Source organism: Streptomyces phaeolivaceus, assembly GCF_009184865.1.
In the GTDB taxonomy this organism is placed as follows: Bacteria; Actinomycetota; Actinomycetes; order Streptomycetales; family Streptomycetaceae; genus Streptomyces; species Streptomyces phaeolivaceus.
In genome coordinates this window covers 2756709-2987394 of record NZ_CP045096.1, presented here as the reverse complement: position 1 = coordinate 2987394, position 230686 = coordinate 2756709, and the positions used below count along the sequence as shown (strand labels likewise).

Below are 230686 nucleotides of genomic sequence, written 5' to 3'. Positions count from 1 at the left end.
GGACGAGAGCGTTGAGGGAGCCGGCGGGCGCGACGGGGGTGAAGGGCGTGAAGGGCGTGAAGGGGACGAAGGGGTCCAGGACTGGGACGCGCGGGCGTACGCCGGTCGCTCCGGCTACGGCGGGGAGGCCGGCCGTGGCCCCGGCGCGCACCCGGCCGATCCGGTCAGCCCCGCGCCCTGGCGCGCTGGGGAGCGCGACCCGGAGTGGTTGAACCGGGGTGCGCTCTCCTTCCTCGCCGAGGCGTCCGATCTGCTCGCCGGACAGCTGGACGAGGACCTGGTCGCCGCGCTCGCCGGACAGCTGCTGGTGCCGAGGCTGGCCGACTGGTGCGCGGTGTGGCTGGAGGACGAGGGGCTCGGCTGGCGCGGCGGCGACGGATCGTTCGGCCCCGCGCCCCGGCTCGCCCGCGTCTGGCACGGCAGCGAGAACCGCATCGAGGAACTGCGCCGCGCCCTGGAACAGGACCCCCCGAGGCTGCCCGAGTCGGTGCGGTCGCGGGCGGTGCCGGTGCCGTGGCCGGGGGGCGGAGTGGAGAGCGGGGCGGAGGGCGGAAGCGAGGGCGGGACGGAGACCGGTACCGCCGGGGACGGAAGCGGTCCCGTGGGTCAGGCCGAGGGCGGGCGCGAGCGGGAGGGCGAGGGCGAGGGTGAAGGCGGGGCAGCGCTCGCGTACCGGCTGATCGCCGGTGGGCGTCCGCTCGGCACGCTCGTCATCGGCCGGGCCGGACTGCTCCGCTTCCCGGACGAGGTGACCGGGCTGGTGGAGGACCTCAGCCGGCGGATCGCGCTGTCCATCGGGGCGGCCCGCCAGTACGCCCGCCAGGCCACCATCAGCCGGGTCCTGCAACGCGGACTGCTGCCGGGCGCGGTCGCCGAGATCCCCGGGGTGTCCAGCGCACTGGTGTACGAGCCGTGCGACAAGGGCGGACCCAGCGGCGACTTCTACGACCTGTTCCCGGCGGGCCGGGGCCGCTGGTGCTTCGCGATCGGCGATGTGCAGGGCAAGGGCCCCGAGGCAGCGGTCGTCATCGGCCTCGCCCGGCCCTGGCTGCGGCTGCTCGCCCGCGAGGGGTACGGCGTCGCCGACGTCCTCGACCGCCTCAACCAGCTCCTCCTGGACGACGCGACCGAGGCCGCGGACGCCGCCGCCCGCGCCCTGGTCACGGCGGGCGACCCCGGCCTCGTCGACCCCGACGGCCCCCAGACCCGCTTCCTCTCCCTCCTCTACGGCGAACTCGTCCCCGTCGCCGGCGGCGTCCGCTGCACCCTCGCCTCGGCCGGGCACCCGCTGCCGCTGCTCCTGGGCCCCGACGGCGACGTACGGGCGGTGGCCGAACCGCAGACGCTGCTCGGGGTGATCGAGGACACCGAGTACGTCTCCGAGACGTTCGAGCTGCGCTGCGGCGACACGTTGCTGTGTGTGACCGACGGGGTCACCGAGCGGCGCAACGGCCCCCACATGTTCGACGACGAGGACGGCCTCGCCCTCGCGCTCTCCGGCTGCGCCGGACTCGACGCCCAGCTGATCGCCGAACGCATCCGACGCCTCGTGCACGAGTTCGGGGACCGGCCGCCGGACGACGATCTGGCGCTGCTGGTGCTGCGGGCGGAGTGACGACCGGCGCGGAGAGTGAGAGCCGGCGCGGAGAGTGAGGGCCGGCGCGGAGAGTGAGGGCCGGCGCGGAGAGTGACGGAAATCGATGGTCGGTCGGTGCTGGACAATGGAACGCATGCCTTCCGCACTCCCCGACGGTGAGCCCGTCCCCGATGACGGGGCGCTGCCCGCGCACGCCCTGGCCGACGCGGCCGAGCGACCCCTCGGGTTCTATCTGCACGTTCCGTACTGCGCGACCCGTTGCGGCTACTGCGACTTCAACACCTACACCGCGACCGAGCTGCGCTCCACCGGCGGCGTCCTCGCCTCCCGCGACAACTACGCGGACACGGTCGTCGACGAGATCCGTCTCGCCCGCAAGGTCCTCGGCGACGACCCGCGCCCCGTCCGCACGGTCTTCGTCGGCGGCGGCACCCCCACGCTGCTGGCCGCCGACGATCTCGTCCGGATGCTGGGGGCGATCCGGGAGGAGTTCGGGCTCGCGGACGACGCGGAGGTGACGACCGAGGCGAACCCGGAGTCGGTCGACCCCGCCTATCTGGAGACCCTGCGCGCGGGCGGCTTCAACCGGCTCTCGTTCGGAATGCAGAGCGCGCGGCAGCACGTGCTGAAGATCCTCGACCGTACGCATACGCCGGGGCGCCCGGAGGCGTGCGTCGCGGAGGCGCGCGCCGCCGGCTTCGACCACGTCAACCTGGACCTGATCTACGGCACGCCCGGGGAGTCCGACGACGACTGGCGGGCCTCCCTGGACGCCGCGCTCGGCGCCGGGCCGGACCACGTCTCGGCGTACGCCCTGATCGTGGAGGAGGGGACGCGGCTCGCCCGGCGCATCCGCCGGGGCGAGGTGCCTATGACCGACGACGACGTGCACGCCGACCGGTATCTGATCGCCGAGGAGATGCTCTCGGCCGCCGGGTTCGACTGGTACGAGGTCTCCAACTGGGCCACCTCCGCCGCCGGGCGGTGCCTCCACAACGAGCTGTACTGGCGCGGCGCGGACTGGTGGGGCGCGGGACCGGGCGCCCACAGCCACGTCGGTGGCGTCCGCTGGTGGAACGTCAAGCACCCCGGCGCGTACGCGGGCGCGCTGGCCGCCGGGCGCTCCCCTGGCGCCGGACGCGAACTCCTGGCCGACGAGGACCGCCGGGTCGAACGCATCCTGCTGGAACTGCGGCTCCGCGAGGGCTGCCCGCTGTCCCTGCTCCGGGAGGAGGGCCTCAAGGCCGCCGAGCGCGCCCTCTCCGACGGGCTCTTGGCGGCGGGGCCGTACGCGGAGGGGCGCGCGGTGCTCACCCTGCGGGGGCGCCTGCTGGCGGACGCGGTGGTGCGGGACCTGGTGGACTGATCACCCGGGTGGGTGAATCCGTGCGGAACTGGGGTTCGGTACTTAGCCTGGTTCGTAGGCTGCTGCCGTAACTGACGGTGGCGGAAACCGGAGGCTGCGGAGATGACCGCTGTGGACGAGCGCGGGATGACCAGGTTCTTCGAGACGTTCGAGCCGCCCGAGGGTGTCAAGGCCGAACTTCTCCGGGGAGAAATCGTGATGATGGCCAGCCCTGACCTGGTGCACAACGTCATTGTGATGTTGCTGGGCAGGCAGGTTCCGGTTGATCACTGGTACGCCCTCCAGACACAGGACGTCGACATCGTCAGCGAGGCGAGCGAGCCTGTTCCCGACTTGGTCGTCGTGGCACCCGAGACTCTGCCCGCCTCGGGGCGGCTGCTTCCGTCCACGCTGATCACCATGGTCGTCGAGGTCGTTTCCAAGACCAGCATCGACCGCGACTACGGGGTGAAGCGGTCGATCTACGCCGCAGGTGGGGTGCCTGTCTACCTCGTCGTCGACCCGGTCATGGCACAGTGCGTCGTGTTGACGGAGCCCGAGGGCGTTGGCGAGAAGGCCGACTACAAGGGGCAGGCGATTTGGAAGTTCGGCGAAACGGTGCCCGTGTCAGCTCTGCGACTCGACATCGACACCAGCGGATTCAGTACGTTCCCCAACGTCAGGCCCCACCGCTATCCGTGACGAAGTCGATCAGTTCCTCCACCCTCCCCAACAGCTCCGGCTCCAGGTCCCGATAAGACCCCACCCGCCCCAGAATCGCCTGCCACACCGCCCCGGTGTTCTCCGCAGGCCACCCCAGCGCCCGGCACACGCCCGTCTTCCAGTCCTGCCCGCGCGGTACGCGCGGCCATGCCGGGATGCCGACCGAGGACGGCTTCACGGCCTCCCAGATGTCGATGTACGGGTGGCCGACGACCAGGGCGTGTTCGCTCGTGACCGACGCGGCGATGCGTGACTCCTTGCTGCCGGGGACCAGGTGGTCGACCAGGACGCCCAACCTCGCATCAGGGCCCGGGGCGAAGTCCGCGACGACCGACGGCAGGTCGTCCACGCCCTCCAGGTACTCCACCACCACGCCCTCGACGCGCAGATCGTCGCCCCACACCTTCTCGACGAGTTCCGCGTCATGACGGCCCTCGACACAGATGCGCCCGGCGCGGGCCACACGCGCGCGGGCGCCGGGGACCGCGACCGAACCGGAGGCCGTACGGGCGGGACGGACCGGGGCCGACGCGGCGGGGCGGACCAGCGTCACCACCCGGCCCTCCAGGAGGAAGCCCCGGGGCTCCAGCGGGAACACCCGGTGCTTGCCGAAGCGGTCCTCCAGCGTCACCGTGCCCGCCTCGCAGCCGATGACCGCCCCGCAGAAGCCGGTGGTGGGCTCCTCGACGACCAGCCCGGGGTCGGCCGGGACCTCGGGGGCCGGCGGGGACTTCTTCCAGGGAGGGGTCAGGTCGGGTGAGTACTGGCGCATTCGAGTGACGATAGGAGAAGCCGTGCCCGGATGCCCGCGCACTCAGCCCGACACGCCGAAGCGGCGGGCCAGCGCGTCGCGTTGGGCCCGGACGAACGCCGCGTCCACCACCGCCCCGTGCCCGGGGACGTACAGCGCGTCCTCGCCGCCCAGGTTCAGGAGACGGTCGAGCGCGTCCGGCCAGCGGGAGGGGATCGCGTCGGGGCCCGCCTGCGGTTCGCCGGACTCCTCGACCAGGTCCCCGCAGAAGACGACCTCCGGGCAGCCGTCGGGGGTTCCCCGGACCAGGACCGCCAGGTCGTGGCCGGTGTGCCCCGGCCCCACGTTCGCCAGGAGCACCCGGACGCCGCCGCCCAGGTCGAGCGTCCACTCGCCGGAGACCTGGTGACGGGGGCGGACGAGCAGGTCGGCGGCCTCGGTGGCGTCCGCCGGGGCGAGGCCGTGGTGCACGGCGTCCGCGCGGAGGGCCTCGGACGAGCCGGTCGGGACGCCGTCGACGCCCACCGCGCCGAAGACCTCCACCCCGGCGAACGCCGCCGCACCGAAGACATGGTCGAAATGGGGGTGGGTGAGCGCGAGATGTGTCACACGGGCGCCGCCGAGCAGCCGGCACGCCTCGGTGCGCAACCGCGCGCCCTCCCGCAGGCTCGACCCCGCGTCGATCATGAGGGCCGCACCGTCCCCGGCCACCAGCCCGACCGTGCAGTCCCAGCCGGGCAGGCGGCACCGTCCGACCCGGGGCGTCAATCCCTGCCACCCGCACTCTTCCCAAGTCACCGTCATGCGCCGACGCTAGCTGTGGTTCAGGGGACGGCGTTCTCGCGTACTCCCCAGTAGGAAAGTGGCCCCGACCGGAGCCCGACCGGAGCCCGGCCTTGCCGGGGGCGTACCCCACCGCCGTACACTGGGCGGGGAGTGTTGGCACTCGCCCGTGGTGAGTGCCAAGGGGGAGTCACCGGAGAGCGAGCTGGAGGTGTGCGCGATGCTCAGTGAACGCAGGCTCCAGGTGCTGCGCGCCATCGTCCAGGACTATGTGGGCACCGAGGAGCCGGTCGGTTCCAAGGCGCTCACCGAGCGGCACAACCTCGGTGTCTCCCCGGCGACCGTCCGCAACGACATGGCGGCGCTGGAGGACGAGGGCTTCATCGCCCAGCCCCACACCAGCGCGGGCCGCATCCCCACCGACAAGGGGTACCGGCTCTTCGTCGACAAGCTGGCCGGCGTCAAGCCGATGACCCCGCCCGAGCGGCGCGCCATCCAGAACTTCCTGGACGGCGCGGTCGATCTGGACGACGTGGTGGCACGGACCGTACGGCTGCTCGCGCAGCTCACCCGGCAGGTCGCCGTCGTGCAGTATCCGTCGCTCACCCGGTCGACGGTGCGGCATGTGGAGCTGCTGTCGCTGGCCCCCGCCCGGCTGATGCTCGTGCTGATCACGGACACCGGACGGGTGGAACAGCGGCTGGTGGACTGCCCGGCGCCGTTCGGAGAAACGTCACTCGCGGATCTTCGCGCCCGGCTGAACAGCAAGGTCGCGGGCCGCCGGTTCACCGACGTGCCCCGGCTGGTCGAGGACCTGCCGGAGGCGTTCGACGCCGAGGACCGGGGCACGGTCGCGACGGTGCTCTCCACCCTCCTCGAAGCACTCGTGGAGGAGAGCGAGGAGCGGCTGATGATCGGCGGAACCGCCAATCTCACCCGCTTCGGTCATGACTTTCCCCTCACGATCCGCCCCGTTCTGGAAGCCTTGGAGGAACAGGTCGTCCTCCTCAAGTTGCTTGGCGAGGCGGGGGATTCGGGCATGACCGTACGCATCGGTCATGAGAACGCGTATGAGGGACTCAACTCCACGTCCGTCGTCTCCGTCGGCTACGGTTCGGGCGGCGAGGCAGTAGCGAAACTGGGCGTGGTCGGACCTACGCGCATGGACTATCCGGGAACGATGGGAGCGGTACGAGCGGTGGCACGGTACGTCGGACAGATCCTGGCGGAGTCTTAAGTGGCCACGGACTACTACGCCGTGCTCGGCGTGCGCCGCGACGCGTCCCAGGACGAGATCAAGAAGGCGTTCCGGAGGCTCGCTCGCGAGCTGCACCCGGACGTCAATCCCGATCCGAAGACCCAGGAGCGGTTCAAGGAGATCAACGCCGCCTACGAGGTGTTGTCGGACCCGCAGAAGAAGCAGGTCTACGACCTCGGCGGCGACCCGCTGTCCCAGGCGGGCGGCGGAGGCGCGGGCGGCTTCGGCGCCGGTGGCTTCGGCAACTTCTCGGACATCATGGACGCCTTCTTCGGTACGGCGTCCCAGCGGGGTCCGCGGTCGCGTACGCGCCGGGGGCAGGACGCGATGATCCGGCTGGAGGTCGACCTCGACGAGGCGGCCTTCGGCACGACGAAGGACATCCAGGTCGACACGGCCGTCGTCTGTACGACGTGCAGCGGCGAGGGCGCGGCCCCCGGTACGACCGCCCAGACCTGTGACATGTGCCGCGGTCGCGGTGAGGTCTCGCAGGTCACCCGGTCCTTCCTGGGCCAGGTCATGACCTCCCGGCCCTGCCCGCAGTGCCAGGGGTTCGGCACGATCGTCCCGAACCCGTGCCCCGAGTGCGCGGGCGACGGGCGGGTGCGGTCGCGGCGGACGCTCACGGTCAAGATCCCGGCGGGTGTCGACAACGGCACGCGGATCCAGCTGGCCGGTGAGGGCGAGGTCGGGCCCGGTGGCGGTCCCGCCGGTGACCTCTACGTCGAGATCCACGAGCTGCCGCACCCGACGTTCCAGCGGCGCGGCGACGATCTGCACTGCACGGTGACGATCCCGATGACGGCGGCGTCCCTCGGCACGAAGGTGCCGCTGGAGACGCTGGACGGGCTGGAGGAGGTCGACATCCGGCCCGGGACCCAGTCCGGGCAGTCGATCCCGCTGCACGGGCGCGGTGTCACGCATCTGCGCGGTGGCGGGCGTGGGGATCTGATCGTCCACGTCGAGGTGCAGACGCCGACGAAGCTCGATCCCGAGCAGGAGGCGCTGCTGCGGCAGCTGGCCGTGCTGCGGGGTGAGGAACGGCCGACGGGGCAGTTCCAGCCCGGTCAGCAGGGGCTGTTCTCGCGGCTGAAGGACGCGTTCAACGGGCGCTGAGCGGGTTCGTAGGGGGTTCGTTGTCGGGCGCGGGTCCGGTGGGGCTTCTCGCGCAGTTTCCCGCGCCCCTGAAAAGCCGGGGCTGCGCCCCATGCTTTTCAGGCCCGCAGGGGCTGGTCTTTCAGGGGCGCGGGGAACTGCGCGACCAGCCCCCACCCACCCGCACCCGAACAAACGACCGACCCCGATTCGGCGATGTCCGGAGGACAGTGGCACCATGCCGTCATGTCCTCCGCACTGACCGATCTCGTCCCGCTCCCGATCGTGCAGGCCCCGATGGCGGGCGGGGTCTCCGTGCCGCGGTTGGCCGCCGCCGTGTCCGAGGCGGGCGGGCTGGGGTTCCTGGCCGCCGGGTACAAGACGGCCGACGGGATGTACCAGGAGATCAAGGAGCTCCGAGCGCTCACCTCGCGCCCCTTCGGCGTGAACCTGTTCATGCCGCAGCCCGAGTACGCCGAGCCCGCCGCCGTCGAGGTGTACGCGGAGCAGCTCGCCGGTGAGGCCACCTGGTACGACGCCGAGCTGGGCGACCCGGACAGCGGGCGCGACGACGGCTACGAGGCCAAGCTCGCCGTCCTGCTCGACAACCCCGTGCCGGTGGTGTCGTTCCACTTCGGCTGTCCGACCCCCGAGGTCATCGACTCCCTCGTCCGCAAGGGCACCCTCACCCTGGTCACCGCGACCTCGGCGGAGGAGGCCCAGGCCGTGGAGCGGTCCGGAGCCCACGCCGTGATCGTGCAGGGCGTCGAGGCCGGCGGCCACCAGGGCACCCACCGCGACGACCCCGAGCGGGACCGCGCCGGCGTCGGCCTGCTGGCGCTAGTCGCCCAGGTCCGTGAGGCCGTGGCGCTGCCGATGGTCGCGGCCGGCGGCATCATGCGCGGCGGCCAGATCGCCGCCCTCCTCACCGCGGGCGTCAGCGCGGCCCAGCTCGGCACCGCGTTCCTCGCCACCGCCGAGTCCGGCGCGCACGCCGTGCACAAGCAGGCGCTGACCGACCCGCTCTTCGTCCGCACCGAGCTGACCCGCGCCTTCTCCGGGCGCCCGGCGCGCGGGCTGGTCAACCGGTTCCTGCGCGAGCACGGCCCGTACGCCCCCGTCGCCTACCCGGAGGTCCACCACCTCACCTCGCCGCTGCGCAAGGCCGCCGCCAAGGCCGGGGACGCGCAGGGCATGGCGCTGTGGGCCGGGCAGGGCCACCGGATGGCCCGGGAACTGCCGGCCGGGGAACTGGTCGAGCTGCTGGCCGCCGAGATCACCGCCGCGCAGGCCGCACAGGCCTCCGCCCAGGTCGGCAGCGGCCCGGCGGGTCAGGGCGGCCAGGGCGGCGGGCAGGCCGGGAGCGAGGGGCGATGACCGCACCCGTGTTCGTGGTCGACTCGCTGGACCTGCCGGACGGCTGCGGCGGCGAGCTGGTCCTCGACGGCCCCGAGGGACGGCACGCCGTCTCCGTGAAGCGGCTGCGGGCCGGGGAGGACGTCGTCCTCACCGACGGCCGCGGACGCTGGGCCGAGGGCATCGTCAAGGCCGCCGAGGGCAAGGACCGGCTCGTCGTCATGGACCTGGAGACCGTCCACGAGGAGGCCCCGGCCGAGCCCCGGATCACCGTCGTCCAGGCGCTGCCCAAGGGCGACCGGGGCGAGCTGGCCGTGGAGACCATGACCGAGGTCGGCATCGACGCGATCGTGCCCTGGGCCGCCACCCGCTGCATCACCCAGTGGAAGGGCGACCGGGGGCTGAAGGCGCTCGCCAAGTGGCGGGCCACCGCCCGGGAGGCGGGCAAGCAGTCCCGCCGGACGCGGTTCCCCGAGGTCGCCGACGCGGCCACGGGCAAGCAGGTCGCGGCGCTGCTGGCGAAGGCCGACTTCGCCGCCGTCCTGCACGAGAGCGGCGACGAGACCCTCGCCACGGCCGAGCTGCCGGCGGCCGGGGAGATCGTGCTCGTCGTGGGGCCCGAGGGGGGCGTGTCGCCGGAGGAGCTGGCGCTCTTCCGCGAGGCGGGCGCGGGGGCGTATCGACTCGGGCCCAGTGTGCTGCGTACCTCGACCGCCGGGACGGCGGCCGGGGCGCTGCTGCTGGGCCGAACCGGACGCTGGTCCTGACCGCCCCGGTCCCGACCGGCCTCCCCGACCCCCTGGGAGCATCGTGGAACTCGCCCAAGTAAGGCTGCTCGTCTCCGACTTCGCCGCCTGCTACCGCTTCTACGCCGATGTCCTCGGCCTGAAGCCGCAGTCCGGCGCGGTCGAGGGGCCGTACGAGAAGTTCAGTCCGGCCGTCGGGTCCGCGGGGATCGCCCTCCAGGACCGGGCGATGATGGCCGAGGTGCTCGGGGAGCTGGCCGACGCGGCGAACGGGCACCGGTCGCTGGTCGTGCTCCGGGTCGACGCTCTGGACGCCTACTGCGAGAAGATCGTGGAGCGCGGCGCCACCCTCCTCCAGGGCCCCGCACTGATGACCGACCGGATGCGGGTGGCCCATCTCAAGGATCCCGAGGGGAACTTGGTGGAGCTGCAGGAATGGCTGCTGCTGAGCGGCTGACGTCCGCCGCCCGCGCCCGGCGGTCCCGGCGGCATGGCCGCATGCGGTCTTCCAAGGCGCGGCGGGCGGTGGCAGGCTGCCGTGCATGGGGGCATGGAGGCGGATCAGGGCGTACCGGTCGGGCGGGCGCCGGCTCCTGCTGGGAGTCGGGCTCGGGATCGGCGCGGTCGCGGGCCTGGTGGCCTGCGAGGGCGGCGGACTCAACACCGGCGCGGTCGCGTTCACGACGGACCAGCTGGGCACCGAGGAACTGGAACGGCAGGGCCTCGACGTCCAGTGGCTCAACTGCACGGCGTCGTACGACGGCGACGGCAAGAAGTCGGAGGGGCCGTCCGCGTCCGTCGCCACCGTCGCGAACGTCGACTGCCAGGGCGAGGACAAGGAAGGCCGGAAGATCACCGTCACCGGAAAGGTGACCAAAGAGGTCAACGGTCGCTGCGTACGCGGTGATCTGACCGCGAAGGTCGGCGGCAAGGAGTGGTTCCACGTCGAAGGGCTGGGCAACTGCGAAGCCCCCGCATCCGACCGGCCGGGGCAGCCCGGTCAGCCGGGCCCGACCGTGACGGTCACCGTCACCCAGACCATCTGGTGCCGGAAGGACCCGGCGTGCGTACCCGAGGGCAAGTGAGGCCCGGCACGGAGGACATGATCCAAACCCCTCCCCATCGGACCGAACGCTGCTTAAAGTGACCGGGTGACTCAGCTCGCGTATTTCCGGTATCCGCACCTGCACGGCGACCTGGTCGCCTTCACCGCCGAGGACGACGTGTGGGTCGCGCCTCTGGACGGCGGCCGTGCCTGGCGGGTCAGCGCGGACAACGTACCCGTGAACCATCCGAGGATCTCCCCGGACGGCACCACCGTCGCCTGGACCTCCACCCGGGACGGCGCGCCCGAGGTCCATGTCGCTCCCGTCGACGGCGGGTCGGCCAAGCGCCTGACGTACTGGGGGAGTTGGCGTACCCAGGTGCGCGGCTGGACGCCCGACGGCCAGGTCCTCGCGCTCAGCACCCACGGTCAGGCCAGCCTCCGGCGCAGCTGGGCGCGGGCGGTCCCGCTCGACGGCGGCCCGGCCACCACCCTCCCGTACGGGCCGGTCGGCGATGTCGCCCACGGTCCCGCCACCGTGCTGCTGTCCGCGCCGATGGGCCGCGAGGCCGCCTGGTGGAAGCGCTACCGGGGCGGCACGGCGGGCAAGCTGTGGATCGACCGCGCCGAGAGCGGCGGCGAGACCGGCGAGGGCTCCGGGACGGCCGGGGAATTCGCGCGGCTGCACGCCGAGTTGGACGGCAACCTCGAATACCCGCTGTGGGTCGGCGACCGCATCGCGTTCCTCTCCGACCACGAGGGCGTCGGCGCGCTCTACTCCTCCCTCGCCGACGGCTCCGACCTGCGCCGGCACACCCCGATCGACGGTTTCTACGCCCGGCACGCGGCCTCCGACGGCACCCGGGTCGTGTACGCCTCCGCCGGTGAACTGTGGCTGCTCGACGACCTCGACGGCGCCGAACCGCGCCGGCTCGACATCAGGCTCGGCGGACAGCGCGTCGACCTCCAGCCCTTCCCGGTGAACGCCTCCCGCTGGTTCGGCTCGGCCTCGCCCGACCACACGGCCCGGGGCAGCGCCGTCTCCGTACGCGGCTCGATCCACTGGATCACCCACCGCTCCGGCCCCGCCCGCGCGCTCGCCGCCGAGGACGGCGTCCGGGCCCGGCTGCCGCGCACCTTCCGCGTGGAGGGCGAGGAGTGGGTGGTGTGGGTGACGGACGCGGAGGGCGACGACGCACTGGAGTTCGCCCCGTCTACCGGCGTCGGCCCCGGCGCCACCGCACGCCGGCTCGCCGCCGGACAGCTGGGCCGGGTCCTCGGGCTCGCCGTGGCCCCCGACGGCAGCCGCGTCGCCGTCGCCGCGCACGACGGCCGGGTGCTGCTCGTCGAACGGGAGACCGGGGAGGTCCGCGAGGTCGACCGCAGCGAGGACGGCGAGGTGTCCGGCCTGGTCTTCTCGCCCGACTCGGCCTGGCTCGCCTGGTCGCACCCCGGCGCACGCCCCCTGCGTCAGCTCAAGCTCGCCAACACCGCCGACCTGTCCGTCACCGAGGCGACCCCGCTGCGCTTCCAGGACTTCTCACCCACCTTCACCCTCGACGGCAAACACCTCGCCTTCCTCTCCGCGCGCGCCTTCGACCCGGTCTACGACGAACACGTCTTCGACCTCCACTTCGTCAGCGGCGCCCGCCCGCACCTGATCACGCTCGCCGCGACCACCCCGTCCCCGTTCGGACCGCAGCGGCACGGCCGCCCGTTCGAGGCGCCCGACAAGGACGAGACCCCGGACAGCGAGGGCGCCCCCGCGACCCGGATCGACCTCGAAGGGCTCGCCGACCGGATCGTCGCCTTCCCGGTCGAGGCCGCCCGCTACTCCACGCTCCGGGCAGCCAAGGACGGTGTGCTCTGGCTGCGCCACCCCGTCACCGGCGTCCTCGGCCACTCCCGGGCCACACCCGACGACCCCGACCCGAAGACCTCGCTGGAGCGGTACGACCTCGCCCAGCGGCGCCTGGAGTTCCTGGCCTCCGACGCCGACCACTTCTCCGTCAGCGGCGACGGCAAACGGGTCCTGCTGTGGACCGACGGCAAACTCAAGGTCGTCCCCAGCGACCGGCGCGCCTCCGGCGACGACGAGAGCGACAGCAACATCACGGTCGACCTCGCGCGCGTCCGGCGGACCGTCGACCCGGCCGCCGAGTGGCGCCAGATGTTCGACGAGACCGGCCGTCTGATGCGGGACAACTTCTGGCGCCCGGACCTGGGCGGGGTCGACTGGGACGGCGTCCTGGACCGCTACCGCCCGGTCCTGGAACGGGTGGCCACCCACGACGACCTCGTGGACCTCCTCTGGGAGGTCCAGGGCGAGCTGGGAACCTCGCACGCCTACGTCACCCCGCGCGGCCGGGGCGGCGCCGGCGACCGGCGGCAGGGGCTGCTCGGCGCGGACGTCTCCCGGCACGAGGACGGGACCTGGCGCATCGACCGGGTGCTGCCGTCGGAGACCTCCGACCCGGACGCGCACTCACCGCTCGCCGCGCCCGGGGTGGCCGTGCGGGCCGGGGACGCGATCGTCGCCGTGAGCGGGCAGCCGGTGGACCCGGTGGCCGGGCCGGGGCCGCTGCTCGTGGGGACGGCGGGCAAGGTGGTCGAGCTGACCGTGCTGCCGGCCGGGGGCGGGGATCCGCGGCATCCCGTCGTGGTGCCCATCTCCGACGAGGAGCCGCTGCGCTACCACGCGTGGGTGGCGGACCGGCGGGCCTATGTCCATGAGAAGTCCGGCGGGCGCCTCGGGTATCTGCACGTGCCCGACATGGTCGGCTCCGGCTGGGCCCAGCTCCATCGCGATCTGCGGATCGAGGTGGCACGGGAGGGGCTGGTCGTGGACGTCCGGGAGAACCGGGGCGGGCACACCTCCCAGCTCGTGGTGGAGAAGCTGGCCCGGCGGATCGTGGGCTGGGACCTGCCGCGCGGGATGCGGCCGACCAGCTACCCCGACGACGCGCCCCGGGGACCCGTCGTCGCCGTCGCCAACGAGTTCTCCGGGTCCGACGGGGACATCGTCAACGCGGCGATCAAGGCCCTCGGGATCGGGCCGGTCGTCGGTACGCGGACATGGGGCGGGGTCGTCGGGATCGACAGCCGGTACCGGCTGGTCGACGGCACGCTCGTGACACAGCCGAAGTACGCGTTCTGGCTGGAGGGGTACGGGTGGGGGGTCGAGAACCACGGGGTCGATCCCGATGTGGAGGTCGTGCAGGCGCCGCAGGACCACGCGGCCGGGCGTGACCCCCAGCTCGACGAGGCGATCCGGATCGCGCTGGAGGGGTTGGAGACGACACCGGCGAAGACGGCACCGCCGTTGCCGGAGGATTAGGGCCGGGTGGGGTGCGTTGCCGGGTGCGGGTGCGTGGGGGCTGGTCACCCGCACCCGGCAACGCACCCTCCAGATAGCATGCCCCGGTAGGGGATTCACCCGGTGGCTGGGAGGCACACATGGCTGGGGAGCCGCAGGACGACTGTCTGTTCTGCAAGATCGCGGCGGGGCACGTGCCCGCGACGATCGTGAGGGAGACGGAGACGACGGTCGCGTTCAGGGACATCAACCCCCAGGCTCCGACCCACATCCTGGTCATCCCGAAGGCGCACTACGCGGACGCCGCGACACTCGCCACCGCCGCCCCCGAACTCGCCGCGGACATCCTCCGCGAGACCCGGACCGTGGCCGAAGAGGACAAGCTGGAGAGCTACCGCATCGTCTTCAACACCGGCACCGGCGCCGGCCAGACCGTGTTCCACGCGCACGCCCACGTCGTCGGCGGTCGCGGTCTGCAGTGGCCCCCCGGGTGACGAGCCGTGTCCGTACGTGAATTGGTGGTGCTCGGCACCGCCAGCCAGGTCCCGACCCGGCACCGCAACCACAACGGCTATCTGCTGCGCTGGGACGCCGAAGGCCTGCTCTTCGACCCCGGCGAGGGCACCCAGCGGCAGATGTTGCGCGCCGGGGTCGCCGCGCACGACCTCAACCGCATATGCGTCACCCACTTCCACGGCGACCACTCGCTGGGGCTCGCCGGTGTCATCCAGCGCGTCAACCTCGACCGGGTCCCGCACGACGTCACCGCCCACTACCCGCGCTCCGGACAGCGGTTCTTCGACCGGCTGCGGTACGCCACCGCGTACCGGGAGACGGTCCAGCTGATCGAGGCGCCGGTCGAGGGCGACGGCGGGGCCCTGGCCGTCACCCCCGCCTACACGCTCGACGCGCGGCGGCTCTCCCACCCCGTCGAGTCGTACGGGTACCGGCTCGTCGAGCCCGACGGGCGCCGCATGCTGCCCGAGCGGCTCGCCGAACGCGGGATCAAGGGGCCGGACATCGGGCGGTTGCAGCGGGAAGGGGCGGTCGGGGACGTCTCCCTCGACGACGTGAGCGAGGTCCGGCGCGGACAGCGGTTCGCGTTCGTCATGGACACCCGGCTGTGCGACGGCGTCTACGCCCTCGCCGCCGCGGCCGACATGCTCGTCATCGAGTCCACGTTCCTGGACGAGGATGTCCAACTCGCCGTCGACCATGGACATCTGACGGCTGGTCAGGCGGCCTCCGTCGCCCGTGACTGCGGCGTCCGGCATCTCGTGCTCACCCACTTCAGCCAGCGCTACTCCGAGCCCGCCGAGTTCGAACGGCAGGCGCGGGCCACCGGGTTCGAGGGGGAGCTGACCGTGGCGCACGACCTGATGCGGGTGGCGCTTCCGAAACGCCGGTAGAGCAGCCGTACGATGCTTTGATGTCCCTCCCCAAAGCTGAACTGCACCTGCACATCGAAGGCACCCTGGAACCGGAGCTGGCGTTCGCGCTGGCCGCACGGAACGGGGTCGCGCTGCCGTACGCGGACACGGACGCGCTCCGCGAGGCGTACGAGTTCGAGGATCTGCAGTCCTTTCTGAACCTGTACTACGAGCTGATGGCCGTCCTGCGCACCGAGCAGGACTTCGCGGACCTCGCCGACGCCTATCTCGCCCGCGCCGCCGCCCAGGGCGTACGGCACGCGGAGATCTTCTTCGACCCGCAGGCCCACATCGCGCGGGGCGTGGGGATGGGGACCGTCGTGGAGGGGCTGTGGCGGGCGCTCGGCAGGAGCGAGGAGACCCATGGGATCTCCACCCAGCTGATCCTCTGCTTCCTGCGGGACGAGCCCGCCGAGTCGGCCCTCGCCACCCTGGAGGCCGCGAAGCCGTATCTCGACCGGATCGTCGGGATCGGCCTGGACTCCGCCGAGATCGGGCATCCGCCGGTCAAGTTCCGCGAGGTGTACGAGGCCGCGGCGGCGCTCGGACTGCGGCGGGTCGCGCACGCGGGGGAGGAGGGGCCGCCGGAGTACATCACCGAGGCCCTCGACATCCTCGGCGTCGAGCGCGTCGACCACGGGCTGCGCTGCATGGAGGACCCGGCCCTCGTCGAGCGCCTGGTGCGCGACCGGGTGCCGCTGACGCTGTGCCCGCTGTCCAACGTCCGCCTGCGGACCGTCGACACCCTCGCCGACCACCCTCTGCCCGCCATGCTCGACGCGGGCCTGCTCTGCACGGTCAACTCCGACGACCCGGCCTACTTCGGCGGGTACGCCGGCGACAACTTCGACGCCGTACGCCGCACCCTCGGCCTCGGCGAGGACCGGCTGCGGGAGCTGGCCCGCAACTCCTTCACCGCGTCCTTCCTGGAGCACGACGAGGAGCGGCGGGCCCGGTATCTCGCCGAGGTGGAGGCGTACGAGTTCGGGTGAGTGACTGACGGGGCGGTGGGGCAGGGCGGCCGGGCTCAGGCCGCCGGGCGGTACTCGGGTCGCTCGGCGGTCGCCTGCTCCTGGTAGCGGGCGTGCTCCGTGGTGAGGGCGGTCGGGCGCGGGGCCACCCGGGTCATGGGGGCCGCGATGAGGAGGAGGCCCACGGCCAGGATCGCGCCCATCGCCGGATAGCCCGCGTGGGCGGCGAGCAGACTGCCGACGAGCGGCCCGGCCGCCGTGCCCAGCGAGGACGCCGAGCCGATGAGGACCGCCCAAACGGCCGCGCGGGTCGAGGGAGGCGGCGAGGCCGATGAGATACGACAGGACGACCGGGTAGAGCGTGTTCCAGGCGATCTCGCCCGTCGCGAAGGTCGGCAGATCGGTCGCGGTGGCGCTGAGCGCGATACAGCCGACGATCAGCGCGGTGCCGCCCCCACCGGGCCCGCGGGCGCCAATGGACAGGCACCCCCGAGCTATTGGGCGCCCGGCCGTCAAGCCGGGCGGCGGAAGCCGATCGTCGGCACAGCCCGCCGCAGGGGCCACGGGCTGGCGTGGTCCTTGGGAAGGAGCTCCTCCAGGAAGGCGTACCGCCGCAACGCGGCGGGATCCTGACGGTCCAGCGACCGCACCCGCCGCCACCACGCGGCGATCTCCGCCCAGCCCGGCGCGGACAGCGACCCCCCGAACTCCTGCACCGACAGCGCGGCCGTCAGCCCCGCGAAGGCCAGCCGGTCCGCCAGCGGCCAGTCCGCCAGCGTGCCGGTGACGAAACCGGCCACGAACACATCACCCGCGCCCGTCGGATCCAGCGCCTCCACCGCGATGGCCGGCACCTCCGCCGTCTCACCGGTCCGCCCGTCCACCGCGTACGCGCCCTCCGCGCCCAGCGTCACCACGGCCACCGGGACATGCTCGGTGAGGGCGCGGGCGGCGGCCCGGGGGCACTCGGCGCCGGTGTACCGCATCGCCTCGGCCGCGTTGGGCAGGAACGCCTCGCAGTGCGCCAGATCGGCCAGCCCCGCCAGGTCCCAGGCGCCGGTGTCGTCCCAGCCGACGTCCGCGAAGATCCGGGTGCCCTCGCTCGCGGCCCGCGCGATCCAGGGGGCGCGTACGCCGGGCGTGAGGGAGGCGACGGCGGCGCGGGCGGAGGGCGGGCACTCCGGCTCGGACTGCTCCGAGGGCGCCGCGTGGCCGTGCGAGACCATCGTGCGCTCGCCCTCGTACGCCATGGAGACCGTGACGGGGGAGTGCCAGCCGCGGACCGTGCGGGAGGTGGAGAGGTCGATGCCCTCGCCCTGCTCCAGCGCGTCCCAGCAGTACTCGCCGTAGTGGTCGTCGCCGAAGGCCGCCGCGAGGGAGGTCTTCAGGCCGAGCCGGGCCAGGGCCGTGGCCATGTTCGCGACGCCGCCGGGGCTCGACCCCATCCCGCGGGCCCAGGACTCGGTTCCGCGCACCGGGGCGGAGTCGAGGCCGGTGAAGATGATGTCGAGGAAGACGGTGCCGGTCAGATAGACGTCCCAGGGTGGGTCACCGGCCGTTCTCAGGCCCCTCAGCGGGTCGACCTGGGGTCGGTGTTCCGGACGCTCTCCCTTGAACGCGGTCACGATGTGCTCCCTGGCGTGGTGCGGATCCAGCCAGTCTGCACCAAGCGCTCCGCGTGGGGGGCGGGTGACGTGAGTGTCGGGTTCGGTGCGTCGTCGGGTGCGGACCGCAGACGAGGAACCGCGCGGCTACCAGCGAGGCACGGCCGGCGTCACCCACCCCGGCTCAGCCACCCGCATCGCCGCCGCGTCGTCCCGGTCCCTCAACGAACCGTCGTCCTCCACCCACCGCCGATGCAGGAACTCCAGCTTCTCGCGGTCGAGTTCGACCCCCAGCCCCGGCGCGTCGGACACCCGTACCGCCCCGTCCTCGAAGGTCAGCCGGGAGGTGAGGACGTCCTCCGACTGCCAGGGGTAGTGGGAGTCGCAGGCATGGTGCAGACCGGGCACCGTGGACGCCACATGGGTCATCGCGGCGAGGCTGATCCCCAGATGGGTGTTGGAGTGCATGGACACCCCGACCCCGAACGTCCGGCAGACCGCGGCCAGTTCACGCGTGTTGCGCAGCCCGCCCCAGTAGTGGTGGTCGGAGAGGACGACCTGCACCGCCCCCTTCGTGAACGCCTCCTGGATCTCCGCGAAGGTCGTCACGCACATGTTCGTGGCGAGCGGCACGGACGTCCCCGCCGCCACCTCGGCCATCGCGGGCGTCCCGAGCGCCGGGTCCTCCAGATATTCCAGGACGTCGCCCAGCGCGTCCGCGACCTTCAACGAAGTCCCCACGGACCAGGCCCCGTTGGGGTCCAGCCGCAGCGGATGCCCGGGGAACGCCTCCGCCAGCGCACGGATCGCGGCGATCTCCTCCTCCGGCGGGAAGACACCCCCCTTCAGCTTGAACGACGTGAACCCGTACCGTTCCTTGAACTTCCGGGCCTGCTCCACGACCCCCGCCGGGTCCACGGCCGCACCCCAGTCGTCCTTCTCGGCGGCGACCCCCTCGGGATGGTCCGCCCACTTGTAGAACAGGTACGCGCTGTACTCCACGGAGTCCCGCACCTTCCCGCCGAGCAGCGCGTGCACGGGCAGCCCCAGCGCCTTGCCGAGCGCGTCGAGACAGGCGACCTCGAACCCCGACACCACCGACAGCCGCAGCTTGCCGGCGGTCTGGACCCCGCGCAGCCCGCCCACGTCGACCTGTCCGGAGACCCGCGAACCGTCGACCGCCACCTCGTCGGCGACGACGAACAGCCCGTTCAGATCGCTGACCCGCCGGCCCACCAGCTTCTCCGCGAACGGCCGCGCCAGCTCCAGGTACTTGGTGTCGCCGTACGTCTCGCCGACCCCCGTGATCCCGTCGGCGGTCACCACCTCCACGATCAGCCGGGGCGTGTACGGCTGGTGCACGCCCTGCGTGTTCAGCAGCGGCGGGTCGGCGACCAGGATCGGGGTCAGCCGGACCTCGGTGATGGTCAGGTCGCGGGTCGCGGTCACAGGGCGGCTCCTGGGTGGGGGGAGGGGAGGGGAGGGGAGGGGAGGGACGAGGGTCATCTACGTATGGAGATGGAGGTTAGGTAGGCGAACAATCGGCGTCAAGAGGGCATGCGGCCCCCGATTACGATCGGCTCCATGGCGGAGACGGAGAGCGCGGGTGGCACGGTCGGTGCCGGGGGCGTACGCGAGGTGAAGTCGGCGGCGCGCACGGTCGACCTGCTGGAACTGCTCGCCGCGCGCGGCGACCGCCCCGCCCGCCTCCAGGAACTCGCCGACGCGCTCGACGTCCCGCGCAGCTCGATGTACGCCCTGCTCCAGACCCTGATCGGCCGAGGTTGGGTCCGCACCGACACCACCGGCTCCCTCTACGGCATCGGCATCCACGCCCTGCTCACCGGCACCGGCTATCTGGACTCCGACCCGCGCGTACGCGCCGTACGGCCCTACCTCGACGAGGCGTCCGAGGCACTCGGCGAGACCATCCACCTCGCCCGCCTCGACGGCATGGACGTCGCCTACCTCGCCACCCGCGAGTCCCACGAGTACCTGCGCACGATCAGCCGCGTCGGCCGCCGCCTGCCCGCCCACGCCGGAGCCCTCGGCAAGGCACTCCTCGCCGAACGCCCCGACACGGACCTCCCCGACGGCCCCTACCGGGCGCTCACCCGCCACACCCACACCACCCGCGCCGCCCTCACCGCCGACCTCGCCGGCGTCCGCGCCCGCGGCTACGCCGTCGACCGCGAGGAGGGCGTCACCGGCATCGTCGGCTTCGGCTTCGCCCTCCACACCGCCACCCCCGCCACCGACGCCATCAGCTGCTCGGTCCCGGCCACCCGTCTGACCCCGGACCACGAACAACGCATCGTGACGGTGATGAGAGAGATCCGGGCAAAGATCGAGGGCGCGGCAACGGGAGCGGCGGGCGCGCCGGTCTGGCGCTGAAAGGCAGGGGGCGCAGCCCCTGCCTTTCAGGGGCGCGGGGAACTGCGCGACCAGCCACAACGGACCCGCGGCCGCAAACCACAGCCACCCCCGAGCTCCCCCGGTAAAAGCCCTACGGCACTGTCACCCCCGCGTCGTACCCTGGAAAAGGGCAACACGAGCCCCACGCCAAGAGGAGGACCCGCGGCCTACAGGGCCGGCCCATGACTCAGACACGCACAGCTCACACCCCCGCGCAGGGCAAGGCGAGAGCGCAGTTCACCGTCCCCGCGGCGCACCCCATGGTGACCGTGCTGGGTTCCGGCGACTCCCTCCTGCGCGTGATCGAGAAGGCCTTCCCGGCGGTCGACATCCATGTCCGGGGCAATGAGATCAGCGCGGTCGGCGACGCCCCCGAAGTCGCTCTCGTCCAGCGTCTGTTCGACGAGATGATGCTGGTGCTCCGCACCGGACAGCCGATGACGGAGGATGCGGTGGAACGCTCGATCGCCATGCTGAGGGCGAGCGAGAACGGGAAGAGCGACGGCCAGGAGACCCCGGCCGAGGTGCTGACACAGAACATCCTGTCCTCGCGTGGCCGCACGATCCGCCCCAAGACCCTCAACCAGAAGCGCTATGTCGACGCCATCGACAAGCACACGATCGTCTTCGGCATCGGCCCGGCGGGCACCGGCAAGACGTACCTCGCCATGGCCAAGGCCGTCCAGGCGCTCCAGTCCAAGCAGGTCAACCGCATCATCCTGACCCGCCCGGCGGTCGAGGCCGGCGAACGCCTCGGCTTCCTCCCCGGCACCCTCTACGAGAAGATCGACCCCTATCTGCGCCCGCTGTACGACGCGCTGCACGACATGCTGGACCCGGACTCGATCCCGAAGCTGATGGCTTCGGGGACTATCGAGGTGGCGCCGTTGGCATACATGCGTGGACGGTCGCAGCCGCTCTTCACCAACGTGCTGACGCCCGACGGCTGGCGTCCCATCGGCGACCTTCAGGTCGGTGACCTGGTCATCGGCTCGAACGGTGAGCCGACCCCGGTACTGGGCATGTACCCGCAGGGCGAGCGGGACATCTACCGCGTCACTGCCCAGGACGGCTCCTGGACCCTGTGCTGCGGTGAGCACCTGTGGACTGTCCGTACGGCATCGGACAAGCGCCGCAACAAGCCGTGGCGCGTCCTGGAGACCCAGGACATGATCGGCAACCTGCGGGCGGCCCACGCACGACGGTATGAGCTGCCGCTGCTCACCGCGCCGGTCTGCTTCCCGGAGCGCGAGGTCCCTATGGACCCCTACGCCTTGGGGCTCCTGCTCGGTGACGGCTGCATCACGGGAAACATCACGCCCATGTTCAGCACGGCTGACTCGGAACCCGTCTCCGCACCGGAGATGGCGCTGCCGGGAGCTGCGGTGCGGCACCACAAGGACTACGGCTACTTCCCGAACCGGGTACCGGTTCCAGGTGATCCCGGAAGCAGGGTTCCGAATCCGGTCACGACCGTTCTGCGCTCCCTGGACCTCCCCGGTACACGGTCGTGCTCAAAGTTCGTGCCGGACGACTACCTCTACAACTCGGCCGAGGTCCGCCTCGCCGTGCTCCAAGGCCTCCTCGACGCCGATGGAGGACCGGTCACACAGACGGACCGCACGTGCCGGGTCCAGTACACGACGACGTCAATCCTGCTCCGCGACGACGTGATCTCGCTGGTGCAGTCGCTCGGCGGCGTCGCATACACCCGCCGCCGGGCAGCCGAGGGCCGCAAGCCGGGGCTCGCGAACGGCCGCGAAGTCGCCCACCGCCGCGACGCCCACATCGTCGACATCCGCCTCCCCGAAGGCATCGAACCCTTCCGCCTCGCCCGTAAGCGCGACAAGTACCTCGCAGCGGGAGGCGGCGGACGGCCGATGCGGTTCATCGACTCCATCGAGCCCGCGGGCAGGGAGGAGACCGTCTGCATCCAGGTGGCCGCGGAGGATTCCCTCTACGTCACCCAGGACTACCTGCTCACGCACAACACGCTCAACGACGCCTTCATCATTCTCGACGAGGCGCAGAACACCTCGGCCGAGCAGATGAAGATGTTCCTCACGCGGCTCGGGTTCGACTCGAAGATCGTGATCACGGGGGATGTGACGCAGGTCGACCTGCCGAACGGTACGAAGTCCGGGCTTCGTCAGGTGCAGGACATCCTGGAGGGGCTGGACGACGTGCACTTCTCCCGGCTGTCGTCGCAGGATGTCGTACGGCACAAGCTCGTCGGCCGTATCGTCGACGCGTACGAGAAGTACGACAGCGAGCACGGCACCGAGAACGGCGGCCACAAGGGCGGCCGGGGCCGGCAGTCCGGGCCCAAGGGGAAGTAGACAGACACCGCACCATGTCGATCGACGTCAACAACGAGTCCGGAACCGAGGTCGACGAGCAGGCGATCCTCGACATCGCCCGCTACGCGCTGACGCGGATGCGCATCCACCCCCTCTCCGAGCTGTCGGTGATCGTGGTGGACGCCGACGCCATGGAGCAGCTGCACATCCAGTGGATGGACCTGCCGGGGCCCACGGACGTCATGTCGTTCCCGATGGACGAGCTGCGTCCGCCGTCGAAGGACGACGACGAGCCGCCGCAGGGCCTGCTCGGTGACATCGTGCTCTGCCCCGAGGTCGCCGAGAAGCAGGGCAAGGAGGCCGAGACGCAGCACTCCATGGACGAGGAGCTTCAACTCCTCACCGTCCATGGAGTGCTGCATCTCCTCGGTTACGACCACGAGGAGCCGGACGAGAAGGCCGAGATGTTCGGTCTCCAGGCCGCCATCGTGGACGGCTGGCGCGCGGAGAAGGGCTTCACCGGCCCCTCCCCGGCACCGACCGTGTCATGAGCGCGACCCTCATCGCCGGTGCCGTCGCCCTGGTCGTCGTCGCCTGGCTCGCCGCCTGCGCGGAGGCGGGCCTCGCGCGCGTCTCCAGCTTCCGCGCCGAGGAGGCCGTACGGTCCGGGCGGCGCGGCAGCGCGGGCCTCGCCCAGATCTCGGCCGACCCGACCAGGTATCTGAACGTCGCGCTCCTTGTGCGTGTGGCCTGTGAGATGGCCGCCGCCGCGCTCGTCACCTACGCCTGCCTCCAGGAGTTCGACGCGACCTGGGAGGCGCTGGTCGTCGCGATCGGGGTGATGGTCCTCGTGAGCTATGTGGCCGTCGGTGTCTCCCCGCGCACCATCGGCCGCCAGCACCCCCTGAACACGGCCACGGCGGCGGCGTACGTGCTGCTGCCGCTGGCCCGGATCATGGGCCCGATCCCGAACCTGCTGATCCTGATCGGCAACGCGCTGACGCCCGGCAAGGGCTTCCGGCGCGGCCCGTTCGCCTCCGAGGCGGAGCTGCGGGCGCTGGTCGACCTCGCCGAGAAGGAGTCCCTGATCGAGGCCGAGGAACGCCGGATGGTGCACTCGGTCTTCGAGCTGGGCGACACCCTCGTCCGTGAGGTGATGGTCCCGCGTACCGACCTGGTCGCCATCGAGCGCTACAAGACCATCCGGCAGGCCCTCACCCTCGCCCTGCGCTCCGGTTTCTCCCGCATACCGGTGACCGGGGAGAACGAGGACGACATCGTCGGGATCGTGTATCTGAAGGACCTGGCCCGCAAGACGCACATCAGCCGGGACGCCGAGAGCGAACTGGTGTCCACGGCCATGCGGCCCGCCGTCTTCGTCCCCGACACCAAGAACGCCGGTGATCTGCTGCGCGAGATGCAGCAGGAGCGCAACCACGTCGCCGTCGTCATCGACGAGTACGGCGGCACGGCCGGCATCGTCACCATCGAGGACATCCTGGAGGAGATCGTCGGCGAGATCACCGACGAGTACGACCGGGAACTGCCGCCGGTGGAGGAACTGGGCGACGACCGCTACCGCGTCACCGCCCGCCTCGACATCACCGACCTCGGCGAGCTGTACGGGCTCGACGCCTATGACGACGAGGACGTGGAGACCGTCGGCGGCCTCCTTGCCAAGGCGCTCGGCCGCGTCCCCATCGCCGGTGCCTCCTCGGTCGTCGCCCTGCCCGACGAGCGCGAACTGCGGCTCACGGCGGAGGCCGCGGCCGGCCGCCGCAACAAGATCGTCACGGTGCTGGTGGAGCCGATCGGCCCCGCCGGACCGTCGGAGGAGGAGACGAAGACCGAGTGACCCCACAGGAGTTGCGTGCCTTCTGCCTCTCCTTCAACGAGGCCGTCGAGGACTTCCCCTTCCGCCCCGAGATCTCCGTCTTCAAGGTCCTCGGCAAGATGTTCGCCCTGAGCTGGATCGACGAACGCCCCCTGAAGGTCAACCTCAAGTGCGACCCCGAGGACGCGATCCGGCTCCGCGCCGAGCAGCCGGGCCTGATCACCCCTGGCTATCACATGAACAAACGCCACTGGAACACGGTGACCCTCGACGCCGACCTCCCGGAGCCGTTGCTCCATGAGCTGATCGAGGACTCGTACGACCTGGTCGTGGCGGGTCTGCCCCGGGCGGAGCGGCTCCGGCTCGACCGGGCGTGAACGTATGCTCGGGGCATGACCGACAGCAGCGCGCTCGACCCCGAGGACCGCAAGATCGTCACCCTGGCCCGTTCCGCGCGGGCCCGTAACGGGGTGCCCGAGGGTGCCGCCGTGCGCGACGAGACGGGCCGTACGTATGTGGCCGGGACCGTGGCCCTCGACTCCCTCCGGCTCAGCGCCCTGCGCACCGCCGTGGCCATGGCGGTGGCCTCCGGCGCCAAGTCCCTTGAGGCGGCGGCCGTGGTGACCGACGTGGAGGCCGTCTCCGACGAGGACCGGGCCGCGGTACGGGACCTCGGCGGGCCCGAGACGCCGGTGCTGCTGGCGGGGCCGGACGGGGCGGTACGGGCGACGGTGACGGCGGGCTGAACCTCCGCCGGGTCAGTTCTTCTGCAGGGTGCGGGTCACCCCCGCGATGACGGCCGTCGTCAGGATCCAGCCGAGGGCCACCAGGGTGTAGGCCAGCCACTGGAGGGTGCCGTCCGACCAGTACCAGGCGGTGCGTTGGCCCAGGCCGCCGATGGGGATGAGCAGGTCGAGCGTGTAGACGAACGGCTGGAAGGGCGCGCCCTCGCCCCGCTTCACCGCGGTGGGGGTGCCGGCGTCGAAGGCCGCCGTCCCCAGCAGGGTCAGGGCCAGCAGCCAGATTCCGGCCAGCCAGGGGCGGTAGCCGTAGCCGACGGTCACATCGAGGAGGTGGCCCCAGAGGCGGGCGGCCGGGGCGAGTGTGCGGCGCCGGTGGCGTTGGCGGGCGAGGAGGACGCGGCGGCCGTCGTCGTCATGGCCGGCCTTGCGGTACCAGGTCGCCAACTGCTCGTAGGGCTGGGGGCTGTAGCCGGGGCTGCGGGCTGTCCAGGCCAGGCGGCGGGTCACGTCGGCCCGGTCGCCGACGGCCTCGCGGCGGGCGCCGTCCGCGTCCACCGCCTTGATGGAGCCGTACACGAAGCCGTCCAGCTCCACCGTCTCCGGCCAGCTGTGCTCGTTCTCGTGGAGGTACGACACCTGGGCGGCCCGTAGGTCGACGGTGCCGGAGGGGCGGCGGGCGAGGGTGAGGTCGAAGTCGGCGGCCTGCAGACGCATGGCCATCAGGGCGGGGGCGTCGCCGTCGGGCGCCCCGTGCAGGACGGCCCCGTCGAAGGTCAGGTTGTCCGTGACCCGGGTGCCGCGCAGCCGTACCGTGCCGTGCGCGGTGAACCCCTCGGAGAGCTGGACCGTCGAGGCGACGGCGTTGTCCAGGGAGAGGACCGTGCCGTGCGGGCCGGGGGTCTCCAGCCGGGCGCCGTTCATATAGAGTCCGCCCGTCAACTGGGCCCCCATCAGCCGGACTTCGCCGTGCGCGATGAAACCGTTCCGGCAGTAGACGCCGCCCTCCGCGACCAGGCCATCGGCGGACACCGCCCATGCCCCGGGTGCGGTGATCTCGGCCCCGCCGAGGTTCACGGCGCCGCTCACCTGGGCGTTGATCAGCGACAAGACTGTGTCGCGGCGGTGGAAGGGCGAGGCGCTGGCGCGGTCGAGACGGGACCGCCGTAGATCCAGCCGTCCCCCGATCAGGGTCGAGCCCGCTTCCAGGTTCGGCACCCGGCAGCCTGTGACCGTGATCGACTGGGTGGACGCGCCGAAGAGGTCCACGCCCTCCTCGAACCAGCAGTCCTCGAACCAGAGGGGCTGGTCGAGTTGGGCGCCCGCGAGATCGACGCGCCCGGTGATCCTCGCGCCGACGAGTCGCAGGCAGGGGAGGGCGCCCGGCCTCGCGGTGCCCGCGCCGAGGGCCAGCGCCATGACGACCGCCGCTCGCACCGTCCGCTCGGGCCCCCACCCCCGCACCCCCGGCGACCCGGTCCTCCTCGTCCCTGCCCGTCCGCAGATCGACCCGTCGCCCCTCCGGGAACGCGTCCCACAGTTCGCGCTCCGGCTCCGTCAACTCGTCGTAGGTGAGCGCCGGTACAGGGTAGTGATCTTCGGCCGGGAGGCGACCGGGAGGAGACCGAGAGCCGGCCGCGAGGCCTCGGTGGGCGCTCGCGGCATAGTGTTACGGCCGGTAACAGCCCTCCGAGCTGCGTGAAAATCATGCGCGGGGGAGTGGACACCCGGGGTGGGCTACCGGCGAAACCGCACGGTGCGGGACAGACCGGAGCATCGGTCCGCCCCTGTCGGAGAACCCGCCGGCGTCCCCGGCGATCGGCTTCGGCCACTTTCGTCGACCCTTGGGGGAACCGGCGGAACATCTCTTGCAATCTTGGCCCGCGCACGTCTCAATGGAGCCGTTCTCCTGGCGGACCGTCACATTCCGCCGCGCGGCCGCGCATTGCACCGCCCTCACATGGCAACGCCCGTACCGGGACGTACGGGGCGTCCCCAGGCCCCGTGCAACTCCCGTACCAGGGAAGGGAATTCGCTCGATGACACGCATACGACTCGGTGTCGGCTCGGCGCTCGCCGCCGGAACGCTCGCCGTCACCGGCCTCGCGTTCGCGCCGACCGCCCTCGCGGTCACTCCCGCGACCGCGACCATCAACGCCAGCTGTACGATCGGCGGTTCCGGTGTGGCCACGCTCACGGCCACACAGGACGGTACGTCCGCCACGGTCACCCTCTCGTCCGAGGAGATCACCGCTCCGATCGCCCTCGCCGAGGACTCCATCCAGTCCACGCTCACCTTCGTCAAGGCGAGCGGCGGCACGACGTCCTTCACCGGGACCGAGAACCCGGCCCTGGCCGCCGGTGACGGCATGGTCGTGGGCCCGCTCACCGGGACCGTCGCCCCCGGCGACAGCCTGGAGGCGTACGGCGGCTCCCTGCAGATGGTGGTCTTCGGCTTCCCCGTGAGCTGCACGGCGAGCGGACCGCAGTCGCCGGCCCCGTTCGTCTTCGACTGACGGGCACGGGCGGGTACTGACGTGTGAGGGGGTGCCGCCTCGACGGCGGCACCCCCTCATGTCGGCACCGCGCCGGCTCAGAGCGCGTCGGGTCCCCGCTCGCCCGTCCGCACCCGTACGACCGTCTCCACCGGCAGCGCCCACACCTTGCCGTCGCCGATCTTGCCGGTGTGGGCGGCCTTGACGATCGTCTCGATCACGGCGTCCGCGTCGGCGTCCTCGACGATGACCTCGATCCGGACCTTGGGGACGAGATCGACCTGGTACTCGGCACCCCGGTACACCTCGGTGTGGCCGCGCTGCCGGCCGTAGCCGCTGGCCTCGCTGACGGTCAGACCGTGTACACCGGACTCCTGCAAGGCGGTCTTGACCGCGTCGAGGCGGTACGGCTTGACGATCGCGGTGATGAGCTTCATGCCTTAAGCCTTGGCCTTCTGCGAGGAGGGGGCGGAGGACGCCAGGGACGCGCCGACCGGGGCGCCGTGGCCCAGGACGCCGTGATCGTATGCGGTCTCGGCGTGCACCGTAAGGTCGAGGCCGGTGTGCTCGTGATCCTCGTCCGCGCGGAAGCCCAGCACCTTGTCGATCAGCTTGCCGATGCCGTACGTGACGAGGAAGGCGTACGCCCCGACGGCGACCACGGCCACCAGCTGCTTGCCGAGTTGGCCGAACCCGCCGCCGTGGAGGAGGCCCTCGGCTCCGCCGGTCATCGACTCGACGGCGAAGACGCCGATCAGGACCGTGCCGATGATCCCGCCGACCAGGTGGACGCCGACGACGTCGAGGGAGTCGTCGTAGTTCAGCCTGAACTTCCAGCCCACGGCGTAGGAGCAGACGACACCGGCGGCCAGGCCGATGACCAGCGCGCCGAGCAGCGAGACGGAGCCGCAGGACGGGGTGATGGCGACCAGGCCCGCGACCGCGCCGGAGGCCGCGCCCAGGGTCGTCGGATGGCCGTCGCGCTTCTGCTCGACGAAGAGCCAGCCGAGGAGACCCGTGCAGCCGGCGGCGAGGGTGTTGAGGAACGCGGCGGCGGCCAGACCGTTGGCGCCGAGCGCGGAGCCGGCGTTGAAGCCGAACCAGCCGAACCAGAGCAGACCCGCGCCGAGCATGACCATGGGCAGGTTGTGCGGGCGCATCGCGTCTTTCTTGAAGCCCAGGCGGGGGCCGAGGACCAGGCAGAGGGCCAGTCCGGAGGCGCCGGAGGTGACCTCGACCGGCAGACCGCCCGCGAAGTCGAGGGCGCCGAGGTCGTCGAGGATCCAGCCGCCCGGCCCCCACACCCAGTGCGCGACCGGAACGTATACGAGCAGCGCCCACACCGGGACGAAGACCAGCCAGGCCCCGAACTTGGCGCGGTCCGCGATCGCGCCGCTGATCAGCGCGGCGGTGATCACGGCGAAGGTCAGCTGGAAGGTGGCGAACAGGAGGGTGGGGACGGTGCCGTGGACGCTCGCGGGGCCGAGGTCGTTCATGCCGAGGTGGTCGAGGCCGCCGATGAGTCCGCCGAAGGCGTCGTCGCCGAAGGCCAGCGAGTAGCCGGCGGCCAGCCACACGATCGTGACCAGGGCGATCGACACGAAGCTCATCATCAGCATGTTGAGGACGCTCTTCGTGCGGACCATGCCGCCGTAGAAGAGGGCCAGGCCCGGGGTCATCAGCAGGACGAGGGCGGTGGCGGCGAGCAGCCAGGCGGTGTCGCCGGTGTCGATGCCCTGTGCGGCAAGGGTCACGATGGTCTCCAACGGTGCGGGGGCTCGTCAGAGGGTGATCGGCGTGCGTTTCCGGACGTGTACAGGTGTGTTTCCGTGACGTTTCGTTGCGTGAGGGTTTCGGAAAGCTCACGCTCGGTGCTGAGTGCGGCCGGGCTCCGGCGATCAGGGAGAATGGGCGCCATGAGCGTGCGTACCCAGTCATCCGAGCAGCCGGCCGAGGCCTCCCACCGTGCCGGCTTCGCCTGCTTCGTGGGCCGCCCCAACGCGGGCAAGTCCACCCTCACGAACGCTCTGGTCGGCCAGAAGGTGGCGATCACGGCGGACCAGCCGCAGACGACGCGGCACACGGTGCGGGGCATCGTGCACCGGCCGGACGCCCAGCTGATCCTGGTCGACACCCCGGGCCTGCACAAGCCGCGCACCCTGCTGGGCCAGCGGCTCAACGACGTCGTCCGCACGACCTGGGCCGAGGTCGACGTGATCGGCTTCTGCCTTCCCGCGAACGAGAAGCTCGGCCCCGGTGACCGCTTCATCGCGAAGGAGCTGGCGTCCATCAAGAAGACGCCGAAGATCGCGATCGTCACCAAGACCGACCTCGTCGAGAGCAAGCAGCTCGCCGAACAGCTGATCGCCATCGACCAGCTCGGCAAGGAGCTGGGCTTCGAGTGGGCGGAGATCGTGCCCGTCTCGGCGGTCGCCGACAAGCAGGTGGACCTGCTGGCCGATCTGCTCGTGCCCCTGCTCCCGGAGGGCCCCGCCCTCTATCCGGAGGGCGACCTCACGGACGAGCCCGAGCAGGTCATGATCGCCGAGCTGATCCGCGAGGCGGCCCTGGAGGGCGTCCGCGACGAACTACCGCACTCCATCGCCGTCGTCGTCGAGGAGATGCTCCCCCGCGAGGACCGCCCCGCCGACCGGCCCCTCCTCGACATCCACGCCTTCGTCTACATCGAGCGCCCCAGCCAGAAGGGCATCATCATCGGCCCCAAGGGCAAGCGCCTGAAGGAGGTCGGTATCAAGTCCCGCAAGCAGATCGAGGCGCTGCTCGGTACGCCGGTCTTCCTGGACCTGCATGTGAAGGTCGCCAAGGACTGGCAGCGCGACCCGAGGCAGCTGCGCAAGCTGGGGTTCTGACAGCCTGGGGTTCTGACAGCCCCGGCCGACATCGATCCCGTGTGAGGGGCCCGAAGGGGGTGCCCGGCCCGAAGGGGTCGCCTTCGCTGGTCAAATTTGACTAGAGTGAGGCGTGGGCGAGAAGACGATTCCGATCCTTCCGTGTCAGCACCTCCAGCCGCTCCTCGACTTCTACGAGGCCCTCGGCTTCGAGGTCACCTTCCGACAGCGCAGCCCCAATCCGTACGCCGTCGTGGAGCGGGGCGGGATCGAGCTGCGGTTCTTCGGGCTGAGGGCGTACGACCCGGCCGCGTCGGTCAGCACCTGTTACGTGATCACGGACGACGTCGACGCGCTGTACGCCGCGTTCCGGGCCGGCCTCAGGGAGACGTACGGACGGATACCCACGCGGGGGCTGCCGCGTCTCGGGCCGCTCAAGGACATGTCGTACGGCGTACGGCAGTTCCTGATGACCGATCCGGGCGGCAACTGCGTCCGGGTCGGGCAGCCGACCAGCGAGGACCAGAGCCACCGGCCCGCCCCGGAGGAGACCTTCGCGCGGGCCCTGCACCACGCGTCGCTGCTGACGGACTCGAAGGAGGATCCGGTGGCCGCGGCGCGGGTCATCGACCGGGTGCTGGGGTCGGCGGCGGAACCGACGCCGACGCTGCTGGTGCGGCTGCTCGTGCTGCGCGCCGATGTCGCCGTCCGCCTCGGCGACGAGGAGACGGCGACCGCCACGCTCGCACGGGCGGCGGCGGTGCCCCTCACCGCCGAGCAGCGGGACACCGCACAGGACGCCCTCGTGAGGCTGGAGGATCCGCGGGGCCGGGGCCCGGCCTGAGAGAGAAGGGCCGCCGCCCCGGGACGGTTCTCCGGGGCGGCGGCGGGCATCTCGGGTCAGTCGGTGGGGGTGGGCGTCAGCGCGTCCACCAGGCCGCCGAGGTGTTCCGCAGGGTGTTGGTGCCGCAGTGGATCTCACCCATGCCGAGGTGGTACGTCTCCCAGTCGTCCAGGTAGGAGACCTTCATGCCGGCGCCGCTGTACGCGGCTGTCACGGCCTCGGTGAAGATGTCCTTGCCGCCGATGACCGGGCCCCACTGGCGCGGCGCGAGGTAGTGGGTGCGGCTGAGGACGACGCCGTTGACGGCACCGGGGACGTAGGCGCTGGTCATGACCGAGGGAGCGGGCGCGGCCGGGGAGGCGGCGGTCATGCCTTCCCTCGACGCCGGGCCCTCGTCCAGGCGGCGCTGCTGGCCGTACTCCCGTGCCACCTCCGGGAGTTCCTCGCCGGCGCCGAGGCGGGTCAGCCGGGGCAGGCGGGTCTTGGCGTCCTCGCCCGACTGCGTCTCGCCCACCATCTCCCGGCCCTGGGTGTAGAGGGCCGGGACGCGGACGATCTCGGCGTCCGTGACGCCCGTCTCGCGCTTGAGCACCGCGAGGTTGGCCTCGATGCGGCGCGTGGCGAGGTTGTTGTCGGAGACCAGGTTCTTGGAGCCGAGGGCCTCCGAGATGGACTCCCAGGGGACGTTCGGGATGGAGAACATCGGCTTGGCGCCGTGACCGGCGGCCTTCGCGTCACGCAGCAGGTTCAGCCCCGCCTCGGGGTCGGCGATCGCGATCTTCCAGCCGCGCGGGGTGTCGGCGGGCAGGAACTGCACGAACTCGTCGACATGGCCCACGTGCAGCCAGGACGTGTCCAGGAACAACGGGTCCTGCGGACCCTGGGACTTGAGGAACGTCCGCATCACCTTGGCCGGCTTGGAACCGGTGTCCGGGCGCTGGCCCATGATGATCCGGCCCGCCGGGAACGAGCGGTCGCCCTGCGCGTACGGCGGAATGGTCTCCAGGTTGCCCATGGAGTTGAGCGTCCACTCCTCCGAGTCCTTGGCGCCCGTCACCTGCACGGCACCGATGTTCGGGCCGCGCATCTTCTCGAACAGCTCCCGGCCCGCCTCCCGGTCCAGCTGGGCGGAGCGCAGCATCACCCGCATCGCCTGCCGCTTGCCGTTCGTGCCCGTCATGCTGACGTACGCGGGCTCGACGAAGTCCTGCGCCCAGATGTCCCCGTACTTGGTGAAGTTCACCGTCGGCTGGGTGATGCCGGCGTTCTCGGCCGCCTTGTCCAGGCCCTCGCGGAAGGCCTTGTTGAGCTTGCCGTAGTTGCCGCCGGAGACCTTGGTGACCAGCAACTGCTGGGCGTTCTGCAGATGGTGGTGGGTGAGGAGCGGGGCGACGCGCAGGGTGACCGAGTCGGCGGTGGTGCCCTTGGACGACTTCACCGTCAGCCGGACCCGGGCCGTCCCGTCCCACTTCGCCGTGTCCCGGATGACGTCCTTCGCCTCGACACCGAACTCCACGCCCGCCTTCAACTCGGCCCGCGACAGCCGGGTCTTCGCCGTGACCGGCTCCCACTTCTTGCCCCGCTTGACGAACACCCGGGTCTGCCGGTCGCCCGCGGTCACCTTCACGGTGCCCTGCGCTCCGGCGGGCACGTTCCGGGGCACGGACCGGACGCGGGCCAGGTCGGCGGCGTCGGCGGTGCCGTTCACCTTGGTGTCGGAGGCGTCGTTGCAGGCGGCCAGCTGGGTGTTGGTGAGGGGCTTGCCCTTCGGGCCCGTGGCCGGGCAACGGCGGGTGTCGTCGTCGATGTTGGGGAGCATCACGGCGCCGCGGGAGAGGGTCCAGCCGTTCTCGCCGGCGGTGTCCGTGGTGCCTGTGACGTCGACCCTGCCGTCCCGGTTGGTGTCCGCGCGGAGGTCGGTGGGGGGTGGGCCGGCCGCGAACGCGGTGGAGGTGGTGAGGGTGGGGGTGGCGAGGAGGGTGCCCGAGACGGCGAGTACGGCTATCGCTCTGCGGGTGGGCCTGGCTGGGCGCGGGGGCACGGGTGTCCCTTCGGTGGTGAGGGTGGTCGGAAGGGAAGAGCGCGGTAAGAGGGGAACCGTTCCCTGTGGGCCCGCTGTGATTTTCTGCGGGTGCGTGTGGGTGCGTGTGGGTGCGTGTGGGTGCGTGCGGGTCCGGTGGGGGCTGGTCGCGCAGTTCCCCGCGCCCCTGAAAAGCCGGGGCTGCGCCCCGAGCTTTTCGCCCCGAAAGGGCCGTAGGCCCTTAAGGCAAGGCCGTGAAGTTAGGGCTTTGGGAGCGTTGGCAAGTGCGCTCTGGTTCTATGGCTTCTTGGAACGTGGGAAGCGGAGCCCCGGTAGAACTGGCAGTCGACCAAGACAGCCGTTCACAGGACCGGAGGCTCCGCTGTCCGATCAGTGTGTCATCACGCGGGAAATCACGGTAGCCAAGGGCGTGTTCGCCCCGGGGCATCTGGGGGAACTCACCCGGATCATCCCGTTCGAGATGGTCGATGCGGTCCTTGCCGAGACCGGTGCTGTCCAGCAACGGCTGCGGAAGATTCCCGCCCGGGTGGTGGTCTACCTGCTGCTGGCCGCGGCCCTGTTCGAGGACTGCGGCTACCTGGCCGTCTGGCGCAGGCTCACCGCCGCGCTGGAGACGATACCGGTCGTGAAGATCACCGGCGCGGGGCTCTGGGACGCCCGCAGGCGTCTGGGCGTGCGGCCCATGCGGGCCCTGTTCGATCTGCTGCGCGGGCCGGCCACGGTGATCCGCACCCGCGGCGCCCGCTTCAAGGGCCTGCTGGCCGTTGCGATCGACGGCACCTACCTCGACGTTCCCGACAGCCCGCCGCACCGGGCCCGTCTGGGCAAGGGGTCCAACCGGTTCGGAACTGCCGGCTACCCGCAGATCTGCCTGACCGCGCTGGTGGCCTGTGGCACCCGGGCGATCCTGGATGCCGCCTTCGGACCGCGCTCCCAGGGAGAGACCGGACACGGCAGGCGGCTCATGCGCTCCCTGCACGCCGGAATGATCGTCCTGCTGGACCGGGGCTTTTCGGGCAACGCGTTCCTGACAGCCGTCGCCGCCACCGAAGCCTCCTTCCTCGCACGCATCACTGCCACCCGCAAACCTCCCGTCCTGGCCCGCTTCGGCGACGGCTCCCACCTCTCCCGCTTCGGCGCCCTCGAGGTCCGCATCATCGAATGCGAGATCACCGTCACCACCAGCCAGGGCCGCCGCACCGGGCTCTACCGGCTGGCCACCAACCTCCTGGACCACCACCGCTACCCGGCATCCGACCTGGTCAGTCTGTATCACGAGCGGTGGGAAGTGGAGTCCGCCTACTTCGCGATCAAGAAAACGATGCTGGGCCGGCGGGTCCTGCGCTCCACCACTCCGCCCGGCATCGCCCAGGAGGTCTACGCCCTGCTGAGCGCCTACCAGGCCCTGCGGATCGCTATCGCCGACGCCACCGGGGCCACACCCGGAACAGACCCGGACCGGGCCAGCTTCAGCGTTGCCCTGCGATGCGCCCGCGACCAGATCGTCCAGGCCGCGGGCATCATCGCCGGCACCACGATCGACCTCGTCGGGACGATCGGCCGAACCGTCCTGGAACACCTCATGCCCGCCCGCCGCCTCCGCATCAGCCCCCGCGCAGTGAAACGACCCCTGTCCCGATACGCCTACAAAAGCCTCAATATCGACCGACGCACCTACACAGCCACCCTCAGCATCAACATCTTGACGCCGACGATCAGCCCATAACTTCACGGCCTTGGCCCTTAAGGGGCGCGGGGAACTGCGCGAGAAGCCCCCACCGGACCCGCAGTCGCCCCCCGCCCCAAGTCACCCCCCGCTCTGCGCCCTCAGCACCTCCCGGTACCAGGCGTACGACGACTTCGGGGTTCGCTTCTGCGTCTCGTAGTCCACGTGGACCAGGCCGAAGCGGCGGGCGTATCCCTCCGCCCACTCGAAGTTGTCCAGGAGGGACCAGACGAAGTAGCCGCGGATGTCGACGCCCGCCTCGGACGCGCGGTGCAGCGCGCGGATGTGGGTGTCGAGGTAGGCGATGCGCTGCTGGTCGTCGATGCCGTCGTAGGAGCAGCCGTTCTCGGTGATGACGACGGGGGGCAGCCGGTCGCCGTAGCGCGTGTGGAAGTCCGTCAGAAGCTCGGTGAGGCCCTCGGGGACGACCGGCCAGCCGAAGTCGGTGGTGGGGACGTTCTCGATCTGCTTGACGGTGAAGGGGAGTTCGGCGGGGATGGAGACACCGCCGAACTCGATGTCCGCGCCCTCGGGCGCCCCGACACGGGTCGGCGCGTAGTAGTTGACGCCGTACCAGTCGATCGGCTCGGAGATCGTCTTCAGGTCGGAGTCGATGTCCGTGCCCGGCATCAACTCGCCTATCCCCTCCGGGTATTCGCCCAGCAGCACCGGCTCCGCGAACAGGCGGTTCAGCAGCAGGTCGTAGAAGCCGGCCGCCTCCACGTCCGGCTGGGCCTGGGACGCCGCCCAGGTCGGCCCGTGCGAGTTGGCGATGCCGATGTCCGTGACTCCGGCCGCGCGCAGGGCCCGTACGGCGAGACCGTGGCCCAACAGCTGGTGGTGGGCGGCCGGGAGCGCGTCGAACATCAGCTGCTTGCCGGGGGCGTGGGTGCCGAGCGCGTGGCCCAGCAGTGTGTGCTCGGCGGGCTCGTTGATGGTGATCCACTTGGTGACCCGGTCGCCGAGCCGGGCGGCCACCACGGCGGCGTACTCCGCGAACCGCTCGGCCGTGTCCCGGTTCAGCCAGCCGCCCGCCTCCTCCAGCGAGGACGGCAGGTCCCAGTGGAAGAGGGTCGGCACGGGGCGTACGCCCGCGCTCACGAGTTCGTCCACCAGCCGGTCGTAGAAGTCCAGGCCGTTCGGTGTGTTCACCCTCGGCCAGGAGATCGAGAAGCGGTACGCGCCCACGCCCAGGTCGCGCAGCAGGGCCACGTCCTCGGGGTAGCGGTGGAAGTGGTCGCAGGCCACCTCCGCCGTCGAGCCGTCCTTGATGTGACCCGCCCCGGCCGAGAAGGCGTCCCACACGGACGGCTCGCGCTCGCCCGAGGCCCCCTCGATCTGATGCGCGGAGGTCGAGACGCCCCACAGGAAGCCTGCCGGGAACTGGGGTATCGGGTTCGTCGGGCTCGTCGAGTCCGTCGGATTGGTCGCCATGAGCGGATCATCCGTACCACGGGTAAGGGAAGTCAACGCCCGAGGGCGCGGGAGGGGGGAAGTGCCCGCTCACGCACCCTCCTTGAGCACCTTTCTGATCAGCTCCCGCTGGTCCTCCGACAGCCCGGGGTCCGCGCAGTGCACGACCCTGCCGTCCACCGTGATCTCGTACGAGAAGCCGTCCGGCACCCCGAGCGGTGGCGAGCCCCGGCCGGCGGAGAGTGCCCGTTCGGCCAGGGCTCGCCAGACGGGGGCATCGGGCCGCCCGGTGGTGTCCACCACCGCGTGCCGCTCGATGCCCGCGAAGCCGCCCGTGCGCCGCACTTGAATACGCATGGGTCCTGTCTAGTACGGAACTACAGCGTCCGCACGCCCACCTGCTCCCAGGCCTTCAGTACCGCCGTCAGTTCGTCGCCCTCGCCGTAGCGCGCCCTCGCGGCCTTCACGGTGAGTGTGGCGAAGTCGGGGAAGAGGGCCTGCTTGCCCAGTTCGCCGCCGGTGAGGACGTCGTACCAGATCTGCCCGGCCCGCTCCCAGGCGTGCCCGCCGAGGGCCGTGGCCGCGAGGTAGAACGCGTGGTTGGGGATGCCGGAGTTGATGTGCACGCCGCCGTTGTCGCGGCCGGTGCGGACATAGTCGTCCATGGTCGCGGGCTGCGGGTCCTTGCCGAGGACGTCGTCGTCGTACGCCGTGCCCGGGGCCTTCATCGAGCGGAGCGCGACCCCCGTGACACGGGGTGCCAGCAGGCCCGCGCCGATCAGCCAGTCCGCCTCGGCGGCGGTCTGGCCGAGCGTGTACTGCTTGATCAGGGCGCCGAAGACGTCCGACATCGACTCGTTCAGCGCGCCGGGCTGGCCGAAGTACGTGAGGTTCGCCGTGTACTGGGTGACGCCGTGGCTCAGTTCGTGGCCGATGACGTCGATCGGGATGGTGAAGTCGAGGAAGATCTCGCCGTCGCCGTCGCCGAACACCATCTGCTCGCCGTTCCAGAAGGCGTTGTTGTAGTCGCGGTCGTAGTGCACGGTCGCGTCCAGCGGCAGCCCGTTGCCGTCGATCGAGTCCCGCTCGAAGGACTTCCAGAACAGTTCGTACGTGGCTCCCAGGCCCGCGTACGCGCGGTTGACCGTGGCGTCCTTGCCGGGTGCCTCGCCCTCGCCGCGCACCTTGCGGCCGGGCAGGTCCGTGCCGTGGCGGGCGTCGTGGATGGTGCGGTGCGGGGTGCCGGTCTCGGCGCCCGCGGGCGCGGCGATGCTCGGGGCGCCGATGACCGTGGTCAACCGGCGGTGGGTGCGCTCGAAGGCGTCGCGCTCCAGGGTCTTGCGCGCGGCGCCCGCGAGGGCCGGGTCCTCGGCCTGGGAGAGCTTGTCGAGGACGTGTGGTGGTACGACGGTGCAGAAGACGGGCTCGTGGCCCCCGTTGGTCGTCATGGCTGACACGGTTGCACTCCGTCGGGGGTGTGTCACTGGGGGCAACCATGATTGGTGAAATGTCGCCGTATGGGTTGCGTATCGTCCGCGTCGTGTTACTGAGGGTGGCCCAGGTGTGGGCTCGCGCACCTTTTGTCCACCTATCCGCCCCGGTCCCGCATACTGATACGGCCCCCCGCACCCGGCAGGACTCGGCTAGGCTGCGCAGCATCATGCGTTTCGGGCTGCTTCTCCTTAGCTGCCGCGGCGAGGGCCTGTACTAGAGGCCGACCCCCTCCCCGCGGTGCTTTGGCGTTGTGTCGTCGGCCGTCCTTTCCGGCAGTGACCGGACCATCGAGGAGCCCACGCATCATGGCGAACCGCCAGCAGCCCACGTCCATGCCGATCCACAAGTACGGACAGTACGAGCAGGTCGACATCCCGGACCGCACGTGGCCGAACAACCGGATCACCACCGCCCCCCGCTGGCTCTCCACCGACCTGCGCGACGGCAACCAGTCCCTGATCGACCCGATGTCGCCCGAGCGCAAGCGCCGGATGTTCGACCAGCTGGTCAAGATGGGCTACAAGGAGATCGAGGTCGGCTTCCCGGCCTCCGGCCAGACGGACTTCGACTTCGTACGGTCGATCATCGAGGAGCCGGGGGCCATCCCCGACGACGTCACCATCTCCGTACTGACCCAGGCCCGTGAGGACCTGATCGAGCGGACGGTCGAGTCGCTGAAGGGCGCCAAGCGGGCCACCGTGCACCTGTACAACGCCACCGCGCCCGTCTTCCGCCGGGTCGTGTTCCGGGGCTCCAAGGACGACATCAAGCAGATCGCCGTGGACGGCACGCGGCTGGTGATGGAGTACGCGGAGAAACTGCTGGGCCCCGAGACCGAGTTCGGGTACCAGTACAGCCCCGAGATCTTCACCGACACCGAGCTGGACTTCGCGCTGGAGGTCTGCGAGGCGGTGATGGACGTCTACCAGCCCGGTCCGGGCCGCGAGATCATCCTCAACCTGCCCGCCACGGTGGAGCGTTCGACGCCGTCCACGCACGCGGACCGCTTCGAGTGGATGAGCCGCAACCTCTCCCGCCGCGAGCACGTCGTCATCTCCGTCCACCCCCACAACGACCGCGGTACGGCCGTGGCGGCGGCCGAGCTGGCGCTGATGGCCGGCGCCGACCGTGTCGAGGGCTGTCTGTTCGGGCAGGGCGAGCGCACCGGCAACGTCGACCTGGTCACCCTGGGCATGAACCTGTTCTCGCAGGGCGTCGACCCGCAGATCGACTTCTCCGACATCGACGAGATCCGTCGCACGTGGGAGTACTGCAACCAGATGGAGGTCCACCCGCGCCACCCGTACGTGGGCGACCTGGTCTACACGTCCTTCTCCGGCTCCCACCAGGACGCCATCAAGAAGGGCTTCGACGCCATGGAGGCGTCCGCGAAGGAGCAGGGCAGGACGGTCGACGACATCGAGTGGGCCGTCCCGTACCTGCCGATCGACCCCAAGGACGTCGGCCGCTCCTACGAGGCCGTCATCCGGGTCAACTCGCAGTCCGGCAAGGGCGGTATCGCGTACGTCCTGAAGAACGACCACAAGCTGGACCTGCCGCGCCGGATGCAGATCGAGTTCTCGAAGCTGATCCAGGCGAAGACGGACGCCGAGGGCGGCGAGGTCACCGGCGGCGACATCTGGGCGGTGTTCCAGGACGAGTACCTGCCGAACCCCGACAACCCGTGGGGCCGGATCCAGGTCCGCAACAACCAGTCGACCACCGACAAGGACGGCGTGGACACGCTGACCGTGGAGGCCGAGGTCGACGGCGCGGAGACCACCCTGGTCGGCACCGGCAACGGCCCGATCTCGGCGTTCTTCCACGCGCTGCAGGGCATCGGCATCGACGCCCGGCTGCTCGACTACCAGGAGCACACGATGAGCGAGGGCGCCTCCGCGCAGGCCGCCTCCTACATCGAGGTCGCCATCGAGGACAAGGTCCTGTGGGGCATCGGTATCGACGCGAACACGACGCGTGCCTCGCTGAAGGCGGTCGTCTCGGCCGTCAACCGAGCGGCCCGCTGACCAGCCTGACCGGCGGTTTGAAAACCCCGTTCACCGGAATCCGGTGGGCGGGGCCCGTCGTTTACCGGCCAAACCCTGTGATCGTCGTGGGGAGGCCTCGTCCGGAGTACTGACTACGCCTCACCAATGTGGCTAACATCACGCAAGCGCGGCGATGATGCCGAGAGTGCACCTTCCCGCGCCCAGGGCCGTGTGTGGGGGAGTGACGGAGGTGCGACGTGCTGCCAGGACGGGACCCGATCGGCGATGCCGCCGCGCTCGCCCGCGCCGGGTGCACCAGCCGTGCCACCGGTCTGTCGCGGGTGATGGGCACCCGGATCGCGTGGACGGGCGTCGGTGACGGCGAGTTCTTCTGTCCGGGCTGCGGAGGCGACCGCAACTACCAACGCCTCACCGGCCGCCGCCGCTTCACCCTCCTCGGCGTCCCCGTGCTGCCGCGCGGCGAGACCGGGCCCGTGGTGGAGTGCGCGGCCTGCCGCCACCACTACGCCACGGACGTCCTCGACCACCCCACCACCACCCGCTTCGCCGCGATGCTCCGCGACGCCGTCCACACGGTCGCCCTGGCCGTCCTCGCGGCGAGCGGCACCTGCTCCCGCCCCTCGCTGAGCGTCGCCGCGACCGCCGTCCGCTCGGCCGGGTTCGACGACTGCACCGAGGACCAACTCGGCGCCCTGGTGGAGGCGTTGGCCGCCGACACCGGACGGGTCTATGGCGAGCCCTGCGGCCCCGGCCTCGCCATAGAGCTGCACGAGGCCCTGGACCCGCTGGCCCCCCACCTCGCCCCGACCGGCCGCGAGGCGATCCTGCTCCAGGGCGCCCGGATCGCCCTGGCGGACGGCCCGTACACCCCGGCCGAACGGGACGCGCTGGCCACGGTCGGAGCGGCCCTCACGATCTGCTCCGACGACGTGACCCGGCTGCTGGCGGCGGCCCGGACCCCGTCGTAACGTTCCCGCCCCCGCCCCGCCGTACTCCCCAGGGAGTAACGCACCCTCCGGGTCACCCCTCGCAGTACCCCTCAACTCGCCCTGGCGCCCGACGAATCGGGGCGTTCGCGCCGGGAGTCTGGTGAACGTCCAGACACCGCCGAGGGAGGGGGACCCGTCATGGGGTCCGGAGAGACAAACGTACGTACGCGCCGGCGAGCCGTGCCCTGGCTGGTGCTCGGTCTGTGGGTGGTGCTGCTCGCCGTGGTCTCGCCGTTCGCGGCGAAACTGTCCGAGGTGCAGAACGACCGGGCCGTGGACTATCTGCCGGCGAGCGCGGACTCCACCCAAGTCGCCGAGATCCAGGACCGGTTGCCCGGCGGCGAGAGCACCGAGCTGGTGCTCGTCTACCACCGGGACGGCGGGCTGACGGCCGCCGACCGGACCGCCGTCGAGGCGCAGATCGCCGAGATCGGGCAGCGGTACCGACTGGCCGCCGCCCCGGAGGGGGTGCCCTCGCCGGACGGGACCACCCTCATGTACCCGGTCGCGAGCAACGGCCCGGGGACGGACGAGGAGCTGCGGGACGCGTTCGTCGAGCGGGTGCGTGAAGTCGCGCACAGCGAGGGCGGGTTGACCGTCGAGGTCGGCGGGTCCGGCGCCCTCGCCACCGACGCGGGCAAGGTCTACGACTCCCTTGGCGGGCCCCTGCTCTACACCACCGTCGCCGTCGTCGCCGTCCTGCTGATCGTCATCTACCGCAGCCCCGTGCTGTGGCTGGTGCCGCTCGTCGTCGCCGGGATCGCGGACTTCCTGTCGATGGGCGTCGCCTACGGGCTCAACCAGGCCTTCGGGACGACCGTGTCCGGGCAGAGCTCGGGCGTGATGACCATCCTCGTCTTCGGCGCGGGCACCGACTACGCCCTGCTCCTCGTCTCCCGCTACCGCGAGGAACTCCGGCGCATCGAGCGGCCGTACGAGGCGATGAGGGTCGCCCTGCGCGGCTGCGGGCCCGCCGTGCTCGCCTCCTCCGGGACGGTCGCCGCCGGGCTGCTGTGCCTGCTCGCCGCCGACCTCAACAGCAGCCGGGGCATGGGCCCGCTCGGGACGGTCGGCGTCCTGTGCGCCCTCCTCGCCATGCTCACCCTGCTGCCCGCCCTGCTCGTCCTGCTGGGCCGCCGGGTGTTCTGGCCGCTCGTCCCGGCGTACGGCAGTGAGCCCAAGCAGCGGCGGAGCCTGTTCTCGGCGATGGGATCCTCCGCCGGGCGGCGGCCCCTGACCGTGCTGGCGGGCGGGGCCGTCCTGCTGGGCGCGCTCGCCCTCGGCACGCTCAATCTGCCGGGCTCGCTGAAGCAGGAGGACTCCTTCGTCGACAAGCCCGAGTCGGTCGCCGCCATGGAGACCCTCGGCCGCGCCTTCCCCGGACAGGGCACCCAGCCGATCTCCGTCATCACCCCGGCCGGGCGCGCCGACGCCACGATCGCCGAGATCGAGGGACGGCAGGGGATCGCGGCGGTCGAACGGGGCCGCACGGGCGGCGGCTGGACCGAGATCTCCGTCGTCGCGAGGAGCGCGCCGCAGTCGGCCGCCGAGACCGCCACCATCGAGGCGCTGCGGGACGCCCTCCCCGAGTCCTACGTCGGCGGGCCCAGCGCCGAACAGCTCGACCTGAAGGACACCAACGCCCGGGACCGGCTGGTCGTCGTACCGATCGTGCTCGTGTCCGTGCTGCTCATCCTGGTCGCGCTGCTGCGGAGCCTGGTCGCGCCGCTGCTGCTGGTCGCCGCCGTGGTCGCGGTGTGGGCGGCCTCGCTCGGCATCGGCGGACTGGTCTTCGGACCGGTCCTCGGCTTCGAGGGCACCGACCCCGGGCTCGGACTGCTCTCCTTCGTCTTCCTCGTCGCCCTCGGCGTCGACTACGGCATCTTCCTGATGCACCGGATGCGCGAGGAGTCCCTCGCCGGAGCCGAACCCACCGCCGCCGCGCTCACCGCGCTCCGCACCACCGGCGGGGTCATCGCCTCCGCCGGGCTCGTCCTGGCCGCCACCTTCGCCGTGCTGCTCAACATGGGCCTCGTCCCCCTCGTCGAACTGGGCTTCGTCATCGCGGTCGGCGTCCTCCTCGACACCTTCCTGGTCCGCACCTACCTCGTGACCAGCGCGAGCGTGGCCCTGCGGCGCAAGGTGTGGTGGCCCGGACCGCTCTCCCGGGAACCGGCGCACCCGGTGGAACCACCGCCGGGCGAGGCCACGGACCGGGAACGCGTGGCGGTCGGCCACTGAAACCTGACGGCGACCACCCACGGGCGCCCTTCCCTCCCGGAAGGGCGCCCTCCTGACGGAGGATGAGCGGTGTGACGGCAACCATGGGCACGACGAGGATCGGACCGGGGCTCGTCGAACGGCTGCGGAGGGCCACCGGCGCCGACGCCCTGCGCCACGACGCCTACCTCGCCGCCGCCCTGGCCGTCGTCGACTGTGTGGCCGCCGTGGTGATCAAGGGGGACGGGCGGGTGCCGGACCCGCTCGGGTTCGCGCTGCTGCTCGCCGTCCATGTGCCGCTCGTGTGGCGCCGCCGCCGGCCGGTCCTCATGCTCTGGACGCTGGTGGCGCTGGTCGCCCCGTACCACATGCTCGACAACAACCACACCGCCGCCGTGGCCCCGGCCATGCTGGTGCTCTACACCGTCGCGGTGAGCGGCACGGCCCGCCGCACCCTGCTCAACGGCGCCGCCGTCGTGGCGTTCACCCTGCTCGTCAACGCCCTGTTCACGCCGCACGAGCTGCCGGAGTTCCTGCGGATCTCCGGCTGGATCGTCTCCGTCCTGATCTTCGGCGGATACGTCCGCGTCCACAGCCAGTACGTCGCCTCCGTCGTCGAACGCGCCGAGCGCGCCGAACGCACCCGGGAGGAGGAGGCGCGGCGACGGGTCGCGGAGGAGCGTCTGCGGATCGCCCGCGACCTGCACGATCTGCTCGCCCACAGCATCACGCTCGTCGGTGTGCAGACCTCCGTCGCCGCGCACGTCCTGGCCGCCGACCCCGACCGCCTCGACCGCGCCGCCGTCGCCACGGCCCTCGACGACATCGCCGAGACCTGCCGGACCGCCCGCGGCGAACTGCGCGGCACACTGGAGGTGCTGCGCGAGTCCGACCGCGCGGGCACCGGCGACCGGGGCCCGCTGCCGGGCCTCGACGGCCTCGCCGACCTCGTCGACGCGGCCCGCACGGCGGGCGCCCGCGTGGACATCACGGTCGCGGCGGACGGGGTGCCGTCCGGGGTGGGCGCCGCCGCCTACCGGATCGTGCAGGAGGCACTGACCAACGCCGTACGGCACGGGGGAGCGGACTTGGCGATACGGGTGGAGCTGCGGGCCGGGGAGGGCGCGCTCCGGGTGCGGGTGACGGACGACGGGGTGGGCGGAGCCGCGGGGGGCGCGATGGAAGGTTCCGGTTTCGGGATCCTCGGGATGCGGGAGCGGGCCCGCAGTGTGGGCGGCACGCTGGAGGCCGGGCCCCGCACGGGCGGCGGCTTCGAGGTGGAGGCGGTGCTGCCGCTGGGCGGACCGGCGGAGCGGCCCGTGGTCGTGGTCGCCGCCGAGCGGAGGGCGGCCCGATGACCGAGCGCGTGATCCGTGTCCTCCTCGCCGACGACCAGACCCTCGTACGGGCCGCGTTCGCCATGCTCGTGGAGTCGGCGCGGGACATGGAGGTGGTGGGGCAGGCGGGGACCGGCCGGGAGGCGGTGGAGCTGGCGCGGACCGCGCGGGCCGATCTGGTCGTCATGGACCTGCGGATGCCCGACCTGGACGGCATCGAGGCGACCCGGCTGATCGCGGCGGACGAGGACCTCGCGGGCGTACGGGTCCTGGTGCTGACGACGTACGACACGGACGAGCACGTCGTGGAGGCCCTGCGGGCCGGTGCCTCCGGCTTCCTCGTCAAGGACACGCGCCCGGCCGAACTCCTCGACGCCATCCGTACGGTGGCCGCCGGCGAGGCCCTCCTCTCCCCGGGCCCCACGGCCCGTCTCATCGCCCGGCTGCTCCGCAGCCCCACCGCGCCGCCGGTCCTGCCCGACGGCGGCCCCGAGGGCCTCTCCGACCGGGAGAAGGAGGTCCTCACCCTCGTCGCGCGCGGCCTCAACAACACCGAGATCGCCGACACCCTCGGCCTCAGCCCGCTGACCGCCAAGACCCACGTCAGCCGCATCATGGGCAAACTCGGCGCCCGGGACCGCGCCCAGCTGGTGATCGTGGCGTACGAGTCGGGGATGGTGACACCGGGCGTGGTCTGACGCCTCGTCAATACCCGATCGGCTCAGCCCTGTTGCCGGACCACAGGGGGCGCATTAGGTTCACCGGACATCCGACGTCCCATGTCCTGGGTCCCGTCACCACGTCCGGGGAGCCGCCGCCGTGCCGATCACGCCCATCCCCCTCACGTCCATCCCCCTCACGTCCCTCACCCGCCGTACGGCCGCCGCGCTGGCCGCGGCCACCGCACTGCTCGCCGCCGCCACCACCGCCGTCGCCGCCCCCACGTTCCCCACCCGTGGCTGCGTCTCCTCCGTGCCGTACGTCTCGGGGCAGGGCGGCTACGACACGTACCGCATCCCCGCCGCCGTCACCACCCGCTCCGGCACCGTGCTGGCCTTCGCGGAGGGCCGGCGGAACGGGGCCGGGGACACGGGCAACATCGACGTCGTCCTCAGGCGGTCGGGCGACGGCGGCTGCACCTGGGGCCCGCTGAGGGTGGTGGCCGCCGGGCAGGGCGACACCCGGGGCAACCCGGCGCCGGTGGTCGATCCGAGGACCGGCCGGGTCGTGCTCGTCACCTCGTACAACGGCGGCACGGTGACCGAGGGGCAGATCATGCGGGGCGAGGTGACCGCCGAACAGAGCCGCCGCGTCTTCGTGCAGACCAGCAGGGACGACGGCCGCCGCTTCACCGCTCCCCGGGACATCACGGCGGACGTGAAACTCCCGGGCTGGCGCTGGTACGCGACCGGCCCCGGCCACGCCGTCGCCCTCACCCGGGGGCCGCACGCGGGCCGCCTGGTCGTCCCCGCCAACCACTCGGCGGCGCCCCCGGCGGGCTCGGCGGACAGCGGGCAGGAGCCCCGGTACTACGGCGCCCACGCGATCCACTCCGACGACGGGGGCAGGACCTGGCGGATCGGCTTCGTCGACGACTCCTACGACGGCCTCGACAACGCCAACGAGAACATCGCGGCCGAACTCCCCGACGGACGGCTCTACTTCAGCGCCCGGGACCAGCACGGCACGAGCCCAGGCAACCGCCTCGACGCCTACTCCGGCGACGGCGGAGACTCCCTCGACCGCCCGTACACCGTCCAGCCCACCCTGCTGGACGTGCCCGTCGTCCAGGCCTCGGTCCTCCCACTCCCCTCCGGCGGCCCGCTGCTCTTCTCCGGCCCCTCCGACCCCACCACGCGCCGCGCGATGTCCGTCTGGCGCAGCGCGGACGGGGGCACCACCTTCACCAGGGCCACCACACTCTCGCAGCGCCCCGCCGCCTACTCCGACCTCGTCGCCCTGGGCCGCACCCACGTCGGCCTCCTCCACGAGACCGGCACGACGGGCCCGTACGAGACGATCGAGTTCCGCCGTCTGCCGCTGACCGCTGTCGTGGGCTGACGGCTACAACAGGCCCACCGCCGCCAGGTACTTGCCGACCTGCTCGGTCTCCGCCTCCGACAGGGGGACCTGGGGGTCCGCCGTGGCCGGGCAGGCGATGACGCCGCGCAGATGGAGGGCCGCCTTGAAGGCGCCCAGGGCGGAGGAGCTGGGGCCCATGCGGGTGGTGTCGCCGACGCCGACCATCGCGAACAGGGCGCACAGGCGCTCCTGTTCGGCGCGGGCGCGGTCCCAGTCACCGGCGCGGCAGAGCCGGTCGAGACGGACGTAGCCGACGGGGTCGACGTTGGCCAGCCCCGGCACCGCGCCGTCCGCGCCCAGCGCCATCGCGGAGTCGACGACGAGTTCGGAGCCGGTGAGGACGCTGAAGCCGCTGAGGGCGGTGTCGGCGCGGGCGCCCGTGACGACCGTACGGAAGGCGGCCAGGTCACCGCTGGAGTCCTTCAGCCCGGCGACGGACCCGTCCGCCGCCAGCTCCAGGACCAGATCGGCGGGCAGCTTGACGTGCACGGAGGCCGGGAGGTCGTAGGCGAGGACGGGGACGGGGGAGCCGGCGGCGAGCAGCCGGTAGTGGCGGGCGATCTCCGCCGGATGGGTGCGGGTGTAGAAGGGGGCGGTGGCGACGACGGCGTCGGCCCCGGCGGCCGTCACCGCGCGGACATGGTCCAGGACGCGGGGCGTGGTCATGTCGATCGCCCCGGCGAGCACCGGGAGTTGGCCGCCGACATGGCCGACCACCGTCTCCACGACCCGCCGCCGCTGCCCGTCCGTGAGATAGGCCGCCTCCGACGTCGAGCCGAGCACGAACAGCCCGTCCACACCGCCCGCCACGAGATGGTCGACCAGCCGGACGAGCGAGGGGACGTCCACCTCGCGGTCCGGTGTCAGGGGCGTGCAGACGGGCGGGACGACACCGGTCAGCGGGGCGGGGACGGTCATGACGGCTCCCTCGTGCTAGGGCGTGTTTCGGAAGTCCCTTCGTCGCCCGGAGGGCGGCTCCGCGGCGTCCGGTGCGCCGAGAGTACGTGCCGGGCGTCGCGGAGCAGAAGGGACTTCCGAAACACGCCCTAGATACCTCGTGCGGCGTCGGGCGCGGGCGCGGCCACCGCCTGGGCGACCAGGTCACGCGTCGACTCCGTCTCCTGCACAGGATGGTGGCAGCGGAACCGGTGTCCGGCGGCCGACGCGGCCGTGAACTCCGGCACGATCTCCCCGCAGACCTCGTCCGCCTTCCAGCAGCGGGTACGGAACGGACAGCCGCTCGGCGGCCGGACCGCCGACGGCACGGGGCCCACCAGCGGGATCGGGTCGATCGGGTCCAGCAGACCGGGCGTCGCCGAGAACAGCGCGCGGGTGTACGGGTGCCGGGCGCGGTCGGTGACCAGGGCCGCCGGGGTCTCCTCCACGATCCGGCCCAGATACATGGTGATCACCCGGTCGCTCATCCGCCGTACCGTCTGGATGTCGTGCGAGACGAACACCAGCGCGAGGCCCAGGCGTTCCTTGAGATCCAGCAGGAGGTTGAGGATCTGGGCGCGGACCGAGACGTCCAGCGCGCTCGTCGGCTCGTCCGCCACCACCAGCTCGGGGTCGAGGGCCAACGCCCGTGCGATCGCGACCCGTTGGCGCTGACCGCCGGAGAGCTGACCGGGCAGCCCGTCCGCGAGCGCCGGGGGCAGCCCGACCAGGGACATCAACTCCCGTACCCGGTCCTCCCGTTCGGCCGGGGTGCCGCGCCGGTGCACGTCCAGCGGGTCGCGCAGGATACGGCGGACCGTCAGCCTGCGGTTCAGGGCGGTCGACGGGTCCTGGAAGATCATGCCCGTGCCGCTGCCGACGGCCGTCCGCCGCTCGGCCGGAGACATGGTCCACAGGTCCCGCCCCCGGAAGGAGACCGTCCCGGCCGTCGGCCGGTCCACACCCACCAGCAGCTTAGCCAGCGTCGACTTGCCGCACCCCGACTCGCCCACCACGCCCACCGTCTCCCCGGGCGCGATCATCAGATCGGCGCCGGTCAGCGCGTACACCCGGTCCCGGGTGAACACCCCGCCGCTGCGCGCCCGGTGGACGACATGGGCGCCGGAGACCTCCACGAGCGCGCTCACCGGATCACCTCCGTGCTGTTCAGGAGATCGACCGCCGGGTGGTGGCAGGCCGCCGTGTGCGTACGGGTGCCCAGCAGGGCCGGGGCCGTCGTACGGCAGACCTCGCTCGCCCGGGGGCAGCGGCCGGTGAAGCGGCAGCCCGCCGGGAAGTCGGCGGGGGAGGGGACGACGCCCTTGATCTGGGTCATCCGCTCGGCCGCCGACTCCAGCGACAGGACGCTGCCCAGCAGACCTCGGGTGTAGTGGTGGGCGGGCAGTTCCACCAGGTCCGCCGTGACACCCGTCTCCACGATCTGCCCGCCGTACATCACCACCACCCGGTCGGTGACGTCCGCGACCAGGGCGAGGTCGTGGGAGACGAGGACGAGGGCGAAGCCCAGTTCCTCCCGCAGCCGCAGCAGCAGTTCGATGATCTGCGCCTGCACGGTCACATCGAGCGCGGTCGTCGGCTCGTCGGCCACGATCAGCCGGGGGTCGCGGGACAGGGCCATCGCGATGAGGACGCGCTGCCGCTGCCCGCCGGAGAGTTCGTGCGGATAGCTGCGCAGGGTGCGGTCCGGGTCGAGGCCGACCAGCCGCAGCAGCTCGGGCGCGGGACGCCTGCCGCCCCGGCGCACGACCTGCTTCAGCTGGGCGCGGATCGTCATCGCCGGGTTCAGCGAGGACAGGGCGTCCTGGTAGATCATCGCCATCTCGTGGCCGAGCAGCCGCCGCCGTACGCGCATCGGCTCGCCCACCAACTGCCGCTGGTCGAAGCGCACTTGGCCACGCACCCGGGCGCCCTTGGGTTCCAGGCCCATCACCGTCAGCGCGGTCAGCGACTTGCCGCAGCCCGACTCGCCGACCAGGCCCAGCACTTCACCGGGCCGGACCTCGAAGCTGATGCCGTCGACGATGTCCACGCCCCGGTGCCGCTTCTCGAAGCCGATCGCCAGGTTCTCGACGGACAGCACCGGTGGGCCCTCGGGGACGGGCCGGGCCCGGGAGCGCAGCCGCAGGGCGGCCTCGGTCAGACCCGGCAGTTCGGTGACCGCGCCGCCGCCCTCCGGCGCCGGGGTCTCCAACGGGTCCCGTGCCGCGCGCGGTTCCACCTCCCGGGCGACCGGCGCGGCCCACGCGTCGGAGACGCCCTCGGAGAGGACGTTCAGGGAGAGGACCGTGATCAGCATCAGCAGGCCGGGGAAGACGGTCGCCCACCAGCCGCCGGTCAGGACCATGTTCTTGCCGTCCGCGATGACACTGCCCCAGGACGGGTCGGGGGGCCGTACGCCCGCGCCGATGAAGGACAGCGACGCCTCGAAGACGATGGCCTCGGCGACCTGGACCGTGCAGAAGACGAGGACGGGCGCGGCACAGTTGATCGCCACGTGCCGCAGGACGATGTGCGGGGTGCGGGCTCCTATCACCCGCTCGGCGGTCACATAGTCCTCGCCGTACTGGTCGAGGACGTTGGCCCGGACGACCCGGGCGACCGGCGGGGTGAACAGGAACGCGATCGCGCAGATCAGGACCGTGATCCCGCCGCCGAACACGGCCACCAGGACGGCGGCCAGCGCGATCCCGGGGAACGCCATGACGACGTCCAGACAGCGCATCAGCGTCTCGTCGACCGCCTTGCGGGAGGTCGCGGCCACGGCCCCGACGAGCGCGCCCACGACCAGGGCCAGCGCGGTCGCGCCGAGCCCGATCGCCAGCGACCAGCGCGCCCCGTACATCAGCCGGCTCAGGATGTCCCGGCCGAGGCTGTCCTGCCCCATCCAGTGCTCGGCGGAGGGCGCGCCGGTGCCGCCGACCAGGGGCTGCTGGTCGAGCGGGTCGTCGGGGGCGAGCCAGGGGGCGAGGAGGGCGGTGAGGACCACGACCGCGAGGAAGCAGACCGCGATCCGGGAGAGCGGCGGCAGCCGGCGCCAGGAGCGCAGCCGGACGCCGGGCCGGGCCAGGGCCTCCGTCAGGCGTTTGCGCGTGGTCACGATCAGGCCGAACATCAGGGCATCAGCTCCCGTCCAGGCAACAGGCCGCGCATCGGGGCATCAGCTCCCGTCCAGGCAACAGGCCGCGCATCGGGGCCTCAGCTCGCATCCCTCGGCGGTGATCGTCAACTTGCTTCCCTCAGCCGTGGGTTCACCAGCAGATAGAGCACGTCGATGACGAGGTTCACGACCACGAAGCCGGCGGCCGTGGTCAGCACGACCCCCTGGACGACCGCCGGGTCGCCGTTCTTCACGGCGTCGATCATCAGCTTCCCCATCCCCGGCAGCGAGAAGATCGTCTCGATGACGACCGCGCCGCCGAGCAGATAGCCGACCCGCAGCCCGAGCACGGTCAGCGGATTGATCAGCGCGTTCCGCAGCACATTGCGGCCCACGACCACCCTCGGCGGCAGTCCGCTCCCGATCGCGGTGCGTACGTAGTCCTTGTCCAGCTCCTCCACCATCGCGGTCCGCACGATCCGGGTGAGCTGCGCCGCGACCGGCAGCGACAGGGCGAGCGCCGGCAGCGTCATCGTCCTCAGCCAGCCGGTGAGGGAGTCCGCCGGGTTGATGTAGCCGCCGGTCGGGAACCAGCCCAGGTCCACCGCCAGATACTGGATCATCAGCAGCGCCAGCCAGAACCCGGGCGCCGCGACCCCGGTCAGCGACACCACCCGGATGATCTGGTCCGGCAGCCGGTCCCGGTGGATCGCCGCGGTGATCCCGCCGAGCAGCGCCAGCACGACCGCGATGCCCAGCCCCAGGAAGGTCAGCTGGAGGGTGAGCGGCAGCGCGGTCATGACCTGGTCGACGACGGGCGCCCGGGTGAGCGCGCTGATCCCCATGTCCCCGTGCAGCAGATCGCCGATGAAGCCGGCGTAGCGCACGGGCATCGGGTCCAGCAGGCCGTTCTCCTCCCGGAAGTCGTGCAGTTGCTCCGGTGTCGGATTGGCGCCCTGGAAGAACGCGGACGCCGGATCGACGTCCGAGAACCTCATGACGATGAACACGAACAGCACGATTCCGAGCATCAGCGGAACGAGCAGCGCGACCCGCCGGATCAGAATGCGCAGAACAGCGATCACGCTAGACCCACTCGGCCTGGAGAAGATTGATTCCGGGATAGGGCTGTGCCCTTATCCCGGAGAGCCGCTTCGGATTCCACGCCGTCATCAGCTCGTTGTGCACCACCGGATAGAGCACGGCCTGTTCGGCGACGATGTCGATGTACTCCTGGACCATCGTCTTCTTCTTCTCGGCGTCCGGTTCCTGCGTGGCCCGGTCCATGTCCTTGAAGAGCGCCTTCGCCACGGAATCGTCGGCCCAGCGCGCGTACCGCATCCACAGGTTCTGCGGCCCGTAGTTGTAATGCATGATCAGATCGGCGTCGAGCCCGAACTGATTGGGGTTCGAGGCGGCGGCGACCACCTGGTAGTCCTGCTTCTGGTCCATCTTCGTGAAGACGGCCGTGGTCTCCTGCGGGGAGAGCGTCGTCTCGACGCCGATCGCGTCCCAGGACGCCTTGATCGTCGGCAGACAGTCGACGATCCAGCTGACGTTCACCGCCAGGATCTCGATGCTCAGCTTCCTCACCCCGGCGTCCGCCAGCAGCGCCTTCGCCCTGTCGGGGTCGTACGCGTACACGCTCTTCGCGGGCCGATAGCTCGGATTCTGCTCGTTCAGGAAGGAACTCGCCGGTTTTCCGTGCCCCTTCAGCGCGACCTCGATCATCTTGTCCCGGTCGATCGCGATATGCAGCGCCTGCCGGACCCGGACGTCGTCGAAGGGCTTGCGCTCGGTGTTGAACATCAGGAACAGGTTGTTCATCCCGGAGCCGCCCTGGACGGACATTCCGCCGTTCTCCAGCTGCCCGATATTGGCGTACGGGATGTTGTCGGCGATCTGCGCGCCGGCGCTCGCTCCGGAGATCTTCGCGACGCGCGGGGCCGCGTCCACGATGGTCAGCCAGTTCATCTTCCTGAACGCGGCCGGGCGGGGGCCGTTGTAGTCGGCGTACGCCTCGAACGTCGTGTTGGACTTCGGGTGGTGCGCGGTCTGCCGGTACGGCCCCGAACCGATCGCCTTGCCCTTGATGGCGTCCTCCCAGGCACCGGGCCGGGAGTAGACGTGCTTCGGCATGATCTTCGCCAGCGTCAGCCGGGAGATGCCGTCCGGGAACGGGAACTTGAGCACCAGCTCGACGTTCCGCGCGTCGATCTTCTTGACCTCCTTCAGCCAGCTCGCGAAGAAGCCCTTGGCGAGGGTCTGGGTGTCGGGGTCGAGGATGCGCTCGTAGACGAAGACTACGTCGTCGGCGGTCACCGGCCTGCCGTCGTGGAAGGTGGCACCGGGCCGCAGCTCGAACTTCCAGGAGGTGCCGGAGGCGTCGCCCGGCACGGCCGTCGCGAGCGCCGCGTACGGCTCGCGCGAGATGGGGTCCGTGTCGAGGAGGCCCTCGTAGATGTGGTTGTTGGCGGCCATACAGAAGGCGGACGCCGTCTGGGTCGGGTCCCAGCTGCCGTCGTTGCCGTAGCCGATGACGGCCGTCAGGGTGCTGTTCTTCCCGCCGCCCGAGCCACCGGTGTCGTTGGTGGACTCCGGTCCGGCCGAACACGCGGCCAGCGACGAGGAGACGGCGGCGGCGGCGCCCAGCGCGCCGGAGTACTTCAGGAGTGACCGGCGGGTCGGCGCCGGGGCGTCACGGATCACCGGGCTCCTCCGAACGTGCCGAGGCATGCAGGCCGGGGAGGAATCGGCGTCCTGCGGAACAGGGCAAGGAAAGAGCGATCGCCCTCAGGGCGATTGGTCGTCCGCCACGGCGGCGTCGCGCTCGCCCTCCAGGCGGTAGACGATCTCGGAGTTGAGGGACCTGCGGGCGGACCCGGCCTGAGCGACCAGCCACTCGTGCAGGTCGGCGGGCATACGGAGGGTGATGCGCTTGTCTTCATCCATGACTCCAGAGTAGTGGCTTGATGGCTCTCCGTAAGTGGTGCGGTGACACCATGACGACACCATGACGACACCATCGAAGACGGCGGAGGGGACGGGGTGCGCCCGGTACGCCTACCGGCTTCGCGTGTCGCCGACCGCACACACGGCCCTGCTCGCCGAGTGGGACCGCTGCCGGTGGATCTGGAATGAGGCCGTGGCCACGTCCCGCGCCGTGCACGCCCACAACAAGACTCACCCCGACGCCAAACTGACGTGCGGCCCCGCGCGGCTCGACGAGATGCTCACCCAAGCCCGCGCCCGTATGCCGTGGCTGCGTGAAGGCGCTTCGGTGCCGCAGCAGCAGATCATCCGCGACTTCGCCAAGGCCCGGTCCAAGGCCCTGAAGGACATCGACAAGCGGCTGCCGATGCCCCAGCGCGCGGGCATGCCCCGGCCCAAGAAGAAGCGTGAGGCGCTGCCCACGCTGAACTACACGCAGCGCGGGTTCCGTCTGGAGGACGGCCGTCTCCATCTCGCAGGTGGCATCAGCCTGACGGTGGTGTGGTCCCGTGAACTCCCGGCCGCGCCATCCGGCGTGCGCGTGTACCGGGACGCGGTCGGGCACTGGCACGCCTCGTTCGTCGTTGCTGCCGGGGCTGAGCCGCTCCCGGCCTCGGGCCGTGTGCTCGGCGTGGACTGGGGCGTCAAGGAGACCGCCACCACCACATCCGACGCCCACGACCTTCCCCACCCGCGGCACGGGCGGAAGGTACAGGCGAAGCTGACCCGGTACGACCGGATGATGGCCCGCCGCAAGCCGAAGAAGGGGCAGGCCGCCTCGAAGGGCTACCGCGAGGCGAAACAGTGGCGTGCCAACGCCTGCGCGAAGATCGCCCGGCAGCGGCAGGACACCGGCCGCAAGTGGGCCAAGAAGGTCGTCCGCGACCATGACGCCATCGCTGTCGAGGACTTCCGGCCGAAGTTCCTCGCCAAGACCACCATGGCCCGCAAAGCCGCTGACGCGGCCATCGGCGCCGTCAAGACGGCCCTGATCGAGATGGGCCGCAAGCACGGGCGGGACATCCGCCTCGTGCATCCCGCGCACACCACCATGGACTGCGCGTCGTGCGGAGCGAGAACCAAGCACGCGCTTCCGCTGTCGGAACGTACCTACACCCGCACCGCGTGCGGAGTCGTCTCCCCTCGGGACAAGAACTCCGCGCGCGTGACGCTGGTCCGGGCTGGTCTCAACCCGGCTGGTGTCGAGGGCGTAAGGCCTCCGGGAGCGCTGCTCCCGGAGGCAGCCTGAGCCAGGAATCCCCTCCCCGCGGGGAGAGGAGGATGTCAAGTCGCGCACGGTTCCTCCAAAAAGAGAGGGAGGGAGATACGACGTCCTACGTCCTGTAGGGGCAGCGTGACCCTAAAAGCACCGTTGAGGGTGGTCAAGTGATCGCACACGAATGGCGTACCTGCCAAAGGTTCGACCAATGGCGGATCGACGGCGGATCATCGGCGGATCATCGGCGGATCATTGTCGATCGGAAGTCCGGTGTGAAATAACGACGGTTGAGGGTCCGTTGGGCGAGAGTTTCCCGGTTTCGCCACAGGGCGTTAACCTGGCGTTCCCTTGTTCAGTTCACGTGGTTTCCGTCCGGAGGTGGGACGTCGGATGTCCGGCGAGCGTACGATGCGGCGCATGTCTCAGGAGAGCGGGAGCCGGCGCCGGCCCGAGCGGCGGGTGAGCAGCCAGATCCAGCACGAGGTCATGCAGCTCATCCTCGACCGCAAGCTCCAGGCGGGCGCCCCCCTCCCCACCGAGACGGAGCTGATGGAGGACCTCGGCGTCAGCCGCAACTCCGTCCGCGAGGCCCTGAAAGCCCTGCAAGCCCTCGACATAGTCGATATCCGGCACGGCTACGGCACCTATGTCGGCGAGGCCTCCCTCACCCCCCTCGTCGACGGTCTCACCTTCCGCACCCTCGCCCGGCCCGACGGCGACACCGCCGCGCTCGCCGAGATCCTCCAGATCCGCGAGGTCCTGGAGGACGGCCTCGTACGCCGGGTCGCGGCCACCCTCGCGGACGAGGAGCTGGACGGTCTCGCGGCCGTCGTCGACCGGATGGAGGCGGCCCAGAAGGCGGGCGAACCCGTCGCCGAACTCGACCGCGACTTCCACGAACTCCTCTACGCCTCCCTCGGCAACGACCTCATCCCCCAGCTCCTCGGCGCCTTCTGGACCGTCTTCCTGCGTGTCGCCGGCGCCCGCGGCTGGACCGACGACCCCACCCCCGAGCTGACCATCCGCCGCCACCGCGACATCGTGGCCGCCCTGCGCGCCCACGACGTCGTGGGCGCCCAGCGGGCGATGTCCGACCACTTCCGGGGCATCGAGACGAGGGCCGCGCAGGCGTCACGGGGGGTGGGCTGACCCATGGGGGAGACACCCACCGATCCCTGGAATCCGTCCGATCCGGGTGTGCTGCGGCTGCCCTCCGGACGGCTGGTGCGCGGCCGTGGGCTGCGCCGGCCGCTCCCGGAGGGAACAGTCCCCACCTACGCCGTGTACTGCCTCGGCAAGCAGCCGCCCGAAGTGCCCTGGTCCTCCCGTTGGTTGCGCTGGCCCGACTTCCGGCTGCCCGGCGACCGTGCCGAGGCCGCCGAGGTGCTGCGGGACGCCTGGCGGCGGGCGGCCACCGACCGCGTCGAACTCGCCTGCGGCGGCGGCCGGGGCCGCACCGGCACCGCGCTGGCCTGCCTGGCGGTGCTGGACGGCGTACCCCCGGAGGAGGCCGTGGCGTACGTCCGCCGCCACTACGACCGGCACGCGGTGGAGACGCCCTGGCAGCGGCGGTACGTACGCCGCTTCGGGGCCTGACCGGCGGGGTCCCGGCCCGTGGGCTACGGCCGGCGCGCGCGGAAGCGGAGGCTGCCGCCCTGCTCGTGCACGCCCACGGCGACGTCCGTGAAACCCGCGCGCGTCAGCCGGGCGGGCAGCGTCGCCGGGTCGACGACGTTCATGGTGTCCCGGAAGTGGATCAGCCGGAAACGGAGGCCCGGCAGGCTGTCGCTGCCCGCGAAGGTGCCGCCGGGGCGCAGCACCCGGAACGCCTCCGCGAAGATCCGGTCCTGCTGCTCGGCGGTCGGCACATGGTGGAGCATCGTGAAGCAGACGACCGAGTCGAACGACGCGTCCGGCAGCGGCGTCGCCGCCCCGTCCGCGTGCACGATCCGGGCACGCTCGCCCCACGCGACGTCCAGCAGCCGGGCGGTCGCGGCGTCGACCTCCACGGCGGTCAGGTGCGGCACCTGTTCGACGAGGACCCGCAGATTGGCGCCGTACCCGGGCCCGATCTCCAGCACGTCCGTCCCCAGGTCTACCCCGTCGAGGGCCCAGGGCAGCAGCAGTTCCCGGGTCTTGAGCGCCCACTTCTCGGAGCCGCAGATCCTTCGGTGTATCTGATTCATCGGCATACCGCCGACGCTAGGCCCGCCCCCGGCTGTCCACCACGGGCTAGGCTGCCGTCCCATGTCGCCAGACGGACAGCACGGTACGGGGACGGGCGAGCACCGGGGCGCGGGCGGCGAGGTGTGGTGGGACACCGGGCCGGTCGTCGAACGCACCCCGCCCGCCATGCTGCGGGGCCCGCACCCCACCGCGATCTTCATCGGGCACTTCGCGATGCCGCGCGGCACCGCCTTCACCCGGCACTGGCACGCGGTCCACCAACTCGCCTGGTCGGCCAAGGGGTTGCTGCGGGTCACCACCCGGCGGGGCTCCTGGCTGCTGCCGCCCACCCTCGCCCTGTGGATCCCCGCCCGCGTCCCGCACACCACCGAGTCGGTCGGCGACACGGTGATGCGCAGCCCGTACGTGGACCCCGTGAGCTGCCCCGGCATCGACTGGCGGGAGCCGACGGTGGTGGAGGCGGGCCCGTTGCCGCGGGCGCTCATCGAACACCTCCTGCGCACCGACCTGACCGCCGAGGCCCGCGCCCGCGCCGAGGCCGTCCTCCTCGACGTCCTGCGGCCCGTCCCCGTGACCAGCGTCACCGCCCCCGAGCCCCGCGACCCCAGGGCCCGCGCGGTGGCCCACGCCCTCACCGCGCACCCCGCCGACGCCCGGCCGCTCGCCGCCTGGGGCACCGAGGTCGGCGCGAGCGCCCGCACCCTGGCCCGGCTCTTCGTCGCCGAGACCGGCCTCGCCTTCGGCCAGTGGCGCGAACAGGCCCGGATGCGCGCCGCGATGCCGCTGCTCGCCGAGGGCCTCCCCCTCGACTCCGTCGCCCACCGCGTCGGCTACGCCTCCGCCAGCTCCTTCGTCGCCGCGTTCCACCGCGTCGTGGGCGTGACACCACGCCAGTACTTCCCCGTACACGGCTGAGCGGCGTGCGCGGTTGAGCGATGGCCGTCTTCTCCGGCGGGCGCCCCGAAAACCGGGAGACCCGGACGCGTCTCCCGTGTCACCCTGACCGCCGTGACTCTCCCGGACACCACCCCGTACGACGCCGACCGTGCCGCCTTCTCCCGTGAGGCATTGGCACGGCTGGTGCTCTCCTCCGCCGCGACCGGTGTCGCGGACGCGGCGATGGGGCTGGTGGTCAGCCGCAACGACGGGGACACCGGCCACGGCGGACGGGCCAGTCAGGCGGCGCGGTTGGTGCGGGACGCGGAGTGCGCGCTGACCCGGGCGGTGGTGTACGAGCGGGAGCGCGGCGCCACCTGGGAGTCGATCGCGCACTATCTGGAGATCGACCCGACGGCGGCCGAGGCCCGTTTCGGGCCCGCGCTCGCCGACTGGCACGAGGCGTTCGCCGTGCCGTACCGCCTCGACGCGACCGGCCGCAAACGCGTCCCCCGACTCCCCACCGCGGCCTACGACCCCGCCCACGCCGTCCGCCGACTCGACCTCTGGGCCTACCTGTACGTCGTCACACAGGACCGGCACGCGGTGAGCGGGGGACTGCCGGGGTACGTCCTCGCGGACGACACCGACCCCTGGCCGGCTTCCCACCGCCCCGACGAGATCGGCGGCCGGGTCGGGGCCGACGGCGTGAGCCCGTTCCTGGAACAGCTCGCGTACTACGTCGGCCGCGGCCACCACCCCGTCGAGGGCCTCGACGCGGACACGCTCGCCGCGGCCCTCGAAGCGACGGACGACACGAGCGACCCGGATTCGGCCGCCTGGCACACCCGCGTCTTCGAAGGCCCCTCCCACACCGTCCGCGTCCGCCTGGCGCGTTCGGTGCGCGCCGACGAGGTCGCCGTCGTCGTCACGGGCGCCGACTCCCCCGAACTGCGGCTGCGCCTGGACACCCTCCTGGACGTGTTCGCGCCCCTCACCGGCTGACCGGCCGCCCCGCCGTCCCTGCCCGTCCCATCCACAGGGTGCTGCCCCTTGACCCCCGCTACGGGGTTGCCGCCGAGGCGGCACGGAGGACGGGGTGCAGCCCTCGGGGATGGGACGGGTAGGCACGGCGGGGGCACGGGGCCACGGGGCCACGGGTGCCGGAGACGGGCTAGGGGCCGGTCCCGGCGGGTCCGTACAGCGCGTGCGGCGCGCCCGTCATCAGCGCCCAGTACCGGTCCCCGTACGACCAGTGCCACCACTCGGTGGGGTAGTTGACCAGCCCGGCCGTGGTGAGCGCCGCGCTGAGCGTGCGGCGGTTGCGGCGGGCGGTCTCGGAGATGTTCGGCGCGTCGGTGTAGCAGGCGTCGTCGCTCTCCTCGGGGCTGGCGTCGAGACGCGTGCCCATGTCGAGTTCCTCCCCGGCGGCGGTGCACAGGGTGAGGTCGACCGCGGCGCCGGCGACATGCGGCCCGATCTCCGGCGGCGAGAGGGAACGGCTGGTCTGGACGTGGAGATACTCCGCCGACCAGTCCGGGTTGGCCTCGCGCAGTTCGGCGGCGTACCGCTCGAAGTACTCGATCTGCAGGGAGAGCGGCCGGTACCCCTCGGTGACCAGCAGCCGCAGCCCGTCGGGGAGCAGCCGGGCGGCGCGGGCCAGACGCCAGGCGACGCCCTCGCGGAGGTGCGCGTACGACCCCTCGGGGTCCGCCTGACGGGAGTCGACCACCACGAAGGGCAGTTCCCTCAGATCGACGAGGGGTTCACCGCACTCCTGGACCGGGACACCGGCGACCTCGGGGTCGCTCATGAGGATGATCGAAGGCATGCGTCGTCTTCCACCGGGCGAGAGGTGTGAGGCGTCGGGGTGCGTGGCAGCACCCCGGGGAGGGACCTGATCCCCTGATGTCCCTCCCCGGGGGCTTCCCCCCTTGAGTGGTGGTTCGTGGCCGGGCTCCGGGCGTCCCCCCAGCCCGTCCTGGTGCTGCGATTCCACTGTTGTCACGTTCCCACCGGTCCGTCCCCTGTGCGCTCCGGTGGGCCGACCGGCCGGGCGGTGGTCGCCCGGCCGATCCGTTGTTCCCCCGAGAACAACGAGAATGCCGGACTCCGCTGGAAGTTCTCTGCAAGTCCGCCGCAAGCGGGTTTCGGCCGCACCGGGGGTCCGGAACACGCCCACACCACCCGCGTTACGTAACCGCGTACGCAATTCCACGGATCCCGGGCCGGGCCGGGCACCCGGATGCTGATCTTCCGCAGAGGCAAGTCCGCAGAGGCAAGTCCGCAGGGGAAAGAGGGACCGGTGGCCCGTCGCACCGACAGCTCGTGTCTGGGCAAGGCCGTCAAGGGCTATCTGCTGCTCACCGCCTGGCTGACGGCCGGTTACGCGCTGGCGCTGCCGATCGCCCTGGCCGACCTGCCGGCCGGCCGCTACACGCTGCCGGAGCAGCCGACGGCCGGGCAGGCGGCGGCCGTGTACGGCGCCCCCTTCGCCGTCGCGCTGGGCGTCGCCGCGTTCACCCGATGGTCCCGGCGCGGCCCCTGGTGGGCCTACGCCGGCCACGCGGCGGTGCTGCTCGTGGCCTCCCAGGCGGCCGTGGTCTGGGCCGAGGCCCGGTTCGACCTGTCGCAGGGGGACACCCCGGGGCTGATCCAGAGCGGGGCGGCGGCGCTCACCGCGTACCTCTCCCACCGGGCGGTGCGCTGGTGGGACGACGGCGGCTTCCACCACGGCCGGCGCCGGCCCGCGCCCGGCGAGATCTGGCACGCGTACGTTCCGTACCGGGACACCGAGGGCGGCAAGGAACGGTACTGCGTGGTGATGCGGCCCCGGCTCCGCCATGTCGAGGTCCTCCAGATCACCAGCCAGGACAAGGACCGTCGCGCCGATCACATCCGGATCCCCAACGCGGGCTGGGACCACTCCTCCGGCAAGGACCACTGGGTCGAGATCGGCCTGCCGCCCCGGGTCGTCCGCTACGACTGGTTCACCGAGGCCGGGCCCAAGGGCGACTGCCCGAAGCAGACCTGGCGACAGCTCCGGGCCCGGCAGCCGGCCACCGGCCCGGTCTCCGCGCTCCGCTCCCGGATCAGCGGGAGCGGGATCACACCCACGGCCACGGCTCGTACCGTTCGCGGGCCTCGCAGGCGTTGAACACCGCCAGCGCCTCGGCCCGCAGCGCCTCCGCGCCCGTCCGGTCGCCGAGCGCGGCCCGGACGACGGAGAGATCGCGCAGGGCGCGGGCCCGGGGCAGCGGCAGCGCGAGTACGGCCCAGAGCGCGGCGGAGGCGGTCAGCAGCCCCTCCGCGTCCGGCAGCCGCCCCTCGGCGAGCGCGCACTCGCCGAGCGTGCGCAGCGTCAGCGCCTCGCCGAAGCGGTCCTCGTGGACCCGGCAGACCTCCAGGATCTCGTGCAGCTCGGCCTCCGCCTCCCACAGGTGCCCGAGCCGCATCCGGGCCTTGGCGCGGGCCCGCAGGGCGTACGCCGCCATGTGCGGGTCGCCGAGCGCCCGCAGGATCCCCAGCGCCTGTTCGGCCACCCGCGCGGCCTCCTCGTACGCGCCGAGCGAGCGGTGCACCAGGCTGAGCGTGCGCAGCGCCAGCGCCTCGCCGCGCCGGCTGCCGAGCCGCCGATAGGCCCGCAGCGACTCGTCGAGGAGGGGGAACGCCCCTTCCTGGTCGCCGAGTTCGAGGCGTACGGAACCGCCGTACCGGCAGGCCACGCCGACACCGGTGTCGTCGCCGACCCGGCGGAAGCCGTCGGCGGCGTCGGTCAGGGCGCGTTCCGCGTCCCGGAGTTCACCGACCTCGCGGCAGGCGCTGCCGAGGCCGGCGAGGGCGGCGGAACGGCCGCGTACGTCGCCGAGTTCGGTGCAGATGCGCTCGGCGGTGCGGAAGTACTCCTGGGACTCGGCGATGCGGTCCTGTTCGTAGCGGAGCTGGCCGAGGCCGATGATCAGCAGGGCCTCGCCCGAGCGGTCCTCCGCGCGGCGCGCCGCGGCGAGGGCGGCGTCGTGACTGCGCCACCAGGCGTCGAAGCGGTTCTTGATGGCGAAGGAGGAGGAGCAGAGCGCGGCGGCGGCTTCGCAGGCGAGGGTGTGCAGGCCCATCGCCGCGGCGCGCTCGACCGCGTTGGTGAGGGTGTCCGCCTCCGCGTCGAACCAGGCGAAGGGGTCTTCGAGGGCGCGGCGGGTCGTCTGGGCGCCTACCGGGGTGGGGGGTTCTGTTGTTTCGCGGCTTTCGGTTGTCCTTGGTTGCTCGCGCGGTTCCCCGCGCCCCTGCAGGGGCGCTCGTGTGAGCCTCTGTCGCAAAGTGACCGCGCCCGACGGGGACTTCTCCGTCACTCTGTCCATCAGCCACAGGCCCGCCGAGAGCGCTCTGCCGACCGCTGCCGTGCGGTCGTCCACCGGGTCCTCGGCCTCGGCGCGTTCGGTGGCGTAGACGCGGACCAGGTCGTGCAGGCGGTAGCGGGGCTGGCCGACCTGGTCGGTGCCGGGGCAGTTGATGAGCTGGGCGTCCAGGAGGCGTTCGAGGATCTCCTCGGCCTCGTCCTCGGAGGTGCCGGAGAGCGCGGCGACCGTCCACAGGGCGACATCGGCCGAGCCGAGGCCGGCGATACGGCGCAGCACGCGGCGGGCGCGGCCGTCCAGGGCCTGGTAGCTGAGGCCGAGGCCGGCCCGGACCTCCAGATCGCCCACGGACAGCTCGTCGAGGCGGCGGTGCTCGTCGGCGAGGCGCTCGGCGAGCACGCTGGGCGTCCAGTGGCGGCGGGTGGCGAGCCGGGCGCCCGCGATCCGCAGGGCCAGCGGCAGACCGCCGCACAGCTCCACGATCCGGCGGGCGGCGGCCTGTTCACGCGGGTCGTCCGGGGTGCGGTCCGGGCCGGTGACCCGGGTGAGCAGTTCCAGGCCCCGGGCGTCGTCCAGGACGTCCAGATCGGTGCGGCGGGCCCCGACGAGCCCGCCGAGCCTGGCCCGTGAGGTCACCAGGACCCCGCAGGAGGCGCTGCCCGGCAGCAGCGGCCGTACCTGGGCCTCGCCGTTGGCGTCGTCCAGGACCAGCAGGATCCGCCGCCCGGCGACCAGACTGCGGAACAGGTCGCCGCGCTCGGCCGTGTCCTCCGGCGGGTCGGCGCCGAGCGCCCGCAGCAGCCGGCCCAGGACCTCGGCGGGCGGCACGGGCTCGCTGAAGCCGTGCAGTTCGGCGTAGAGCTGACCGTCGGGATAGTCCCCGGCGACCCGGTGCGCGGCCTGCACGGCGAGCGCGGACTTGCCCACCCCGGCGGCCCCCGAGACCACGACCACGGGCATCGCCTCCCGCTCGCCGGTCAACCCCTCGACCACCCGCGCGAGTTCCTTCTCCCGGCCGGTGAAGTCCGCGATGGCGGGCGGCAGGAGGGACACCGGCCGGGGCGCGGGAGAGGCCGGCGGGGGTGCTTCCGCGGTCGGGGCCAGTAGGGCCGGGTCGGCCCGCAGGATGGCCTCGTACAGCCGGTTCAGCTCCGGGCCGGGGTCGAGCCCCAGCTCCTCGGCGAGCACGGCCCGCCCCTCCGCGTAGACGGCCAGCGCGTCGGCCTGCCGGCCCAGCCGGTACAGGCCCAGCATCAGCTGGCCGCGTGGCCGCTCCCGGGCCGGATGGTCCTCGACCAGCGCGGTCAGCTCGGTGACCAGCTCCGCCTCGTGCCCGCCGGTCTCCAGTTCGGCGGCGATACGTTCCTCCAGGGCCGCCTGCCGGGCCTCCTCCAGCCGTCCGGCCTCACCCCGCAGCGCCTCCCCGACCCCGCCGAGCGCGGGCCCGCGCCACAGCTCCAGGGCCTCGCGCAGCAGCCGGGCGGCCTCCTCGTGGTCCCCTTCGGCGGCGGCCCGGCGCCCGTCCGCCGTGCGCGCCTCGAACCCCGCGAGGTCGACCCGTCCGACGCCGGGCCGCATCACATAGCCCGGCGGCCGGGTCTCGATCGCCTCCGCCGCGCCGGCGGGCAGGGCCCGCCGCAGCGCCGACACATACGTCTGCACCAGCGCCCGCGCGGTGTCCGGGGGTTCGTCGCCCCAGATCACGTCGACGAGGGCGTCCGCGGGCACCACCTGACCGGCCCGGAGCAGCAGTACGGCCAGCAGCGCCCGGGGTTTCGGCCCGCCCAGCCGCAGGGGTCTGTCACCGTGCCACGCCTCGACCGGGCCGAGCAGTCGGAATTCCAGCTCCACGGGTCCCCATCTTCCGTGCCGTCGGACCGCCGGGACAGCGGTTGCTCACGCAACGTTCGACGCTCATGCACGCCGAGTGGTTTCCCAGGACGCGTGATGCGCCAGTGAGTTGTCGGAAAACGGGGGAACCAAGGGGAATCTTAGGTGGACAACGCGGAGATTCCCCACGTGACTGAGGACCATCTGTGGCGATGCTGTGAGGGAGCCCGGGGTTCACGGGCCGTCCGGCCACCGGGTCGTCCGGCCACCGGGTCGTCCGGTCGGCGGGCCTGAGGACCCTAGGGCCGCCGGGTCCGCGGGTGGACGGGGTAGGTCGCCTGGAAGGCCAGTCGCCGGTCCGCGTCGGCGCCGAGCGCCTCCAGCAGGTCGTCGAGGGCGAGGAACTCCTCCCAGGCGGGCCTGCCGCTCACCTCGGTCAGCCGCCCGACGACGAGATCCTCCAGCTCCCGGACCCGCTTGTTCTTCCACACCTTGTCCGCGAGGGAAACCAGCAGATCCTCGATACCGATACCGATACCGATACCGATCCCCGGCTCCGCCCATGCCGCGTGCGTCCCCGCGAACCTCGCCCACTCCGGCCCGACCCCGTGCTCCAGCAGCAGCCGGCGCCCGGCCTCCTCGTGCGCGGAACCGGGGCCCGACAGCTCCCCGGGGTGCGTGATCTTCCCGATGTCGTGCGTGGCCGCCCCGAAGAGCACGCCCGCGCGGTCGAACGGCAGCCCCGGGTGCCGCCGCTCCATCCAGTCGGCCAGCTCGTACGCCACGTCGTGCACGAGCCGCAGATGCGCCGCGAGCCGGGGCGGGGCGCCGAGGCCGCGCAGCAGCGCGACGGCGCGCTCGGGCAGGGGGCGCAGGGGTGGGTCGGTGACGGCGGTCAGCGGGTCGGCCGGACGCGAGGGCGAATGCACAGGATTTGTATACAGGCTCGCAGGATCAACAGGATCAACAGGATCAATTGGCCGAGGCCCAACGCTTTTGTGCCGCCCCGAAGTTGTAAGGGACAGACTCCCGCCGAGTTTAGACACAGCAGGTCACCGGGGGGACGCGAAGAGTGAAATTCGATGGTGTGGGGGAGCACCGTGAAGGCAGTGGGGGGAAGGGCCCGGGGGACGACACTCGGCGGGCTCGTCGAAGAGGCGGAGGAATCGGTGGAGGAATTGCGGCGGACGGCCGGGAGGGCGGGAATTGTTCTGCCCGTACCGGCCATTTCGGCGGCGGCCCTGCGGTGAGCGGTAACGGGAAGAAGCCGGTGATCGGCACCTACGCGGTCGACATCCGCACCGGCAGGGTCGGCCGGGTCATGGGCCACGAGGGCCCGTACGTACAGCTGCGGCCGGTCGGCGGAGGCCGCGAGTGGGACTGCGCCCCCGAGGCCGTACGCGCCGCCACGACCATAGAACGGCTCCGCGCGGCCACCGCGTACGAGAACGCCCGCAGCCGGGGCGAGGTCCCTTGAAGAGGTGACCGCGGACCGAGGTCCCGCCGCGGCCCGACCGTAGGCGAGAATGGACGCCATGAGCCTGTTCCGCGACGACGGCGTGGTGCTGCGCACCCAGAGGCTGGGTGAGGCGGACCGGATCATGCTGTGGTCTCCCGGGGGCCGACCCCCGTACCCCCAGCAGGAGTCCCCCGGGGGCGCGCGATGAGTCTCTTCCGCGACGACGGCGTGGTGCTGCGCACCCAGAAGCTGGGTGAGGCGGACCGGATCATCACGCTGCTCACTCGTGGGCACGGGCGGGTGCGGGCGGTGGCGCGGGGGGTGCGGCGGACGAAGTCGAAGTTCGGGGCGCGGCTCGAACCCTTCTCGCATGTGGACGTGCAGTTCTTCGCCCGGGGCAGCGAGTTGATCGGCCGGGGGCTGCCGTTGTGCACCCAGAGCGAGACCATCGCTCCCTACGGCGGCGGCATCGTCAGCGACTACGCCCGCTACACCGCCGGCACGGCCATGCTGGAGACGGCCGAGCGGTTCACGGACCACGAGGGCGAGCCCGCCGTGCAGCAGTATCTGCTGCTCGTCGGCGGGCTGCGCACCCTCGCCAACGGGGAGCACGCCCCGCACCTCGTCCTCGACGCCTTCCTGCTGCGCTCCCTCGCCGTCAACGGCTACGCCCCCAGCTTCAGCGACTGCGCCAAGTGCGGCATGCCCGGCCCCAACCGGTTCTTCTCCGTCGCCGCCGGAGGCTCCGTCTGCGTGGACTGCCGGGTGCCCGGCAGCGTCGTACCCTCGCCGCAGACGCTGGAACTGCTCGCCGCGCTTCTTACGGGAGACTGGGAGACCGCGGACGCGAGCGAGCCGCGGCATGTGCGGGAGGGCAGCGGGCTGGTGTCCGCCTATCTGCACTGGCACCTGGAGCGCGGCCTGCGTTCCCTGCGCTACGTGGAAAAGTCGTAGACCGTACGTCGTAAGTCATCAGCGGTACAGCGGTACAGAGGAGACGAGAAGCACATGGTGGTACGCGGGTTCCTGGGGCGTCAGCGCCGCGAGTACGAGGCACCGACACCGCACCCGTCCGGCGCCCGCGCGCCCAAGCTCCCCGGCGAGCTGGTCCCCAAGCATGTGGCGATCGTCATGGACGGCAACGGCCGCTGGGCCAAGGAGCGCGGGCTGCCGCGCACCGAGGGCCACAAGGTCGGCGCCGAGCGCGTGCTCGACGTCCTCCAGGGGTCGATCGAGATCGGTGTGCGCAACATCTCCCTGTACGCCTTCTCCACCGAGAACTGGAAGCGCTCGCCCGACGAGGTCCGCTTCCTGATGAACTTCAACCGTGACTTCATCCGCAAGACCCGCGACCAGCTCGACGCACTGGGCATCCGGGTCCGCTGGGTGGGCCGGATGCCCAAGCTGTGGAAGTCGGTCGCCAAGGAACTCCAGGTCGCGCAGGAGCAGACCAAGGACAACAACCTGCTGACGCTGTACTTCTGCATGAACTACGGCGGCCGGGCCGAGATCGCCGACGCGGCGCAGGCGCTCGCCGAGGACATCCGCGCGGGGCGGCTGGACCCCTCCAAGGTCAATGAGAAGACCTTCGCGAAGTACCTCTACTACCCGGACATGCCGGACGTGGACCTGTTCCTGCGCCCCAGCGGCGAGCAGCGCACCTCCAACTACCTGCTCTGGCAGAGCGCCTACGCCGAGATGGTCTTCCAGGACGTGCTGTGGCCGGACTTCGACCGCCGTGATCTGTGGCGCGCCTGCGTGGAGTTCGCCTCCCGCGACCGCCGCTTCGGCGGCGCGATCCCGAACGAGGAACTGGTGGCGATGGAGAGCGCGATGGAAGGCCGGACGGAGGACTGACATTGGCGGAGGCCGGTGGGGGCGGTGGGGCCGGTGGGGCGGGCGGGGCCGCTGGAGCCGCAGGGGTCCCAGGGCCCGCAGGGGAGAACGTCGAGCTGGTGTACCGGGCGGTGGCCGGTGACTTCCGCGAGGCGGTCCGCGCGTCCGAGCGCGCCTCGGTAGCCGGCTGTTGAGGGCGGGGCCCGCTGTGGTTCTCCGCCGGAGCGGGCGTGCTCGCGACGGCCCTGGCCCTCGCCCTCGGCGGTACGCCCGACGCCCAGGCCCTCGTGACACCGGTCGCCGCGGTCGTCGGACTCGTCCTGCTGTCCCGCACCGTCCCGGACCCGTGGGGCGTGACCGTCCGGCACGACCACGGGACCGAGCGCCCGGCCCGCTGGTCCCAGGTGTCCCGGTACACGGAGACCCCGCACACCTTCGTCCTGCTGAGCGGAGCCCACGCGCCCCGGCTCCGGCCTCGGCGCTTGGCACACGCCTGTGAGGCGCTTGGGGCGAACCATACTTTTCAGTCATGGCGCGTTCATGTCGTCCGCGAAACATGGGGGAGATCCCCGGATCGCCCTTTCCCCCGGTTCTCCCCTGTTTTGCCTCTCCCCTGACATGACGGAACGGTCCCACCATGAGACGCACCACCGCCGCCGTGGCCCTCGGGCTCGGCGCCCTGCTGCTCGCCCCGCTGTCCGCGCAGGCCGCCCCCGGACACACCTCGGCCACCACCCTCTCCTACGGGACGAAGGCCACGTACGCGCCGCGGCAGAACGCCCGCTCGTACCAGAGCGCGCCCAAGGGCTTCGTCCCGGTGTTCACCGAGAACGTCTCCCGGCACGGCTCGCGCTCCGCCACCGACAGCTCGGACGGCGATCTGATCCTCGCCCTGTGGGACAAGGCCGAGAGCGAGGGGCAACTCACCTCGCGCGGGCGGAAGTTCGGCCCCGAGGTGCGGGCGCTCGAAGCGGCCATGGCCAAGGTCGGCTACGGCAACCTCAGCGGACGCGGCAAGCAGGAGATGCGCGACACGGCCACCCGGCTGGAGAAGCGGCTGCCGGGCCTGTTCCAGCGGATCGCCGAGAACCCCGGGAGCGCGGGGAAGATCGACGTGGTCAGCTCCGGCCAGGGCCGGGCCGTCGACAGCGGCAACACCTTCGCCGCCGCCCTCGGGGACGCCGCCCCGGCCGTCAAGCCGCTCATCGGGCCCACCCGCACCGACAAGGACCTGCTGTACTTCCACAAGTCCTCGGGCGGCGCCGCCTATCAGACCTGGCTGGCGAACGACCAGCGGCTCGCGGACACGCTGAAGGGCATCAAGGACCAGCCGGCCACCGCCCGCGCCGCCACGAGCGTCCTGAAGAAGATCTTCAAGCCGGCCTTCGTGAAGCGGATCGAGGCCGGTGAGTTCGCCTCGACCGGCAGCGCCGTCGACGCCGCCGAGGCCGTCTACAACCTTTACGCCATCGCTCCCGCGATGAGCGAGGAGAGCCCCGGCGGCAAGGGCTGGGGGATGAACCGGTACATCTCGCAAGCCGACGCCGCCTGGTTCGGCTACCTCGGGGACGTCGAGGACTTCTACGAGAAGGGCCCGAGCTTCGCCGACAGCGACATCACCTACAAGATGGCGAACGTCCTGCTCGACGACTTCTTCAAGCAGGTCGAGGCCAAGCGCGACGGCACGAGCAAGCTCGGCGCCGAACTGCGGTTCACCCACGCCGAGGAGATCATCCCGCTGGCCGCGCTGATGGGTCTGCCCGGCAGCACGAAGGGGGTCACCGAGGCCCGGCCGTACACCTACGGCGACAACGCCTGGCGCGGGGCGGACGTGGCGCCGCTGGGCGCGAACATCCAGTGGGACGTCTTCAGGAAGGGGTCCACGTATCTCGTGCGCATGTTCTACAACGAGAAGGAGACCGCCTTCAAGAGCGGTTGCCGGCCGGTGTCGAGGAACAGTTCCTTCTACGAACTGAACGAGCTGGAGCGCTGCTTCGGGCGGGACCACCGGGAATAGGCCGTGGGCGCCAGCACTTGAAGATCACGAGCAACTGTTCGATCTTCCACGGGGGTTCCGCTTGTTCGCGTTCGTGATTCCGGCACACGACGAAGAGGCCATGGTGGCCACGATCGTCGGTCAGGCCCTCGCCGCCGCACGGCCCGGCGACCGGGTGCTGGTCGTCGACAGCGGCTCGACCGACGACACGGCCCGGCGGGCCCGTGAGGCGGGCGCGGAGGTGATCGGCGGCCCGCTCGGCAAGGGCGCGGCCATGCGGCTGGCCGTGTCGGCGGTCGACAGCGAGTGGACGTGCTTCCTGGACGCGGACCTCGCCACCTCGGAGCGGAACGTGCCCGCGCTGCTGCGCGAGGCCGCGGCCGGCGGTACGGCGGACCATGTGGTCGGCGACTACGAGTACGACCACCCCGGCACCATCCTGGCGTCGACCTTCACCATCTACGAGCCGCTCACCGCCCGGTTCTTCCCGGAGGTCGGCCATCTCGGCGCCAACGCGCTCACCGGCTACCGTGCCGTCCGGACCCGGCTGCTGCGCGCCGCCCCGCTGCCGGCGGACTTCGGGGTGGAGGCCTTCCTCAACATCTCCATCGCCCTGGCCGGCGGGCGGGCGGAGGTCTGTCACCTCGGAGTCATCGGCAGCCGCTACCGCTTCCACGGTGGCTCGATGGCGACCCAGATAGGCACCAGGATCCTGGACATGGCCGAGGCCCACGGCCGCCTGGCCCCGGCCGACCGGCCGGACTGGGACCAGTGGCTCCACGCGGGCGTCGCCGCCCTCGCCCCGAACGCCGCCGACCAGGGCCGCTCGGCCCTCCTCTCCCGCCTCTTCACCACCGTCCGCCGCCCGATGCCCCCGACCGGGACACCGACGACGACGCACCTGACGAGCCACTCGGGCATCTGAGACGCGAGAGCGTACGGACGGGCGGCGAAGGGGGCGCCCGGCGGGCGCCTGAAGGCTGCCGCCGGGGGAGGGCGCTGCGGGACGGACGGGGCAGCGGGCGGGGGCAGGGGCAGATCCTGGCGTGGGCCGACCGAGCGCGCAGGCGCCGCCTGGAGCCTCGGGCCTTGCGCGGCGCCGCCGACGCGCGCCGGGCGCCGCCGGACTGGGAGCCCCGGCGGGGTCTGAACGGCGAGAGCCCGAGGGTGGGCGCCGGGCGCCTGAAGGCGGCATGCGCGGGCGGGCGCTGCGGAACGGCGGCCCGTGCCCGCAACGGCGAGGTGCCGCCGGAAACCCCGGGCCCGCGCGGCGGCGGCGACGCCCGCCGGACCTCGCGCGGCGGCATCGACGCCCACCCGGCCCAGCCCCGGGCCGGAACTCGGGTTACTTTGCCGCGCACTCCGCGCAGGTGCCGAAGATCTCCACCGTGTGGGCGACGTTCACGAAGCCGTGTTCGGCGGCGATCGCGTCGGCCCACTTCTCGACCGCCGGGCCCTCCACCTCGACGGCCTTGCCGCAGACCCGGCAGACCAGGTGGTGGTGGTGCTCGCCGGTCGAGCAGCGGCGGTAGACGGACTCGCCGTCGGAGGTGCGCAGGACATCGACCTCGCCCGCGTCGGCGAGGGACTGGAGCGTGCGGTAGACGGTGGTGAGCCCCACCGAGTCGCCCTTGTGCTTGAGCATGTCGTGGAGTTCCTGGGCGCTGCGGAACTCGTCGACCTCGTCGAGTGCCGCGGCCACGGCCGCCCGCTGCCGGGTGGAACGACCTCGTACGGGTCCGGCGGTCGTCACCGTTGCCTCCTCACGTAGCGGTCTTGCGGGGGCCATTGTGCCAGTCCGCACGGACCCCGGTCAGACGCCGGTCATCCCGTGGCCCCCTCGACGGGGCCCCGGGCGGTCGGAACCGTGTCCCTGGCCACCCCCGCCCCGGCCGCGTCCCGGGGCCCCGGGATCACACACTCCGCCGGGTCGCCGGCCGCCGCCTCCAGCGCCTTCGCCCGCCTCCTGGCCAGCGGGGCCGCCAACGCGGTCAGCGCCATGAACGCGGCGATGGCGAGCAGCACGATCGTCGCGCCGGGCGGCACGTCCTGGTAGTACGAGGTGACCGTGCCGCCGATGGTCACCGAGACCCCGATGGCGACCGCGACCGCGAAGGTCGCCGCGAAACTGCGGGTCAGCTGCTGCGCGGCGGCCACGGGGACGACCATCAGCGCGGACACCAGCAGCAGACCGACGACACGCATGGCGACCGTCACGGTCACCGCCGCCGTGACCGCCGTCAGCAGGTTCAGCGCGCGCACCGGCAGACCGGTGACCCGGGCGAACTCCTCGTCCTGACTGACCGCGAACAGCTGCCGCCGCAGCGCCAGCGTCATCACGATCACGAACGCGGCCAGCACACAGATCGCGGTGATGTCCTCCTGTGACACGGTCGACAGCGAACCGAAGAGGAACGACATCAGATTGGCGTTGGTGCCGCCGGGCGCGAGGTTGATGAGCATCACACCGCCCGCCATACCGCCGTAGAAGAGCATGGCGAGCGCGATGTCGCCGCGGGTCTTCCCGTACCAGCGGATCAGTTCCATGACCACCGCGCCGACCACGGACACCAGCGTCGCCATCCACACCGGTGACCAGGAGAGCATGAAGCCGAGGCCGACGCCGGTCATCGCGACATGGCCGATGCCGTCGCCCATGAGGGCCTGGCGGCGCTGGACGAGGTAGATGCCGATCGCGGGGGCGGTGACGCCGACGAGGACGGCGGCGAGCAGGGCCCGCTGCATGAAGGCGTAGTCGAGGAATTCCATGGTCGTATGCCTTCGTCTTCTCAGCTCAGCAGGCCCGTGCGGAGCGGCTCCGTGCCCGGTGCCGCGTGCGGGTGGACGTGGTCGTGGCCGGGCAGCGCGTGCTGGCCGACCGCCTTCGGGGGCGGGCCGTCGTGCGTCACACAGCCGTCGCGGAGGACCACCGCACGGTCGATCAGCGGCTCCAGCGGGCCCAGTTCGTGCAGGACCAGCAGCACGGTCGTACCGCGCTCGACCTGTCCCCGGAGCGTCTCGGCGAGCACCTCCTGGCTGGCCAGGTCGACGCCCGCCATCGGCTCGTCCATGATCAGCAGTTCGGGTTCGGAGGCGAGCGCGCGGGCGATCAGGACGCGCTGGTGCTGGCCGCCGGAGAGGGCGTTCACCGAGTCCTTGGCGCGGTCCGCCATGCCGACCAGCTCCAGGGCGTGCCGGATCGCCTCGTGGTCGGCCCCGCGCAGGATGCCGAGGCGGGTGCGGGAGAGCCGGCCCGAGGCCACGATCTCCGTCACCGTCGCCGGGACACCGCCCGCCGCCGTGGTGCGCTGCGGTACGTAGCCGAGGCGCCGCCAGTCGCGGAAGCGGCGCCGGGGGGTGCCGAACAGCTCGATCTCGCCCTCGCTGACCGGCACTTGACCGATCACGGTGCGTACGGCGGTGGACTTGCCGGAGCCGTTGGCGCCGAGCAGCGCGACGACCTCACCGCGGTTCACGGTGAGGTCGATGCCGCGCAGGACGGTGCGCGAGCCCAGTTCGGCGCGGACTCCGCGCAACGAGATGACGGGCTCGCTCATGCCTGCTGCCTCCGGATGATCGACAAGGTCATTTGGCTCCCAGGGCGCTGCGGAGGGCCTTGAGGTTGGCTTCCTGGACCGAGAAGTAGTCCTTGCCGCGCGACTTCTCGGTGATGCCCTCGATCGGGTCGAGGACGTCCGTCTTGAGGTTCGCGTCGGCGGCGATGGTCTTCGCGGTCTTGTCGCTGACGAGTGTCTCGTAGAACACCGTGGTCACACCGTCGGCCTTCGCCATCTTCTCAAGTTCCTTGACCCGCGCGGCACTCGGCTCGGACTCGGGGTCGAGACCGGAGATGGCCTCCTCGGTGAGACCGTAGCGCTCGGCGAGGTAGCCGAACGCGGCGTGCGTGGTGATGAATACCTTGGTGTCCGTGTTCTTCAGGCCGTTCTCGAACTGGTCGTCCAGCGCGCCCAGCTTCATGACCAGGGCCTCGGTGTTGGTCTTGTAGGTGTCCGCGTGGTCGGGGTCGGCCTTCTCGAAGGCCGCGCCGACACCCTTGGCGACCTCGGCGTACTTCACGGGGTCGAGCCAGATGTGGGGGTCGTTGCCCGCCAGCTCCTCGTTCTCGTGCTCGTCGTGCTCGGCCGAGTGGCCGCCGACCTCGTTGCCGTGGTGCTCCATGGTGGTCAGCGTGGCGGCGTCGATCCTCGTCTTGAGCCCGGACTGCGCGACCGCGTCGTCCACGGAGGGCTGGAGACCCTTGAGGTAGAGCACGGCGTCCGACTCCTGGAGCGCGGCGGTCTGCTTGGCGCTGATCTCCAGGTCGTGCGGCTCCTGGCCGGGTTCGGTCAGACTGGTGACGTTCACGTACTTCCCGCCGATCTGCTCGGCGAGGAAGGCCATCGGGTAGAACGACGCGACGACGTCGAACCTGTCCGTGTTGCCGGCGGCGGCACTGTCGGTGGAGCAGGCCGAGAGCGTGGTGAGGCTCAGGGCGGCGGCCGCGGTCGCCGCCGCGGGTATCAGGACTCGTCGTCGTACTGCGTTCATGACAGTCATTTTCATCTTATCTGGAAACGATTGTCAACAAGCCGGGTGGTAAGCCCTTGGTAAGGCCTATGTCCGGTCTGACACCGAACCGAACCGAACCGATTTGATTGCGGGGCGGCCTCCGCCGGTAATCTGAGGCATTCGCTCTGAAGCGCGTTCGCTTCCCTCCCGGAGCGCATCGCTTCGTCGCCCGTCGTCGTAATGAAGAGAGCACCGTGGCCGCCGACAAGATCGACACCATCGTCAGCCTGAGCAAGCGCCGTGGCTTCGTATTCCCGTGCAGCGAGATCTACGGCGGCCAGCGTGCCGCCTGGGACTACGGACCGCTGGGTGTCGAGCTCAAGGAGAACATCAAGCGTCAGTGGTGGCGCTACATGGTGACGTCGCGCGAGGACGTGGTCGGTATCGACTCGTCCGTCATCCTGGCCCCCGAGGTCTGGGTCGCCTCCGGCCACGTCGCCACCTTCTCCGACCCGCTCACCGAGTGCACCTCCTGCCACAAGCGGTTCCGCGCGGACCACCTGGAGGAGGCGTACGAGGCGAAGAAGGGCCGTCTCCCGGAGAACGGCCTCGCGGACGTCAACTGCCCCAACTGTGGCACCAAGGGCCAGTTCACCGAGCCCAAGCAGTTCTCGGGTCTGCTCTCCACGCACCTCGGCCCCACCCAGGACACCGGCTCCGTCGCGTATCTGCGTCCCGAGACCGCCCAGGGCATCTTCACCAACTTCGCCCAGGTGCAGACCACCTCGCGCCGCAAGCCGCCGTTCGGCATCGCGCAGATGGGCAAGTCCTTCCGCAACGAGATCACGCCCGGCAACTTCATCTTCCGCACCCGCGAGTTCGAGCAGATGGAGATGGAGTTCTTCGTCAAGCCGGGCGAGGACGAGAAGTGGCAGGAGTACTGGATGCAGGAGCGGTGGAACTGGTACACCGGCCTGGGTCTGCGCGAGGAGAACATGCGGTGGTACGACCACCCGCAGGAGAAGCTCTCCCACTACTCCAAGCGCACCGCCGACATCGAGTACCGCTTCCAGTTCGGCGGCAACGAGTGGGGTGAGCTGGAGGGCGTCGCCAACCGCACCGACTTCGACCTCTCCGCCCACTCCAAGGCCTCCGGCCAGGACCTGTCGTACTACGACCAGGAGTCGAGCGAGCGGTACACGCCGTACGTCATCGAGCCGGCCGCCGGTGTCGGCCGCACGATGCTGGCCTTCCTCCTCGACGCGTACACCGAGGACGAGGCGCCCAACGCCAAGGGCAAGCTGGAGAAGCGGACGGTGCTGCGGCTCGACCACCGCATCGCGCCGGTGAAGGTGGCGGTGCTCCCGCTGTCCCGCAACCCCGAGCTGTCCCCGAAGGCGAAGGGGCTCGCGGCGGCGCTGCGGCAGAACTGGAACATCGACTTCGACGACGCGGGCGCGATCGGGCGCCGTTACCGCCGCCAGGACGAGATCGGTACGCCGTACTGCGTGACGGTCGACTTCGACACGCTCGACGACAACGCGGTGACCGTGCGTGAGCGGGACTCGATGAAGCAGGAGCGGGTTTCCCTGGACCAGATCGAGGGTTACCTCGCGGGTCGGCTCGTGGGCGCCTGAGGGGTTGCCTTGTTCAGGTGATTGAGCGGCCGCGGGTTCGTCGTGGCCGGTCGCGCAGTTCCCCGCGCCCCCGTGGTGGGCCGGGGAACTGTGTGTTCACAGGTCCAGGTCGGCGAAGAGGGCCGCGTGGTCCGAGGCCTGGTCGAGTTTCGACGTGACCGTGGTGAAGGACTCGAAGGTTCTCGGGGCCCAGATGCCCCGGCGCTCCACGCCGACGTGCGTCACCCGGTCCCACAACTCGGGGCTGAACATGAGGTAGTCGAGCTTCTGTTCGTCGCGCTTGCCGGTGCCGTGGGTGCCGGGGGGCTGGGTGCCGTAGCTGTCGTGGGTCATGGCCTCGCGCAGACCCGCGTCGAGGAGGAGCTTGATGGGGGGACTCGCGAGGGAGTCGTTGAGGTCGCCGGCGACGACGACCCGTGACGAGCGGGCGAGCGCGGCCTCGTAGATCTCCCTGACCCGCCTGGCCTGCGCCCTGCGGCGTTTGTCGTTCTCGGAGGCCTTGCCGAAGCCCTTGCTCTTGAAGTGGTTGCCGAGGATCCACAGCGGCTCGTCGCCGACCTCCACCTCGAACTCGGGGCAGTCCCGGCTGAACACCGGCGTGCCGTTGTCGCCGAGGTCGAAGATGTGCGACCGCACGGAGGTGACCGGGAAGCGGCTGAGGATGCCGACGTCGATTCCCCGGCTGTCGTTGCCGTCGACGAGCAGATTGAACGGGTACGGGTCGTGCCCCAGCGTGCCGCCCAGCACCTGGGTGTTGAAGCGGTCCAGGGTGAGCCGGTCCTCGACCTCCACGGTGAGCAGGATGTCCGCGTCCACCTCGGCTATCACCCGGGCGGTGTTCTCCACCGCGTCCCAGCTGATGTCACCGCGCACCAGCTCGGCCCAACCGGACCACTTGGGCCGCCCCTTGGCGACGATCTTGATGGCCGGGCCGCCCGTCGTGGACACCGTGTAGAGCTTGGCGCCGCCCCGGGGCTGGTTGACGAGGAACGGTCGGCGGCTGCCCGGGTTCGAGTCGTGCGCGTCGTGCTTCACGATCAGCTCGGCGATCCGCGCCCTGTCCGCCTCCTGGTAGATCTCCTTGCCGAGGAGAGCGACCAGTTCGGTGAAGTCGTCCAGGACCTCCTTGCGCCGCGCGTCGTCGTCGAGGCCGAACACCGTCGGCCGGCGGAAGAGGTTCTCGGCGTTGAAGGTGGCGATACGTATGGTCACCCCGCAAATTCTCCGAGAGCGGATGAATCGTGTCCAACGGAATGACAATTCCCGTAGGTGACCAATCCGGACCCGCGCCCGCGCCGAAGAAGGGGGCATACGGCCCGCAGGGGGCGGGCCGAGCGGATCACGGGGGCGTATATGCGCAAGCAAGCGATCATCGGCGTACTCACGATGGCGGTGGCGATCGGGACGGTCGGCGCGGTCGGGGCGGGAGCGCTGGGCGGATCATCCGGGTCATCCGGGTCATCCGGATCGTCGGCATCATCTGGATCGTCCGGGTCGTCCGGGTCGTCGGCGTCGGCCGAGGGCTCGCAGGACGGCTCCGCCGGTCTCGGGGCCGGTGTCGAGTCCGTCGAGTCCGTCGAGTCCAAGGGGGGCGCTCCGGGCGGTGGGGCGAAGGTGCCCGGAGGCCTGAAGGCCGTCGGGCTCACCGCCGACCAGCGGCTCGTCGTCTTCCGCGTCGACAAGCCGGCCGCCGCCGTCCCGCTCGGCAGGCTGGACGGCCTCAAGGGCGACACAAGGCTCGTCGGCATCGACTACCGCGTCCAGAACAACAAGCTGTACGGCGTCGGCGACCGGGGCGGCATCTACACGATCCGCGAGGTGGGCGCCAAGGCCACCAAGGTCTCCCAGCTCACGGTCGCCCTCCGGGGCAAGGCGTACGGGGTGGACTTCAACCCCGCCGCCAACCGTCTGAGGGTGATCAGCGACACCGGCCAGAACCTCCGCCACAACCTCGACGACGCCCAGGGCGCCCCGGCCGCCGGTACCACAGCCGTCGACGGCACCCTGACCAACCCGCCGGTGCCGCCCGCCACGGCCGGTGTCACGGCCCAGGGGGTGACCGGGGCGGCGTACACCAACAACGACCTCGACACCACGACGGCGACCACCCTCTTCGACCTCGACACCGCCCAGGACCGGGTGTCGGTCCAGTCCCCGGCCAACACGGGCAGCCTCGCGCCCACCGGCAACCTCGGCGTCGACGCCCCGCCGTCCTCCGGATTCGACATCTACAGCTCGACGGGCGGCGGGGTGAACGCCGGGTACGCGGTGACGGGGAATCGACTCTTCGGCGTCGACCTGCTGACGGGGAAGGCGAGCCCGGCGGGCGCCTTCCCGAAGGGACGGCAGGTGGTGGACCTGGCGATACCGCTGCGGCAGGGCTGACGGAGAGCGGGGAACGGCGAAGCCCTACTGACGCATGACAGCTAACAGATGACAGCTAACAGCTAGCAGATGACAGATATTGAAATCTGTCATCTGTCATGTCATTGTGGGGGCATGACGACGACACCGCAGACCCGCACCCTCGGATCCACCGGCCCCCAGGTCTCCGCCCTCGGCCTCGGCTGTATGGGTATGTCCGCGTTGTACGGCGAGGCCGACCGGGCCGAGTCGATCGCGACGATCCACGCGGCCCTCGAAGCCGGTGTGACCCTGCTGGACACGGGCGACTTCTACGGCATGGGCCACAACGAACTGCTGATCGGCGAGGCCCTGCGCGCGGCGCCCGCCGCACATCGGGAGCAGGCGCTGACCAGCGTCAAGTTCGGGGCGCTGCGTGACCCGGACGGAGGCTGGTCCGGATACGACGGCCGCCCGGCGGCGGTGCGGAACTTCGCCGCGTACTCCCTGCAGCGCCTCGGCACCGACCACATCGACGTCTACCGGATCGCGCGGGTCGACCCCGACGTCCCGATCGAGGAGACGGTCGGCGCGATCGCGGAGCTGGTGGAGAAGGGGTACGTCCGCCACATCGGCCTGAGCGAGGTCGGCGCGGAGACGATCCGCCGGGCCGCCGCCACGGCCCCGATCACGGACCTCCAGATCGAGTACTCGCTCATCTCGCGCGGTATCGAGGACGAGATCCTGCCGACCACGCGGGAGCTGGGCATCGCGGTCACGGCGTACGGCGTGCTCTCCCGGGGCCTGATCTCCGGCCACTTCACCCGTGACCGGCAGCTGGCGGCGGGGGACTTCCGGGCCTTCTCGCCCCGCTTCCAGGGGGAGAACCTCCAGCACAACCTGGACCTGGTCGACGCCCTGCGGAAGATCGCCGAGCAGAAGGGGGCGTCGGTCGCGCGGATCGCGATCGCCTGGGTGCTGTCGCGCGGTGAGGACATCGTCCCGCTCGTCGGGGCCCGCCGCCGGGACAGGCTGGCCGAGGCGCTGGGCGCGCTGGAGGTGACCCTGGACGCGGCCGACCTGGCGGCGATCGAGGACGCCGTCCCGGCCGACGCGGCGGCGGGCGACCGCTACCCGGCGGCCCAGATGGCACACCTCGACAGCGAACGCTGATCGTCGCGCCGGGTACGGTTCCCCCCATGTCACCGACGTCCGAGATCCTGACCGCCGAGCGCATCCTCGAAGCGACCGAGGAGGTCCTGCGCCGCCATGGGCCCGCCAAGGCCACCGTGGTCGACGTGGCCCGCGCGCTCGGCGTCAGCCACGGCAGCGTCTACCGCCACTTCCGTACGAAGGCGGTGCTGCGGGAGGCGGTGACCAAGCGCTGGCTGGACCGTACGACGGCGACGCTCACCGCGATCGCCGCCGGGGACGGCGACCCCGAGGCGCGGCTGCGGGCCTGGCTCGCGGCGCTCTTCGAGGCGAAGCGCCGCAAGGCGGGTGACGATCCCGAGCTGTTCGCCACGTACCACGTCCTGGCCGAGGAGAACGGCGAGGCCGTCGGCACGCATATCGCCGACCTCACCGCCCAGCTCGCCCGCGTCATCGAGTCCGGCACCGAGTCCGGCACCTTCACCCCCACCGCCCCCACCCCCACGGCCCGAGCCGTCTTCCACGCCACGGCCCGCTTCCACGACCCCTCCTACGCCCCCACCTGGCAACAACCGGACATCGAGGCCCAGTTCGAGGCGGTCGTGGAACTGGTGGTGCGGGGGTTGCGGGTCTGAAGGGGCCGGGGCGGGCACCCCGTCTCCTGCGGCGGATCGAAATGGTCCACCGAGGTGACATGGACGGTCGTCGGCGGTATGCCGACCCGGCACACGTCACCCGGGGCCAGCGACTCCGGCGGGGGATCGGTACGGAAGAGTTCCGGTTCGCCGTAGGGGTGGGGCGCGGTCTCCGTCGACAGGGCCACCACGCCGTTCCAGTGATGGAAGTCGCTGCCCGTGTCCACCCGCCACCACGGGCTGCCCGCAGGGCACTTGCCGGGCCCCGTCGCCGGGCGGCTCCCACACCTGCACCCACCTACGCCGCGCAGAACTCGTTCCCCTCCGGATCCCGCAGCAACCACCAGTGCCCCGCCGGACCCCGGTCGAACTCCTCGACGCGGGTGGCGCCCAGGGTTTCCAGGCGGGTGACCAGGGAGGTCAGGCCGTCGGGGCCCGCGTGGATGTCGATGTGGAGGCGGTTCTTGACCGTCTTGGGCTCGGGGACGTCCTGGAAGAGGAGGCGGCGGCCCTTGCCGATGCCGGTGAAGGGGTCGTACGGGTCGTCGGGGTGGCGGACGGCGGCGTAGCCGCGGAAGACGTGGTGGCCGTTGTGCTCGGCGACGGCGGCCTCGGGAAGGTCGCCCGTGGCCAGGAGATGGGTGATGAGCGCGCTCGGGTCCTCCACCTCGTAGCCCAGCGCCGCGGCCCAGAAATCGGCCAGGGGCTGGGCGTCCCGGGTGTCGATGACCAGTTTCCAGTTCAGTGCGGTGGTCGTAGCCATGTAACCGGTTATATTGGTTACATGGGTTCGACGTCCAGGGCATCGGCTGCGAAGGGGGTGTCGGGAGTGTCGGCAGCGGATGGCATCCGGCTGCGGTCCTACTCCGGGAACGTCTACCGGTTCGATCCGGGCGCTCTCTGTCTGGAGCTGCTCGTCACCGGCGGCCCCGGCGCCCTGACCCGCCACGAGGTGCTGCACACCCCCGACGACCTGGTCGCATGGGCCGATCAGTCCCGGCTCACCCCCACGCCCCTCGCTCTCCACATCACGGCGGACGACGTGGCGTACGCCCGACGGCTGCGCGACGCGCTGACCCGTACGGTCGTCTCCCGCGTCGTCGGCGGCACCGGGCTCCCCGAGCTGGGCGTAGCCCCGGCGGACGCCGCCGACCTCGCCCTCGTCAACGAGGCCGCGGCCCGCCCCCCGCTCGCCCCGGCGATCGGCGCGGACGGCACCCGGACCTGGGCCACCGGAACGGCGACCGGCGCGCAGCTCCTCTCCACGGTCGCCCGCGACGCCGTCGACCTCCTCACCGGGCCGTACGCGGAACGCATACGGATGTGCGCCGGCGACCGCTGCTATCTCCTCTACGTCGACACCTCACGCCCCGGCCGCCGCCGCTGGTGCTCGATGGAGCACTGCGGCAACCGCCACAAGGTCCGCGCCCACCGGGTACGCCGCTCCGGGACCGCCCCGGTCGAGTAGCGGTCCGGTCCGGCAGCACTCCACGAGAAAGGGTGATCCCCATGGCCACGCGATCCACCGGACTCACCAAGGACGCCGGATGGCAGGTCGGTGTCTCCCGCACCCTGCCCCAATCGCCCTCCGCCGTATGGGAGTTCATCAGCGGGCCGCGCGGGCTGGAGCTGTGGCTCGGGGCCGGGGCGCGGCTCGCTCCCGAGCGCGGCGCCGCGTACGAGACCGACTCGGGCGCCACGGGTGAGGTGCGCGGCTATCGGCCCGGTGACCGTATCCGTGTCACGTACGGCGAGACGACCGTCCAGGTCGCCGTCTCGGCGGCCGGGGGCGGCAGGTCGGTGCTCGTCTTCCATCAGGAGCGCATGGCCGGCCCCGAGGAGCGGGAGCACCAACGGGGCCACTGGCAGCATGTGATGGACCAGGTCGCCGAGGCCCTCGATCAACTGGCCTGACCGTGGGCGGTGTTACGAGTCCGTCGGGTCCACCGTCGCCTGGTGGGCCTCGGCGAGGTGTTCCTCGGCCTTCAGCCACGGCAGGAACTGCGCGCCCTTGCGCCAGCCACAGGTGTCGCATCTGATCGTGCGCTGCGCCCCGGAGCGCTGGACCCGCACGGTGTGTTCCCGCCCGTGCTGGTCCCAGCGGCTCACCTTGCTCGTGTTGATCTGCTGCATGCCGTCTCCAGCCGTGGTCCGCGAGTCCTCGTGAGTCCGTGAGGAGTGTGCGGGAAGACGAACATCAACAGGGGAGATTGAACGATGAGTTATCCCATTGGTTACCCCGCCCCTCGGGTGCCCCCTCCCTCATCCCCATCCCTCCTTCCTCCTTCCTCCTTGCTCCTCTCCTCCCTCATCGCACCACGCGCGGCAATCCGAGGCTCGGCCCCACGGTCAGTGCCACTCCGGCCAGTTGGACCAGCAGGGTCGTCACCAGCGCGTCCCGCATCCCCATGGCCTAGTACTGCAACCGCATCTGCGGGTTGTGGCCTCGGCGTTTGTAGTGGGAGCGGCGGGCACGGGCCTGGCTGCGTCGTCGGAAGCGTGACCAGTGCAGATGATGGTCGTTGCTGTGGTGGCGGGGCGTGACGATGATGTGGCCGATCAGTCGGCGGATCTCCGGGACGCTGAGGGGTATGAGGTCTTGCTCGTCGTTCGCTCCGCCCCTTTTGCGGCTTCTGCGGCGCGGACGGCGGTCAGGTAGGCGAGGGCGGCCATGGCCAGGGTGATGTGGCGGTACCAGGCCCGGTAGAGCCTCACCTGGTAGTGGTCCAGGCCGCACTCGCCCTTGGCGGTCTGGAAGCACTCCTCCACCGCCCACCTCGCGGCGGCTACCTTGACCAGGTCTTTCAGCCGGGAGGCCACCGATCCGTAGCAGACGTAGTAGGCGATCTCGGTGGGGTCGCTGATGCTGCGGCGGGCCAGAACCCAGTGCCCGAAGCCGTTCTCCCAGTACGGGCGGATGGCGACGCGGGCCCAGTCGTAGATCCGTTCGCCGTGCGCGCCCTGGCCCCCGGAAACCCGCTTCCACGCTTGCCTGGGCAGGGCGGCGACCAACTGGTCCACCCTGGCGTCGCCGCCGTCCGCCGTGGTCACGGTGTCGTTGACCTTGGTGGCCAGTACGTGCGCGATCCTGCGTTCCTCCAGCCATACCCGCAGGTGCTTGACCTGCCCGTATGCCTCGTCAGCGGTGACCCACGCGAACGGGATGCCTGCGTCGACGGCACGTTGCAGCATCCACTTGCAGTGCTCATTCTTGGTCGCGAAGGGGATCTCGTCGTCGATCCCGGCTGCGCGGCAGCGCTCACGGTCATCCGTCCAGGAAACGGGGATGTAGAGCTCACGGTCGATCAATGCCCGCCCCCTGGCGGAGGCGTAGGCCAGGAAGGTCCCGATCTGGCAGTTCTCCGTGCGGCCGGCGGTACCTGTGTACTGCCGCTGGACTCCGGCGGACTTGGTGCCCTTCTTCAGGAAACCGGTGTCGTCGCAGATCAGGACCGCGTTCTTGGCTCCGATGGTCTCCACGACGAAGTCGCGCACATCGTCGCGGACCGCGTTCTCGTCCCAGTCGGAGTGGTTGAGCAGGCGCTGGACGCCGTCCGGGCGGAGCTGCCCGACCTGCTCGGACAGCGTCCACCCGTTCTTCTTCTCCAGCGGCGCGACGAGTCCGTTCAGGTAGTCCAGCGCCCGCTCGCGGGGCTCCGACCTGCCGAAACGGTGGGCGAACCGGGCATGGAGCCCGGCCACCCCCTCGGACCACGACTCGACCTGCTCAACCGTCAGCGCATCAGCACACAGTCATACCAACGAGACCGCCGACCATCCGTCACGCCAGATGCGGTTGCAGTACTAGGGCCGAACCCCCGCCGAGTCCCGTACCTCCGGTGACTCCAGGCGTTCGGCCGTGCGGTCGGCGGTGTGGCGGGCCCAGGTGCCTGTGGTGAGGGCACCGACGATCAGTACGACGAAGCCGCAGGCCGTGAGGATCCACCAGGCGGGGCGGGCGGCCGAGACGAAGGAGTCGGCGTACGAGGAGGCGCCGATGCCCGCCGCCAGGACCGCGCCGATGACCGCGACGCCCAGGGTCTGGCCGATCTGGCGGCTGGTGGAGGCGACCGCGGCGGCGACACCGGCCTGGGCGCGGGGCATGCCGGAGACGGCCGTGTTGGTGATGGGCGCGTTGACGAAGCCGAAGCCGAGGCCGAAGAGGACGTAGCCGATGACGAGGGTGACGTTCCCGGTCTCGGCCTCGAACGCGGCGAAGAGCACCCCGCTCGCGGTCATCGCGACCCCGGCGATGAGCAGGGGCAGCCGCGGGCCCCGGCTGCCGACCAGCCGTCCGGCGATCGGCGCGCAGACGAAGCACAGGAGCGCCATCGGGAGCATCCACAGACCGGCCTGCAGGGCGTCCAGGCCGCGCACGTTCTGCAGATACAGCGTCGACAGGAAGAGGAAACCGCCGAGCGCGGCGAACGCGCTGACCGCGATCACGGTCGCCCCGCTGAACGGGGCCGAGCGGAAGAAGCGCAGGTCGATCAGGGGTTCGTCGCGGCGGGGCTCGTAGCGGAGGAGGGCGAGGAGCGCGGCGAGGGCGACACCGGCGAGGGCCAGGGTCTCGGCGAGGGGCGCGGTCGGCGCCTCGATGATCGCGTACGTGAGGGAGCCGAGCAGCGCGATGACGAGGAGCTGTCCGACGGGGTCGGGGCGGCGGGCCTTCGCCGCACGGGACTCGGGGACGTACCGCCAGGTCAGCAGCAGCGCGGCCAGACCGACCGGCAGATTGATCCAGAAGATCGAGCGCCAGCCGACCGACTCGACGAGGAGCCCGCCGATGATCGGGCCCGCCGCCATCGAGATGCCCACCACCGCGCCCCACGCGCCGATCGCCCGCGCCCGCTCGCGCGGGTCCGTGAACGTGTTGGTGATGATCGACATCGCGACCGGGTTGAGCATCGAGCCGCCGACCGCCTGCACCATCCGGAACGCGACCAGCGATTCGAGGTTCGGGGCGAGGGAGCACAGCAGCGAGCCGACGGAGAAGACGACCAGGCCCGCCATGAAGACCCGTTTGCGGCCGATCCGGTCCGCCGTCGACCCGGCCAGCATCAGCAGCGCCGCGAGGACGAGGGTGTAGGCGTCGATGGTCCACTGGAGCCCCGCGAGGCTCGCGTCGAGATCGCGCTGCATCGAGGGCAGGGCGACATTCAGGACGGTGTTGTCCAGGCTCACGATCAGGAGGCTGGTGCAGCAGATCGCGAGCACCAGCAGACGGCGGCGGCGGCTGAGCTCGGGCATGCGCCCCATCGTACGCTCGACTCAATAGTGCGCCTAACTAATGAATCGCCGGACGTGTTCGTCCGTGCGCGTGACGGGCGTCAGTCCGCGTGCGCGACGGGGCAGGGTCCGTGCGCGTGACGGGTCCGCGATCGGGTGCGGGACAATGGGGAGATGTCCATGCCCTCGAACGCGCCCGCCGCGCCGCTCCGGATCGGCCCGCACATCGTCTCCCCGCCCGTCGTCCTCGCCCCCATGGCCGGGATCACGAACGCGCCCTTCCGCACCCTGTGCAGGGAGTTCAGTGGTGGCAAGGGCCTGTTCGTCAGCGAGATGATCACCACGCGGGCGCTGGTCGAGCGCAACGAGAAGACCATGCAGCTGATCCACTTCGACGCGACCGAGAAGCCGCGCTCGATCCAGCTGTACGGCGTGGACCCGGCGACCGTCGGCAAGGCCGTCCGCATGATCGCGGAGGAGGGCCTCGCCGACCACATCGACCTCAACTTCGGCTGCCCTGTCCCGAAGGTCACCCGCAAGGGCGGCGGCTCCGCGCTGCCGTACAAGCGCCACCTGCTCCGGGCCATCCTCCGCGAGGCCGTGAGCGGCGCCGGCGACCTCCCGGTCACCATGAAGATGCGCAAGGGCATCGACGACGACCACATCACCTACCTCGACGCCGGCCGGATCGCCGTCGAGGAGGGCGTCACGGCCATCGCCCTGCACGGCCGCACCGCCGCCCAGCACTACGGCGGCACCGCCGACTGGGACGCCATCGCCCGCCTCAAGGAGCACGTCCCCGAGATCCCCGTCCTCGGCAACGGCGACATCTGGTCCGCCCGGGACGCGCTGCGCATGGTCCGCGAGACCGGCTGCGACGGAGTGGTCGTGGGGCGCGGCTGCCTGGGCCGCCCATGGCTGTTCGCGGACCTGGTCGCCGCCTTCGAGGGCCGGCCGGACGACATCGCGGCGCCGACCCTCCGCGAGGTCGCCGCCATCATGGTCCGGCATGCCACGCTCCTCGGCGAGTGGAGCGGCGACGAGTCCAAGGGCGTCGTCGACTTCCGCAAGCATGTGGCCTGGTACCTCAAGGGCTTCGCCGTCGGCTCCGAGATGCGCAAGCGGCTCGCCATCACCTCCTCCCTCGCCGAACTCCGCGCCGGGCTCGACGAGTTGGACCTCGACCAGCCCTGGCCGGCCGGCGCCGACGGCCCTCGCGGCCGTACCTCCGGCAACAACCGCGTCGTCCTGCCCGACGGCTGGCTCAAGGACCCGTACGACTGCGCGGGCGTCGGCGAGGAAGCCGAACTGGACACGTCCGGGGGCTAGTTGATTCGGTTCTGCCCGTTCTGTCGGCGTTCCGGTCGTTGTGCGGCCGGTTTCCGTCATCTCGGAATGAGTGGGGAAATGTCCGGGTAGCGCCTTTTGGTGTGCGGAGCGAACGAGACACCGAAGACGTCAGGACCCCCCTCCTACGTGCCCCACTGCGCGCACCATGTCTCGTACGTCCTCACCGTCCTGGACCGCCTGGTCCCGGCCGGCACCCGGTGCGCGGTCATCGGCGCCCCGCTGAACTCCAACGTCGGCGACAGCGCGATCTGGCTCGGCCAGCGCGCGCTGCTCGGCGCGCTCGGGGCCGACGTCCGCTACGCCTGCGACCTGATGTCGTACGACGCCGGGCATCTCGCGGCCTGCCTCCCGGACGGCCCGATCATGCTGACGGGCGGCGGCAACCTCGGCGACCTGTGGGAGGACAGCCAACTCCTGCGCGAACAGGTCCTACGGGACTTCCCGGACCGCCGGATCGTGCAGCTGCCGCAGTCCGTGCACTTCACGGACCACACCAACCTCACCCGCGCCCGCCGTGTCTTCGACGCCCACCCCGATCTGACGCTGCTGCTGCGCGACCGGCACAGCCTGCACCGCTGCCGCACCGTGTTCGAGGCCCCCGCGCTGCTCGCCCCCGACCTGGCCTTCGCCGTACCGCCGGACGCGCTCACCGGCGGCACGGTCGCCCATGACGTGGTCTGGCTGGCCAGGGAGGACAAGGAGTCCGCGAAGGGCCCACCGGCGGGCCGGGGAGCCGCACGGAGGGGCCACTCCGGCCCGTACGTCTTCGACTGGACCCGGGAGGGCGCCGACCTCGACTGGCGCCGGGCCAAGGAGGCCCTGTGGCGGAGCCGGGCCCGCGCCCTGTGCCGCGCCGGTTCCGGCGACCCGCCCGGCGCGGTCCCCGCCCTCCTCGCCGCCTACGACGGCCTGGCCCGTCTCCAACTCGCGCGCGGCTGCCGCCTGTTGACCGCAGGCCGCGTCGCCGTCACCGACCGCCTCCACGGCCATGTCCTCGCCCTCCTCCTCGGCCTCCCCCACATCCTCGTCGCCGACCGCTACGGCAAGGCCCGCAGCCACTGGGAGACTTGGACCACCCACCGCCCCCCGACCACGCAGTGGGCGTGGACGGAGGGGGAGGCGAGGCAGAGGGCGGGGCGCCTGCTGGAGGCCCTCCGGGCCCCGTAAGGGGCGCGGGGAACTGCGCGAGAAGCCCCACGCACCCGCACCCGCCGATGCACAGGTACCCCCGAGCTACTAGGTCCTGTCGTCAAATTTCCGCCTGCCCCGCGACGCCCGGCACGCTCCCCCACTCTCGGCTTCGCTCGACCGGGAGGTACCCCCACGACGCCGCGGGGCCGCCCTCCGGGCGACCACGGGAAGGTGACGACAGGCGCTAGGCGCCCCCCACCGCGGTCAGCAACGCCAAGGGCGCCGCTGCGGACCGAGCCTCCCGAACACACGCATGCGGATACGGCACCGGCACCGGATGCGTGTCCCGCGCGTACCCCGCAAGAACCTCCGGCAGCCGGTACCCGGCTGCCACCGCCGTGTCCACCATCCCCGCCGCCACCGCCCGCGCCTCGTCGTGCAGCCCGTACCGCGCCAGCCCCAGCGTGATCAGCGCGTTGTCGTGCGGCCACACCGACCCCCGGTGGTACGACAGCGGGTGGTACGCGGGCTGCCCGGCGGCCAGCGTCCGCACGCCCCAGCCGGAGAAGAAGTCGGGCTCCAGCAGCCGCCGCCCCACCAGCTTCCCGTACTCCTTGTCCAGCAGCCCCGACCACAGCAGATGCCCGGCGTCCGAGGCGAGCGCGTCGACCTGCCGCCCCTCGCTGTCCAACGCCAGCGCGGGGAAGTCGTGTCGGGGCATCCAGAAGTCCCGCTGGAAACGGTCGCGGAGGTCACCGGCGGCCTGCTCCAGGAGCGCCGCGTACACCTCGTCCTCCCACACCGTGCGGGCCAGCACGGCGGTGCGGCGCAGCGCGTCGTACGCGTAGCCCTGCGCGCCCGCCGCCATCACCGGCCCGGCGGCGGGCCGGCTGCCGTCGGCGGAGCAGATCGAGCCGGGGGAGTCCTTCCAGTTCTGGTTGGCGAGGCCGCCCTGGTCGGCGCGGTAGACGAGATAGCCGCGCGAGGTGAGGCCGCCGTGGTCGAGCATCCAGCCGATCGCGGCGCGGGCGTGGGGTTCGAGGCGGCGGGCCAGGGTGACGTCGCCGGTCTGCTCGACATACGTGCCGAGGAGGACGAGGAAGAGCGGGGTCGCGTCCACCGAGCCGTAGTAACGGCCGTACGGAACCTGCCCGAAGTGCGCCAGTTCGCCGTGCCGCATCTCGTGCACGATCTTGCCGGGCTGCGCCACCGAGCCGATGCCGACCTCGGTGGCCTGGGCGGCGGCGAGCGCGAGCAGGGTGGCGGCGGCCGGCTCCGGCCGGTAGGGGAGGGTGAACAGGGAGGTCAGCAGGGCGTCCCGGCCGAGGAGGGTGAGGAACCAGGGCGCTCCGGCCGCCGGTACCCGCAGGGTCTCGCCGTCCGGGCCGGCCGCCGAGACCTGGAGCGCGGCGAGATCCGCGAGGCCCCGCGCACAGGCGGCGGCCAGCTCCGGCCAGCCGGTGGGGAAGGCCACGCCCTCCACGAACTCGTCCTCGGCGGACCGGAGTTGCTCGTGCACGGCGACCGGTGAGCGCGGTACCCGGATGGCGCGCCGGTCGCCGTGCGGCCGGGCCATCACCCGCAGGGTCAGCTCCGTCGAACCGTGCGGTGCGACATCGAGCGCCCAGACGAGCCGTCGCGCCCCCGTCCCGGTCTCCTCCACGCTGTCCGGCGCGGGCTCGGCCGTCACCGTCGTACACGACCGCCACTCACCGCGCCGGTAGCTGAACTCCACACCGTCGTCGAGGACTTCGCGCTTCCTGACGACACCGCTCTTGGCGTACGTACGGAAGTCGGAGCGCAACTCGAACTGGTCGGTGAAGTCGGCGTCCGCGGTGATCGCGATCCGGACCGTGGTCGCCACCGGGCGATTGCTGGTGATACGCAGCGTCTCCACGAACGCGCTGTCGGAGACGGCCTGTTCACGGAAGAGCGTGTACGCGGCCGGCTCCCGGCGCCCGCCCCGGGGCACCAGCACACAGCGCGCGGTGTCACCGTCGGCGACCGGTGTGAGCGTCTCGGGAACCGCGCCGTCGACGGTCAGCTGCCACCGGCTCAGATGCCGGGCGTCCCGGACGAACAGCCCGTCCGGTGAACTGCCGCCCCGCACCCCGCTGATGTCGCCGCCGTCGCCCACGGCGGCGAACGTCCCGCCGCGCACGAGCAGGTGATGCCGGTCCGTCATCCCCGGTCCCCTCCCTGGTCACTCATGCCGAACACGACCTCGTTGTCGTGGTGTTGTGGTCCGTCGTGCGGACGGTCGTGGTGTCGTCCGTCGTGCGGTTGGTGGTGCGATCCGTCGTGCGGGGCGAGGCGCGGCCCATGGCCGTCGTGATCCTGACCCGACCCGAGGTCGGACCCAGGGTCGGACCCGAGGCCGGGTCCGTGGTCCGGGTCGCCCTGGTGCAGCAGGTCGAGGGTGAGCGCGGCCGTCCAGCCGAAGCCGAGCGCTCCGCAGGCCTCGCCGGTGTACGGGTCCACGTACTCGGCGAACCCGGACGCGCCCGCGGTCTCCAGCAGCCCCGCCCGCAGCGCGTCGGCCCGCCCCAGTTCGCCGTGCAGCCGAAGGCCGCGCTCCAGCAGCCAGTTGGTGTTGAACCAGGCCGGCCCGCGCCAGTAGCGGTGCGGATCGAACGCCTCGCCGGTGAGGTCGTACGAGGGCACCAGCCGGGTGGTGTCGCCGAGCCCGAAGCGCGGGCCGTGGACCGTGCGCACCAGGGCGGCGACGAGGTCGCGGGGGAGGCCGGGGAGCAGAAGAGGAATCAGACCGGAGACGCCGCGCTCGGGGATCAGCGCGTCCGTGGTGACGTCCCGGCAGAGGAACATCCCCTCCGCCGGGTCCCACAGCCGCTCCACCAGGGCCGCCGTCAGACGCTCCGCGCGGGCGCGCCGGCCCGTGCCCGGTGCGCCCAACTCCTTCGCGATCAGGGCGAGGGCGTGCTCGGAGGCGATGAGGAGGGCGTTGAAGGCGGGGTCCTCGACGGCGAACCCGCCGGGCCCGGCCGCGCCCCCGCCCCCGCCACCGCCCCCGCCACCGTTCCGCACACCCGTCCGGTCCCGGTACCCGGCGTCCCGGTAGTCCGCCGCCAGCCGCACATACCGTCCGTAGTCCAGATCCGTCGGCCGGTCCTCGGCCGCGCCGTGGTCGAGGTCGGCGCGGCGGAAGGAGCGGGCCGGGGCCGGGACGATCCGGGCGAGGGGCGCGTCCCAGGCGGGGCTGTTGTCCATGCCCTGCTCCCAGGGGTGGACGACCGAGGCCAGCCCGCCCCCGCCCAGATCGCGGCGGTGCAGCAGATAGCGGTGCCAGGCGGCCAGTCGCGGATACACCCGGGACAGGAAGCCGCGCGCCCGCGACAGCCCCGGGTCCGCCCGGTGCACCAGCCACGCCGCCAGCGCGTGCACCGGCGGCTGCACGATCCCCGAGGTCTGGGTGGTGAGCGGGGCGCCCGCGGCCCGTCCCGCGGTCGAGGAGCGCCAGAAGTCGGGGCTCGGGAAGTACGCGTCGAGCGGCACGGAGGGGTTGAAGACGATGTGCGGGATCCGTCCGTCGCCCCACTGCGCGGCGAACAGCGTCTCCAACTCGGTCTGCGCGCGCAGCGGCGACAGATGCCGCAGTCCGATCGCGATGAACGCCGAGTCCCACGACCACTGGTGCGGATACAGCTTGCGCGAGGGCACCGTGGACCGGCCCGTCCAGTTGTCGGCCAGCACCTGGGCCGCCGCGCGCCGCAACGGAGGTGACGGCACGGCCGGATCGTATACATCGCGTCCGACGTGCCCACCCGCGCCGGGGCGACGTGCGGTGAGCTGGGTTGTGCGGTCCACGCAGGGCTCCCTGAGGACAAGGTGCCGACCGGTTCGGCAGTGGCTACCGTAGGGTTACGTCTACTTAACACGCAAAACTCAATATGTAATGCAGAGTTGGTGAACGCAAGAGGGTGAGCGGGAACGGATTCCCCGGGGGCCGCGACAATGGCGGCACCGGGGACGGCATGCGAACCGCATGGGAACCGCGTGCCAACCGCATGGGAACCGGACGAGAACGACATGACGACATGACGACATGAGCGAAGGGCCGTGAAGGTGGGCAGTCACGCCGGTGCCGGAGATCTGCTGGAGCTGGTCCGCAGCGGCCGGGCCGTCACCCGTGGCGCGCTCCAGCAGGCCACGGGGCTGTCCCGGGCCACGGTCGGCCAGCGTCTGGACCGGCTCTTCCGCGCGGGCTGGCTCCGCGAGGGCGCCGGAGGCCCCGTCGGCTCACCCCTCGGCGGCCGTCCCTCCATCACCCTGGAGTTCGACGACGAGCACGCGGTCGTCCTCGCCGCCGACCTCGACACCCGCCACGCCCGCGCCGCCGTCCTCTCCCTCACCGGCGAGATCCAGGCCGAGCACACCGGCACCCTGGTCATCGAGGAGGGCCCCGATGCGGTCCTCGACGAACTCGGGCGCTGGTTCGCCGAGTTGCTGGAGAAGGCGGGCCGGCCGGCCGACGCGGTCTGCGGCATCGGCCTCGCGGTGCCCGGCCCGGTGGACACCGACACCGGCCGCGTGGTCCAGCCGCCGATCATGCCCGGCTGGGACGGCTACGACATAAGGGCCCGCCTGGCCCGCGCCTTCACCGCACACGCGGACGGCCCGGCCGGAGTCCCGGTCCTCGTCGACAACGACGCCAACCTCATGGCGTACGGCGAACAGCGCACCGGATACCCCGACTGCTCGGCGTTCGCGCTGGTCAAGGTCTCCACGGGGATCGGCGCGGGCGTGGTGGTCGGGGGCTCCATATATCGCGGCATCGACGGCGGCGCCGGGGACATCGGCCACATCCGGGTCCCGCAGGGCGCGGAGGCGCTGTGCAAGTGCGGCTCGTACGGCTGTCTGGCGGCGGTCGCGAGCGGCGGCGCCGTGGCCCGACGGCTGGCGGAGGCGGGGGTTCCGGCGGCCTCGGGATCGGACGTACGGGATCTGCTGACCGCCGGGCATCCCGGGGCGGCGGCGCTCGCGCGGGAGGCGGGCCGGGTCGTCGGGGACGTCCTGGCGACGGTGGTGACCCTGCTGAACCCCGGAGTTCTGATGATCGCCGGTGATTTGGCCGGAACCCCCTTCCTCACGGGCGTACGCGAACTGCTCTACCAGCGGGCCCTGTCCCGCTCCACGGCCCATCTGGACGTGGTCACCTCGAAGCTGGGGGAGCGGGCGGGCCTGGTGGGGGCGGGTGCGCTGGTCGTCGAGCATCTGTACGCGCCGGAGCGGGCCGAGGCGCGGTTGGCGGCGCTGGGGGTGTGAGGGTGCGCGAGGCGTGCGAGGGGGTGTGACGGGCGTGTTTCCGTCCCGAGAGGTGGTCCGCATGGTGAAATTCGCGCCCCTCCGACTGCGTGATTCTCGCCACCCCTGATAGGGGTTGCGCTCAGATGAGCGAATCCTCGGCGACTCTGCGACTTCAAGGGGTGGCACTGGGTGCCACCCTTTGATCGTTCATCGAGCGAACTCAGGCGTGCCGATACCCGCTCATGTGAGCGCCGTGGGGGGTGGGTGGGGGTGGTGACGTTCAAGAAGTGAACACATCCCGGCGTTGTTCCTTGCCAAGCCTTGACTTTCGATCTCCTGGCGGACGGGTGGTTACAGGCGCATGACGCGCAAGTGGACGTACCCAGGTGCCTTCGATCTGGGTATGTTCCTCGCCGTCAGGGCAGCCACCGCGTCCTCAAGGAGTTGGGACCTGTGTCGGAAAACAAAGATCCCCACGTAGGCCACGTAGCTCAGAGTGTTGAGGGCGTGAAGTTTGTTTATGACTTCACCGAAGGCAACAAGGACCTCAAGGACCTGCTCGGCGGCAAGGGCGCGAACCTCGCCGAGATGACCAACCTCGGTCTCCCCGTGCCCCCCGGCTTCACCATCACCACCGAGGCCTGCAAGGTCTACCTGGACAGCGGCGACGAGCCCGCGGCACTCCGTGACGAGGTCACCGCCCACCTGGTCGCCCTCGAAGAGAAGATGGGCAAGAAGCTCGGCCAGGCCGACGACCCGCTCCTCGTCTCGGTCCGCTCGGGCGCGAAGTTCTCGATGCCGGGCATGATGGACACGGTCCTGAACATCGGACTGTCGGACAAATCGGTCCAGGGTCTGGCCAAGCAGGCCGGCGACGACCGCTTCGCCTGGGACTCCTACCGCCGCCTCATCCAGATGTTCGGCAAGACCGTCCTCGGCGTCGACGGCGACCTCTTCGAGGAGGCCCTGGAGGCGGCGAAGACGGCCAAGAAGGTCGTCGTGGACACCGAGCTGGAGGCGGCCGACCTCAAGAGGCTCGTCACCAAGTTCAAGAAGATCGTCAAGACCGAGGCCGGCCGGGACTTCCCGCAGGACCCGCGCGAGCAGATGGACCTCGCCATCCACGCGGTCTTCGACTCCTGGAACACGGACCGGGCGAAGCTGTACCGCCGCCAGGAGCGCATCCCGGGTGACCTGGGCACGGCCGTCAACGTCTGCTCGATGGTCTTCGGCAACCTCGGCCCCGACTCCGGCACGGGCGTCGCCTTCACCCGCGACCCGGCCAGCGGCCACCAGGGCGTGTACGGCGACTACCTCCAGAACGCCCAGGGCGAGGACGTGGTGGCGGGCATCCGCAACACCGTCCCGCTGGCCGAACTGGAGTCGATCGACAAGAAGTCGTACGACCAGCTGATGCAGATCATGGAGACGCTGGAGAACCACTACAAGGATCTCTGCGACATCGAGTTCACCATCGAGCGCGGCCAGCTGTGGATGCTGCAGACGCGGGTGGGCAAGCGCACCGCGGGCGCGGCCTTCCGTATCGCCACCCAGCTCGTCGACCAGGGCCTGATCGACGAGGCCGAGGCCCTCCAGCGGGTCACGGGCGCCCAGCTCGCGCAGCTGATGTTCCCCCGCTTCGACGAGGACGCGAAGGTCGCGCAGGTCGGCCGCGGTATCGCCGCCTCCCCGGGCGCGGCGGTCGGCAAGGCGGTCTTCGACTCGTACACGGCCGTGAAGTGGTCGCGTTCGGGCGAGAAGGTCATCCTGGTCCGCCGCGAGACCAACCCCGACGACCTCGACGGCATGATCGCGGCCGAGGGCATCCTGACCTCGCGCGGCGGCAAGACCTCCCACGCGGCCGTCGTGGCGCGCGGCATGGGCAAGACCTGTGTCTGCGGCGCGGAGGAGCTGGAGGTCGACACCAAGCGCCGCCGGATGACGGTGCCGGGCGGTCACGTCGTCGAGGAGGGCGACCTGATCTCCATCGACGGTTCGTCGGGCAAGGTGTACCTGGGCGAGGTCCCGGTCGTCCCGTCCCCGGTCGTCGAGTACTTCGAGGGCCGGATGCACGCGGGTGCCCAGGACGCCGACGAACTGGTCGAGGCGGTCCACCGCATCATGGCCTTCGCCGACCGCAAGCGCCGGCTCCGCGTCCGCGCCAACGCCGACAACGCCGAGGACGCGCTGCGCGCCCGCCGCTTCGGCGCCCAGGGCATCGGCCTGTGCCGTACGGAGCACATGTTCCTCGGCGACCGCCGCGAGCTGGTCGAACGCCTGATCCTGGCCGACACGGAGACGGTGCGCGAGGAGTCCCTGAAGGCGCTCCTCCCCCTCCAGAAGCAGGACTTCATCGAGCTGTTCTCGGCGATGGACGGCCTCCCGGTGACGGTCCGTCTCCTCGACCCGCCGCTGCACGAGTTCCTGCCGGACATCACGGAACTGTCCGTCCGCGTGGCCCTGGCGGAGTCCCGCCAGGAACCCCACGAGAACGAGCTGCGCCTGCTCCAGGCCGTCCACCGCCTGCACGAGCAGAACCCGATGCTGGGCCTGCGGGGCGTACGTCTGGGCCTGGTGATCCCGGGTCTCTTCACGATGCAGGTCCGCGCGATCGCCGAGGCGGCGGCCGAACGCAAGAACGCCAAGGGCGACCCGCGCGCCGAGATCATGATCCCGCTCGTCGGCACGGTCCAGGAGCTGGAGATCGTCCGCGAGGAGGCGGACGCGGTGATCGCGGAGGTGGAGGCGGCGACGGGTACGCGGCTGAAGCTCTCGATCGGCACGATGATCGAGCTGCCGCGCGCCGCCCTGACCGCCGGGCAGATCGCGGAGGCGGCGGAGTTCTTCAGCTTCGGCACGAACGACCTGACCCAGACGGTGTGGGGCTTCAGCCGGGACGACGTCGAGGCCTCCTTCTTCACGGCGTACCTGGAGAAGGGCATCTTCGGAGTCTCCCCCTTCGAGACGATCGACAAGGACGGCGTCGGCTCCCTGGTCGAACTGGCCGCCGAGGCCGGCCGCGCCACCCGCCCCGACCTCAAGCTCGGCGTCTGCGGCGAACACGGCGGCGACCCGGAGTCCGTCCACTTCTTCCACGAGGTGGGCCTCGACTACGTCTCCTGCTCCCCGTTCCGCATCCCGGTCGCCCGACTGGAGGCGGGGCGGGCGGCCTCGCAGTCCACCGGCAGCGACCACCGCTGAGCCCTTCGGGGCCGACACAAACCCCGGAACCGCCGCTTGTCCCCGACCGACCCTCACCGATGGGCGGCGGTTCCGGATCACGAAAGAGGGCGGCATCCCGTGCGGGGGGTGCCGCCTTCTTGGTTTGGGGGGTGTGCGCTTGCGTGCCTTCGATGGTGGCGTGCTTCAAGATCACCTGAATCGGTGGTGATTGGGTTGGCCGATCGTTTCTTTGCGTGCTCGTGGCATTACAGTCCGTGATTCCTGGTGGCTGCTGGGGTCACCGGTCGATGCGGAGGTGCGCGCATGAAGAGGGCGATGGTCGGGGTTGTGGCTGCGGGGCTGCTTTTCGCGGGGGCGGGGGCGGCGCTCGCGTCGGCACAGGAGGGGAGCATTCCGAAGCTCGAAACGCGGGGCGTCGAGTTCTTGGAGGGGCGCTACAAGTTCAACCCGCCGGGCGTCAACCACGGGTCCTTCGAGTGGTCCGGGCTGCTCCGAGACGCCATCGCGAGTGACGGTCACAACGTGTACGTGCAGGTCAGGGTCGAGGGGCACGGTTGGGCGCGATATTACGGAAAGCAGCGGAGGACGGTGCGCATGCACCACTCCGACTGGAGCGGTGCCCAGCGCTACACGGATGACGCCAGCATCCGAGTGTGCCGTGATCGTGGCTCGCTGCGCCCGGACAACTGCTCCCCGACCCAGAAGTTCGCGTACCGCCGCGACTGAGCCCTTCCCGCATTCACAGCCCAGGCGGTCTCGCCTGGGCTCGTGCTCTTTTCCTAGGGGAACGAGATCGATACATCAGAAGTCCTTTCCGCCAAGGGAGTCGACCTTCTCTACGGAGAGACTCCCGCCATCAGGAACGCGGAGATCTCCCTGCGCCGGGGCGAGGTCGTGGCGATCACCGGACAGAGCGGGTCCGGTAAGTCGTCCCTGCTGTACTGCCTGGCCGGGGTACTACCGGTGGCTCGCGGCGAAGTCCGCTTCGAAGGACGACGTCTCGCGGAACTCGACGACGAGGAACTCAGCGAGTTGCGCAGGGAACGCTTCGGGTTCGTCTTCCAGTACGGCGAACTCCTGCCGGAGTTGACCGTGGAGGAGAACACCGCGCTGCCGTTGCGGCTCGCCGGGCAACGGAAGAAGGAGGCACTCGCCGCAGCCGGAGAGGTGCTGGGACGGCTCGGTCTCGCCGACCTGCGAGAGCGGCGGCCCTCGCAGGTGTCCGGCGGGCAGAGCCAACGGGTCGCGGTGGCCCGTGCGTTGGTACACCGTCCGGCGGTCGTCTTCGCTGACGAGCCGACCGGATCGCTCGACACCTCCAACGCGACAGCCGTACTGGACGAGTTCCTGACCCTCGCGCGCTCGCAGGGCACCGCCGTGGTGCTGGTGACACACGACTCCCAGGTGGCCGCACGCGCGGACAGCCGCTTCACGATGTGCGACGGCATCCTCTCGACCGAGGTACGGGAGGTGTCGTGAAGGAACTCCTCCTGGGGCTACGGCTGTTACTGGGTGCCGGACGCGGGAGCCGTGTGCGTTTCCTGCTGATGGTCGCGGGCAGCTCGATCGGTGTGTGCTGCTTGGCCGTTGTCCTTGCGATTCCCGGGATCCTGGACGCGCAGGACGGCCGTAAGGCGGCACGTGTCCCGGACTGCATCCGGGAGGCGAGCGGGGTGAACTGTGTCGCGTCCGAGGGCGACCCCTACGAACTCACCAGGACGGACCCTTATGGCTCAGAGCCCCTCACCCGTGTCTTCGTGGCACGGGGCAGCAGGAGTATCGAGCCTCCACCGGGCCTGAAGAGGCTCCCTGGCCCGGGTGAGTTGTTCGTCTCGCCCCGGTTGCGCAATGCGCTCCAACAGGAGGCGAGCCTGGACCAGTTGCTGCCGGGTGAGGACAGGGGAACCATCAGCCCGCAGGGGCTGGCTCACCCCGACGAGCTGTACGCCTACGTGGGTGTCGGTCGCGACGAACTCGAAGGTGGCGGCGACCGTGTGACGACCTTCGGCAAGAGCTACGCCGACGAGCCCACCTTGGAACCCTCGACGCTCGACATCGTGCGCTTCACCCTTGCCGGTGTCGTGCTCCTCCCGCTGGCCGTGTTCCTCTCCGTGTGCGCCAGACTCTCCGCCGCCGCCCGTGCCCGACGACTGGCGGCCCTGCGTCTGTTGGGCCTGAGTCGGAAGGGCACCCAGCGAGTCAACGCCGCCGAGACCGTCGCGGCAGCGTTGTTCGGGGCAGTGCTGGGACTGGGCGTCTACTGGATCACCAACCAGCTCGTCTCGCGGATCGGCCTGCCCGGCTTCAAGTGGTATCCCTCAGACGGCGCGCTGACCCTGTCCACGATTCTGATCTGCGGCGTCGGCTGCCCGACACTCGCGTGGTTCGTGGGCCGGGCGAGCGCCAGGAAGGCCGCGGCGAACCCCCTGGCCGTCCGGCGCAGCGCTGTGGAGAAGGCACCCGGCAAGTGGGGGCTGCTCCCCCTGGTCCCGGGCATGGGCATCGTGGCCGGGTACTGCGTGGCCGGCGCGACAGGCCACCCGCCCAGGGACACCGCACTGTCGTCGGTGCTCATGCCCCTCGCCGTCGTCCTGGTCGGTACCGGGCTCGTGACGCTGCTGCCGGTCTTCTCGCGGAGCCTTGCCCAGAAGGTGGCCCGCTCCACTCAGTCGGTCTCCCTCGGCCTGGCCATGCGGCGCAACGAGACCGAACCCGGAGGCGCGCTGCGGGTGGCGACGGGGCTGGTGATTCTGGTCTTCGCGGCGTCGCTGGTGCAGGGAGTGCTGATCGAGCTGGATCAGGTCTCCAAGAACACGTCCCCCGTCCAGACGTACAACATCTCCCTCGCGGGGACCACGGCCGACCGCCAGCGAGCGTGGGAGGAGGTGAAGGGGGTCCGGGGGCACGCGGTCGTCATGGCGTCACGGTCGAACTCCGGCGTCGGCAGCTGGGCTCCGAGCCTCGAAGCCGTGGTCGCCACGTGCGAGCAGTTGCGCCGCATGGTGAGGAAGGCCGACGGCTGCGTCGAGGGTCGGCCCATGCTGTTGTGGGACCCCGAGCAGGTCGCGACGGACGTTCCCGAGCCAGGGGCGCGTTTCCCCTTCGACCTGCGGTACGACGGGCATCACCGGGTCATGCACGTGAAGGTGCCGCGAGAAAGACTTCGGTACAGCGACGACGTCGGACTCCCTGTCTTCAACAGCGGCTCCGTACTGCTGCCGCCCTCGGCGGTTCCCGCAGGGCACCGCCCCGAAACCGCCACCCTCACCCTCCTCAGCGGCTCCGCCCCCGAAACCGTCCGCCAGGTCCTCGACGGCATCGGTGGTGTGGACCCCACCACGGAGGTCGACACGCCGGGGGTGGTCGTGACGTCGTTGCAGCAGATCACCGTGGTGAAGAGCCTCCTGGGCATCGGCATGGTCCTGGGCCTGATCATCGGCGTAGCCGCCTACCTCGTCGCCGCCACCGACCGTGCCGTGGAGCGCAAGCCCCAGGTCACCGCGTTGTCCTTGCTCGGGGCCCGGCCTCGGACGCTGCGGGCCGTGCAAGTCGCCCAGGTGGTGGTCCCGTTGGCCGTGGGGCTCGCCCTGGCCGTGGTCGCCGGCAAGCTGGCCGAGTCCAGCTATCTCGTGACCGGCGGCGGTGCCGTCTACTGGGACGGCGCCGGAATCCCCCTGCTGCTGGCCTGCGCGCTCGGCGCGGTCGCCGTCGCCGCCGTCGGCGCGCTACCGCTCGTCGGACGCCGGATCGACCCGGAGCTGATCCGTCGGGACTGACGGACGACCGATTTGGCGCGCGGCACTGTCGTGCCGCGCGCCAAATCCACTGGCTGCCGCCTCGATTCCGCCGATACCGTCGCTCTCCCCGGCCGACCGAACCCCCGGTCGCCGTGTTCAGCGCGTTCAGCACGTTCAGAAGGTGGGCCGAGGCCGTGAGCAGGCAGCGTAGTGGGCGGGGTGCGACGACCACGTTGTGGCGGCCCACCGGACCCGAGGAGCTGGCGTTGGTACGGGAGTCGCAGTGGCGGGCCTGGCCGCCCCGCCTTCCCGAGCAGCCGATCTTCTATCCGGTGCTCAACGAGGCGTACGCCGTGAAGATCGCCCGCGACTGGAACGTGAAGCACGACGGGGCGGGCTTCGTCACCCGGTTCGAGGTCGACGCGGAGTTCCTGCGGCGGTATCCGGTACGGCAGGCCGGCGGGGAGACGATCCTCGAACTGTGGGTCCCGGCGGAGGAACTCGACGACTTCAACGCGCACATCGTCGGACCGATCGAGGTCGTCCACGAGTTCCGATGAACCGAGGGGCGGCGGCCCGCGCAGACAGGGCCGCTCCCCCTCGTCGCGGCTCAGCCCCTCGCCGTCGTCGTCTCCCGGGACGGCCGGGGAATGGACACCGGCCGCCCCGCGCCACGCTCGCCCGCGATCTCCAGCAGTACCCGTACGAGTTCGGCGTGCAGGGCGTCACTGATCTCATGTGCTTGGGGTGTGTCGACGTGCAGCATGTTGACGTGGAGGCCGGTCGCGGTGCGGTGGAACCAGTGGCTGATGCCGTTGCCACGGGCCGCCCAGACATGCAACGTCGGCTTCCAGAGCGGGTGTTGGAGGCCTCCGGGGGTCCGCCGGAAGTCGATGTAGGAGAAGAAGTTCACCGGGCACGGCCAGTGGTGGAGGGAGAAGGTCTCCGGGGCCAGCAACTCCCACGCCCGTACGAAGGGCACGCCCGCGTGCCGCTGCAACTCGCCGTACGCCGTGCGCGCCCGCGCGATCGTGGTGGCGTGGTCCGCACCGCCCTCGCCCACCCGGAACTCGATCGGCATCGTGTTCACGAACCAGCCGATGGAGTGCTGCCACGGATTCGGCGTTCCCCCCAAGTCCCTTGCCAAGCCACTTCCCGATTCCGTTTCCGCTTTCCTCCCCGGCTCCCTCCCCGGCTCCCTCCTCGACTCCCTCCCCGGCTCTCCCGCGCCCTCCTCGGTCCGTTCGCTGATGGGCAGCAGGCCCCGGTAGACCCCCGGCCCCCCGAAGCGGTGCTGGGCCGTCGCCGCGGCTGCCAGTACGGCAGTGAAGACGCTGCCCCCGGACGTGCGGGCGCCCGCCGCGAGGGCGTCGGTCCGTCGGGGGTCCAGGAGGGGGAGGGATCGGTTCACCAGCGGGTACAGCTGGTCCTCCGGTACGCCCAGGTCGAAGGGGAACCTGGGGAAGAAGCCGCCGTTGCCGCGGATGAAGTCCTTCCAGTACGTCAGCCGGTCGTCGTCGGCGCGCAGGGCGGCGTAGCGGCGGCGCTGCTCGTCGCCGAAGACCAAGTAGCTTCCGGCGGGCGGGAGTTGAGGGGTGCGCCGGGCGGTGAGGGCGGCGTACGAGGTCTGGAGTTCGTTCACGACGACGGGCATGGACAGGCCGTCGCACACGATGTGGTCGAAGCAGAGATAGACGGTCGCGCTCGCCTCCCGGACCACCGCGCCCATGAGGAACAGCGGCCAGGACAGTGTGTCGATGCTCTTGAACGTCTTGTCCAGGTGGATGTGCAGGTCGTCCGCCGTGTGGAACCGGCCGGCCTCCTCCGCCTCCAGGACCATGGACTCGGGTGCCAGCGCCGTGCAGTTCAGATCACCGGCCAGGCGCTGGAACTCGCTGCGCAGCACCTCGTGGCGCCGTACGAGGAGCAGGAGCGCCGATTCCAGTGCCTCGGTGTCCAGCAGCCCCGCGATCTCGAAGGTGACCGTGATCGAGCTGGCGATTCCGTCGCTCGTGCTCCGGGTCGCCTCGGACGACAAATGATGCTTGTCCTGATTGAACGAGGCCGAGATCGAGGCCGAGGTCGAGGTCGATTTCGAGGTCGAGTTCGAGGCCGCAACAGAAGTACAAGTGGAATCGGAAGGGGGAGCGGAAATGGAACGGGAAGGGGAAGGGGGAGGGGAGTGCTTTGTGCGCAGGGTCCAGGAGATCACGGTCCCTGGTTCGATGGTGGCTTCGGAGAACGGGATTTGCAGCACTCGGGGGCTTTCTGTTCGTGACTTGTGGGGGGAAGTCGAAGGTGACGAGCGGATGAGGTGATGTGGGCCAACAGGGAATTCACCGCGGTGTCGACGCCGTCCTCGGCCCGGACGACGGGAGCGATTTCTTCTGCCCGCTGTCGCAGGTGCCGGTCGGTCACCGCCGCGGTGATCGCCTCCGCCAGTCCGCGCGCGGTGAGGGTGCGGGCGGCGAGGGGGGTGGGGGCGACACCCAGCGCTCGCATCCGGGCGGACCAGTGGGTCTGGTCGCCCATGTGGGGGCAGAGGACCTGCGGGCGCCCCGCGGCGAGGGCGGCGCCGACGGTGCCGGGACCGCCGTGGTGGACGATCGCGGCCGTACGGGGGAAGAGCCAGTCGTGCGGGGCCTGTTCGATCGCCAGGATGTTCGACGGTGGGGAGGTGGAGGTCGTGGAGCACGTAGAGGTCGTGGAGGAGGCGGGGCGGGTGGGTTGCCCTTCCGGCGCGTCGATGCCGCCCCAGCCGGTCGCGATCACCGCCCGTACGCCGGTGAGGCGGACCGCCTCCGCGATCAGCGCGTTGTTGCGGCGTCCCTGGGTGCCGGTCATGCTGCCGAAGCCGATGTAGACGGGAGGCGGCCCCTCGTCCAGGAAGCGGGTCAGCTCCGGGGGCGGAGCCCAGTCGGGGCGGGCCGGCAGGTACCAGAAACCGGTGGTGCGTACGGCGTCGCCCCACGTCGGGTCGACCGGTGTGACATGTCTGCTGAACGACTGCAGGACCGCGCGCCGTCGGCCCTCGGGGTCCCGCAGCCACCGCCGCGCACCGTGCCGGCGTGGGGCCAGGCCCAGTTCGGTCGTCCGCCAGCGCTCCACCTCGCGGGACCGCTGGGCCGCCACGACCAGGGCGTACGTGCCGCGGTTGAGGAAGCGCGGCACGCGGGGGAGCGGCATCAGCGGGCAGGGGAACGCGTCGGTGGGGATCCAGCCGGGTTGCAGCGCCACGACGACGGCGGGTACGTCCAGCATGTCGGCCACGTGCTGGGCGGGGAACGCCGCCGAATGCACGACCGCCGCCACGTCACCGTGATCGTGGGCGATGGCGGCCACATCGCGCAGCGGGGCGATGAGCAACTGCTTCAGACGGGCGACGGTGCGCGCCGCGTCGATCTTTCCGCGCACCCCCATGAGGCCGTTGTCGATGACCCTGCGGGTGGCCGTCTCGCCGAGAATCCGGGTCGGTCCGTCGTCGATCGCGGCGAAATCGACGCCATATACGGACGCGTCGGAGGCATAGGAGGAAGGGGCGGCCAATAACGGGTGATGGCCGTGGCGACGCAGCGCCACGGCCAATGCGAGAAAGGGCTGTACATCCCCGCGAGTACCGCATGCCGCCAGAAGAATCTTGCGCGGGTGAGCGCTGATTCCAAGGCTTTCCGGGAGGCTCTCCGGCCCCGATTCGTTGGGCATGACCACGCGCTGAACCTAGCAGAAGCGGAATCGAACAAGTCTTGCGTGACAATGAGTTCGAAAAGCGCCGGGCCATGGATACTTCGGGGATTGTTGGTTATCGGTTCTCGCGTCAGCCCCGGAACGGGCCCGTCACCTCGTACGTGATCCCGCCCGACGAACTGCCGCTCGTGCCCCGCTGACTGGAGAAGTACAGGCGGCGGCCGTCGGGGGAGAAGGCGGGGCCGGTGATCTCGGAGCCGGACTGGCCGTCGACGCGGAGGAAGGGGGCGATGGTGTCGTTCGGGGTGATGAGGCAGATCTCCATGTTGCCGCCGTCCTCGGCGACATAGAGGTCGCCGGAGGAGGTGCCGGTGATGTTGTCGACACCGGTGAGGGGGGCCGTACCGGAGGCGACCAGGGAGTCGTCGTACGCCAACTCATAGGTACCGGCGGCCAGGTTGAGCTGCCAGACCCGGTTGTCGCCCTTGGTGGTGAACCAGACCGTGTCGTCTGCGTAGTAGCAGCCCTCGCCGCCGTTGAAGGACTTGGAGCCCGAGACCTGGGTGCGGGTGCTGGTGGGGGAGCCGTCCGGGTCGGGGACGTTCGCCCAGGTGTAGGAGCCGGAGGTGGCGGTGCCGGCGACCATGACCTGGAGGGTGCCGGAGGAGAGGTCGCCCCAGGTCGTGGGGAGGAAGCGGTAGAAGCGGCCGTTCGTCTCGTCCTCCGTCAGATAGACCGCCCGGCGGACCGGATCGGCCGCCGCCGCCTCGTGCTTGAAGCGGCCCATCGCGTCCCGCCGGACCGCCGCGTTCGTACCCCACGGGTCGGTCTCGTAGACGTATCCGCGATCCACCTCCTCGCAGGACAGCCAGGTGTTCCACGGGGTCCTGCCACCGGCGCAGTTCTGCCGGGTGCCGGACAGGACGCGGTACGCCGAGGTCACCGTGCCCGTCGACGAGAACCGCACCGCGCTCGCACCGCCGGACGGGTTGATCTCCGAGTTGGAGACATAGATCCAGCCGGTGCCGTCCGCGTAACAGGCGCCGCCGTCGGGGGCGTTGTGCCAGGTGTACGACGTACCGGGGACCGTCTGCCCGGAACGGGCGATCACCCGGCTGGTGAAGCCGCTCGGCAGCCGGACGCCGTTCGCGTCCGCCGAACCGAGCGCCCCGTACGGGCCCGCGCCGGGCTGGGCGGGCGCGGCGTACGCGGCGCCGCGCCACAGGGTGCCGCCGAAGGCGGTAGAGGTGCCGCCGAGTACGGCCGCGCGCAGGAGAGTACGACGTTCCACAGTCGCTCCAAGGGGTGCTTTGACCGGCCCGCCTGCCGGTCGGCGGCGGGGTCGCGCGCTGATGGAACTTAGGGGAGCACGATTGACGGAACATGGACAACCCGTGACGCCGCGACGGACGGGTTCACCCCGATGGAGGCGCGGTAGCGCCCTCCAGGGGCGCGGGGAACTGCGCGATCAGCCACGGACCACCCGCGGTCGCCGTACGACACGGAACACCCGAGCTCTTGGGCGATGCGCTCGGGCAACGTGCTCGGGCGACGTGCTCGGGCGATGCGCTCGGGCGATGCGCTCGGGCGATGCGCTCGGGCGACGCGCTTGGGCAACGTGCTTGGGCGACGCGCTTGGGTGACGGCGCCTCACGCCGGCAACGGCGGAGCCTCCCGGCGCCGCTGCCCCGGCCGCCCCCCGAACCCGTGGCCGTGCGGCGGAGCCGGTGGCTCCGCCGACGGGAGGCGCACCACGGCGTCCAGCCCACCCGTGGCCGCCTCGTGGAGCACCACCGCGCCACCACTGGCGTGCGCCAGGCGCTGTACGAGGGAGAGTCCGAGGCCGGTGCCGCCCTTGGGCGCGCCGGGGGCGCGCCAGAAGCGGTCGAACGCGCGGGCGCGCTGCTCGGGCGTCATCCCCGGCCCCTCGTCGGTGACATGGAGGTCGACCCAGCTGGGCCGGGCGTCGCGCAGTGCCCGGCGGGCGGGGACGAGGAGCCGTAGCTCCATGGTGACCGTGCTGCACGCGGGGGAGGCGCGCAGCGCGTTGGAGAGGAGGTTGTCGAGGATCTGCTCCACGGCCCCGGGGACGGCCGTCACCGGCCCGACCGCACCGGCGAAGAGGACCAGCGAAACGCCCTCGCGTTCGAACAACGGCCCCCACGTACGGTGCCGTTCCGCGCAGATCGCGCCCAGGTCGACCTGGGCCGGGATGGCCGCCTCCTCCTCCAGACGGGCCATCGCCAGCAGACCCTCGACCATCCGGGCCAGCCGGTCCGTCTCGGTCACGGCCGCGTCGAGGCTGGGCCGGGCGCGCCGGGCGATGTCCGGCTCCAGGTTCTCCAGCCGTAGCCGCAGCGCCGCCAACGGGGTCTTCAGCTGGTGCGAGGCCTCACCGGCGAAGGCTCGCTGGGAGGCAAGCAGATGTTCGAGGCGGGCGGCGGTCGTGTTGAAGGCCGCCGCGAGACTCCGTACCTCCGGCGGGCCCGAGGTGACCACCACGCTGGTGGCCGCACCGCCCTCGGCGAGCCGGTGCGTGGCCTCCTCCAACTGCTGGATGGGGCGCCCCGTCCAGCGCGCGAACGCGAACGCCACGGCGGCGACGCCGGTGAGTACGGCGAGTCCGGCCAGCGCGAGCAGCAGCCAGACCGCGAAGACGCGGGCGTGCACCATGGTCGTCGGGAGCGTGATGCGTACGGCGCCCCGCGCCGACGCGCCCGAGTCCGCCGCCGTCCCCGTGGCCGTTCCGGCGGTTGTCCGTGCGGCGGTGATCGATTCGATCTCGGCGCCGTCCGGATCGGTGCTGGGGCCGGTGTCGCTGTCGCTGTCGGGGGCTGCGTCTGTGTCCGTGCCTGTGTCGGTCGTCGCGTGGCCGACCGGGGCCGCCACGGACAGGTAGTGCACTCCGCCGGTGGTCGTCGTCCGTACGTCCGTGGTGGCGCGGCCCCGGAGCGCGGCGGAGATCTCGGGCTGGGACGCGAGGGTCTTCTCCTCGTCGTCGGACAGGGAGTGGGAGGTGGCCAGCAGCTTCGCGTCCGCGTCGACGATGACGACCTTGCCGCCGATGCGTTCGGCGCAGTGCCGGGCGCGTTCGACGAGTTTGTCCCGGCGGCCGGCGGCGAGGGACAGCGCGGCGTACGCGGCCACCGACTCGGCCTCGTCGTTGGCGGAGTTGACGATCCGCTCGCGTTCGGCCCGCGAGTAGACGAAGCCCAGCGGGATCTCCAGACCGAGCAGGACCAGCGCGGCGAGGCTGAGGTAGCTCAGCAGCAGGCGTCGGGTCATGACGCCCTGGTCTCGCGGGTGCGATGCCGACCGGACCCCCGGCCGAGCCCCTGCCCCCGCCCGTGGCCCTTGGGCTGCCCCTGCCCCTGACCCTGCCCCTGACCCTGGCTCTGGCCCGGCCCTTGGCCCGGTCCGGGTGTCTGGCCGGGGGTGCGTACGGCCAGCCGGAAGCCGACACCGCGCAGGGTCTGGATCCATGCCGGGTCGCCCAACTTGCGGCGCAGGGTGGCGACATGGACGTCCAGCGTCTTGGTCGGGCCCTGGTAGTGGTCGTCCCAGACGCGGTTGAGGATCTGCTGCCGGGAGTAGACCGCGCCGGGGTCCTCGGTGAGCAGCGCCAGCAGTTCGAACTCCTTCGGCGTCAGCGCGACCGGCACCTCGCCCACCCACACCTGCCGGGTCCGCCGGTCCACGACCAACGGGCCGGGCGGCGGCCCGGCCGAACCGTCGTCCGCCGACGCCGCACCCGTGCCGGTGGGGGCACGTGTTTCGGGCGGGGCCTGCTCGTACATGGGGGGTTCGTAGACAGGCGGCTCGTAGACGGGGGGTTCGTACGCCGGGCCGCCGTGCGCCGGGGCGCCGTATGCCTGACCGCCGTACGCCTGACCGCCGTATGCCTGACCGCAGTATGCCTGCCGGCTTCCGTACGCGGGGGTGCCGTGCGGCGGGGTCCCGTACGTGGGCGTGCCAGGGGCCGGGGTTCCGTACATCGGCGAGCCGTGCGGGGGAGTGCCCTGCGCCGAAGTCCCCGCGGCCGGTGCCTCGTAACCGGAGGACCAGTCGTACTCGGCCCCGCCGACCGTCGCGCCGGGGCCGGGGCCGGGGCCGGGGCCGACGCCGAAGCCGGTCGTACGACCGCTCCCGTCCCCGACGCCCACACCACTCCCGCTCCCGGAGTCGCCGACGCCCGCACGGCCCCTGCGCCTCCGGCCCCCAAGCCCGGTACGACCCGCACCCGCACCCGCACCCGCATCCGAGCCCGCATCCGAGCCCGCATCCGAGCCCGCATCCGAGCCCGCATCCGAGCCCGCGCCTGAGCCCGAACCCGCAGCCGTCCCTCCGTCCCCGTCCCCGTCCCGGCTCAAGTCACCAGCCCCGAAGCCACTCCCGGCGGCCCCGAAATCATGGGAGTCCGTGAAGTCGCTCCCACCCCGGAACCCACCCTCGGACCGGCCACCAGCACCGGCACCAGCACCGGGACCGACGCCTACACGGGCACCGACACCGACACCGACACCCTCTCCGGCGGCCGACTCCCGGCCCCGCGCCACCAACTCCTCTTCGGGAAATCCTCGTTGGACGTACGCCCCGCCACCAACCCCAGCCGCGAAGTCACTCCCGACCCCGGCCCCGACCCCGGCCCCGACCCCGGTCCCAAGCCCAAGCCCAATCCCACCCCCGACCCCGACCCCGACCCCGGCGTCGGCCCTCCCGACCCCCGCCTCGGCCACCACGACCCCGGCGACCACATCGCTCCCGCCGGGCCGCTGGTGTCGTCGTGACACCGCCCTTATGCGGGCGACCAGTTCGCGGATGCTGAACGGCTTCGCCAGGTAGTCGTCGGCGCCGAGTTCCAGGCCCAGGACGCGGTCGGCCTCCTCGCCGCGCGCGCTGAGGATGATGATGGGGACGTCGGAGGTCCGGCGGATGCCTCGGCAGACGTCGATGCCGTCCATGTCGGGCAGGCCGAGGTCCAGCAGGACGACATCGCCGTGCGGACCTCTCAACCCGTCCGCGCCGGTGGCCACGTGGTGGACCGTCAGGCCGAAGTGCCGCAGCCCGTCGGCGAGCGGTTCGGCGATCGTCTCGTCGTCCTCGATGAGCAGCACTCGTACGCCCATGGCCGCCTGTCTCTCCAGAAAGTCGGGACAACACGAGACCCGTGCTGTGGGGCGCCACGCTACAAGACGTCGAACAAGAACGTGCAGGGAATCCGACGCAGTGTGAAATGACCCTCAGAAACCGCTTGTATTCGGTCGTCCGACCTGCGGCGAAGCGGCTCTGGCCGAAATCTGTGGAAAACCTGGCGCCGTTTTAGTGTTCGCTTAACCTTCCTCTGTTCATCGCCGTCCTACGGTCGTCACAGCTGGTTGTCATGGCTGGTCAGAACCGTTTCAGGGAGGCAGGATGAAGGCGTTGCTGGATCGCGCCCGGTCGTTCAAGCGACGGGTCGACTTCGAGAGCGACGAATACCGGAAACTCGCCGTCGGGCAATTTCCCGAGGCGTTGTTCATTACCTGCTCGGACTCGCGGGTCATTCCCGCGCTGATCACCGGCGCGCGGCCCGGCGAGATATTCGAGCTGCGAAATGCGGGCAACATCGTGCCACCGTACGACGCCCACGACGGGTACGGGGCCGCCTCCGGCGAGGCCGCCACCATCGAGTACGCGCTGGAGGTGCTCGGCGTTCAGGACCTCGTGGTGTGTGGTCATTCCCACTGCGGGGCGATGGGCGCGCTGAAGTACGGCGCCGACCTGTCCGGCCTGCCCAGGGTGGACGCCTGGCTCGACTACGCCCGCCCCGCGCTCGAACCGGTCCTGGGGAACACGGGCACGGTCCGCGACGACACGTCCTCCGAGGATCCCGCCCTGCGCGAGGTCGTCCAGCTCAACGTCCGCAACCAGCTGGCCGTGTTGCGCGACTACCCGGTCGCCCGGCAGCAACTCGACGCCGGACGGCTCCGGTTGCACGGCTGGTACTACGAGATCGACACCGGCAAGGTCCACGAACTGGACGCGGACGGCGGGTTCCAGGTGCACGGTTCATGAGCGGCGCCCACGGCCGACGGCACACGGGAGGCACCCCGGCCGGGCCCGGCGGCGGCCCCAGGTACGTCCCCGACGCACCCCGCTACGCTCCCGACACACCCGGCCACATCCACGCCACACCCCGTTACGCCCCCGACATCCCCGGCTTCGCGCCCAGGCAAGGGGAACCGGCCGACCCGTCCCCCGACTCCAAGGACCCCCACCCCAAGGGCCCCGACTCCAAGGGCCCCGACTCCAAGGCCCCCCACTCCAAGGCCCCCCACCCCAAGGCCCCCCACTCCAAGGACCCCCGCTCCGGCGCCCCCGGTGGCCGTATCGACTTCGGTACCGAGATCACCGCCTCCCTCGTCGTCTTCCTCGTCGCGCTGCCGCTCTGTATCGGCGTGGCCGTGGCCTCCGGTGTGCCGGCCGAACTGGGCATCGTCTCCGGGGTGATCGGCGGCCTGGTGGTCGGCGCGGCGCGTGGCAGCACCCTCCAGGTCAGCGGCCCGGCGGCCGGTCTCGCGGCGCTCGTCGCCGAGACGGTCATGGAGTTCGGCGTCGCGATGCTCGGTGTGATCGTCCTGTTCTCCGGCATCCTCCAGATCGTGCTGGGCCTGGTGAAGCTCGGCCGGATGTTCCAGGCGATCTCCCTCGCCGTGGTCCAGGGCATGCTGGCCGGTATCGGTCTGCCGCTGATGTTCAGCCAGCTCTACCCGATGTCCGACTCCAAGGCGCCGGGCACCCCGCTGGAGAACATGGCGGGCGTCCCCGGACTGCTCGCCGACACCGTGACGAACCCGCAGGCGCTCATCGCCGCCGGGCTCGGCATCGTCACGATCGTGCTCAGCTTCCTGTGGAAGCAGATGCCGGGGCCGGTCAAGAAGGTCCCGGCCGCGCTCGTGGCCGTCGGGATCGGTATCGCGGTCGCCGCGCTGCCGGGCGTCGAGGTGAAGACGCTCCAGGTCGGCAATCTGCTGGCGTCCGTGGACGTACCGGGGCCGGGGCAGTTGTCCGGGCTGGCCAGCGCGGGGATCATCACGGCGATCCTCACCTTCACGGTCATCGCCTCGGCGGAGAGCCTGTTCACCGCCGCCGCCGTGGACCGGATGCACAACGGCCCGCGCACCCGCTACAACACCGAACTGATCGCCCAGGGCGCGGGCAACACGATCGCCGGTCTCCTCGGCGCGCTGCCCATCACCGCCGTCGTCGCGCGCAGCTCGGCGAACGTGCAGGCCGGGGCCAAGACCCGCCTCTCCCGCACCCTGCACGGTCTCTGGCTGCTCGCCTTCGCGCTGCTGCTGCCGCAGGTGCTGGCGCTGATCCCGATCTCGGTGCTCGCGGGTGTCCTCGTGCACAGCGGGTGGAAACTCTTCGCGCCGGACGAGTTCCCGAAGATGTGGCGACAGGACCGGGGCGAGTTCGCGGTGATGACGCTGACGACCCTGGTCATCACGGCGACCGCGCTGCTCGAAGGGGTGCTGTTCGGGCTGGCGGCGGGCGTCGTGCTGGCCGCGCTGCGGATGTCGCAGACCGTCATTCGGCAGCACATCGAGGACGACACGGCGAAGGTCGTCATGGCCGGAAACGCGACGTTCCTGCGGCTGCCGAAGCTGATCGACGCGCTGGAGAACGCGGCGGCCTCCGGCAAGCCGCGCATCCGTCTCGACCTGCTCGGTGTCACCCACCTCGACCACGCCTGCCGCAACCAGGTGGAGGAGTTCGTGGCGCAGCAGCGGGGGGCCGGGCTGCGGGTGGAGTTGTTGATGCCGGACCTCACGAAGTCGCCTGCGCGGGCTGAGCAGACGGAGGTGTCGGAGCCGGTGTCCGAGCCGGCGTCGGCGTCGGCGTCGGCCGAGGTGTGGGACTACGCGACGATCGGGACGGCGGCGGTCGGGGGCACCGGCCCGATGCCGTCCGGCCCCGGGCCAACGGCCGAGTGGTTCTACCTCGACACCCGTCCGATGCCGTCCGCGGACGAGTGGGGCTTCTCGCGCAGTACCCCGCGCCCCTGAAAGACCAGGCCCCGCGCTCCTGAAAGACCAGGCCCCGCGCTCCTGAAAGACCAGGCCCCGCGCTCCTGAAAGACCAGGCCCTGCGGGCCTGGAAGACCATGGCCCGCGGGCCTGAAGGCGACGGGTCGGGCGGGATGAAAAGCAGGGGGCGAAGCACCTGCTTTTCAGGGGCGCGGGGAACTGCCCGAGAAGCCCCACCGACCCGCACCCGACACACCTCCCGCAACACCCCCCACCGGTCTACGCTGGAGAACGGCACAGGAACACCTCGGGAAGGTGGCGTCATGACCAGTTGGACCGTGGCCGACATCCCCGACCAACACGGCCGCACCGCGATCGTCACCGGCGCCAACAGTGGCATCGGATACGTCACCGCCCGCGAACTCGCCCGCCGCGGCGCCCACGTCGTCCTCGCCTGCCGCAGCGAGGAGCGGGGCGCCGCCGCGCTGGAGCGGATGAGTTCCGAAGTCCCGGACGGCAGCGTCGAGTTGATCCGGCTCGACCTCGGAGACCTCGGCTCCGTACGGGACTTCGCGCAGACATACGCCCGCGCGAGCGACCGGTTGGGCCTGCTGGTCAACAACGCGGGCGTGATGGCCGTGGCCGAGGGCCGCACCGCCGATGGCTTCGAGACGCAGTTCGGGATCAACCATCTCGGCCACTTCGCGCTCACCGGCCTGCTTCTGCCGCTGCTCCTCGCCACCCCCGGCGCCCGGGTCGTGACCGTCTCCAGCGGGATGCACCTGCGGGCGAACATCGACATCGACGACCTCGACAGCGAGCGGAAGTACGGGCGTTGGCTCGCCTACGGCCGCTCCAAGACCGCCAATCTGCTGTTCACCCACGAGCTGGCCCGGCGGCTGGCGGCGAACGGCTCGGAGGTCGTCGCCGCCGCCGCGCACCCCGGGTACGCGGCGACCAACCTCCAGACGGCCGGCCCCACCGCCGAGGGCCGCAAGGGCGTCGAACGTTTCATGCGCGTCGGCAACAGCGTCTTCGCCCAGTCCGCCGAGGGAGGCGCCCTGCCCACGCTGTACGCGGCGACCGCCCCCGCCGTGCGACCCGACTCCTTCATCGGCCCGTCGTTCGCGATGTGGCGCGGCGCCCCGAAACCGTCCCCCCGAGCCCCCTGGACCCTCAACGACGAGGCGGGCGAACGCCTTTGGACCGCCTCAGAGCACCTGACCGGGGTCAGGTGCTCTGAGCTGAAGGCGTGACGCGTGGGGCTACGCCGCCCGCACCTCGTACGCCGTGATCCGTACCGTCTCGTCGTCCAGGCACTGCCCGCTCTCCAGGTCGAAGCGCTGCTTCAGCAGCGGGGAGGCGACGAAGGGGCGGCCCTGGTGGCTGCCGGTGAGGCCGCGGGAGAGGACGGCGGCGCCGCCGAAGGGGTCGCGGTTGTCGATGGCGTACAGCTTGCCCGCGCGGTCGAGGAACAGCGCGGCCTGCTCGCCGTCGGGCAGGAGGGCGGCCACGCCGCGACCGGGGGTCAGCAGGGTCAGGTCGCAGACCGTGAACCAGCCGTCCGCCAGCCGCAGTTGGACCTTCACATCGGTCTTCTCGGGAGCGAGGGTCATCGCTGGGCGCTTCCTTCCAGGACTTCTTCGGCTGCGGAGGCATGTGCGGTGGGCCGCAGACCGATCGACAGCAGCGGCAGGTCGGGCTTGATCTGGTCGCGCTCGGGGACGAATCCGACGACCGGGTCCGGGGTGTCGGGGGCGTTCACGAAGGACACGAACCGGGCGAGCTTCTCCGGGTCGTTGATGGTGGAGGCCCACTCGTCGGCGTAGTGGGAGACATGGTCCGTCATCAGGGACTCCAGCTCCTCGCAGATACCGAGGGAGTCCTCCACGACCACGTCCCGGACGTGGTCCAGGCCGCCGGGGATCCGCTCCAGCCAGGTGGACGTGCGCTCCAGGCGGTCCGCCGTACGGATGTAGAACATCAGGAAGCGGTCGATCAGCTTGATCAGCCCGGCGTCGTCGAGATCCTGGGCCAGGAGGTCCGCGTGGCGCGGGGTGGCGCCGCCGTTGCCGCCGACGTAGAGGTTCCAGCCGTTCGACGTCGCGATGATGCCGAAGTCCTTCGACTGGGCCTCGGCGCACTCGCGGGCGCAGCCGGAGACCGCCGACTTCAGCTTGTGCGGGGACCTGAGCCCCCGGTAGCGCAGCTCCAGGTCGATCGCCATACGGACCGAGTCCTGGACGCCGTAGCGGCACCAGGTCTGCCCGACACAGGACTTCACGGTCCGCAGCGACTTGCCGTAGGCGTGGCCCGACTCGAAGCCCGCGTCCACCAACCTCGCCCAGATCAGGGGGAGTTGCTCGACGCGTGCACCGAACATGTCGATCCGCTGGCCGCCGGTGATCTTTGTGTAGAGACCGAAGTCGCGGGCGATCTCACCGATCACGATCAGGCCCTCGGGGGTGATCTCACCGCCGGGGATGCGCGGGACGACGGAGTACGAGCCGTTCTTCTGGAGGTTGGCGAGGAAGTGGTCGTTGCTGTCCTGGAGGGCCGCCTGCTCGCCCTCCAGGACATAGCCGCTCGCGCCGATGGTCGGGGCGAGGGAGGCGATGATCGAACCGACCGCCGGCTTGCAGATCTCGCAGCCGTCGCCGCCCTTGGCCCCGTCACGGCCGTACCGGTCCAGCAGGTCCTGGTAGGTGTTGATGCGCAGGGCGAGGACGATCTCGTACAGCTCCTCGCGGGTCTGTCCGAAGCAGCCGCACAGGCCCTTGTCGACGACCACACCGCCGGCCTCCAGCTCGGCCGTGACCAGCTGACCCAGGACCTTGACGCAACTCCCGCAGCCCGTACCGGCCTTGGTGCACTTCTTGACCTCCGGCACGGTGGTGCAGGAGTGCTCCGTCACCGCGCCGCGGATCGCGCCCTTGGACACGTTGTGGCAGGAGCAGATGATCGCGTCGTCCGGCAGCGCGGACGGGCCGAGCTGGGCGCCGCCGCCGGAACCGGCGGGGAGGACCAGGGACTCGGGGGAGACGGGCGGGACGGAGCCGGTGAACGCCTTCAGCGTGCCGTACGCCTCCGCGTCGCCGACCAGGATGCCGCCGAGCAGTTCGCCGTCGCGGCCGATGACCAGCTTCTTGTAGACACCCGAGCGGGAGTCGGAGTACACGACGTCCAGGCAGTCGGCGGTCGCGCCGTGCGCGTCACCGAAGGAGGCGACGTCCACGCCGAGCAGCTTCAGCTTCGTCGACATGTCGGCGCCGGTGAACGAGGCCTCGTCGGCGGCGATCGTCGCGGCGGCCGTCTCGGCCTGCTCGTAGCCGGGGGCCACCAGGCCGTACACCCGGCCGTCGGCGGCGAGCGCGCACTCGCCGATCGCGAAGACCTGCGGGTCGGAGACGGTCCGGCACTGCTCGTCCACGCTGATGCCGCCGCGCTCGCCGACCGTGAGACCGCAGTCGCGGGCCAACTGGTCGCGGGGGCGGACGCCGGCGCTGAACACGACCAGGTCGGTGGCGAGTTCACTGCCGTCGGACAGCTTCATCCCGGTGACGGCACCGGACTCGTCGACGACGATCTCCTGCGTGCCCACACCCGTGTGCACGCTCAGACCCATGTCCTGGATGGTGCGCAGCAGAGCGGCGCCACCGCCGTCGTCCACCTGCACGGGCATCAGCCGGGGCGCGAACTCCACGATGTGCGAGGTGAGTCCGAGCCCCTTCAGCGCACCGGCCGCCTCGAGTCCGAGCAGACCGCCGCCGACCACGGCACCGGTCTCGGCCGTCTTCGCGTACTCCTCGATCGCGAGCAGGTCCTCGATCGTGCGGTAGACGAAGCAGCCGGCGGCGTCCTTGTTCGGGACCGGCGGCACGAAGGGGAACGAGCCGGTGGCGAGGACGAGGACGTCGTACTCGAAGACCTGCCCGGAGCGCGCGGTGACCTTCTTCGCCTCGCGGTCGACCGTCTCGGCCGGGTCGCCGACGAACAGCTCGATGCCGTGCGTCTCGATGAACTCCATGTCGGTCATCGACAGGTCCTCGGGCGTCTTGCCCGCGAAGTACGAGGTCAGCGCCACGCGGTCGTACGCCGGGCGCGGCTCCTCGCACAGCACGACCACGCGGTGCGTGGCGGTCAGGCCGCGCTCGGCGAGCGCTTCGAGGAAGCGCTGGCCGACCATGCCGTGGCCGACGAGCACGATCGTGGGGGTGGCCCCCAGGGTGGCGGACATTCAGGAGCCTCCATCGTTGGTGAGCAGGTGGAGCAGGGGAGCGCCGTCCGAGGGGAGCGGCTCCGCTCCCTCCCAGGCGCGGGCGAGCGCGCCCACGGTGCCGAGTTCGCCGACGAGCACCCCGCCGACCAGCCGGTCGTCGCGGACGACGACCTTGCGGTAGGTGCCGCGGGTGGCGTCGGTCAGTTGGACGACGTCGTCACCGGGCAGCGGCTCGGTCTCGCCGAACGCGGCGAGATCGAGAAAGCCCGCCCCGGGCAGATCGGCGAGGCCCGGCCCGGCGAGCGTCAGCCGGGTCAGCGCGCGGGTGCCGCTGTAACGGGAGTTGACGTCCCCCGCGAGCAACTCCGCCAGGACATCGGCCTGTTCGAGCGCCGGGGTGGCGAGCCCGTACACCGTGCCCTCGAACTGGGCGCAGTCGCCGATGGCGTGGATACGCGGGTCGGAGGTGCGCAGCTCCTCGTCGACGATGACGCCCTTGTGCACGGACAGTCCCGCCTCCTGGGCGAGACCCACCCGGGGGTGGACCCCGCAGGCGATGACGACCAGATCCGCGTCGAGCGCGTACCCGTCCGCCATCGACACCGACCGCACGGTCCCGCCGACGCTGCGCACCGCCCGTACCCGGGTCTCGGTGTGCACCTCGACGCCGAGGTCGCCGAGATGCCGGCGGACCAACTTCGAGGCGGCCGGGTCGAGTTGACGTTCCATCAGCCGTTCGCCCTGCTGGGCGAGGACGACCTGGGCGCCGCGCAGGGCGAGCGCGCGGGCGGCGGAGACCCCGAGGAGCCCGCCGCCGATGACGACGGCCCGCACCCCCGGCCGTACGGCCTTGGACAGCCCCAGGCAGTCGTCCATGGTCCGGAAGGCGTGCACCCCGTCGGGGAACTCGTGCCGCTCCGGGTCCCAGAGGCCGCGCAGCGGAGGCAGCACCGGGTTCGAGCCGGTCGCGAGGACCAGCCGGTCGTACGCGATCTCCGTACCGTCCGCGAGATGTACGGCTCGCATCTCGCGGTCGATACGGACCACCCGGCCGCGCGTCAGCGAGGCCGGGGTGGGCAGGGCGATGACCTCGGGCGCGTACCGCCCGGCGAGAACCTCGGCGAGCAGCACCCGGTTGTACGGTGTGTGCTCCTCCTCGCCCACCAGCGTGGCGGGCATGCCCAGCTCTCCGAGCCGCCGGGCGAGACGTACGCCCGCGAGGCCGGAGCCGATCACCACCACACGCTCGTTCGAGGTCATGCCCCTGAGCGTGCGGTGCCGGTGTTACCCGACCGCATCACGTCTGTTTCCCACGAGGAACGCTGCCCTCCCCGTGGACCCGAGCGGAGTGTGAGGGGTTTCCACCACGGCCGGGTGGCGTGTGAGGACGGCCGGGATCACCCTGCTGACCTGGTGATACGGCGGTCATGCGGGCGTATACGGGAGGGCGGGCGAGCCCTCGGCGCCGAACCTCAGAAGATCCTCAGGTCGATGGACAGCACACCCATCCCGGCGCATAGGGTCGCGATCATGCCCGACATATCGCTGACCATGGTCGTAGTCCTCTGCCTCGCCGCCCTCGCGGCCGGCTGGATCGACGCCGTGGTCGGCGGTGGCGGGCTCCTGCTCCTCCCCACTCTGCTGCTGGGCCTGCCGAACGGCGCCTCGGCCGCGCAGTACGCGCTCGGCACCAACAAGGCGGTCGCCATCGTCGGCACCACGGGCGCGGCGGTGACGTACGCCCGCCGCACACCCGTCGACGTGAAGATCGCCGTACGGATCGGTCTGGCGGCGCTCGCGGGCTCGACGGCCGGCGCGTTCGTGGCCGCCGGCATGAGCACCGAGGTCCTGAAGCCGGTGGTCATGGTCGTCCTCCTCGCGGTGGGCGCCTTCGTGATCCTGCGCCCCTCCTTCGGCACGACGGCCCCCGCGACCGGCCCGGTCTCCGCGCGCCGCGTCCTCGCCGCGATCGGCCTCGCGGGCGTCGGCATCGGCTTCTACGACGGACTCGTCGGCCCCGGCACCGGTACGTTCCTGGTCCTCGCCCTGACCGCCGTCCTCCATCTCGACCTGGTCACCGCCTCCGCCACCGCCAAGATCGTCAACTGCTGCACGAACGCGGGCGCCCTCGCGACCTTCGCCTGGAAGGGCACGGTCTACTGGCAGCTGGCGGCCCTGATGGCGGTCTTCAACCTGGTCGGCGGCACGGTGGGCGCCCGCACCGCCCTCAAGAAGGGCAGCGGCTTCGTCCGCGTCGTCCTGCTGACGGTGGTGTTCACGCTGGTGGCGAAGATGGGGTACGAGCAGTGGGTGGCGTGAGGGCGGGGATCAGCTGTCCCGGCTGCCCGTGAGATGGGCGAAGACGACCACGTTCCCCTGGTAGCCGGTCGCCCTCGAATATCCGCCGCCGCAGGTGATGACCCGCAACTCCGGGCGGGCCGCCGCCCCGTACACCTTCGCGTCGGGGAAGTCCCGTGCGTCGTACACCTCCACCGCGTCCACCGTGAACACCGCGATGCCGCCGTCCCGCCGGTCCACCTCGACGGTGTCGCCCCGCTTCAGCGCGCCGAGCCGGAAGAAGACGGCGGGCCCGTCGGCGTTGTCCACATGCCCCGCGACGATCGAGGTGCCCCGCTCACCCGGGGTGGTGCCGGCCTCGTACCAGCCCGCGAGATTCTCCTTCTCGGCGGGCGGGACGTCGAGACTCCCGGCGGCCGTGAGACCGAGCCCCGTCAGCGGCGCGTCCACACGGATGGAGGGGATACGGATGCGGTCGGGAGGGGAGGGCGGCAAGGGGACGGCCGCATCGGGTGGACTTGCCGGTCCGGACGGGACGTGGGCCTGCGCGGCCGACGGCTGCGGTGGCGCGTGTGAGGTGGTGCCGCTGTGCAGCAGCCACACGCCGGAGCAGAGGGCGACCACGGTGACCCCGGCTATGACGCCGTTGGCGAGCCGACGCACGAAACCTCCTCTCGACCCGTGAGGGCCGCTCAGGGCAGGTTCAGGACAGGTTCAGGGCAGGGGTTCAGGGCAGGGGTTCGACAGGGGTTCAGGACAGTTTCAAACAAACGGAGCCCCTTCCCTCTCCTCCGGGCCGAGGGGCGTCGGGCCCGGAGGGGAGGGGGGACGGCGGTACCGGCGGACGGACAGCGGAGGGTGTCCGTCAGATCCCGTCGCCTCTCGCCCGGCGATGCAGGAGCCAGGTACCGCCCGCGGCGGCGACGGCCAGAGCCGCCACGCCCGCCGCGGTCTGCACGGGATCGGGACCGAGTGCGCCACCGACCCCCGTCTTCACGCTTCCCCTCGGATACGCCGGCGGCCCGGTCCGCGTGCCGGTGAGCGAGACCACCAGGTCGCCGGTGACCCGTCGGCCACCGTTCGCGCAGATCGCGACGATCTCGTACGTCCCCGGCTGGGCGCTCGGGGGCACCTCGAACCGCCCGTCGAGGCGCCCCTCCCCGTCGTCGGGCGCGAGGGAGAAGGAACCGGCGCCGACCGCGCTGGCGTCCCCCGCCGCCGTACCCTTCGCGCCGCAGGCGGCGGTATGGACGGCGACCTCGTCGCCGGGGACGACACCGGTGGGGGACAGTTCGAGCCGCCCGGTGCCCGCGCCGCCGTACGCGGGGGCGGCGGCGAAGGCCGCGAGAGTGAGGGCCAGGGCGGTTGCGGTCAGCGGCCGGACGGTACGTCGCATCGTGCGCCTCCTCCGAGAGTCCTCCGTTCCCTTCCGAGGTAAGGGGCTGACCGGCCGGAGCGCTTCCTGATGCCCCGTCAGAAACAAGGGGGATGGAGGCCGGGGGAGGGGAGGGCGACCGGACGCGGGAGGCGTTTGGGCAGGTCACCGGGCTGGAGCGGGAGTGGCGGGGGAGAGAACGCGATCGTGGGGCGGCGGGGGTGTGAACGGGTGACACGGGAGGGGGGCGAGCCTCCGTCACCGACGACGCCGATCGCTTGACCTCAACCAAAGTCGAGGTACGAGGGTGACCTCATGAAGACGGAAACGCATACGCAGACCGACACGGTGCGGGTGACGCTGGTCATCGGGAGCAATCGCACGGGCCGTTTCGGGTCGGTGATCGCCGAGTGGCTGTTGGGCCGGGTACGGGAGCACGACGGTTTCGAGGTCGACGTGGTGGATGTCGCCGAGGCGGACCTGCCCACGACGTTCGCATCGACCCCCGAGGCCACGGCGCGGCTGGCCGAGATCACGCCGAGGCTGGCGGCGGCCGAGGCGTTCATCGTGCTGACGCCCGAGTACAACCACTCGTATCCGGCGGGCCTCAAGAACCTCATCGACTGGCACTTCCACGAATGGCGCGCCAAGCCTGTCGCGCTCGTCTCCTACGGTGGGATGTCGGGCGGGCTGCGCGCGGCGGAGCACCTCCGGCAGGTGTTCGCCGAACTCCACGCCACCACCGTGCGCGACACGGTCTCCTTCCACAACGCCCACGCCGCCTTCGACGAGTCCGGCCACCTGAAGGACCCGACCGCCCCGAACGCCGCCGCGCGGGTCATGCTGGATCAGCTGTCGTGGTGGGGCGGGGCCCTGCGGGAGGCGAAACGGAGGCGGCCGTACGGGGGTTAAGGGGCCGGGGGCTTGGGGGTGCCGGGGGCGCTTGGGGGAGTTCGGGGTGGCTGGGGGTGCGTTGTCGGGTGCGGGTCCGGTGGGGCTTCTCGCGCAGTTCCCCGCGCCCCTAAAGGATTCAGGCCCCTGCGGGCCTGAAAGACCACGGCCCCGCAGGCCTGAAAGGCGACGGGGCCGAGGGCTGAAAGGCGACGGGGCCGTGGGCTGAAAAGCACGGGGCGCAGCCCCGGCTTTTCAGGGGCGCGGGGAACTGCGCGACCAGCCCCCACCGGACGCGCGCGTACCGACTCGCCCCGAACCGTCCCGCGCGTACCGACTCGCGCGTACCGACCCACCCCGAACCGCCCCGTGCGCAGCGCGAAGGGGGTCGAAGGGGCGCAGCCCCTGGGGATGGGACGGGTAGGGGCGGCGGGGGCGAGGAAAATCCCAGGGCCACCGCCACCACCCCACCCTCGAAGTCAGCAACCGCCCCCGGGCCCCTCGCCCCCACCCCCCGGCCCCTCCGGCCCCGCCTCCACAGGAGGAACAGGCACCTCCACCCCAGGCTCAACCACCTCCGGCGGACCAGGCACTTCCCCACCAGGAACCTCCACAACGGGCGGCCCCTCGCCAGGCACTTCCTCCACAGGCGGCACCTCGACGGGAGGAGCCTCCTCCACCGGAGCCTCCTCAACAGGCGGCGTTTCCACGGGAGGAGCCTCTTCCACAGGAGCCTCCTCCACCGGCGGCCCCTCTACAGGCCCCTCCTCCACAGGAACAGCCGGCTCACCAGCACCAGAACCAGGACCCTCGCCCACCGGTTCCTCCGCCTCCGGATAACCGGTCCCGGGCTCTTCCCCACCCGGTTCCACAACCTCGGGCTCATCGACCCCCGGTTCCACAACCTCGGGCGCGTCCACCCCCGGCTCCACAACCCCCGGCTCCTCCACCCGAGGCCCCCCAGGCACAGTCACCCGAGGCTCCTCAACACCCGCCCCCTCAGGTGCCTCAGACCCCTCAGGCGCAGTCACCCCCGGCTGACCCCCGTCACCACCGGCACCCCCACGCCCCCCACCCCCCACCCGCACAACCACCACAACGCCCCCCGCCCCCCGAGCCGAAGGCGCCGCGTCAGTCACCGCGTTCCGCCGCTCCACCACCTCGGGCGACCGCGCCTCGGGCACCCGCGGCCCCGGCGCCTGAGCGACCGGCACCCGCTGCGCGGGAACCGCATCGGAATCCAGCGGCCCGAGCACGATCCCGGCTACGACGGCGGCGGCAGCCGCAGCCGCACCGACCCCCACCACCGCCGGAATCTTCACCGCACCGGCACCCGCACCTGCACCCGCACCAGCACCCGCACCGGCACCCGCACCCGCCCCACCGAGCCCCGACGCCGCCCCACCGGCCCCCGCCGTGAGGGAAAGGAGCAGCTTGCCCCCACCCCCACCCCCACCCACCACGAACACCAACAGCGCCGGCCCGACGAGCGCCGGCAGCCGATCGTTCGTGCGCATCAGCACCGCGAGCCGCGCCCGGCAGTCGTCGCACGCGTCCACATGGCCGAGCAACTGCTCGGACTGCCGCGAGGTAGCCGTACCGCGCACATACGCCGGCATACGCCCCCAACGCACCTGGCACGCCGGATCGATCGGCGCACCGGGCTGCTCGCGCAGAAAGGCCTGGCGCATCCCCTCACGCGCCCGGTGCAACAGCACCGCCGTCGCGCCCTGCTTCGCGCCGATGCGCTGCCCCACCGTCTCCAGCGGCTGACCCTCCGCCTCGGCCAGCCACAGCGCCCGCACCCACCGCTCGGGCAACTGCCCCAGCACCCGCACCAACAGATCGACAGAGGAAACCTGTTCGGCGGGGTCGACGGCGTCGCCCACCCGCACATCGGCCTCGACGCGCTCGGGCGCCGTCGGATCCAGCGGCGTCTCCCGCGTCGCGCCGGTCCCCACCGCCGCCGCGAGATGCCGCACCGTCGTCATCAGATACGCCGGTACGTTGTCGATCTCGTGGCCCCCGGACAGCCGCCGCCACACGCGGAAGTGCGCCTCGGCGACGAGGTCCTCGGCGGTCCAGGAGTTCCGGGTGAGGGAGCGCGCGTACGCGACGAGACGCGGATGCTGTTCCTCGTAGATCCGGGTGTACGCGGCGGTCGCGGACCCGGACAGGCCGTCGGTCATGGCGGGAACGCTCTCCAGTCGCCTGCTGATGGGATGAGGACGATTTTGTATGTCGAGATGACAAAAATCTCAAGTAATCACACAAAGTGATGCGCGTCACAGCGGGTTACTTCGAAAACGGCGTAATACAGGGGGTCTTGGCGCGGTCGAGAGGGTGTGTCGTCCAGGGAAGTCTTCGGGAAGTCATCCGAAGAAACATCTGACGAACACACGAACCCGCAGCATCCGAGCATCCGAAGAGCCTGAACCACGTGAAGAAGTCGAAGCGCCCGAAGCACCCGAAGCACCCGAAGCGCCCCAGGCGCCTGAAGTACCTGAAGTGCCCGAACTGGAGACCGCTCATGCACCCCGCGCAGCCCACCCGGCCCACGCCCCCCGCGCTCGAACAACGCGCCCGCGCCCGCCTGATCACCCCCGACTGCGAGGAGATCCCGGTACGCACCACCCTGCGCTACACCCCGGCCGACCCCCTGGCCGTGCACATCGACTTCCCGGCCGGCGCCTCCACCGACGACGCCGACGTGACCTGGACGTTCGCCCGCGCCCTGCTCGCGGAGGGCCTGACCGCGCCGGCCGGCATCGGCGACGTACACCTGTGGCCCTGCGGCCCGGCGCACACCGTCGTGGAACTCCACTCCCCGTACGGCATGGCCATGATCCGTTTCGACACGCCCTCGCTCCGCCGCTTCCTGCGCCGCTCGTACGCCGTCGTCGCGCTCGGCGGCGAGGATCTGGAACCGGCGGTCGACGACGGCCTCGCGTCTCTTCTGGACGGGGTCTGAAACATCCGCCCGGAGCGCCCGCTATGTTTCGATCCGATCATTCGATCGTCCGTATATTCGGAGTTGGCATGCAGAAGACAGATGAACCGGCCGAAGGGGCGGTGACGGCCGAGTCGGAGGAGGCGGCGGCGGAGCCCGAGATAGCCGTGGTGGTCCACGAGGCATCCCGCCGCGACACGCCCCACGGCGCACACCGCCCCGGCGGGCGCAGCCACGACCGTGACCACCACCGCGACCACCACCGTGACGGTGACGGTGACCTCGACCCGGACGCCGACCCCGCCCCCGCCCCCGACCACAACTGGCCCCGCCACTGGCCCCTGCTGCTCCTCGGCGCGGCGGTCGTCCCCGGTGTCGTGCTGTTCGCGGTCGGGCGGTGGATGGAGGAACCGGCCGTTCAGGCGTGGCGGACCGTCTGTCTCTCCATCACCGTGCAGGCGCTGCCGTTCCTGCTGCTCGGTACGGCCCTCTCGGGCGCCATCAACGCGTTCGTCCCGGCCCGGGTGTTCACCCGCGTACTGCCCCGCAGGCCCGCGCTCGCCGTCCCGGTCGCCGGTGCCGCCGGGGTCGTCCTGCCCGGCTGTGAGTGCGCGTCGGTGCCGGTCGCGCACAGTCTGATCCGCCGGGGCGTCAACCCGGCCGCGGCCTTCGCGTTCCTCCTCTCCGCCCCCGCCATCAACCCGATCGTGCTGACCGCCACGGCCATCGCCTTCCCCGGCAGCCCCGCCATGGTGCTGGCCCGGCTGCTCGCCTCCCTCGCCACCGCCGCCGCGATGGGCTGGCTGTGGCTCTGGCTGGGCCGCGCGGAATGGCTCAAGCCGGTCGCGCGACACACGGGACACAGCCCCGGGCACAGCCGCTGGAACGAGTTCCGGACCGGCTTCCAGCACGACTTCCTGCACGCGGGCGGCTTCCTCGTCGTCGGCGCGATGGCCGCGGCCACCTTCAACGTCCTCGTCCCGCGCACCGTGCTCGACACCTTCGCCGACTCGCCCTGGCTGTCGGTGCTGTTCCTCGCCGCGCTCGCCATCCTCCTGTCCGTGTGCTCCGAGGCGGACGCCTTCGTCGCCGCGTCCCTCACCGGCTTCTCACCCACCGCGCGGTTGACCTTCATGGTGGTCGGCCCCATGGTCGACCTGAAGCTGATCGCCCTGCAGACGGGCACCTTCGGCCGGGCCTTCGCGATCCGCTTCTCCTCCGCGACCGTCGTCGTCGCGATCCTGTGCAGCGTCCTGATCGGAGCCGTACTCCTGTGAAACGCCCCCTGCAGGCGCTCCTTCTCCTCCTCAGCGGCCTCGGCCTCCTCCACGCCACCGTCCTCACCGACCACTACCTGCGGTACGTCAAGGAGGGCATGCACCCCCTCCTCGTGGCCTCGGGTGTGCTGCTGCTCGCACTGGGCACGGCGGAGGCCTGGTCGGTGTGGAGACGGACCGGAAGAGACGAACGGACGAGCCACGACCACGACGGCCACGACCACGACGGCGACCACGGCGACGGCGACCACGGCCATGGTCACGACCACTCCACCCCGCCCCGGGTCGCCTGGCTGCTGCTCCTCCCCGCCCTGAGCCTGCTCTTCTACGCCCCGCCGGCCATCGGCGCGTACACCGCCTCCCGTGAGGCCCCCAAGGCGGTGACGGTCACCGAACAGGACGACTTCGATCCTCTGCCGAAGACCTCCCCGCTCCCGATGACCCTGACCGACTTCACCCGCCGCGTGCAGCAGGACCGCGACCGGGCCATCGACGGCCGTCTCGTCCAGCTCACCGGCTTCGTCACCCCCGACAAGGAGACCTCCGGCAAGGAGACCTCCGGCAAGGACGACGGCGGCAGCGGCGATGGAACCGCCGACGGCACCACCGGCTGGTACCTGACCCGCGTCATGTTCAGCTGCTGCGCCGCCGACGCCCAGTTCGTGAAGGTACGTGTGCACGGCACCCCGCCCCCGCCCGCCGACACCTGGGTCACCCTCACCGGCACCTGGCACCCCTCCGGCACCCTCGGCACCGGCTCCGCCGGGGCGGCCCTCGACGCCCACGGCATCAAGGAGATCGCCCGCCCGTCCAACGGCTACACGGACGCCCTCCCGCTTCCGGCCCCCACCTCATGACCACGGCGACGATCACCTACAAGCCGGGGCTGCTCCAGTCCGCCCTCCCCGTCCTGCTGGGCTTCCTCGGCGGCACGGCACTGCTGTACGCGGGACTCGCCCTGACCTCCGACCCGATGTCACTCGACACGCTGAAGCGGTGTGTCTCGGGGGCGTTGACGGCGACCGTCGTCGTCGCGGTCCTGCGGCACCAGGACGAGCTGACCCCGGTCGCGTCCCACACGGTTGGAGAGGAGAACGGTGCTCCCCTTCTTCGTCTACGGCACCCTGCGCCCCGGCGAGCACAACCACGACCTCTTCCTGCGCGGCCGAACCCGCGCCGAGAAGCCGGCCCGGATGCGCGGCCTGACGCTGTACGACGGCCCCGGCTACCCCTACGCGGTGGAGGAGACCGGCGGGGGAGCGCGAGGGCCGGCGGGCGGGCGAGGCGGCGGGGTGAGCGGCGAGATCGTCACCGCCCGGCCCGAGTCCTACGCCGAACTCCTGCGCACCCTCGACGAGTTGGAGGAGTACGTCCCGGGCGACCCCACGAACCTCTACGAGCGGGTGGCACGCGGGGCGACCCTCGCCGACGGCACGGTCGTACGGGCCTGGGTGTACATCGCCGCCCCGACCGTCGCCGCCCGCCTGCGGGCCGGGGGCAAGCCGATCGAGGGCGGGGACTGGCGCACACGCGGCTGACCACGCCCGCCTACGACGGGCCCCGGGAGCCGGTGTGGTCCGGATACGGGCGGCGTACGGCGCGCCGGTACGAGGTCAGGGCGGCCAAGGCCCCGTCGAACCCGGCACCGAGGGCGAGCGCGGCCCACTCGGTCGTGAACTCGGCGCCCGGCTGCAGGACTTGACGCCACTGGTGCTCGTCGTAGGTCGGGCCGCCGAGCGCGAGATACGTCCGGCCCGCCGACTCACCGGCCTCCCGGACCCAGCCGTCCGCCGACTCGATCTGCCACAGCCAGCCGCGCCCGTCCGTACGGTGCTGGAGCGCGCCCATCGCGAGATGCCCGTCCGTGGGCCGACCGCCGCGCCCGGCGAGGCGTGCCGCCGCGTGCCCGGCGCCGCCGTGCGCCCCTTGGCCGACGTCGGGGACGGAGTCCCGTAGCGGCTCGGTGTACCAACGGCACTTCGCGAGCCGGTCGTCGCGCGCGCGGAGGACGGACAGTTCGTCGGGGGAGGGCAGTCCGCCGAGGAGCAGGCTGCCGACCGAACGCAGGGTGAGCGGCCCGGTGCCGTCGTTGCGCAGCCGGACGCGGGAGCGCAGCACGGGGATGCCGTCCGGTGATTCGTACGCGACGAAGGCGGTCAACCCTGTTGCCGGGTCGTGGAGTTCGAAGGTCAGCCGGTGCAGGCCCGCGTTGTCGGAGCAGCTGTAGGTGGAGTGGTGCGCCCGGTAGGTGAGCCGGCCGCCGGTCGCCGTGCCGGCGAAGCGCGCTCTCGCCCCGCCGGTGTCGTCGCCGAGCAGGACCAGGTCGACCAGGGGCAGCGAGGGGTCGGTCTCGGTCTCCTCGGGGCGGGGTTCGGGTTCGCCCGGACGGCGGACGCGGAGCAGCCTGGGCGTATCACCGCTCAGGTCGAAGTCGGCGGTCAGCGCGGAGTGGCCCCAGCGGTACGCGAGGCTCCACGGGAACGAGTCGGTCCACTGGTGACGGTCCTGCTGCGGCATGCGATCCCCCGGGTCTGCTGTGCTCCCAAGTGTTCACGTCGAGCTGTGCGTCCGCTGTGCGCCTCCTCTGTGAAACGTCGGGACGACCACACAGGATCTACGTATCCGAAAGCATGAATGTTCAAGTGAGTGGGGTATCGATGTCGTTCACGACAGCGCTTTCCGACAGCGCTTCCGACAGCCTTTCCGAGCGGTGAGCACGAGGAGCCCCCATGAACGTCGTCGCCCTGAACGAGACCGTCCTGAAGAACGCCCGCCCCGAAGTGGACCTGTGGCTCGCGGAGTTCGTGGAGCGGAACGGTGGCCTCGTCGGCTCCGTCCATCTCTCCGAGCCCGCCGAGGAGGGCGAGATCGTCCTCGTCGCCTCGTACAACCTGCCGGTGTCGGTGCGCAACGGCACCGCCGTCATCCCGATCGGCAAGGGCATGGCGGGTACGGCCGCGCGGCGCCGGGAGGCGGTGGCCATCCGTGACTTCCAGGCCGACACGACCGGCGTCGCCGTCCGCGCGGGCCGCGCCGCCGGCGCCAAGGGCTCCCTCACCGTCCCCGTCTTCGCCGCGACGGACGACACCCACCTCGTCGCCGTCATCGGCCTGGGCTTCCCGGAGGTCCATGACTTCACCCCCGAGGACATAGCGAGGTACACGGAGGACGCGACGACGGTACGCGCGGTGCTCTGAGCGACTGCTCGACCAGTGACCCCGGAGCCCCGCCCCTACTCCCCGACCACCTCCAGCCGCACCGCGCACGTCTTGAACTCCGGCATGCGGGAGGTGGGGTCGAGGGCGGGGTTGGTGAGGGTGTTGGCGCGGCCCTCGCCCGGCCAGTGGAACGGCATGAAGACGGTGTCGGGGCGGATGCCGGTCGTGATCCGGGCCGGTGCCACGGCCCGGCCCCGGCGGGAGACCACGGCCACCGGCTGCCCCTCCGCCGCACCGAGCCGCTCGGCCAGCCGGGGGTGCAGCTCCACGAAGGGGCCGGGCGCGGCGGCGTTCAACTCGTCGACCCGCCGGGTCTGGGCGCCCGACTGGTACTGGGCGACCACCCGCCCGGTCGTCAGCAGCACCGGATACTCGCCGTCCGGCTCCTCGGCCGCCGCCCGATGCGACACCGGCACGAACCGCGCCCGCCCGTCCTCCGTGCCGAACCGATCGAGAAAGAGCCGCGGGGTACCGGGGTGCACATCACCACGGGGGAGACCTTGCCCGCCGGGGACCGGGAGGGCCCGCGTCCCGTCAGCCGCGACGGCCCCCACACCGGTGGCCGTCACCGCCCCGGCTGCCGCGACCACCCCCACCCCGGCAGCCGATGCGGCCCCCGCGTCCTCCACCGAACCCGGGCACGGCCAGAACACCCCGTTCTCCTCCGCGAGCCTTCGGTAGGTGATCCCCGAGTAGTCGGCGGGGCCGCCCGCGCTCGCCCGGCGGAGTTCCTCGAAGACCTCCTCGGGGTCGGTCGGGAAGCCCTTCTCGACGCCGAGCCGGGCGGCCAGCTCGTGCATGACCTCCAGGTCGCTGCGGACCCCGTCGGGCGGGGTGATCGCCCGCCGCCGCAGCAGCACCCGCCCCTCCAGATTGGTCGTCGTGCCGCTCTCCTCCGCCCACTGCGTCACCGGCAGCACCACGTCCGCGAGCGCCGCCGTCTCCGACAGCACGACATCGCACACCGCGAGGAAGTCCAGCGACCTGATCCGGTCCTCGATGTGCGCGGCACGCGGCGCCGACACCACCGGGTTGGACCCCATCAGCAGCAGCGACCTGATGTCCGTACCCAGCGCGTCCAGCAGTTCGTACGCGCTCCGGCCGGGCCCCGGCAGCGAGTCCGGGTCGACGCCCCACACCTCGGCGACATGCCGCCGCGCCTCGGGATCGACGAGCTTGCGGTACCCGGGCAACTGGTCGGCCTTCTGCCCGTGTTCGCGCCCGCCCTGCCCGTTGCCCTGCCCGGTGAGACAGCCGTACCCGGACAGCGGCCGTCCGGCCCGGCCCGTCGCCAGCGTGAGGTTGATCCACGCGCCGACCGTGTCCGTGCCCTTGGACTGCTGCTCGGGCCCCCGCGCGGTGAGCACCATCGCGTGCTCCGGCTCGCAGAACAGCCGTACGGCCTCGCGGAGTTCGGGAACGGACACCCCTGTGATCCGTTCCACGTACTCCGGCCAGTGCGCCATGGCCGCCGCCCGGGTCTCCTCCCAGCCGCTGGTCCGCTCGCGGATGTACTCCTCGTCCGTGCGCCCCTCGGCCACGATCAGATGCAACAGGCCCAGGGCCAGGGCGAGATCGGTGCCGGGGCGCGGGGAGAGATGCAGATCGGCCTGTTCGGCCGTACGGGTGCGGCGCGGATCGATGACGATCAGCGTGCCGCCGTTGTCGCGCAGTTCCGTCAGATAGCGCAGCGCCGGCGGCATGGTCTCCGCGAGGTTGGAGCCGACGAGGATGACACACCCCGTCCTCGGGATGTCCTCCAGCGGGAACGGCAGCCCCCGGTCCAGCCCGAACGCCTTCATCCCGGCCGCCGCCGCCGAGGACATGCAGAAGCGGCCGTTGTAGTCGATCTGCGAGGTGCCGAGCACCACCCGCGCGAACTTGCCGAGCGCGTACGCCTTCTCGTTCGTCAACCCGCCGCCGCCGAACACTCCGCACGCGTCCGGACCATGTTCCGTACGTGTGCGGATGAGCCCCTCGGCGATCCGGTCGAGTGCCTCGTCCCAGGAGGCGGGCTCCAGGACGCCCGCCCTTCTGACCAAGGGACCGGTCAGCCTGACCCGGGACGAGAGCACAGCCGGGGCCGTACGGCCCTTGCCGCACAGTGCTCCCCGGTTCACCGGGAAGTCCGCGCGTTCCGTGACCACTACGATCCCGTCGGACCCGTCCGCACCGGGCGTCAGGTTCATCCCGCACTGCAGGGCGCAGTACGGGCAGTGGGTGGGCGTCGCGGAGTTCGGCATACCGCTCAGCGTGCGTCGGACGTGTTACGCGCCGGGGCGCCCCCCGTTACGCGACCGGCACGGGGACCTCCCCGTGGACCGGGGCGCGGCGTGAGGCGAGGATGTCGCAGTTCTGTCACCGAGTGCGCTCACCCAAGCGCTTGCCGTCCACCTGTTCGGCGTCGGCGTGCTAAGAACTACGGGCGCCACAGACAACGGGGGTCGTGCCGTGAGCCCCGTGCGGCGCACGTCCTGTCACGTGGCCCGTGCGAGGGCCGTAGGGGGAAGAGGAACCACCAAGTGAACCGTATGCGCACCACCGTCGCCGTCCTCGGAGCCGCCGGCGCTCTGACCGCCGCCCAGCTGGGCCTGGCCGGTGCCGCGTCCGCCGCGTCCACGGCGCCCACCGGGTCCGTCGAGGCACAGGCCGCCGCGAGCTGCCCGATCAAGATCACCTACCTGAAGAAGTTCTACGTCGACAACAACAACTGGGTGACCAACGGCGGCCTCCGCTTCGGTCTCACGAACTCCAGCAAGAAGGTGACGTTCAAGGACGTCAGCCTGAAGGTGACCAACACCAAGAGCCTCCGCTTCGGCAAGGCCACGGTGACGACCAAGGGCGCCCGCATCACCCAGAAGACCAACCAGATCGTCAAGGTCGCCGCGAAGACCCTGAAGCCCGGCAAGAGCGCCGCGTTCAAGGTCAGCACCCGCATGCTGCGCACCGACCTGTACGAGGTGAAGTTCGCCGTCTACGGCAAGACCACGGACGGCAAGAAGTGGGGCTGCGCCGTGGACCAGGGCACCTGGGGCACCGTCAAGCACTGACGCGCCGACCCGCTAACCCGCCGAGGCGAGCGCCGCCGAGACCCCCGTTTCCTGCGGTCCGAGGAAGCGGGGGTCCGGTTCGAAGAGGGCGTCCAGGGAGGCCTTGCCCGCCGCGAACAGCTCCCGGGTCGCCCCGTAGTACCAGGTCCCGTCGTGCCGGTCCTGCACCCCGACGCCGTACGACTCGACGCCCGCCTCCTGGCACAGCGCGACCGCCCGGCGTATGTGGAAGCCCTGGCTGATCAGCACCGCCCGGTCCACCCCGAAGATCTTCTTGGCGCGGACGCAGGAGTCCCAGGTGTCGAACCCGGCGTAGTCGCTGACGACGCGGTCGTCCGGCACCCCGTGCTCGGTGAGATAGCCGCGCATCGCGTCCGGCTCGTCGTACTCCTCGCGGCTGTTGTCCCCGGTGACCAGCACCACCTTGATCCGGCCCGTCCGGTACAGCTCGGCCGCCGCGTCCAGCCGCCGCGCGAGATACGGGGACGGCTCGCCCTGCCACAGCCCCGCGCCGAAGACCACCGCGACCTCGGTGCGCGGCACGTCGGCCGTGGTCCGCAGCCGGTCACCGGCCGCCGTGAACATCCACGTCGAGGGCAGCAGCGCCAGCGCGCACAGCACCATCACCGCCTGCGCGGCCCGCCGCCGCCCGGTCCGCGTACGCGGCAGCCGGACCCCGCGCGCGACCCGCCTGATACGCCCCACCGAGGCCCCCGTCTCCCGGACCCACAGGGGTGTCCTGTGTGTCCTGCTTGTTTCCGACGGGCCCCCATCGCACCCGTCATCCCGCCCAACGAAGACGTCATCCGCATCGCTCCGGTTCACCGCCCGGCGTGACAAGCTTCACTCGAACGAGGAGAAGAACCAGGTCACAGTGGTTCACACAGCCCCACCCCGCACGGTGAACTGCCGGAAAAGACCCGTGACCACCGTGCAACGGGCAGGCAACCTCCCCCCGGCACCATCGATCCATGACGGCGACGACGAGCAAGTCGAACGCGGACCTCGACAGTACGGCGCACATCATGAACCTGATCACCGACCAGTTGGCCACCCAGCTCCGCCGCGTCTCCCGCGACGGAACCCGGCGCCCCGCCGCACCGGCACTCGTCCTCGTGGCGCACGGCAGCCGCGACCCGCGCGCGCTGGCGACCGTGCGCGCCCTCATGGAGCGCGTCCGCGCACAGCGCCCCGGCCTCTCCGTGCGCCTCGGCCACATCGAGCTGAACGAACCCCTGCTCCCCGACACCCTCGCCGCGCTCGGCGACCGGGAGGCGGTCCTCGTCCCCCTCCTCCTCAGCCGTGGCTACCACGTCAAGCAGGACATCCCCGAGATGGCCGCGGCCTCCGGCGCCCGCACCCGCCTGGCCGCCCCCCTGGGCCCGCACCCCCTCCTCGTGGAGACCCTGCACACCCGTCTCGTCGAGGCCGGCTGGCGCACGCGCGTGGACGACGCCACCCGCCGCACCAGCGCCGTCGTCCTGGCCGCCGCCGGCTCCCGCGACCCCGAGGCCGCCGAGGACACCGGCCGCACGGCCCGACTCCTCGCCGACCGCCTCGGCGTCCCCGTCCTCCCCGCCTACGCCTCCGCCGCCACCCCCACGGTCCCCGAAGCCGTCCGCACCCTCACCGCCCGCGGCCACACCCGCATAGCCGTCGCCTCCTACTTCACGGCCCCCGGCCGCTTCGCCCGCGAATGCGCGGAAGCGGCCCCCTGGATCACATCGGCCCCCCTGGGCACACACCCCGCGATGGCGAACCTGATACTCCACCGCTACGACGAGTCCCTGACGACCAGCACGAGGCCACTGCCGCTGCTGGCATCGGCGTAGAGGAGCGCCCCGAAGGGGCGCGGGGAACCGCGCGACCAGCCACGACGCACCCGTACCCGCCAAAGAACAGTCCCCGGCAGACGAGTAGGCACCCATTTGTCACACCCTCCCCGTACTGTCGAATCATGGAAGGCACCGCACCCCCCGACCACCACACCCCGACAAGCCACGACACCCCGCCCACCTACGACCCGCCCTCCGCGGAGCGCTACGCCCCGGAGCCCGACAAACGCCCCGGCCGCACCGCCTTCCAACGCGACCGCGCCCGCGTCCTGCACTCCTCGGCCCTGCGCAGACTCGCCGGCAAGACCCAGGTCGTCACCCCCGGCACCCGCACCCACACCTGGGACGCCAGCCCCCGCACCCGCCTGACCCACTCCCTGGAGTGCGCCCAGGTCGGCCGCGAGCTGGGCGCCGCCCTCGGCTGCGACCCCGACCTCGTGGAGGCGGCCTGCCTCTCCCACGACCTCGGCCACCCCCCGTTCGGTCACAACGGCGAACAGGCGCTGAACGAGTTCGCCGAGGACTGCGGAGGCTTCGAGGGCAACGCCCAGTCCCTGCGCCTCCTCACCCGCATCGAACCCAAGCGCTTCGTCCGGTCGGACCCCACCGGCGAACTCGTCAGCGTCGGCCTGAACCTCACCCGGGCCGCCCTGGACGCCGCCACCAAGTACCCCTGGCCGCGCGGCGGTCACCCCACCGACCCCGGGTCCCCGAAGTTCGGCGTGTACGACGACGACCGCCCCGTCTTCGACTGGGTCCGCAAGGACGCCCCCGGCACCAGCACCACCTTCGAGGCCCAGGTGATGGACTGGTCCGACGACGTGGCGTACTCCGTGCACGACGTCGAGGACGGCCTCCACGCGGGCCACATCGACCCCAACTGCCTGCACGCGGAGCCCGAACGCCAGGCGGTGTTCGAGGTCGCCCGCGGCCGGTACGTGCCCGCCGACACCGACCCGGCCGAACTCGGCGAGGCCCTCGACCGTCTCCTCGACCAGGAGTGGTGGCCGCACGGCTACGACGGAACGGCCGTCGCCCAGGCCCGGTTGAAGGACGCCACCAGCCAGCTCATCGGCCGCTTCTGCCTCGCCGCCGAGGGCGCCACCCGGCAGGCGTACGGCAACGGCCCGCTCACCCGGTACGCCGCCGAACTGGTCGTCCCGCGCGAGGCGCGGCTGGAGTGCGCGGTCCTCAAGGCCGTCGCCGACCGCTATGTGATGCAGCGGGCCGAGCAGGAGCGGCTCCGCGCCGACCAGCGGATCGTCGTCGCCGAACTCGCCGAGGCGCTCACCGCCCGCGCGCCGGAGGGACTCGAACCCCAGTTCCGCGCGCTGTTCGACACGGCGGCGGACGACCGTGCCCGCAAGCGGGTGATCGTCGACCAGATCGCCTCGCTCACCGACCCCTCCGCCCGCACACTCCACGCGAGACTGACCGGACGGACGTGAGGGATGCGCCGGATGTGACAGGGATGGACGGGATATGACTCACACGTGACCCTGCGTGGCCTGATCGGGTCACTACCTCTTCCCGCATCACGCTGTGTGCGGGACGCTCGCATGTGGACGCACCCTTAAGAGGAGGCATCAAGTGGTCGACGCGGATCAGACATTCGTCATCGTCGGAGGCGGTCTCGCCGGCGCGAAGGCGGCCGAGACGCTCCGAGCGGAGGGCTTCACCGGCCGCGTGATACTGATCTGCGACGAACGGGACCACCCCTACGAGCGCCCGCCGCTCTCCAAGGGCTATCTGCTCGGCAAGGAGGAGCGCGACAGCGTCTTCGTCCACGAACCGTCCTGGTACGCGCGCAACGACATCGAGCTGCACCTCGGCCAGACCGTCGACGCGATCGACCGTACGGCGAAGACCGTCCGCTTCGGCGACGACGGCACCCTCGTCCACTACGACAAGCTGCTGATCGCCACCGGCGCCGAGCCCCGCCGGCTGGACATCCCGGGCACCGATCTCGCGGGCGTCCACCATCTGCGCCGCCTCGCCCACGCCGAGCGCCTCAAGGGCGTCCTCGCCGCGCTCGGCCGGGACAACGGCCACCTCGTGGTCGCGGGCGCCGGCTGGATCGGTCTGGAGGTGGCGGCGGCGGCCCGCGAGTACGGCGCGGAGGTCACCGTCGTCGAGCCCGAGCCGACGCCGCTGCACGGCGTCCTCGGCCCCGAGCTGGGCAACCTCTTCGCCGAGCTGCACCGCGAGCACGGCGTCCGCTTCCACTTCGGCGCCCGGCTCACGGAGATCGTCGGCCAGGACGGCATGGTCCTCGCGGCCCGCACGGACACGGGGGAGGAGCACCCGGCGCACGACGTCCTCGCGGCCATCGGCGCCGCCCCGCGCGTCGGTCTCGCCGAGGCGGCGGGGCTGGAGATCGCCGACCGCGCGTACGGCGGCGGCATCGCCGTCGACGCGGGCCTGCGGACGTCCGACCCCTCCGTCTACGCCGCCGGTGACGTCGTCTCCTTCCCGCACGCCCTGTTCGACACCCGGCTGCGGGTGGAGCACTGGGCCAACGCGCTCAACGGCGGACCGGCCGCCGCCCGCTCGATGCTCGACAAGGACGTCACCTACGACCGGGTGCCCTACTTCTTCTCCGACCAGTACGACCTGGGGATGGAGTACTCGGGCTGGGCGCCGCCCGGGTCCTACGACCAGGTGCTGATCCGGGGGGACGCGGGGAAGCGGGAGTTCATCGCGTTCTGGGTGAAGGAGGGGCGGGTGCTGGCCGGGATGAATGTGAACGTGTGGGATGTCACTGAGCCGATCCAGAAACTGATCCGCTCCCGGGCGCGGGTGGATGTGGACGCGCTGTCGAATCCCCAGGTTCCGTTGGAGAGTCTGACCGCCTAGGCGTCTGCGGGGTGGGGCGCGCGGGCGAGCGCGGGTGGTTCGTGGTTGCTCGCGCCCACGCGGCGGAGCCGCATGTCGAAACAGCCCCGCGCCCCTTCCGCAGCGCAGCCATGTCAGTAGGTGACCGTAGAATCGCCGCGTGGCTGGACGGATCAACGACGAGGACGTGAAGGCGGTTCGGGACGCGGTCCCGATCGACGCCGTGGTGTCCGAGTACCTCCAGCTGCGGAACGCGGGCGGCGGGAACCTCAAGGGCCTCTGCCCGTTCCACGACGAGAAGTCGCCGTCGTTCCAGGTCAGCCCGAGCAAGGGACTCTTCCACTGCTTCGGCTGCCAGGAGGGCGGCGACACCATCACGTTCGTGATGAAGGTCGACCACCTGTCCTTCTCGGAGGCCGTCGAGCGCCTCGCGGGCCAGGCGGGCATCACCCTGCGCTACGAGGAGGGCGGGTACAACCCCTCCCACCAGCGCGGTGAGCGGATCCGGCTGGTCGAGGCGCACAAGATCGCCGCCGAGTGGTACGCGGAACAGCTGGCCACCAGCCCCGAGGCCGACACGGGCCGGATCTTCCTCGCCGAGCGCGGCTTCGACCAGTCCGCCGCCGTCCACTTCGGCGTCGGCTACAGCCCCCAGGGCTGGGACCACCTCACCAAGTACCTCCGCGGCAAGGGCTTCACGGACAAGGAGCTGCTCCTGTCCGGGCTGTCGCAGGAGAGCCGCCGCAGCCCCATCGACCGCTTCCGGGGCCGTCTGATGTGGCCGATCCGCGACATCGGCGGCGATGTCGTCGGCTTCGGCGCCCGCAAGCTCTACGAGGCGGACACCGGCCCCAAGTACCTCAACACCCCGGACACGGCGATCTACCGCAAGTCCCAGGTCCTGTACGGCATCGACCTCGCCAAGAAGGACATCGCCAAGGCCAGCCGGGCCGTCGTCGTCGAGGGCTACACGGACGTCATGGCCTGCCATCTCGCCGGCGTGACCACGGCCATCGCCACCTGCGGCACGGCCTTCGGCGGCGAACACATCAAGATCCTCCGCCGGCTGCTGATGGACAACGGCAGCGCCCGCGTGATCTTCACCTTCGACGGCGACGCGGCCGGCCAGAAGGCGGCCCTGCGCGCCTTCGAGGACGACCAGAAGTTCGCCGCCGAGACCTATATCGCGATCGCGCCCGACGGCATGGACCCGTGCGAGCTGCGCCTCGCCAAGGGCGACGACGCGGTCGCGGAGCTGACCGAACCCCGCACCCCGCTCTTCGAGTTCGCCCTCCGCCAGATCGTCGCCCGCTACGACCTGGAGACCCCGGCGGGCCGCGCCTCCGCCCTCGACGAGGCCGCGCCCGTCGTGGCCCGCATCAAGAACAGCGGCGCCCAGCACGAGGTCGCCGTGCAGCTCGCCGGCATGCTCGGCATCCTCGACACCCAGTTCGTCGTCAAGCGCGTCGCCCAGCTCGCCCGCTGGGCCCGCGACCGCGGCGGCCAGGGCCCCGCCCCCGCCGCGCAGCGCTCGTCGCAGCCGTACGAATCCACCGCCCGGCCCCCCTCCGGCCCCGCCCTCACCCTGCGCAACCCGGTCTTCGCCACCGAGCGCGAACTCCTCAAACTCGCCCTCCAGCGCCCGGAGCTGGTCGCCCCCGCCTTCGACGCGTACGGCGTCGACGAGTTCACCGCCGCCCCGTACGCGGCCGTCCGCGAGACGATCATCGAGGCGGGCGGCGTCGAGTACGGCGCCGAGGACCCCCAGGAGTATCTGGTCCGGGTCCGCGAGGCGGCACCGGACGACACCGTGCGGGCCATGGTGACCGAGCTGGCCGTCGAGGCGATCATGCGCAAGACGGTCGACGACGTGTACGCGGGCGCGCAGCTGGTCACCGTGCGCCGCCGGGCCGTCGAGCGCCGGGTGCGCGACGTCCAGGGCAGCCTGGCGCGGGCCACCGCCCAGGGAGACCCGGCCCAGCTGGCCGCCGTACAGAACGAGTTGTGGGTGCTCCAGCAGTACGACCAGGCGTTGCGAGAGCGGGGCGCGGAGGCGCTCTGAGGCGGGGCCGACGCGCGCCCCGGGCGTGAACGTCCCCGGCGCACTTGCCAATCCCACGCCGGAGCCACCCCGTTCGCCACGACCTTCAAGCGGTTTAGGGCCCTCCCGGCAGCGCACTCGTACGGCACAGTAACCGTGAGGTCACGGACCGGACGCAAAAAGTCACCGCACGCCCCTCGTAGCGGCTGTGTGTCGTACTCCACACTGGGTTCCGGTGCCTGAGTCCTCGGAGCGCGGCCGACCCGTCCCCCATGGGTCCGAGATCCCCGCGGTTCCACTCGACGAGTACGGGATGGACGGCGGAGAGGCCGCCCGCGCCATCCCAGACGTACCGCTGCCGTACGCCCTGGCAGCGACATTCCTGGAGGTCGCCCCCGTGCAGACCCAGACCCTCATACAGAACGACACCGGTACGGCCATCGGTACGGACGGCGCGGAGCCGGACGCGGAGCCCGACGTCATCACCGCGGTGCCCGCCCAGAGCCGTGCCGCGCACCACCCCGAGGCGACGCCCGACGGCCCGCCCGACCCGGACGAACCACCGGGCGCGGTGGTCGAGGCCGTCGAGACGGCCGAGCCGCCCGAGCCCGTCGAACCGCCGCGCGCCCGCCCGGACACCAGCGGCCCGTCCTCCGACCTCTTCCGCCAGTACCTGCGCGAGATCGGCCGCATCCCCCTGCTGACGGCCGTGGAGGAAGTGGAACTGGCCCGCCGCGTCGAGGCCGGCCTCTTCGCCGAGGAACGCCTCGGCAGCGCCCCCGACCTCGACAGCCAACTCGCCCTGGACCTCGACAAACTGGTCGTCATGGGCCGGATGGCCAAGCGCCGCCTCATCGAGGCGAACCTACGGCTCGTGGTGTCGGTGGCGAAGCGTTACGTGGGCCGCGGTCTGACCATGCTCGACCTGGTCCAGGAAGGGAACCTGGGCCTCATCCGGGCCGTCGAGAAGTTCGACTACGCCCGCGGCTACAAGTTCTCCACCTACGCGACCTGGTGGATCCGCCAGGCCATGTCCCGCGCGCTCGCCGACCAGGCCCGTACGATCCGGGTCCCGGTCCACGTCGTCGAGCTGATCAACCGGGTCGTGCGCGTCCAACGCCGCATGCTCCAGGAACGCGGCTACGAGCCCACGCCGGACGAGGTGGCCGCGCAGCTCGACCTCGCCCCCGAACGCGTCAGCGAGGTCCTCCGCCTCGCCCAGGAACCGGTCTCCCTGCACGCGCCCGTCGGCGAGGAGGACGACGTGGCCCTCGGCGACCTCATCGAGGACGGCGACGCGGCGAGCCCCGCGGAGTCGGCCGCGTTCTTGCTCCTGCGCGAACACCTGGAAGTGGTCCTCTCCACCCTCGGCGAACGCGAACGCAAGGTCGTCCAACTCCGCTACGGCCTAGCCGACGGCCGGCCCCGCACGCTGGAGGAGATCGGCCGCATCTTCGGCGTCACCCGGGAACGCATACGGCAGATCGAGTCCAAGACCCTCAACAAACTCCGCGACCACGCCTTCGCGGACCAGCTGAGGGGCTACTTGGACTGAGGGGGCGTGTAGTCGTCTGCGGGTTCGGTGGGGGCTGGTCGCGCAGTTCCCCGCGTCCCTAAGAGACACGGCCCTGCGGGCCGTGAAAAAGCAGGGGCGCAGCCCCGCTTTTTCAGGGGCGCGGGGAACTGCGCGACCAGCCCCACGCACCCGCACCCCGACATCGCACCCCGACAACGCACCCCCCCCGCCGGTCCACCCCTCAGTCCACCTCGGCCACCGCCTCCGCGAACTGCGCCCGGTACAGCCGCGCATACGCCCCACCCGAGGCCAACAACTCCTCGTGCGCCCCCTGCTCCACGATGGAACCGTTCTCCATCACCAGAATCGTGTCCGCGTCCCGAATCGTCGACAGCCGGTGCGCGATCACGAACGACGTCCGCCCGTGCGCCAGCTTCGCCATCGCCTTCTGGATCAACACCTCCGTACGCGTGTCCACCGAACTCGTCGCCTCGTCCAGCACCAGGATCACCGGATCCGACAGGAACGCCCGAGCGATCGTGATGAGCTGCTTCTCACCCGCGCTCACCCCGCTCCCCTCGTCGTCGATCACGGTGTCGTACCCGTCCGGCAGCGTCCGGACGAACCGGTCCGCGTGCGCGGCCCGAGCCGCCTCCTCGACCTCCCCCCGGGTCACCTTCCGCGCCGCGGACGCCCCGTACGCGATGTTCTCCGCGATGGTCCCCCCGAACAGCCAGGTGTCCTGGAGCACCATCCCTATCCCGTCGCGGAGTTCGTCCCGGGACATGGACGCGACATCGACGCCGTCGAGCGTGATCCGGCCCCCGGTGACCTCGTAGAACCGCATCAGCAGGTTCACCAGGGTCGTCTTCCCGGCCCCGGTCGGCCCGACGATCGCGACCGTGTGTCCCGGCTCGACCACCAGGGACAGATCCTCGATCAGCGGCTTGTCGGCCTCGTACCGGAAGGACACCCCCTCCAGCGCCACCCGCCCCCGCAGCTCCTCCGGCCGCACCCCGGGCACCGCGTCGGCCTCCTGCTCCTCCGCGTCCAGCAGTTCGAAGATCCGCTCGGCGGACGCGACCCCCGACTGCACCAGGTTCGCCATCGAGGCGACCTGCGTCAGCGGCATCGAGAACTGCCGCGAGTACTGGATGAAGGCCTGTACGTCACCGAGGGACAGGGCCCCCGAAGCGACCCGCAGTCCACCGACCACCGCGACCAGCACATAGTTGATGTTCGACACGAAGAACATCAGCGGCTGCATGATCCCGCTGTTGAACTGGGCCTTGAACCCGGCCTCGTACAGCCGCTCGTTCTCCTCGGCGAACTGCCGCGCCGACTCCTCCTGCCGCCCGAACACCTTCACGAGCGTGTGCCCGGTGTACATCTCCTCGATGTGCGCGTTGAGCTTCCCGGTGACCCGCCACTGCGCGACGAAGTGCGGCTGCGACCGCTTGCCGACCCGCGTGGCGATCAGGAACGACACCGGTACGGTCACCAGCGCGACCAGCGCCAGCAGCGGCGACACCCAGAACATCATCACCAGCACACCGATGATGGTGAGGAGCGAGTTGACCAGCTGTCCCATGGACTGCTGAAGCGTCTGCCCGATGTTGTCGATGTCGTTGGTCGCCCGGCTCAGCACCTCACCGCGCTGCCGCCGGTCGAAGTACGACAGAGGCAGCCGCGACAGCTTCGCCTGGAGATCCGCACGCATGTGGTAGACGGTCCGGTTGATCGCCCGGTTGGAGAGCCGGGTGGCCGCCGCCATCAGCAGCCCGGCGACCAGGAAGATGCCGAGGGCAACCAGAAGAACTGCTGCCACGGCCTCGAAATCGATGCCCTTGCCCGGAGTGAAGTCGGTGCCCGCCAGCATGTCGGCGACCCCGCCGTCCCCGCGCTCCCGCATGGACTCCAGGACCTCGGCCTTGGTGGCACCCGCCGGCATGTCCCGCCCGACGACCCCCGCGAACACGAGGTCGGTCGCCTTGCCGAGGATCCACGGCCCGAGCACCGAGAGCCCGACGCTGAGCACCGCGCACACGATCATCGCGTACATCGTGAACCGCTCGGGCCTGAACTGAGCGAGCAGCCGTTTCCCGGACCCCTTGAAGTCCATGGAGTGCTGATCGGGGGCCCCGGCCCCCGCCATCCGTGCCAACGGCCCGGCCATCAGGCTGCCTCCGCTTCCGTGAGCTGGGAGAGGACGATCTCCCGATAGGTCTCGTTGTCCGCCATCAGCTCGTGGTGCCGCCCGGCGCCGACGACCCGGCCCTCGTCGAGGACGACGATCCGGTCGGCGTCCCGGATGGTCGCCACCCGCTGGGCCACGATCACCACGGTCGCCTCGGCGGTCTCCCGCCCCAGCGCCGCCCGCAGCGCGGCATCCGTCGCGTAGTCGAGCGCGGAGAACGAATCGTCGAACAGATAGATCTCCGGCCGCTGCACCAGCGTCCGCGCGATCGCGAGCCGCTGTCGCTGACCCCCGGACACATTCGTCCCGCCCTGCGCGATGGGCGAGTCCAGCCCGTTCTCCAGCCGCTCCACGAACCCCTTGGCCTGCGCCACCTCCAGCGCGTGCCACAACTCCTCGTCCGTGGCGTCCGGATTGCCGTACCGCAGATTCGTCGCCACGGTCCCCGAGAAGAGATACGGCTTCTGCGGCACCAGCCCCACCGTCCTCGCCAGCAGCTGCGGATCGAGCGTCCGTACGTCGACGCCGTCCACCAGCACCTCGCCCTCGGTGACGTCGAACAGCCGGGGCACCAGCCCGAGCAGCGTCGACTTCCCGCTGCCCGTGGACCCGATGACGGCGGTCGTCTCACCGGGCCGCGCCACGACCTCGATCGACCTGAGCACCGGCTCCTCGGCACCCGGATAGCGGAAGCCCGCACCCCGGACCTCCAGGAACCCGTGCCGCCGCAGCTCCCGTACGGGCTCCACCGGCGGCACCACGCTCGTGTCGGTGTCCAGCACCTCCTGGATGCGCTCGGCGCACACCTCGGCGCGCGGCATCATCATGAACATGAAGGTGGCCATCATCACCGCCATCACGATCTGCATCAGATAGGCGAGGAACGCGGTGAGCGCCCCGATCTCCATCCCGCCGCTGTCGATCCGGTGCGCGCCGAACCACACCACCGCGATCGACGACAGATTGATGACCGTCATCACGATCGGGAACATCAGCGCGAGCATCCGCCCGGTTCCCAACGACACATCCGTCAGTTCGGCGTTCGCCTTCCGGAACCGGTCCTTCTCGTAGTCGTCCCGTACGAAGGCCCGGATGACCCGGTTGCCGGTGATCTGCTCCCGCAGCACCCGGTTCACGGTGTCCAGCCGCTCCTGCATGGTGCGGAACAGGGGGCGCAACCGGCGCACGATCAGGCTGACGGAGATACCGAGCACCGGTACGACGGCGAGCAGCACCCCCGACAACGGCACGTCCAGCCCGAGCGCCAGCACGATGCCGCCGACGCACATGATCGGCGCCGACACCACCAGCGTGAACGTCATGAGCACCAGCATCTGCACCTGCTGCACGTCGTTCGTGGTCCGCGTGATCAGTGAGGGGGCCCCGAAGTGACCGACCTCACGCGCCGAGAACGACTGCACCCGGTCGAACACGGCGGCCCGGATGTCCCGGCCGACCGCCGAGGCGGTGCGGGCGCCGTAGTACACGGCCCCGATGTTGCAGACGACCTGCACCAGCGAGATACCGACCATCAGCGCGCCGAAGGACAGGATGTAACCGGTGTCCCCCCGCACCACGCCCTGGTCGATGATGTCCGCGTTCAGTGTGGGCAGATAGAGCGTGGCGCACGTCTGTACGAACTGCAGCAGCACCAGCAGGGCGATCGGTGTCCGGTACGGACGGAGATGACTTCTCAGCAATCGTATGAGCACGCGAGATCTTTCGGAGTCGGAGTCGGAGTCGGGGTGCGGGATGCACCACCCCCCATCGTCGAACACTCCACCCGCGTTACCTCAACCGAATTAACCCGACGGTGAAGGCTTCAGGCCCGAAACGCCCCCGGATGCGTCTGCTCCCGAACGGAAACGTACTGCTGCCGCACCGCCTGCCCCACGGCCAACTCGTCCCCGGGATCCAGCACCTGCGCCGCCGCCCCCGGCCACATCGGAGGCGTACGCGGATCGAGCGCCCCCTGCGAGACCCCGAGCGCCCACGCCGCCTGCCGCGCCGCGCCGACCGCCGCGTAGTCCGCCGGCTGCGGCACCACCACCTGCACCCCGAACAGCGCCGGCGCCGCCGCCTGCACCGCGGGCAGCTCCGCCGCCGCGCCCAGCAGGAAGATCCGCCGTACGTCGACACCCCGTCCGCGCAGCACGTCCAGCGCGTCCGCGAGCCCGCACAGCATGCCCTCGAACGCGGCCCGCGCGAAGTGCTCCGGCTTCATCGACTCCCGTCGCAGCCCGGCCAGCGTCCCCGCCGTGTGCGGCAGATTCGGTGTCCGCTCGCCCTCCAGATACGGCAGCATCACCAGCCCGTGCGACCCCGGCGTCGACTTCATCGCCAGCTCGGACAGCCCCTCCAGATCGGCCACGCCCAGCAGTTCGGCGGCCCCGCGCAGGGTCCGTACGGCGTTCAGCGTGGTGACGACCGGCAGATGCATCCCCGTGGCGTCGGCCAGCGAGGTGATCATCCCGGAGGAGTCGACGAGCGCCTGCGTGTGGACGGCCATGACGGACCCGGAGGCGCCCAGCGACACCACCGCGTCCCCGAGCCCGATGCCCAGCCCGAACGCGGCGGCCATGGTCTCCCCTGTGCCGGCGGAGATGAGGAGCCCCTCCGGCGTCGTACCGGCGGCGTCCGAAGGACCGAGCACCTCGGGCAGCATCACCTGATGCCCGAGCGCCATCTCGACCAGATCCGTGCGGTACTGCCCGGTCGCCGCGTTCCAGTACCCGGTCCCGGACGCCCCGCCCCGGTCGGTGGTCCTCCTGACGGGCCGCCCCAGCAACTGCCAGACCAGCCAGTCGTGCGCCTGCAGCAGTACGGCCGTCCGCATCGCGGCGTCCGGTTCCGTACGGCTCATCCAGCGCAGCTTGGTGACCGGCTGCGCGGCCCCCGGCACACAGCCGACGGCCTCCGCCCACGCGCCGCGCCCACCGAGCGCGTCCACGAGATCGGCCGCGGCGACCTGGGTCCGCTTGTCGCCGCCGACCATCGCCGGGCGCACGGTGTTGCCCTGTGCGTCCAGCGCGATCAGCCCGTTCTGCTGGGACGACACCCCGATCGCCTGCACACCCTCCAGCAGCCCGCCGCCGGCCGCCTCCCCCAGGGACAGCAGCCAGGCCTGCGGATCGACGTCGGACGGACGTCCCCCGCTCTCCGCCGGCTCCAACGGGTGCGGGGCATACCCCTGCCTGAGCACGGCCCCTGTGTCCGAGTCACAGACGACAATGCGCGTAAAATCGGGCGAACTATCCAGCCCGGCGACTATCCCCATGGCAGAAATTCTGCCGCACGGGAAGGGGTGGGGGCGCCGCGCGTGGATCTGGTCGACGCGATGTGGTCCCTAGGTATTGCTGGTACCCCAGTCGTCTCCGGCGGAGCCGTTCGCGTTGCGTTCGCGCAGCGAGCGGACCCGCTCGGCCACCAGGTCGGGCATACGGTCCCCGACCCGCTCGCTCACCACGTGGTACGCCTTGCCCGCGTAGACGCGCCCCTGCTGGGCGGCCGACTCGGCGGTGTTGCGCACGGCGGGGTTCTGCGCGACCTGTCGCGCCGATTTCTTCAACTGCTCGTAGCGTTCGCGTCCGGCCCGTGTGCCGAGCACGTAACCCAGGGCCAGTCCGGCAAAGAACGTGAGCCGATAGCGCATGGTGGCCACCCTTCCCTTACGTCTGCGTCGGTGCCTTGCGTTGCCCCGCGGGGGCGACGGGCGCGGGGGATACCGATTGGCGGAGCACCCCCCTGCTTGCGCTAATGTATGTGTCGCAGCGAGCGCACGCCCCCTGGCGAATACCCAGGGAGGTACGTTCGATGCGACGAGGCAATCCTCCGTAGCTCAATTGGCAGAGCAGCCGGCTGTTAACCGGCAGGTTACTGGTTCGAGTCCAGTCGGGGGAGCTTCGGTCTTCCGTAGCTCAATTGGCAGAGCAGCCGGCTGTTAACCGGCAGGTTACTGGTTCGAGTCCAGTCGGGAGAGCAGACGAAGAAGGACCCCGTCGGGGTCCTTTTTCATGTCCGAGGGAACCGCGTGCGCCACCCCGAAGTCCTCAAGGTCAAGAAGCGCATGCGAAGGCCGACCATCCGAAGCAGGAGATCGTATGAGCGGCTATGCTGCGGCAGACGGCGCGCACACATGTACGCGACACGCCGTACGGGGCGGTAGCTCAGCCGGTTAGAGCAGCGGACTCATAATCCGTCGGCCGTGGGTTCGAGTCCCACCCGCCCCACCGAAGTCTCTTGGTGCAGGAACGTTTTCACCTGCGGAAGCGCGTTGGCCCCTCCGTAGGAGAGGGCCTTCTTCGTCTCCGAAGATCGTTAGCTCAGTCGAAGCTCAACCGAAGTGCAGACGATCAGGTGGCCGAACTCTCCCCGGGGCGCGGGCCGGGCTGGAACCCTGGCACGGTCGGATCACCTGGAGGTGCCCCATGCCGGAAGACCCCACGGGCGGCTACGTCCCCAACCCCCGTCAGACCAAGCTCATCCTGACCCAGGAGGCGGCCGACGTCGCGCGCTTCATGGAGGGCGCCGAGATGCTCGGTACCGGCCTCCAGATCAAGCGCATCGCGCTCCCAAGGAAGGACGAGCCGTTCGTCTTCCAGGAGTGGTGGGAGGTGCGGGTCTTTGATGACCCGCACCTCGGAAGCCGCGAGGACTTCGACGGCGCGTAGACATGGGGCGGCCCCGACCGGGAGACGCGTACCGGTCGGGGCCTGTCCCGCCCGCCCCAGATTTCACGGGGTGCGGGGACGGGCGGGAGTCGTTGGTTCAGGCGGTCTGGCGGCGCGCCATCCCCCAGGCGAGGTTCAACCGCCGGGCGGTGTCGCAGTCGCCGTTCGCGTGGCCGTTCTCGTCCAGGGCCCGGCACGTCGGGCAGTTCATCCCGTGGTCCAGGATCCGCTGGTACGCCGTCTCGGGGTCGTCGTCGACGCAGCCGTACACCTCGACCCGCACCGTGTGGCCGGGGCCCGAGCCGGTGTCGAGCCAGCGTTCTTCGATCCTGCTCGCGGTCGGGCTGGTGCCGGTGTTCTCGCGGCTGTCCACGGTCATCGCCTCGCCTTCCGGCGGGCCGGGTGGTGGGCGCGGATGAGGACGTTGCAGTCCGAGACCCGCGACCCGTCGTCGGCGGCCTTCGCCGCGGTCCGCTGCTCGGCCAGCCGCGCGCATCGCTCGCAGTCGGCGGGCGGCACCGGCTCCTCGTTCGGAAGCCCGAGAAGGGGCGGTGGATCCATCGTGGTCTGCCGGGCCGGGCGGGTGGTAGACATGGTCATCGTCGACGCTCCTCAGCAGCGTTGGCCGCGCCCCGGGGTGTTCACGCACCGCCGGGGTCTTGTCGTGTCTGCCGACGCTAGAAGCGGGGTGTGCGCCGCTGCCAGCGTTGTGCACCGATGTGCGAACAGCCGCTCTGTCTGGGGTGTGGCTGGATCGCGGTCTTGACCTCGGCGAGCCACACCGCGATGTTGATGCACATCAGCGCACGCACCGACGAGTGAGGGCAGCCATGGCCTTACAGTTCATCGGCATCGACCCGGAGACCGGACAGAGCGGGTCACCCACCGCATGGGTCGACACCGACAACGGAGACATCGTGCTCCAGAGCTACACCGCCGACGACGACACCCGGGAGCAGTGTGTGCAGAACACCGCGCCTGGGCACGACAAGGGCATCCCCAGCCACGAGACCGTGATCAGGATCCCCGTCCACCTGGTCCCGCTACTGAGGGAGGCCTGCGATGCCGCAGAACGAGCTGCGCTTTAACGACCTCCTGGAAGCCGCCCAGCACTCGGCGGTCCACCTGGAGATGCGCGACGACTACGGCGTCGGCGACGAGGCAGACGACTTCCAGCATTGGAAGGCGACTGGCCAGCGCGACGCCGACCCCAGCTCCGCCTATTGGGCGCCCTGGGTCGACCTGATCCAGCGCACCACCGCCCGCGGCGTCACCGTGCGCCGGGCCCGGGTCGTGTCCGAGCCGGTCACCGACTACATCCGCTACGAACACGCAGGCGCCGGCGTCAACGTGCTCGCCGGCGAACAAGTCCGGTGGCTGCCGCGCAGTCAGGCAGTCGACCTCCTGCTGCCCGGCTGCGACCTATGGATCTTCGACGGTGCACGGGTCCTGTTCAACCACTTCACCGGCGACGGCAACTGGGCGGACCCACCTCGCGAACTGCGCGCCGAACCCGGACTCGTCAAGCAGTGCGCTGACGCCTTCGAAGCGGTCTGGGAACGCGCCGTCCCGCACGACCAGTACGAGATCCACTGACAGGAAGCACCGGACAGGCCAGCTCATGCCCATCTCTCCGTCATCATCCGCCCAGGCCGCCCGCGAAAGCGTGGCCGGCCAGCTCCGCGCGATCCGTAAGGACGCCGGACTGACGGTTGTCGAGCTGGCCCGCCGGTGCGACTGGCACCATGCCAAGACGTCCCGCATCGAGAACGCCAAGACACCGCCCTCGCCCACCGACATCCGCCGCTGGTGCCAGGCATGCCGGACTCCCGAGCGAGCCGCAGATCTGATTGCCGCATCGCTCAACGCGGAGTCCATGTACACGGAGTGGCGGAGGCGCGCCCGCATGGGCCTGCGCCAGCTCCAAGACAGCTACGTGCAGCTGTTCCGCTCGACGAGCCTGTTCCGGATCTACTCGCCAACGCTCGTCCCTGGCCTTCTCCAGACCGAGGGCTACAGTCGCGCCCTACTCGGCAGCAACGCACGTCTCCTCGGGATCCCGGACGATGCGGAGGAGGCCGCCACGGCCCGCGTCGAGCGGTCCAAGGTGATCCACGAACCCGGCCACAGGTTCGTCCTGGTCGTCGAAGAGGGTGTCCTTCGCTACCAGTTGGGCGGCCAGGACACCATGGCGGCTCAGCTCGGCTACCTGCTCACCGCCGGGGCCCTCCCGTCCGTGTCGCTCGGCATCATCCCCAGCTCGTCTCCGCAGCGGGTCTTGTGGCCTCAGGAGCTGTTCCACGTCTACGACGACAGCCTTGTGTCCGTCGAGCTGCTTTCCGCCCAGGTCAACATCACGCAGCCCTCCGAGGTCGCGCTCTACCTCGAAGCGTTCGAGCAGCTGCGGAGCATGGCCGTGTACGGGGCCGACGCACGCGCCCTGATCCTCAAGGCCATCGAAGCGCTGCACTGATCCTGGGCATGACGAAACGCCCCCTGCACGGTCGCTGTGGACCGTGCAGGGGGCGCTGTCGTCACACGCCAGTTCGGTTGTACTCGTCGACGCGGGCCGGTGGCGGGACGGGCTCCACCCTGTGCTCCCGCATCTGGTTCGTCAGTTCGCCGACGTACCAGGCGAACGCCCGCACCAGAGACCGGAGCCCCTTCACCTCCTCGCGTGTGGAGTTGAGTTCCTCCCGCAGCTCCTTCTTTATCGCCTCGAACGCGGCCCGGTCCTCCGCCCGCTGGTTCGGCTCCGCCTGCGCCTGCGCCGCCGCCCGCGTCGCCTCCGCCGTAGCCGCCGCCGCGGCCCGCGTGGCCCGCGCGGCGAACCAGCCGGCCACGACCATGCCGAGGGTGCCGAGCGCGGCCACGATCCCCGCCCACAGAGTCACGGCGCCTTGCCTTTCCGGGCGGGCCGCGATGCTGGGGGGACCGAGTACTCGGGCACCGCGGCCGCCCACATGATGACCCCGACGTGCGAGGTGAGGTACCAGACGGCGACGTAGGCGCCTCTGCTGTAGGTGCCGTCGATGACGGCGGACGCGTAGGCCGTGGCCCACACGGCGGGGGGAATGAGGGCGGCCAGGAACCCGGCCCAGTCGCGGCCGACCCGGAGGAACGCCGAGGCGCCGGTGATGAGCCCGCAGACGATCCACAGCCAGGCCCAGTGGCGGAGCCCGCACAGCTGGGTGAGGAGGCCGAGGCCCTGGGCGGGCGGCGGGTCGACGAGGAAGCTGATTCCCCAGCACGTTTTGCCGACGCCGAGGATCAGCAGAAAGATGCCGCGGCGGCCCAGCAGTGCGTGCAGCCGCCGGGCCGCCCGGCAGGCCATCAGGCGTCCGGGGCGCTGGGCTTGTTGGGCACGGCGTAGGTGATGCCCCACGCGCCGAGGACGGCGAGCACGATGGTGACGCCCTCGCCGGTCGTGACCACGTTGTCCTGCACGGCCGTGACCGCGGCGGCGGATCCGGCCGCGAGACCGGCGATCAGGGACTTGGCGATGCTGGCGATTCTCATGGGTCAGCCCTTCTTTTCCAGCGCGGTGACGCGCTTCTCCAGAGAGGTCAGCCGCTCCTCGGTCGTGGGTGGCTTCGGGGCCGGCGTGGTCGTGCCGGGCGACCAGGACGCCGGGTGTTTGAGCCGCTCCTCGACGTCGGCCCGGAGCTGCTTCGGGGTGAACGCGAACCGGCCGCGCGTGCCGTAGCCCTCGACGGGGCCGCGGGGATCGGGCTTGCCCTCGATCGACGTCTCCTTGTGGCAGCCGCACGACTCTGCGGACCAGCCGTAGGCCCGGCAGAACGCGGCGTTGATCAGGACCCAGGCGTCGTACTGGACGCGCGGGTAGACGTCCTTGTCGTCGCCGAGATTCTCAGTCTCGATGCCGTACGCGACGTCGTTGCCGTCGACCGTGCCGGACGCCTTCGACGGCGCCGGGTGGGCGGAGGCCTCGTTGAGGAACGACTCGTAGGCGTTGCGGGCCATGAGCCCGGCGTGGTTCGTACGGCCCGCCGAGCACAGGGTGGCCACGCCCGTCTTCGCCAGGTGAGCGGGCCGGGCAGTCCGGCGACGCCGTTCTTGGCCACCGTGTCGCGGGCGTTGAGCCCGGCGGTGTGGTGGTTGAGGACCATGTGGACGGGCCCGAACGGCTTGCCGGTCTCGTCGTCGCGCTCGCGGTCGCGCCAGCCCGGGTACTCGGAGATCTTCACGCCCTCGGCCTTGAGGATCGCGATGAGCCGGTCGTGGGACAGGGGTGGTGCCATGAGCCCTCCAAGGCAGCAGAAGCGCCCAGGCCTGGTGGCTCGGGGCGGGACGGGCGGGCAGGGGTCAGCCGATGCGGCGGTAGATCATGCGGGTCTGGTTGCCGCCGCGCAGGATGGTCTGGTCGGCGTGGGAGACGGCCTGGGCGAACTGCATCGTCACCGTGCTGATGGTGCCGTCGGTGGTGAATGTCCCCACGTCGTAGGCCGAGTGGAAGTTCGCCGGCGGGGAGGTCGCGTCGGAGCCGCCGGCGAGACGGCCGGTGGTGTTCGCCGGCCGCCGGAAGTTCACGGACTGCGGGGTGTTGGCGGTGCCGCTCGCGCCGGGGCTGGAGATGGACTGGGTGAAGGAGCAGAACGTGGCTCCGGCGGCGAGCCAGCTCCATCGGAAGCCGCAGTTGATGGTGGCCGAGTAGGCGATCCACAGCCAGTACAGGTAGGTCGCGTTCGGCTCGGGAGTGAACGTGATCTCCGAGTTGATGACCGTGGTCGAGGAGGTGCGGGTCTGGTCGTTCTCCTGCTGGACCTGCCGTTCGTTCCTGGCGTTCATTTCGTCCGCGAGGAGGATCTGGCCCGCGAACCACTGGGGGATGGACACTGCGGGCCTCCTACAGGGGGACGGGTGCGGGCTGGGCGAGCGAGATCGGGGCGCCCGCGGCGTGCCCCTTGCTGATCGTGTTGATGCTCCGGGTCACGGTCATGACCTGGGGGAAGACCTCCAGGTCGTCGAACGTGTAGGTCACCGGGAGGGCGTTGGTGTTCGCCGTCGGGACGAGGGTGCGCAGCCCTACCGCGCCGGCGGCGGTGATGCCGGTGTCCGTCGCGGACACCTCCCAGTCGACCGGCTCGACCCCGCCCGCGGCCAGGCCTTGGCGCGGACGGTGCTGCCCTCGATCTGGAGGCGGACGCGGTACGTCGCCCCCGCGGTGAAGGGCAGGGTGTGGGCGGCGGTGGCGAGCAGCGTCTCGGCGGGCAGCCGTTTGCGGAGGCTCAGCTGCACCGTGCTGGACGTGCTGACCATCAGGCGGGCGAAGTAGTAGACGTCGGTGGCGACGTTGGCGCGGGCCAGGACGAACGCGTACAGGGCGTCGCCGGTGGGGACGACGGGGATGGTGACGCTCGCCCGTACGTCCACGTCGGTCAGCTGGGTGGCGTTGAGCGAGGTGAACCGGAAGACGTTCCGGGTGTTCGCGATGTGCCGGCCGCTGCTGCCGTTGGTGTCGAAGTCGGCAGCCGCGCCGCCGGACGTCGACCAGGCCCCGCCGACCTCGCTGGTGCCCCAGCCGTTGGAGGTGCTGCGCGTGAACCGGTCCAGGGCGCTCGGCGTGCAGGCCGTACAGCGGACGATCTCCCCTCCCAGCTTCAGGTCGAACGGGAACTGCAGGGACATGACCCCGGTCAGGCCGCTGCTCTGGATCCACGTGGCCCGGTCGAAGATCCCGTTGGGCGGGGTGTGGACGCGGAACGTGGTGTCGTTGTCGTCGACGGCCGTGACCAGGTGGCTGGCGTTGCTGTCCGCGCGGTTGGGCTGGTTCGGGCCTGCGGTCGCCTCGCTGGCCGGGATGTGGGCCACCAGCCACGGCGTGCCGGGGGAGGCGTTGAGCTGCATGTCCCAGTCGTTGGGGTGGCCGATCGGTTCGGTGCCGCCTTCGGCGATCAGCTCGATCGGGCCGGGCGGCAGCCACTCGGGCGGGTTGGCGACGGTGATCCGGTCGCCCGGGTTCAGGCTCGTCAGGTCGTCGGCCAGGGACGGGTTCGCGGCGAGGTCGACCCGCACCAGCGGGTAGCGGTCCTCGTCGACCGTGGACAGGAAGACGCGCCAGGCGGCCTGGTCGGGCAGCTGGGTGTCGTCGGCGACGTTCAGCTCGATGCCCTCGTCGTAGACGCCGACGCCGTCGACGTCCTCGGCCGGGTCGCCTGTGTTCTGCGGGCCGGTGGTCTTGGCGTAGGTGTACTCGCCGCCGTCGGTGCGCCGGGCGGTGATCTCGTTGCGCAAGCGCTGGTCGTCGTCGGTGGGGTGGAACGGGTCGGAGATGTGGCCGGCGCCGTAGTCCAGGGCGAACACCCGGCTGTCGGCCTGGATGTGGGCGGTGTGGCTCATCATGACGCGGCCGTCGCGGTAGCCGGTGCCGGCCAGAGCGATGGTGTGCCCGGAGTCGGTCACGCGCATGGTGCCGTACTGGCGGCGCCCGGCGACGGAGCCGATGTCGTACTCGGGGCCGGTGGACCAGGCGCCCGCGTCGAGCCCCGCGAACATGAACATCGGGAACCGGCCGTAGCCGTTGTTCGGGCCGGAGCAGATGGACAGGGCGTGCATGTCGGCGGTCATGAAGATCATGCGGTCCAGCCAGCCCGTATCGCCGAGCATCCGCACCATCTCGGCGCGCTCGTAGACGACGTCCGACCAGGTGTCGGTGCCGCCGACCCAGCGGGACGGCGACTGCCATACCAGCGCCTCGGCGCCGCCCGTGTTGGCGGTCAGGAGGGCTTCCATCCACACAGGTCGGAGCGCGGGTTGCGCCGGGAGTACCGGCCCAGGATGCCGGGGGCCGCCTTGCTGTGGCCGTTGTTCAGGGTGAGCGGGCAGCGGGTGGGGTCGGCGGTCGACGCCCAGTCCTGCCGCCCCCACGTCATCGCGATCTTCTCGCGGTTGTAGACGTCGGCGGTGATGTCCACCCACGAACCGCCCACGAAGAGGCTGATGGCGACGATGAGCGGGGTCTGCGGGAACACCACGACGGAGCCTCCTTACGGGGTGCCGAACGCCCTCTCCACGCTGCCGCCGCCGACGTCGGCGACGATCTCGCGGATCAGGCTGGTCAGACCTTGCGGTCCTTCGAGGAGCACGCGCACGGTGAGGGTCCCTCCGGCGGCGCCGGAGGCGGCAAGCGGCGCCGTCCCGGCCAGCCCGGACGCGCCGGGCATGGCGAGGGCAGGGTCGACGAGGCCGCGCATCGTGTCGTCGAGGACGCCGCGGTTGTCCTCCGCGCCCTCGGCGATACCCGGCGGCAGCCAGTGCCCGACCTCGTCGCCCAGCACCTTCGACGGCGAGCCGATGTCCAGGAACGAGGTGGCGGCGCCGACCACGTTGTCGGTGACGAAGTCCCCGACCTTGTCCCACAGCCAGCCCCCCAGCGAGGCGATACCGCGCCACAGGCCGGTGACCACGTCGCGGCCCTTGCCGTAGAGCAGGCTCCCCGTGTTGCCGACGGCGGCGGTGCTGCGGCCCGGGAGCCGTCCCAGCCAGCCGATGAATTCGGTCGCTTTGGTCGCTGCCGCGTCCTTGAAGCGCTGCCCTGCGCTGTTGGCCGTCCCCGCCAGGCGGCTGCCCAGGGAGGACAGCGCGGTGACCGCCCGGCCGGGCAGGGCCTCCACGCTGCCGGTCCATGAGTCCCACTGTCGGCTGCCGCGACAAACGCGGTGCCACCCAGGCGGTCGGCAACCTGCTGAGCCTGCGGGAACCCCCCACCGCGATCTTCGCCGAGCAGGACGAGCTCGCCGCCTCCCTGATCCTGAGCCTGCGCACCGTCCAGATCGAGGTGCCCGATCGAATCTCCGTCCTCGGCTTCGACGACCAGCTGATGGCCGAATGGCTCGACCTGTCCACCGTCGCCCAGTCCCCCTCCGACATGGGCCGCGCCGCCGCCGAGCTGGCCCTGGAACTCATCAACGACGCCGACGCGGACCGGGCCCGGCACATCGTCCTGCCGACGCACCTGATACCCCGAGGCACCACGGCCCCGCCGCAGAGGCCGCACTCCGAGCGCGAGGACAACGACTGAACGACCGGCAGGAGGGGCGCACTCGGCGGCGAGGCCGCCCCACTCCGTTGCAATCGTGCCGGTGCGGGCGTCGTCTCAGTCGAAGAACTTCGCGTCCGTGAAAGCCGTGACCGTGTCGGTGCCGCCTTCGAGCACCCACCACCGAGACGGCCCCGTGCTGCCTCCCCGTTCGCCGACGGGGGACCATCCGAACACGACCTCGGCGCGCCCGTCCCGGTCGAAGTCCCGCACTGTCGTGAAGCGGGCCGACCGTTCGGCGGCGGGGACCTCCTCGCCTGCGCCGTCGCGGCGCACGGTGGCGGCCTTGTCCGTACTCAGTCCGTCGGCGCTCCCACGCAGGATTCTGACACCGCCCTCGACGGAGATCAGCAGCTCGTCGCGGCCGTCGTCGTCGATGTCTTCCGTCAAGTAGTCTCCGCTCGCGCCGGGCTTGAGGCGCTTGTCGGGGCGATTCCCGCCGTAGTGGACGGTGACGGTGTCGTGGACCGCGGGGTCCTGCGCGTCGGCTCCCGGCTCCCCGTTGCGGGTGCCGTTGTCGCCGACAGCGACGTCGCCCTTGCCGTCGCCGTCGAAGTCACCGAACGCCACGGAGCTGCCGGTCCGCAAGTACGATGCCCGGACCGCGAATCCGCCCGGACCCTCGCCGCCGTGCAGGAGCACCGCGGGTTCCTGCTCGTCGTCCCCGTGGGCCGTGACGACAAGGTCGGTGGCCCGGTCGCCGTCCGCGTCACCGGCGGTGAGCGAGAAGTCGGCGTCCTCGTAGCCGAGCCCGGCCTCGGCCACCGGGCTCGGACGGGCCGCCCCTGTACGGCGGGGCTTGCCCTCACGGGTGAACGGCCCGTACAGCACACGGAGTTGATACTGCTCGTCGTATTTCTCTCCCACGGCCTCGGTCACGGCGAGATCCTGCCGACCGTCGCCGTCGAAGTCCCCCGGCACACCGCCCAGTTCCGCTGCGGGCACACTGTCACGCGGACCGGTGGGACCGCCCCAGACCACATGCCCGCCGGCCAGGATGTCCGCGAAGCCGTCACCGTCGAGATCGGCGGTCGGGAGCGTTCCCGGGGCCAGGTAGGGGGGAAGGCGGGTGTCCTCCGGCTCGATGACAGTGCGGGTGGTCGGGTCAAGTCCCCGTGGGGAACCGTAGACCACACCGAGGTAGGCGGACCGCCCGTCGTCGCCGTCCGCACTCGGCGCGCCAAGGGCGGGCGCGGCGTAGACCAGGTCCGCGTACCCGTCCCCGTTCACGTCATCGGCGGTCCCGCTGCCGCTGCCGCGCGGCACCGGGCCGGCCACGGACGGAGTGGCCACCGGCTCCAGGCCCACAGGAGGCCCGGACACCGGCTCTGCCGGGGAACCGGAGCCGCCGTGCCCGACCAGAGGGCGCAAAGCCACGGCAGCCAGAACCAAGAGCACGCATCCGGCGAACGCGAGGCCGACCTTGACCGCGATCCGCTTCCCATTCAAGTTCCCCACCTCTTGTTCGCCTTGCTCGCCCACCCCGGACCGTGGCGGCACAGCCTACGTCGCGGACGCATCTCCCGATCATCACCGGCCTGCCATCCCTGGCACCCGCCGAGCATGAACTCCGCCGCCACCGTCGAGCCGCTCGGCAGGCACGGCTGCCGACCGGGGGACACGTCGCGGACAAGAGTTCGTAACGGGCCATTGACAGGAGCTGTGACCGGGGGCACTCTCATGTGCACACCGATGGCTAAACGTTTAGCCAACCCGGTTTCCACTACTTTGGGCAGGGGTTCATGGCGCGCCGGATCGGGATCAAGGACGTGGCCGCGGCGGCAGGTGTGTCGACCGCGACCGTGTCGCACATCCTGAACGACGTGGAGGGCAAGCGGGCCAGCGCGGAGACCCGGCAGCGGGTTCTGCAGGTCGCCGCAGAGCTCGGGTACGCGCCGAACGGGCTGGCCCGGGGCCTGCGGACGCAGCGTTCGCAGACCATCGGTTTCATCAGCGACGAGATCGCCACTTCTCCCAACGCGGGCGGGATCATTCTCGGTGCGCAGGAGGCCGCAGCAGCCCAGGGCATGGTGCTGCTGCTGGTCAACACCGGAGGGGACGCCGATCTGGAGCGCCGGAGTATCGAGATGCTGCTCCAGCGGCAGGTCGACGGTGTGCTGTACGCGGCGATGTACCACCGGGTCGTGAGACTGCCGGAGAGCCTGCGCTCGACGCCCACGGTGCTGCTGGACGCCCGGCCCGAGGATCTCGCGGTTCCGTTCGTGGTGCCCGATGAGGTTCAGGGCGGCTACACGGCGGTGCGTGAGCTGACCGGCCACGGTCACCGCAGGATCGGGATGGTCGTGGGAACGGCTGACATCCCGGCTCTGCACGGCCGTATCGAGGGCTACCGCAAGGCCCTGGACGAGGCCGGTGTCGCCTATGACCCGTCGCTGGTCGCCGCTGAGACAGCGGCGCCCGTGGGCACCGCCGCGGGTGATGTGGCTGCGGGCTACCGGGCCGCGCGGAGGTTGCTGACAGCCGAGAGGCGTCCGACGGCGTTGTTCTGCTTCAACGACCGGATGGCCGCCGGTGTGTACCGGGCTGCCGCCGAGTTGGGACTGTTCGTCCCCGGCGATCTGTCGGTCGTGGGGTTCGACAACCAGGAGCTGGTCTGCGAGGCCCTTTACCCGGCGCTGAGCACCGTCCAGCTTCCGCACTACGAGATGGGGGCGCGGGCTGTTGCCCAGTTGCTCGCTCTCACCAGGACTCCGGGTCGGCCACCGGGCCCGGATGCTCAGGAGTTGCTGTCTTGCCCGCTGGTGGCGCGGGCATCGGTCGCTTCGCCGCCCCGACTCTGACCTCGGGACGGCGAAGCATTGCACTACGACAGGCGACCGTTGAGACCGGTCGTCGGTCCTGTCAGTACACGGAACACAGTGAGGGTACACGTATGTCCCCCAGCGTTTTCAATGCGCCGACCGGCAGCCGAGACCGGCTGATATCCGGCGCCATCTCCCGTTCCACCGCGCCCACGGGGCCCTTGTCCGTCCCGGCGGGTGGGGGCGGGGCCACTCCATAGCCCGTCCTGGACAGCTCGCCCCGGCGCAACGGTGAAGATCGCCAGCGCCCTGGGCACGCGGGCACGGCCGGACTCCTTCCTGCTGCAACAGCCGGTCAGACAGTCGGTATCGGCAGCACTTCCGGCACCGGCTCTGCCACTGCGGCTGCGTACGCCAGCACTCGCCCCGATCTGCTGGACGAGGGTGTGTGGTCGGCGGTCCCCTGTCGGGCGACGTCCGCTCACGCCATGGCTGCGACAGATGGGTTCGCCTGCTGCGTGATCCCGTTGCCTTGCTGACCGGCCCGGCTGCCTCCGCCGGCTGTCCCCGCGCGCCCTCCTGCACTACCGAAAGGCACGTGTGTGTCCACCGCACTCCTCGATCCCTACCGGCCCGTCGCGCATCTGCGTCCGCCGAGGAACTGGATCAACGACCCCAACGGGCTGGTCTTCCATGACGGCCACTACCACGTCTTCCACCAGTACAACCCCTACGGTGCGACGCACGCGAACATGCACTGGGCCCACTTCCGCAGCCCCGACCTGCTGACCTGGGAGCCACTGCCGATCGCCCTGACCCCGACCGCCGGAGGCGAGGACGCCGACGGCTGCTTCTCCGGCAACGCCGTCTCGGACGGCGAGCGGCTGGTCGCCTTCTACTCCGCGAACCGCTGGGACCGCTCGCCCCAGCACCAGCCGGTCACCACCGCCACCTCCCTCGATGGCGGCCGGACCTTCACCCCGCGCGAGAACCTCCTCATCCCCGAGTGGCCCGAGGGCTGCACCATGTACCGCGACCCGTACGTGTGGAGGGACGGCGAGGGCTGGCGGATGCTGGTCGGCGCCGCCCTCTCCGACGGCCGCGGCGCGGTCCTGCAGTACGTGTCACCCGACCTGGAGACCTGGACCTACCTGGGGCCACTCGACGCCCGCGCGCCGGAACCGGTCACCGGCACCGACCTGCGCACCGGCGAGGGCTGGGAGTGCCCCCAGTACCTCCCCGCACAGTCAGGTCGGCCCGGTGCCCTCATCTTCAGCGCGTGGTACGAGGACGACGCCACTCCACGATGCCTGGTGGCCCTGGTCGGTGAGGAACACGGCGATGTCTTCGAGGGCGGCCCTCCTGTGCTGGTCGACCACGGCCCCGACTGCTACGCACCCGCGCTGCTGCGCGCACCGGGCGGCCGGTGGCTGCTGTGGGGCTGGTCCTGGGAGGCACGTGAGGAAGCCTGGTCCGTCGCCGACGGGTGGGCCGGCGTGCTCACGGTGCCCCGCGAGATCTCGGTCGGCGCCGACGGCACGCTCCGGCAGCAGCCGGCGGCCGAACTGCTCGCCCTGCGCGGCGAGCACACCGTCCATGCCTCGGGCGAGCTGTACGGCCCGCAGCCGGTGGACCTCGGCTGCGTCGGCCGTGCCTTCGACCTGACGGCCCGCCTGGAGCCGGCCGAAGGCGCCTGTCTGCGGCTGCTCACCACCCCCGACGGCTCCGAGTACCTCGACATCCGCTACGACGCCGCCACCGGCGAACTCATCGTCGACCGCGATCACGCCTCGCTGGACGACCGGGCCCAGGGCGGTTCCTACCGGATGCCCTGCCCCGCCGATGGGCCCATCGAGCTGCGCGTGATCGTCGACCACTCCCTCGCCGAAGTCTTCCTGACCTCCACCGGGCAGGTCCTCACTCTGCGCTTCTACCCGACGGGCGACAGCCCGTGGCGCCTGCAGGCCCACAGCGCACCGGACGTCGGCCTCGGTTACTCCGTCGACGCCTGGGCCCTGCGCCCCCTGGTCGTCAAGGAGCCGAGCGCGAAGGCCGCAGAGCCGGAAGGCCGGCTCCTATGACGGCCCCTCACACCCCCATCCCCAAGTCCCCACACCCCCACGGCACATCCGCATCACCCACCCTCATCCCGGCACCACACACGGAGGCACCCACGATGAACGCCGGAAGCAGAAGACCCCGCCGGACGGCCTGTACGGCGCTGGCCCTCGTCCTTCCGCTGGCCGCGCTGGCCGCCTGCGGCGGCGGCAGCGGTGACAGCAGCGGTGACACCTCCGCCGAGGAGGGCAGCGGCAAGGGCACCATCACCGTCTGGGCCCACCAGGGCCAGAAGAGTGAGGCCGACGCGGTGCAGAACGCGGTGAAGTCCTTCAACTCCTCGCAGGACAAGGTCAAGGTCAAGCTGACCCTGATCCCCGACACCGACTACACCAAGACCATCACCGCCACCGACGCCTCCAAGCTGCCGGACGTGATGGAGTTCGACGGCCCGACCATGGCGAACTTCGTCTACAACAAGAAGCTCTCCCCGATCGACGACTACGTCTCCGTCAAGACCATGGGCAACGCCACCGACGCCATCAAGGCGCAAGGCGAGATCGGCGGCAAGCACTACGGGCTGGGCATGTTCGACTCCGGCCTCGGCATCTACGGCAACAAGAAGCTCCTCGACGAGGCCGGGATCAAGTACCCGACCGGTGTGGAGGACGCCTGGACCGCGGCCGAGTTCACCGCGGCCGTCAAGAAGCTGGCCGCCGACGACTCCGACGGCAAGAGCCTGGACCTGGGCGAGGCGGGGGGCTTCGCCAACGAGTGGGGCACCTACGGCTTCGCCCCCATCGTCTGGTCGGCCGGCGGATCGCTGCTGAGCAACGGCAAGGCCGAAGGCGTCCTGGACACCCCGGAAGTGGCCACGGCGCTGAAGACCTTCCAGGGCTGGAAGACCTACACCGACCCCAACACCGACGGTAACGCCTTCACCAAGGACCGCGTCGCGCTCAGCTGGGTCGGCCACTGGATGTACCCGGCGTTCAGCAAGGCCCTCGGTGACGATCTGGTCGTGCTGCCGCTGCCCGACTTCGGCAACGGCACCAAGACCGGCCAGGGCTCCTGGCAGTGGGGCATCGGCGCCAACACCAAGAACGGCAAGGCCGCCGGCGCCTTCCTCGACACCCTCCTCAACGACGCCAACGTCACCGCGATGACCACGGCCAACGGTGCCCCTCCCGGAACCCTGTCCGTGCTGGAGAAGAGTGAGCTGTACAAGCAGGGCGGCCCGCTGCAGCTGTTCGCCGACCAGCTCGCCAAGCCCTGCGGCGACTCGCAGATCGACAAGTCCTGCGTCGCCGTGACCCGTCCGGTCACGGCCGGATACCCCACGGTCACCGCCAAGTTCAGCCAGGCCCTGAGCGACATCTACGGCGGCGCCGACCCGAAGACCGCCCTGGCCAAGGCCGCCCGCGCCATCGACCAGGACTTCTCCGACAACGCCGGCTACCAGATCCCGTAACCGGCATGAGCAGCCGGGACGCGGCGGACACACCCTGACCATGTCCGTCGCGTCCCGGCCCGGAAGAGGACCCCTACCGTGACCACCGTGAACCCCGCACCCGCCACGCCCGCCGGCAGGAAGCCGACCCCGCCACCGACCTCCGCCAAGCACTCACGGCCCCGGCGCGGGAACCGCGAATGGCTGCACGGACTGCTGATGTCCGCACCCGCCCTCGGCGGCCTCATCGCCTTCGTCGGCGTGCCGTTCGTCTACGCGGTCGTGCTCTCCTTCTACAACGTGCGCCTCGGCTCCCCGCTGGAGCCCACCTTCTTCGGCATCGAGCAGTACCGGCGGCTGTTCACCGACCCCGACATGTCCGGCCCGTTCCTGCGGGCGCTGGTCAACAACCTGACCTTCGCCGTGGTCGTCGTCCCCGTGCAGACCGGCCTCGCCCTCGGACTCGCGATCCTGCTCAACCGCAAGCTCAAAGCCATCGGCCTGTTCCGGTCGCTGTTCTTCCTGCCGGTAGTCTTCCCCATGGCCCTGGTCGCCGTCATCTGGCGCCTCATCCTCGCCCGCAGCGGCGACGGCCTCCTCAACTCCACACTCGACACAGTGAGCTTCGGCCACTGGGGCGCCTTCGACTGGCTCGGCGACGGGCTCACCGCCATGGCCTCGATCATCGTGCTGTCCATCTGGCAGGGTGTCGGCTTCCAGATGGTCATCCTCCTCGCCGGCCTCCAGCAGATCCCCGGCGAACTCTACGAAGCCGCCGAACTCGACCGCGCCTCACGCTGGCAGCAGTTCCGGCATGTCACCCTGCCAGGCATCCGCGGCACCCTCGTCTTCGTCGCCATGCTCACCTCGGTGCTGTCGTTCCGGGTGTTCGACCAGGTGTACGTGCTGGTGAAGGGCGGCGGACTCGACGAGGACGCCACGCGCACGGTGATGTACCAGGCCGTCACCACCGCCTTCGACCAGAACAACATCGGCCAGGCGTCCGCGATCACCGTCGTCTTCTTCCTGATCGTCGTCGCCCTGACCCTGATCCAGCGCCGCGCCGTCGGTACCGGCAACGAGGACTGATCCCCCATGGCCCAGACCCGCACTCCCCTGCGCCGCCTGCTGGACTACGCCGTCCTGAGCGTGCTGGCCTTCATCTTCGTCCTGCCCGTGCTGTATCTGATCGTCGGCAGCTTCAAGCCCTCCGACCAGGTACTCGACGGCCTGTCCGGCTTCCTGCCCACCCACCTGTCCCTCGACAACTACACCGCCGTCCTTGACAGCTTCAACTCCGACGCCACCGGCTACTTCTGGCGCTTCATGGGCATCTCCCTGCTCCTGTCCACCGTCGTGGTCCTCGGCGGCATGATCATCAACTCCATGGCCGCCTACGGCCTTGCCCGCCTGCGCTGGAAAGGCCAGAGGGCCGTCTTCGGCATCGTCCTGCTGCTGATGCTCGTCCCGTTCGAAGCCGTCGCGGTCCCGCTCTTCTACATGTTCAACGACCAGCGCAACACCATCTACATCCAGGCGATCCCCTTCATCGCCAACGCCTTCTCCATCTATCAGTTCGCCACCTTCTTCCGCGCCATCCCGCCCAGCATCGAAGAAGCAGCCCGAATCGACGGCGCCGGCCCCTGGCGCACCTTCTTCGCGATCATCGTCCCCATGAGCAAGCCGGTCTTCGCCTCCGTCGCGATCCTGACCTTCCTCACCCAGTGGGGCTCCTTCCTCTGGCCCGTCCTGATGGTCTCCGACCCCGCCGTACGGCCGCTGCCGCTGGAAATGAGCGTCTTCCAGGGACAGATGCCCGTGGACTGGGGCCAGGTACTCGCCTTCGGCGTCCTCCTGGTCCTGCCCGTACTGATCGTCTTCGCGTTCTTCCAGCGGTGGTTCGTCCAAGGCGTCGCCAGCTCCGCCGTCAAAGGCTGACACCGCCCACCAAGCACCCGCACCCGCGTCCACCTCCGCAGAGAGACCCTTCAAGAGCATGGCCACCCACGGCATCACCGTCATCGGCGAATGTGTCGCCGACGCCTTCACCGACCCCGCCCGCTCCACCCCCGCCCACCTCGCCCTCAACGTCCTGCCCGGGGGCGGACCCGCCAACACCGCCGTCGCCCTCGCCCGGCTCGGCACCCCCACCCGCCTCCTCGCCCGCATCTCCCACGACGTCTTCGGCACCCTCTTCAGCAGCCACCTCACCGCCTCCGGCGTCGACCTGACCGGCAGCGTCACGACCGCGCCTGAACCCAGCACCCTCGCCGTCGCCGCCCTCGACAACACCGGCCAGGCCGCCTACTCCTTCTTCGCCGACGGCGCCGCCGACTGGCAGTGGACCCCGGACGAACTCACCGCCACCGCACCGGACCGGGACACCGTCGCCGTGCACACCGGCTCCCTGGCACTCATACGCCAGCCCGGAGGAAGCCACATCGAGGACCACCTCGCCGACGTACGCGAGCACGCCACCGTCTCCATCGACCCCAACGTCCGGCCCCTGCTCGTACCGCCCAGCGCCTACCGCCAGCGGCTCCACCACTGGTGCACCCTCGCCGACATCCTCCGCCTCAGCGAAGACGACCTCGCCCTGCTCCTGCCAGGCGCCACCCCCGAACAAGTCTGCGACACCTGGCACGAAGCAGGAGCCCGACTCGTCGTCATCACCCTCGGCGAACGCGGCGCACTCGCCTCCCTCGACGGCCACCGCGTCACCGTCCCCGCCCCGGCCGTGAACGTCGTCGACACGGTCGGCGCCGGCGACTCCTTCACCGCCGGACTGCTGCACCGCCTCTGCGCACTCGGACACCTCGGCGGCCGACTCGACACCCTCACCCTCGACGACACCGCCGACGCCTGCACCTTCGCCGCCCGCGTCGCCGCCCGCACCTGCTCCGTCCCCGGCGCCGACCCGCCCTGGGCAGCGCGCTTGACGTCCCCGGCCACCCACGACGATCACTTGAGGCGTCAAGCGTGAGGTGCCGCCGACACCCTGGGAAGAACGCGCCACCGGCACGCGAGCGGACATGCCTGCCAGTGGCTGATGTCCAGGTGCTCCCGGCGAAAGTGGTAGTCGACGCGTGGAGACGCTGTGAGGCGGTCGGCGATCCGGGAGAGTGCTTGGAAACAGTCGGGGGCTCGCCCTGCGCGGTGGAGCCAGGCTGTCACCCGCGCGCCGTTGGCCAGGCCGAGGGGGTAGGGGATGCCGAGGAAGGCTCCGGCCTGGGCGTGGGGGATGTCGTCGACCATCTGGACCAGGCGGATCGCGGCGTCGCGATGCGGTTGCCCTCGGGGAATGCCGTCGAAGGCACAGAGTTCGCGAGCCAGTCCTCGGGCAGCAGCTGGGGGACGTGCCGTGGTTCGTATTGCCCGCTGCGGCGGGTCTCTTGAGGGAAGGCCGACGAGCGTCCCCGGTTGCGATGGGGGAAGACGGGAAGGGCTGCGATCGCGGAGCGGAACCCGGGCGGTTTGTCCGAACGGTTCCGGGCCGCAGTGCCCCTGGTTGCCTGTGTGATGATCAGTGCGATCGAACTTCTCAACTATGTTCGAGCTCTGCAGTCCGCCACAGTCCTCGTGCTCCAGCCTGAGCTGTTCGATCAAGAGGTTGTGCTGGCCTCGACGTCGTGGGAACACATAGGACGGGTATACGGCGCGCCGCTCGGAACGCCCGCTCCCACCGGTGCACCGGCTCCCCTCGGCGAGGGATGGGGGCCGCCGACGGGCGAGTGACTTCCGTGGAGGTGCTGAGATCGTGCTGTCCGGGCAGCTCCGCCAGGCTGAAAAGGTCACTGACGGTGACCATGATTCCCGCCGCTGTGGAGGAGGAGAGCCGGTCCCGCGGTTCGGTGGTCGCCAAGCAGGGGCCGGCGTCATGGTGCACGTACGGTAGGCCCCGAAGGGCTGCTCGTGTTCGCCTGAGCGCGGTCGGGTGGTGCTGGGCTTCGCGATCGGGCTGAGCGTCTCCCCGGCGACCGACACGATCATGGACTCCTTCCCCGAGTCCGAGCTGGGCGTCGGCGGCGGTGCCAACGACACCGCGCTGGAGCTGGGTGGTGCGCTGGGTATAGCGGTGCTGGGCTCGCTGCTGGGCACCGCCTACCGGGACGAGCTGACCGACCTGGTCGGCGACCAGCTTCCGGCCGCCGCGATGGAGACGGCCAAGGACTCGGTCGGCGGTGGTCTGGCCGTGGCCGAGCGTGTCGCCCAGGATCCGTCCGCCGGTCCTCAGCAGGCCCAGGCGGTCGTGGACGCCGTCCACCAGGCCTTCGCCCACGGCGTCGCCCAGACCAGCCTGATCGGTGGGATCATCATGGCCGCCGGAACCGTGATCGTCCTCGCGGTACTGCCGGGCCGCCGCGGCTTCGCAAAGGCCGCCGCGCGGGAGACCGGGGCGGCGGACGGCGGGAGCGCGGAGACCCGCACGGACGCTGTCCACTAGCCACCGCGAGCCCTTGGCCGAGGGACCCGGGATCACTCCGCGAGGGGTGCCCGGGTCCTTGCGTGGTGTTGGGGAGGGCGGCGTGGCGCTGGAAGGCCGCCCCTCCCCTCCCGGCGTCCGGCCCCGCTACCCGTCGAGGTCCGGCAAGGCGCGGTGGGAGATGGCGTGGGCCTCGTCCGGGGGGACGCCCAGCATGCGGAGCATGAGTTCGGCGAGGGCCGTGGCGGTGGTGTCGGGGTCGATGTCGGGGCGGTTGAAGCGGAGTTCGACGAGGGAGACCAGGGAGCCGCCCATCGCGGTGAGGGTGACGACCGGGTCGGACGGCAGGAAGCGGCCCGAGGCGATGCCGGCCTGGAGGTCGCGCAGCGCGCGGGGCGCCAGACCCTGGTCGGAGTGGATGTGCTGGAGGCCCCGGCGGCGCAGGACCTGCATCAGCTCCGGATGCGAGTCGACCATCCGGACGCTGAACCGGAATCCGGCCGCGACCAGCTCCGCCGGATCCTCGATCCCGGCCAGTCGCTCGTCGAAGGTCCGTCCGAACTCCTCCAGGGCGTCCGCCACCGCCGCGTCGAACAGCTCCGCCTTCGACGAGAAGTGGTTGTAGAAGGAGCCGAAGCCGACGTCCGCGCGCTCGGCGATCGTCTGGATGCTGGCACCGGTGTCACCGGTGTCACCGGTCTCGGCGAGGATCCGCCGAGCCGCGCGCACCAGCGCCTGACGCGTCTCGGCGCGCCGTCGTTCGAAGCGGTTGCCGGGCGGGGCTGACATCGACATGCGGTGATTCTAGCCACGGCGACGAAGTCGATCACAGTTCTGATGATTCCATCACTTAATCTCGCCGACCCCTTGACGGCTACTTCATCGAACTTGATGATTTCATCAATAAGTACGAGACGGGCGCCGGATACGAGGTGACCGGACGGCAGTTGCGCGCACGGGTCGCCTCGGTCGCCTCGGTCGCCGCGACCCTGCGGGAGCTGGGGGTGGGGCCGGGGGACCGGGTCGTCGGGTATCTGCCCAACACCCCGCACGCGATCATCGCGTTCCTCGCCGCCGCGAGCCTCGGCGCGGTCTGGTCGGCGGCGGCCAGGACTACGCGCCCCAGGCCGCCGCCGACCGCTTCGGCCGGCTCGAACCGACCGTGCTGATCGCGGCCGACGGCTCTCTCTTCAACGGCACCACGCACGACCGCCGCGAGGCCGTCCTCGAACTCGCCCGCGCCCTGCCCGGGTTGAAGGCGACCCTGCTGGTCGGCCATGCAGGCCTGCCGTGCACACCGGCAACTACCCCTCCCTGGTGATCCCTTGAGAGGACGCGGCCACCCGCGACGAGGAACTCCCCTGCGTCAGCGTGCCGTTCGGCCATCCTCTCTGGATCGTCTTCTCCTCCGGCACGACCGGACTGCCCAAGGGCATCGTCCACGGCCACGGCGGAGTGCTGCTGGAGCACCTCAAGACCCTCGGCCTCCAGTCCGACCTGGGCCCCGGCGACCGTCTCCTCCGGTACACCACCACCCACTGGATGATGTGGAACCTGGTCGTGCCCACGCTGCTGACCGGGGCCACGACCTGCACGTACGACGGCAGTCCCGCGCTGCTCAGCAGGCCGGACATCCTCTGGGAGCTGGCCGCCCGCCATCGCGTCACCCTCTTCGGCACCAGCCCCCAATACCTCCTCGGCATGGCCAGGTTCGGCATCGACCCGTCCGTCCACGACCCCTCCTCGATCCGCACGGTCGGCTGCACGGGCTCCGCGCCGCCCGCCTCCGCGTACCCCTGGGTCGCCGCGCACATGGGCGAGCGGGTGCGGCTGGTCTCCGTCAGCGGCGGTACGGACATCGTGTCCGGCTTCGCGGGCGGGGCGCCCAACACACCCGTGTGGGCAGGGGAGTTGTCGGCGCCCCATCTCGAGGTGGCGCTCGCCGCGTACGACGCCGAGGGGGCGCCGGTGGTGGACCGGGTGGGTGAGCTGGTCGTCACCCGGCCGCTGCCGTCCATGCCGCTGTACTTCTGGAACGACCCCGACGGCAGCCGCTACCGGGACGCCTGCTTCTCCTCGTATCCCGGTGTATGGCGGCACGGCGACTGGATCACCGTCACCGGACACGGCTCGGTGATCGTCCGCGGCCGCTCCGACTCCACGCTCGACCGCAACGGGGTGCGGCTCGGGAGCGCGGACATCCATGACGTGGTCGAGCGGCTGCCGGAGATCGCGGAGGCGCTGGTGATCGGGGCGGAGGAGGCGGACGGGGAGTACTGGATGCCGCTGTTCGTCGTCCTCGGGGCCGGGGTCGAGCCGGACGACGCCCTGCGGGGGCGTATCCGCTCGGAGATCCGCGACCGGGTGTCGCCTCGGCATGTCCCCGACGAGATCATCGCCGTACCGGCCATTCCGCATACGCGGACGGGGAAGAAGTTGGAGGTGCCGGTGAAGCGGTTGTTGCAGGGGGCGGCACCTGAGGACGTGGTGAATCCGGCCTCCGTGGACGAGCCGGGGGCCGTGGAGTTCTTTGTGGGGCTGGGGGTGGAGAGGGGGCGTCTACGGGGGCGGGGGGAGCGGTGAGTCGACGGGTGCGGGTGTCAGGCCCAGGTTCAGGGCGGACTCTTGGAGGGCCTCGACCAGGGCCGAGGCGCGGGGCTGGGGGCCCGAGGGGGAGGCCGGCCAGACCGCCGCGATGCGACGGTGGCCCGCTACCCGGACCGTGGGGAGGGCGACGGTGTCGGGTGGGGTGTCGGTGAGGGCGAGGGTGGGGACGACGGCCGCGCCCAGGCCGGCCCGGACCAGGGCCAGGGTCGTCGGGAACTCCACGGCGGTGTGGGCGCGGTCCGGGGTGAAGCCGTACTGGGCGGAGATCCGGGCCAGGGCACGGCCGCACGCCGTGCCGGGCGGGGCGGTGACCCAGGGGCGGTCGGCCAGGTCGCGGACCGAGCGGGGCGGCGGCGACCAGTCGGCGGGCGTGATCACGCGGTACTCGTCGTCGGCGACCGGCGCGGACGCCAGGTCACGCCCCTGCTCGTGCGGATCGGGATCGGCGGCGTCGTACTCGACGACCAGCAGATCCAGACCACCGGTGCGCAGCTCGCGCAGGGCGTCCGCGCCCTCCGCCTCCACCACCCTCGGCTCCAGGCCCGGGTGACTGTCGGCGAGGGCGGCGAGGGCCGGGACGAGCAGATGGCAGACCGCCGAGGAGAACGCGGCGACCGTCACCGGCCCGGTCGAACGGCCGGTCAGCTCGGCGAGTTCACGGCGGGCCTCCGTCAGTTCGTGCTCGATCCGCTCGGCCCGTGCCGCCAGGAGCCGGCCCGCCGGGGTCAGGCCCGCCCGGCGCCGCGAACGGTCCACCAGCGGCTGGCCCACCTCCCGCTCCAACTGCGCGAGGTGCTGCGACACGGCCGACGGCGTCAGATGCAGCACCTTCGCCGCGTCCACCACACCACCGCGCAGGGCCACGGCGCGCAGGACGCGCAGTCGGCGGGGGTCCAGTTCCATAAGCCGTACTGTAGTGCCACTTCAGTAAATCTTGCTTGTGGTGAAGTGGTGCTGCAGAGAGGATCGGGACATGGGTAACAAGCAACGGCGGATCGTCGACCTCAGCCACCCCGTCCGGCACGGGATGATCACCTACCCCGGCCTCCCCGGGCCCGAGATCGGCGAGCACCTCACCCGGGAGGCGTCCCGGGAGATCTACGCGCCCGGCACCGAGTTCGCCATGGGCCGGATCTCGATGGTGTCCAACACCGGTACGTATGTGGACAGCCCCTTCCACCGCTTCGACGGCGGGCACGACCTCGCCGCGCTGCCGCTCGACCGGCTGATCGACCTCGACGGCGTCGTCGTACGCGTCGAGGGCATCGCCGACCGCGGCCGGGCCGTCGACCGCGAGACGCTGCTGCCGTACGACGTGACCGGCCGGGCGGTGCTGATCCACACGGGCTGGGACCGGCACTGGGGCACCGAGCGGTACGGCCACGGCCACCCCTACCTCACCGCCGACGCCGTCGCCTGGCTGGTGGACCGGGGCGCGGTCCTCGTCGGCATGGACACCCTCAACATCGACGACACCGAGGACGGCACCCGCCCCGCCCACACCGGCCTGCTCGCGGCCGGCATCCCCGTCGTCGAACACCTCCGGGGCCTGGAGCGACTGCCGCCGCAGGGCTTCCGTTTCCATGCCGCGCCACCGGCCGTGGAGGGCATGGGCACCTTCCCGGTACGGGCGTACGCGCTCCTCGGCGACGGGCCCGTCGACGGGCCCGTCGCCGAGGCCTAGGCTGACGCCGTGAGCGACCTCGACATCAAGCGCGTGGACGGAACGGGCGGGGACGAGGAACTCGAAGCCTGGCGACACGTCCACAACACGATCATCCCGACGCATCTCCTCACCCTCGACGACGTCCGCGAGCGCGCCGTACGCAACCATCTGGAACTCGCGTACGCCGAAGGCGTCCTCGTCGGCAACTCCACGGTCCGCCCGCCCGAGGGGGACGGCGCCACGGCCACGGTCATCGCCCGGGTGCTCGCCGAACACCGGCGGCGCGGCTTCGGCGAGCAGCTGTACGAGCGGGCGGTGCGGCGGGCGCGGGAGCTGGGCGCCCGGGTGATCGAGACCTGCGTACTGGAGGCGAACGAGGACGGACTGCGGTTCGCGCTCGGCCACGGGTTCGTGGAGACCGAGCGCTATCTGCTGGACGGCGACACGATCCCGTGGATCGACCTGCGCCGCCCGACGTGAGCTACAGCTTCCCGGCGATGTCGAGCGCGGCCACGTATCCGAAGGTCATCGCGGGGCCGATCGTCGAACCGGCGCCCGCGTAACTGCGGCCCATCACGGCGGCGCTGGCGTTGCCCGCCGCGTACAGGCCGGGGATCACCGTGCCGTCCGGGCGGAGGACACGGGCGCGGGCGTCGGTGAGGAGGCCGCCCTTGGTGCCGAGGTCGCCCGGGACGATGCGCAGGGCGTAGTAGGGCGGCAACCACAGAGGCGCCAGGCAGGAGTTGGGGGTGACGGACGGGTCCGTGTAGTAGTGGTCGTACACGCTGTCGCCGCGCCCGAAGTCCGTGTCGTCGCCCTGCCGGGCAAGGGAGTTGAAGCGGTCGACGGTCGAGCGGAGGGCCGCGGCGGGAACCCCGATGGCACCGGCCAGCGCGTCGATCGACCACGCCTTGTGGACGGCCTCCGCGTCGTACCACTCGTCGGGGAACGGGAAGGTCGGCGCGATGTCCTTGAACAGATACCGGTTGCGGTAGTTCTGGTCGACGATCAGCCAGGCCGGGATGTGCCCGGCGGACGCGGTGTCCTTCTCGTACATCGTGTGGACGACATCGCTGTACGGCCCCGCCTCGTTGACGAACCGCGCACCGGCCCCGTTGACCAACAGCCCACCGGGCAGGGTGCGTTCGGCGAGACAGAACCAGGCCTGGCCCGGGGTGTCGACGGCCGGTCCCCACCAGGCGTCGTCCATCAGCGCGAGATCGGCACCGGCCCGCCGGCCGGCCCGGATCCCGTCCCCGGTGTTCTCCTTCGCCCCCACCGTCCACCGCGTCCCGACGGGCTGCTCCTGGTACCGCGCCCGCATGGCCGCGTTGTGCTCGAAGCCGCCGGAGCCGACGACGACGCCCCGGCGGGCGCGGACCAGTCCGGTGGAGCCGTTCTTGGTGACGACCGCCCCCGTCACGGCCCCGTTCTCCAAGTACAGGTCGGTCAAAGGGGTGTTGAGCCAGACCGGCACATTGGCGCCGAGCAGTCCGGCGCGCAGCCCGCCCGCCAGCGCCTGCCCCATGGTGAGCGGCTTCTGCCCGAGCAGCGCGGCCCGCGTCCCCCGGGCGAGGCACTCCGTGGCGACGGCCAGCCCCTTCACGCTCACGGCGGTCAGCGCCAGCCACCTGTAGTCGGCGCTGAAGACCACCATCCCGGCGGGCGTGGCCAGATAGGCGGGATTCAGCCGGGCCAGCTCTTCGCCCAGCAGGTTCCCGTCGAACTGGTCCGGCTCGATGGACCGCCCGTTCGGCAACCCGCCCGGCAGCTCCGGGTAGTAGTCGCTGTACCCCTCCATCCACCGGAACCGCAGCGGACTGTTCGCCATGACGAACGACAGCATGGCGGGCCCGTGATCCAGGAACGCCTTCTGCCGGTCGGCGGGCACCTCGTCACCGACCACGGCCGCGAGGTACTGCGCCGCCTTGGCCGGGGTGTCCGGCACCCCCGCCGCCTTGATCACACTGTTGTTCGGCAGCCAGATCCCGGCCCCCGACCGCGCCGCCGACCCCCCGAACGTCGGCGCCTTCTCCACGACGACACAACTCAGCCCCTGCTTCGCCGCCGTGAGCGCGGCGGTCATGCCGGCCGCGCCGGAGCCGATGACGACGACGTCGTAGGTGCCGAGGAGGGGAGGGGCGGCGGCCGAGGCCGGGCTCCCCACGACCCCACCGGCCGCGACCGCGACGCCCGCCGCCGCGGCCGTACCGATCACCCGCCGCCGACCGGGCCCCGCCCCCGTACGTCTCTCAGGTTCCGCGCTCTTGGCCATGCCGGACGCTCCAGCCTCACGAAGGAATGGTGGGTGACCGTGCTGTTTCCCCCGACGACGGCAAGGGTCCCGTTCACGCCGGGCGGGTGCGGAGCCTCGAATCTGACGTGAAGGGGTGGTGAAGTCAAGACACGCGGAGGCCGCGTGTGCGGCGTTCGACGGCGCGAGGTGAGGAGGCCGTCACGCCTGCAGCGGTTCGAGATCCCGGTACACCCTCCGTTTGTCGCGCACGAGCCGGGTGATGGCGTTGCCTTCCCCCAACTGCTGTTGCTGCCTCTCCAGTTCGACGAGCGACTCCGCGTGCAGCTGAGCCGCCTCCTCCTCCCGTCCCAGCGCGACAAGTGTCAGCGCCGAGTTGGCGACGACAGCCAGCGTCTCGGGATGATGGGCTCCGAGAACGGCCACGAGTGCGTCGCGGGCGGCTTCCTCCAGTGGCCACGCCTCGTCGGGGCGGCCCTGCTCGGCCAGGACATTGGCGTGGTTGGCGCGGGAGAAGAGAGTGTGGGGGTGCTGATCACCGAGGGCGATCCGCATGCCTTCGGTGACCCGCCGGAACACGGCTTCGGCCTCGTCCGCTTCGGCGCAGGCCTTGAGATAGACACCGAGACTGTTCAGCGTGGCCTGCGTGTACGGATGTTTCTCGCCGGCGACCTTCACGAACTTGTCCCGGACCGCCTTGGCGATGTCCCGGGCCTTCTCCCACTCCTCCGCCGCGTACAGGTCCGCCGCCAAGTTGAGTTCGCACGCCAGGGAGTCGGGCGTCGGCGCGCTGTACTGGTCCCGGTACTGGGCGCGGGTCGCCGTGGTCAACCGACGGGCGTTCTCGAACTGTCCCGACTGGCGCAGCGACACGGCCAGTGACTTCGCGCAGCTGAGCGTGCCGGGGAACCCCTTGCCGCGGGTGCGTTTGTGGTCCTCGTACGACTCGGACAGCAGCGTCACCGAGTCCGTGTAGCGGCCGACCTCGCGCAGATCGCGGCCGAGACGGGCCGCCGAAGCAAGGGTGTAGGGGTGGTCGGGGCCGAGGACCCCCCTGCGGCGGTGATAGGTGTCCTCGTCGATGTCGCGAGCCTCCGCGTAGCGGCCGACCACGCGTGAGGCGAGGCCCAGGTTGTTCGCGGCACTGAGCGTCCGGGGATGCGATTCGTGGAAGATCCGCTTGAAGCCCTCATGGGCCTCGCGGGCCAGCGGCACGGCTCGCACCGCGGAGTCGTACGCGCCCGAGATCGCGAGGTCGCTGGCCAGGCTGGTCAAGGTCATGTACGTGTGCGGATGCGAGGGGCCCAGAATGCGGCGTTGGTGTGCCAGCACGTCCTCGTTGATCTCGCGGGACTTTGTGAACTGTCCCTCGGAGCGCAGCACGTTGGCGTACTGGAAGCGCAGGAAGAGGTACTGGATGTCGTCCTCGCCGAGGGTGGTCCTCCAGTGGTTCAGAAGCTCCTCCGCCTGGTGTCGGGCGCTGGCGAAGTCGCCGCGCTTCCATAGGTATCGGACATGGTCGACGAGCAGGCGCCGAGGTTCGGACTCGACGCAGTTGCGGACGTCGGAGGCGTGCAGGTGGGGCCAGATCGCCTCGAAACGTGTCCAGTTCCGGGGATCGTCCACGGGTTCGTCGCCGTCGGGCCGGGCACCCGCGAGCACGGTGTGCGCGACATGCCGGGCCTGCCGCTGCTCCTCCTTGGTCAACTGGGAGCGGATCACGGCCTGTACCAGGCGGTGGATCTGAATGCTGTTGCTGACCTCGATCTTGGCCAGTGCGAACCGGGATATCTCCTTGATGACCCGGCCCATCATCAGGCTCTCCTGGAGACTCCGGTCCACCTTGCGCAGCTCGTTCTGCATCTCCCTGCTGTAGAGGAGGGCGGCGGGGATCGGCTCGGGCGCCAGGAAGGCACATACCTGCATCAGCCGTACCGAGGCGGGCGAATGCTCACGTAACAGGTCGATGGAGACGTTCCATGTGGCGGCGACCGTCGTACGGTAGTCGGAGGCCTGATTCAGGTTCAGCACGTACGTACTCTGCTCGGCCAGCTGGCGGAGGTACTCGTCGACCGGTGTGGCCGTCTCGGCGAGCCAGGCCGCCGCCTGCTCCACGGCCAGCGGCAGATCGCCCACCGCGTCCGCCACACGGTCGGCCTCCTCGGTGCTCAACCCGGGAGCGCACAGGGAGAGATGCTCGACGCTCTCCGGGCGCGGAAACACATCGATGGGCAGGGAGGCGACGCCGTGCTGGGCCCAGACCTGGTTGCGTGAGGTGATGACGATATGGCCACCGCTGTGCTCCGGGAAGCAGTGAACGAGCTCATCGGCGTTGTCGGCGTTGTCGAAGACCAGCAGAAAGCGGGCCACCGCCCCGTTGGCCAGCATCCGCACGGCTTCCCGGCTGCCGGCCGCCATGTCGTCGCTCTGCGGCGCGCCGAGCCGGGTGGCGAGTTCGGCGAGCGAGGAGCGGACGCTGTCGATGTGCTTGGCCGAGACCCACCAGACCAGGTCGTAGTCGGCCATGAACCTGTGTGCGTACTCCAGGGCCACTTGCGTCTTGCCGACTCCGCCGAGCCCGAACAACACCTGAGGCTGCGGCCGGACGACCGACATGCCGCCGGTGAGTCGCTGACGCAGTTGTTCGAGGACCAGATCGCGGCCGGTGAAAGTGGTGTTGCGCCGGGGCACGTTCCAGATACGCGGCGCGCTGCCCGGGAAACGGGGGCCCTGGACATCGCTCCCCATGGTCTGCGAGGGCACTTGAAGGGCGTCCAGCAGGGCACGGGCACAGGCGTCCTGGTCGTTCCGGTACAGGTCGACCGGGTTGTGCTCGGCGTAGTGGTCCGGGAGCCGCAGCTCGTCCACGCGCACCGGCACCAGGGCCGGGAGCGAGGTCTGTCCCACGGCCGCGGTGCCGGTGAGGGTCCGCCAGACCGCTTCCGAGCTCCGGGACCGGTGGAAGGCCGTCGACAGCAGGACCAGGGCGTGGGTCACCGAGGCCGTCCGTTCCGGTGGACCCGCGGCCACGTCGCGCTGGACGACCTGACAGCCGTTCCGCTTGAGCAGCGCCTCGGCCCAGTCCGCCCACATACGGTTCTCCGCCGCGTACACCACCATCACGTTCGTGGCCCGCTGCAGGTCGAACGCGTCCAGGCAGCGCAGCCGCACGGGCTCCGGCACAGGTGGCAGATGGGTGACGCCGCCCTCGGAGATCTCCTTGACGAGGCGTTCGAAGGCGGACAACAGGGAGCCCTCGACGCCGGCTTTGTCACCGACTGTCGCGAGGGTCTCCTCGTAGGCGTAGTACGGCCGGTACGGGATCTCCACCCTGCCCCAGTAGGCGCCGGCCTCCGCGGCGTCGAGTTCCTGCCCACCGGGCCCTTTGGGCAGGCCGCTGAACTTCAGCCGGGCCCGGGTGCGGGCCGCGTCGGCCTTCGCCTTCTCGCCCTCGTCGATACGCATCGGTACCGGCAGTACCCGGATGTACCGCTGGTGACCGCTGTCCTCGACGTTGCGGGCGACCGCCGCGGCGCCGTCCATCGCCTGGCCGCTGAGTGTGAAGCAGTCGACGACGACATCGGGCAGATGGATCGTGCAGATGTCGGCGTTGTCCGACAGACCGGTACGGCTGTCGATGAGGACGTAGTCGTACGAGGCCTTCATGTCCTTGCGCAGCGCGTCGAGGAAGAGCCCGCCGCCTCTGCGCTCGAAGAAGTCGTCCCAGTCGAACGACGACACGGTCGCCGAATACTCCTGGTTCTGTTTGCCCGCGGACAGAAAGTCCAGGGAACCGCCGTCGGGAAAGGAGAGGCCCAGATGTTCCAGGTCGAGTGACACGGCGTGCTGTTCGACCCGGGCGTACGCCCGGTGCCAAGGTCCCTGGCGGTGGCCCTCGGTGGTGGCCCGGCAGTAGTCGGCGAGCATGTCGATGACCCCGGTGGTGGCCACGAGCACATTGGGGTCGAGGAACGGGCGGAAGAAGCGGTCGAGTCCGGGTGCCTCCAGGTCCCAGTCGACCGTGAGGACGCGTTTGCCGTTCGCCGCGAGGATCCACGCCGTGTTGGCCAGGGCCATCGTGCGGCCCGTACCGCCCTTGTACGAGTAGAAGGTGATGACGCGTCCGTCCTGTACGGCCATCATGCTCCTCCGTGGTCGGAACCCGCGCCGGGGAGCGGCGAGCGGGTGGGGCCGATGGGACCTGTCCTGCTGCCGGAGCCGTTCGGGTTGCCAGGGGCGACGGGGCCCGTGAGACGGGTGCGGGGCGGGGGCGTCCCGGGCGGAGGGTGGGCCTCGGCATGCTTGAGGAACTGCCGGGTGGTGCGCGCGACGACGGCGGGCAGTACATCGGTGAAGGCCTTGAGCGAGGGAACACCGCCCACCGCCGTCCGGCACTCGGCGCGTCGACCGCGGTCCAGGATCCGGGGGAGCGTGCGTTCGAGTTCCGCCTTGGCCTGTCTGCCGTTCTCGTCCTGGCAGTGGGGATCCGTCCGGCTCCACGGGACGATCGCGCCGACCCAGGGGCGGGCACGGTCGTCGAACTCCTTGAGCCTGCTCCGGCGTTCCTCGTCCAGGACCGCCCATCCGTCGACCAGGAGGATCCCGGGCCCGCTCTGCGGGGGCGCGGCCTCACCGCCGGGTGCTTCGGGGCTCTCGGTGGTGAGATCGTCGGTGGCCGCGTCCGAGTCGTCGAAATCCGACACGGTGATCCGATAGTCGAGGGACCGGATCAGTTCCTCCGCCAGAGCGGGCAGCGGCCGTGTCGACTCGCCGTGGTACGGGTTCCAGTCCAGCGCGTCCTCACCGTACGGGCGGGTGTCCCGCTGCTCAGGGGCGGTACGACGCGTGGGTGCCGCCACGGTCAGATGGATACGGCGGGGTCCGGCGCCGCGCGGCTTGAACGAACTGGGCGTCGATTCGTACGGACGCGGGCGGCTGGACGGCAGCGGCGACTCGTGGGCCACCCGCACGATCCGCTGGGCGAGGGTCAGCACGGCCTCGTCGTACTCGTCCCTCAGCCGGTTGAGCTTGATCAGCCCGTAGATCCCCTGGGCGAGATAGCGCTCACCGAACGAGGAGTGGTCGATGTGGATGTGGCGCACGGAGTCCGGGAGCTGATCGAACCGTACGTGTGTCCACAGGGCCGGGACGATCAGGGGCAGGTCCCTGGCGCCGGCCGCCTTCGCTCGCACGATGCGCTCGTGGAAGGCGTACCACTCGCGTCCGCACATCTCGCTGGTGAAATAGCGTGGTGACAGCAGTGGAACGAACACCCGGCAGGTCGCGAGATTCTCGCTGAGTCTGTCCGGCCAGCCCTCTCCGGAACGCATTTCCCGGTCGATGAACCCTGCCGCGGAGCCTGCGGGCAGATCGGTGAGCGCCATGATGTGGCCGCATAAGTCTCTGAACAGGATGTGCACCCAGTGGTCCGGGTCGCCGCCGTCGGCTCCCCAGGACGGAGTATGGGCGTAACTCAGAAAGAAATACGGCCTGTTGTCCGCTTCGAACCGTCCCCGTTCAGAAATGCCCACGCGTCCCCCTGCCTGCGGATGCCCTCGCGCCCGCCGACGGTGTCATCTGGCCGGAACCAACTATGATCCCGACCCCTCTATCGGGCCGACGGTGTAATTCAGGTCATTCCTCCGCACCATCCGGACAATTGATCTTCAAGGAATCCGATTTCTCGACATCTGCTGCCGGGCCGCGTCGACCGCGTCCCGCCCGTGGATGCGAACGACCGCCTTACCTGCCGATTCCCTTTCGATGAGAAGTTCACGCGGCAGGCGTGCCGGATCGCCCCGAAGTCGCCGTCGTCCAGGGCCAGGGGGCACGGTGTCAGCCATGAAGTCCCGCCCATTCCCTGTGCAGTTCGTCGACCAGGTAAGTGCCGTTCTCGGTGAGTTGATCGCCGAGGGGGGTGCCGAGCCGGTTCAGGGCGTTGCGGGCCCGCTCCAACGCCCTGGCGCGGGACCGGCCAGGGGAGTCGGCGGCAGCCCTGCCGATCTCCTCACTCGCCTCGTCGAGCAGCCGGCCGGCCACGCTGCCGGCCACGGTCAGGTCCGCGACCTGCCGCAGGGAGGCGAGCCGTGACTGCCGCCCCAGCAGGGGCAGTTCGCGGACCAGATGCTCCGGTTCGAAGTCGACCGCCACACCCAGTGCCCCGAGTCCGTTGGTGCCGAGCCGCAGACCGGCGCCCGCGACGAGAGGGGTGATGGTGGTGAGGAGGGTGTCGCCCCCTTCCGGCAGGCCGGATGCCGTCCTGTGCAGCACCTCGTACGCGGCTCGGAGCCGTTCGCGGAAGAGCATGAGATCACCGGGGCCCAGTGGCGCGCTCACGGGTGCCGGGTAGCAGTCGCGGTACGGGTCGGCGTCGTCGATGACGATCCGCGGCCGTCCGGGCAGATCGAGTGTCTTCAGCGGGCGCCACCGGGCGGGCAGGTCCGACGGGACGTCGCCCCGCGCGTCGCTCACCCGGAAGCCGTCGGACGTCACCGTGAAGCGCAGCCGGCCGGGGCGGGACAGCCGTACGGTCCCCAGGGTCGGCAAGTGGACCTCCGGGCCGGGCTGTTGCCAGACCAGTGTCGTCTCCACCCCCGCGAGCACCGCGGCGGCCGTGGTCGCGGCCATCAGCCGAGGGAGGTCCGTGGGGCCGTCCAACGAGCGGTGCAGCGCGACGCGTTGATAGGGATGAGCGAGCACGGTGTCGACGTGCCCGCTGACGGCCTCGTCGGAGTCGAGGCGGACCAGCAGCCGCCATGCCGCGTCCCATTCCTGACTTCCGGCCAGGGTTGTGTTCACCCGAGCGAGCAGTGTGCGGTTCAACTCCACCTGTGCGAGCCGGAGTTCGCGGTGGTCGGTGGTGGCCGGGACGAGCGCGTGCTCGGTGATCCGCTCCGCGACACCTTCGACGAACGCACGCAGGTCCGCGCAGAAGACCGAGGGATTGTCGAAGCCCCGCTCGGTGCTGTAGCGGTGTGCGTAGAGTCCGCCGCCGCAGGTCTCGACGACCGGACAGCGGCGGCAGGTCTCGCTGACACCGTCGAGGCCCAGTCGGCGGGCGCGGACCCCGGGGTGCTCCAGGAACTCCGCGAAGCCGTTGCGGAAGACGTCGTATCCGGTGGCGGCGGCGCCGTCGTAGGCCGTCTTGAGCGAGTCCGCCTGCTCGAACGTCCCGTCGGTCTCCACGACCGCGAGGTCGCTCGGCGCGAGCCCCATCGCCTCGGTCAGACTCGGCCCACCGCGCAGGGTGCTGAGCACCGAGGCGAAGGTCCGCACCGGCATGGGGCGTCCCTGCTCCTCCCATCGGTCGAACACCTTCAGCAGCCAGTCCGCGTACGGAGTTCCCTCACCGTGGCCGGGGGGTGGGTTGTCCCAGGTGGAGTGGGGGAGGAGGTAGTCGATGCGTGGCGGGTCGAGGGCGGTGAGCGCGTCGTGCACCGTGACGGGATCGTTGGCCACGTCCACCGTGCACAGCAGTCCCAGAAAGAGGTGCCGGTACTCCGGCAGCCGGAGCAGTTCGATCGCCCGCAGCGTGCGGTCGTGGCTGCTGCGGCCCCTGCGGTCCAGCCGGTGACGGTCGTTCGCGGCGCGGTCCCCGTCGAGGGAGACCCCGACCCGTACGCCGAACTCCCTGAAGATCTCCAGGTGTTCCCTCTTCAACCGTACGCCGTTGGTGTGGATGCGCAGATCCGGCGTGGTGACGGGGGACAGGATCCGGGTGAGTTCCGCGCAGATGTGCCGGAGTCGGGTGGGGCCGACCAGGAGGGGCTCCCCGCCGTGCAGAATGACCGCGACCGAGTCCAGACGCTCGTTCACCGTGTGTTCCGCGATCCGACGGGCGACCTGCCGGATGGTCTCCCCGGAGATCAGAGCGGGGCGGGACCGCCAACTCTGGTCCGCGTGTTCATAGATGTAGCAGTGGTCGCAGGCCAGATTGCACAGGCTGTGCACCTTCAGCACGATCGCCTGGATCGGGGAAGCCGTCACTTCCCACACTGTACGCGCCGAGTTGTACGGGCGAGGGGTTCTCGGTGCGGGCCGGAGGGCATCCTGAAAGCCGGGTCAGAGCGAGGAGTCGAACCTGACCGACGGGGTGGAGCGACGCTCGGGGACGTCCGTCACCCGCCCCGTGGAGCGCTGGACACGTGGGTCGCTCGCGTCGATCGCTCCGAGCGAGACGCGGCTCGTGCGGGCCGTCCGTTCGATGCGTGGTCCGGGAGTGGGCCTCGATCCGAGGAGGGCCATGGGTGTCTCGTCGCTCCGTCCGAGGTGGTGGTGCCAACTCTGTGCCACCGCCCTCTTTCCGGACCAGGTTCCTGTACGACGACGAACCTGTGAGATGAAGGCTCGGTCAGGAGGGAGGGGAGGAACGAGGTGGGGACGACAGACTTCGGCGCCCATTTTGCCATGCGTTGTCGAGCAACTGCGACTGCTGTGGCCATGGCGCGGGGTGGCACTTTCCCGACTTTGACGAGAGCATGACCATTCTGTTGATTCCGGCATCCGTACGAGGTGTGCATGGCTGCGACGCCCGGCCCCAGCACCACGGTGAGTGATCGAGACCTGTCCCCGTTGTTCCGTGTGTGTGACGAGAAGGCGGTGGCTCGGCAGGGTGAGTCCTTCAAGGTGGTGCGTACTCAGCTGGTCGCCCTGCTGCTCGCGACCGCGACCGCCTCGCTGGCGGAGCGGGTGGGGAGTCGGGTGCCGTCCGCCGTCGCGGCGGTGCTGTACGCGCTGACGATCGTGATCGGCCTCTACGCGTCCCGTCGCCGCGCCCGTGCCCAGTGGCAGGCGCACCGGGCGGCGGCCGAGGTGGTGAAGTCGTTGGCCTGGCAGTTCATGGTGCACGGCGGGCCGTTTCCGTCGCGGCTCGTCAACCCCGAGGCGATGTTCGCCGAGCGGCTGGAGGAGCGGCTCAGCGAGTTGCGGAAGGTGGGGTGGGAGGACCCGAGGGAGAGTCCCGGTGAGCGGGGGCTCGGACAGATCACTCCGGTGATGCGGGCCGTGCGTGCCAAGGCGTTCGCGTCGCGGCGGGACATCTATCTGCGTGACCGGGTGCTGGAACAGCTCGCCTGGTACGGCAACAAGGCCGGGCAGGCGCACCGCGCGTCCGTGCGCTGGTCGGGGATGACGACCTTTCTGACGTTGCTGGCACTGATGGCCGCCGTGCTCAGGGCGTTCGGGGTGATCGAGGGGCGCTGGGATCCGACCGGTGTGCTCAGCGCCGCCGCCGCGGCCGGTGTGGCCTGGCAGGAGGTACGGCGGCACCGGCCGTTGACGTACGCCCACAAGCTCGTCGAACAGGATCTGGACACCCTGCGCGTCGCCATGACCACCACCGTCAAGGAGGACGGATGGGCCGACGCCGTCGCGGAGGCGGAACGGGTGGTCTCGCCCCAGCACACGGACTGGCTCGTGCGGTTCGGGTCCTGACGGCACGTCGGGGGAGGAGCGCGGAGGAACGGGGAGGAACGGGTAGGAACAGGGAGGACGTGCGGCCCCGTGGTCAGGCCCGGCGGACTCCCGGGCTCCACAGGACCGTCACCGGGACGCCCGTGAGGTGGGCGTAGTCGACGATGTCGGCCGTGCCGCCGAGGCCGCGGGACGGGGCGCCGTCCCAGACGGCGATCATGCGGTCGGCGTGGTCGACGATGTAGCGGCCGGCCGCGTAGTACGCCTCCTCGTGGGTGCGTTCGTGCGGCAGCTGTACGCGTTCGGCGCAGCACTTGAGGAGGCGGTGGTAGGCGGCCCGGACCGCGTCGTCCCCGAGGTGGGTCTCGTAGTCCATGCCGGGGATCACGGCGGTCAGCTGTATGCCGCTCTCGAGGGCGAACTCCGCGAAGAGCTGGTCGGCGCCGGCGGCGAGGCTGCTGAGGGCCCGGGTGGTGGCGGCGCGGCCCCGTAACTCCGCCCGGATGCCCGAGCGGACGGCGGAGAGGGCGGCTTCCGGGATCTCCCGGTGTCCGGTGATACCGATCCGGGTCACGGGCCCTGGCATCCGTGCGCTCACCTCCGTGGCCGGGTTCCTCCAAGTAACCCTAGCGGCGGGCGACTTCGGCGAGAACGACGCGTACGGGCGTTAGGTGGCGCGTCTTCGGGGTCATGGGGGCGGCGGTCGGGGGGCGGCGTGGTGCCGACCGCCCCTCCGTGCTCCGGGTGCTGCCGCCCGGAGGAATGTTCGGAGGGTGTGGTTCGGACCGGCGGTCTTTCGGCGGTCAGACGGCGGTCATTCGACGGTCAGACGGTGGTCAGTCGCTGACCGGGTCCAGGCTGATGGGTTCGATACGGCCCTCCAGCATGGCGCCGATGCCCAGGGCGGCACAGACGTCGGGGCGTTCGGCGATGTGGACCGGCATGCCCGTGGCGTGGCGGAGCATCTGGTCGAAGCCGGGGAGCAGGGCGCTGCCGCCGACCATCATGATGCCGCGGTCGGCGAGGTCGGCCACCAGATCGGGCGGGCAGTCGCGGAGCACCTTGCCGATCCCGTCGACCACGGCGGTCAGGGGGGTCTGGATGGCGTCGCGTACGGCCGCGGTGTCCACCTGGACGGAACGGGCGAGCCCGGTCGCCACGTCGAGGCCGTGGATCTCGGTGGACTCGGGGCCGTGCGGGGTGAGGCCGTTGCCGGACAGGGCGAGCTGGAGCGGCCGTACGGACTGGCTGGGCAGCGTCAGCTCGTGGCGCAGCCGCAGGTGCTGCACGATCGCGTGGTCGATGGCCTCGCCGCCGACGGGGATGCGTACGGCGCTGACGACCGAGCCGAGGGAGAGGACGGCGAGTTCGGTGGCGCCCGCGCCGCACACCATGATCATGGTGGCCTCGGGCTGCTCGACGGGCAGACCGCAGCCCACCGCCGCCGCGATCAGCGTGTCCACCAGCTCCACCCGGCGGGCGCCGAGCCCCACCAGGGTCTCGATCGTGGCGCGCTGGGCGAGCGGGTCCGCGCCGTGCGGGGTGCAGGCGGCGGCGCGCAGGACGGGCTTGCGGCGCAGATTGCGGCGGACCCGGTCGCCCAGGAGCTGACGCAGCATGCGCTGGGCCATCTCGATGTCGACGACCGTGCCGCCGGAGACGGGCCGCACCACCCGGATGTAGTCGGGCGTACGGCCTCTCATCTTCTCCGCGAACTCCCCGACCGCGATCAGCGCGCCCGTGCGGGTGTTCACGGCTGCCACGCTCGGCTGGTCCACGACCAGGCCCGCGCCCTTCACGAACACCCGGGTCCGCGCGGCCCCCAGATCGACGCCGAAGTGGCAGCGGCGCAGCTGCTCCAGACTGGCGGTCATCGCGGTCATGGCGGATCCTCCCGAGAGCACGGACCGTACGGACCGCCGCCGGTCGGCGGTTCCCTGGTTCCTTTTGCATCGTGCGGGGGGTGGGGACGGGGTGCCTGTTGGGGTGGGCCGGGTGGGGGTGCGGCCGTACGGGTGGTTCGGCGCGGGACGGCGGGTCGCTGCGACCTGTCAGGGGGGTGGGTGTGGTGTCGCCGGTTCGACGATTCCTCGTACGACGCCCAGCTCCACCAGGTCCTGCGGGCGCAGCCGGAGTTCGTCCGCCGTCGCCGGGGCCTGGTGTGCGGGGCGTTTGAGGATCGCGGCTGCCGGTTCCGGGGCGATCACCGAGAAGTAGCTGTCCGGGGTGGCCCAGGTGTTGTCGGGGGCGGCGAGGGCGAGGGCGCCGCCGGAGCCGCCCTCGCCGATGAGGAGGGTGGTGAGCGGGGTGCGGGCGGTGGCGACGGTGGTGAAGAGTTCGGCGATGGCGGGGCCCGCGCCCTGGCGTTCGGCCTCGGCGTCGTTCGCGGCGCCGGGGGTGTCGATCAGGGTCAGTACGGGGATGCCGAGGCGGTCGGCGAGACGGATCAGGCGGGTGGCGGTGCGGTAGCCCGCCGGGCGGGTCGGGGTGCCGCACTGGGCGGCGTAGGCGATGGTCCGGCCCTCGTGTTCGCCGAAGCCGCAGAGCATGCCGGGGTCGGTGCCGCCGGCGCGGTCCCCTCGCAGGGGGGCTCGGCGGGTGAAGTAGGTGTTCAAGTAGGTCTCGGCGTGCGGGCGTTGGGGGGAGCGGGCGCGTTGTACGGCTTCCCATCCTGTGGTGGGGAGGGGCGCCTTTTGGGCTGGGGGTGGCTGTGTTTCGGCGCCTGCGGGTGCGTTGTGGCTGGTCGCGCCCCGCGGCGGAGCCGCATATTGATACAGCCCCGCGCCCCTGGAAGGCACGGGCCGCGCCCTGTGCCTTCCAGGGTGCCGGAGGGCTTGGGGTGGGGGTGCCGGGGCCGTGGAAGGGGTGGTCAGGAGGTTGAGGTAGAGGGCGAGGGTGTCGCGTAGGGCCGTCGGGGGGATCACCGCGTCGATCGAGCCTGCCGTGAGTTGGGATTCCGCCGTGTAGGCCGTGGGGTCGGCGTCCGGGGGGCGGACTCGGGAGCCGGCGAAGGCCACCTGGGCCTCGGGGAGGGCCAGGGTGATGTCGGCGCCGGCGCCGAGGGTGGCCCAGCCGCCGCCGGTCGTCGGGTCGCGCAGGATGGAGATCTGGGGCAGTCCGGCCGCCCCCGTCAGCGCCGACTCCCGGGCCACGCGCTGGAGTTGGGTGAGGGCGCGCATGCCCTCCTGCATACGGCTGCCGCCGGTCGCGACCAGGGAGACGACCGGCAGCCGGTGGGCGCGGGCGTAGGTGTGCGCCGCCTCCAGCCGGTCGCCGGTGCGTTCGCCGAGGGAGCCGCCGAGGAAACCGAACTCGAAGGAGATCAGTACGGCCGGTGTGGGGCCGATCGTCGCCCTGCCCCACACCACCGACTCCTCCTCGCCGGTGCGCTCGGCCGCGCGGGCCCGTGCGGCGTCGTAGCCGTGCCAGGCGAGGGGGCCGTCAGGGGTGTACTCCCTTTGCGGGGTGGGGAGTTCGGTGAAGTCGTCCGTCAGGGAGGCGATGGCCTCGCGGGCCGAGTCGCGCCGGTCGGTCATGCGTCCTCGGCCTCCTCAGCCTTCGGCCTTGAGTGCTCGCTTCATGATCTTTCCCATGTCGTTGCGGGGGAGGGAGGAGAGATGGTGGACGGTGCGGGGGCGCTTGTGGGGGGAGAGGTGGGTGGCGACGTGATCTGCCAACTCTGCCGAGGAGGGCGGGGATTGGGGGTCCGCCGGGACGATCCACGCGACGACGCGTTCGCCGAGGTCGGGGTCCGGTTCGCCGGTGACGGCGGCCTCCCGTACCCCCGGGTGCTCCAGGAGCGCGTTCTCGATCTCGCCCGCGCCGATCTTGTAACCGCCGCTCTTGATGAGGTCGGTGGCCTTGCGGCCGACGATGCGTACATAGCCGTCGGGGTCGCGGACGGCCATGTCGCCGGTGCGGAACCAGCCGTCGGAGGTGAACGCGGCGGCGGTGGCGTCGGGGCGGTTGAGGTACTCGGTGAAGAGGTTCGCGCCGCGTACCTGGATCTCGCCGACCGACTCGCCGTCGTACGCGGTGAGGGGTGTGCCGTCGTCCTCGACGAGCCTCAACTCCACGCCCGGCAGCGGGAGTCCGACCGTACCGGCGCGGGGTTCGCCGTCGGCGCGGACGCTCGTGTTCATCAGGGTCTCCGTCATGCCGTACCGCTCGATCACCCGGCGGCCGGTCGCCGCCGCGATCCGTTCGTGGTCGTGCACCGGCAGCGCGGCCGAGCCGGAGACGAGGAGGCGGGCGCGGCCGAGCGCCTTCGCCAGGTCCGGGTCGGTGGGCAGGGTCTCCGCGATGCGGTGGTACATCGTCGGGACGCCGAACAGCATCGTCGCGCCGGACGACAGCTCCCGGGCGACGGCCGTCGTGTCGAACCTGCCGAGGTGACGGACCGCGCCGCCGCGCCGCAGCGGGCCGAGGATGCCCAGGATCAGGCCGTGCACGTGGAAGAGGGGGAGGGCATGGACCAGTACGTCGTCGGCGGTCCACCGCCAGGCGTCGGCCAGCGCGTCCAGGGTCGTCGCGACGGCACGGCGGGGGATGACGGCGCCCTTGGGCGGGCCGGTGGTGCCGGAGGTGTAGACGATCAGGGCCGGGGACTCGTCGGAGGTGGTCGGCTGGTCGGTGGGGGCGGGGGTGCCGCCGGTGTCGTGTGCGACGACGTCGACGTCGACTCGGTCCAACTTGCGCAGGGTGTCCGGGAGTTCGTCGGACGGGGCGGTCAGGACCAGGGTCGGGGCGCTGTCGGAGAGGATGTGTCCGAGTTCCTTCTCCCCGGACTTCGGGTTGAGGGGTACGGCGGGGACGCCCGCCCGTAGCGCCGCCACGACGGCGACCGCGGTCTCCAGCGTGGGGGTCGCCCAGACGGCGACGCGGTCGGCGCCCTTGAGCCGGGCGGCCAGTGTGTCGGTGACGGCCGTGAGTTCCGCGTACGTCAGGGAACGGTCGCCGAAGCGCAGGGCGGGCCGGTCGGGGGTGAGGGCTTCGCCGGTGAGGGCCGGGAAGAGAGAGGACACGTCTCGTACTCCTTGGTTGTCGCCGTTCGAGGTACCGCTGCGGGCGTACCGCTGCCGCCTATCTGACTACCCGAAGCCCGGGACCACCAGCACCAGCCACACCACCGCGGGGACCACCGCCACCACGATCCCTCCGTAGATCATCAGCTGGCGGAAGAAGCGCTCGCGGTCCACGTCCGGTGCGGCGGCCAGGACGAGTGCGCCGTTCGTGGAGAAGGGGCTCACGTCCACGACCGTCGCGGAGACGGCGAGCGCGGCGATCATGCCGACCGCGCCGATCTCGCCCTGCGCCAGGAACGGTACGGCCAGCGGGATCAGGGCGCCCATGATGCCGACGGAGGAGGCGAAGGCGGAGACGATCGCGCCGATGTAGCAGAGGAGCAGGGCGGCGAGGAGGGGGACGCCGATGTCGCCGACGCCCTCGCCGGCCCAGGTGATGGTGCCCATCTCGTCGAGTACGCCCACGTAGGTGAGGACGCCGCAGATGAGGAGGACCGTGGACCAGGCGATCTGGGTGACGGCCTTGCGGCTGTCGTCGGGCCAGACGGCGCTGAGGAGGGCGGCGAGGGTGACCGCGGTGAGGCCGGCGTCCAGGTCGAACGCGAGGACCGCGACGACCAGGGCGAGGAGGGAGGTGAGGGTGGCGACGCGGGCGGGGGTGAGGGCGGTCTCGGTGGCGTGGGCTTCGGGGTGCTCGGGGGCGGTGTCGGCTGGTTGTCTCCACAGTTTCAGGCCGCCGAACAGGACGAACACCACCCCCGCGATCACGAGGTTGGCGATGAGTGACGTCAGGAACAGGGCTGTCTCGTTGCCGGGGAGGTTCTCGCGTTCGACGATGCCGTTGACGATCGTGCCGTAGATGCTGATCGGGGAGAAGCCGCCGCCCTGGGCGCCGTGGACGACCATCGCGCCCATCAGGAGGGGGCTGATGCCGTAGCGCGCGGCGAAGCTGAGGGCGATGGGGGCGACGATCGCGACCGCGGCCGGGCTGACCGCGCCGATCGCGGTGAGCGCGCCGGTGAGGAAGAACATCACCCAGGGGATCAGCGCCACCCGGCCCCGCACGAGCCGGATCGAGGCATGCACCAGCCAGTCGGTCGTGCCGTTGGCGCGGGCGATCGCGAAGAGGTAGGTGACGCCGACGAGGACGACGAACAGATCGCCGGGGAACCCGGCGAAGATGCCGTCCGCGTCGAGGTCGGCGACGAGTTCGCCCACCCCGAAGGCGGCGGCGAAGGCGAGCGCGCCCATGTTCACGGAACGGGTCGTGGCGATGACGAACACCGCGGCGAGGACGAGGATCGAGATCAGTTCGGGGGACATACGGGCTCCCGTCGTCGGTTCCCGGAACGGCCGGGGGCGGCTGCCCATGGAGGGGGGAGTGGTCGAGTGGCTGAGCCACTTACGGTTGGTCAGCGTGGGGGCGTACGACGGTGGAGTCAAGGGGTCGCGCAGGAATTGGCTCAGCCACTCGTCCACCGGGCCACTGGCGCGGGCCGGTGTTACGCTCCCGACGAGCTCTCCACGAGCGGCGCCGGACGATTGGGGGAACCGTGAGCGACGCCCTGCGCCCCATGGCCAAGCAGCGGCTCTACGAGCAGGTGCTCGACCGGCTGCGGCAGTACGTCACCGAGGGCGGGCTGACGGCCGGGGACCGGCTGCCGCCCGAACGGGACCTGGCCCAGCGGCTGGGGGTGAGCCGGGCCTCGGTCAAGCAGGCCATCGTGGTGCTGGAGGTCCAGGGCCTGGTGGAGGCGCGGCACGGCGGCGGTACGTATCTCGTCCGGGACAGCCTCGACGTCGAGCCGGTCGAGGAGATGGTCGAACGGCGCCGGCGGCTGCCCGATGTGCTGGAGGCCCGCGAGGCGTTGGAGACGAAGCTCGCCGAACTGGCCGCCGAGCGCCGTACGGAGGACGACCTCGCCGCGATGCGGGACGCCCTCACGCACATGGCCGGGGAGATCGAGCGGGACGGGCACGGCGTCGAGGGCGACCGGCTGTTCCACGCGGCGGTCACGGCCGCCGCGCACAGCAGTCTGCTCGCCGAGTTCATGCGCTCCATCGCCGACCAGATCGCGGAGAGCCGCACCGAGTCGCTGCGCCAGCCCGGCCGGCCCGAACGCTCCCTCGCCCAGCATCAGGCGATCCTCGACGCCATCGCCGCCGAACAGCCACGACAGGCGGCGACCGCGATGCGCCGCCACGTCCGGACGGTCGCCAAGGTCCGTCTGCTCGACTGGGACCCGGGCGACCCGCCTTCCTGAGCGCTGCCGGTACTACAGCTCGCCAGTCTCCACTTCAGCGGTACTCCAGTGCTCAGGTTCTCTGGCCCGCGCGCACCACGTCCGCCACCACACAGCTCACGTTGTCCGGGCCGCCCGCGGTGTTCGCCTCGGTGACGAGGGCGTGCACGGCCGCCTCGGGGGTCGGGGTGGTGGACAGGGTGTGCTGGAGGGCCGGGTCGGGGACGACCGTGGAGAGGCCGTCGGAGCAGAGGAGGTAGCGGTCGCCGGCGTGGGCGTCGTGCAGGCGCAGATCGGGGGTGGCGAGGGACTCGTCGGTCGTCAACGCCTTGAGGAGCAGCGCGGGTTGGGGCTGGGCGGTGGCCTCCTCGGGGGTCAGACGGCCCTCGTCGATCAGCGACTGGACGACGGTGTGGTCGTGGGTGATCCGGAACAGTTCGCCGTCGCGCAGCAGATACGCGCGGGAGTCGCCGATGTGCGCGAGGGCGAGGCGGGAGCCGGTCCAGAGCATCGCGGTCAGGGTGGTTCCGTCGTCCCCGCTCCCCACGACCTCCCGTACGGCGGCGGTCGCGCCCCGTACCGCGTCCTCCAGCAGGTTCAGCACGCTGCCCGCGGGGAGGGTGTCGCGGTCCAGGGTCTTCAGCGCCTCCACGGCGGCGGCGGAGGCGGGCGCCCCGGCCGGGCCGAAGCCGTCGGCGACGGCGAGGACCCGGGTGCCCGCGTAGGCGGTGTCCTGGTTGGCGGCGCGGACCAGGCCGGTGTCGGAGAGTGCGGCGTAACGGAGTTCCAGCATCGCGGTGTCCTGCGTCGCGGTGTCCTTCATCGAAGTGTCCTCCTCGGACGTGTGGGTGAGGTGGTCCACGAGGAAGGTCGCCAGGTCGCGCCGGGACGCGGTCTCGGCCTCGACGCCGGCCCAGTACGCCCGGATCTCCCGGGCCGCCGGACCCGGCTCCAGCGCGCACACCGTACGGATGCGGGCCAGCGGCATGCCGAGCCGGCGCAGCCAGGCCACCAGCCGGGCCTGTTCCAACTGCTCGGCGGCGTAGTAGCGGTAGCCGGTGTCCGGGTCCACCCGGGCGGGCCGGAGGAGATCCAGCTCGTCGTAGAGCCGCAGCGCCTTCGGTGACAGTCGGCTGGCCTTCGCGAAGGCCCCGATCGTCAGCGTCTTCCTTTTCATGTCCCTCCCTCGTGCCGCTCTCGATGCTGGGGCTTCACCGAAGGTCAAGGTCAAGGCGGTCGTCAAGGAGAGGGGCGGGCGGGGGTGCGGAGTCACGTCAGGCATCCGTTATCGTTTCGTGATCGACTCGGCCACATCCGATCACATACCGATCGCACTCTGAAGGAACATGACCGCGCACAAGGCATCACGCCCCCGCAGCCGCGACCGCAACCGCCGCCGGAGGAGGAAGGCGCCCGTGCCGCGCACGAGAGGGCCGTTGTGGGGCGGGCTCGGGGCCGTGGCGGTCGTCGGTGTCGCCGGGTTCGCCGCGGTGGGCTGGATGTCCGGCGGCACGGGCGAGTTAGCCGGTGGGGCGGGGGCCTCCGCGTCCGCCGAGCCCTCGCCCGAGCGGTCCCGCCGCTCACCCGGCCCGAGCGCGAGCGCCGGCGCGTCCCCCGACCCCTCCTCCTCGCCCCGCCCGTCCGGCTCGTCCGGTTCGTCGCCGAGCGCGTCGGGGTCCCCGTCACCGAGCGGCTCCCCGGTCACCATCCCGAGGACCGGGCCGGGCACGTTCACCAAGGCCTCCGGCGGCAGCGCCAAGGTGGGGAAGGGCACGCCCCTGCGCTACCGGGTCGAGGTGGAGGACGGGTTGTCGCTGTCCGCCGCCCGCGTCGCCGACGAGGTGGAAAGCGTCCTCGCCGACCCGCGCGGCTGGACCGCCGACGGCGAGTCGGCCTTCCAGCGGGTCTCCGGCGGCGCCACCGACTTCGTCGTCAAGGTCGCGACCCCCGGCACCGTCGACGACGTCTGCGGCCGGTTCGGACTGAACACCCGCGGCGAGTTCAACTGCAACGTCGGCGACAACGTCATGGTCAACCTCGAACGCTGGGAACTGGCCACCCCCGTCTACGCCGACGACGTCACGGCCTACCGCGCCCTGATCATCAACCACGAGGTCGGCCACTTCCTCGGCCGGGGCCATGTCACCTGTCCCGGTGCGGGCAAGCCCGCCCCGGCGATGATGCAGCAGATCAAGGGCATGAAGGGCTGCGTCCCCAACGTCTGGCCGTACGACAGGGAGGGCCGGCTGATCACGGGGCCGTCCGTACCCTGAGGGGAACGGACATACGAGATACGACATGGGAGTGCTCCGTGGCCCGCACAGCCGCCCCCCGTACCACCGCCCCCCGCCCCGCCGCGCCCCGGATGGCCCTCGCCACCTACGACCCCGGGGCGGAGCCGAGCCGTGACCGGGATCTGGCGGTGCTGGCGCGGGCGCTGCGGGACGCCGGGGCCGACGCGGCGGCCGTGCACTGGGACGACCCGGCGGCCGACTGGGCCGGGTACGACCTGGTCGTCATCCGCTCCACCTGGGACTACAGCTGGCGCGCGGCCGAGTTCGCGGCCTGGGTGGCGAAGACCGGCGAGGTCACCCGGCTCGCCAACCCGGCCGACGTCGTGCGCTGGAACACCGACAAGCGGTACATCGGGGATCTCGCGCGGGCCGGGGTGCCGGTCGTGCCGACGGCCTATCTCGCGCCGGGCGACCCCGTCGAGGGCGCGCTGCCCGTCGCGCACGAGTACGTGGTGAAGCCCACCTCCGGCGCGGGCGCCCGGTTCGCCGCCCGCTACACCCCCGACCTGTGGGAGACCGCCGTACGGCATGTCGAGCGGATGCACGCCGAGGGGTTCACCGCGATGGTGCAGCCGTTCGTGACGAGCATCGACACCGAGGGGGAGCGGGCCCTGCAGTTCTTCGGCGGGCGACTGCTGCACGCCAGCCGCAAGGGGGCGGTGCTCACGCCCGGCACGGCGTACGACGCCGACAAGATCGCTCACCCCGACCTGGTGCCCTGGACCCCGACCGAGGCCGAACTCACCGTGGCCGAGCGGGCGTTGGCCGCCGTACCGGGTGCCCCCGAGCTGCTGTACGCACGCGTCGACCTCGTCACCGGGGAGGACGGGCGGCCGTGTGTGATGGAGCTGGAACTCGTCGAGCCGAACCTCTTCCTGTGGCTGCACCCCGAGTCGCTGCCCCACGTGGTCGACGCGATCCTGGCCGCCGCCACCCGCTGATCCCGCCACCCGCAGACCTCGCAAGCCCCCTCACCCGATGACAGGCCCCCTCACCCGATGAGGCGGGAAATCCACGAAGCGGGCGTCGCGCCCGTGCCCGCTGCCTACCCTTCGGGGTTACAACAGCGCGTACGGGAACCACAACTGAGGGCGTGACCAGCATCGTGGGCGGATCGGAGCCGCGGCGCACTTCCGGTTTCCCGGCGGAGCTGACGAGCTTCGTGGGGCGACGGGACGAGGCGGCCGATGTCAGACGGTTGTTGTCGGCGGGCAGACTGCTGACGCTGACAGGACCCGGCGGGGTGGGCAAGACCCGGCTCGCCGGACATGTGGCGGGACAGGTCGCACGGGCGTTCCCGGACGGCGTGTGGCTCGTTCCGCTGGCCGCGCACAGCGACGAGGCGTTCGTCCCGCACGCCGTGAACGACGCGCTCGGCGTCCGCAACGAGACCGTACGGCCCCCGCTGGAGATCCTCGTCGACCATCTGCGCGAGCGCCGGTTACTGATCGTCCTCGACAACTGCGAGCATCTGCTGCGCAGTTGCGCGATCCTCGCCCAGGCCGTGCTGGCCGCCACCGAGGGCGTACGGATCCTCGCCACCAGCCGCCACCGGCTCGGGCTCGCCGGGGAACAGCTCTTCGAGGTGCCGCCGCTGCCCGCGCCCGCGCCGGAGGAGCTGAGCCCCGCCACGAGCGCGGCGGCGGTCGAGTCCTTCCCCGCGCTGCGGCTGTTCGCCGACCGGGCGGCGGCCGTGGTGCCCGGCTTCACCGTCGGCGAGGCGAACCAGCAGGCCGTGGCCCGGCTCTGCCGCCGCCTCGACGGGCTGCCGCTCGCCATCGAACTCGCGGCGGTCCGGGTGCGCGCCCTCGGCGTGGACCAGCTCGTCGAACGCCTCGACGACCGCTACCAGCTCCTCACCTGCGGCAGCCCCACCTCCGCGCCCCGCCATCGCACCCTGCGCTCCGCCGTCGACTGGAGCCATGAACTGTGCACCCCGCAGGAGCAGTTGGTGTGGGCGTGGCTGTCCGTGTTCGTCGGCGGCTTCGACCTCGCCGCCGCCGAGGCCGTCTGCGCCGGGGAGGACAGCGGGACCGGGGAGCGGATCGCCCCGTGCGCCGTGCTGGACGCCGTCGCCGGACTCGTCGACAAGTCGGTGCTCGTCCGGGAGGAGCACGCCGGCCAGGTCCGCTACCGGCTGCTGGTCTCCCTGCGCGACTACGGACTGGAGAAACTGCACGACCTGGGCGAGGCGACCGACACCCGGCGACGCCACCGCGACCACTTCGCACGGCTCGGCGCCGAGTACGAGCAGGCCTGGTTCGGCCCCGACCAGGTCGAGATCACCGAACGCATCCGGATCGACCAGGACAACTTCCGGGCCGCCCTCGACTTCTGTCTCACCACCCCCGGCGAGGCCCAGCACGGGCTGCGGCTGGCCGCCGGGCTGTGGTTCCACTGGGTCGCGGGCGGCATCTGGGGCGAGGGCCGGCACTGGATGGACGGCGCCCTGCGCGCCGGGGCCCGACCCGACGCCGGTCTGACCCGTGCCATGTGGGCGGGCGCCCTGACCTCCCTGGTGCACAGCCGCTCCGCCGCCGTCCTGGCCGGCCTCGACCCGGTACGGACCGCAGCCGCCGCCGACGCGGAACTCCCGGTGCCCGCGCCCCCGCCGGTCCCCGCCGGTGCCCTCGCCCCGGTCCGGGCCCGCGCCTCCACCGTCTTCGTCGTCCTCACCCGGGTCGAGCTGGCCTGCTCCCTCGTCAGCCGGGGCCGCGCCGCCGAGGCGATCCCGCTGTGCGCCGAGGCCGTCGCCCTCTGCGAGGCCCACGGCGAACAGTGGGCCCGCTCCTGGGCGCTGCGCACCCTCGCCCTCGCGCACTGGTCGGCCGGGAGCTACGACCGGGCCGCCGAGCACGCCCGCGCCTGTCTGCGGCTGCCGTACACCGTGCGCCAGTACCAGAGTCTCGCCCGCACCCTCGATCTGCTCGCCGCCGCCGAGGCCCTCGCGGGCGACGCCGAACGGGCCGGGGTGCTGCGCGGCGCGGTCGACCGCATCTGGCACGACATCGGCGGCAACCCCATGGACGCCCTCCGGCCGGGCCGCCCCCGCGCCGCCGAACACCACGCCCGGCACGCGCTCGGCGACCACGCCTACGCCCTGGCCCAGCGCCGGGGCGGCCGTCTCACACCGGAACAGGCCGTCGCGTACGCGCTGGGCGAGCCGGGGGAGAGCACGGCCCCCGGGGCGCGGGCGGGCGGCCGGCGGGAGGGCCCGGCGGCGGCCTCGCGGACGGGCGGGCGGACGGGCGGGCGGCGTACGGTCCCGGCCGCCGCGCCGAGACCGGACGGCCGACGGGACGGCTCGGCGTCCGGATCGGGAGCGGCCTCCGGCGCGGCGGCCGGGGCCGCCGTGGGCCGGAACCCCCGGCTTCTCCCGTCGGGTCTCCCGACCGGCCCGCACGCAGGCTCCCTCGAAGGCGCCCACGAGGGCTCCCTCGAAGGCGCCCTCCCGGCCGGGGGACCGGCCCACACCCACGCCCACCCCCACGCCCATGCCCTGGCCTCGGCGAAGAGTCCGGCCCACGTCACCGCCCCGGTCGCCGACCCGGTGCCGCTCACCCGCCGTGAACTCCAGGTCGCCGCCCTCGTCGCCCAGGGCCGTACCAACAAACAGATCGCCGACCATCTGGTCATCGCCCGCCGCACCGCCGAGGGCCACGTCGAACGCATCCTGGTGAAGCTGGGTTTCCACAATCGCAGTCAGGTGGCGGCCTGGTTCAGCGCGCGGGCGGGACTGTGACGGGCAGCGGGACCGGGAGCGTACGCACCGGGTTCGGCAGCGGGGCCGACAGCGTGACCGTGGCGCCCCGGGGTGTGCGGTGGCCGCCGATACGGCCGGGGGCGCCGAGACCGGCGATCAGCGACTCGGCGAGCCGCAGCCCGTGCCCGTCGTCGTGCGGTCCGGCAGCGGGGGCGGCCCCGTCGTACGTCACCTCGCAGCGCAACTCGCCTTCCAGCACACGGAGTCGGATGACAGCCGGGCCGACCCCGTGGACCACCGCGTACGTACAGATCTCCAACGCGGCCTGTGTGAAGGCGCCCTTGGCGGTGGTGGTGAACCGGGCCCGGAGCGCGGCCTCCTCGACCAGCGCGCGCACCAAGGGGAGTTCGGCCTGACGGAACTCGCTCCGCAGTCGCGGCCCCTCGCTCACCCGGCCTCGCCCCCGTGCCCCTCACCCTCCACGCTGACCAGCAGCTGCGGCACCTCACCGGCGCCCAACTGCTCCAGCACCAGCCCCAGCAACTCGCCGCAGCGCACGGTGACTTCACTACCCGGAGGGAGCGACGCGGCGAGGCTGATCAACTGCCAGGCGCAGTGGGCCTCCATGAAACACAGGTCCCGCAGGTCGAGGACGAAGTGGCTGGGGCCCGAGGCGCCCCGCCGCTCCAGCGCCTCGCGCAGCGCCTCGACGAACTCGGTGCGGGTGCTCAGCTCGGCCGTACCGGCGATCCGTCCGCCGTCCGGGGTCTCGGTGACCTCCAGGGAGTCGAGGCGTTCCATGACCCGCATCGGATGGACCTTGCCGACCCGGTCCGTCAGCTCGTCGTCGAAGCGCTGGCGGTCGTACCAGCAGATCGCGGTGAACAGCGGGTCCGCGAACAGCGGTGCCACCGAGGCCTCGTAGTCGAGCAGCCGGTCGTGGCCGAGGTTCATCCGGGGCGCCCAGCTCATGTCGGCGGTGACCCGCAGCCCCGCCCAGCCCTCGTCGCAGGCACGGTCGACCTCGGAGGCGTAGGTGTCGATCGTGCGCCGCTCCTCGAAGCGGCCGTCGGGGGCGTAGATCTCCGTGTTGCGTTTGAGCGACAGCTGACCGCCGGCCCGAGCCGCCACGACCTGGCCGCTGCCCCGGTCCAGCAGCGCGACCACCTCGTCGTCGCTCAGGTCGTCCGGGTCCATGACCAGCAGGACCTTCTCGCCACGCGCCAGGCTCGTCCGGGTGTAGGCGGTGAACACCTTCCACGGCGACTCACCGGCGCCCTCGATGTCCGCCGGCCCCATACACGCGTGATCCCCCAGCCGCAGCCGCTCGACGGGCACGGTGCGCTCCGCGCGGTGCTGGGTCGTCATGGGACAGCCTTCCCGTGAGGATCTTCCCGTGAGGGCCGGGACTCTGCACGGACAGTAGGCCCATACGCCATGTCACCGGCCGGATGATCGCCAATCTTCCGCTTCGGCACCGTTTTTGGGATTGTTGGCGACTCGGCTGATCGCTCGCGTAAGTGACCTGACATCGTACGACCGCGCAGCCGGTCAGCGAGAGGAGCACACGGGCCACACCAGCCGGACAGGGACGTCGACCGCCCGGGGCATGTCCTCGGGGACGGTGTCGGCGATCAGCCAGCCGTAGCATGTGGGGTGTTGGGGAGTGCGCGGACTCATGCCCGCAGAAGTCTTCCTGGGCGCACCATCGCCCGTTTGGCGTACCGTTCCAAGTGTCGAAGCAAGGAACTGGAGACCAGTTATGGCCCACACCGTCGACATCGCCGAGTCCAACGGGCAACGCCTCGCCCGCCTCCGCAAAAGGCACCGCTGGACACAACAGCGTCTTGCCCTCGAATCCGGCTACAGCCTCTCGGCGATCCGCCACTTCGAACAGGGCCTGCGCAGCCTCGACCGCGCGGCTGTCGTCCTCGCATTCGCCCAAGCCCTCGACTGCCACCCCACCGAAATCACCGGAGCCCCCTACGTGCCCGCCCAGGCCGACCGCGACGGACAGACCGCCGTCGCCTCGGTAGCCGCCGTACGACGGTCGTTGATGCGCCACGGACGACCGGCCCGACCCACCGATGCAGAAGCCGCCGCTGTGGACTTGGCAGATCTGCGCCGCCGAGTCGCCGAGGCCAACGGTTTCCGGCAGGCCGCGGCCCTCACCCAGTCCGGTATTGGGCTGCCTGGACTGCTGCGAGACCTCCAAGTCGCCGCCGAACTCACCACAGGCGACGAGCGGCGCATCGTATTCGGGCTCCTCGCGTCCGGTTACGAGTGCGCCATGCAGTACCTGTACAAGCTGGGGCACTCCAGCGACGCCACCCTCGCCACCGAGCGCGTGGTCTGGGCGTCCCGCGAAACGGGCGACCCGCTGCGCGTTCTGGCCGCATCCTGGTACGACGCAGGAGAGTTCCTCACCATCGGCGAGCACGACGAAGCCGGCGCCATCATCGACGGCGCGCTCACCGAGCTGGGCACCATTCCGTCGCCCGGCCCGGCGACGGTCTCGCTGAAGGGGGCGTTCCACCTGAAGGCTTCCTTGAACTTGGCTCGGGCGAAAGATTCGGCGGCTGCGGTCCGCCACCTCGGCCACGCCCAGCAGGCCGCCGCAGAACTCGGGGAGGACCGGAACGACTGGCAGCTACAGTTCGGGCCCACCAACGCGGCCCTGTGGTCGGTGTCGCTGCCGGTCGAGCTGGGTCGCGGCAAGGACGCGGTCACCTGCGCGGAGAAGATCCGACTGCCGGCGGACTATTCACGGGAACGGCGCTCCCACTTCTACATCGACTTCGGGCGCGCCTACTTCTACAACGGGCAGCGAGACGAAGCGCTGAGGGCGTTCCTGAACGCGGAGAAGCTGGCCCCACAGGCGACGCGGGCGCACGCCGGAGTGCGGGAGACGGTGGGCACGATGATCCGTACCAAGCGGCGGGGTGAGCTGATGGAGCTGGGTATTCGGCTCGGCGTCGTGTGACACAAGTACTACAGACTGTGGTACTTCGGTTACCCCTTGCCTCCTACCGTCGGTTGAGCTCAACAAACCGTCGAGACCAAGGGGTTACCGCATGCCAGGCAGGGGCCCGAAGCAGCAGACAGTGCCGGAGCCGCCCATTGTGCTCGGGCTCCCAGGTGAGGAGCCCAAGCCGCCGGACGACTGCCAGCGGTGCGCCAGGCTGGCCGCCCAGCGGGCAGCCGCCAAGGCCGGCGGCGACTGGTCACGGGTCTCCGACTGCAACGTCCTGATCCGCGCCCACCACCCCCGACCGCCACGCCGGAAGCGGAGGCGGTGACCATGTACCAGCCAGCGGTGGGCGATACGGTCGAGGACACCAGCCGCGGAAGAGTCGGCAAGGTCATGGACTTCATCGGCCCGTCCGTACAGCTACGACCGATCGGCGGAGGCCGGGAATGGGAAGCCGAGCCGGACAAGCTCCGCTCCCTTCGCCCGCACGAAGTACTCAGCGCGGGCGTGGCAGCCGCCAACGCCCGGTCACGAGGTGAGCGCCCATGACGCCCTTGGTCGAGGCAGCGTACGACGCGCTGCTCACGCATGGCATCGGCTGCCCGGACTGCCGCGCGTTTCGCGACAGGGACGGGAAGGCCACGGGCCAGTGCCCGCAGCTGGACATCCTGTCAGAGCGCTACCGCAAGGCACGGCGCGACGCCCGTACCGGAAGGCGTACGCCCCGGCGCGACGCCGACCCGGCCGGGGCGCAAGGGCCCTGAACCTTAAGCGGCAGTCCCCACGTGAACGCGGCGACACACTCCCTACACGACCCCTGCCCCGTCGGGCGCCGAGAACCGCAGCTCCCACCGGGTCGGCGCTGTCCCCGGGGGCTGCGTTGGCGCGAACGCCCCGTGCCACCTTGCTTGCCAGCCAGGGGAAAGCCGAATCGCCGTCAGGGTGATTCGGCGTCGCGGGACGGCGGTGAGGCCGACCTGGAGCTGTTCGTGGTGGCGGGTTGATGGCTTGGTGGGCGGGGGGCGTCCTGGATCGCGAAAGCATTGCCGGTCACTCTCACGGGTGATGTTGGTAGAAGGCGTGGGCGGGTGAGGAACGGGGTGTCTAGGTTCGTGGCATGTCACGTTTCCGGATGTATCCGTCGCCCGCGCAGGCCGAGCGGATGCTCACGCACTGCGCGCACGCGCGGTACGTCTGGAACCTTGCCGTTGAGCAGCACTCGCACTGGCGCCGGTGGCGCAAGTGCGCGCCCGGATTTGCGGAACAGTGCCGCCAGCTCACCGAAGCCCGGCGAGACAACGAGTGGTTGGGCGCCGGGAACGTGGACGTGCAGCAGCAGGCCCTGAACGACTTTGCCAAGGCCAAGAACGCCCGCTTCACCTCCGGATTCGGTGAGCCGACCTGGCGCAAGAAGTTCCGCCACGAAGGCTTCCGCGTCATCGGCACCGGGCGCGTGCCCGAGTGCAACGAAGACGGATCGCCGAAGCTGAACGCACAAACTGGCAAGCAGGTGATGGGCCGCTCGGTCGTGGTGCAGAAGTTGAACCGGCGGTGGGCGCAGGTAAAGGTGCCCGGATGCGGCTGGGTCCGCTTCCGCCTCACCCGCGTCGGGCTACCCGATGCCAAGACGTTCCGGGTCACCTTCCGTAACGGGCAGTGGCACATCGCGTTCGCGGTCGTCCCCGAACCAATCATGGCACCCGGTACCGGTGAGGTCATCGGTATCGACCGGGGTGTGAACATCACCGCTGCCTTGTCGGACGGGCGGAAGCTGAACTGCCCCCAGCTCACGACCAAAGAGCGGGCGCAGATCCGCAAGCACCAGCGGCGCGCTGCACGTGCCCCAAAGGGCAGCCCGGAGAAGACCGCCGAATACGCCAAAACTGCCCGCCTCAAAGCCCGCGAAGCCGACCGGCGTAAGGACTGGTGCGAGAAGACCAGCACCATGCTCGCCCGCTCGTACGACCGTGTCCGGTTCGAGAAGCTGAATATCAAGACGATGACCGCCAAGGCCAAGGCGAAGCCCGACCCCGACGATCCTGACCAGTACCTCAAGAACGGCCGAGCGGCCAAGGCCGGGCTGAACCGGAGCATCCTCGCCCAAGGGTGGGGCCTGCTGCGGCAGCGCACCGGAGACAAGGCCCCCGGCCGGGTCGTAGACGTTCCCGCTCCCTACACCAGCCTGCGGTGCAGTGCCTGCGGTTGGATCGACAAGAACTCGCGCAAGAGCCAAGCCGAGTTCGTCTGTTCCTCCTGTGGCTTCGCCTGCAACGCGGACACCAACGCCAGTATCAACATCGCGGCAGGACAGGGCGGGATCCCCCGCCCCCGGCGGACAGCCGGTGCCGGAGGGACGACACCCCGCAAGGGGTCGAGCGTCCGTGAACCTCAACCCAACCGGGTTGGAATCCCCCTCTTTTGAGAGGGGGAGGATGTCAAAATCCGGAGCTGGTCGAGGACGGCCTGTGACCTTCAGAGGTTCACGGCGCTGATTCTTCAGCGGTACCGCTTCCACTTGTTCACGCACCGTTCGACCGCGTTGCGTTGACGGTGCTGAGTCTTGTCGAAGGCTGGTGGCCTGCCGCCGGAACGTCTGCAATGGGCCCGCTGGTCGTCGGGCTGCGCGAGGGTGGCTTTGATGCCGCGCCGTCGCAGGTAGGCGCGGTTGTCGCGGCTGGAGCAACGGGCGGACCCGGTAGTCGGAGAGCAGATGGACCTTTCTGGTCAGCCCGCCCCGTGAGCGCCCCAACACCTCGCGCCCATCGGCCTCCTCATGGGACCGCCCTCTTTTGCGGGTGGTCGGCCGGGTGCTGGCGCGGCGCTCCGGCCGGGTGCTGATGCGCCTGGCAGGAGGTCGAGTTGATGTTCACGGCCCACTCCCGCTGCCCGCCCGGCCCGCCGTTGCCGGGCAGAAGAGACTCGATCCTCTGCCACAGTGCGTCCGTGACCTCGTGTCGCCGCACCATACGAACGTCCTGCCCGGCAACCCCCCAGATCCACCCAGCCCACCAAAAGCCGTCAGAAACGGCCTAGACCTCGGCGCCCTCTTCTTCCGTGGCGCCCTTGGTGTAGTCATCCACCCACCGCAGCTCATGCCTGCAATTGCCGGTGGCGTGGCCTGCCTGGGTTGAGGCACTGGAAGCGCCAGTAGCCGCTTACGCCACCGACGTAGGGCGGCCGGGACGGGGGGCTGGAGAGACTGGACCTGTCGTCCTGATCCGCAGTGGCTACGTTGAGGATGCGGGCGACCTCAGCAAGGATGCCGCCGGACTCCTCGCCCTCGTCGTCGGTCGCAGCTGCGGTCGTGCGGGTGTGAGCGACGGCGATGACGCCTCCGACCACGGCAGCAGCCATGCTGAGCACCCTCACCTTGCTGACGGGCCCGAGCTTGTTCCGGGCGTCACTCACGCGCCGCCGCAGCAGCTTTCGTCCGCCGTCGCCTTCTGGCGGTGAGCCGGATGGCGGTGCGGGCGATCGTGGGTCATCAGCCATGTGTCGCCCTCGGCGGAGAGCTGCCAGGACCGTCCATTCTGGCAGTCAGAAATTCCACCGGCAACACCGGTCGGCAGCCGTTCCTCACCCTTGGTCGACGACCTTCTATGGAAGCCCAACGAGGGAACGAATCACAGTCGTCGACTTGCTCCGAGCCCGCTGAACTGGAGCCTGACGAGCGTGCCGCGCTCGACTACGGCGTGACCGTGCGGCTCGATCAGGGCTAGCCTCTGCACGTCAGCGCCTCCCCTTCCGTGCACCGCCAACTCCTCGCCCTCCGCCAGCCTCTCGATGGCGGAGGGCGCCCCGGCGGTCTCGGACCAGCGCAAAGCCCGCCGTGAGTACGAGAACCGTGCCAACGCCCTCGCCAAACCGGGGCATGATCGTTCTCGATATCCTGCACGGTGGTTTCACTGGCAGGAGTCCGGGGCCGAAGTGCGATGAGGGCGGATCTTTTCATGCCAGGCCCCACGTTGGTATATCTGGGGGCAGTAGGGGGTGGCTGGCCACTTCCACCGTCCTGGAAGGTCGGGAATCTTGAATACCGCACCCATATGCGGTTACTGCCGTCAGATCGTCGAACTCCGGAGCGGGATCGTCATCCCGCATTGGAGGGAGGATTTCTCTTCTTCCTTGTGTCCTTCCTCCTACCGCGAGTCCACCCGTGTTCGCTGGCTGAGGGGCGAGAAGTTCGAGCGCTACCAGCTTGAACAGGCGGCGAAGGCGACCCGACGACGACAGCAACTTCGGACAACCCACGACGTTGCCCGCCGCGCCATGAACCTCTACGACGACGACCCGGTTCCAGCGCCGAGATTGCTCCCCATGCATGAAGGTCGCCGCTACGTGGCCGTCATGCTTCCCGGCTCGGGCCCGGCGGATGTGTGGCTCCCGGGTAAGAATCGGGGGGAACAGCGGCGCTTCATCGGCCGCTTCCTTCCGAGCACACATGGCCTCAGGTGGAACGAGAAGCGGGGCTGCTGGAGCGTGCCGACCCGCCACTTCCTCGAATTGGCTCGGCATCTGCTGCGCTACAACCAGGTGATCATGCTTGGGCGTGAGTTCAACCCGTTCGAAAAATGCAACGGGGCCTGTCGGCACGCAACACGCCCCGACTGCCAGTGCTCATGCCGGGCGGAGTACCACGGCAAAGGGAAATGGAAGGCGGGATGGATCGAGGTAGATGAGTTCGACACCGACTACCACGGGGACTCTTGGCACTGGACCGTCTTCACCCGCGACAGCGACGGACGTTAGCGTGAAGCTCTGAAGGCCACGGACGGCCGCCGTGAACTGGGCGTCTTGGTCGGCCTTCCCGATACCGGTTGTTTCTGGGCACGCCGGAATCGGTCACCGCATAGAAGATCGGCGACCTGGAGTGCGAGGCGTGCGGACCGGAGGGCCTATCGGGGCCGGGGCGCTTCGCGGAGGACATGCGGTCCATGGTCGCGTACGGCGCCGGACACCGGCGTCGGCTCACCCGGGCGGCGCCCGTCCGGCAGGAACAGCACCGAGTTGACGTACCGGGCCCCGGCGAACGGCAGGACGCGCCGGAGCAGCCCCTGGGACGCCAGATGCGACGTACGGGCCTGGTGGGCCTCCAGGGCGGCCGGGACGAGGGGGATCCAGGTCCCGGCGGGCAGCACCCAGCCGGCGTAGCCGAGGTCGGCCAGGTGGTCGACGACCGGGGCGATCGGCTGGATACGGGCCTCCAACTCGACGAAGAGGGCCGGGCGGTCGCAGGCCAGGATGCCGGACGCGCCGCGCAGCACGGCCATCTCGTTGCCGTCGACGTCGATCTTGATGAACCCGACGTCGGTGAGACCGAGGCCGTCGAGGGCGACGCGGCCGACGTCCAGCGCCCGGCCGTGGATGTCCCGGCGGACCAGGGAGGACAGCCCCCGTCCGCCGTCGTCGCCGGGCGGCAGCCACAGGCGGGCGGTGCCCGGCTCGTCGGAGGCGGCGGCCTGGACGACGCGGACGTTGGCCGGGGCCGAGGAGGCGAGCAGCCGGGCCAGCCGGGGCACCGGCTCGACGGTCACCACCCGCTCGGCCCGTTCCGCCAGCCGCCGGGTCCAGGGGCCGTACCAGCCGCCGACGTCCACCGCCGTAACGCACCAGGGCGGGCACAGCTCGTCGAGCCGGGCCAGCTCCGGTTCGAAGCGCGGGTAGACGAGCCGGGCGGTCGCCGCGACCAGCCGGTCCGGGAGGAGCGGCGCGAGCCGCGCGGCGAGCGTGGTCATGAGCCCGACCCCCTCAGGAGCGCGGAGAGCTTCGCGTGCTCGTCCTCCGTCACCTGTTCCCCCGACGACGGCAGCAGCTGCGGAATGCCGTCGACGATCGGGTAACGGCGGTGCAGCCGGGGGTTGTAGAGCGACTCCGGCGCCCGGTCGGGTTCGGCGTGGTCGGAGCGTTCCTCCTCGTGGACCACCAGGTGCAGGGGCCCTTTGTCCAGCGGGCACGCCAGGATCTGGAGCAACGGGTCATCGGGGTTCATGGAGGGGTCGACTCCTTGGCCGGTGAGGGGGGTCGGTGCGCCGACGGCGCCTGGGTGTCGTGCTTGGGCATGCTCAGCAGTACGGCGACCGCGAGCACCGTGCCCGACAGTCGCAGTGTCAGTCGCAGGGGATCGTCGGGCAGTGACTCGCCGAACGACAGCGTGCCGAGCACCGCCGTGAACAGACAGGTCACCGTCGTGCAGACCGGCACGATCAGCGAGGCCCGGCAGCGCTGCAGTGCCGCCTGCGACATCACCAGCCCGAACGCGCCGGTGAAGAGAAGGAGATACGGGTACGGGGAGCGGAGCAGCCCGACGACCGCGTCGCCGAGGTCACTTGTGGTCAGATGGCTCGACACGCCCTTGATCGCGAGCGAGCTGACGCCGTACAGCAGGCCCACGGCCACGCCGTACTCGACGCCCGTGGTCGGCAGTCGGTGCCGGTGCCGGGCACGCCGCTCGGCCGACCGGTAGAGCCCGACCCCGGCCGCGAGCGCGGGCAGACAGATCGTCAGGACCAGTGCGTAGGGGGCCTGTTGGCTGACCGTGTCGGTGCGTTCGTCCAGCGACAGCACCACCATCAGCAGCGCGGCGAGGATGGCCCCGAGGGCGTACCGCTCCCGGCCGGTGGTCTCCTCGCCGAGCAGCCGCGCGGACAGCAGGACGAGCAGGACCAGCCCGGAGACGAAGATGCCCTGGGCGGCGGCGATCGGCAGGGTCCGGTAGACGGCCAGCTGCGCGGCGAACCCGGCGGCCAGGGACAGTGAGCCGGCGATCCACAGCGGGCTGCCGACCACCTGCCGCAGCAGCTTCAACGGCTCCCGGACCGTCACCTGGGGCATCGCGGTGAGGGCCCGTTTCTCCAGGACGAATCCGGTGCTGTACAGCGCGTTCGCCAGCAGTGCCGCGGCCACTCCCCACCACATCGCCTACGTCCTCCGTGCGTGCAGCAGCAGGATCGACGCCGCCGACGGGGCGGCGCAGACCAGCCGGTCCAGCGGACGCAGCGGACGCGGTACGCCGTGGAAGGGCGCCCCGCGCAGCCGTACGACCTCGAAGCCGGACGCGGCCACGAACTCCCGTAGCGCGCGGGCGGTGTAGAGCCGCAGATGGCCCACGACCTCCGTCCCCGGGCGGCCGTGGATGCCCCGCAGGCTCACCTCCGAGAACACCGGCTGGACGCCCGCGAGAAGCAGGGCGCGGTTGTACCAGGCCGCCAGATTGGGCGTCGACAGCATCAGATGGCCGCCGGGGCGCAGGACACGGCGGATCTCGTCGAGCGCCGAGTCCGGGTCGACCAGGTGCTCGATGACCTCGCTGAACAGCACGGCGTCGGCCGACTCCGACCTCAACGGCAGCCCCCCGTCGGCCAGTTCGCCCCGGATCGCGTACGGGACACGGGTGCGGGCGCGGCGCAGGGCGTCCTGGGACCAGTCGACGCCGATGATGCGGTGGCCGGGGAGCAGGGGCGCGGCGATGGCCGCGGCCGTGCCGTCGCCGCAGCCGATGTCGAGGATCGTGCGGGGGCCGCCGCTTCCGGTCGCCGGTCCCAGGGCCGTGGCCAGCATGCGGGCCTGGGCGAGGCTGCGGGGGGTGCCGGAGGCGACGGGGACGGTGGGGTCCTCGTAGAAGTGCCGAAGTCCCTTGCGCCGGTGATGTGTTGAGGAGCCCGCGCCTGCGGTCGGTGTGGTGGTCGGCGTCACTGGGTGTCCTCTTCCGTCGTGTGCAGATAGTGCTCGAAGAGGTCGCGGAGGTGGGCGCCGTCGCCGTGGCTGAGCAGGGCGCGCGACCAGCGCAGGGCCAGATGGAGGCGGCCGGCGGTGGAGGCGGTCGTGACGGTGAGGCCCCGGGGCATACGGGCGGGGGCCGAGAACCAGACGGCGTGGGCGCGGCCGGCCTCCTCGCCGAAGTCCAGGGCGTAGGGGATACGGCCGATGTTGCTGAGCAGGGTGGTCGAGGTCCAGGGCGCGGCGGCCCGGCGCAGGCCCCGGGTGAGGGCGGCACGCCAGGAGACGGGGACCACCGGGGCGGTCAACAGGGAGGCGCCGTGGCCCAGTTGGGGGCGTGGGGCGGACTTCAGGGCGCGGGTACGGTCCGCCGTGCGCCGCAGGAGGGTGGCGAGGGGGGTGTGGGACTGGTTCAACTCGGCCGGGGCGAAGGGGACTTCGACCAGGCGGGTGCCGTTGCCTATCGGCATGTCCGTGTCCCTGGGGCGGTCGTCCACGGGCATGGTGATGCGCAGGGGGCGGGGGCGGGCGCCGTGTTCCCGGTTCCAGTGGGCGAGCATCAGGGCCGTGGTGACCATGAGCTGGTCGTTCACCGTGTAGGGGGCGGACTTCGGGCGGCGGGGGACCGGGAGTTCGGTGACGAGGAGGCCGTTGCCGGGGGAGGGTTCGGGGGCGCCGGGGGCGACACGTGCCGGGCGGGACCAGTTGGAGGGGGCGTCGGTCTCGGCCGGGGCCGGTTCGTCCTGGGTGGGGGTCGGGCGGAGGGGTGGGGCGGTGGGGGCGTTGTCCTTGCCGCCGTACAGCTCCGCCGCGGTGGCCAGGATACGGAGGCAGGCGGGGCCGTCCAGCGCGGTGTGGTTGATGGTGAGGAAGAGGACGGTGCCGGGGTGCGCTGCGGTGCCGGTGCGTGTTGCGGTGCTGGTGGCTTTCGGGCGCCCGGGGGTGGTGTGGGCCGCGGGGAGATTCCGCTGCTCGGCGGTACGAGGTGCCGCTGCGCCCACCCGTGCCGCCCCAGCCGCACGATCGCCCGCGGTTGGGTGGGGGGTGGTGCGGTCGGCCGCAGTTGGGTGAGGGGCGGTGGCGGCGCGATCGGCCGTAGCGGGGTGGGGCACGGGGACGGCGCGGCTGCCCCTGGCTGTGGTCGCCGCATGCCCCACGTCGTCACTCGCCTCGCTGCCCACCGCCGGGCCCGCTCCCTCCACCACCTCCAGGCGGATCGGGGGTGACAGGCTCAGCGGAGGGGCCTCGACCAACGCTCTCGTGCGGGCGTCCCGCAGGGCGTGCGGGCTCGCCGGGAGGAAGGCCACGACCTCGACCTCGGGCTCCTCGGTCAGCTCCCACTCGTAGCGGCGCCGGTACCACCGCCCCGGAGCCTCCCGCATGAGGATCCGGGGGTGGCGCCGGAGCGCGGCGGTGAACGCGGTGCGCAGTCGGTCGGGGTCGAGGCGCCCCGGGAGGTGGACCTCGATGTGGACGGTCTCGGGCTCCTCCTCCTGGAGGCAGTGCCGGGACACCTCGTCGACCACCGGGAAGGGGATACGGACGGGCCCGTGGGCGGCGTCGTCCCGCGCGGGGTGGTCCAGCGTCGTCATATCGGGCCCCCCTTCCCCGTACCACCGCTTCCCGTGCCGCCGCCGCTGTCCTCCGGCGGGGTCGTCCCGGACTTCGGCTTGCCGAGCGAGATCCGCCGCGTCGGGGTGTCCGGGTCGTTCGGGACGTCCGGATCGCCGTGCGGGGAGCCCGGCCCCCGCGCGGAGATCGTCGGACCCGCCACCGGCCCGCCGTTCGGGGTCCTGCGGCCGATCCGGCGCCGCTGCGGCAGCGGTTCCGTGGGCGCGTGCGCCCCCGGCGGTACCTCGAACCGCCGCGTGGAGCCCGGCCGTTCCGGTGCGGTCACGGCGTCCGCGCCCACACTCACCAGCGCCGCGAACAGCCCGATCAGCGCGAGGAGTTGGGCCACCGGCCCGAACGCGCCCTGGTCCGCCGCGACCGGTTCGCCCGCCCCGACGGCGGCGGCGATACCGGCTCCGGCCAGGGCGAGGAAGGCGATCGGTACGAGCAGGGTGTGCCGTTTCGCGGCGAGAAGGGCGAGCAGCGGGACGAGGAGGGCGAGGAAGCCCGCGATGACGATGCCGACGAGGGTGAGGGCGACCACGCCGAGCCAGAGACCGGGGCCCGGCGGTGTCGGCTGCGGCGCGTCGGGGTTGGGCTCCCGGCGGCGCCAGAGGGCCAGCCCGATCAGGGCCGCGAGGCCCACCCCGGCACCGATCAGCCCGACCTCGTACGTCACCGACGGCTCGTACGACAGCTTGACGGTGCCGCCCGCGCCGCCGGGGATCCGCCAGCCCTGCTGCCAGCCGTCGAGCCGGACCGGGGTCAGCTCACGGCCGCCCAGGGTGGCCTTCCAGCCGTCGTTGAAGTTCTCGTACGTCGTCAGATAGGAGGCCGCGCCGTCGCCGACGGTGACCTCGCGCCGGTCGCCGAGCCAGTCCCGGATGCCCAACTCCCGCCCGGAGGCGGCGGGTTCGGTGACCGTCCCGCGCGTGAGCGTCACCGTGGTGACGGCCAGGGCGCCGGTGTCCTCGGACTCGAAGGTGTGCCGGTCGGCCGCGTCCAGCTCCAACCCGCCGCCCGCCGCGCCGTTCTGGCAGAGCGTCAGGTCGATGGACCGCCGCTCCACCAGGTCCCGTACGGTCCCCCGCGCGCTCGTCTCGTACAGCGTGCCGTCGACCTCGACGACCGGGCCCTCGCCGCACGGCAGCTCGAAGTCCCGGGTCGGGGCGGGCTGCGGGGTGCGGTACTGGTCGAGGGCCGGGACGTAGGCCTCGGTGAGGCCGACCGGGAGTTGCAGATCGTCGTCGGCGACCGGGTTGTGGACGGTCATCGGGGCGGTCTCGGTGACGGTGATGTCGAGCTGGTCGGTGTTGATCGGGTCGAAGCGGACCGAGCCGTTCTCGTCGACGGCGGCGATCACGGCCCCGTCCGGGGAGCTGATCTCGACCTGGGTCGGACGGGCCGAGAGTCCGCCCGCCGGGGCCAGGACGAGCGAGCCCACCGGCCACCTGTCCTTCCAGCTGAGGTGGATGGTCGGGTCGTCGCCGGCGATCCACGCCGTGGTCAGATCACCGTCGGTGAGGTTGCGCGGCGACAGCCCGGCCCCGAGGGAGGCCGTGGACTCGGCGGTCGCCGTCATCCGGGTCTGCTGGTCGGGGGCCACCTCGTACAGCAGCTTGTCCAGCTCGTCGCCCGGCACGGGGACGGCCGTCGCCTTCATCTCGTACGTGCCCGCCGTGGTGGTGGCGAACGTACGGTGCAGTCCGGGCTCGGTGCCGGTCGGGGAGAGACCGGTCGGGTCGGCGGCCCGCTGGAGCGAGATCACCTCGGCGGCGGCCGCCGTACCGTCGGGGTCCGTCGCGTCGGTCGGCAGCCGCAGCATCCGGGTCACCTTGACGCCGGGGATGTCGACCTCGGCGAAGCCCGCGCCGACCAGCCCGGTGTGCCGCTCCGCCGAGTCCAGGATCGTGATCTTCAGCCAGCTCGTCTCACCGGCACGGGCGTTGACGGTCTGTGTCGAGCCGTCGGCCTGGAGGTTCGTGGAGCGCGAGCCCCGCTCGGTCTCCACCCTGATCCGGGTCGGCGCCGACCGCACACCGTCCTGCGGCAGCGGGGTGACCTCGAAGGTCTCCGGGATGTCCTGGGCGTCCTCGAATTCGATCCGCAGCCACTGCCCGTCCGCGGACCCGGCCGCGCCCTCCGCCCAGGCGGTGTCCCGGTCGCCGTCGAAGGCGTTCACCGGGTCGTACTGCGGCAGATGGAACAGCCAGTTGCCGCTGGTGGACGCGGTCACCGACTTGGCGCCGCGCAGCTCGGCCACCGTCTGATGGTCGAGCCCCGACACCGGCAGGATCTGCTTCGGCGGCTCACCGGCGTCCTGCACGCTCCCGCTCGGGTTCCGCTCGTCCGCCGTATACGTGTACGACGTGTTGGCGTTGACCAGGCCGAACCGGGTGTCCGCCCGCCGCAGCCCGTCGCCGACCACCTGGACGGCCGGGGTCCCGAGCCCGGGGTGGTTGTCGCCGGTCAGCACGGTCGCCCGGTCCCGCAGCTCCGGGTCGGCGGCCAGCGGCAGCAGCGACTCCGGGCCGCCGGAGACGACGGCCGTGTCGGCGATCGCCTTCAGCCCGGCCTGCCCGGGACGCGGTACGTCCTCGGCGGGCCGGTAGATCTCCACGGCCCGCTGCCGCGCGTACAGCCCCTCCACCTGGAGCGGGGTGCCCTCGGCGATCCGCCCGCCGGTCATCGTCGGCCCGAGGCCGGTGACCCGCTCGTACCCGGACTGCTCCAGGGTCCGCTTCACGGTCGTCGTCGGCACCGCGCCGAGCTGGTCCGGGTCGAGGTCATTGCGTACGACGACGTAGTACAGCCCGGCCCGGCTCAAGTAGTCGCCCAGGCCCGGGACTTCGGCGCCGGTCAGCAGAGCCTGCTCGACGGCGTCCATCGCGCGCCGGTTGCCGGGCGTGCCGAAGGGGACGTAGTCGCGCTGCGCCCAGCGGGACTCGGCGAGCACATCGAGGGGCTGGTCGACGGTGGTGCCCCAGGTGTAGATGCCGTGCGCGGTGGCCGGCACGACCAGCGCCCGCGAGTCCGGCGAGTACTTCTTCAGCCAATCGGCCGTCGACTGCCAGTACTTGGGCAGCTCCTGGAACGAACCCGGTTGCAGCACCGCCCCGTTGAGATACGGCCACAGCAGCCCGGGGATCACCAGCACGGCCGCGATCAGCGGGGCGAAGCGCCGACCCCGCACCGGGCGGGCCCCGTGCGCCCGCGTGGCCACCGCCACCAGATGCGCGAGCCCGAGGACCAGGGCGAGCGCCAGCCCGGTCTGGAACTTGTAGATGTTCCGGAACGGCACAAGACCCGAGTTCAGCCAGTCCTGGACCACCCCGTGGAAGGGCGCCCCGAACACCCCGCCGTACCCGGCGAGCGTGATCAGCGCGACCACCAGCACGGTCAGCACCAGCCACCGCCGCTCGGGCATGTCCCGCCGCGCCAGCCCGGCCAGCCCCAGCCCCGCCGCCAGCGCCGACGACAGGATCACGATCACGGAGGCCGCGACCGACCACCCGGCAGGCAGCCAGGCCTCACCGAAGTTCAGATACGCCACCCAGTTCCCGGCGCCCCGCAGCGCCTCGGTGGCCGACATGGTGGCCGTCGTGGTCTGTGAACTCTCCACGTAAGGAAGGAAGTTCTCCCCGTGGAAGCCGAGCAGCAGCAGTGGCACCACCCACCACGCGGTCGCCAGGATCACCCCCGGCACCCACCAGGCGATCAGCCGCCGCTGTCTGTTCCCCGGCGTCCGGGTGAGCAGATACAACCCGACGGGCAGCAACGAGGCAAGCGTGGCAGCCGCGTTGACGCCGCCCATGAACGGGATGACCAGCGCCGACCGCAGCGCCGCCACCCGCGCGCCGTACCGCTCGTTCGTCAGCGGCAGCAGCACCCACGGCAGGAACGCACCCGGCAGCGCGGCGGCCGACGTCGACCCCACGACTGTCGTGAACACGGGCCACAGCGCATAGGCGGAGGCGGCGAGCAGCCGGGACGCGGAACTCCCGACCCCCAGCCGCTCCGCCAGCCGCAGCGCACCCCAGAACGCCACCGACACGATCAGCGACAGCCACAGCCGCTCCGCCAGCCACACCGGCAGCCCGACCAGATCGGTCAGCCCGTAGTACGGCAGCATCGGCCACAGATAGCCGACGTACTGGTCCTGGATCCCGCCGAACCCGGCCCGGTCGTGCCACAGCTGGCCGAGGTCGGAGACGAACTGCCAGGGATCGGTGGTGACCCCGAGCTTGGTGTCGAAGGTCTGCCGCCCCGGCTGCGCCGCGACCAGCAGCACGAACACCACGGCCCAGAACCCCAGCAGCCAGCGCCGCGACCGAGGGCCCTCAGGAGGGGGGCCCTCGGTCGTGCCCGGCGGCCGTACCGGCGCGGGAGGTGGAGCCTGGACCGTGCTCGTCATGGTGGACACCGCCGGAGGATGAGGAGAAGGTTCCAGGTGGCGAACTCACGGAGCCCCGGCGCCTTCACGACGGTCTCCGCGAGAAACGGCCAGTAGCGGGAGCGCGCCGACACGACGGTCACGTCGTCCCGGCCGCGCACCTGCCGCAAAGTGCGTCCGATGTGCACGGCGAAGAGGTTCTCGCCGAGGGTGTGCTTGGCGTCCTTACCCGTACGGCGCCGATAGCGGGCCCGCGCCCGCTCCGCCCCCAGGTAGTGCCAGGGCGCCCACTCGTGCCCGCCCCACGGGGACAGCCAGTTCGTGAACGACACATAGATCAGCCCGCCGGGCCGGGTGACCCGGACGAGCTCGCTGATGAACGTCGGCGGATCCGCCACGTGCTCCAGCACATTGGAGGTGAACGTGACATCCGCGACCCCGTCGGCCAGCGGCAGCAGATACCCGTCGGCGACGACGGCCCCGTCCGGAGGCTTCGCCCCCAACTCCCGCAGATCCGGCTCGAAGAGATACGCCTGCGCCCCCCGCCGCCGGAACTCCTCGGTGAAGTACCCGCTCCCGCCCCCGACATCGACCACGGTCAACCCGTCGACGGCCCGACCCCCGTAGGCCTCGACCTGATCCACGGCATCCCGCGCGAGCAACGCGTAGCAGTACTCGGGATCGTCCTGCTCCCGCATGAAGGCCCGGAAGAGGGTGACGGACCGCCGAAAAGAGGGATCCTTCAAAGCCGCCGCCCCACTGAAGGGGCGCGGGGAACCGCGCGACAAGCCACGAACGACCCGCAGCCGCCAACGATCGTTCGAGGCACCCCATTTGGCGCTCAAGGAGACCAACCCCGCACAGCCTCCGCAGCCACCGCCCCGAACTGCCGCACAGTCCGATCCCACCGATAGTGCGCGGCCCGCTCCCGCGCCGCCTTCCCCATCAGCACCCGCCGATCGGTCGACAACGCGAGCGCACACCACGCCGCCGCGAAGGACGACTCCCCCCGGGCCAGCACACCCGTCTCCCCGTCGACGACGGAATCCCGCAGCCCCGGCACATCGAAGGCCACCGACGGTGTCTCCCGCACGGCCGCCTCCGTGACGACCAGCCCCCACCCCTCCACGGCCGACGGATGCAGCAGCAGCCAGGCCGCGCACAGCAGCCGGTGCTTCTCCTCCTCGGTCACATGCCCGGCGAACTCGACGCCCGCCCCGGCCATCGCCTCCAGCCGCGCCCGCTCGGGACCGTCGCCGATGATCACGAGCCGTCCGCCGGTGACCGGACGCACCCGCTCCCACAGTCGCAGCAGCAGATCGATCCGCTTGTACTCGACGAGCCGGCCCACCGCCACGAACAGCGGCTCGGGCGACCGCTCGGCGCGCGGCCCGGGTTCCTCGACCCCGTTGTGCACGACCCGTATCCGTTCCCGGTCCACACCGATCGCCCGGAGCGCGCCGGCCGTGGACGAGGAGACCGCGACCATGAGGTTGCGCCGCTGCGCGGCCGTCAGCGACCAGTGTTCGAGTCTTCGGCCGAGGCGCGCGGCCGGCGCCAGCGCACCGCCGAACCGCAGCTGCCACAGATCCGTGTGCACATGGTTGACCAGGCACATCGTCGGACCCTGGTGCCAGAGCGGGGCGAGATAGGGCATGCCGTTGCACACCTCGACGAGGAGGTCGCAGTCGCCGACCTGACGGGCGAAGGCCGACTTGGCGCGCAGATGGTGGCTCAGGTCGCCGCCGGCCGACACGACCCGGTAGTCGCGGTTGGCCGCCGGGCCACCGCAGAGCAGGGTGACCTGATGGCCGAGCCGGGTCAGGCCGTCGGCGAGCCGGTCGACGAGGAGCTCGGAGCCCCCCGCCGCCGGATTACCGAGGTCACGGCGGGCGAGAAAGACGATCCGGCGCGGCTGCGGGGGGTCTGCCGACCGGTGCTGGTCAAGGCGTGGAAACACCTCGACCAGCGAGAACGGCACGTGCTGGGGCATGGGTGCTCCAACTCGTCTCGGGGTGCGGAACTCAGCGGGGAGAAGGACGTTCGCTGTGGGGGATGTTCCGGTGGGCGGGGGGTCCGGGTGGGTCTTGCGGGACTCTCGTTCCTCTGGGGCCGTTCCTATGGGGCGGTGGTGGACGGTGTGTGGGTGGGCTGTGTGGGTGGGTCGTGCTCAGGTGGGGTGGACAGTTTTCGCCCAGCGGTTCGAAGCTGCTACTCACCGGCGTGACAATTTCCGGGGTTTATTGAACTGACGCCCTGTCATATCGTGATCGGCTCCTGGGAGGACTCGGGCGTATCGGGGCGGCGCCTGCCGCGTACGACCAAAACGGCACCCGTCACGGCGAGGACGAAACCGACCACGGCTCCACCGATCGGCACCGTCCGCCCCACCAGCCGCAGCAGTCCGCTGTCCTTCTCCGCCTGGTCCACCGCGAACTTCTGCGTCGCCGAGGTGAACGAGAGCTTCCGGCTGTCGAGCAGCACCGCCGCGTCCTCGTCGCCGCCGGGTGCCCTGAGGGTGCGGCGCGGCCCGGTCCGCGCGTACAGCACACGGCCCGTGCTCTGGTCGACGACCAGTTCGAGACCGTGGTTGGCGTACCACTCCTCGGCCAGCACCTGCGGCCGGGCCGGCTCGTCGACGAGGGCGCCGGGGACGAGCCGGGTGCCGGTCTTCGTGGCCGGAACCTTCGCCGTGAAGCGCAGCCCCTCATAGCCCCGGATCTTCTTCCGGCCCTCGTAGTGGAGGGTCACCGTCGCGCCCAGCGTGTTGTCCCACCAGCGGTAGGAGCGCTCCTGCACATCGAAGGGGAACTTCAGGTACGCCTCGCCCTCGATGTACGGCGTCTCGTCGCAGCAGTGCACCGGCCGGTTGGTCTTCCGGTCGCTGACCCAGCGGTGCGGGGTGAAGTCCAGCGCGTCGTGCGGGTCGGCCGCCGGCAGCGACTTCTTGGTGTCGACCGAGGTGATCACGTCCCACACCGCGGCCCCGCTGCGCTCACTTTCGGCCACATCGCCGCGTACCCGCTGGGTCACGGTGATCTCCTGGTCCGGCACGGTTTTCACCTGCTCCACGTCGAAGACGCTGCCGGTGCCGGTGTAGACGGCGGTCGTGTCGATGTCGATCGGATTCACGGCGGCCCGCGGCTGCACGTACCAGGCGAGCAGCGGCGCCAGGACCAGCAGAAACGTGCCGAGACCCAGCAGGACGAAGGCGAACGGTGAGGCTGTACGGCGCATCCGGGCACTCCAGGGGGCGTTGGGAGGTGCGGCTCGGTCGGGCGCGCGGCGGAGGCGACGCCCAGGGGAACGTGCGCGTGCGGACGGTGCTGCGCAGGGGGCTGAGCGTGGGGCTACGTATGGGCCGGGAACCGTAGGCGGAGTCTTGACGCAGTGTCAATGCATTGCTGACACTGGGCCGGAGCCGACGGCCGGGACGGGGCGTCGGCCGAGGGGACCGCCGGTCGGTCCCGTCGAGGTGCGGGGTGCCCTGGGTGGGGACGACCTGTCGACCGAGAGGCTGACCCTGCCATGTCCAGACTGCCAGGGCGAGTTGCGAAAGTCCCGTCTGCCTGGCGACGCCGGGACCGCGCTCTCGCCACACCGGGCGAACGCCCGGCTGCCCCCGGTCCGGGGGCTTCCGCCGAGCACCCCGAGGGTGCCGAGGGCGTGCGTCCGGCGCCGGCGGTCCCGCCCGCCGGGCGGACCACCACGCTCTCCCGACGCGTCCTCGCCGCCGCGCTGACCATGGTGGCCGCCGCCGCGCTCGCCGTCGGGGCCGCGCTCGGCATCGTCGCGCTGCTCGACGCGACCCCGGAACAGCCGAACACCCCGCTCATCACGTACGAGAACGCCGGTCAGGAGCGCTGAGGGGTGACCGGAGGCCCGGGAACCGTCACCGTCCGCTCCGCCTGGCACGACGTACCGCGGCTCCAGGTGCGCGAGTTCGCCGCGATCGCCATGGCCGAGGCGCCCGCCCTCGCCGAGGAGATCCTGCGCGAGATCCGCCGTGAGTACCCGCATCTGCCCGTCGTCCTCGACGACTCCGGCGAGCCGATGGCCCTCATCGGCATCCGCCGCGCGATCGAGGTCTTCGTCCAGCATCTGGAGATCGCCGAGGGCCGCCCGCGCGTCCCTCCCGGTGTCTTCCAGGAGTTCGGCCGCGGCGAGGGCCTCAACGGCCGCAGCCTCGACTCCCTCCAGGCGATCTACCGCCTCGGCGTACGCCTCGCCTGGCGCCGTTTCGCGGAGATCGGCCAGCGCGTGGAGATCCCGCCGCCCGCGATGTACGAACTCGTCGACGCCGGATACGAGTACCTGGACGGCCTGGTGGACCAGTCGGTGCGCGGCTACGCGGAGGCGGCGGCCCGGCAGGCGGGTGAACGTCTGCGACTGCAACGCAGGTTGATGGAACTGCTGTTGGCCGAGCACCACAGGGGCGACCCGGCCGACGCGCTCACCGAACGCGCCGCCCGGATCGGCTGGACCCTCCCGGAGAAGGTCGCGGTCGGGGTCCTCCTACGCCCCGCCCGCGAGGCCATGGCTCCCGCCGTCGGCCAGGGCGTGCTGCTCGACATGGAGTACGAGCAGCCCCGCATGGTCGTCCCCGAACCGGACGCGGCCGGCCGCCCTGAACTCCTGCACCGCGCCCTGACCGGCTGGTCCGGGGCGATCGGCCCGCCGGTGCCGCTGGCCGACGCGGCGAAGTCGCTGCGCTGGGCGGAGGCGGCGGTACGGCTGATGGAGCGGCGGCTGTTGCCCGGGGGTGAGGTTCTGCACTGCACCGAGCACACCGAGGCCCTCGTTCTCCTCCAGCCCGAGGAACTGATCGACGACCTCGCCCTGCGGTGTCTCGCGCCCCTCGCGCACTGCGGTCCCACGCACGGGCGGCGCCTTGCCGAGACGCTGCTCGCGTGGCTGGAGACGCGTGGGGGTGCGCCGGAGATCGCCACGCGTCTGGGTGTGCATCCGCAAACCGTCCGTTATCGGCTTCGGCAGATCCGGGAGCTCTGGGGCGACGAGATCGACGATCCCGACCGCCGCTTCGAGCTGGAGCTGGTGCTTCGGGCGCAGCGGTTGCGGGGGGAGCTGGGGGATCCGCGCGGGAGGAGGTGAGGGCGCCTGGCGGCTCGGGGGGTGCGGTGCGTTTGCGGCTGCGGGCCCGGTGGGGGCTGGTCGCGCAGTTCCCCGCGCCCCTGAAAAAGCTGGGGCTGCGCCCCGTGCTTTTCAGGCCCCTGCGGGCCTGGTCTTTTAGGGCAAGGCCGTGAAGTTATGGGCTGATCGTCGGCGTCAAGATGTTGATGCTGAGGGTGGCTGTGTAGGTGCGTCGGTCGATATTGAGGCTTTTGTAGGCGTATCGGGACAGGGGTCGTTTCACTGCGCGGGGGCTGATGCGGAGGCGGCGGGCGGGCATGAGGTGTTCCAGGACGGTTCGGCCGATCGTCCCGACGAGGTCGATCGTGGTGCCGGCGATGATGCCCGCGGCCTGGACGATCTGGTCGCGGGCGCATCGCAGGGCAACGCTGAAGCTGGCCCGGTCCGGGTCTGTTCCGGGTGTGGCCCCGGTGGCGTCGGCGATAGCGATCCGCAGGGCCTGGTAGGCGCTCAGCAGGGCGTAGACCTCCTGGGCGATGCCGGGCGGAGTGGTGGAGCGCAGGACCCGCCGGCCCAGCATCGTTTTCTTGATCGCGAAGTAGGCGGACTCCACTTCCCACCGCTCGTGATACAGACTGACCAGGTCGGATGCCGGGTAGCGGTGGTGGTCCAGGAGGTTGGTGGCCAGCCGGTAGAGCCCGGTGCGGCGGCCCTGGCTGGTGGTGACGGTGATCTCGCATTCGATGATGCGGACCTCGAGGGCGCCGAAGCGGGAGAGGTGGGAGCCGTCGCCGAAGCGGGCCAGGACGGGAGGTTTGCGGGTGGCAGTGATGCGTGCGAGGAAGGAGGCTTCGGTGGCGGCGACGGCTGTCAGGAACGCGTTGCCCGAAAAGCCCCGGTCCAGCAGGACGATCATTCCGGCGTGCAGGGAGCGCATGAGCCGCCTGCCGTGTCCGGTCTCTCCCTGGGAGCGCGGTCCGAAGGCGGCATCCAGGATCGCCCGGGTGCCACAGGCCACCAGCGCGGTCAGGCAGATCTGCGGGTAGCCGGCAGTTCCGAACCGGTTGGACCCCTTGCCCAGACGGGCCCGGTGCGGCGGGCTGTCGGGAACGTCGAGGTAGGTGCCGTCGATCGCAACGGCCAGCAGGCCCTTGAAGCGGGCGCCGCGGGTGCGGATCACCGTGGCCGGCCCGCGCAGCAGATCGAACAGGGCCCGCATGGGCCGCACGCCCAGACGCCTGCGGGCGTCCCAGAGCCCCGCGCCGGTGATCTTCACGACCGGTATCGTCTCCAGCGCGGCGGTGAGCCTGCGCCAGACGGCCAGGTAGCCGCAGTCCTCGAACAGGGCCGCGGCCAGCAGCAGGTAGACCACCACCCGGGCGGGAATCTTCCGCAGCCGTTGCTGGACAGCACCGGTCTCGGCAAGGACCGCATCGACCATCTCGAACGGGATGATCCGGGTGAGTTCCCCCAGATGCCCCGGGGCGAACACGCCCTTGGCTACCGTGATTTCCCGCGTGATGACACACTGATCGGACAGCGGAGCCTCCGGTCCTGTGAACGGCTGTCTTGGTCGACTGCCAGTTCTACCGGGGCTCCGCTTCCCACGTTCCAAGAAGCCATAGAACCAGAGCGCACTTGCCAACGCTCCCAAAGCCCTAACTTCACGGCCTTGTCTTTTAGGGGCGCGGGGAACTGCGCGAGAAGCCCCACCGGGCCCGCAGCCGCAAACGCACCCCGCCCCCTGGACGAAGCCCTCGCCGCTCCCGAGGTCCCCGAAGGGGAGGACGCGGCGTTCCCGACCAGGAAAACCCAGGGTGTTCCCGGCCATTGCCCGGTCATGGGCACTATGACTAGCCTGTGTTCGTTATGCCGATCGACAGTTGAAATTTCGAACATCCGCCGTAGTTCGGTTCGCACGCTCGCCGTGGACAGAACGCAGACAGACAGAGGGAGGGGGCCGACCATGGGACGCCTAGTACCTGCCGTGACCCGGGCGCTCGACATATTGGAGCTCTTCCTGGACGGGGACGGCACGCTCTCCGCCCCCGACATCGTGCGCAGACTCCAGCTGCCCCGCACCACCGTGCACGAGCTGGTCACCACGCTCGCCGCCCGGGGGTACATCGTCCAGGTGCAGGGCCAGCCCGGCCGCTACCGCCTGGGAGTCCGCCCGTACCAGCTGGGCAGCCGCTACGCCGAGCAGCTGGACCTCGCCGCCGAGGGCCAGCAGGTGGCCAGATCCGTCGCCGAGACCTGCGACGAGACGGTGCATGTGGCGATCCTGGAGTACACGGACGTCATCTACATCGCCAAGGTCGACTCCACACACGCCGTGCGCATGGTCTCCGCCGCGGGCCGCCGCCTCCCGGCGCACTGCACCTCCGTGGGCAAGATGCTCCTCGCCTCCCTTCCCGAGTCCGAGCTGAGCGCCCGTATCCCGAACGACGCAGACCTGGTCGCCATGACCCCCAACAGCATCACCGACCCGGGCGCCCTGCGCGAGACCCTGGCCCGGATCCGTGAGCGGGGTCTCGCCGTGGAGAACCGCGAGTCCAACCCGGACGTGTCCTGTGTGGCCGCCCCGGTCCGCGACCGCACCGGCAAGGTCGTCGCCGCGCTCTCCATCTCCGTGCCCATGATCCGCTGGAGCGACGAGCGCCGGATCGAGCTGGAGCAGCTCGCCGCCAAGGGCGCCGCGGAGCTGTCGGAGCGCCTCGGCCACCGGTCCATGGCATGAGCGCGCACACGGCCCGCACGGGTCACACGAGTCACGCGGGTCAGGCGGGTCAGGCGGGTCAGGCGGGTCACGCCGGGTACGAGGTCGCCGTACGGGAGTACGCGGCCCTCGGCGAGGGCCCCACCTGGGACGCCGCCGCACAGCGCCTGATCTGGATCGACATCCTCGGCTCCCGGGTCCACACCTACGACCCGGCCTCCGGCCGCCGCACGGTCCTCGTCACCGAGCAGCACGTCGGCGCGGTCAAGCCCCGCGCCGGCGGCGGCCTCGTGCTGAACCTGCGGGACGGCGTCGGCCTCACCGACCCCGACGGCTCCTTCCGCTGGCTGCACCACGAGCCGGTCCCCGGCCGCCGCGCCAACGACGCCGCCGTCGCCCCCGACGGCTCCCTCTTCGCCGGCACCATGCGCTACGACGAGGCGCCGGGCGGCGGCACCCTGGCCCGCTTCACCGCCGACGGCCTGGCCTCGACCGTCCTCGACGACGTCGCCGTGAGCAACGGCACGGGCTGGAGCCCGGACGGCCGGCTGATGTACTACATCGACTCCCCGACCCGCCGTATCGACGTCTTCGACTACACGGACACCGGGGACGGCGTCCGCCTCCCCGCCAACCGCCGCCCCTTCGTCACCGTCGAGGACGGCGCGGGCTTCCCCGACGGCCTCACCGTCGACGCCGAGGGCTGTGTCTGGGTCGCCCTCTGGGAAGGCGCCGCGGTCCGCCGCTACACCCCCGCCGGCACCCTCGACCGCACCATCCCCCTAGCCACCCCCCGCCCCACGGCCTGCGCCTTCGCCGGCCCCGACCTCACCGACCTCTACATCACGACCGCCCGTACGGGCACGGAGACGCCCCATCCGCTGTCCGGCTCCCTCCTGGTGGTCCCGGGCGCGGGGAAGGGCCTGCCCCAGCCGGTGTTCGCGGGCTGACCCCCTTCACGCCCACGTCACGCCCACCTCAGCCCCGCCGCCTCGCGTTCCTCCGTCGTCAGCGGCGGGTCGTTCAGCGGGGGCTTGAGGGGGCCGGCGGCTGCCGCGAGGAGGACGGCGGGGGTGAGGAGCACCTCGGGGCCGCGCTCCAGGGAGGTCACATCGGTGAGCCGGCGGGCGACGCGACCGTTGCCGGTGGCGGTGTGCACCAACCGGTCCACGTACGCCGTCACCATCCGGTCCCGCAGGGTCGGCCCCGACTCCGTCGCCCCCTCGTAGAACACGTCCTGCCCGATCGCGAGGTCCCACGCCACCCCGACGGGTCGCGCCACCGCCTTCTGGATCCGCCGCGCCAGCCCGGCCGACCCCCATCCCTGACGCCCGATCACCTCCCGTAGCGCGAGGGCACTTTGGGCGGCAACGGTCATCCCGTGCCCGTACACCGGGTTGTACACGGCGACCGCGTCCCCCACGACGGCGAAGTTCTCCGGCCACCGGGCCGCCCGCTCGTGGAACCAACGCCGGTTCGCCGTGGACCGCGTGAACGCCACGTCCCCCAACGGCTCGGCCCCGGCGATCAGTTCACCGATGATCGGATGCCGCAGCTCCTCCCGCGCGAACCGTACGAAGTCGTCGTCGTCCGGCGTGGGTTCACCACCCCGTGTCCCGCACAGCATGACGATCCACCGCCCGTCCTCGATGGGCAGCAGGAAGCCGGACCGTCCGGGCCCCGGCCGCCGCGCGTCGGCCTGCACGGCGACCACCGGGAACCCCCGCCGGGCCCCCTCGGGCGCGCGGAAGACCCGACTGGCGTACGCGAGCCCGGAGTCGACCTCCCGCTTCTCCGGCTCGGGCAGCCCGAACCCCGTCAGCCATCGAGCCGCCCGTGAGGCCCGCCCGGTGGCGTCCACGACGAACCCGGCGTCGAGGACCCGCTCGGCACCGTCGCCGCCGCGGACCCGCACCCCCGTCACGGCATCCCCGTCGCCGGTGAGCCCGAGCACCTCGGTGCTGTCCAGCAGCCGTACCCGTGCGTCGGCCAGTACCGCCGTACGGACGGTCGCGTCCAGCAGATCCCGTCCGGCCAGCAGATTGTGGTGGGAGACGGGCCAGCGCCGATACCACCCGCGCGGCGACAGCACCACCATGTCCGTGGTGACCGCCTGCCGGTGCGCCCCCGCCGCCAGCAGGCGCTCGGTGGTCCCCGGCACCAGCTCCTCCACCGCCCGGACCCCGCCGGACCACAGCATGTGGGCGTGGCGCGCCTGCGGCAGCCCCCGGCGCGGCCCGGCCCCCTCGGTCAAGGCGTCCCGCTCGACGACCGTGACCTCGTCCACGAACCCGGCCAGCGCGCGGGCCGCGAGCATCCCGGCGAGTGAACCGCCGAGCACGACGGCGGACCGTACCGCCCCGACGGGCAGGCCGACGGGGGAGGGGCGTTCACTCATGCGCGGGCACACCGCTCTCTGCTGTGGGGGAGTGGGAGTGGGAGGTGGATGGGGAGGGAGAGGTGGGCGTGGTGGAGGCGGAGGCGGCGGCGGAAGACGTGGTGGCGGAGGTGGCGGCGAGCGTGCGTACCGCCTCGATCTCGGCGGGTCGGCGAAGCGCCAGCGACACGGCCTCGATGTCCTGGAGCAGTTCGGTGAGGTCCGGGGCGGTGGCGGCTCGACGCACCGGCTCGCCCCGGACCCGCTTCCGCGCGGCCACCGCGTCCTGGATCGTGACGGCGGCGGCCAGCGCCCCGGCCCGCCCCGGCTCGTGCCCGAGGTCCAGCGCCGCGCCGTACGCGCGCCGCCGTACGTCCTCGTTTAGGTGCCGGGTCAGCCGGAGCAGGGCGTCCCGGATGAACGTCTCCCGGCGGGTGAGCCGCAGCTCGGGGGTGGCGCGCAGGGCGAAGGGGACCCGGGAGTCGTCGACGGTCCGGGTCAGCAGATACAGGGGCCGCAGCCGCCGGTGTCCGGCCCGCACCCGCCAGCGGTCCTGAAGGTACTGGCCGCCGTGCGGCAGGATGAACCCCACCGCGATGCAGATGGCCGCGAGGGCGACGACCGGCGGCGCCACATGTGTGCTCAGCCAGTCCAGATCGTGCCCCGTCCAACGGGCCACCACCGCCGTGAACTTCGCGGCGTCGAAGCCCAGATTGAGCACACAGCCCAGGCTCAACGCCTTCAGCCCGCCGCGCAGCCACCGGTCGAGGCCGTCCGCGCGCACCCAGTTCCGTATCAGCCGGTGGGTGATCAGACAGGCCACCGTGTGCGCGACGAGGTAGAGCAGGATCTCCTCGCGCATGAAGGGCGTGGTGGCGTAGTACGTGTCGAGGTCGCGCAGCCGCTCCCGGGGGACGTCCGCCAGCGCGAACAGCACCCACAGGCCGACGATGACCCCCGCGTACACGCCGACGACCCATCGCATCAGCCGGCGGGTCGCCGGGGACCGTTCGGCGGGGCCGTTGCGCCAGGCGACGAGCAGGAGCAGGCAGCACGCGCAGAACGCGGTGATGAGGGAGTACACCCAGGGCGCGGCCACGTTCGGCACGCCGACGACCCGGTTGGTCCAGGCGATGACCGACGGCACCGCGGACACGAAGACGCAGGCGGCGAGCAGCAGCAGCCCGCCGACCGCCCGCAGCAGCGAGTCCCGCCACAGCTTCACGATGCTGGGCAGCTTGATCACCAGGGCGGCGGTCAGTACGGCCGTGGGGATCCAGAACGAGATGTACAGATCGCCGAAGAAGTCGGCGGGACTCGTGGCGCCGAGCGCCCCGGTCGGTGTCGCGGGCAGGGCCGTCCCCCTCATCCGCGGTGCTTGCGATAACCCAGGGACGCCTGGATGGCCTGCCCCACGGGGTCGACGGAGGCGGCCGACCCGGGGTCCACCCAGGACCGGAAGGCGGTCGCGAGCCGGTGCCCGAAGTCCTCGGCCTCCTGCTCGTCCGACTCGTGCGAGCCGTTGCGGGCCGCGATGGGGGTGCCGCCCTGCCCGAGCGCGGCGGACAACTCCGGGGAGAGCGAAGGGAACGAGGCCGACGGCGACGAGCCGCCCGGTTCACCGGACAGCGCGAGCGCGCCGGCGTCCGCCCCCGGCAGAGGGTAATGACAGTGCCCGGCGTGCATGTGCCACAACTCATGTCCCAGGATGACCAGTTGCTGCACGGTCTCCGCCCGCTCCTCGACGATCACCAGATCGAAGTCGGGGAACTCCATCCACAGCCCGGTCACGCCGATCCCGTCCGGAAACCGCTCGAACCGCAGCTTTACCGGCCGCCCGCCCCGCCGCGCGCTCATCTCCGCACACAGCGCCGCGCCCAACTCCCGTACGTCCACGGGCGCTTCGAGCCGTCCCCGGACCGCCTTGCTGAGCCCGGCCGTCAACTTCCGCATCTCGGCGGTGGACCGGGAGGGCAGCAGCGCGGCCCGTATCCGGCCGACGGCCCCGCGCAACCCGGGAACCCCCGTCCCCCGCCCGGCCTCCGCGCGCTCGCCACGGCTCATCACCGGGCCTCCTCGTCGTCGACGCCGAGCAGCCCTTCGAGCATGACAGCGAGCGCCTCCTGCTTGCGACGCGTGAGCCGTTGGCCGCGCAGCGCGAGCGTGACCACGCCGTGCCGGGTGGCGAACTCGACCAGCGGCCCGTCGTCGTCCGCGTCGCCCTCCAACTCCGCCAGTGCGCGCCCGAGTTCTCGGTTGAGGACGGCCGCGGCCGGATCGGTGAAGAACCGGACGCCCTCCTCGATCCCGAAGAACGCGGCGAGTTCGGTCAGATCGGGCACGTTCGGCATCTTCCTGCCGAGCAGCAGCCGCCGGGCCCATTCGGGACTGATCGACAGCCGCTCCGCGACCTCCCGGCCGACCTCCCCGGCCCGCTTCCCGCTCCGCGCGACATACGCCTCGTGCAGCGCCCGCACCCGCCCCCGCACCCGGTCGTCGACCCGGTCGGCCACCGGCGCGCCTCCGTCGAGCAGCCCCCGCACCTCGCCCTCACCGAGAGCGGTACGTTCCGCCAGCGCCCGTACGTCGAGAAGCCGCCCCCGGTCGGCACCGGCCTCCGCGATACGGGCGTCCAGCCGCGCCAGAGTCTCGGCAAGGGGGTTGGGGTGAGGGGCGGGGAGGGCATCGGGAAGCGCAGACACGCGCCGACCCTACGTGCCCCCGCCTGCCGACACCACGAGATTCCAACGACCGTTGAATTCCAACCGACGATGGTTGCGCTACCGGGAAGAGACTCGGCCGAGCGCCCTTCAAAGGGGCGCGGGGAACTGCGCGAGCAACCACGACGCACCCGCACCCGCCCGACGACCGCCCCCGGGCAGACGCACCGGCGCACGCCCCACCCAGCCATGAGACCCCATTGACTGGCCCCCACATCGACCATAGCGTCCCGTTCGACCCAACGAGCGTGATCCGGAATGTCGAACAAGAAGGACCCCGATGACCCGCACCGCCCGCTTCACCCTCGACCCCGCCTTCAGGATCGGCGAGGTCAACCCTCGACTGTTCGGCTCCTTCGTCGAACACCTCGGCCGCTGCGTCTACACCGGGATCTACGAACCGGAGCACCCCACGGCCGACGAGGCGGGCCTGCGCACCGATGTCCTGGACCTGGTCCGGGAGTTGGGCGTCACCGCGATCCGCTACCCCGGCGGCAACTTCGTCTCCGGCTACAAGTGGGAGGACTCCGTCGGCCCCGCCGAGGACCGCCCCCGCCGCCTCGACCTCGCCTGGCGGTCCACCGAGACCAACCGCTTCGGCCTCTCCGAGTACATCGCCTTCCTGAAGAAGGTCGGCCCGCGGGCCGAGCCGATGATGGCCCTCAACCTCGGCACCCGGGGCGTCGCCGAGGCCCTCGAACTCCAGGAGTACGCCAACCACCCCGCCGGCACGGCCCTGTCGGAGCGGCGGATCTCCCACGGCGACAAGGACCCCTTCGGCATCAGCCTGTGGTGTCTGGGCAACGAGATGGACGGCCCCTGGCAGACCGGCCACAAGACGGCCGAGGAGTACGGCCGGGTCGCCGCCGAGACGGCCCGCGCCATGCGCCAGATGGACCCGTCCGTGGAACTGGTCGCCTGCGGCTCCTCCAGCCAGTCCATGCCGACCTTCGCCGAGTGGGAGGCGACGGTCCTGGCCGAGACGTACGAACTCGTCGACTACATCTCCCTGCACGCCTACTACCAGCCCGAGAACGGCGACATCGACTCCTTCCTGGCCTCCGCCGTCGACATGGAGTCCTTCATCGAGAACGTGGTCGCCACCGCCGACCACGTGGGCGCGAGGCTCAAGTCCAAGAAGAGGATCAACCTCTCCTTCGACGAGTGGAACGTCTGGTACATCTCGAAGTGGCACGAGATCGAGAACTCCGGTGAGCGGGACTGGGCGGAGGCCCCCCGCCTGCTGGAGGACAACTACAGCGTCACCGACGCGGTCGTCTTCGGCTCGCTCCTGATCGCCCTGCTCCGGCACGCCGACCGCGTCACCGTCGCCTGCCTCGCCCAGCTGGTCAACGTGATCGCCCCGATCATGACCGAGCCGGGCGGCCCCGCCTGGCGCCAGACGACGTTCTTCCCGTTCGCCCAGGCCGCCAAGTACGGGCGGGGCGAGGTCCTCGACGTACGGGTGGACTCACCGACGTACGAGACGAGCAAGTACGGCACCGCCGACCTGCTGCACGCGACGGCGGTGCGGGCGGCGGACGGCTCGGTGACCGTCTTCGCGGTCAACCGGGACCGTACGGAGGCGCTGCCGCTGGAAGTCCGGTTGAACGGGCTGGAGTCGACTCGGGTGGTCGAGCACAGCGTGCTGGCCGACGCGGACCCGGACGCCCGGAACACCCTGACCGAGCCCGAGCGGGTCGCGCCGCGCGCGGGGGAGGGGGCGTCGCTGGAGGGCGGCGTACTGAACGCGGTCCTCGAACCCCTGTCGTGGAACGTGATCCGGCTCGGCTGAGAACCCGGCCGGTACCGCCGTCGGCCATGCGGACGGGAGCGCTCGCCCGTCCGTGTGGCCGACAATGGTGGCCATGAGAATCTCGGCACGGGCGGACTACGCCGTACGCGCGGTACTGGAAGTGGCCGTACGGCAGGACGGCGGCCCGGTGAAGGCGGAAGTCATCGCGACCGTGCAGGAGATTCCGCACAAGTTCCTGGAGGGCATCCTCGGGGACCTGCGACGCGGCGGCCTGGTCACCAGCCGGCGGGGCGGCAGCGGCGGCTACCAGCTCGCCCGGGAGGCCGACACGATCACGGTCGCGGATGTGATCCGCGCCGTCGACGGCCCCATCGTCTCCGTACGGGGCGAACGCCCGACCGGCCTGACGTACACAGGATCCGCCGAACCGCTCCTGCCCCTGTGGATCGCCCTGCGCGCCAACGTCCGCCGCATCCTGGAGGGCGTCACGGTGGCCGACATCGCGGCGGGCGCGCTCCCCGATCCGGTGAAGGACCTGGCGGCGGAGCCGACGGCGTGGGAGAACCCGTAGGGCCAACCCATAGGGCCACGGTCGTACGGGCTGCTCCACAGGATCGTCACCTCGCCCTAAGCCTTTCCTCAGCTTGGTCTCCTACGGTTGCCGTTCGCTCCATCCCTATCTACCCGGTGGGAAAGGCAGGAAAGAAGAGATGCGGACGCTGGTACTGCTCGCGCTGGCGGGCCTGGGCGCCCAGCTCGTGGACGGCAGCCTGGGCATGGCGTACGGGGTGACCTCGACGACCCTGCTGCTCGCCATGGGCACCAACCCGGCCACCGCCTCGGCCACGGTGCACCTCGCCGAGATCGGCACGACCCTGATGTCGGGTGCCTCGCACTGGCGGTTCGGGAACGTCGACTGGAAGGTCGTCGCCAGGATCGGCGTACCGGGCGCGGTGGGCGCGTTCCTCGGCGCGACGGTCCTCTCCGCGCTCTCGACCGAGATCGCCGGCCCGCTGATGTCGCTGATCCTCCTCGGCCTGGGCCTCTACGTCCTCTCCCGCTTCACCCTGCGCGGCCTGCCCAGGGAACGCCTCGGCCAGCCGCTGCGGAAGCGGTTCCTGTCCCCGCTGGGCCTGGTCGCCGGCTTCCTCGACGCGACCGGTGGCGGCGGCTGGGGCCCGGTGGGCACGCCCGCGCTCCTGGCCAGCGGCCGGATGGAACCCCGCAAGGTCATCGGCTCCATCGACACCAGCGAGTTCCTCGTCGCCGTCTCCGCGAGCCTCGGCTTCCTCTTCTCCCTCGGCTCCCAGGGCCTCGACTGGACCTGGGTCGCGGCCTTCCTGCTGGGCGGCCTGATCGCGGCCCCGGTCGCCGCCTGGCTGGTCCGCCTGGTCCCCCCGAGGGTCCTCGGCTCGGCGGTCGGCGGAGTCATCATCGCGACGAACGTCCGCACACTCCTCAAGAGCGACTGGATCGCGGCGTCGGGCACGGTGAGCGCGGTCGTCTACATCGCCGTGTACGCACTGTGGGCGGCGGCGCTGACGTACTCGATCCGGGAGCACGTGAAGGAGAAGGAGAACGAGCGGGCGGCGGCGGTGGGGGAGCCGGCGCCCCCCGCGCCCCAAGGGGGCGCGGGGAACCGCGCGACCGGCCAGGACGCTCGCGAGGCCGCCGAACCAACCCCGTCCGGCACCCTCTGACGCGCACGGTCGGCCGGCCACGGCACCGCCACCCGACTCACGCGCTGTCGACACCCACGGTGATCGTCGCCTTGTACCCGTCGGAGACGCTGCCGCCCAGCGCGGTGAGCGTCAGCAGACCGCTGGACGCGCCCCCGTCGTCGTAGATGCTGTCGTCGGACAGGGCCGTCTCCGGCGTGGTGTTGTCCGAGTACGGCGAGGTCGCCTGGATCTCCGCGTTGATGTCCTCGTCGAAGAAGAGCTGCCCGGTGTGGATGACCTCGCCGCCGGTGTACGAGTCGTCGGTGAGGGTCACATCCGTGTGCACTCGCATATGGACGTGCGCGGCGCGGGAGATGTAGTGCCCCGGCCAGATGGACGTGATGTCGCACTGCCCGTTCTCGTCGGTCATCTGCCCACCGCGCAGGAAGGTCCCGTTGTCCTCGTAGGTGTGCCCGTTCCCGCCGACGAACCCGGAGTACTCGCCGAGGTGGTCGCAGTGCCAGATCTCCAGCAGGGCGTTGGCGAGCGGCGCGCAGTCGTTGGCCACGTCGACCACGGTGAAGGTGTACCGCACCTCGAACCCCTCGGTCGCCTCCCGGATGTCCTCCCGGACGAGGGCCCCGTCGAGCGAGTACGGCCCCTCGGTTACCTCGGCGTTCAACACACAGACACTGCTGGTGGAGGCGGACCCGGAGCCGCTGCTCTCGGTGGCGTCGCTCTCCGTGGTAGCACTCTCGGTGGTCGTGTTGGCCGCCGCCGCGAGCCCGGCGGCGGCCAGCCCGCCCGCCGCCGCGACCGACGCCCCACCGATGAGCACCCGCCGCCGAACACTCTTGTCCCGCCGATGTTTCCCGCCCGCCTCCTGCACCGAATCCCGCTGTACGTCCTGCTGGTTGTCGTTGCTCGTGTTCTCCGTCATGCCGACGAAGCTAGAAGCGCACCTGAAGGAATCCTTAATGTGCGGCTGTGAATGCGCTGGGGATGTAACCCTCAACGGCTGCTGTTTCAGGGCCAGTTGGGACACAAACGCCCAACCCGTCCTGTCCGTCGGTCACCATCGGGGCGGGGACGGTCATCGGTCCGTCCCCGCCCCCACACGCAGGAGCAGCAGATCGAACTCGGGGCCGTCGGGCGTGTTGCGGTACGGGCCCGCGTACGCGTAGCCGAGTCGGGCGTAAAGGTCCTGTCCGCGTCGGTTGGAGGGCAGGGCGAGGAGGGACGACCAGGCCGGGGCGATGGCCTTGAGGAGTTCGGCGTGGAGGCGGGAGCCGATGCCCTGGGACTGCCAGGGCGGGCGTACGGCGAGTTCGCACAGACCCGTCAGCCGCTCGGTCCGGGCCCCCTCGGGCACATGGTCGACCAGGTCGGCGCCGAACCAGTACGCCGCGTCGCACGGGAAGGCGTACCCGAACCCGACCGCCGAACCGGCGGCGTACGCGACGACCAGGGTGAAGCCCGGATGCTTGAGGTGTCCGGAGACCTGGCGGCGCAGCGCGGCGACGGACAGCCCAAGGGCCTCGGCGCCCGGCACGTCGACCAACTCCGGGTGCGCGTCGGCCCAGATGTCGGCGACGACGTCCATGAGCGGTGGGACCTGACCGGGGCCGTAGGACCGGATCACCATGTCGTTACGGGGGCTCGGGGTGGTCACGTTTCCTCGCGTTCCGTGGCGCTGGCCGACGCGATGGAACGGTCGACGATCTGCCGTACCTCGTCGCGCGTACGCGGTTCGAAGGACAGATGCTCGGTCGCCTGCTCACTGCCGTAGATAGCGAACACGGCGTCATCGTCCGCCGACCGCAGTTCGCATACTTCCAAACGCTTGCTCACACGATGGACCGGATGCATGTTCCGGACTCTACTGGGCCCGCCCTCGCAACCGTCGCGTCCAACTCGCGCGCGTGGCGAGGGAGTTCGGAGTCGGATCGAAGTAGCCTTCTTCGCGCCGACCCAGGTCAGCCCAACCGCAGATGGCGCAGCAGCAACAACGCCGCGACGGCGTTGGCCGAGCGGATCTCACCTCGGGCCACCAGCTCCGGCACGCTCGCCAACGGCACCCACTCACGCCTTGCCGACTCGAACCCGTCGCGGGGCTCACCGACGTACTCGGCGCCCTCCGACCAGTACACGCGGTGGTGGCTCGTCGAGATCCCGGGCATGGGGTCGACGGCCATCAACAGCCGCATCGGCCCAGGCCGCCACCCGGTCTCCTCCTCGAACTCCCGCGCGGCGGCCACCGCCGGATCCTCGCTCTCACCCGTACCGCCGGAGGGAAGCTCCCACCCCCAGGCATCCGTGATGAACCGATGCCGCCACAGCAGCAGCACCTCGTTCGCCTCGTTGACGACGGCGGCCACCGCCACGGGGCGCAGCCGGATGACGGTGTGGTCCAGGTGCCGGCCGTCGGGCAACTCCACGTCGGCCATGGCGACCGTCACCCAGCGGTTCTCGTAGACGGTGCGCTCGCCCAGACTCCGCCACACAGACACATTCGACCCTCTCGTCGCGTATGAGGTCTGAGACCATCCCAGCACACGCCGTCGACTACAGGGGAATGCGCAGCCTGTCGTCGATCCGCTCGACAATCTCTGCCGTAGTCCGGCTGCCGACGCCCGACATGTTGCGGCGCATCTTGATCAGGCGGTCATTGAGTCGGTGAGACTCCATGCCCTCCATGGTTTCCAGCACGCTGTGTGCGGTGATCGCCGCCTGATCGGCCCGCCCGGCCCTGATGTGACAGTCAGTGAGAGTGGCGAGTCGGTGCACACGACCTCGTTCGTGCGCCTGCACTGCGACTGCCTCAGCGGCGTATGTGGTGGCGGGGGCCATGTCCCCCAGCCGCATCAAGGTGTCGGCGAGGTTCGCCTCAAGGAGACCGGGCTGCACGTAGCCGGTCTCGGCCGGCTCTTCCTCAAGGCGGATTCTCCTCGCCGCCGTCTCGGCCGCTCTGATCGCCCGGTGCGCGGACGCTTGGTCGCCCATACGCGCGTAGGCCTTCGCCTGCATCGCATGGAGGTCGCAGGCGAGTGCGGCCGACATTGCGTGTCCCGCTGTACGGAGCCCTGCCTGGGCAAAGGAAACGGCCTGCCGGTACTCCCGCATGTAGAGGGCCTGATTGACGAGGAGAGCGATGACGTAGCCTCCGAACGCCTGGTCTCCCGATGCCTTCGCCAACCGGAGCGCTTGGTGGAAGTACCGTTGGGCGAGGCCCTGGACGTCGGAGTCGTAGGAACAGATCCCTGCGATAGCGACCAAACCGCCCACGGCACGATGCAACTCACGTCCGACGGTGTCCGTGTAGGTGCCGCGAAGCATCGGCACCGTCTCGGTGTTCAGGAACGACAGGACCCGTCCACGCGTCGCGACCCCACCTGCCTTGCGGTACATCTGCTCGTAGTGACCGCGAGCGTTCCGCAGTAGGTCGACGTCGGCCATGCCGACACGCTGTGTGCCGCTGCGGGAGACGTCTCTGTCCTCAGGCGGATTCTCCCATTCCCAGACAGGCCCTACAGCGGGCAAACCGGTGATGACCGACGTTGTTCGGACCTCCGGGCGCTGATTCACATCGCCGCGCCACAGAGCTGTACTGCGCTCGATGAACCCTGCGAGGGGAGTGGATTCGGGTGGCGGGGCATTGGTGTTTCCCATGCCGATGTCCTCAAGACTGAGTTGACGGCCGAGGCGCTCGGTCAAGATCTCGCAGATCACGTCGGGGACCGCGCCTCGCGGTCTCTGTCCCTTCAACCAGCGAATCACGGAACTGTGGTTGTAGCTCGTTGACTTGCCGCGTCCCGCGCATGATTGGTTCACGCGTGCGGCCAGTCCCAGGCGTGACATCCCCGCCTCGTC

At 71.3% G+C, this 230686-nt stretch carries 199 protein-coding genes, 3 tRNA genes and 4 pseudogenes (2 of these 206 only partly in view); 107 read left to right on the top strand and 99 right to left on the bottom strand.

Annotated elements, in window-relative coordinates; genetic code table 11:
* The 3 genes from F9278_RS13930 to F9278_RS13920 all read left to right on the top strand — a co-directional run.
* Nucleotides 1-1615, top strand: partial view of an ATP-binding SpoIIE family protein phosphatase gene (locus F9278_RS13930; RefSeq protein ID WP_193241471.1) — the 3' portion only. It extends 506 nt beyond the left edge of the window; only the last 1615 of its 2121 coding nucleotides appear in the window; its start codon lies beyond the left edge, outside the window; it ends in the stop codon at nt 1613-1615.
* A gap of 115 nt (nt 1616-1730) precedes the next feature.
* Nucleotides 1731-2963, top strand: coding sequence for a radical SAM family heme chaperone HemW (gene hemW, locus F9278_RS13925; RefSeq protein WP_152168618.1), 1233 nt, complete (start codon nt 1731-1733; stop codon nt 2961-2963).
* A gap of 102 nt (nt 2964-3065) precedes the next feature.
* Nucleotides 3066-3644 (top strand): Uma2 family endonuclease, encoded by a 579-nt coding sequence (locus F9278_RS13920; protein WP_152168617.1) that lies wholly within the window; start codon nt 3066-3068, stop codon nt 3642-3644.
* Here F9278_RS13920 and F9278_RS13915 read toward each other — a convergent pair.
* Together F9278_RS13915 and F9278_RS13910 are read right to left on the bottom strand one after the other, a co-directional pair.
* The gene (locus F9278_RS13915) at nt 3622-4437 is read right to left on the bottom strand and encodes a DUF3097 domain-containing protein (RefSeq protein ID WP_152168616.1); all 816 of its coding nucleotides are present in this window, start codon (nt 4435-4437) and stop codon (nt 3622-3624) included. The genes F9278_RS13920 and F9278_RS13915 overlap by 23 nt on opposite strands.
* A gap of 42 nt (nt 4438-4479) precedes the next feature.
* The gene (locus tag F9278_RS13910; protein WP_152168615.1) at nt 4480-5220 is read right to left on the bottom strand and encodes an MBL fold metallo-hydrolase; all 741 of its coding nucleotides are present in this window, start codon (nt 5218-5220) and stop codon (nt 4480-4482) included.
* A gap of 199 nt (nt 5221-5419) precedes the next feature.
* On the opposite strand from F9278_RS13910, the gene hrcA reads away from it, so the two are divergent.
* The 10 genes from hrcA to F9278_RS13860 all read left to right on the top strand — a co-directional run bounded on the left by hrcA (nt 5420) and on the right by F9278_RS13860 (nt 16437).
* Complete coding sequence (gene hrcA / locus F9278_RS13905) at nt 5420-6436, top strand: heat-inducible transcriptional repressor HrcA (RefSeq protein ID WP_152173851.1); 1017 nt, start codon at nt 5420-5422, stop codon at nt 6434-6436.
* Nucleotides 6437-7573: a molecular chaperone DnaJ gene (dnaJ, locus tag F9278_RS13900; protein ID WP_152168614.1), complete on the top strand. Its 1137-nt coding sequence runs from the start codon at nt 6437-6439 to the stop codon at nt 7571-7573.
* Nucleotides 7574-7798: 225 nt separating this feature from the next.
* Nucleotides 7799-8929 carry a nitronate monooxygenase gene (locus tag F9278_RS13895; protein ID WP_152168613.1) on the top strand — a complete coding sequence of 377 codons (1131 nt, stop codon included), beginning with the start codon at nt 7799-7801 and terminating at the stop codon, nt 8927-8929.
* Nucleotides 8926-9675, top strand: a complete 750-nt coding sequence (locus tag F9278_RS13890) for a 16S rRNA (uracil(1498)-N(3))-methyltransferase (RefSeq protein WP_152168612.1) — start codon at nt 8926-8928, stop codon at nt 9673-9675. Before F9278_RS13895 ends, F9278_RS13890 begins: the two co-directional genes overlap by 4 nt.
* Nucleotides 9676-9718: 43 nt before the next feature.
* Nucleotides 9719-10111: a VOC family protein gene (locus tag F9278_RS13885; protein ID WP_152168611.1), complete on the top strand. Its 393-nt coding sequence runs from the start codon at nt 9719-9721 to the stop codon at nt 10109-10111.
* 85 nt (nt 10112-10196) lie between these two features.
* Nucleotides 10197-10739 (top strand): hypothetical protein, encoded by a 543-nt coding sequence (locus F9278_RS13880; RefSeq protein ID WP_226966733.1) that lies wholly within the window; start codon nt 10197-10199, stop codon nt 10737-10739.
* A gap of 66 nt (nt 10740-10805) precedes the next feature.
* On the top strand, nt 10806-14036 hold the full coding sequence (locus F9278_RS13875; RefSeq protein WP_152168610.1) for a S41 family peptidase: 3231 nt from the start codon (nt 10806-10808) through the stop codon (nt 14034-14036).
* Between the two features lie 119 nt (nt 14037-14155).
* Nucleotides 14156-14509: a histidine triad nucleotide-binding protein gene (locus F9278_RS13870; RefSeq protein ID WP_152168609.1), complete on the top strand. Its 354-nt coding sequence runs from the start codon at nt 14156-14158 to the stop codon at nt 14507-14509.
* Nucleotides 14510-14515: 6 nt separating this feature from the next.
* Nucleotides 14516-15424 (top strand): ribonuclease Z, encoded by a 909-nt coding sequence (locus tag F9278_RS13865; RefSeq protein WP_152168608.1) that lies wholly within the window; start codon nt 14516-14518, stop codon nt 15422-15424.
* A 20-nt stretch (nt 15425-15444) separates the two neighbouring features.
* A complete protein-coding gene (locus F9278_RS13860; protein WP_152168607.1) occupies nt 15445-16437 on the top strand; it encodes an adenosine deaminase in 993 nt (330 codons plus the stop codon).
* Nucleotides 16438-16472: 35 nt separating this feature from the next.
* Here F9278_RS13860 and F9278_RS13855 read toward each other — a convergent pair.
* From F9278_RS13855 to F9278_RS13845, 3 genes and pseudogenes are all read right to left on the bottom strand, one after another.
* Nucleotides 16473-16881, bottom strand: a pseudogene (locus F9278_RS13855) (MFS transporter); the annotation flags it as partial.
* 47 nt (nt 16882-16928) lie between these two features.
* Nucleotides 16929-18041, bottom strand: a complete 1113-nt coding sequence (locus F9278_RS13850) for a carbohydrate kinase family protein (protein WP_152168606.1) — start codon at nt 18039-18041, stop codon at nt 16929-16931.
* Between the two features lie 126 nt (nt 18042-18167).
* Nucleotides 18168-19469: a glucarate dehydratase family protein gene (locus F9278_RS13845; protein ID WP_152168605.1), complete on the bottom strand. Its 1302-nt coding sequence runs from the start codon at nt 19467-19469 to the stop codon at nt 18168-18170.
* A gap of 135 nt (nt 19470-19604) precedes the next feature.
* On the opposite strand from F9278_RS13845, the gene F9278_RS13840 reads away from it, so the two are divergent.
* The 6 genes from F9278_RS13840 to F9278_RS13815 all read left to right on the top strand — a co-directional run bounded on the left by F9278_RS13840 (nt 19605) and on the right by F9278_RS13815 (nt 25315).
* Nucleotides 19605-20414 carry an IclR family transcriptional regulator gene (locus F9278_RS13840; RefSeq protein ID WP_152168604.1) on the top strand — a complete coding sequence of 270 codons (810 nt, stop codon included), beginning with the start codon at nt 19605-19607 and terminating at the stop codon, nt 20412-20414.
* Between the two features lie 203 nt (nt 20415-20617).
* Nucleotides 20618-22774 carry a PhoH family protein gene (locus F9278_RS13835; RefSeq protein WP_152168603.1) on the top strand — a complete coding sequence of 719 codons (2157 nt, stop codon included), beginning with the start codon at nt 20618-20620 and terminating at the stop codon, nt 22772-22774.
* Between the two features lie 14 nt (nt 22775-22788).
* Complete coding sequence (gene ybeY, locus F9278_RS13830) at nt 22789-23286, top strand: rRNA maturation RNase YbeY (protein WP_086759164.1); 498 nt, start codon at nt 22789-22791, stop codon at nt 23284-23286.
* On the top strand, nt 23283-24590 hold the full coding sequence (locus F9278_RS13825; RefSeq protein WP_152168602.1) for a hemolysin family protein: 1308 nt from the start codon (nt 23283-23285) through the stop codon (nt 24588-24590). Before ybeY ends, F9278_RS13825 begins: the two co-directional genes overlap by 4 nt.
* Nucleotides 24587-24946, top strand: a complete 360-nt coding sequence (locus F9278_RS13820) for an MmcQ/YjbR family DNA-binding protein (RefSeq protein ID WP_152168601.1) — start codon at nt 24587-24589, stop codon at nt 24944-24946. Before F9278_RS13825 ends, F9278_RS13820 begins: the two co-directional genes overlap by 4 nt.
* 15 nt (nt 24947-24961) lie before the next feature.
* On the top strand, nt 24962-25315 hold the full coding sequence (locus tag F9278_RS13815; protein ID WP_152168600.1) for a cytidine/deoxycytidylate deaminase family protein: 354 nt from the start codon (nt 24962-24964) through the stop codon (nt 25313-25315).
* Between the two features lie 12 nt (nt 25316-25327).
* Here F9278_RS13815 and F9278_RS13810 read toward each other — a convergent pair whose 3' ends face one another.
* Nucleotides 25328-26773, bottom strand: a complete 1446-nt coding sequence (locus F9278_RS13810; protein ID WP_226966732.1) for an oxidoreductase — start codon at nt 26771-26773, stop codon at nt 25328-25330.
* A 575-nt stretch (nt 26774-27348) separates the two neighbouring features.
* Here F9278_RS13810 and F9278_RS13805 point away from each other — a divergent pair.
* Complete coding sequence (locus F9278_RS13805) at nt 27349-27825, top strand: hypothetical protein (protein WP_152168599.1); 477 nt, start codon at nt 27349-27351, stop codon at nt 27823-27825.
* 77 nt (nt 27826-27902) lie between these two features.
* Here the strand turns inward: F9278_RS13805 and F9278_RS13800 are convergent, their stop codons facing one another.
* Complete coding sequence (locus F9278_RS13800; protein WP_152168598.1) at nt 27903-28241, bottom strand: P-II family nitrogen regulator; 339 nt, start codon at nt 28239-28241, stop codon at nt 27903-27905.
* A gap of 3 nt (nt 28242-28244) precedes the next feature.
* Nucleotides 28245-29558: an ammonium transporter gene (locus F9278_RS13795; RefSeq protein ID WP_193241470.1), complete on the bottom strand. Its 1314-nt coding sequence runs from the start codon at nt 29556-29558 to the stop codon at nt 28245-28247.
* 153 nt (nt 29559-29711) lie between these two features.
* On the opposite strand from F9278_RS13795, the gene era reads away from it, so the two are divergent.
* Nucleotides 29712-30674 (top strand): GTPase Era, encoded by a 963-nt coding sequence (era, locus tag F9278_RS13790; RefSeq protein ID WP_193241469.1) that lies wholly within the window; start codon nt 29712-29714, stop codon nt 30672-30674.
* Between the two features lie 112 nt (nt 30675-30786).
* Nucleotides 30787-31497, top strand: a complete 711-nt coding sequence (locus F9278_RS13785; protein ID WP_152168595.1) for a bleomycin resistance protein — start codon at nt 30787-30789, stop codon at nt 31495-31497.
* Nucleotides 31498-31573: 76 nt separating this feature from the next.
* On the opposite strand, the gene F9278_RS13780 is transcribed toward F9278_RS13785, so the two are convergent.
* A complete protein-coding gene (locus F9278_RS13780; RefSeq protein WP_193241468.1) occupies nt 31574-33538 on the bottom strand; it encodes a protein-arginine deiminase domain-containing protein in 1965 nt (654 codons plus the stop codon).
* 409 nt (nt 33539-33947) lie between these two features.
* Here F9278_RS13780 and F9278_RS13775 point away from each other — a divergent pair, with 409 nt between their 5' ends.
* Nucleotides 33948-35264 carry an IS4 family transposase gene (locus F9278_RS13775; protein WP_193241414.1) on the top strand — a complete coding sequence of 439 codons (1317 nt, stop codon included), beginning with the start codon at nt 33948-33950 and terminating at the stop codon, nt 35262-35264.
* Between the two features lie 81 nt (nt 35265-35345).
* Here F9278_RS13775 and F9278_RS13770 read toward each other — a convergent pair whose 3' ends face one another.
* From F9278_RS13770 to F9278_RS13760, 3 genes are all read right to left on the bottom strand, one after another.
* Nucleotides 35346-36698 carry a GH1 family beta-glucosidase gene (locus tag F9278_RS13770; protein ID WP_152168594.1) on the bottom strand — a complete coding sequence of 451 codons (1353 nt, stop codon included), beginning with the start codon at nt 36696-36698 and terminating at the stop codon, nt 35346-35348.
* 69 nt (nt 36699-36767) lie between these two features.
* Nucleotides 36768-37034, bottom strand: coding sequence for a protealysin inhibitor emfourin (locus F9278_RS13765; RefSeq protein ID WP_152168593.1), 267 nt, complete (start codon nt 37032-37034; stop codon nt 36768-36770).
* A 20-nt stretch (nt 37035-37054) separates the two neighbouring features.
* The gene (locus F9278_RS13760; RefSeq protein ID WP_152168592.1) at nt 37055-38125 is read right to left on the bottom strand and encodes a M4 family metallopeptidase; all 1071 of its coding nucleotides are present in this window, start codon (nt 38123-38125) and stop codon (nt 37055-37057) included.
* Nucleotides 38126-38476: 351 nt separating this feature from the next.
* On the opposite strand from F9278_RS13760, the gene leuA reads away from it, so the two are divergent.
* The 6 genes from leuA (at nt 38477) to F9278_RS13725 (ending at nt 46787) form a co-directional block, all read left to right on the top strand.
* Complete coding sequence (gene leuA, locus F9278_RS13750; protein ID WP_152168591.1) at nt 38477-40198, top strand: 2-isopropylmalate synthase; 1722 nt, start codon at nt 38477-38479, stop codon at nt 40196-40198.
* Nucleotides 40199-40416: 218 nt separating this feature from the next.
* Nucleotides 40417-41148: a tellurite resistance TerB family protein gene (locus tag F9278_RS13745; RefSeq protein ID WP_193241467.1), complete on the top strand. Its 732-nt coding sequence runs from the start codon at nt 40417-40419 to the stop codon at nt 41146-41148.
* Between the two features lie 159 nt (nt 41149-41307).
* Entirely contained in the window at nt 41308-43410 is a 2103-nt protein-coding gene (locus F9278_RS13740) for an MMPL family transporter (protein ID WP_193241466.1), read from the top strand.
* A gap of 62 nt (nt 43411-43472) precedes the next feature.
* On the top strand, nt 43473-44747 hold the full coding sequence (locus F9278_RS13735; RefSeq protein WP_152168589.1) for a sensor histidine kinase: 1275 nt from the start codon (nt 43473-43475) through the stop codon (nt 44745-44747).
* Nucleotides 44744-45424: a response regulator gene (locus tag F9278_RS13730; protein WP_152168588.1), complete on the top strand. Its 681-nt coding sequence runs from the start codon at nt 44744-44746 to the stop codon at nt 45422-45424. Before F9278_RS13735 ends, F9278_RS13730 begins: the two co-directional genes overlap by 4 nt.
* A 208-nt stretch (nt 45425-45632) precedes the next feature.
* Entirely contained in the window at nt 45633-46787 is a 1155-nt protein-coding gene (locus tag F9278_RS13725; protein WP_226967289.1) for a sialidase family protein, read from the top strand.
* Between the two features lie 3 nt (nt 46788-46790).
* Here F9278_RS13725 and F9278_RS13720 read toward each other — a convergent pair whose 3' ends face one another.
* From F9278_RS13720 to F9278_RS13695, 6 genes are all read right to left on the bottom strand, one after another.
* Nucleotides 46791-47726: a dihydrodipicolinate synthase family protein gene (locus F9278_RS13720; protein WP_152168587.1), complete on the bottom strand. Its 936-nt coding sequence runs from the start codon at nt 47724-47726 to the stop codon at nt 46791-46793.
* Between the two features lie 128 nt (nt 47727-47854).
* Nucleotides 47855-48892 (bottom strand): oligopeptide/dipeptide ABC transporter ATP-binding protein, encoded by a 1038-nt coding sequence (locus F9278_RS13715; protein WP_152168586.1) that lies wholly within the window; start codon nt 48890-48892, stop codon nt 47855-47857.
* On the bottom strand, nt 48889-50877 hold the full coding sequence (locus tag F9278_RS13710) for a dipeptide/oligopeptide/nickel ABC transporter permease/ATP-binding protein (RefSeq protein ID WP_152168585.1): 1989 nt from the start codon (nt 50875-50877) through the stop codon (nt 48889-48891). Before F9278_RS13710 ends, F9278_RS13715 begins: the two co-directional genes overlap by 4 nt.
* Before the next feature lie 110 nt (nt 50878-50987).
* The gene (locus tag F9278_RS13705) at nt 50988-51947 is read right to left on the bottom strand and encodes an ABC transporter permease (protein WP_152168584.1); all 960 of its coding nucleotides are present in this window, start codon (nt 51945-51947) and stop codon (nt 50988-50990) included.
* A gap of 1 nt (nt 51948) precedes the next feature.
* A complete protein-coding gene (locus F9278_RS13700; RefSeq protein ID WP_152168583.1) occupies nt 51949-53598 on the bottom strand; it encodes an ABC transporter substrate-binding protein in 1650 nt (549 codons plus the stop codon).
* 57 nt (nt 53599-53655) lie between these two features.
* Nucleotides 53656-53877, bottom strand: a complete 222-nt coding sequence (locus F9278_RS13695) for an Arc family DNA-binding protein (RefSeq protein WP_152168582.1) — start codon at nt 53875-53877, stop codon at nt 53656-53658.
* On the opposite strand from F9278_RS13695, the gene F9278_RS13690 reads away from it, so the two are divergent.
* The 3 genes from F9278_RS13690 to F9278_RS13680 all read left to right on the top strand — a co-directional run bounded on the left by F9278_RS13690 (nt 53876) and on the right by F9278_RS13680 (nt 56668).
* Nucleotides 53876-55102, top strand: coding sequence for an RNA-guided endonuclease InsQ/TnpB family protein (locus F9278_RS13690; protein WP_152168581.1), 1227 nt, complete (start codon nt 53876-53878; stop codon nt 55100-55102). The genes F9278_RS13695 and F9278_RS13690 overlap by 2 nt on opposite strands.
* A gap of 378 nt (nt 55103-55480) precedes the next feature.
* Nucleotides 55481-56221, top strand: a complete 741-nt coding sequence (locus F9278_RS13685; protein WP_193241989.1) for a FadR/GntR family transcriptional regulator — start codon at nt 55481-55483, stop codon at nt 56219-56221.
* 3 nt (nt 56222-56224) lie between these two features.
* Complete coding sequence (locus F9278_RS13680) at nt 56225-56668, top strand: protein-tyrosine phosphatase family protein (RefSeq protein ID WP_152168580.1); 444 nt, start codon at nt 56225-56227, stop codon at nt 56666-56668.
* 23 nt (nt 56669-56691) lie between these two features.
* Here the strand turns inward: F9278_RS13680 and F9278_RS13675 are convergent, their stop codons facing one another.
* The gene (locus F9278_RS13675; RefSeq protein WP_226966731.1) at nt 56692-57258 is read right to left on the bottom strand and encodes a class I SAM-dependent methyltransferase; all 567 of its coding nucleotides are present in this window, start codon (nt 57256-57258) and stop codon (nt 56692-56694) included.
* A gap of 61 nt (nt 57259-57319) precedes the next feature.
* On the opposite strand from F9278_RS13675, the gene F9278_RS13670 reads away from it, so the two are divergent.
* On the top strand, nt 57320-58174 hold the full coding sequence (locus F9278_RS13670; protein WP_319023106.1) for an AraC family transcriptional regulator: 855 nt from the start codon (nt 57320-57322) through the stop codon (nt 58172-58174).
* 93 nt (nt 58175-58267) lie between these two features.
* Nucleotides 58268-59140 carry a hypothetical protein gene (locus F9278_RS46140; RefSeq protein ID WP_193241465.1) on the top strand — a complete coding sequence of 291 codons (873 nt, stop codon included), beginning with the start codon at nt 58268-58270 and terminating at the stop codon, nt 59138-59140.
* Nucleotides 59141-59309: 169 nt separating this feature from the next.
* On the opposite strand, the gene F9278_RS13660 is transcribed toward F9278_RS46140, so the two are convergent.
* Complete coding sequence (locus F9278_RS13660) at nt 59310-59966, bottom strand: M15 family metallopeptidase (protein ID WP_152168578.1); 657 nt, start codon at nt 59964-59966, stop codon at nt 59310-59312.
* A gap of 474 nt (nt 59967-60440) precedes the next feature.
* On the opposite strand from F9278_RS13660, the gene F9278_RS13655 reads away from it, so the two are divergent.
* Nucleotides 60441-61292, top strand: coding sequence for a type II toxin-antitoxin system PemK/MazF family toxin (locus F9278_RS13655; RefSeq protein ID WP_152168577.1), 852 nt, complete (start codon nt 60441-60443; stop codon nt 61290-61292).
* On the opposite strand, the gene F9278_RS13650 is transcribed toward F9278_RS13655, so the two are convergent.
* Nucleotides 61243-64338: an AfsR/SARP family transcriptional regulator gene (locus F9278_RS13650; RefSeq protein ID WP_152168576.1), complete on the bottom strand. Its 3096-nt coding sequence runs from the start codon at nt 64336-64338 to the stop codon at nt 61243-61245. The two genes, F9278_RS13655 and F9278_RS13650, sit on opposite strands and share 50 nt — an antisense overlap.
* 278 nt (nt 64339-64616) lie before the next feature.
* Entirely contained in the window at nt 64617-65246 is a 630-nt protein-coding gene (locus F9278_RS13645; RefSeq protein ID WP_152168575.1) for an HD domain-containing protein, read from the bottom strand.
* 317 nt (nt 65247-65563) lie between these two features.
* Here F9278_RS13645 and F9278_RS13640 point away from each other — a divergent pair, with 317 nt between their 5' ends.
* The 6 genes from F9278_RS13640 to F9278_RS13615 all read left to right on the top strand — a co-directional run bounded on the left by F9278_RS13640 (nt 65564) and on the right by F9278_RS13615 (nt 70533).
* Nucleotides 65564-65794 (top strand): hypothetical protein, encoded by a 231-nt coding sequence (locus tag F9278_RS13640; RefSeq protein ID WP_152168574.1) that lies wholly within the window; start codon nt 65564-65566, stop codon nt 65792-65794.
* Between the two features lie 58 nt (nt 65795-65852).
* Nucleotides 65853-65984 (top strand): hypothetical protein, encoded by a 132-nt coding sequence (locus F9278_RS48460; protein WP_319023156.1) that lies wholly within the window; start codon nt 65853-65855, stop codon nt 65982-65984.
* Nucleotides 65981-66730 carry a DNA repair protein RecO gene (gene recO / locus F9278_RS13635; protein ID WP_152168573.1) on the top strand — a complete coding sequence of 250 codons (750 nt, stop codon included), beginning with the start codon at nt 65981-65983 and terminating at the stop codon, nt 66728-66730. Before F9278_RS48460 ends, recO begins: the two co-directional genes overlap by 4 nt.
* 54 nt (nt 66731-66784) lie before the next feature.
* On the top strand, nt 66785-67633 hold the full coding sequence (locus tag F9278_RS13630) for an isoprenyl transferase (RefSeq protein WP_152168572.1): 849 nt from the start codon (nt 66785-66787) through the stop codon (nt 67631-67633).
* A 616-nt stretch (nt 67634-68249) separates the two neighbouring features.
* On the top strand, nt 68250-69629 hold the full coding sequence (locus F9278_RS13620; protein WP_152168571.1) for a histidine-type phosphatase: 1380 nt from the start codon (nt 68250-68252) through the stop codon (nt 69627-69629).
* 73 nt (nt 69630-69702) lie between these two features.
* Nucleotides 69703-70533, top strand: coding sequence for a glycosyltransferase family 2 protein (locus F9278_RS13615; RefSeq protein ID WP_226967288.1), 831 nt, complete (start codon nt 69703-69705; stop codon nt 70531-70533).
* A gap of 420 nt (nt 70534-70953) precedes the next feature.
* Here F9278_RS13615 and F9278_RS13610 read toward each other — a convergent pair whose 3' ends face one another.
* The 4 genes from F9278_RS13610 to F9278_RS13595 form a co-directional block, all read right to left on the bottom strand.
* A complete protein-coding gene (locus tag F9278_RS13610) occupies nt 70954-71361 on the bottom strand; it encodes a Fur family transcriptional regulator (RefSeq protein WP_152168569.1) in 408 nt (135 codons plus the stop codon).
* A gap of 71 nt (nt 71362-71432) precedes the next feature.
* The gene (locus F9278_RS13605; protein ID WP_152168568.1) at nt 71433-72377 is read right to left on the bottom strand and encodes a metal ABC transporter permease; all 945 of its coding nucleotides are present in this window, start codon (nt 72375-72377) and stop codon (nt 71433-71435) included.
* A gap of 20 nt (nt 72378-72397) precedes the next feature.
* Nucleotides 72398-73165 carry a metal ABC transporter ATP-binding protein gene (locus F9278_RS13600; protein WP_152168567.1) on the bottom strand — a complete coding sequence of 256 codons (768 nt, stop codon included), beginning with the start codon at nt 73163-73165 and terminating at the stop codon, nt 72398-72400.
* Between the two features lie 28 nt (nt 73166-73193).
* On the bottom strand, nt 73194-74156 hold the full coding sequence (locus tag F9278_RS13595) for a metal ABC transporter substrate-binding protein (RefSeq protein ID WP_152168566.1): 963 nt from the start codon (nt 74154-74156) through the stop codon (nt 73194-73196).
* A 215-nt stretch (nt 74157-74371) separates the two neighbouring features.
* On the opposite strand from F9278_RS13595, the gene F9278_RS13590 reads away from it, so the two are divergent.
* Complete coding sequence (locus F9278_RS13590; RefSeq protein WP_152168565.1) at nt 74372-75754, top strand: glycine--tRNA ligase; 1383 nt, start codon at nt 74372-74374, stop codon at nt 75752-75754.
* A 96-nt stretch (nt 75755-75850) separates the two neighbouring features.
* Here F9278_RS13590 and F9278_RS13585 read toward each other — a convergent pair whose 3' ends face one another.
* Nucleotides 75851-76966: an endonuclease/exonuclease/phosphatase family protein gene (locus F9278_RS13585; RefSeq protein ID WP_152168564.1), complete on the bottom strand. Its 1116-nt coding sequence runs from the start codon at nt 76964-76966 to the stop codon at nt 75851-75853.
* Between the two features lie 141 nt (nt 76967-77107).
* Here F9278_RS13585 and F9278_RS13580 point away from each other — a divergent pair, with 141 nt between their 5' ends.
* From F9278_RS13580 to F9278_RS13570, 3 genes are all read left to right on the top strand, one after another.
* Entirely contained in the window at nt 77108-78139 is a 1032-nt protein-coding gene (locus F9278_RS13580; protein WP_152168563.1) for a DUF4394 domain-containing protein, read from the top strand.
* A gap of 114 nt (nt 78140-78253) precedes the next feature.
* Nucleotides 78254-79270 (top strand): aldo/keto reductase, encoded by a 1017-nt coding sequence (locus F9278_RS13575; protein ID WP_152168562.1) that lies wholly within the window; start codon nt 78254-78256, stop codon nt 79268-79270.
* Nucleotides 79271-79296: 26 nt separating this feature from the next.
* Nucleotides 79297-79884, top strand: coding sequence for a TetR/AcrR family transcriptional regulator (locus tag F9278_RS13570; protein ID WP_152168561.1), 588 nt, complete (start codon nt 79297-79299; stop codon nt 79882-79884).
* A gap of 298 nt (nt 79885-80182) precedes the next feature.
* Here the strand turns inward: F9278_RS13570 and F9278_RS13560 are convergent, their stop codons facing one another.
* A complete protein-coding gene (locus F9278_RS13560) occupies nt 80183-80647 on the bottom strand; it encodes a VOC family protein (RefSeq protein WP_152168560.1) in 465 nt (154 codons plus the stop codon).
* A 21-nt stretch (nt 80648-80668) separates the two neighbouring features.
* On the opposite strand from F9278_RS13560, the gene F9278_RS13555 reads away from it, so the two are divergent.
* Nucleotides 80669-81352 carry a CGNR zinc finger domain-containing protein gene (locus F9278_RS13555; protein WP_152168559.1) on the top strand — a complete coding sequence of 228 codons (684 nt, stop codon included), beginning with the start codon at nt 80669-80671 and terminating at the stop codon, nt 81350-81352.
* A gap of 41 nt (nt 81353-81393) precedes the next feature.
* The gene (locus F9278_RS13550) at nt 81394-81798 is read left to right on the top strand and encodes an SRPBCC domain-containing protein (protein WP_193241464.1); all 405 of its coding nucleotides are present in this window, start codon (nt 81394-81396) and stop codon (nt 81796-81798) included.
* A 12-nt stretch (nt 81799-81810) separates the two neighbouring features.
* Here the strand turns inward: F9278_RS13550 and F9278_RS13545 are convergent, their stop codons facing one another.
* From F9278_RS13545 to F9278_RS13535, 3 genes are all read right to left on the bottom strand, one after another.
* Nucleotides 81811-82017 (bottom strand): hypothetical protein, encoded by a 207-nt coding sequence (locus F9278_RS13545; protein ID WP_152168557.1) that lies wholly within the window; start codon nt 82015-82017, stop codon nt 81811-81813.
* A gap of 426 nt (nt 82018-82443) precedes the next feature.
* Nucleotides 82444-83622 (bottom strand): IS701 family transposase, encoded by a 1179-nt coding sequence (locus F9278_RS13540; protein ID WP_152166950.1) that lies wholly within the window; start codon nt 83620-83622, stop codon nt 82444-82446.
* A 66-nt stretch (nt 83623-83688) separates the two neighbouring features.
* The gene (locus F9278_RS13535) at nt 83689-85134 is read right to left on the bottom strand and encodes an MFS transporter (protein WP_152168556.1); all 1446 of its coding nucleotides are present in this window, start codon (nt 85132-85134) and stop codon (nt 83689-83691) included.
* Nucleotides 85135-85293: 159 nt separating this feature from the next.
* Between F9278_RS13535 and dusB the strand changes: the two genes are divergently transcribed.
* Together dusB and F9278_RS13525 are read left to right on the top strand one after the other, a co-directional pair.
* A complete protein-coding gene (gene dusB / locus F9278_RS13530; protein WP_152173844.1) occupies nt 85294-86442 on the top strand; it encodes a tRNA dihydrouridine synthase DusB in 1149 nt (382 codons plus the stop codon).
* 147 nt (nt 86443-86589) lie between these two features.
* A complete protein-coding gene (locus F9278_RS13525) occupies nt 86590-87630 on the top strand; it encodes a polysaccharide pyruvyl transferase family protein (protein WP_193241463.1) in 1041 nt (346 codons plus the stop codon).
* A 208-nt stretch (nt 87631-87838) separates the two neighbouring features.
* On the opposite strand, the gene F9278_RS13520 is transcribed toward F9278_RS13525, so the two are convergent.
* The gene (locus F9278_RS13520; RefSeq protein ID WP_152168554.1) at nt 87839-89779 is read right to left on the bottom strand and encodes an amylo-alpha-1,6-glucosidase; all 1941 of its coding nucleotides are present in this window, start codon (nt 89777-89779) and stop codon (nt 87839-87841) included.
* Nucleotides 89776-91419, bottom strand: coding sequence for an MGH1-like glycoside hydrolase domain-containing protein (locus tag F9278_RS13515; RefSeq protein WP_152168553.1), 1644 nt, complete (start codon nt 91417-91419; stop codon nt 89776-89778). Before F9278_RS13515 ends, F9278_RS13520 begins: the two co-directional genes overlap by 4 nt.
* 258 nt (nt 91420-91677) lie before the next feature.
* Here F9278_RS13515 and F9278_RS13510 point away from each other — a divergent pair, with 258 nt between their 5' ends.
* The 6 genes from F9278_RS13510 (at nt 91678) to F9278_RS13485 (ending at nt 100339) form a co-directional block, all read left to right on the top strand.
* Nucleotides 91678-92877 carry an ROK family transcriptional regulator gene (locus F9278_RS13510; protein WP_152173843.1) on the top strand — a complete coding sequence of 400 codons (1200 nt, stop codon included), beginning with the start codon at nt 91678-91680 and terminating at the stop codon, nt 92875-92877.
* A gap of 435 nt (nt 92878-93312) precedes the next feature.
* Entirely contained in the window at nt 93313-96060 is a 2748-nt protein-coding gene (gene ppdK / locus F9278_RS13505) for a pyruvate, phosphate dikinase (RefSeq protein WP_152168552.1), read from the top strand.
* 285 nt (nt 96061-96345) lie between these two features.
* Nucleotides 96346-96768 (top strand): hypothetical protein, encoded by a 423-nt coding sequence (locus F9278_RS13500; RefSeq protein ID WP_152168551.1) that lies wholly within the window; start codon nt 96346-96348, stop codon nt 96766-96768.
* A gap of 129 nt (nt 96769-96897) precedes the next feature.
* Entirely contained in the window at nt 96898-97521 is a 624-nt protein-coding gene (locus tag F9278_RS13495) for an ABC transporter ATP-binding protein (protein ID WP_226967287.1), read from the top strand.
* Nucleotides 97518-99818: an FtsX-like permease family protein gene (locus tag F9278_RS13490; protein ID WP_152168549.1), complete on the top strand. Its 2301-nt coding sequence runs from the start codon at nt 97518-97520 to the stop codon at nt 99816-99818. The genes F9278_RS13495 and F9278_RS13490 overlap by 4 nt, the downstream gene beginning before the upstream one ends.
* 155 nt (nt 99819-99973) lie before the next feature.
* Nucleotides 99974-100339 carry a hypothetical protein gene (locus F9278_RS13485; RefSeq protein WP_152168548.1) on the top strand — a complete coding sequence of 122 codons (366 nt, stop codon included), beginning with the start codon at nt 99974-99976 and terminating at the stop codon, nt 100337-100339.
* Between the two features lie 50 nt (nt 100340-100389).
* Here F9278_RS13485 and F9278_RS48150 read toward each other — a convergent pair whose 3' ends face one another.
* From F9278_RS48150 to F9278_RS13460, 5 genes are all read right to left on the bottom strand, one after another.
* Nucleotides 100390-101817 carry a condensation domain-containing protein gene (locus F9278_RS48150; protein ID WP_264300167.1) on the bottom strand — a complete coding sequence of 476 codons (1428 nt, stop codon included), beginning with the start codon at nt 101815-101817 and terminating at the stop codon, nt 100390-100392.
* Between the two features lie 170 nt (nt 101818-101987).
* Nucleotides 101988-103481 carry a glycosyltransferase gene (locus F9278_RS13475; protein ID WP_152168546.1) on the bottom strand — a complete coding sequence of 498 codons (1494 nt, stop codon included), beginning with the start codon at nt 103479-103481 and terminating at the stop codon, nt 101988-101990.
* Between the two features lie 112 nt (nt 103482-103593).
* The gene (locus F9278_RS13470) at nt 103594-104754 is read right to left on the bottom strand and encodes an alkaline phosphatase PhoX (RefSeq protein ID WP_152168545.1); all 1161 of its coding nucleotides are present in this window, start codon (nt 104752-104754) and stop codon (nt 103594-103596) included.
* Between the two features lie 359 nt (nt 104755-105113).
* Complete coding sequence (locus tag F9278_RS13465) at nt 105114-106748, bottom strand: sensor histidine kinase (protein ID WP_152168544.1); 1635 nt, start codon at nt 106746-106748, stop codon at nt 105114-105116.
* The gene (locus F9278_RS13460) at nt 106745-107626 is read right to left on the bottom strand and encodes a winged helix-turn-helix domain-containing protein (RefSeq protein WP_226967286.1); all 882 of its coding nucleotides are present in this window, start codon (nt 107624-107626) and stop codon (nt 106745-106747) included. Before F9278_RS13460 ends, F9278_RS13465 begins: the two co-directional genes overlap by 4 nt.
* 246 nt (nt 107627-107872) lie before the next feature.
* On the opposite strand from F9278_RS13460, the gene F9278_RS46130 reads away from it, so the two are divergent.
* Nucleotides 107873-108250: a hypothetical protein gene (locus tag F9278_RS46130; RefSeq protein WP_193242112.1), complete on the top strand. Its 378-nt coding sequence runs from the start codon at nt 107873-107875 to the stop codon at nt 108248-108250.
* Here the strand turns inward: F9278_RS46130 and F9278_RS13455 are convergent.
* Nucleotides 108233-108589 (bottom strand): annotated as a pseudogene (locus F9278_RS13455) (response regulator transcription factor); the annotation flags it as partial. The gene F9278_RS46130 and the pseudogene F9278_RS13455 overlap by 18 nt on opposite strands.
* 286 nt (nt 108590-108875) lie before the next feature.
* Here F9278_RS13455 and F9278_RS13450 point away from each other — a divergent pair.
* From F9278_RS13450 to F9278_RS13440, 3 genes are all read left to right on the top strand, one after another.
* Complete coding sequence (locus F9278_RS13450; RefSeq protein ID WP_152168543.1) at nt 108876-109517, top strand: carbonic anhydrase; 642 nt, start codon at nt 108876-108878, stop codon at nt 109515-109517.
* A complete protein-coding gene (locus tag F9278_RS13445; RefSeq protein WP_226966730.1) occupies nt 109514-111514 on the top strand; it encodes a SulP family inorganic anion transporter in 2001 nt (666 codons plus the stop codon). The genes F9278_RS13450 and F9278_RS13445 overlap by 4 nt, the downstream gene beginning before the upstream one ends.
* A 284-nt stretch (nt 111515-111798) precedes the next feature.
* On the top strand, nt 111799-112731 hold the full coding sequence (locus tag F9278_RS13440; protein WP_152168542.1) for an oxidoreductase: 933 nt from the start codon (nt 111799-111801) through the stop codon (nt 112729-112731).
* Nucleotides 112732-112740: 9 nt separating this feature from the next.
* Here F9278_RS13440 and nirD read toward each other — a convergent pair whose 3' ends face one another.
* The 3 genes from nirD to F9278_RS13425 are packed head-to-tail and all read right to left on the bottom strand — an operon-like array spanning nt 112741 to nt 116954.
* Nucleotides 112741-113091: a nitrite reductase small subunit NirD gene (gene nirD / locus F9278_RS13435; RefSeq protein WP_152168541.1), complete on the bottom strand. Its 351-nt coding sequence runs from the start codon at nt 113089-113091 to the stop codon at nt 112741-112743.
* Entirely contained in the window at nt 113088-115712 is a 2625-nt protein-coding gene (gene nirB, locus F9278_RS13430) for a nitrite reductase large subunit NirB (protein ID WP_152168540.1), read from the bottom strand. Before nirB ends, nirD begins: the two co-directional genes overlap by 4 nt.
* Entirely contained in the window at nt 115713-116954 is a 1242-nt protein-coding gene (locus F9278_RS13425; RefSeq protein ID WP_152168539.1) for an NAD(P)/FAD-dependent oxidoreductase, read from the bottom strand. It abuts the gene before it with no gap.
* Between the two features lie 270 nt (nt 116955-117224).
* Between F9278_RS13425 and F9278_RS13420 the strand changes: the two genes are divergently transcribed.
* Nucleotides 117225-118013: a sulfite exporter TauE/SafE family protein gene (locus F9278_RS13420; RefSeq protein ID WP_152168538.1), complete on the top strand. Its 789-nt coding sequence runs from the start codon at nt 117225-117227 to the stop codon at nt 118011-118013.
* 9 nt (nt 118014-118022) lie between these two features.
* Here F9278_RS13420 and F9278_RS13415 read toward each other — a convergent pair whose 3' ends face one another.
* Both F9278_RS13415 and F9278_RS13410 read right to left on the bottom strand, forming a co-directional pair.
* On the bottom strand, nt 118023-118655 hold the full coding sequence (locus F9278_RS13415; RefSeq protein ID WP_152168537.1) for a class F sortase: 633 nt from the start codon (nt 118653-118655) through the stop codon (nt 118023-118025).
* A 202-nt stretch (nt 118656-118857) separates the two neighbouring features.
* Nucleotides 118858-119388 carry a hypothetical protein gene (locus F9278_RS13410; protein WP_152168536.1) on the bottom strand — a complete coding sequence of 177 codons (531 nt, stop codon included), beginning with the start codon at nt 119386-119388 and terminating at the stop codon, nt 118858-118860.
* A 294-nt stretch (nt 119389-119682) separates the two neighbouring features.
* On the opposite strand from F9278_RS13410, the gene F9278_RS13405 reads away from it, so the two are divergent.
* Nucleotides 119683-120279 (top strand): NADPH-dependent FMN reductase, encoded by a 597-nt coding sequence (locus F9278_RS13405; protein ID WP_152168535.1) that lies wholly within the window; start codon nt 119683-119685, stop codon nt 120277-120279.
* A 458-nt stretch (nt 120280-120737) separates the two neighbouring features.
* Here F9278_RS13405 and F9278_RS13400 read toward each other — a convergent pair whose 3' ends face one another.
* Nucleotides 120738-122447 (bottom strand): sigma-70 family RNA polymerase sigma factor, encoded by a 1710-nt coding sequence (locus F9278_RS13400; protein ID WP_152168534.1) that lies wholly within the window; start codon nt 122445-122447, stop codon nt 120738-120740.
* 341 nt (nt 122448-122788) lie between these two features.
* Here F9278_RS13400 and F9278_RS13395 point away from each other — a divergent pair, with 341 nt between their 5' ends.
* The 4 genes from F9278_RS13395 to F9278_RS13380 all read left to right on the top strand — a co-directional run bounded on the left by F9278_RS13395 (nt 122789) and on the right by F9278_RS13380 (nt 126023).
* Entirely contained in the window at nt 122789-123229 is a 441-nt protein-coding gene (locus F9278_RS13395; protein ID WP_193241461.1) for an SsgA family sporulation/cell division regulator, read from the top strand.
* 68 nt (nt 123230-123297) lie between these two features.
* The gene (locus tag F9278_RS13390; RefSeq protein WP_404818876.1) at nt 123298-124485 is read left to right on the top strand and encodes a permease; all 1188 of its coding nucleotides are present in this window, start codon (nt 123298-123300) and stop codon (nt 124483-124485) included.
* Nucleotides 124482-125342 carry a TIGR03943 family putative permease subunit gene (locus F9278_RS13385; protein WP_152168532.1) on the top strand — a complete coding sequence of 287 codons (861 nt, stop codon included), beginning with the start codon at nt 124482-124484 and terminating at the stop codon, nt 125340-125342. Before F9278_RS13390 ends, F9278_RS13385 begins: the two co-directional genes overlap by 4 nt.
* A 240-nt stretch (nt 125343-125582) precedes the next feature.
* A complete protein-coding gene (locus F9278_RS13380; protein WP_152168531.1) occupies nt 125583-126023 on the top strand; it encodes a gamma-glutamylcyclotransferase family protein in 441 nt (146 codons plus the stop codon).
* Between the two features lie 10 nt (nt 126024-126033).
* Here F9278_RS13380 and F9278_RS13375 read toward each other — a convergent pair whose 3' ends face one another.
* Entirely contained in the window at nt 126034-127002 is a 969-nt protein-coding gene (locus tag F9278_RS13375; RefSeq protein ID WP_226966728.1) for a hypothetical protein, read from the bottom strand.
* Nucleotides 127003-127214: 212 nt separating this feature from the next.
* On the opposite strand from F9278_RS13375, the gene F9278_RS13370 reads away from it, so the two are divergent.
* Complete coding sequence (locus tag F9278_RS13370; protein WP_152168530.1) at nt 127215-127682, top strand: GAF domain-containing protein; 468 nt, start codon at nt 127215-127217, stop codon at nt 127680-127682.
* A 35-nt stretch (nt 127683-127717) separates the two neighbouring features.
* Here F9278_RS13370 and F9278_RS13365 read toward each other — a convergent pair whose 3' ends face one another.
* On the bottom strand, nt 127718-129946 hold the full coding sequence (locus tag F9278_RS13365) for a molybdopterin oxidoreductase family protein (RefSeq protein WP_152168529.1): 2229 nt from the start codon (nt 129944-129946) through the stop codon (nt 127718-127720).
* Nucleotides 129947-130225: 279 nt separating this feature from the next.
* Here F9278_RS13365 and F9278_RS13360 point away from each other — a divergent pair, with 279 nt between their 5' ends.
* On the top strand, nt 130226-130753 hold the full coding sequence (locus F9278_RS13360; RefSeq protein WP_152168528.1) for a hypothetical protein: 528 nt from the start codon (nt 130226-130228) through the stop codon (nt 130751-130753).
* 12 nt (nt 130754-130765) lie between these two features.
* Here the strand turns inward: F9278_RS13360 and F9278_RS13355 are convergent, their stop codons facing one another.
* Nucleotides 130766-131377, bottom strand: coding sequence for a SanA/YdcF family protein (locus F9278_RS13355; protein ID WP_226967284.1), 612 nt, complete (start codon nt 131375-131377; stop codon nt 130766-130768).
* Nucleotides 131378-131724: 347 nt separating this feature from the next.
* On the opposite strand from F9278_RS13355, the gene F9278_RS13350 reads away from it, so the two are divergent.
* From F9278_RS13350 to F9278_RS13330, 5 genes are all read left to right on the top strand, one after another.
* Entirely contained in the window at nt 131725-132585 is an 861-nt protein-coding gene (locus tag F9278_RS13350) for a sirohydrochlorin chelatase (RefSeq protein ID WP_152168527.1), read from the top strand.
* Nucleotides 132586-132710: 125 nt separating this feature from the next.
* Entirely contained in the window at nt 132711-134036 is a 1326-nt protein-coding gene (locus F9278_RS13345; RefSeq protein WP_152168526.1) for a deoxyguanosinetriphosphate triphosphohydrolase, read from the top strand.
* A 142-nt stretch (nt 134037-134178) separates the two neighbouring features.
* Nucleotides 134179-135444 carry an NAD(P)/FAD-dependent oxidoreductase gene (locus F9278_RS13340; RefSeq protein WP_152168525.1) on the top strand — a complete coding sequence of 422 codons (1266 nt, stop codon included), beginning with the start codon at nt 134179-134181 and terminating at the stop codon, nt 135442-135444.
* A gap of 139 nt (nt 135445-135583) precedes the next feature.
* On the top strand, nt 135584-137485 hold the full coding sequence (gene dnaG, locus F9278_RS13335) for a DNA primase (RefSeq protein WP_152168524.1): 1902 nt from the start codon (nt 135584-135586) through the stop codon (nt 137483-137485).
* A gap of 214 nt (nt 137486-137699) precedes the next feature.
* Complete coding sequence (locus tag F9278_RS13330) at nt 137700-139019, top strand: RNA polymerase sigma factor (protein WP_152168523.1); 1320 nt, start codon at nt 137700-137702, stop codon at nt 139017-139019.
* Nucleotides 139020-139221: 202 nt separating this feature from the next.
* On the opposite strand, the gene F9278_RS13325 is transcribed toward F9278_RS13330, so the two are convergent.
* The 4 genes from F9278_RS13325 to F9278_RS13310 form a co-directional block, all read right to left on the bottom strand.
* Nucleotides 139222-141156: an ABC transporter ATP-binding protein gene (locus tag F9278_RS13325; protein WP_152168522.1), complete on the bottom strand. Its 1935-nt coding sequence runs from the start codon at nt 141154-141156 to the stop codon at nt 139222-139224.
* A complete protein-coding gene (locus F9278_RS13320; protein ID WP_152168521.1) occupies nt 141156-142889 on the bottom strand; it encodes an ABC transporter ATP-binding protein in 1734 nt (577 codons plus the stop codon). The genes F9278_RS13325 and F9278_RS13320 overlap by 1 nt, the downstream gene beginning before the upstream one ends.
* Nucleotides 142890-142999: 110 nt before the next feature.
* The gene (locus F9278_RS13315) at nt 143000-144454 is read right to left on the bottom strand and encodes an FGGY family carbohydrate kinase (RefSeq protein WP_152168520.1); all 1455 of its coding nucleotides are present in this window, start codon (nt 144452-144454) and stop codon (nt 143000-143002) included.
* A gap of 69 nt (nt 144455-144523) precedes the next feature.
* On the bottom strand, nt 144524-144829 hold the full coding sequence (locus F9278_RS13310; RefSeq protein ID WP_086756971.1) for a hypothetical protein: 306 nt from the start codon (nt 144827-144829) through the stop codon (nt 144524-144526).
* 175 nt (nt 144830-145004) lie between these two features.
* Between F9278_RS13310 and F9278_RS13305 the strand changes: the two genes are divergently transcribed.
* The 4 genes from F9278_RS13305 (at nt 145005) to F9278_RS13290 (ending at nt 145847) form a co-directional block, all read left to right on the top strand.
* A tRNA-Asn gene (locus F9278_RS13305) sits at nt 145005-145077 on the top strand.
* Nucleotides 145078-145083: 6 nt separating this feature from the next.
* A tRNA-Asn gene (locus F9278_RS13300) sits at nt 145084-145156 on the top strand.
* Nucleotides 145157-145332: 176 nt separating this feature from the next.
* Nucleotides 145333-145406 (top strand) — tRNA-Ile (locus tag F9278_RS13295).
* A 198-nt stretch (nt 145407-145604) separates the two neighbouring features.
* Entirely contained in the window at nt 145605-145847 is a 243-nt protein-coding gene (locus F9278_RS13290) for a hypothetical protein (RefSeq protein ID WP_152168519.1), read from the top strand.
* 97 nt (nt 145848-145944) lie between these two features.
* Here F9278_RS13290 and F9278_RS13285 read toward each other — a convergent pair whose 3' ends face one another.
* Together F9278_RS13285 and F9278_RS13280 are read right to left on the bottom strand one after the other, a co-directional pair.
* Nucleotides 145945-146226, bottom strand: a complete 282-nt coding sequence (locus tag F9278_RS13285) for a hypothetical protein (protein ID WP_152168518.1) — start codon at nt 146224-146226, stop codon at nt 145945-145947.
* Nucleotides 146223-146447 carry a hypothetical protein gene (locus tag F9278_RS13280; RefSeq protein ID WP_152168517.1) on the bottom strand — a complete coding sequence of 75 codons (225 nt, stop codon included), beginning with the start codon at nt 146445-146447 and terminating at the stop codon, nt 146223-146225. The genes F9278_RS13285 and F9278_RS13280 overlap by 4 nt, the downstream gene beginning before the upstream one ends.
* Before the next feature lie 230 nt (nt 146448-146677).
* Between F9278_RS13280 and F9278_RS13275 the strand changes: the two genes are divergently transcribed.
* Genes F9278_RS13275 through F9278_RS13265 form a run of 3 tightly spaced genes read left to right on the top strand, consistent with a single transcriptional unit; the run spans nt 146678 to nt 148320 of the window.
* On the top strand, nt 146678-146935 hold the full coding sequence (locus tag F9278_RS13275; RefSeq protein WP_152168516.1) for a hypothetical protein: 258 nt from the start codon (nt 146678-146680) through the stop codon (nt 146933-146935).
* Nucleotides 146910-147443 (top strand): DUF6879 family protein, encoded by a 534-nt coding sequence (locus F9278_RS13270; RefSeq protein WP_152168515.1) that lies wholly within the window; start codon nt 146910-146912, stop codon nt 147441-147443. The genes F9278_RS13275 and F9278_RS13270 overlap by 26 nt, the downstream gene beginning before the upstream one ends.
* A gap of 25 nt (nt 147444-147468) precedes the next feature.
* Nucleotides 147469-148320, top strand: a complete 852-nt coding sequence (locus F9278_RS13265; protein ID WP_152168514.1) for a helix-turn-helix domain-containing protein — start codon at nt 147469-147471, stop codon at nt 148318-148320.
* A 61-nt stretch (nt 148321-148381) separates the two neighbouring features.
* Here the strand turns inward: F9278_RS13265 and F9278_RS13260 are convergent, their stop codons facing one another.
* From F9278_RS13260 to F9278_RS13220, 9 genes are all read right to left on the bottom strand, one after another.
* Nucleotides 148382-148741: a hypothetical protein gene (locus F9278_RS13260; RefSeq protein ID WP_152168513.1), complete on the bottom strand. Its 360-nt coding sequence runs from the start codon at nt 148739-148741 to the stop codon at nt 148382-148384.
* Nucleotides 148738-149181 carry a hypothetical protein gene (locus F9278_RS13255; RefSeq protein ID WP_152168512.1) on the bottom strand — a complete coding sequence of 148 codons (444 nt, stop codon included), beginning with the start codon at nt 149179-149181 and terminating at the stop codon, nt 148738-148740. The genes F9278_RS13260 and F9278_RS13255 overlap by 4 nt, the downstream gene beginning before the upstream one ends.
* Nucleotides 149181-149366 carry a hypothetical protein gene (locus tag F9278_RS13250; RefSeq protein WP_152168511.1) on the bottom strand — a complete coding sequence of 62 codons (186 nt, stop codon included), beginning with the start codon at nt 149364-149366 and terminating at the stop codon, nt 149181-149183. The genes F9278_RS13255 and F9278_RS13250 overlap by 1 nt, the downstream gene beginning before the upstream one ends.
* A gap of 3 nt (nt 149367-149369) precedes the next feature.
* A complete protein-coding gene (locus F9278_RS13245) occupies nt 149370-149876 on the bottom strand; it encodes a peptidoglycan recognition protein family protein (RefSeq protein WP_152168510.1) in 507 nt (168 codons plus the stop codon).
* Between the two features lie 297 nt (nt 149877-150173).
* Complete coding sequence (locus F9278_RS13240; protein WP_152168509.1) at nt 150174-150704, bottom strand: hypothetical protein; 531 nt, start codon at nt 150702-150704, stop codon at nt 150174-150176.
* A 10-nt stretch (nt 150705-150714) separates the two neighbouring features.
* Nucleotides 150715-150936, bottom strand: coding sequence for a hypothetical protein (locus F9278_RS13235; RefSeq protein ID WP_152168508.1), 222 nt, complete (start codon nt 150934-150936; stop codon nt 150715-150717).
* The gene (locus F9278_RS13230; protein WP_152168507.1) at nt 150894-152600 is read right to left on the bottom strand and encodes a hypothetical protein; all 1707 of its coding nucleotides are present in this window, start codon (nt 152598-152600) and stop codon (nt 150894-150896) included. Before F9278_RS13230 ends, F9278_RS13235 begins: the two co-directional genes overlap by 43 nt.
* The gene (locus F9278_RS13225; protein ID WP_152168506.1) at nt 152585-152842 is read right to left on the bottom strand and encodes a hypothetical protein; all 258 of its coding nucleotides are present in this window, start codon (nt 152840-152842) and stop codon (nt 152585-152587) included. Before F9278_RS13225 ends, F9278_RS13230 begins: the two co-directional genes overlap by 16 nt.
* Nucleotides 152843-152854: 12 nt before the next feature.
* Entirely contained in the window at nt 152855-153481 is a 627-nt protein-coding gene (locus F9278_RS13220) for a phage tail protein (RefSeq protein ID WP_152168505.1), read from the bottom strand.
* Between the two features lie 11 nt (nt 153482-153492).
* Here F9278_RS13220 and F9278_RS13215 point away from each other — a divergent pair, with 11 nt between their 5' ends.
* Nucleotides 153493-153888 carry a substrate-binding domain-containing protein gene (locus tag F9278_RS13215; RefSeq protein WP_152168504.1) on the top strand — a complete coding sequence of 132 codons (396 nt, stop codon included), beginning with the start codon at nt 153493-153495 and terminating at the stop codon, nt 153886-153888.
* A gap of 75 nt (nt 153889-153963) precedes the next feature.
* Here F9278_RS13215 and F9278_RS13210 read toward each other — a convergent pair whose 3' ends face one another.
* Nucleotides 153964-155199, bottom strand: a complete 1236-nt coding sequence (locus F9278_RS13210) for an FG-GAP repeat domain-containing protein (RefSeq protein WP_193241460.1) — start codon at nt 155197-155199, stop codon at nt 153964-153966.
* Nucleotides 155200-155648: 449 nt separating this feature from the next.
* Here F9278_RS13210 and F9278_RS13205 point away from each other — a divergent pair, with 449 nt between their 5' ends.
* From F9278_RS13205 to F9278_RS13175, 7 genes and pseudogenes are all read left to right on the top strand, one after another.
* Entirely contained in the window at nt 155649-156707 is a 1059-nt protein-coding gene (locus tag F9278_RS13205; RefSeq protein WP_152168502.1) for a LacI family DNA-binding transcriptional regulator, read from the top strand.
* Between the two features lie 563 nt (nt 156708-157270).
* Nucleotides 157271-158749 (top strand): glycoside hydrolase family 32 protein, encoded by a 1479-nt coding sequence (locus F9278_RS13200; protein ID WP_152168501.1) that lies wholly within the window; start codon nt 157271-157273, stop codon nt 158747-158749.
* A 95-nt stretch (nt 158750-158844) separates the two neighbouring features.
* Nucleotides 158845-160197 carry an ABC transporter substrate-binding protein gene (locus F9278_RS13195; RefSeq protein WP_152168500.1) on the top strand — a complete coding sequence of 451 codons (1353 nt, stop codon included), beginning with the start codon at nt 158845-158847 and terminating at the stop codon, nt 160195-160197.
* A gap of 78 nt (nt 160198-160275) precedes the next feature.
* Nucleotides 160276-161265 carry a carbohydrate ABC transporter permease gene (locus tag F9278_RS13190; protein WP_152168499.1) on the top strand — a complete coding sequence of 330 codons (990 nt, stop codon included), beginning with the start codon at nt 160276-160278 and terminating at the stop codon, nt 161263-161265.
* A gap of 6 nt (nt 161266-161271) precedes the next feature.
* Nucleotides 161272-162114 (top strand): carbohydrate ABC transporter permease, encoded by an 843-nt coding sequence (locus F9278_RS13185; RefSeq protein WP_152168498.1) that lies wholly within the window; start codon nt 161272-161274, stop codon nt 162112-162114.
* 58 nt (nt 162115-162172) lie between these two features.
* Nucleotides 162173-163159: a carbohydrate kinase family protein gene (locus F9278_RS13180; protein WP_152168497.1), complete on the top strand. Its 987-nt coding sequence runs from the start codon at nt 162173-162175 to the stop codon at nt 163157-163159.
* Between the two features lie 951 nt (nt 163160-164110).
* Nucleotides 164111-164620 (top strand): annotated as a pseudogene (locus F9278_RS13175) (MFS transporter); the annotation flags it as partial.
* A 126-nt stretch (nt 164621-164746) separates the two neighbouring features.
* Here F9278_RS13175 and F9278_RS13170 read toward each other — a convergent pair.
* A complete protein-coding gene (locus tag F9278_RS13170; protein ID WP_152168496.1) occupies nt 164747-165394 on the bottom strand; it encodes a TetR/AcrR family transcriptional regulator in 648 nt (215 codons plus the stop codon).
* A gap of 116 nt (nt 165395-165510) precedes the next feature.
* On the opposite strand from F9278_RS13170, the pseudogene F9278_RS13165 reads away from it, so the two are divergent.
* Nucleotides 165511-167182 (top strand): annotated as a pseudogene (locus tag F9278_RS13165) (acetoacetate--CoA ligase); the annotation flags it as partial.
* Here the strand turns inward: F9278_RS13165 and F9278_RS13160 are convergent.
* The gene (locus F9278_RS13160) at nt 167159-168109 is read right to left on the bottom strand and encodes a LysR family transcriptional regulator (protein WP_152168495.1); all 951 of its coding nucleotides are present in this window, start codon (nt 168107-168109) and stop codon (nt 167159-167161) included. The pseudogene F9278_RS13165 and the gene F9278_RS13160 sit on opposite strands and share 24 nt — an antisense overlap.
* Nucleotides 168110-168179: 70 nt before the next feature.
* Between F9278_RS13160 and F9278_RS13155 the strand changes: the two genes are divergently transcribed.
* Both F9278_RS13155 and F9278_RS13150 read left to right on the top strand, forming a co-directional pair.
* Entirely contained in the window at nt 168180-168890 is a 711-nt protein-coding gene (locus tag F9278_RS13155) for a cyclase family protein (protein ID WP_152168494.1), read from the top strand.
* Nucleotides 168891-168899: 9 nt separating this feature from the next.
* Entirely contained in the window at nt 168900-169352 is a 453-nt protein-coding gene (locus F9278_RS13150) for a GNAT family N-acetyltransferase (RefSeq protein WP_152168493.1), read from the top strand.
* Nucleotide 169353: 1 nt separating this feature from the next.
* On the opposite strand, the gene kstD is transcribed toward F9278_RS13150, so the two are convergent.
* From kstD to F9278_RS13125, 5 genes are all read right to left on the bottom strand, one after another.
* Nucleotides 169354-171147 (bottom strand): 3-oxosteroid 1-dehydrogenase, encoded by a 1794-nt coding sequence (gene kstD / locus F9278_RS13145; protein ID WP_152168492.1) that lies wholly within the window; start codon nt 171145-171147, stop codon nt 169354-169356.
* A gap of 180 nt (nt 171148-171327) precedes the next feature.
* Nucleotides 171328-175269 (bottom strand): FxSxx-COOH system tetratricopeptide repeat protein, encoded by a 3942-nt coding sequence (gene fxsT / locus F9278_RS13140; RefSeq protein ID WP_152168491.1) that lies wholly within the window; start codon nt 175267-175269, stop codon nt 171328-171330.
* Complete coding sequence (locus F9278_RS13135; RefSeq protein ID WP_193241459.1) at nt 175266-176657, bottom strand: TIR-like protein FxsC; 1392 nt, start codon at nt 176655-176657, stop codon at nt 175266-175268. Before F9278_RS13135 ends, fxsT begins: the two co-directional genes overlap by 4 nt.
* A gap of 304 nt (nt 176658-176961) precedes the next feature.
* Nucleotides 176962-179112, bottom strand: a complete 2151-nt coding sequence (gene fxsBH, locus F9278_RS13130; RefSeq protein ID WP_152168489.1) for a radical SAM/SPASM protein FxsBH, inactivated beta-hydroxylase extension form — start codon at nt 179110-179112, stop codon at nt 176962-176964.
* A gap of 75 nt (nt 179113-179187) precedes the next feature.
* On the bottom strand, nt 179188-179418 hold the full coding sequence (locus tag F9278_RS13125) for a hypothetical protein (protein WP_152168488.1): 231 nt from the start codon (nt 179416-179418) through the stop codon (nt 179188-179190).
* 225 nt (nt 179419-179643) lie between these two features.
* Between F9278_RS13125 and F9278_RS13120 the strand changes: the two genes are divergently transcribed.
* Nucleotides 179644-180558, top strand: a complete 915-nt coding sequence (locus tag F9278_RS13120) for a DUF4231 domain-containing protein (protein ID WP_152168487.1) — start codon at nt 179644-179646, stop codon at nt 180556-180558.
* A gap of 73 nt (nt 180559-180631) precedes the next feature.
* On the opposite strand, the gene F9278_RS13115 is transcribed toward F9278_RS13120, so the two are convergent.
* The 5 genes from F9278_RS13115 to F9278_RS13095 form a co-directional block, all read right to left on the bottom strand.
* Nucleotides 180632-181123 (bottom strand): hypothetical protein, encoded by a 492-nt coding sequence (locus F9278_RS13115; protein ID WP_226966727.1) that lies wholly within the window; start codon nt 181121-181123, stop codon nt 180632-180634.
* Nucleotides 181124-181373: 250 nt separating this feature from the next.
* Nucleotides 181374-182411, bottom strand: coding sequence for a rod shape-determining protein (locus tag F9278_RS13110; protein ID WP_152173837.1), 1038 nt, complete (start codon nt 182409-182411; stop codon nt 181374-181376).
* Between the two features lie 177 nt (nt 182412-182588).
* The gene (locus F9278_RS13105) at nt 182589-184073 is read right to left on the bottom strand and encodes a carboxyl transferase domain-containing protein (protein ID WP_152168486.1); all 1485 of its coding nucleotides are present in this window, start codon (nt 184071-184073) and stop codon (nt 182589-182591) included.
* 15 nt (nt 184074-184088) lie between these two features.
* Entirely contained in the window at nt 184089-185561 is a 1473-nt protein-coding gene (locus F9278_RS13100; protein WP_152168485.1) for an acyl-CoA synthetase, read from the bottom strand.
* A 66-nt stretch (nt 185562-185627) separates the two neighbouring features.
* Complete coding sequence (locus F9278_RS13095; RefSeq protein WP_152168484.1) at nt 185628-186884, bottom strand: SLC13 family permease; 1257 nt, start codon at nt 186882-186884, stop codon at nt 185628-185630.
* Nucleotides 186885-187114: 230 nt separating this feature from the next.
* On the opposite strand from F9278_RS13095, the gene F9278_RS13090 reads away from it, so the two are divergent.
* Complete coding sequence (locus tag F9278_RS13090; RefSeq protein WP_152168483.1) at nt 187115-187825, top strand: FadR/GntR family transcriptional regulator; 711 nt, start codon at nt 187115-187117, stop codon at nt 187823-187825.
* Nucleotides 187826-187877: 52 nt separating this feature from the next.
* Here the strand turns inward: F9278_RS13090 and F9278_RS13085 are convergent, their stop codons facing one another.
* Nucleotides 187878-188981 (bottom strand): MerR family transcriptional regulator, encoded by a 1104-nt coding sequence (locus F9278_RS13085; RefSeq protein WP_152168482.1) that lies wholly within the window; start codon nt 188979-188981, stop codon nt 187878-187880.
* Between the two features lie 280 nt (nt 188982-189261).
* Here F9278_RS13085 and F9278_RS13080 point away from each other — a divergent pair, with 280 nt between their 5' ends.
* The 3 genes from F9278_RS13080 (at nt 189262) to F9278_RS13070 (ending at nt 193840) form a co-directional block, all read left to right on the top strand.
* Nucleotides 189262-190077, top strand: a complete 816-nt coding sequence (locus F9278_RS13080) for a DUF3152 domain-containing protein (RefSeq protein WP_152173836.1) — start codon at nt 189262-189264, stop codon at nt 190075-190077.
* Nucleotides 190078-190169: 92 nt separating this feature from the next.
* Entirely contained in the window at nt 190170-191039 is an 870-nt protein-coding gene (locus F9278_RS13075; protein WP_152173835.1) for an ATP-grasp domain-containing protein, read from the top strand.
* 152 nt (nt 191040-191191) lie between these two features.
* A complete protein-coding gene (locus tag F9278_RS13070; protein ID WP_152168481.1) occupies nt 191192-193840 on the top strand; it encodes a LuxR C-terminal-related transcriptional regulator in 2649 nt (882 codons plus the stop codon).
* Here F9278_RS13070 and F9278_RS13065 read toward each other — a convergent pair.
* Nucleotides 193818-194252 (bottom strand): ATP-binding protein, encoded by a 435-nt coding sequence (locus F9278_RS13065; protein WP_152168479.1) that lies wholly within the window; start codon nt 194250-194252, stop codon nt 193818-193820. The genes F9278_RS13070 and F9278_RS13065 overlap by 23 nt on opposite strands.
* On the bottom strand, nt 194249-195169 hold the full coding sequence (locus F9278_RS13060; protein ID WP_152168478.1) for an MEDS domain-containing protein: 921 nt from the start codon (nt 195167-195169) through the stop codon (nt 194249-194251). Before F9278_RS13060 ends, F9278_RS13065 begins: the two co-directional genes overlap by 4 nt.
* A 394-nt stretch (nt 195170-195563) precedes the next feature.
* Between F9278_RS13060 and F9278_RS13055 the strand changes: the two genes are divergently transcribed.
* From F9278_RS13055 to F9278_RS13040, 4 genes are all read left to right on the top strand, one after another.
* Nucleotides 195564-196784, top strand: coding sequence for a helix-turn-helix domain-containing protein (locus tag F9278_RS13055; RefSeq protein WP_152168476.1), 1221 nt, complete (start codon nt 195564-195566; stop codon nt 196782-196784).
* 91 nt (nt 196785-196875) lie between these two features.
* Nucleotides 196876-197100, top strand: coding sequence for a hypothetical protein (locus tag F9278_RS13050; protein WP_193242111.1), 225 nt, complete (start codon nt 196876-196878; stop codon nt 197098-197100).
* Between the two features lie 217 nt (nt 197101-197317).
* Nucleotides 197318-197536, top strand: coding sequence for a hypothetical protein (locus tag F9278_RS46125; RefSeq protein WP_193241457.1), 219 nt, complete (start codon nt 197318-197320; stop codon nt 197534-197536).
* Nucleotides 197537-197889: 353 nt separating this feature from the next.
* On the top strand, nt 197890-199194 hold the full coding sequence (locus F9278_RS13040; RefSeq protein ID WP_152168473.1) for an RNA-guided endonuclease InsQ/TnpB family protein: 1305 nt from the start codon (nt 197890-197892) through the stop codon (nt 199192-199194).
* 668 nt (nt 199195-199862) lie between these two features.
* Here F9278_RS13040 and F9278_RS13030 read toward each other — a convergent pair.
* The gene (locus F9278_RS13030; RefSeq protein WP_152168472.1) at nt 199863-200126 is read right to left on the bottom strand and encodes a hypothetical protein; all 264 of its coding nucleotides are present in this window, start codon (nt 200124-200126) and stop codon (nt 199863-199865) included.
* 675 nt (nt 200127-200801) lie between these two features.
* Between F9278_RS13030 and F9278_RS13025 the strand changes: the two genes are divergently transcribed.
* Nucleotides 200802-201521, top strand: a complete 720-nt coding sequence (locus tag F9278_RS13025) for a hypothetical protein (RefSeq protein WP_152168471.1) — start codon at nt 200802-200804, stop codon at nt 201519-201521.
* A 146-nt stretch (nt 201522-201667) separates the two neighbouring features.
* On the opposite strand, the gene F9278_RS13020 is transcribed toward F9278_RS13025, so the two are convergent.
* From F9278_RS13020 to F9278_RS12980, 9 genes are all read right to left on the bottom strand, one after another.
* Nucleotides 201668-202507, bottom strand: a complete 840-nt coding sequence (locus F9278_RS13020) for an FkbM family methyltransferase (RefSeq protein ID WP_152168470.1) — start codon at nt 202505-202507, stop codon at nt 201668-201670.
* Complete coding sequence (locus tag F9278_RS13015) at nt 202504-202761, bottom strand: Trm112 family protein (RefSeq protein ID WP_152168469.1); 258 nt, start codon at nt 202759-202761, stop codon at nt 202504-202506. Before F9278_RS13015 ends, F9278_RS13020 begins: the two co-directional genes overlap by 4 nt.
* A complete protein-coding gene (locus tag F9278_RS13010) occupies nt 202758-203675 on the bottom strand; it encodes a hypothetical protein (protein WP_152173832.1) in 918 nt (305 codons plus the stop codon). The genes F9278_RS13015 and F9278_RS13010 overlap by 4 nt, the downstream gene beginning before the upstream one ends.
* 15 nt (nt 203676-203690) lie before the next feature.
* Nucleotides 203691-204464, bottom strand: coding sequence for a class I SAM-dependent methyltransferase (locus F9278_RS13005; RefSeq protein WP_152168468.1), 774 nt, complete (start codon nt 204462-204464; stop codon nt 203691-203693).
* Nucleotides 204461-206080 carry a condensation protein gene (locus F9278_RS13000; RefSeq protein WP_152168467.1) on the bottom strand — a complete coding sequence of 540 codons (1620 nt, stop codon included), beginning with the start codon at nt 206078-206080 and terminating at the stop codon, nt 204461-204463. The genes F9278_RS13005 and F9278_RS13000 overlap by 4 nt, the downstream gene beginning before the upstream one ends.
* Nucleotides 206077-210513, bottom strand: a complete 4437-nt coding sequence (locus F9278_RS12995) for an alpha-(1->3)-arabinofuranosyltransferase (protein ID WP_152173831.1) — start codon at nt 210511-210513, stop codon at nt 206077-206079. The genes F9278_RS13000 and F9278_RS12995 overlap by 4 nt, the downstream gene beginning before the upstream one ends.
* Nucleotides 210510-211190, bottom strand: coding sequence for a class I SAM-dependent methyltransferase (locus F9278_RS12990; protein ID WP_152168466.1), 681 nt, complete (start codon nt 211188-211190; stop codon nt 210510-210512). The genes F9278_RS12995 and F9278_RS12990 overlap by 4 nt, the downstream gene beginning before the upstream one ends.
* Before the next feature lie 143 nt (nt 211191-211333).
* A complete protein-coding gene (locus tag F9278_RS12985; RefSeq protein WP_152168465.1) occupies nt 211334-212485 on the bottom strand; it encodes a glycosyltransferase family 4 protein in 1152 nt (383 codons plus the stop codon).
* Nucleotides 212486-212751: 266 nt separating this feature from the next.
* The gene (locus tag F9278_RS12980) at nt 212752-213729 is read right to left on the bottom strand and encodes a DUF3068 domain-containing protein (protein WP_152168464.1); all 978 of its coding nucleotides are present in this window, start codon (nt 213727-213729) and stop codon (nt 212752-212754) included.
* Nucleotides 213730-214158: 429 nt separating this feature from the next.
* On the opposite strand from F9278_RS12980, the gene F9278_RS12975 reads away from it, so the two are divergent.
* Both F9278_RS12975 and F9278_RS12970 read left to right on the top strand, forming a co-directional pair.
* Entirely contained in the window at nt 214159-214359 is a 201-nt protein-coding gene (locus F9278_RS12975) for a hypothetical protein (RefSeq protein WP_152168463.1), read from the top strand.
* Between the two features lie 3 nt (nt 214360-214362).
* Nucleotides 214363-215604 carry a helix-turn-helix domain-containing protein gene (locus tag F9278_RS12970; RefSeq protein ID WP_152168462.1) on the top strand — a complete coding sequence of 414 codons (1242 nt, stop codon included), beginning with the start codon at nt 214363-214365 and terminating at the stop codon, nt 215602-215604.
* 154 nt (nt 215605-215758) lie between these two features.
* Here F9278_RS12970 and F9278_RS12965 read toward each other — a convergent pair whose 3' ends face one another.
* The gene (locus F9278_RS12965; protein WP_193241414.1) at nt 215759-217075 is read right to left on the bottom strand and encodes an IS4 family transposase; all 1317 of its coding nucleotides are present in this window, start codon (nt 217073-217075) and stop codon (nt 215759-215761) included.
* 474 nt (nt 217076-217549) lie between these two features.
* On the opposite strand from F9278_RS12965, the gene F9278_RS12960 reads away from it, so the two are divergent.
* Together F9278_RS12960 and F9278_RS12955 are read left to right on the top strand one after the other, a co-directional pair.
* The gene (locus tag F9278_RS12960) at nt 217550-218323 is read left to right on the top strand and encodes an IclR family transcriptional regulator (RefSeq protein ID WP_152168461.1); all 774 of its coding nucleotides are present in this window, start codon (nt 217550-217552) and stop codon (nt 218321-218323) included.
* Complete coding sequence (locus F9278_RS12955; protein ID WP_226966726.1) at nt 218320-219252, top strand: SMP-30/gluconolactonase/LRE family protein; 933 nt, start codon at nt 218320-218322, stop codon at nt 219250-219252. Before F9278_RS12960 ends, F9278_RS12955 begins: the two co-directional genes overlap by 4 nt.
* A gap of 17 nt (nt 219253-219269) precedes the next feature.
* On the opposite strand, the gene F9278_RS12950 is transcribed toward F9278_RS12955, so the two are convergent.
* Genes F9278_RS12950 through F9278_RS12930 form a run of 4 tightly spaced genes read right to left on the bottom strand, consistent with a single transcriptional unit; the run spans nt 219270 to nt 223381 of the window.
* Complete coding sequence (locus F9278_RS12950; protein ID WP_152168460.1) at nt 219270-220700, bottom strand: NAD(P)/FAD-dependent oxidoreductase; 1431 nt, start codon at nt 220698-220700, stop codon at nt 219270-219272.
* Nucleotides 220693-222048, bottom strand: coding sequence for an MAB_1171c family putative transporter (locus F9278_RS12940; protein WP_226966725.1), 1356 nt, complete (start codon nt 222046-222048; stop codon nt 220693-220695). Before F9278_RS12940 ends, F9278_RS12950 begins: the two co-directional genes overlap by 8 nt.
* Nucleotides 222045-222743 carry a toxin-antitoxin system, toxin component gene (locus tag F9278_RS12935; RefSeq protein WP_226966724.1) on the bottom strand — a complete coding sequence of 233 codons (699 nt, stop codon included), beginning with the start codon at nt 222741-222743 and terminating at the stop codon, nt 222045-222047. The genes F9278_RS12940 and F9278_RS12935 overlap by 4 nt, the downstream gene beginning before the upstream one ends.
* Nucleotides 222743-223381: a transcriptional regulator gene (locus F9278_RS12930; RefSeq protein ID WP_152168459.1), complete on the bottom strand. Its 639-nt coding sequence runs from the start codon at nt 223379-223381 to the stop codon at nt 222743-222745. Before F9278_RS12930 ends, F9278_RS12935 begins: the two co-directional genes overlap by 1 nt.
* Before the next feature lie 298 nt (nt 223382-223679).
* On the opposite strand from F9278_RS12930, the gene arfA reads away from it, so the two are divergent.
* From arfA to F9278_RS12915, 3 genes are all read left to right on the top strand, one after another.
* A complete protein-coding gene (gene arfA, locus F9278_RS12925) occupies nt 223680-225194 on the top strand; it encodes an arabinosylfuranosidase ArfA (protein ID WP_152168458.1) in 1515 nt (504 codons plus the stop codon).
* 73 nt (nt 225195-225267) lie between these two features.
* The gene (locus F9278_RS12920; RefSeq protein ID WP_152168457.1) at nt 225268-225726 is read left to right on the top strand and encodes an RrF2 family transcriptional regulator; all 459 of its coding nucleotides are present in this window, start codon (nt 225268-225270) and stop codon (nt 225724-225726) included.
* A 139-nt stretch (nt 225727-225865) separates the two neighbouring features.
* Nucleotides 225866-226855, top strand: coding sequence for a sulfite exporter TauE/SafE family protein (locus F9278_RS12915; RefSeq protein WP_152168456.1), 990 nt, complete (start codon nt 225866-225868; stop codon nt 226853-226855).
* A gap of 37 nt (nt 226856-226892) precedes the next feature.
* Here F9278_RS12915 and F9278_RS12910 read toward each other — a convergent pair whose 3' ends face one another.
* The 5 genes from F9278_RS12910 to F9278_RS12890 all read right to left on the bottom strand — a co-directional run.
* A complete protein-coding gene (locus F9278_RS12910; RefSeq protein WP_152168455.1) occupies nt 226893-227756 on the bottom strand; it encodes an intradiol ring-cleavage dioxygenase in 864 nt (287 codons plus the stop codon).
* Between the two features lie 153 nt (nt 227757-227909).
* The gene (locus F9278_RS12905; RefSeq protein WP_152168454.1) at nt 227910-228488 is read right to left on the bottom strand and encodes a GNAT family N-acetyltransferase; all 579 of its coding nucleotides are present in this window, start codon (nt 228486-228488) and stop codon (nt 227910-227912) included.
* Nucleotides 228485-228667, bottom strand: a complete 183-nt coding sequence (locus F9278_RS12900) for a hypothetical protein (protein WP_152168453.1) — start codon at nt 228665-228667, stop codon at nt 228485-228487. Before F9278_RS12900 ends, F9278_RS12905 begins: the two co-directional genes overlap by 4 nt.
* Before the next feature lie 125 nt (nt 228668-228792).
* On the bottom strand, nt 228793-229326 hold the full coding sequence (locus F9278_RS12895; RefSeq protein WP_152168452.1) for an NUDIX domain-containing protein: 534 nt from the start codon (nt 229324-229326) through the stop codon (nt 228793-228795).
* 55 nt (nt 229327-229381) lie between these two features.
* On the bottom strand, nt 229382-230686 hold the 3' portion of the coding sequence (locus F9278_RS12890) for a transcriptional regulator (protein WP_152168451.1). Its footprint extends 33 nt past the window's final position; 1305 of the gene's 1338 nt are visible here — the last part of the coding sequence; its start codon lies off the right edge, out of view — the gene reads right to left on this strand; it ends in the stop codon at nt 229382-229384.

Coding starts and splice junctions, on each gene's coding strand:
- F9278_RS13560 (WP_152168560.1), bottom strand. CDS start 80,647: ATGGCTACGACCACCGCACTGAACTGGAAACTGGTCATCGACACCCGG.
- F9278_RS13915 (WP_152168616.1), bottom strand. CDS start 4,437: ATGCGCCAGTACTCACCCGACCTGACCCCTCCCTGGAAGAAGTCCCCG.
- F9278_RS13370 (WP_152168530.1), top strand. CDS start 127,215: ATGAACGTCGTCGCCCTGAACGAGACCGTCCTGAAGAACGCCCGCCCC.
- F9278_RS13040 (WP_152168473.1), top strand. CDS start 197,890: ATGTCACGTTTCCGGATGTATCCGTCGCCCGCGCAGGCCGAGCGGATG.
- F9278_RS13890 (WP_152168612.1), top strand. CDS start 8,926: ATGACCGCACCCGTGTTCGTGGTCGACTCGCTGGACCTGCCGGACGGC.
- F9278_RS13185 (WP_152168498.1), top strand. CDS start 161,272: ATGGCCCAGACCCGCACTCCCCTGCGCCGCCTGCTGGACTACGCCGTC.
- F9278_RS13115 (WP_226966727.1), bottom strand. CDS start 181,123: ATGCCAGGGCCCGTGACCCGGATCGGTATCACCGGACACCGGGAGATC.
- F9278_RS13400 (WP_152168534.1), bottom strand. CDS start 122,447: ATGACCGACGGCCTGTCCGGGTCCGCGACCGCCGCGTACACCCGGATC.
- F9278_RS12915 (WP_152168456.1), top strand. CDS start 225,866: ATGCGGACGCTGGTACTGCTCGCGCTGGCGGGCCTGGGCGCCCAGCTC.
- F9278_RS12940 (WP_226966725.1), bottom strand. CDS start 222,048: ATGAGGGGGACGGCCCTGCCCGCGACACCGACCGGGGCGCTCGGCGCC.
- hrcA (WP_152173851.1), top strand. CDS start 5,420: ATGCTCAGTGAACGCAGGCTCCAGGTGCTGCGCGCCATCGTCCAGGAC.
- F9278_RS13690 (WP_152168581.1), top strand. CDS start 53,876: ATGACGACACCATCGAAGACGGCGGAGGGGACGGGGTGCGCCCGGTAC.
- F9278_RS13450 (WP_152168543.1), top strand. CDS start 108,876: ATGAAGGCGTTGCTGGATCGCGCCCGGTCGTTCAAGCGACGGGTCGAC.
- F9278_RS12950 (WP_152168460.1), bottom strand. CDS start 220,700: ATGAGTGAACGCCCCTCCCCCGTCGGCCTGCCCGTCGGGGCGGTACGG.
- F9278_RS13675 (WP_226966731.1), bottom strand. CDS start 57,258: ATGAATCAGATACACCGAAGGATCTGCGGCTCCGAGAAGTGGGCGCTC.
- F9278_RS13815 (WP_152168600.1), top strand. CDS start 24,962: ATGACCGACAGCAGCGCGCTCGACCCCGAGGACCGCAAGATCGTCACC.
- F9278_RS13255 (WP_152168512.1), bottom strand. CDS start 149,181: ATGGCCTGCCGGGCGGCCCGGCGGCTGCACGCACTGCTGGGCCGCCGC.
- F9278_RS13110 (WP_152173837.1), bottom strand. CDS start 182,411: ATGACCGCCAGTCTGGAGCAGCTGCGCCGCTGCCACTTCGGCGTCGAT.
- F9278_RS12920 (WP_152168457.1), top strand. CDS start 225,268: ATGAGAATCTCGGCACGGGCGGACTACGCCGTACGCGCGGTACTGGAA.
- F9278_RS13550 (WP_193241464.1), top strand. CDS start 81,394: ATGGCCACGCGATCCACCGGACTCACCAAGGACGCCGGATGGCAGGTC.
- F9278_RS13555 (WP_152168559.1), top strand. CDS start 80,669: ATGGGTTCGACGTCCAGGGCATCGGCTGCGAAGGGGGTGTCGGGAGTG.
- F9278_RS13000 (WP_152168467.1), bottom strand. CDS start 206,080: ATGACGACGCTGGACCACCCCGCGCGGGACGACGCCGCCCACGGGCCC.
- F9278_RS13800 (WP_152168598.1), bottom strand. CDS start 28,241: ATGAAGCTCATCACCGCGATCGTCAAGCCGTACCGCCTCGACGCGGTC.
- leuA (WP_152168591.1), top strand. CDS start 38,477: ATGGCGAACCGCCAGCAGCCCACGTCCATGCCGATCCACAAGTACGGA.
- F9278_RS13575 (WP_152168562.1), top strand. CDS start 78,254: ATGACGACGACACCGCAGACCCGCACCCTCGGATCCACCGGCCCCCAG.
- F9278_RS13770 (WP_152168594.1), bottom strand. CDS start 36,698: ATGGCGACCAATCCGACGGACTCGACGAGCCCGACGAACCCGATACCC.
- F9278_RS13720 (WP_152168587.1), bottom strand. CDS start 47,726: ATGACCGTCCCCGCCCCGCTGACCGGTGTCGTCCCGCCCGTCTGCACG.
- F9278_RS13270 (WP_152168515.1), top strand. CDS start 146,910: ATGCCGCAGAACGAGCTGCGCTTTAACGACCTCCTGGAAGCCGCCCAG.
- F9278_RS13315 (WP_152168520.1), bottom strand. CDS start 144,454: ATGGGGATAGTCGCCGGGCTGGATAGTTCGCCCGATTTTACGCGCATT.
- F9278_RS13050 (WP_193242111.1), top strand. CDS start 196,876: ATGCCAGGCAGGGGCCCGAAGCAGCAGACAGTGCCGGAGCCGCCCATT.
- F9278_RS13825 (WP_152168602.1), top strand. CDS start 23,283: ATGAGCGCGACCCTCATCGCCGGTGCCGTCGCCCTGGTCGTCGTCGCC.
- era (WP_193241469.1), top strand. CDS start 29,712: ATGGGCGCCATGAGCGTGCGTACCCAGTCATCCGAGCAGCCGGCCGAG.
- F9278_RS13445 (WP_226966730.1), top strand. CDS start 109,514: ATGAGCGGCGCCCACGGCCGACGGCACACGGGAGGCACCCCGGCCGGG.
- arfA (WP_152168458.1), top strand. CDS start 223,680: ATGACCCGCACCGCCCGCTTCACCCTCGACCCCGCCTTCAGGATCGGC.
- F9278_RS13870 (WP_152168609.1), top strand. CDS start 14,156: ATGGCTGGGGAGCCGCAGGACGACTGTCTGTTCTGCAAGATCGCGGCG.
- F9278_RS13160 (WP_152168495.1), bottom strand. CDS start 168,109: ATGGAACTGGACCCCCGCCGACTGCGCGTCCTGCGCGCCGTGGCCCTG.
- F9278_RS13170 (WP_152168496.1), bottom strand. CDS start 165,394: ATGTCGATGTCAGCCCCGCCCGGCAACCGCTTCGAACGACGGCGCGCC.
- F9278_RS13580 (WP_152168563.1), top strand. CDS start 77,108: ATGCGCAAGCAAGCGATCATCGGCGTACTCACGATGGCGGTGGCGATC.
- F9278_RS13060 (WP_152168478.1), bottom strand. CDS start 195,169: ATGACGACCCAGCACCGCGCGGAGCGCACCGTGCCCGTCGAGCGGCTG.
- F9278_RS13365 (WP_152168529.1), bottom strand. CDS start 129,946: ATGCCGAACTCCGCGACGCCCACCCACTGCCCGTACTGCGCCCTGCAG.
- F9278_RS13535 (WP_152168556.1), bottom strand. CDS start 85,134: ATGCCCGAGCTCAGCCGCCGCCGCCGTCTGCTGGTGCTCGCGATCTGC.
- F9278_RS13680 (WP_152168580.1), top strand. CDS start 56,225: ATGGGGGAGACACCCACCGATCCCTGGAATCCGTCCGATCCGGGTGTG.
- F9278_RS48460 (WP_319023156.1), top strand. CDS start 65,853: ATGAGCCTGTTCCGCGACGACGGCGTGGTGCTGCGCACCCAGAGGCTG.
- F9278_RS13195 (WP_152168500.1), top strand. CDS start 158,845: ATGAACGCCGGAAGCAGAAGACCCCGCCGGACGGCCTGTACGGCGCTG.
- F9278_RS13700 (WP_152168583.1), bottom strand. CDS start 53,598: ATGCCTCGGCACGTTCGGAGGAGCCCGGTGATCCGTGACGCCCCGGCG.
- F9278_RS12955 (WP_226966726.1), top strand. CDS start 218,320: ATGAGCGCGCACACGGCCCGCACGGGTCACACGAGTCACGCGGGTCAG.
- nirB (WP_152168540.1), bottom strand. CDS start 115,712: ATGTCCGCCACCCTGGGGGCCACCCCCACGATCGTGCTCGTCGGCCAC.
- F9278_RS13545 (WP_152168557.1), bottom strand. CDS start 82,017: ATGCAGCAGATCAACACGAGCAAGGTGAGCCGCTGGGACCAGCACGGG.
- F9278_RS13475 (WP_152168546.1), bottom strand. CDS start 103,481: ATGCCCAACGAATCGGGGCCGGAGAGCCTCCCGGAAAGCCTTGGAATC.
- F9278_RS13280 (WP_152168517.1), bottom strand. CDS start 146,447: ATGACCATGTCTACCACCCGCCCGGCCCGGCAGACCACGATGGATCCA.
- F9278_RS13075 (WP_152173835.1), top strand. CDS start 190,170: ATGGCCCTCGCCACCTACGACCCCGGGGCGGAGCCGAGCCGTGACCGG.
- F9278_RS13290 (WP_152168519.1), top strand. CDS start 145,605: ATGCCGGAAGACCCCACGGGCGGCTACGTCCCCAACCCCCGTCAGACC.
- F9278_RS12990 (WP_152168466.1), bottom strand. CDS start 211,190: ATGCGGGAGCAGGACGATCCCGAGTACTGCTACGCGTTGCTCGCGCGG.
- F9278_RS13350 (WP_152168527.1), top strand. CDS start 131,725: ATGACGGCGACGACGAGCAAGTCGAACGCGGACCTCGACAGTACGGCG.
- F9278_RS13405 (WP_152168535.1), top strand. CDS start 119,683: ATGAAGACGGAAACGCATACGCAGACCGACACGGTGCGGGTGACGCTG.
- F9278_RS13285 (WP_152168518.1), bottom strand. CDS start 146,226: ATGACCGTGGACAGCCGCGAGAACACCGGCACCAGCCCGACCGCGAGC.
- F9278_RS13055 (WP_152168476.1), top strand. CDS start 195,564: ATGGCCCACACCGTCGACATCGCCGAGTCCAACGGGCAACGCCTCGCC.
- F9278_RS12960 (WP_152168461.1), top strand. CDS start 217,550: ATGGGACGCCTAGTACCTGCCGTGACCCGGGCGCTCGACATATTGGAG.
- F9278_RS13760 (WP_152168592.1), bottom strand. CDS start 38,125: ATGACGACCAACGGGGGCCACGAGCCCGTCTTCTGCACCGTCGTACCA.
- F9278_RS13440 (WP_152168542.1), top strand. CDS start 111,799: ATGACCAGTTGGACCGTGGCCGACATCCCCGACCAACACGGCCGCACC.
- F9278_RS13265 (WP_152168514.1), top strand. CDS start 147,469: ATGCCCATCTCTCCGTCATCATCCGCCCAGGCCGCCCGCGAAAGCGTG.
- F9278_RS13155 (WP_152168494.1), top strand. CDS start 168,180: ATGGGTAACAAGCAACGGCGGATCGTCGACCTCAGCCACCCCGTCCGG.
- F9278_RS13670 (WP_319023106.1), top strand. CDS start 57,320: ATGTCGCCAGACGGACAGCACGGTACGGGGACGGGCGAGCACCGGGGC.
- F9278_RS13600 (WP_152168567.1), bottom strand. CDS start 73,165: ATGAGCGAGCCCGTCATCTCGTTGCGCGGAGTCCGCGCCGAACTGGGC.
- F9278_RS13310 (WP_086756971.1), bottom strand. CDS start 144,829: ATGCGCTATCGGCTCACGTTCTTTGCCGGACTGGCCCTGGGTTACGTG.
- F9278_RS13620 (WP_152168571.1), top strand. CDS start 68,250: ATGAGACGCACCACCGCCGCCGTGGCCCTCGGGCTCGGCGCCCTGCTG.
- F9278_RS13465 (WP_152168544.1), bottom strand. CDS start 106,748: ATGACCCGACGCCTGCTGCTGAGCTACCTCAGCCTCGCCGCGCTGGTC.
- F9278_RS13275 (WP_152168516.1), top strand. CDS start 146,678: ATGGCCTTACAGTTCATCGGCATCGACCCGGAGACCGGACAGAGCGGG.
- F9278_RS13880 (WP_226966733.1), top strand. CDS start 10,197: ATGGGGGCATGGAGGCGGATCAGGGCGTACCGGTCGGGCGGGCGCCGG.
- F9278_RS12995 (WP_152173831.1), bottom strand. CDS start 210,513: ATGACGAGCACGGTCCAGGCTCCACCTCCCGCGCCGGTACGGCCGCCG.
- F9278_RS13840 (WP_152168604.1), top strand. CDS start 19,605: ATGGCGGAGACGGAGAGCGCGGGTGGCACGGTCGGTGCCGGGGGCGTA.
- F9278_RS13500 (WP_152168551.1), top strand. CDS start 96,346: ATGAAGAGGGCGATGGTCGGGGTTGTGGCTGCGGGGCTGCTTTTCGCG.
- F9278_RS13735 (WP_152168589.1), top strand. CDS start 43,473: ATGAGCGGTGTGACGGCAACCATGGGCACGACGAGGATCGGACCGGGG.
- F9278_RS13605 (WP_152168568.1), bottom strand. CDS start 72,377: ATGGAATTCCTCGACTACGCCTTCATGCAGCGGGCCCTGCTCGCCGCC.
- F9278_RS13325 (WP_152168522.1), bottom strand. CDS start 141,156: ATGGCCGGGCCGTTGGCACGGATGGCGGGGGCCGGGGCCCCCGATCAG.
- ybeY (WP_086759164.1), top strand. CDS start 22,789: ATGTCGATCGACGTCAACAACGAGTCCGGAACCGAGGTCGACGAGCAG.
- F9278_RS13710 (WP_152168585.1), bottom strand. CDS start 50,877: ATGTTCGGCCTGATCGTGACCACGCGCAAACGCCTGACGGAGGCCCTG.
- F9278_RS13095 (WP_152168484.1), bottom strand. CDS start 186,884: ATGTCCCCCGAACTGATCTCGATCCTCGTCCTCGCCGCGGTGTTCGTC.
- F9278_RS13205 (WP_152168502.1), top strand. CDS start 155,649: ATGGCGCGCCGGATCGGGATCAAGGACGTGGCCGCGGCGGCAGGTGTG.
- fxsT (WP_152168491.1), bottom strand. CDS start 175,269: ATGATGGCCGTACAGGACGGACGCGTCATCACCTTCTACTCGTACAAG.
- F9278_RS13920 (WP_152168617.1), top strand. CDS start 3,066: ATGACCGCTGTGGACGAGCGCGGGATGACCAGGTTCTTCGAGACGTTC.
- F9278_RS13395 (WP_193241461.1), top strand. CDS start 122,789: ATGCACCCCGCGCAGCCCACCCGGCCCACGCCCCCCGCGCTCGAACAA.
- F9278_RS13215 (WP_152168504.1), top strand. CDS start 153,493: ATGAGTCCCACTGTCGGCTGCCGCGACAAACGCGGTGCCACCCAGGCG.
- F9278_RS13230 (WP_152168507.1), bottom strand. CDS start 152,600: ATGGAAGCCCTCCTGACCGCCAACACGGGCGGCGCCGAGGCGCTGGTA.
- F9278_RS13860 (WP_152168607.1), top strand. CDS start 15,445: ATGTCCCTCCCCAAAGCTGAACTGCACCTGCACATCGAAGGCACCCTG.
- dusB (WP_152173844.1), top strand. CDS start 85,294: ATGCCCTCGAACGCGCCCGCCGCGCCGCTCCGGATCGGCCCGCACATC.
- F9278_RS13520 (WP_152168554.1), bottom strand. CDS start 89,779: ATGACGGACCGGCATCACCTGCTCGTGCGCGGCGGGACGTTCGCCGCC.
- recO (WP_152168573.1), top strand. CDS start 65,981: ATGAGTCTCTTCCGCGACGACGGCGTGGTGCTGCGCACCCAGAAGCTG.
- F9278_RS13105 (WP_152168486.1), bottom strand. CDS start 184,073: ATGACCGACCGGCGCGACTCGGCCCGCGAGGCCATCGCCTCCCTGACG.
- F9278_RS13660 (WP_152168578.1), bottom strand. CDS start 59,966: ATGCCTTCGATCATCCTCATGAGCGACCCCGAGGTCGCCGGTGTCCCG.
- F9278_RS46125 (WP_193241457.1), top strand. CDS start 197,318: ATGACGCCCTTGGTCGAGGCAGCGTACGACGCGCTGCTCACGCATGGC.
- F9278_RS13020 (WP_152168470.1), bottom strand. CDS start 202,507: ATGACCACGCTCGCCGCGCGGCTCGCGCCGCTCCTCCCGGACCGGCTG.
- F9278_RS12910 (WP_152168455.1), bottom strand. CDS start 227,756: ATGACGGAGAACACGAGCAACGACAACCAGCAGGACGTACAGCGGGAT.
- F9278_RS12985 (WP_152168465.1), bottom strand. CDS start 212,485: ATGCCCCAGCACGTGCCGTTCTCGCTGGTCGAGGTGTTTCCACGCCTT.
- F9278_RS13910 (WP_152168615.1), bottom strand. CDS start 5,220: ATGACGGTGACTTGGGAAGAGTGCGGGTGGCAGGGATTGACGCCCCGG.
- F9278_RS13375 (WP_226966728.1), bottom strand. CDS start 127,002: ATGCCGCAGCAGGACCGTCACCAGTGGACCGACTCGTTCCCGTGGAGC.
- F9278_RS13355 (WP_226967284.1), bottom strand. CDS start 131,377: ATGGTGCTGTGCGCGCTGGCGCTGCTGCCCTCGACGTGGATGTTCACG.
- F9278_RS13740 (WP_193241466.1), top strand. CDS start 41,308: ATGGGGTCCGGAGAGACAAACGTACGTACGCGCCGGCGAGCCGTGCCC.
- F9278_RS13410 (WP_152168536.1), bottom strand. CDS start 119,388: ATGCGACGTACCGTCCGGCCGCTGACCGCAACCGCCCTGGCCCTCACT.
- F9278_RS13685 (WP_193241989.1), top strand. CDS start 55,481: ATGCGGCGCATGTCTCAGGAGAGCGGGAGCCGGCGCCGGCCCGAGCGG.
- hemW (WP_152168618.1), top strand. CDS start 1,731: ATGCCTTCCGCACTCCCCGACGGTGAGCCCGTCCCCGATGACGGGGCG.
- F9278_RS13345 (WP_152168526.1), top strand. CDS start 132,711: ATGGAAGGCACCGCACCCCCCGACCACCACACCCCGACAAGCCACGAC.
- F9278_RS13805 (WP_152168599.1), top strand. CDS start 27,349: ATGACACGCATACGACTCGGTGTCGGCTCGGCGCTCGCCGCCGGAACG.
- kstD (WP_152168492.1), bottom strand. CDS start 171,147: ATGGCCAAGAGCGCGGAACCTGAGAGACGTACGGGGGCGGGGCCCGGT.
- F9278_RS13595 (WP_152168566.1), bottom strand. CDS start 74,156: ATGAACGCAGTACGACGACGAGTCCTGATACCCGCGGCGGCGACCGCG.
- F9278_RS13835 (WP_152168603.1), top strand. CDS start 20,618: ATGACTCAGACACGCACAGCTCACACCCCCGCGCAGGGCAAGGCGAGA.
- F9278_RS13390 (WP_404818876.1), top strand. CDS start 123,298: ATGCAGAAGACAGATGAACCGGCCGAAGGGGCGGTGACGGCCGAGTCG.
- F9278_RS12980 (WP_152168464.1), bottom strand. CDS start 213,729: ATGCGCCGTACAGCCTCACCGTTCGCCTTCGTCCTGCTGGGTCTCGGC.
- F9278_RS13570 (WP_152168561.1), top strand. CDS start 79,297: ATGTCACCGACGTCCGAGATCCTGACCGCCGAGCGCATCCTCGAAGCG.
- F9278_RS46130 (WP_193242112.1), top strand. CDS start 107,873: ATGGGAGTCCGTGAAGTCGCTCCCACCCCGGAACCCACCCTCGGACCG.
- F9278_RS13250 (WP_152168511.1), bottom strand. CDS start 149,366: ATGAGAATCGCCAGCATCGCCAAGTCCCTGATCGCCGGTCTCGCGGCC.
- F9278_RS13085 (WP_152168482.1), bottom strand. CDS start 188,981: ATGAAAAGGAAGACGCTGACGATCGGGGCCTTCGCGAAGGCCAGCCGA.
- F9278_RS13630 (WP_152168572.1), top strand. CDS start 66,785: ATGGTGGTACGCGGGTTCCTGGGGCGTCAGCGCCGCGAGTACGAGGCA.
- F9278_RS13765 (WP_152168593.1), bottom strand. CDS start 37,034: ATGCGTATTCAAGTGCGGCGCACGGGCGGCTTCGCGGGCATCGAGCGG.
- F9278_RS12935 (WP_226966724.1), bottom strand. CDS start 222,743: ATGAGCCGTGGCGAGCGCGCGGAGGCCGGGCGGGGGACGGGGGTTCCC.
- F9278_RS13425 (WP_152168539.1), bottom strand. CDS start 116,954: ATGACCTCGAACGAGCGTGTGGTGGTGATCGGCTCCGGCCTCGCGGGC.
- F9278_RS13695 (WP_152168582.1), bottom strand. CDS start 53,877: ATGGTGTCGTCATGGTGTCACCGCACCACTTACGGAGAGCCATCAAGC.
- F9278_RS13730 (WP_152168588.1), top strand. CDS start 44,744: ATGACCGAGCGCGTGATCCGTGTCCTCCTCGCCGACGACCAGACCCTC.
- F9278_RS13180 (WP_152168497.1), top strand. CDS start 162,173: ATGGCCACCCACGGCATCACCGTCATCGGCGAATGTGTCGCCGACGCC.
- F9278_RS13015 (WP_152168469.1), bottom strand. CDS start 202,761: ATGAACCCCGATGACCCGTTGCTCCAGATCCTGGCGTGCCCGCTGGAC.
- F9278_RS13420 (WP_152168538.1), top strand. CDS start 117,225: ATGCCCGACATATCGCTGACCATGGTCGTAGTCCTCTGCCTCGCCGCC.
- nirD (WP_152168541.1), bottom strand. CDS start 113,091: ATGACCCTCGCTCCCGAGAAGACCGATGTGAAGGTCCAACTGCGGCTG.
- F9278_RS13895 (WP_152168613.1), top strand. CDS start 7,799: ATGTCCTCCGCACTGACCGATCTCGTCCCGCTCCCGATCGTGCAGGCC.
- F9278_RS13120 (WP_152168487.1), top strand. CDS start 179,644: ATGGCTGCGACGCCCGGCCCCAGCACCACGGTGAGTGATCGAGACCTG.
- F9278_RS13030 (WP_152168472.1), bottom strand. CDS start 200,126: ATGGCTGCTGCCGTGGTCGGAGGCGTCATCGCCGTCGCTCACACCCGC.